We start from the raw sequence: 225,872 nt of genomic DNA, 5'->3' as shown, positions 1-225,872 counted from the left end.
TGCACCTGGCTGTTGCCCACTTCCACGACCAGCGTGCCGCGCTCGCTGAGGTGGTCCGCGGCCTCGGCCAGCATGCGCCGCACCAGGTCCAGCCCATCGTTGCCACAGGCCAGGCCTAGCGCCGGCTCGTGGTGGTACTCGGCGGGCATGTCGGCGAAGTCTTCGGCGTCGACATAGGGCGGGTTCGACACGATCAGGTCGAACCGCTGGCCCGGCAGGCCGGCGAAGCCATCGCCCTGCACGGTGTAGACGCGCTCGCCCAGTTCATGGCGCTCGATATTGATGTTGGCCACTTCCAGCGCATCGAACGACAGGTCGCCCAGCACCACCTCGGCCTCCGGGAAGGCGCTGGCGCAGGCGATGCCGATGCAGCCCGAGCCGGTGCACAGGTCGAGGATGCGTGCCGGGTCCGCCGCGAGCCAGGGCTCGAAGCGGCGTTCGATCAGTTCGGCGATGGGCGAGCGCGGCACCAGTACGCGCTCGTCCACCACGAAGGGCATGCCGCAGAACCAGGCCTCGCCCAGCAGGTAGGCGGTGGGCACGCGCTCCTCGATGCGCCGGCGCAGCAGGTGCATCAGGTACTCGCGCTCCTCGTCCTCGAGGCGGCAGTCCAGGTAGGCATCGGCCATTTCCCAGGGCAGGTGCAGCGCGCCCAGCACCAGTTGGCGGGCTTCGTCCCAGGCGTTGTCGGTACCGTGGCCAAAGAACAGTTCCTCGGCGTGGAAGCGGCTCACGGCCCAGCGGATATGGTCACGCAGGGTCAGCAAACGGGATTCGGTCACGGCAGTGTGTCCTCGCAGCTCGCAAAAAGGGGCGCATTCTAGCTCAGCGGGGAGGCTCTGGGGCGCCTCCAGCCAGTTCCGGGAAAGAATGCCAATACCACTTTGGCGCGAGTTCGCAAAGATTCACAGCAGACGCGTTACGGCCCACAATGAATGAACATGCATTTACAGGAGTCCAGACATGTCCCATCCGCTCAGCATGCTGCAGATCAGTGGGCGCGGATATCCGCCGGCCACCCTGCGCCAGAGCACTCTGTTGATCATCGACGCCCAGGAGGAGTACCGCAGCGGCGTACTCGCGCTGCCTGACCTGGACGCGGCGGTGGCGCAGATTCGCCTGCTGCTGGAGACGGCCCGGGCCATGGGCACTCCCATCGTCCACGTTCACCACCTGGGCGTGGTCGGCGGCCTGCTCGACCCGCAGGGCCCGCGTGGCCGCTTCCTGCCCGAACTGGCCCCGCTGCCGGGCGAGGTGGTGGTGGACAAGCGCCTGCCAAACGCCTTCGCCGGCACCGACCTGCATGATCGCCTGCAGGCCAGCGGCCGCCTGGACCTGATCGTCTGCGGCTTCATGACCCACTCCAGCATCAGCACCACCGTGCGCGCCGCCAAGGACTACGGCTATCGCTGCACCCTGGTGGATGCCGCCTGCGCCACCCGCGACATCCCCACCCCCGAAGGTGGCGTGCTCGCCGCCCGCGACCTGCACCGCGCCGAAATCGCCGCCCTGGGCGACAACTTCGCCGCCGTGGTGGCCCAGGCCCAGGCGCTGGTCTGAGGCCATTCGTCCCGACGGACGGCGGCGACAAGCGCCCGGGGTTAGGCTCAGCTTAGGCGCGAAAGTGTGCGAACCCGCTCACACTGCGGGTTCGCAGTACTTCCCGACCCTGGGGTTGGAACCCCACCCATCCCCACCGGTCATAGCCTCGTTCAATAGATGAGGAAGTCGGGATGAAGATGACGGACAATTTCGATCCACGCAGCCTGCGCCCCAAACGCCCGGGCCGCTGGCGCTGGCGCTTCGCCGCCGCACTCGCCGCGGTGATCGCCACCTTCGGCATCCTCTCCGCCATGGCCGGTGTTGCCGCCCTGCTGCGCCGCCAGCCGGCGGTGGGCGTGATGCACATCGAGCCGGGCGCCGGCGCGGTGCTGCTGGTGATCGGCCTGCTCTGCCTGTGGCTGGGCATCATCTTCTGGCGCGCTGCGCGCCGCCGCGCCCGTGGCCGCGACGGCCTGAGCCTGTCTCCGCGGTTGATGAAGCGCCGCGACTAATCTCCTACAGGCCAGGTGGCGACTTTCCGTAGGACCAGTTCGATCCGTTAAACTGCGCGGCTCTTTCAGGAGGTGCGCATGCAAGACGACGACTTTTCTCAATTCGCCCGCGAGATGCGCGGCGTCAAGCGCATCACCGTGGACCAGGCCGATACCGGCAAGCCCAAGGCCGACCGCAAGCAGCTCAAGGAGCTGCGGCAGAACGCAACCGTGCGCACCGAGAACATTCGCGTCGATGGCCTCTCCGATCAGTTCGTCATCGACGTCGGTCCCGAGGACGAACTCTACTGGGCCCGCGACGGCGTCCAGGAAGGCCAGATGCGCAAGCTCAAGGCTGGCCAGATCGCGTTCGAAGGCAGCCTCGACCTGCACGGCATGAAGATCGAAACCGCCCGTGAAACCCTCTGGGACTTCATCGCCGAGGCCACCCGCTTCGAAATCCGCTGTGTCCGCGTCACGCACGGCAAGGCCGCGCGCATCGACGGCCGCAGCCCCATGGTGAAAAGCCACGTCAACACCTGGCTGCGCCAGCACCCGCAGGTGCTCGGCTTCGCCTCCTGCCTGCCGCGCCACGGCGGCACCGGCGCCATCTACGTGATGCTGCGTCGCACCATGCTCGAAGGCCGCGACGAGTAAATCCGCCGCGGCAGCCCCGGCCCGGCGCCTGGCGCCAGAGCGCCCGGCATAACGCGCCAGCCGGCAGCAGGCGCTTGCCAGAGGGGACCGCGCGCCCTACCCTGCGCCACGGTTCTTATTTTTGTCATTGCCACAGGTAGATCATGTCCCTGGAACAAAACTACTCCGCGATCCTCAGCCAGCTCGGTGAGGACGTCACCCGCGAAGGTCTGCTGGATACGCCCAAGCGTGCCGCCAAAGCCATGCAGTACCTCTGCCGCGGCTACCAGCAGACGCTGGAGGAGATCGTCAACGGCGCCCTGTTCAGCTCCGACAACAGCGAAATGGTGCTGGTCAAGGACATCGAGCTCTACTCGCTGTGCGAACACCACCTGCTGCCCTTCATCGGCAAGGCCCACGTCGCCTACATCCCCAACGGCAAGGTGCTGGGCCTGTCCAAGGTCGCGCGCATCGTCGACATGTACGCCCGCCGCCTGCAAATCCAGGAAAACATGTCGCGGCAGATCGCCGAGGCCGTGCAGCAGGTCACCGGCGCGCTGGGCGTGGCCGTGGTGATCGAGGCCAAGCACATGTGCATGATGATGCGCGGCGTGGAGAAGCAGAACTCCTCCATGGTCACCTCGGTCATGCTCGGCGAGTTCCGCGAGAACGCCGCCACCCGCAGCGAGTTCCTCAGCCTGATCCACTGAAGCGAACCGCCGCCATGAAAAAACCGGCCCCAAGGGCCGGTTTTTTTCTGCCTGCGGCACAGGGCTCAGCGGGTGTAGTAGCCCACCGCGACCAGATAGTGGCCGGCCTTGCGCAGGAAGGCGTGCTTGTTTTCCACCTTGCTGGTCACCGGGTTGCGCCACTGGTAGTCGAACTCGGCCTCCCCCTTGGACTTGGCCAGCTCCAGCATGGCGTGGCCCACCGGGTTGCCACCCGGGTCCTTCAGCGATTCGAAATCGGTGCCGACCATCCGCGTGTTGAAGCCGTGGGCGACGAACCTGGACGTGTCCAGGTCCACCACGAAGACGTAGAGATCGTCCTCGATGAAGGTCTTGTCCAGCGCATTGATCTTCTTGAAGGTGCCTTGCGGATCGGCCTCGACGGCTTTCACCGCCTTGTCCAGCATCGCCGCCGCCTGCTGCGCCGAGGCGCGCGGGATGTAGTAGCCCACCGCGAGGAAGCGCTCGCCAACGCGCTGGTAGTACACGTGCTTGCGCTCGACCTTGCCGTCCGCCCAGTTCTTCCAGCGGTAGTCGGCCTGTTGCACCTTGCCGGTTTCCGGCGACTTCAGCGCCTTGGCGAACTGTTCCTTGAGCGAGGGATCGAGGGTGGACGAGACATCGCGGTCGATCAGCACCACCGACGGCCCACCGCTGGCAAGCATGGTGCCCTTGCTGTCCACCACGAAGACGTACAGGTCGCCATCGACGAACTCGCCCTGCCGGCTGAACGCGGCGAACGCCTTGTCACCGTCCTGCTTGTAGGCGGCCACCGCCTTGGCCAGCAGCGCCTTGGCGCGCTGGTCATCCGTCGGGGCAGTGGTGCTCGACTGGGCGGCGAACAACGGGAAGGACGAAAGGAATGAAAGCAGCAGCAGTGACTTCAACAGCGTCTTCATGCGCGAATACCCCCTGGCATTGCTTGTCGTTGTGCACAGAGCATAGTCAGCCAAGGCGGATTCGCGCCGGCATTCACCGCCGAAGTGGCTGAAGATTCAGCCGAAGAATCGCTTCATCGAGCGCGACAGCCAGCCGCCATGGCTCTGGTCGCGGGTCAGCTCGTGCATGGTCGCCTTCACCGCGTCGACGTAGTTGGCGTCGTCGTTGCGGATATGGTTGAACAGCCAGCGGCCGAGCAGGCCCTTGAGCTCCTCGGCAACGTCCTCGCCAGCGTCGAAGCGCAGGTGGTAGTCGGAAACGCGCTTGATGAAGAGTTCGTGGACCTTCTTGTGCGCACGGGTGAACTGGTAGCCGGAGTCCTCCAGCAGGGTTTCCTCGAAGGCGAAATGGGAGATCGTGTAGTCCACCAGTTCCTCGATCACCCCGCCGAGCATGGCTCGGTCGTGCTGGGCCTGGGCCTCGTGCAGTTGGTTGATCATTTCGACGATGCGCTTGTGCTGTGCGTCGATCACTCCGATCCCGGTATCGAGATCCGCCTGCCAGACCAGATAGGCCATCTTTCCCTCCCCATACCGGACGACGACACTGCCTGCCGCTCGCGTCCGGCCACATCGGTACATCCCGCATGGCAGCGCGATCAAGGGTAGGGAGGGCGGCAAAACGCCGCCATGATGCCGGTCAACCCCATAGAGCCGAAATCCGCAATTTAGAGCGGTTTTTCGGATCTATCTGATGGCAATTTGCCGGTTTTCGCCACTCACCTGGAGAAACCGTGCGTAGGAGCGGACTTCGTCCGCGATCGCTTGCCGACGGCTCCGAGCTGGCCGGCCACACAGCGGACAACGTCCGCTCCTACCGGGATAGCCCTGCGCCGGGCCCGCCCTCTCCCTGAAGAGAGAGGGAGCCGTTCGGCGTGCGCGGTCATCACCGAGCTCATCGGCAGACACGGAAGATCGCTCGGCACGGATATCCCCTCTCCCTTCAGGGAGAGGGTTAGGGAGAGGGGAAGATCGCCAGCACAAGGCTTCAGATAAAGACAGTTGCTCCTACGCCCCCGGCAGCCCAATAAAAAACGCCGCTTCCGGGGAAGCGGCGTTTTCAGGGGCGGGGTTTGAGGATCAGTCCTGCATTCCCACATGCCGCGGGTGGTCCGCCACCCGCGCCAGCCAGTCATTGATCGCCGGGAAGTTCGACAGGTCGAAGCCGCCCTGGTGCGCCACGTGGGTGTAGGCGTACAGGGTGATGTCGGCGATGGAGTAGGTATCCCCCACCAGATAAGGCGTCTGCTCCAGCTGTTTCTCCATCACCTTCAGCGCCTTGTAGCCGCCCTTGTGGCAGCGCGCGTACTCCTCGCGGCGCTCCTCCGGCAGGCCCAGGTAGAACTCGATGAAGCGCGCCACCGCCACGTAGGGCTCATGGCTGTACTGCTCGAAGAACTGCCACTGCAGCACCTGGGTGCGCAGACGCGGCTCGCGGGGCAGCAGCTCGCTGCCATCGGCGAGGAAGTTGAGGATGGCGTTGGACTCCCACAGACAGGTGCCGTCTTCCAGTTGCAGCACCGGCACCTTGCCGTTGGGGTTCATCGCCAGGAACTCGGCGGTCTGCGTCTCGCCCTTGAGGATGTCGACGTCGCGCCACTGGTACGGCAAGCCGAGCAGGTGCAGGGCCAGCTTGACCTTGTAGCAGTTGCCGGACTGCCGATCGCCATAAACGGTGTACATGCTCATCTCCTCATTGAGCCTGGGCGTCGCGGATCACCGCGGCCAGGCGACGCAAGCCTTCGCCGGCGCGCTCGGGCGCCACGTGGCTGAAGTTAAGCCGCAAATAGCCGGGGTTGGCATCCGGCTCGACGAAGAACGGCTCGCCGGGCATGAACGCCACGTTCTGCGCCAGCGCGGCGTCCAGCAGCGTGCGGGTATCCAGCGGCTGCTTGAGCTTGAGCCAGAAGAACAGCCCGCCCTGGGGCACGTTCCACTCCGCCAGGTCGGCGAAATGCTCCTGCAACTGCGCCTGCATGGCGTCACGGCGCAGGCGATAGAAGTCGCGCAGCTCGGCCAGGTGGCCACGGTAGGCTTCGGTGCCGAACCACTGCAGCGCCTGCCACTGGCCGACGCGGTTGGTGTGCAGGTCGGCGGACTGCTTCAGGCGCAGCAGGTGCGGGAACAGGTCCGGCGTGGCGATCAGGAAGCCCACGCGCAGGCCTGGCAACAGCGTCTTGGACACGGTGCCGGTGTAGATCCAGCTGGACTGTTTCAGGCGGCTGACCAGCGGCGTCGCGGCGCCCGCGTCGAACACCAGCTCGCGGTAGGGTTCGTCCTCGATCAGGGTCACGCCGAACTCGTCGAGCACCGCGGCCACTTCATCGCGGCGCTGTTCGCTGTAGCGCACGCCGGACGGGTTCTGGAAAGTCGGGATCAGATAGGCGAAGGCCGGCTTGCTGGTCTCCAGGCGCTGGCGCAACGCGGCAACGTCCGGCCCCTCGGCGCCCAGCGGCACGGTCAGGCAGTTCGCCCCGAACAACTGGAAGGCCTGCAGCGCGGCGAGATAGGTCGGCGCTTCGAGCAGTACCTCGGTGCCCGGGTCGATGAACAGCTTGCTGGCCAGGTCCAGCGTCTGCTGCGAGCCACTGACGATCAGCACCTGGCTCGCCTCGCACGGTACGCCCAACGCGCGTGCCTCGGCGGCGATGGCCTCGCGCAGCGCCGGCTCCCCTTCGCTCATGCCGTACTGGCCCATGCTCGCCGGCATGGCGTCCCAGTTCACCTTCGGCAGCATCGGCTCGGCCGGCAGGCCGCCGGCGAAGGACATCACCTCCGGGCGCTGCGCCGCGGCGAGGATTTCACGAATCAGAGAGCTTTTCAGTCGGGCGATGCGTTCGGAGAAGGCCATGGGGTCACCGGTAGCGGGAGCACGGAAGAATGAGTCAAACTGCTTGACCGAAGCTACGACGCCCGAGACGGATACGTCAATATGCCTGACCTAACAAAAACAACCCTGCAACTCCAGGCCATGGAAGCCTTCTTCTACAGCTACCGGGCCTTTACCGCGAAACCCGACGAAATGCTGGCACGCCGCGGCCTGAGCCGCGTGCACCACCGCATCCTGTTCTTCATCGCGCGCAATCCGGGGCTCTCCGTCAGCCAGCTGCTGGCCGCGCTGGGCGTGACCAAGCAGGCGCTGAACGTGCCGCTGCGCCAGTTGCTCGAGCGCGACCTGATCCGCAGCGAAGCCTGCGACAACGACAAGCGCCGGCGCCTGCTGGAGCTGACTGCCGAAGGCGGCAAGCTGGAAAAGGCCCTGCGCCAGGAGCAGGGCCGCCTGCTGCAACGCGCCTTCGACGAGGCCGGGGAAGACGCGGTGCGCGGCTGGCTGGCCGTCAATCAGGCCATCGCCCGCTCGCAGGACGAGGGCTAGCGGGCGGAGTCGTCCAGCTCGCGCGCCGCGCGCAGGAACATCAACGCCAGCGGCAGCAGGCTGGCCATCGCCAGGGCGGTGCCGGGCAGGAACAGCACGACGCTGATCAGGCACACGCCGGAGGCCACTTCCAGCCAGCCCATGACCTTTACCGACGGGTACGGCAACTCGATCTTCAGCAGACGGATGCCGTACCACAGGGTGACAACGCCAGTGGGCACGAACAGCCCCATGAAGCCCATCAGCGCGCCGTTGAATTCGCCGCTCAGCTGCTCGTCGAAGATCAGGCTGTACACCTGCATCACCAGCGCGACGGCAATCGACAGGCCAACCGGCCAGGCCAGCCCACGGGCATTGAAGCGGTCTTCGAGAAAGCGCCGGGTGCGCCAGAGCAGGAAGCAGCCGAGCACCGTGCTGAGCACCCCGACCCAGAGTTCGTAGCGTTGCCACGTGCCGGACGCCTGCAGGGCGGTCGCGAAGGACAGGGCGAACAGCACCAGGTTGCACAGCAGCAGCGCCAGGCTAAGGCAGGCGAGCAGGCGCAGCTGGCCCGCACGCCAACGCCCGCCGAGGAACGCGCCGGGAACGCTCTGATCCACCAGCTCGACCTTGGGGGCGGCATAGGGGTTCTGGTCCATGGTGGCGATCTTCCATCAGTTGTACGGCTTCCCCGCACCATACCGGCGCACTCCCGCGCATGCCACTGCCGCTCGCACTGTACGGGCCGTTCGGCGACTGGCTGTTATGGGACAGGCCGGAAGCTGGGGGATTAGGCTGGTCCTACTTAAGACTCTGCCTGGGGCGCCCCTCTCCCCCCGCCCTCTCCCTGAAGGGAGAGGGAGTTCCATGCCGACTGACGCTTTGGCTTCAGCCTGCACCGCACGGTCCCCTCTCCCTTCAGGGAGAGGGTTAGGGAGAGGGAAAACCCTGGCACAAGGCTCCAGAAAAAGTAGTCCCCCAAAACAAGACCGGTACCCCGCCATGCCCCTCGAACTCCTCGGCGCCTTCGTGCTGTTCGCCTTCGTCACCTCCATCACCCCCGGCCCCAACAACATGATGTTGCTGGCCTCGGGCGTGAACTTCGGCGTGCGCCGCACCCTCCCGCACATGCTAGGCATCAGCATCGGTTTCCTGCTGCTGGTGGTCGCCGTGGGCCTGGGCCTGCATCAGCTGTTCGAGCGCTTCCCAGCGACCTATACCGCACTGCGCTATGCCGGCGGCGCGTATCTGCTGTACCTGGCCTGGAAGATCGCCCGCTCCGGCGCCCCCGAGGCGAAAGGCGAAAACAGCGCCAGGCCCATGACCTTCCTCCAGGCCGCGGCCTTCCAATGGGTCAACCCCAAGGCCTGGGTGATGGCCGTGGGCGCCATCGCCACCTACCTGCCGGCCAACAGCTGGATCGGCAACGTGGTGTTGATCGCTACCCTGTTCGCCGTGGTCAACCTGCCCAGCGTGGGCGTCTGGACGGTGCTCGGCAGCCTGCTGCGGCGCTGGCTGGAAGACCCGCTGCGGTTGCGCCTGTTCAACGTCGGCATGGCGGCGCTGCTGGTCGCTTCGCTCTACCCTCTGTTCACCCGCACCTGATGGAAATACGTGCATGACTGACACCACTCCCGCCACCGCGCCGCTGCGCCCGCTGGCCGACTCCTCCCCCGCCGCCATCGTCGCCGGGTTCGTCGCCATGCTCACCGGCTACACCAGCTCGCTGGTGCTGATGTTCCAGGCCGGCCAGGCAGCCGGGCTTTCCACCGCGCAGATTTCCTCGTGGATCTGGGCGCTGTCCATCGGCATGGCCCTGACCACCATCGGCCTGACCCTGCGCTACCGCACGCCCATCGTGATCGCCTGGTCCACCCCCGGCGCGGCGCTGCTGATCAGCAGCCTGCCCGGCGTGCCCTACGGCGAAGCCATCGGCGCGTTCATCGTCTGCGCGGGCCTGATCACCCTCTGCGGCCTCACCGGCAGCTTCGACCGCCTGATGCGCCAGGTGCCCGGCGCGCTGGCCTCGGCGCTGCTGGCCGGCGTGCTGTTCCGCATCTGCATCGAGATCTGCAACGCCGCGCAGCAGCAGACGGAGCTGGTGGTGGCCATGTTCGTCAGCTACCTCGTCGCCAAGCGCCTGTCGCCGCGCTACGCGGTATTCGCCGCGCTGCTGGTGGGCGTCGCCCTGGCGGGCGTCCTCGGCCTGCTCAACTTCAGCCACTTCCAGCTGGAAATCGCCCGCCCGGTGTGGACCACGCCGAGCTTCTCCCTGGCCGCCACCATCAGCATCGCCATCCCGCTGTTCATCGTCGCCATGGCTTCGCAGAACATGCCCGGCCTCGCCGTGCTGCGCGCCGACGGCTACCAGGTGCCCGCCTCGCCGCTGATCTCCACCACCGGTATCGCCTCGCTGCTGCTGGCGCCGTTCGGCTCCCACGGCATCAACCTGGCGGCCATCAGCGCGGCCATCTGCACCGGCCCGGAAGCCCACGAAAACCCGCACAAGCGCTACACCGCCGCGCTCTGGTGCGGGCTGTTCTACGGCATCGCCGGCATCTTCGGCGCCACGCTCGCGGCGCTGTTCGCCGCGTTGCCCAAGGCGCTGGTGCTGTCCATCGCCGCGCTGGCGCTGCTCGGCTCGATCACCAACGGCCTCACCAACGCCATGGCCGACGCGCGCCAGCGCGAAGCGGCAATGGTCACCTTCCTCGTCACCGCCTCGGGCTTCACCTTGTTCTCCGTGGGCTCGGCCTTCTGGGGCCTGGTGGCAGGCCTGCTGACCCAGCTGGTGCTCAACTGGCGCCGCGCTGGTTGAGCGTGCCCCGCTGAACGCCGCCCCGGCCGGCGGATCGCGGGCGTGGGCCCGCTCCTACAGGCGGAACACCGCGCGGTGTAGGAGCGGACCTTGTCCGCGAAGTCCCCGCCGGCGAATTCCATGCTCAGCGAAAGCAGCGCCCCTGAGCGCGATCAAGCGCGGTGCCGGTGCCTGCCGGTTGGCCTGAAGGTCAGGCCGTCGCCTGCTCCGGCGCGGTCTTGGCCACGCCGCGGCTGACCCACCAGCCGAAGAGGCCGGCGGTGAAGAACATCAGCACGCCATAGATGGCCGCGGGGATCGCCATGGTCTGGTTGTTCAGCAACATCGGGCTGAGCGCCAGGGCGATGGCGAGGGTGCCGTTGTGGATACCGATCTCCATGCCGATGGCGATCGATTGCGGCTTGGAAAGTCTCAGCAGACGCGGGACCCAGTAGCCCACGGCCAGGCTCAGCAGGTTGAAGCACAGCGCCGCCGCGCCGACGATGGGCGCATAGGTGAGGAAGGTCTGCCAGTCCTTGGTCACGGCCACGCCGATGATCACCGCCAGCAGCAGCGCGGAAAGAATCTTCACCGGCTTCTGCAACACCGCGGCCACGGCGGGCAGCAGGCGCCGCACGAGCATGCCGATGGCCACGGGGCCGAGGACGATGATGAACACCTGCACCACCTTGCCGAACTGCAGCGGGATGGTCTGGCCGTCGTTCATGAAGTACAGCAGCGACAGGTTGACGATCAGCGGCATGGTGAGGATGGCGATCACCGAGTTCACCGCGGTGAGCGTGATGTTCAGCGCCACGTCGCCGTGGGCCAGGTGGCTGTAGAGGTTGGCGGTGGTACCGCCGGGGGATGCGGCCAGCAGCATCATGCCCACCGCCAGCGCCGCTTCCAGGGCAAAGCCCAGGGTGATGAGGAAGCATGCCAGGGGCAGCAGGATGATCTGGCAGACCAGGCCGATCAGCACAGGCTTGGGATAGCGCACCACGCGGGCGAAGTCGGCGAGGGTCAGGGACAGGCCGAGGCCCAGCATGATGATGCCCAGGGCAATGGGCATGAAGAGCGTCAGCAAGGGATCGTTGGTCATTGTCATTATTCTCCAACCGGGGTGGGCCGATTGTTTCGGCCTCTTGGGCGCTTGTAACTGGCCTTGCGGGCCAAAACCACGTCATCCTGTAACAAAATGCGAAAGTCTGTAGCGAACCGGGCGGGATCGTGAGGCGAGCGGGCCACCTTTTGTAGGACCGAGGGGGACGCCTAGTCCTTGCTCGCGAACCGCCCAGCGCGGAAGCAGCCGGAAACTCCGTTCGCGAGCGAGCTCGCTCCTACAGGTTTCCTGAAAAAATGCTGCGGAGGTTACCCTCTCCCCCGCCCTCTCCCTGAAGGGCGAGGGAGCCGTTTGGCATGCCCGGGAACTTCTGAGCTCGCCGGCCAGCCCATCGAATCCTGTAAAGCCGCAGCACTACCCACCGCAGAGCACGGTCCCCTGCTTCCTTCGGAGCGGGGCACAGCCAGGGTTGAGGAGAGGGAACGCCCCAGCACAGTCGGCTGGAGACGATCAGATCGCCGTGGCGCCGCCATCCACCGGCAGGGCGATGCCGGTGGTGAAGCCGGCGTTGTCGCTGCACAGGTAGAGCACGGCGGAGGCGATCTCCTCGACGCGACCGACGCGGCCCACCGGGTGCATGGCGGCGGCGAACTCGGCCTTCTTCGGGTCGGCCTCGTAGGCACGGCGGAACATGTCGGTGTCGATGACCGCCGGGCACACGGCGTTGATGCGGATTTTCTTCTTCGCGTACTCGATGGCGGCGGACTTGGTCAGGCCGATCACCGCGTGCTTGGAGGCGGCGTAGATGCTCATCTTCGGCGCGGCGCCCAGGCCGGCAACCGAGGCGGTGTTGACGATGGCGCCACCGCCTTGCGCCAGCATCACCGGAATCTGGTGCTTCATGCACAGCCAGACGCCCTTCACGTTCACGCCGATGATGGCGTCGAACTCGCTTTCCTCGCCGTCGGCCAGCTTGCCCTTCTCGATCTCGATGCCGGCGTTGTTGAAGGCGTAGTCCAGGCGACCGTAGGCGGCCACGGTGCCCTCCACCAGCGCCTTGACCTCGGCGTCGCGGGTCACGTCGCAGCGGATGAAGGTGGCCTCGCCGCCCGCCGCGCGGATCAGCTCGACGGTGGCTTCGCCGCCCTTGGCATCGACGTCGGAAACCACGACCTTGACGCCCTGCTGGGCGAAGGCCTGGGCGGTGGCGCGGCCGATGCCGTTGGCGGCGCCGGTGACCAGGGCAACCTGGCCGGAAAGCAGCTGACTCATGTGTGTTCCTCGAAGGCGTGGGCAAGGGAAAAGGGATAACCGTGGCAGTCTAGCCAGCGCGCTGCGGGCGCGAAGCACTATCAGGCGGCGCGACGTCGCTGCATCCATCCCAATGATGATTGCCGCGAAGGAGGATCACTGACGCCGATGGGCGGACATTCCTCCGGCAGACGGAGCTTGCCGCGACGCCCGGCGCGGACTATCACCTAGGCTTTCCCACTGACAGAGTTCACTGCCATGTCCGCCCAGATCAACCGCCAGTTCCAGCTCGCCCAGCGCCCGGTCGGCGCCGCCACCCGCGACACCTTCGCCTACGTGGAAACCCCGGTCGGCGAGCCCGGCCCAGGGCAGATCCTGGTGAAGAACCTTTACCTGTCGCTGGACCCGGCCATGCGCGGCTGGATGAACGACGCCAAGTCCTACATCGCCCCAGTGGCCATCGGCGACGTGATGCGCGCGCTGGGCGTCGGCAAGGTGATCGCCTCGCAACACCCGGACTTCAAGGTCGGCGACGAAGTGAACGGCGCCCTGGGCGTGCAGGATTACTTCCTCGGCGAGCCCAAGGGCTTCTACAAGGTCGACAGCCAGCGCGCGCCGCTGCCGCTGTACCTCTCCGCGCTGGGCATGACCGGCATGACCGCCTACTTCGGCTTCCTCGACGTCGGCCTGCCCCAGGCCGGTGACACCGTGGTGGTCTCCGGCGCCGCCGGCGCGGTGGGCAGCGTGGTCGGGCAGATCGCCAAGATCAAGGGCTGCCGCGTGGTCGGCATCGCCGGCGGCGCCGACAAGTGCCGCTACCTGGTGGAGGAGCTGGGCTTCGACGGCGCCATCGACTACAAGGCCGAGGACGTGCCCGCCGGCCTCAAGCGCGAGTGCCCCAAGGGCGTCAATGTGTTCTTCGACAACGTCGGCGGCGACATCCTCGACGCGGTACTGGGCCGCCTGGCGCCCAAGGCGCGGGTGGTGATCTGCGGTGCGATCAGCCAGTACAACAACAAGGAGGCCGTGCGCGGTCCGGCCAACTACCTGTCGCTGCTGGTCAACCGCGCGCGCATGGAAGGCATGGTGGTGATGGATTACGCCCACCGCTTCCAGGAAGGCTTCAAGGACATGGCGACCTGGATCGCCGAAGGCAAGCTGAAGTCGAAGGAAGACATCGTCGAAGGCCTGGAAACCTTCCCCGAAACCCTGGCCAAGCTGTTCAGCGGCGAGAACTTCGGCAAGCTGGTGCTGAAGGTCTGACCGCCGCTGGCGTTGCCGGCATCTTCCGTAGGAGCGGACTCCGTCCGCGATGGATTCCGGCGCGATGCGACGGATCGCGGACGAAGTCCGCTCCTACGCTTGGCCCAGCCTGTAGGAGCGAGCTTGCTCGCGAACCGGCCCAGTTCCCCCCCCCCGCCGGGAAGCACATTCGCGAGCACGCTCGCTCCTACAGGGCACCTTCCCCACTTCCGCGCTCTAACTCGATGATTTCCGACAAGCCCTGTTGAGCCTTTCCGGCTAGGATTTCCCTTGGTCGATTCCAAGGAAGATCACTCGATGTTGCTCGCCCGTTGGCTGCCCGGCCTGGACAGCCTGCTGCATTACCGTTCCGACTGGCTGCCGCGCGATATCCAGGCCGGTCTGTCGGTGGCCGCGGTGCAGATTCCCACTGCCATCGCCTATTCGCAGATCATCGGCTTCCCGCCCCAGGTCGGGCTCTACGCCTGCATCCTGCCGATGCTGATCTACGCCATCGTCGGCAGCTCCCGGCAACTGATGGTCGGCCCGGACGCCGCCACCGCCGCCATGGTCGCGGCGGCCATCACGCCCTTGGCCGCCGGCAACCCGGAGCGCCTGCTGCAATTGTCGATGATCGTCGCGGTGATGGTCGGCGCGTTGTCCATCGCCGCCGGTTTCGCCCGGGCCGGCTTCGTTGCCAGCTTCCTCTCGCGGCCGACGCTGGTGGGGTATCTCAACGGCATCGGCCTGAGCCTGATCGCCGGCCAGCTGGGCAAGATCCTCGGCTACCACAGCGAGACCAGCGGCTTCGTCCGAGGCCTGATCGCCCTGGTGCGCAACCTGGCCGACACGCACCTGCCAACCCTGGCGCTGGGCATCGGCACGCTGGCGCTGATGATCCTGCTGCCGCGGCGCTACCCGAAGATCCCCGGCGCGCTGGTGGGCGTGCTGTTCGCCTCGCTGGTCGCCGCGCTGTTCGGCCTCGACCAGTACGGCATCAAGCTGCTCGGCGAAGTGCCGCAGGGCCTGCCCCACCTGAGCTGGCCGAAGACCAGCGTCGAGGAGCTGGGCAGCCTGTTCCGCGATGCCATGGGCATCACCATCGTCAGCTTCTGCAGTGCCATGCTCACCGCGCGCAGCTTCGCCGCCCGCCATGGCTATAGCGTGGACGCCAACCACGAGTTCATGGCGCTGGGCATGGCCAATATCGGCGCGGGGATTTCCCAGGGCTTCGTCATCAGCGGCGCCGACTCGCGCACGGCGGTGAACGACATGGTCGGCGGCAAGAGCCAGATGGTCGGAGTGGTGGCCGCACTGGTGATCGGCCTGGTCCTGCTGCTGTTCAGCAAGCCGCTGGGCTGGGTGCCGATGCCGGCGCTGGGCGCGGTGCTGCTGATGGCCGGCTGGGGCCTGATCGACTTCCGCGCGCTGCGCGGCTTCTGGGCCCTGAGCCGGTTCGAGTTCGGCCTGTGCGTGCTGACCACGGTCGGCGTGCTCAGCGTCGGCGTGCTGCCAGGCATCTTCGTCGCCATCATGCTCGCCCTGCTGCGCCTGCTCTACCTCACCTATCGCCCGCACGACGCGGTCATGGGCTGGGTGCACGGCATCGACGGCCAGGTGGAAGTCGAGCAATACCCCACCGCACGCACCCTGCCGGGGCTGGTGATCTACCGCTTCGACGCGCCGATCCTGTTCTTCAATGCCGATTACTTCAAGCAGCGTCTGCTCGACGTGGTGGCGCAGGCGCCGAACGCGCGGGCGGTGCTGCTCAATGCCGAGGGCATCCTCAACCTGGACATCAGCGGCCTGACCACGCTGCGCGAAGTGCAGCAGACGCTCGACGCCCAGGGTGTGCACCTGTCCCTGGCGCGGGTCACCGGCGAAACCCTGGCAATGCTCAAGCGCTCCGGCGCGCTGGGCGAGGTGAAACCGCCGCTGGTGTTCAGCTCGGTGCGCGCCGGTGTCAACGCCTACCGGCGCTGGCACAGACAGGGCAAGCGCAAGCTGGCCGTCAACGCTCCGCCATCAGAGGCGGAACTGCCCGACCAGCCCCTGTAGTTCGCGGCTGAGCTGCGCCAGCTCGACGCTGGACGACGCGGTGGACTCCATGGCCTGTGCCGACTCGTCGGCGATGCCACGGATACTGCTGACGCTGCGGCTGATCTCTTCGGCCACGGCGCTCTGCTGCTCGGACGCGGCGGCGATCTGCTGGTTCATCTGATGGATCACCGCCACCGCCGAGGCAATGGTGCCCAGCGCAGCCTCGGTCTGCACCGCATCGCCCACGGTCATCTCCACCAGCGCGTGACTGCGCTGCATGCGCTGCACCGAGGTGCTGGCGCCGTTCTGCAGGGCGGCGATCAGCGTCTCGATCTCGGCGGTGGACTGCTGGGTACGGCGCGCCAGCGCGCGCACCTCGTCCGCCACCACGGCGAAGCCCCTGCCCTGCTCGCCGGCCCGCGCGGCCTCGATGGCGGCGTTGAGCGCCAGCAGGTTGGTCTGCTCGGCGACGTTCTTGATCACGTCCAGCACGCTGCCGATGCTCTGGCTCTCGCGGCCGAGCTGCTCGATGCTGTCGGTGGCCGCGCGCACCGCGTCGGCCAGTTGCTCGATCCGGCCGAGGGTCTGGCGCACCACGTCCTGGCCGCTGGCGACCTTGCCGTCGGCCTGCTCGGCAGAGCTGGCGGCCTCCTCGGCGTTGCGCGCCACGTCGTGGACGGTGGCGGCCATCTGGTTCATCGCCGTGGCGACCTGGTCGGTCTCGGCCTTCTGGCTGTTCACCCCGTGCTGGGTGCGCTCGGTGACGCTGGACAGCGCCTGCGCCGAGGCGGTGATCTGCCCCACCCCGTCGCGCAGGCGGCTGACGATGCCGCGCAGGCTGTCGGCCATGCTGCCCACCGCGCCCATCAACTGGCCCACTTCGTCCTTGCGCTGCACCTCGATGCTCACGCTCAGGTCGCCTTCGGCGATGCGGCTGGCCATGCCGATCACCTGGCGCAGCGGGCGCACGATCATCCAGGTGATCAGCAGCGACGCCAATGCGCCCACCAGCAGCGCCAGCGCGGCCGAACCGATGATCGACAGGGTGTTGGTGCGCAGATGGCCCTGCATCGCCGCACGCTGGGCGGCATAGGCATCGTCGACCTGCTGCATGACCTGGGCGGCGCGCTCGTTCATCTGCGCGTGGACCTGTTTTTCCTGCTGCAGGCTGGCGGTGTATTCGTCGAGTTTCTCGACGAAGGCGTTGATGTTGGTGATGACGTCCTTGAGCACCGAGACGTAGGTCGGGTCGGTGATGGTTTCCTGCAGCTTGGCGGATAGCTCCAGCGCTTCGGCGGCAGACTTGATGCGGCCGCCCTCGGCCTTCTCCTCGCTGCCGGCCTCCAGGCGCGAGCGCGCCTCGTTCAGGCCCTGCAGCACCAGGCGGTAGAGCTGGCTGACCTGGGCGGCCTGCTGCAGCAGTTCCTCACCCTTCTGACCCTGGGAGTCCTTGAGTTCATAGGCGCCGTCATCGGCCAGGCTGGATTGCAGGATGTCCAGGCTGTTCGAGGCGCCGTTCACCGACCAGGTGGCAGCGTCCAGCGACAGGCGACGGCTCTTGCTGGATTGCTCGAAGCGGGCGAAGGCGGCGAGGTAGTCGGCCACGCCCTGCTCCACCCGCGCCATGGCAGCGGCCTGGTCGGGCTCGGCCTTGAGCCGCGTCACGGCGTCGTTGAGCGCGCCGGCGTGCTCGCGCAGGCGCTTGGCGGAAGCGTCGCTGGCGTCGATCACGAAGTCCTTCTCGCTCTGGCGCATCTCCAGCAACTCGCGGTTGATGGTCGACATGTCGCCGAGCAGGTCGAAGCGCTGGGAAATCGCCCTCAGCGAGGTGACACCGATCACCGCCACCAGGGCGGTCAGCAACAGCACCAGGCCGAACCCGATGGCCAGTTTCTTCGCCGTTCCCATATCGGCCAGACGACGCTGCACGAAGGCAACCATGGCATCTCCCCCCATCCGCAATGGCGTTGCAGGAAATCCTCGAAGGTCTCCTGATCGTTATCGCTGCTTTTGCGCGGAACATTAGGAGCGCCGATCGCCGGTTGGATAGAGGGCAAGGCGGTGATGGCACGGTGATGCTGCGCAGAGATACGCCGAGGTCGTATCCAGAACACTGATCAGAAGTTTCCAGCGCAACCAAGGACGCTGCCGACAGAATCATCACGTTCTCAACGGGCAGATTCCTGCACCTCTTCTCTCGCCGGAGGTGCACGGATGGGTGCGCGCTATCGACTGATCCTGCAGCGCCCGCTCAATGGCCTGGCGCCGAGCCTGGCGCTGCCGGAGCTGTACCGCGAGCAGCGGCGCATCGACCCGCTGCTGAGCTGGCGCGAGCTGCCGCCGATCCGCCATTTCGTCTGTGCGCTGGACTGCGACGAGCCCACCGGCGAGCGGCTCGATTGCTGGCACGACGCGGAAACCGGGCGGCGGCTGGTGCATGCCATTCTCGGCCTGATCCACAGCGACGCCCTGGCGTTCGGCAACCGCCAGGCGCTGCTGCTGGAACTCTACGACTTCAGCGAACGCATGGAGCGCGCCCGCTTCGGCGACAACCGCTGGCACCTGGGCCTGGAGCTGGCGTTCGACTGACGGAGTTACTTCGGGCGGATCATGCTGAAGGTGTCGCGGGTGTAGCTGTACTGGGTGCCGCCCAGGCGACCGACCAGGTCCAGCTTTGCCGGGTCGACGTGGCGAGCGTCCTGCATCACCGCGTCGTCGATATGCGCCAGCAGCACGCGGGCGAAGATCAGCATGCTGGCGGGGTTGTCCGCCGGGTACGGCATGATTTCCGCCAACTGGCATTCGAAGGCCACCGGTGCGCCGGCCACGCGCGGCGGCGCCACGCGCTCGCTGGGCAGGGTGGCGATGCCGGCGTGCTCGATCTCGCTGACGCCGCGGGGCAGCCAGGCGGCGGTGGCGTTCATCTGCTCGGCCTGGGCAGCGCTGACCAGCTGGATCACCAGCTCGCCGGTCTCGCGCACGTTGTGCAGGGTGTCCTTGAGGCTGCCGTCCTCGCGCACGCTGGTGTTGACCAGCAGGGTCGGCGGCGAGTCGCTGACGACCTGGAAGAAGCTGAACGGCGCGAGGTTGCTGGTGCCGTCCGCCGACAGCGTGGTGACCCAGGCGATCGGGCGCGGCGTGACGGTGGATGCCAGCCAGCGGTAGGCCTCGGCCTTGGGCAGTTGGGTGAAGTCGAGTTGCATGGGCTGATCCGGACAGAACGGTGGGAAGACCCGGGCCGCCTGCGCGGCCCGGCGATGCGCGGCTCAGCGGCCGGCGCGGGATTCCTTGATGTAGAAGCGCGCGCGGCTGGCCTTGTCGGCGCAGCCATCGTACGCCTCGACCTGCTGTTGGGTCTTGGCCGTGGTGAGCAGGCCGAGGGCCTTGGAATAGCTGACGGTTCCGGCGAAGCCTTCGGCCTTGGCCAGGTCCAGCTCGTGCCAGGCGGCGTTCAGCTCGTTGGCGCAGCTGTCGCGGTTCACGGTCTTGCCCGAGCAACCGGCAACGGCCAGCAGCATGGCGATGATCAGGGGAATACGCGGCATGACGAAACTCCTGCAGGTGATAAGGGCAAATCCAGCTTAGAACGCGGCGCAGAGGCCTGCGCGACGGCGCGGCAGTATGCCACCGGACGAATGGCATTTCAGCGACTACTACACTGTTTGCCCACGGGACACCCCGAGAAGGAGAAGGTCATGGAGCACCAGGGCAGCTGCCATTGCGGGCAGATCGCGTTCGAAGTGGAAGGGGACGTCGGCGACGTCGTGTCATGCAACTGCTCGATCTGCCGGCGCAAGGGCTCGCTGCTGTGGTTCGTGCCGCGCGGCAAGCTGAAGCTGACCACTCCTGAGAGTGCGATGAGCACCTATACGTTCAACACCCACCGCATCGAACACCGCTTCTGCCCCACCTGCGGCTGCGCGCCGCTGGCCTACGCCGACGCACCGGACGGCACGCCGATGGCGGCGATCAACGTGCGCTGCCTGCCGGGAGTGGACCTGGCCGGGCTGACGGTGAAGGAGTACGACGGCAAGAGCGTGTGAGCACCCGCCAGCGCGCTGCCGGCTGGAAGACATCGCGGACGGAGTCCGCTCCTACGTGAATAGAGTGCGGGGCCTGCCCTCTCCCCCGCCCTGGCTACGCGCCCCGCTCCGAAGGGAGAGGGAGTTGTCCGTGCCGGCTGACGCTGTGGATGCCTCCTGCACCGATCAGTCCCCTCTCCCTTCAGGGAGAGGGTTAGGGAGAGGGAAATACACGCACGGATTTTCAGACACGTGCGTAGGAGCGGACTCCGTCCGCGATTGGCCCGCCGCCACGGCGGATTCGATCACCGCTCCGCGCGGAACCGCAGGTACTCCACCACCTCGTCCTGGGTACCGCGGAACTCCACGCGCTCGCCCTTGCTTTCGCGCTGGAAGGCGTACATCGGGTCGTAGTACTCGCCCAGCAGGCCCTCGATCCAGCCGCGGTGCAGATCCACCGCGCCGCTGCGCTTCTGCTCGTCCAGGGCCGCATCCATGATCGCCGCCAGGCGCTGGTAGCGCTCCCCGCCCAGGCGCTTGACGATGCCGGACAGGCTCTTGCGCAGGTACGTGGCAAAGGCGTCGAAGCCGCCCTCTTCGCCCACCACCTGCACGTGGTCGGCGCACAGGTTCACCACGTAGTCCTTGAGGATGCGCTCCACGCGCTGCTCGAAGCTGTCTTCCAGCCACACCAGCGGGTAGTGCTGCATGCCCTGGTACAGCTCCAGCGGCACCGAGCAACTGCCGACGATGCGGCCCTCGTCCTCCAGCACGAACTGCTCCATGCCGGCATGGCGCTTCTTCAGGATGTCGATGGCCAGGCGGTTCTCGAAATCGATCTGCGCCGGCTGCGGCGTGGCGCGACGGCCGAAGGCGGAGCCGCGATGATTGGCGTGGCCTTCCAGGTCCAGGCTGTTGGAAAGCTGGGCGATGACCTCGGTCTTGCCGGTGCCGGTCAGGCCCCCCACCAGCACGAACTGGCACTCCTCGACGGCGGCGCGGGTGGTGTCGAAGAGGAAGCCACGCATCGCCTTGTAACCGCCGACCACGCGAGGGTACTCGATGCCGGCCTCGCTCTTGAGCCACTGCTGGGTGATCTGCGAACGCAGCCCGCCGCGGAAGCAGTACAGGTAGCCCTCCGGATTGGCCCTGGCGAAGTTCGCCCAGGCCTCGATGCGGGCGGCCTTGAGCTTGCCCATGACCAGCTCGTGGCCCAGGGCGATGGCCGCCTGCTGGCCGTTCTGCTTGTAGCAGGTGCCGACCTTCTGCCGCTCGATGTCGTTCATCAGCGGCAGGTTGGTCACATGGGGGAACGCGCCCTTGTGGAATTCGACCGGGGCGCGCACGTCCATCATCTTCACGTCGCCGAGGAACAGCTCGCGGTAGTGGCGGGTGTTGTCGCGCATCACATCACCTCGACCGCGCGACTCTGTCGCTCGACCAGTTCGCCGATGGGCGCCAGGTCCATCCCCAGTTCCTTGGCCGTGGCGAGGAACTGCGCCTCGCCCGCGGGTTCCACCGCCACCAGCAGGCCGCCGCTGGTCTCCGGGTCGCACAGCAGCAGCTTGTGCAATTCGGGCAGCGGCGCGATGCGCTCGCCGTAGCTGTCGAAGTTGCGCAGGGTGCCGCCCGGCACGCAGCCGGCTTCCAGGTAGTACTCGACGCTGCCCAGGCGCGGCACGGCGTCGTAGCGGATGCGCGCGGTCAGCCCGCTGCCATCGGCCATTTCCACCAGGTGGCCGAGCAGGCCGAAGCCGGTGACATCGGTCATCGCCTTCACCGCGTCGAGCTTGCCGAAGCGCGCGCCGGGCTTGTTCAGGGTGCACATCCAGTCGCGGGCGACGCCCACGTCTTCGGCGCGCAGCTTGGCCTTCTTCTCGGCCGTGGTGAGGATGCCGATGCCCAGCGGCTTGGTCAGGTACAGCTTGCAGCCGACGGTGGCGGTGTCGTTGCGCTTCATGAAGCGCTTCTCCACCAACCCGGTGACCGCCAGGCCGAAGATCGGCTCGGGGGCGTCGATGGAGTGCCCGCCGGCAAGCGGAATGCCGGCTTCGTCGCAGACCTTGCGGCCGCCAGCGATCACCTCGCGGGCGATTTCCGGCGCCAGCACGTTCACCGGCCAGCCGAGGATGGCGATGGCCATCAGCGGGTCGCCGCCCATGGCGTAGATATCGCTGATGGCGTTGGTGGCGGCAATACGGCCGAAGTCGAAGGGATCGTCGACGATCGGCATGAAGAAATCGGTGGTGGACACCACGCCACGCTCGGCGTCGATTTCATAGACCGCCGCGTCATCGCGCGAGGCGTTGCCGACCCACAGCCTGGGGTCGAGATTCTGCGCACCGCTGCCGGCGAGGATCACCTCCAGGACCTTGGGGGAAATCTTGCAACCACAGCCGGCACCATGGCTGTACTGGGTCAGGCGGATCGGTTCGCTCATCGGGAGGCTCCGGGCAGGGAAATCAAACGGCGATTCTAGCAAAGCCCGGCTTGGCGCGACCGCTGCCCCCGGCGTATCGTCGCAGGGTTCGTCACGCGGAGTTGCCCCATGTCAAAACAGATCGCGCTGGTACTCGGTTCCGGCGGCGCGCGCGGTTATGCGCATATCGGAGTGATCGAGGAGATCGAACGGCGCGGCTATGAAGTGGTGTGCATCGCCGGCTGCTCCATGGGCGCGGTGATCGGCGGCATCTACGCCGCCGGCAAGCTGGGCGAATACCGCGACTGGGTGGAGAGCCTGGACTACCTCGACGTGCTGCGCCTGCTCGACGTCAGCTTCCGCCTCGGCGCCATCCGTGGTGAGCGGGTATTCGGCAAGATCCACGAAATTCTCGGCGAGATCGACATCGAGCAGCTGCCGATTCCCTACACCGCCGTGGCCACCGACCTGACCAACCAGCAGGAGATCTGGTTCCAGGAAGGCTGCCTGCACCAGGCCATGCGCGCCTCGGCGGCGATCCCCAGCCTGTTCACCCCGGTCATGCAGGGCACCCGCATGCTGGTGGACGGCGGCCTGCTCAACCCGCTGCCGATTGTCCCGGTGGTCTCGACCCACGCCGACCTGATCGTCGCGGTCAACCTCAACGCCACCAACCAGCGCCAGTATTCCCTGCCGGTGATCGAGCGCCCGGCGGCGCTCAAGGGCCGTTTCGATTCGGTGATCTCGGGGTTGTCGAACAAGCTGAGCTTCTTCCGCCGCGGCGAAGTCGAGCCGCCACCCGAGTTGATCGCCGACGCCCTGCTCCACCCGATGCCGGCTGCCTCGGAGGAACCCGCCGAACCGGAAATGCAGCAACCCGCCGCCGCCCCGCTGGCCAAGGGCTCGCCGCGCTCGGCCACCGGCAGCCAGGTGATCGACAGCAGCAGCCCGGCTTCGCTGCTGGAGCTGGTGAACCAGAGCTTCGAGGTGATGCAGACGTCGCTGGCGCAGTACAAGATCGCCGGCTACCCGCCCGACATCCTGATCAACGTGCCCAAGCGGGTGTGTCGCTTCTTCGAGTTCTACAAGGCCCCAGAGCTCATCGCCCTCGGCCGGCAGATCGCCAGCGATACGCTGGATCGGTATGAGGCGGAAAATCCGTACTGAATAAGCTGGCCCCGGGTGCGCGCGGTGCGCGCAATCGCGGGCATGGCCCGCTCCTACAGGGGAACAGCAGTGCCATGCGGTTCGCGAGCAAGCTCGCTCCTACGAAGAGGCTGCAGCGCCCATCTGTAGGAGCGGACCTTGTCCGCGAAATCCATCGCGGCGGACATAGCAGTTGCTGGGATATTCCGTCGAACATCGCCTGCAGGCGATTCGCGGACAAGGTCCGCTCCTACAAAAGCGTGCGCATCGATCTGGCTTGGGCTCTTGAGGATTCCAGAGAAACATCCGCGCACTCCGAACGGCCCCGTTCAGGAGGCCGAGTGGAAGCGGAGTTTCAGGGGTTGAGCGACATGGATGTCGCGAGAGCGCTGTCGGGCCAGGGATGGCCCGTCGAGGGGGACGCCTAGTTCGTGCCCCTGAAACTGCGCTTCAAGGAGGGTATTTTTCGCCCAAGCGAAAAACCGGATGTCCGGGGCAAGACCTTTGCCTACTTTGGGTGGGGCGGCCATCCGTCGTTTGCCAAAGTAGGTCGCCCGAGGGGGCGAAACAGGGAATCCGCGCGCACGCCGGTGTGGCGCAGAAACACCCAAAGCACAAGCAAGGCCATCGCGTAGAAGCTCCGCTCCTACGAGATCAAAAGCCCCTTACCCTAACCCTCTCCCGCAAGCGGGAAAGGGAACCGTCCAGCACAAAGCGGAACCATGCAGCCAACCTGCACGACCATCCCGCTAAACAGGGCCTGTCGCCAGTTTCGTAGGACGCATAACGCGCCAGCGTTATCCGCCACGGCGGCATCGAAGGATAACCCGTTCCGGGTTATGGGCCCTACGCGCGCCGAAGTGGCCCCGTGCGCTCAGCCTTCGCGCAGGCGGTACCCGACGCCAGCCTCGGTGACGATGAACCGCGGCGTCGCCGGATCGTCCGCGAGCTTCTGCCGCAGGTGCCCGACCACCACCCGCAGGTAGTGGGTGTCCTCGGTATGCGTCGGCCCCCAGATGTCCTTGAGCAACTGCTGCTGGGTGACCACCCGGCCGACATGCCGCGCGAGGGTCGAGAGCACCGCGTATTCCTTGCGCGTCAGCGAGACTTCCTCGCCGTCGAGCAGCACGCGGCGGTAGGAGAAATCCACGCTGAGCGGCCCCACCGCGACCACCGCCTCCTGCGTCTCGCCACTGGCGCCCTGGCGCAGCAACACACGGATGCGCGCGAGGAACTCCTGGATGCCGAAAGGCTTGGTCACGTAGTCGTTGGCGCCGCTGTCCAGCGCCAGCACCTTCTCGCTCTCGCTGGCGCGCACCGAGAGCACCAGCACCGGCACCTGCGACCACTCGCGCAGTTCGCGCAGCACGTCCTGGCCGTCCTTGTCCGGCAGGCCGAGGTCGAGCACCACCAGGTCCGGGCGGCCCAGCGCCGCCTGGGCCAGGCCTTCTTCGCCGGTGCCCGCTTCGAGCACCTTGTAGCCGCCGGCGCTGAGGCTGATGCGGAGGAACTTGCGGATCTGCGGTTCGTCGTCGACGACCAGAATGGTGGCGGCGCTGGCGTTCATCGGCAGTACGGGCTGGCTGGGGGCGTCCAGCTTGAGCCTTTCAGACAGCGGCATCAAGCTGCTCCAGGTCCGGCTGCTGCTGGAGCGGCAAGTGCAGCACGAGGGTCGTGCCGCGGCCGTCGATGCCGTCCTCCACGGTGATCCGCCCGCCGTGGGCGCCGACCATGCCCTGGCAGATCGCCAGGCCCAGGCCGGTGCCCTGCCCGCCCCGGTCGCCGCGGGCGGCGGTGTAGAACATGTCGAAGATCTTCTCGCGCTCAGCCGGCGGAATGCCGGGGCCTTCATCGCTGACCGAGAAACGCAGCTCGCCCTCGCCCGACTCCACCGCTACCCGCAGGCGACCTTGCGGCGGAGAGAAGCGCGCGGCGTTTTCCAGCACATTGACCAGCGCCTGTTCGATCAGCGCGGCATGCACGTAGAGCAGCGGCAGATCCGGCAGCACGCGGGTTTCCACGCGATACGGGGCGACCACCGCGCGCAGGCGGTTGAGCGCGCTACCGACGATGTCGCCCGGCGCTACCCAGTCGCGGGACAGCTTCAGGCCGCCGTGGCCGAGGCGGGTCATGTCCAGCAGGTTCTGGATGTAGCGATCCAGGCGCTCGGCTTCGTCGCGGGTGCTTTCCAGCAACTCGCGGCGATCCGGCGGCGGAATCGCGTCGCCCAGGGCCAGCAGGCTGTCGATGGCGCCGCGCATGGAGGTCAGCGGCGTGCGCAGGTCGTGGCTGACCGACGCCAGCAGCGCGCTGCGCAGCTGTTCGGTTTCGCCGTGCAGGCGCGCGGCCTCCAGGTCCTCGGCCAGGCGCGCACGGGCCAGGGCTTGCGCCAGCGGCTGGCCGAGGGCGGCGAGCAGGCGACGCCGCGAACCCGGCAGCGGCTGGCCGTCGCGGGGGCTGACGCCGAGCAAGGCCAGCGGGCCGTCCTCGCCGGACAGCGGCCACCACCACCAGCGGCCGCCGGGCAGGGTACCGGTGCCCAGGCCGGCGGGCTGGTCGTGCTGCCAGGCCCAGTCGGCGGCGGCGCGCTCCTGGTCCTCCAGCGCGCGATCCAGGCCGCCCTCCACCTTCCACTCGCCATGCACGCGGCCGAGCAGGCAGATATCCAGCCCGTCCCAACCGCCCAGTTGCTGCGCCGCGGCGGCCATCACCGCCTGGCGATCGGTGGCGGCGGTGAGCTTGCGCGAGAGGTCGAGCATCTGGCTGGTTTCTTCCTGCGTCTCGCGCAGCGCCTGCAACTGCCGGCGCTGGCGGGCCGCCAGGTTACCGGTGAGGCCGGCCATGAGCAGGAAGAACAGCAGGGTCAGCACGTCCTCTTCGCGCTGGATGGAGAAGGAGAAGTGCGGCGGGATGAACAGGAAGTCGTAGGCCAGGAACGACACCACCGCGCAGGCCAGCGCCGGGCCGAGGCTGCTGCGCACCGCCACCAGCAGCACGGCGGCGAGGAACACCAGGGAGATGTTCGGCAGCTCCAGCACGCTGGCCACGGCCCAGGCCAGGGCACTGGCGCCGGCGGCGGCCAGCACGGCGAGCAGGTAGTTGCCCCAGGGCCAGGGCGTTGGCGGTCGCGAGGTCGGCGGCGCAAGGTCGGCGTCGCTGTCGAGCACGCTGATTTCCAGCCCGTCGCCCAGGCGCAGCAGGCGCGCCGCGAGGCCGCCGCCGAACAGCCGGCGATGCCAGCGTTGCCGCGAGCGGCCCACCAGCAGCAGCGTGGCGCGGCGCTCCTTGGCGTGTTCGACCAGGGTACGCGCGACTTCGCCGCCGCGCAGCTCCACCACGTCGCCGCCCAGGCGCTCGGCCAGTTGCTGGGCGTTCTGCAACTGCATGCGCGACTCCTCGCTGCGCGCATCGCCGGTGTCCACATGCACCAGCGACCAGGGCAGGTGCCGGCGCTCGGCCACACGGCTGGCGTGGCGCACCAGACGCTCGGCGTTGGGTTCGCCGTCCACGCCGACCAGCAGCCGCCCGCGCACGGCGGGGGCCTCGCCGCCCTGCTGGCGGTAGCGGTGGGCAAGGTCGGCGTCCACCCGCGCGGCGGCGGTCTGCATGGCCAGCTCGCGCAGCGCGGTCAGGTTGGTCTGGCTGAAGAAGGCGTCGATGGCGGCGCGGGCCTGCTCGGGCACGTAGACCTTGCCCTCGCGCAGGCGCTCCAGCAGCTCGCGCGGCGGCAGGTCCACCAGCAGCAGCTCGTAGGCCTCCTGCAGCACCCAGTCGGGCACGGTTTCGCGCACCTGCACGCCGGTGATGTCGCGCACCTGGTCGTTGAGGCTTTCCAGATGCTGCACATTGACCGTGGTGTAGACGTCGATGCCGGCCGAGAGCAGTTCCTGGATGTCCTGCCAGCGCTTGGCGTGGCGGCTGCCGGGGGCGTTGCTGTGGGCGAGCTCGTCCACCAGCGCGAGCGTCGGCGGGTCGCCCAGCAGGCCGTCGAGGTCCATTTCCTCCAGGGTGATGCCGCGGTAGACCGAGCGCTTGAGCGCCTGCTGCGGCAGGCCGGCGAGCAGCGCTTCGGTCTCGGCGCGGCCGTGGGTCTCGACGATGCCGACACGCAACTTCACGCCCTGGCGCAGCTGGCTCTGGGCGGCCAGCAGCATGGCGTAGGTCTTGCCGACCCCCGGGGCGGCGCCGAGGAAGACCTTGAGACGGCCACGGCCCATGGGGGGCAGGTCGGCCAGCAGGGCGTCGGCGCGGTTGGGGTCGGTCATGGGGTTATCCTCGGGGCGCGTTGGGCGCTCGTTTCAATGAGGGAGCGAGTTCACGAACCCCCTCTCCCAACCCTCTCCCTGAAGGGAGAGGGAGCCGTCCTCTGCCCCTGGACGGCCCGGCGTTTTTCCTCATACCGCGGCAGCTTCGGTATTGGCGCTGGAGTCTAGCGAGGCAAGCTGGCCAGGGCCATGTTCAGCGCCAGCACGTTGACCACGGCGGGACCGATCAGCGGGCGCTCGGTGTTGGCTTCCACCAGTTTCTCCAGGCTTGCCGCCGGCACGCCGCGTTCCAGGGCGATGCGCGGCACCTGGTACAGCGCGGCAGCGGGCGGCAACTGCGGGTCGAGGCCACTGCCGGAGGTGGTGACCAGCGCCAGCGGCACCGGTTGCCCACCGACCTGTTGTGCGGCGGCGTCCTTGGCGATGCGTTCGGCCAGCGCCGGGTTGCCGGGCGCGAGGTTGCTCGCGCTGCTGGAGACGGTGGCGAAATCGCCGGCCGAGGGGCGCGGATGGAACCACTGGGCGCCGTCGAACTTCTGCGCGATCAATGCCGAGCCACGCACGACACCCTGATCGTCGCGCACCAGGCTGCCGTTGGCCTGGTCATGGAAGGCCACCTGGGCGATACCGGTGACGGCCAGCGGATAGAGCACGCCGGTGATGGCGCTGAGCAGGACCAGCGAGGCGATGGCGGGGCGGAGTTGGTTGAGCATGTTTCGTGTTCCTCTGTTGGGTTCGGAGCGGGGCTGTTTACCCTCTCCCCCGCCCTCTCCCTGAAGGGAGAGGGAGTTGTTCGGAGTGTCCGGCGAGCTCCACATTTCCCGATATCACCGGACGGTCCCCTCTCCCTTCAGGGAGAGGGTTAGGGAGAGGGCGCACGGCACCAACGCCTCCCGTCAGTCGATCAAAGAAGCCCGTCAAGCCAGCCCCACGGCCACCAGGATCATGTCGATCACCTTGATCCCCACGAACGGCGCCAGCAGTCCGCCCACGCCGTAGATCAGCAGGTTGCGCCGCAGCAGCTGCGAGGCGTCGCTGGCCTGCACGCGCACGCCGCGCAGGGCCAGGGGGATCAGCGCGACGATGATCAGCGCGTTGAACACGATGGCCGAGAGGATGGCGCTCTGCGGGCTGGCCAGCTTCATCACGTTGAGCACGCCCAGCTGCGGGTAGATGCCGGCGAACAGCGCGGGGAGGATGGCGAAGTACTTGGCCACGTCGTTGGCCACCGAGAAGGTGGTGAGCGCGCCACGGGTCACCAGCAGTTCCTTGCCCACCTGCACCACGTCCAGCAGCTTGGTCGGGTCGCTGTCCAGGTCCACCAGGTTGGCGGCCTCGCGGGCGGCCTGGGTGCCGTCGTTCATGGCCATGCCGACGTCCGCCTGGGCCAGCGCCGGCGCGTCGTTGGCGCCGTCGCCGCACATGGCGACCATGCGCCCCTCGCCCTGCTCCTGGCGGATGCGCGCCAGCTTCTTCTCCGGCGTGGCTTCGGCGATCACGTCGTCCACCCCCGCTTCGGCGGCGATGGCCGCGGCGGTCAGCGGGTTGTCGCCGGTCACCATCACGGTGCGGATGCCCATGCGGCGCAGCTCGGCGAAGCGCTCGCGGATGCCCGGCTTGACCACGTCCTTCAGGTGAATGGCGCCCAGCAGCTTGCCGTCGGCCACCACCAGCAGCGGCGTACCGCCGCTCTGGGCGATGCGCTCGATCTCCTTGGACAGGCTCTCGGGCATCTGCGCGCGGGGCAGGCCGACGAAGGCCAGCGCGGCGTCCACCGCGCCCTTGCGGTAGACGTGGCCGTCGACGTCGATCCCCGACAGGCGCGTCTCGGCGCTGAAGGCAATCGGTGTCACGCGGCTGCGGTCAGGCTCGGGCAGGATGACCTGCGCGCGGAGGAACTCCACAATGGACTTGCCCTCGGGCGTGTCGTCGGCCAGCGAGGCGAGGAAGGCGCCCTCCGCCAGCTCCAGCGGCTGCACGCCGGGGGCGGTGTGCAGGGCGCTGCAGCGGCGGTTGCCGAAGGTGATGGTGCCGGTCTTGTCGAGCATCAGCACGTGCACGTCCCCTGCCGCTTCCACGGCGCGGCCGGACTTGGCGATGACGTTCAGGCGCACCAGGCGGTCCATGCCGGCGATGCCGATGGCCGAGAGCAGGCCGCCGATGGTGGTGGGAATCAGGGTGACCAGCAGCGCCACCAGGAACACCAGCGGCAGGTTGCCGCCGACGAACAGGGCGAAGGGTTTCAGGGTGACGACCACCAGCAGGAAAATCAGCGTCAGGCCGATCAGCAGGATATCCAGCGCCACTTCGTTGGGGGTCTTCTGGCGCTTGGCGCCTTCCACCAGGGCGATCATGCGGTCGAGGGTGGACTCGCCGGGGTTGGCGGTGATCTTCACCAACAGCCAGTCGGACACCAGCCGGGTGTTGCCGGTCACCGCCGAGCGGTCGCCGCCGGACTCGCGGATCACCGGCGCGGATTCACCGGTGATGGCGGCCTCGTTGACCGCCGCCACGCCTTCGATCACCTCGCCGTCGCCGGGGATCAGCTCGCCGGCTTCGACGCGCACCACATCGCCCTTGCGCAGGCTGCTGGCGGCGACCTTCTCGAAGTTCCCGCCGGCGGTGCGGCGCAGGGCCTGCAGACCCTGGGTGCCAGCCTTGAGACTGTCGGCGCGGGCCTTGCCGCGGCCCTCGGCGAGGGCTTCGGCGAAGTTGGCGAAGAGCACGGTGAACCACAGCCACACGGCGATCTGCACGGCAACGAAGGTGGGCACCGAGTCGCCGCCCACGGCGCAGAGCACGGTGGTCAGCACGGCGGTCAGCGCCACCACCAGCATCACCGGCGAGCGTTGCAGCTGGCGCGGGTCGAGCTTGAGGAAGGCCTGCACCAGCGCCGGCTTCCACAGGGCGGACAGCGCGGTGGTCGGGCGTTTCTCGGCGGCCTTGTTCAGGGCCAGTTCCTGGGTATGTGCGTTCATGTCGTGGTCCTTCAGAAACCGAGCGTCAGGTGATCGGCCACCGGGCCCAGCACCAGCGTCGGCAGGAAGTTCAGGCCGCCCACCAGCAGGATGGTGGCGGTCAGCAGGCTGACGAACAGCAGGCCATGGGTCGGGAAGCTGTTGGGGCCGACCGGCGTGGCCTTCTTCGCCGCCAGGCTGCCGGCGATCGCCAGCACCGGCAGGATGTAGCCGAAGCGGCCGATCAGCATGGCCAGGGCAATCATCAGATTGTGGAACGGGGTGTTGGCGCCGAAGCCGCCGAAGGCCGACCCGTTGTTCGCGGTGCCCGAGGTGTAGGCGTAGAGCAGCTGGCTGAATCCGTGGGCGCCGGGGTTGCTCACCGACGCGGCCGGGCCCGGCAGGCTGGCGGCGATGGCGCCGAGCACCAGCACGCCGACCGGCATTACCAGCAGGGTCGCCACCAGCAGGCGCACTTCGCGGGCTTCGAGCTTCTTGCCGAGGTATTCCGGGGTGCGCCCGACCATCAGCCCGGCGAGGAACACGGCGACCAGCACGAACAGCAGCATGCCGTAGAGGCCCGCGCCGACGCCGCCGAAGATCACCTCGCCGACCATCATGTTGAGCATCGCGACCATCCCCGACAGCGGGTTGAGGCTGTCATGCATGGCGTTCACCGAGCCGTTGGAAGCCGCCGTGGTGGTTACCGCCCAGAGCACGCTGGCGGTGGTGCCGAAGCGGCTCTCCTTGCCTTCCAGCGGGGCAACCTGTTCCACCGGCAGCGCGCCGAGCGCCGGGTTGGGCTGGTACTCGGCCCACAGCGAGGCGCCCAGGCCGAGGGCGAACAGCACCAGCATGCAGCCGAGGATGGCGCGGCTCTGGCGCAGGTCCTTGACGTAGTAGCCGAAGGTGAACACCAGCGCGGCCGGGATCAGGATGATCGACACGACCTCGAACAGGTTGCTCCAGATGGTCGGGTTCTCGAACGGGTGCGCCGAGTTCACGCCGAAGAAGCCGCCGCCGTTGGTGCCCAGTTGCTTGATGGCGATCTGGCTGGCCGCCGGGCCCAGCGGGATGGATTGGTCGGCGCCCTGCACGGTGAGCGCGTGGGCATAGTCGAGGAAGGTCTGCGGCACGCCCTGCCAGACCAGCAGCAGCGCCAGCAGCAGGCACAGCGGGAGCAGCCCGTAGAGGGTGGCGCGGGTCAGGTCGACCCAGAAATTGCCCAGGTTGTTCGTCGACTTGCGCGCGATGCCGCGCGCCAGCGCCACCAGCACGGCCAGGCCGACAGCGGCGCTGACGAAGTTCTGCACGGTCAGGCCGAGCATCTGGCTCAGGTAGCTCAGCGAGGCTTCGCCGCTGTAGGCCTGCCAGTTGGTGTTGGTGACGAAGCTCACGGCGGTATTGAACGCCAGCGTCCACTCCAGGCCCGGCAGCTTCTGCGGGTTGAGCGGCAGCAGCCCCTGCAGCATGAGGATGGCGAACAGCAGCACCAGGCCCGCCAGGTTGAACGCCAGCAGCGCCAGGGTGTAGCGCTTCCAGTCCTGCTCGTCCTCGGCATGGATGCCGCAGGCGCGGTAGATGGCCCGCTCCACCGGCAGGAACAGCGGGCTGAGGAAGGTGCGCTGGCCCTCCATCACCTTGTAGTAGATGCGTCCGAGGAACGGCGCCGGCATCAGCACCAGCGCCAGGAAGGCAACGATCAGCAGTACGTCATGGCTGTTCATGGCCACTCCTAGGAACGGTCGGCGCGCAGCAGCGCCACCAGCAGGTAGATGAACAGCCCCGTGGCCAGGACCAGGGATACACCGTCGAGCACGCTCATGCTTACTTTCTCCTCACGCGGGCGATTCCATCGCTTGATGCGGCGCTTGCCGCCTGATGAAAAGTTTCCGCAAGCACAGCGTAAAGGAGCGATTCCCGACCCCGCCGGCCGGCGTAAAGAAGGCGTAAAGACTGCTCTGCGACGACGATCACGCTTTGTATCGGCTCTGGTACACAACGGACACGCTGGCGACACCCGTCGGCCCCAGCCTCGCCGACCATGGCCCGCGCACGCGGTGACGGGTTAGCATGCGTCCGTCGCATGTTCCTCGCGGCCCTTGGCCACCCTGCCCTACGTTTTCCTGCGACAGGTCCCCTCATGCACCAGACCCCTTCCGACGACACACGCCGCTGGACGACACGCGCCCTGCTGGTGGACGACGACGAGCCGATCCGCGAGCTGCTCTGTGGCTATCTGGCGCGCTTCAATATCGAGGCACGCGGCGTCGCCGACGGCGTCGAGATGCGCCGCGCGCTGGAGAACGAGAGCTTCGACGTGGTGGTGCTGGACCTGATGCTGCCCGGCGAGGACGGCCTCTCGCTGTGCCGCCACCTGCGCGCCGAGTCCGATATCCCCATCCTCATGCTCACCGCGCGCTGCGAGCCGGCGGACCGCATCATCGGCCTGGAGCTGGGCGCCGACGACTACATGGCCAAGCCCTTCGAGCCGCGCGAGCTGGTGGCACGCATCCAGACCATCCTGCGCCGGGTGCGCGGCGCAACGCCGCCCAGCGAGGACGGCGCGCGCGGCGAACCGCGCGCCCAGGTGCGCTTCGACCACTGGCGCCTGGACAGTGTGCTGCGCCAGCTGCATGCCCCGGACGGCCTGGTGGTGCCGCTGTCCAACGCCGAATTCCGCCTGCTCTGGGTGTTCCTCGAACGCCCGCGGCGGGTGCTCAACCGCGAACTGCTGCTGGACGCCGCCCGTGGCCGCGCCATCGAGGCGTTCGACCGCAGCATCGACCTGCTGGTCTCGCGCCTGCGGCAGAAGCTGGGCGACGATCCGCGCTCGCCCCGGCTGATCAAGACCGTGCGTGGCGAGGGGTACCTGTTCGATGTCCGCGATATCGCCTGACGCCGCGCCCGAGCGCGCCCGGGAAAAACCGCTGGAGCGCGCCGACAGCCTGTTCGCCCGGCTGTTCGGCGTGTTCCTGCTGGCCATCGTGGTCGCCCATCTGCTGGCCTTCGCCTGGTTCCACCACTACGGCCCGCACCGGCCCGACATGCCGCCGCCTCCGCCGCCACCGGAGCGAGGTGTCGAGCGCGGCCCGTCGGCGGAAGGTTTCGCGCCCGGCCCCGAGGGCTTTCGTCCCCCGCCGCCGCCACGCCTGCCGTTCTGGAGCGCGCCGTTTGCCTTCCAGCTGCTGGCGCTGATCCTCGCCGCCGGCATCGGCGCCCGCCTGCTGGCCCGCCCGGTGCAGCGCATGGGCGACGCCGCGCTGCGCCTCTCCGAGGACCTGGACAGCCCGCCGCTGCCGGAAACCGGTCCGCGTGAAGCGCGCCAGGCCGCCCACGCCTTCAACCGCATGCGCGAGCGCATCCGCGAGCAGGTGCAACAACGCAGCCGCATGCTGGTGGCGGTCTCCCATGACCTGCGCACCCCGCTGTCACGCCTGCGCCTGCGCGTCGAGGAAATCGACAACCCGCAGCTGCGCACCCGCATCGGCCAGGACATCGCCGAGATGATCGGCATGCTCGACTCCACCCTGCACTACCTCCAGCAGGAGCGCGCCAGCGAGCCGCTGCAATGGTTCGATGTGAAGGCCCTGGCCGACTCGCTGGCCGAGGACGCCTGCGAGCGCGGCGCCGACGTCGGCGTGGAAGGCTACTGCGCGCCCTTGAAAGTCCAGCCCATGGCGCTACGCTCGTGCCTGAACAACCTGCTGGACAACGCCCTGCGCTATGCCGGCGATGTCAGCATCGAGCTGCGCGACGGCAGCCGCGAGGTGGAAATCCGCGTGCGCGACCACGGCCCGGGCATTCCCGCCGAGCTGCGCGAGCAGGTGTTCGAGCCCTTCTTCCGCCTCGAAGGCTCGCGCAACCGCAACTCCGGCGGCGTCGGCCTTGGCCTTGCCATCGCCCGCGATGCCGCGCGGCGCCAGGGCGGCGACCTGCACTTCGAGGAAACCCCGGGCGGCGGCGCCACCGCCGTGCTGCGCCTGCCCAGAAGCGCCGCCACGTAGCGCCGTTGTAGCCACCGGCAAACAAAGCGCACACACCCGTGACACAGGCGAGCCCGAGGCTGTCACTCGCGGAGAACCCTCCGCGATGGCAACCACGGAGACGCTCTATGATCAGCGGCGTGAGCAGCAGCTATGCGAGCTACTACACCAGCTCGCTCCCCCGAACCCAGACCGCCAGCAGCACCACCGCCACGCCAGGCGGCAGCAGCGGTGGCGCCCAGGGTGCGGCGAAATTCCAGGAAGACCTGTTCAAATCCATCGACAGCGATGGCGACGGCAGCATCAGCAAGGATGAGCTGACCAGCGCGCTGTCCTCCACCGATGACGCGGACAGCAGCGATATCGACATCGATGCCCTGCTCAGCGAGCTGGACAGCGACGGCAGCGGCGGCGTTTCCCAGGACGAACTGTCCGCGGCCATGCCGCCTCCCCCGCCCCCCGGCAACCTGGGCGGATCCGCCGACGACCTGATCAGCGCGCTGGACAGCGACGGCGACGGCAGCATCAGCAGCGACGAACTCGCCGCCCTGGGCAGCAGCGACGACGACGGCCAGCGCCTGAGCGACCTGTTCAGCCAGCTCGATGCCGATGGCAGCGGCGCCATCAGCAGCGACGAGCTATCCAGCGCGTTGCAGGCACAGCGTCCCGACGGCCCGCCGCCCCCGCCGCCTTCGGCATCCAGCGGATCGTCCGACGATGCGGCCGGCAGTTCCTCGGTCAGTGCCGCCAGCGCCAGCAGCGTGGCCACCGAGGCCAACACCGGCGCCGCCTACCAGAAGCTGGTGGCCAACCTGCTCAAGCAGTACCAGAGCAGCGACGTCACCGCGCTCCAGGCCACCAGCGGCAGCCTGGTGAACATCGCCGCCTGATTCGCAGGCGTCGACGCCGCCGGAGCGCCCCCCGCTCCGGCGATTTTGTTCCCATTGCCAGCCCCTGGCCGCTACCCTACTCTTGGCTCACCCAAATTCATCCGATGATTGGATGTTTCCATGCCAAGCCCCCTTCAGAAACGCTCGCTGGTGGACATCGCCCTCGAGCAGATCCGCCTGCGCATCGACGACGGCACCTGGCCGCTGGGCCAGCGCCTGCCGCCGGAACCCGAACTGGCCGACATTCTCGGCATCAGCCGCAACACCGTGCGCGAAGCAGTGCGCGTGCTGACTTTCTCCGGCGTGCTGGAAGTGCGCCAGGGCGACGGCACCTACGTGCGCGCCTGTGCCAACCCGCTGGACGCCATGCTGGTGCTCGCCCGCAGTTCGGTGGAACAGGCGCTGGAGGCCCGCGGCATCATCGAGGTGGAAGCCAGCCGGCTCGCCGCCGAGCGCCGCAGCGACGCCGACCTCGCCGCGCTGCGCGAGGCCCTGGAAGCCTCGGCCGCCCACCACGGCGGCGCGCTGGACACCTACATCGCCCATGACCTGGCCTTCCACCAGCGCGTGGTGGACAGCGCCCACAACCCGGTGCTCAGCGAGCTGTACCGCTACTTCTCCCAGGTGATCCGCGCCGGCCTGGAGCGCACCATCGGCGACCCGAGCCGGCCACAACCCAGCTTCGAGCTGCACCGCGAGCTGCTCGACGCCATCGCCCGCGGCGACGCCGAGGCGGCAGCCCGAGCGAACCGCGCGCTGCTGATCTGACTCTGAACGTTCTCTGCCTTGCTGCCCTGGAATGCCCACCATGTCCCTGCCCCATGACCCGAAAGACACCGAGCACAAGGTGTCCTGCCCACCCGCCGAACTGCTGATCGACGCCGAGGACGACAGCTCAGCCGAGGCGGCCCCGCGCCCGCCCCGCACCTGGCTGTTGCTGCTGGGCCTGGTGCTGGTGGCGATGAACCTGCGCCCGGCGCTGTCCAGCCTCGCCCCGCTGCTCAACAGCGTGCGCGAAGGCACGGGCCTGTCCGCGGCGGCCGCGGGCCTGCTCACCACCCTGCCGGTGCTCTGCCTGGGCCTGTTCGCGCCGCTGGCGCCGATGCTCGCGCGGCGCGTCGGCGCCGAGCGTACCGTGCTGCTGATCCTCTTCACCCTGGCCGGCGGGATCGTCCTGCGCAGCCTGTTCCCGGTAGCCGGGCTGTTCATCGGCAGCCTGGTGGCCGGCGCCAGCATCGGCATCATCGGCGTGCTGCTGCCGGGCATCGTCAAGCGCGACTATCCGCACATCGCCGGCACCATGACCGGCGTCTACACCATGGCCCTGTGCCTGGGCGCCGCCCTCGCCGCGGGTGCCACCGTGCCGCTGGCCGGGTTGATGGGCGACAGCTGGCAGCCGGCGCTGGCCTTCTGGGCGATACCGGCAGTGGTCGCCGCGCTGATCTGGCTGCCGCAGACGCGCCAGAACCACCACGCGCACCGCGCGGCGCGCAAGGTCAGCGGTTTGTGGCGCGACCCGCTGGCCTGGCAGGTGACGCTGTACATGGGCCTGCAATCGTCGCTGGCCTACATCGTCTTCGGCTGGGTGCCGTCGATCCTCATCGACCGGGGCCTGAGCGCGGTGGAAGCGGGCCTGGTGCTCTCCGGGTCGGTGATGGTGCAGTTGATCAGCGCCCTGGTCGCGCCCTGGCTGGCGACGCGCGGCAAGGACCAGCGCCTGGCGGTGGTGACCGTCATGGGGCTGACCCTCGCCGGCCTGCTGGGCCTGCTGCTGGCTCCGCTGTCGGGCATCTGGGGCTGGGCGGTGGTGCTCGGCCTGGGCCAGGGCGGCGCCTTCAGCACCGCGCTGGCGCTGATCGTCCTGCGCGCGCCGGACTCCCACGTCGCCTCCAGCCTGTCCGGCATGGCCCAGGGCGTGGGCTACACCCTGGCGGCCTGCGGGCCGTTCCTGGTCGGCGTGGTGCACGACGCCACCGGCGGCTGGGCGGCGACCGGGGTGATCTTCGTGGTGGTGTCGCTGGCGGCCATCGCCTTCGGCCTGGGCGCCGGGCGGGACAAGCTGGTGCAGGTGAGGAGCGAGCACGTCTGAGCTCGCCGGATCGCAGAGCGGACACCCCGTTCCGGGTTACTCGCCCTACGCCGGAGTACTACTGTAGGAGCGAGCTTGCTCGCGAACAGCGCTTGCGATGGACTCCGGAGTGGCCGATTGCACCCTCTCCCCAGCCCTCTCCTTGAAGGGAGAGGGAGCCGTCCTCTGCATTGAAAAATTCGAGAGTCAGCCGGCAAGCGCTGGGCTTTCCTCACACGCCGGACAGTCCCCTCTCCCCCAGGAGAGGGTCAGGGTGAGGGGCAGCCCCCGCTCCCACCCATCAAGCCACCGGCGGCGGCGGAGGCCGGTGCGAGCTGGCGACCCAGGCGCTGACCAGGTTGTACACCACCGCCAGCAGCACCGGCCCGAGGAACAGGCCGATGAAGCCGAAGCTCAACAAGCCGCCGAGCACGCCCAGCAGCACCACCACCAGCGGCAGATTGCCGCCGCGGCTGATCAGGTAGGGCTTGAGGATGTTGTCCACGCCGCTGATCACGAAGAAGCCCCAGATCGCCATGAACACCGCATAGCCGTAGCTCTCCTGGTAGAACAGCCAGATCACTGCCGGCCCCCACACCAGCGGCGGCACCATCAGCAGGCTGCAGACGAAGGTCAGCAGGCCGAGCAGGAAGGCCCCCGGAACCCCCGCAATGAAGAACCCCAGGGTGGCCAGCACGGCCTGGGCGGCGGCGGTGCCGATCACGCCGTTGACCACGCGCTGCACGGTACCGGCGATGATGTCCATGTACTGCTGCGCGGCGGGGCCGATCAGGCGTTCCAGCACGCCATGGGCGAACGCCTGCAGGCGCAGGCCGTCGCGGTAGAAGAAGAAGATCAGCACCAGGCTCAGCACCAGCTCGAAGATGCCCGCGCCCAGCTTGGCGCTGCGCGCCAGGGCCCAGTTGCCCACCTCGCCCATGTACGGCTTGAGCGCGGAGAACATCGCCACGCCCTGCTGGTCGGCCTGGTACCACCAGCCGATCAGCCGGTCGCCGATCAGCGGCACCCGCGCCATCCACGCCGGCGGCGGCGGCAAGCCGGCAACCTGCAGGTTCTTCACCAGTTCGACACCTTCGCGCACCCGGTCCACCAGGCCGAAGCCCAGCCACACCAGCGGCAGCGCCACCAGCACGATCCAGCCGACGGTCAGCACACCCGCCGCCGCAGCCTGGCGACCGCCCAGCAGGTGGGTCAGCAGGCGCATCAGCGGCCAGCTGGCAAAAGCCAGCACGGCGGCCCAGAACAGTGCCGACCAGAACGGCAGCAGCACCCAGATACTCGCGCCCAGCAGGCCGAGCAACAGCAGGCGCAGCAACAGGCGATCGTTGTCGAACATTGGAAACCCCAGTCGGCTCGAAAGCCCCAGTGTAGGGCGTTTCGCCTTCGTGCGTAGGGGAATCAGCGCAGCCAGGTCAGATGAAGCCCTTCGCCATCATCCTTGCCCTGCTCCAGGCGCGCGTCGCGCACGCCCTGGGCGGTGAGCGCGGCACGCCAGTCGCCGGCGTGCTGGCCGGCCAGTTCCACACGCACGCCGGTGTCCAGGCGCAGCGTGCGCACCAGCAGGTCCAGCCAGGCGCCGCCCGGCTCCTGCGGCACGTGGCTCAGGGTCAACTCGCCGTTGGCCTTGAGCAGGCGCATCAGGGTGGCTGGGCTGGGCAGCAGTTCGCCAAGGGCGGCGGCGCTGTCCAGCTGCTCGGCGTGCAGGTAGGCGCGGCGGTTGCCCCGGGTGATGGTGTAGACCGCCAGCAGGCTGTTTTCGTGGGGCGCAGCCAGGCGCACCAGCAGGTAGGCCTGCTGCTCGTCCGGGCCGAACAATTTGGAATTGCCGAACACCGCGTTGGCCAGCAGGTTGCTGGAGCCGCAATCGCGACTCTCGCACCAGAACAGCGGCGTGGCATCGGCGGCGAGGAGGTCCTTGCGCGCGGCGGCGAAGGCGCTCTGGCTGGAGTCCTCGTCGGGCAGGCGGTAGGTCACGGCGGTGAGGTCGCCGAGGGCGCGCACTTCGCCTTCCATGCGCAGGCGCCCGCTGATGCGGCTGATCGAGCCTTGCGGGTAGATGCGTTCCTGGCTGGCGGCCTGGTTGAAGTCGACGATCTCCGAACGCGGGAAGCGCGGGAGGACCTCCAGGTCATGGCTGTCGGGCAGGTCGGCGGCGCCGGCGAGGCTGGCGAAGCCGAGCAGGCCGCCGGCGAGCAGCGTGCGGAGCAGCCGTGACATCCGGTGCGCGTCGGTCCTGACGAGGTGAGGGTGTTCCGGCCCCTGGCGCGCGGCGGTCTGGATGTCGAGCATGCACAATCTCCCTGAAGCGATCCGTGCAGCGTCGCGGCCGGCCCCGCTTTAGTCAAGCCGCAGGGCGCTACGGGGTGTTTCCCTCAGCCCTTGAGGAAGGGCCGGAAGATCGCCGCGACGGCGTCGGCGCCCGCCTCGTCGTCCAGGTGCAGGTGGTGCCGGCCGGGCAGCTCATGGACCTCGAAGGGCCGGTCCTTGAGCAGTTCGCGGGTCGCCGGCTCGACCATCATCAACCCTTGCTGCGCCAGCACCAGACTGGCCGGGCATTGCACGGACTGGACGAATTGTCGCGCATGGGCGCGGGTCAGGCGCAGCGGTGACGGCAGGGTCAGGCGCGCGTCGGTGCGCCAGGTGTAGCCGCCCGGCACCGGCACCAGCCCACGGGAGGCGAGCAGCTCCGCGGCCTCGCGGCTCACGGCGCCCACACCCTTCATGCGCGCTTCCACGGCGCGGTCGATGGCGTCGTACACCGGCTTGCGCTTGTTCGGCAGCGCCAGTTGCGCGCGCAGGGCTTCACCCAATTTCTGCGGCGCGGTATCCGCCTCGCCGGTGTACGGCACCAGGCCGTCGATCAGCGCCAGTCGCTCGATGCGCTCGGGCATCGCGCCGGCCAGCAGCACCGAGACGATGGCGCCCATGGAGTGCCCGAGCAGGGAGAAACGCTCCCAGCCCATCTGGTCGGCCACCATCAGCACGTCCAGCGCGTAGTCCCACAGCAGGTAGCTGGCCCCCGGCGCGCGGTGGCCGGAGTGGCCGTGGCCGGCGAAGTCCAGCGCGAGGATACGCACGCCGTCGAGCCGGGGCGCCAGGCGGGCGAAGCTCATGGCGTTGTCCAGCCAGCCGTGCAGGGCGATCACCGGGCGCCCATCCTCAGGGCCGAACAGGTGCGCGGCCAGCTCGATGTGCGGCAGGTTCAGGCGGATTTCCTGGACGTGGGCGGTCATGGCGATTCCTTAGCGATGGGCACGCTGTTGCCAGCGGGCGAAGACGGTCTTGAGCAGCGCGGCGGTGTCCTGCGGGCGCTCCAGCGGGAACATGTGGCCGCCCGGCAGCGACAGGCTCTCGCCCATGGGGATGCGGCAGATCAGGCGGGCATGGTGCGGCAGCACCACGCGGCTATGGCGGCCGCGCACCATGGTCAGCGGCACGGCCAGTTGCGTTGCGCGGCCCGGCGCGGTGTGCGGCACGTTGCGGTAGATGGAGATTTCGGTGGCCGGGTCGAACTTCAGCCGCAGCCCGCGCGCTGGCGACGGTGCCAGCCCGTGGCGGACATAGGCCTCCAGGCAGTCGCGGTCGAAGCGCTTGAACAGCGGTTTGCCGGCGAAGTAGTCCAGCGCCTCCTCGAAGTCGCCAAAATCCTCGCGGCGGCCAAGGGTGCGGCCGGCGGGCGTCAGCCGGTCGATGAAACCGAAGCGCTTGGCGACGCGGATCACCAGTTGGTCGGCCAGGGTCAGCAGGGGCGAGTCGAGCATCACCACCCCCCGGTACAGCTCCGGTTTGCGCAGCGCCGCGTGGTAATGCAGCACACCACCCAGGGAATGGCCGACGCCCCACACCGGTTCGTCCAGCGCCTGCAGGTGATGCAGCAGCTCTTCCACCAGGTTTTCCCAGTTGTCGTTCACCGGGAAGCGTGGGTCGTGGCCGTGCATGTCCAGCCGATGGACCCGGTAATCCGGCTCCAGGGCATCGAACAACTTGCCGTAGGTCCCCGAGGGGAAGCCATTGGCGTGGGCGAAGAAGACCGCTTGCGACATGCTGCGTGAACTCAGGGAAATGACAGCCTGAATTTTCCGACAGCACCGGGGGCGCGGCAATGACCCGCACTCCCGCGAATGACGGCACTACGGCCAAAGTCCATGGCGCTCCGGCGGGTTTGCCCTGATCGCTCCGTTTTTGCGGCGGATAACGTGGAACAAGTTATCGACGCAAGCCTCACCCCCAATGCGCCGCGTGGTTCACCACGCTGAACAGGATGCCGCCCGCCACCAGCAGGAACACCACGCCGCACGCGCCGTCGATGGCGGGAACGGCACGCAGCAACCGCCGCTGCCACAACGGCCGGGTGAGGAGGATGCTGAGCAGGCTGAACCAGGCGAAGCCGATCACGAAGAGCATCACGGCCACCGAAACCTTGCCCGGCGCGGACATGTCCACCGGGATCAGGCTCGTCAGCAGCGCGAGGAAGAACACCAGCGCCTTGGGGTTGAACAGATTGGTCGCCAGCCCGCGCAGCCAGGGGCCGAGCCGCGACTCGGCCAACTCCCCATCGATGCGCCCTGCCCCGCCCGGCTTGCGCAAGGCGCGCAGCGCGCCGATGCCGAGCCAGCCCAAATAAACCGCCCCCACCAGTTGCAGCGCACTGAACAGCAGCGGCGAACGCGCCAGCAGCAGCGACACGCCGGTCAGCACCAGGGTGCCGTGGACCAGGATGCCGCAGGCGAGGCCCAGGGCGCTGAGCACGCCAGCGCGGCGGCCCTGGTGCAACGAGGTGCGCACCACCAGCGCGACGTCCGGGCCGGGGCTGACCAGGGCGACGGCGAACACGGCGGTGAGCATGAGCAAGACGTGAACCTCCTGCATCGCGGGATTCTCCAGAGGGAAAGGAAACGGGGGGTGGATCAGCGCTGGCGTAGTCGCGCGGGCGGCAATCCGTAGGTACGGCGGAACAGGCGGCTGAAATGCGCCTGGTCATAGAAGCCCAGGCTCAGGGCGATTTCCGACAACGGCTGGCCCTTGATCACCCGCGGCAGCGCGCGCTCCAGACGCAACTGGGTCAGCCACTGGTGTGGCGGCAATCCACACTGGTGACGGAAGCGGCGCAGCACCTGCCAGGGACTGAGGTCGCAGAACTGGGCAATTTCTTCCAGGGTCGGCGGGGTTTCCAGGCGCGACTCCAGCCACTCGCGAATACGCGCCCAGGTCGGTGCGTCGAAGCCCTGCCCCGGTTCGCGAATGCGCAGGCTGGAGGCGCGCTCCAGCAGCGCGGCCAGGGCCTGCCAGAGCTGGCCTTCCTGCGCCAGCCGTTCGCCGCCCAGCATCAGCCCGTGGGCACGCTGCAACTCGGCCTGCAGCAGTGGATCGCGCAACTGCGCAGCGGTCAGCCGCGGCGCACCCTGGCGGCCATCGCTGAAGGCGCGGCAGGCGTCGTCCAGCCACTGCGGGTCGATGGACAGCACGCGGATGCGATAGCCGCCCTCGCCCTCGCTGGCGCCGTCGTGGATGCTCTCGGGGCTCATCAGCAGAATGTCGCCGTTCCCGGCCAGCGAACGCTCACCGCGATGGGTGTAGCGCTGGCAGCCGTCGAGCATCAGCCCGACGTGGTAGTCGAGGTGAAAATGCCGGGGAAAGGCGAAACGGCGGTACTCGGCGTCGATGAAACGGACGCCGGGCAGGCCGCTGCTGTGGTGTTCGATGCGTTCCATGGCCCCACTGTACCGACACGGCAACGGCGGGTCTTGGACAAAATTGCGAGGGTGCCGAGCGGCATGGGACCTGTAGGAGCGAGCACGTTCACGCGCACAGATGAGCAGGAATCGGTTTATCCGCGAAATTCATCGCGGATGAATCCGCTCCTGCAAGGAAATGCGGAACCATGGCGCCTGCGTAGGAGCGGACTCCGTCCGCGATTGGCCCGGCGCCGCTCTGTCGCGGGCATGGCCCGCTCCTGCAGGGAAATACCGCGCAGGGTCAACGCTCCAGCGGCACCACTGCCATGGTCAGCCGCGAGATGCAGCTCGGCTTGCCGTCGTCCCCGTGCAGGCGGATTTCCCAGACGTGGGTCGAGCGGCCAATGTGCACCGCCCTGGCCACCGCCGTCACCCGCCCGCTGCGCAAGCCGCGCAGGTGGTTGGCGTTCACCTCCAGGCCCACGCAGTAGTACTGGCTGGTGTCCAGGCACAGGTAGCTGGCGGTGGAGCCGACGGTTTCCGCCAGCACCACCGAGGCACCGCCGTGCAGCAGGCCGTAGGGCTGGTGGGTGCGCGAATCCACCACCATGCTGGCGGTCAGCGAGTCGTCGTCGAACGCCTCGAAGCGGATGTCGAGCACTTCACCGATGGTGTTCTTCAGGTTCGCGTTGAGCTTTTCCAGGTCGGGCGTGGTGCGCCAGGTCATTCCGCATTCCTTCTGTCATTCATGCCATTGCACCGCCTCGCGGCGCTCCGCCCATTCATTGAAGCGCTTGCCGTAGGTCCCTTCCACCACGTTGCGCTTGATCTTCAGGGTCGGCGTGAGGAAGCCGTTGTCCACCGTCCAGACGTCCTTGACCAGCACCAGCCCGGCCAGGCGTTCGTGCTTGTCCAGCGCATCGTTCACTTCAGTCAGCAGCGCCTGCAGGCTCTGTTCCAGCTGGCTGCGCGAGCCGTTGGCGGCTTCCTGGCGGCCGACTTCGGAGAGCACGCACAGGCCCAGCGGGGCGATCAGGCCGTCGCCGACCACGCAGATCTGCTCGATGCGCGAATGCACGGCCAGGCGGTTCTCGATGGGCGCGGGGGCCACGTACTTGCCCTTGGCGGTCTTGAATATCTCCTTGATGCGGCCGGTCAGGCGCAGGTTGCCGTGCGCATCCTGCTCGCCCTTGTCGCCGGTGCGCAGGAAGCCGTCCTCGGTGAGGGTCTCGGCGGTGCGTTCCGGGTCCTTGAAGTAGCCGACCATGGTCGCGCCACTGCGCACCTGCACCTCACCTTCGTCGCTGATGCGCACTTCCACACCGGGGCTGTTGCGGCCGATCCAGCCGGCCCGCTGTTCGCCGGGGCGGCAGACGTGGGAGTAGCCGCAGTTCTCGGTCATGCCATAGACCTCCAGCACGTTCAGGCCCAGCCGCTGGTACCAGTCCAGCAGCGCCTCAGGCACTGGCGCGGCGCCGCACAGGGCGTAGCGCACGGCGTCCAGGCCGAGGCCGGCGAGCACCTTGCGGCCAACCAGTCGGCCGACGATCGGCAGGCGCAGCAGGCGGTCGACCTTCTGCGCTGGCATCTGCGCGTAGACGCCCATCTGGAACTTGGTCCAGATGCGCGGCACGCCGAAGAACACCGTGGGCCGCGCGCGGCGCATGTCGGCGACGAAGGTGTCCAGGCTCTCGGCGAAGAAGATCGTCTGCCCGGCGTAGATCGACGCCATCTGCACGAACATGCGCTCGGCCACATGGCACAGCGGCAGATAGGACAGCAGCCGGTCCTCCTCGCCGACGCCGAACAGGTCGATGGCATGGCTGGCGGCGAAGGCGAAGTTGCCGAAGGTGTGCATCACGCCCTTGGGCGTGCCGGTGGTGCCGGAGGTGTAGATGAGGGTCGCCAGGGTCGCGGCGTCCGGGCGCGGGTCGTCGGCGATGGGCGCCCATTGCTGCAGGTCGCTCCACTGCTGGTCGAAGCGGCCCTGCGGGTGCAGCGGCAGCGCGACGGTGGGCACGCCGTCGGGAATGCCGCCCTCCATCGCCGGCCAGTCGTCCAGCTTGCCGATGAAGGCCACCCGCGCTTCGGAGTGGGTCATCACCTGGCGCACCGAATCGGCGGTGAGGTTGGGATACAGCGGCACGGAGACGTGGCCGGCCATCCAGATGGCGATATCGGCGACGATCCAGTGCGCGCAGTTCTTCGAAATGATCGCCACCCGGCTGCCGTCGGGCAGGTCCAGGCTGCGCAGCCAGGCGGCGGCGCGGCGGGCCTGCTCGCCCACTTCGCCCCAGCTCAGGGTCTGCACGTCGCCGCCGGTGAGCGGCTGCACCAGGTAGCGTTTGTTCGGATGGCTCTTCTCGCGCTGATAGAACAGGTCGAGTGGTAATCGGACTGCTTTAACCACGTGCCCCTCCTTTGTTCTTGTTGTCAGAGGTGTAGCTCAGGGATATCGCGATGGATCAACCAAGCACTTGCTTGGTCGAATATTCCACGCGATGCCGTGGCAAACAAGGCTGGTCGTGTGAACTTTTGTAGGATTTAACCGAAGGATGGGCGCCAGCCGCTCTGCGACGGGCTTCGTATAGAAACATCCGGGCACGATTTGCCTTGTCGGGTGGAAGAGCCCCCTCTCCCTAACCCTCTCCCTTAAGGGAGAGGGCTGGGGAGAGGGATTGCCCCAGGCACAGAACACCCAGGGGCTTTGCGCGACGTCAGGAATGCCGCGGATGATACAGCGACACCAGCTCCATCAAGCCGGCCAGCGGGACTTCGCCTTCCAGTTCGGCCAGGGTGGCGGTGCCGAACGGCACGGCGTCGCTGCGGCTGCCGTGTACCAGCAGGCCGGCCAGCGCGCCCACCAATGGCTGGTGGGTGACCAGCAGCAGGTTCTTTTCGCCGCGGCCGTCGAGGAAGCGCAACACGTCCTTGGGGTCATCGTCAGGGGTCAGCCAGGGCGCAGTGCCCACCGAACCCTCGAAGCCCAGCGCCTCGCGCACCAGCTCGGCGGTTTCCTGGGCACGCACGTAGGGGCTGGCGAGGATGCCATCCAGCGGCTGGCCGGCGAGCTGGGCGGCGCTTTTCAGTACTTCCTTGGTGCCGTGGGCTGTCAACCGGCGCTCGGCGTCGCGGCGCGCCTGGGGTTCGGCTTCGCCGTGACGGAGCAGCCAGAGCTTCACAGCTTGGGCTCCTCGTCGCGCACCGGGTGCGCTGCCGGCGGCACGTCGTGCGGCGTTTCGCCTTCCGGGGCGCGAGCGCTCGGCCAGTCGGCGAACGGCCAGGGCTTCGCGTCAGTCTGGAAGGCGCCGAAGCGGCCGATCTGCGCGAAATACTGGCTCAGGCTGTCGCCGAAGCCCATCAGGCTGGCGCTGGGCGCACCGTAGATGATGCGGTAGATCAGTTGGATGACGACCACGGCGCCGAGGATCATCTCGGCGACGAACCAGACCAGCGCGAAAACCAGCATCCAGACGACGCGCAGGACCAGGGATTCCTTCTCCTCACGTTCAACAGACATGGCGAAACCTCCTCAGAAACCGGTGGTGGGAATGAAGTCGACGTCGGTCTTCGGCTCGCCGCTCATCAGCGCCTCGATGACCTGTGCCAGGGTGCGGCCGCCGAACAGGATGGCGTTGAGGCCGGCCACCAGCGGCATGTAGACCTGCAGCTCGTCGGCCTTGGCCTTGAGCACCTTGAGGGTGTTCACGCCCTCGGCGGTCTCGCCCATGCGCGCCACGGCGTCTTCCAGGGTCAGGCCTTCGCCCAGGGCGAAACCCACCTGATAATTGCGGCTCTTGGGTGATGAACAGGTGACGATCAGGTCGCCCACGCCGGCCAGGCCGAGGAAGGTCATGGGGTTGGCGCCAAGCTTGACGGCGAAGCGGGTCATCTCCGCCAGGGCGCGGGTGATCAGCATGCCCTTGGTGTTTTCGCCCATGCCCAGCGCGGCGGCCATGCCGGCGATGATGGCGTAGACGTTCTTCAGCGCGCCGCCCAGCTCGACGCCGAAGCGGTCACCACTGGCGTAGACGCGGAAGGTGCGGCCATGCAGGGCCTGCTGCACCTGGGCGCAAAGGTCTTCGTCCTCGCTGGCGACCACGGTAGCGGTCAGCTCGTGCTCGGCGATCTCGCGCGCCAGGTTCGGGCCGGAGATCACCGCAATGCGGGACTTCGGCGCGATCTCTTCGAGCACCTGGCTCATCAGCTTGAAGCTCTGTGCCTCGATGCCCTTGGTCAGGCTGACCAGCATCTTGCCGGCCAGCGCTTCGCTGCGGCCGTCGAGCACCTTGCGCAGCGCGCTGGACGGCACCGCGACGAAAATCATCTCGCATTCGGCCAGGGTCGCCGCCAGGTCCGTGGTCGGCTCCACGCCGGCATGGATGCGCACGCCCTTGAGGTAATTGGGATTCTCGCGGCGGGTGCGGATCGCCTCGGCCTGTTCCTCGTCGCGCATCCACTGGCGAACGCGCTGTCCGTTTTCCGCCAGCAGGTTGGCGAAGGCGGTGCCGAAACTGCCACCACCGAGGACGGCGATCGGTTGCTGCTGTGTCATGTCTGTTCCATTGGTGGCCGCCCGGGAGCGGCGATTGGGGCATTATAAGGCCGCATCGGCGACCGACCAGCCCGGATCGCCGGACTGGTAATCAGCGCAGCCTCGTTTAACATCCCTGTTGTGGAAAACGTCTGGCTGCAGGCGCTGACCGCCCCCAGAAAAAACCGAGAACAAGGCCGTTCCGTGTATCGTCCCGTCCGCGCTCCCCTGCCGCTCTCCCTGCTCGCCGCGCTGCTGGCGGGCAAGGCCGTGGCCGGCGATCTGTTCGTGGACAGCCTCGACGTTCCCGAGGTTCTGACCGCGACGCGGCTGAAACAGTCCCCGGCCGAAGTCCCCGGCAGCATGACGGTGCTCGACCGCGACCTGATCAAGGCCTCCGGCGCCCGCGACATTCCCGAGCTGATGCGCCTGGTGCCGGGCATGATGGTCGGCTACCTGTCGGGCAATCAGGCGACGGTGAACTACCACGGCACCAACGTCACCGAGGCACGGCGCCTGCAGGTGCTGGTGGACGGCCGCTCGGTGTACCGCCCGGGCCTGGCGACGGTGGACTGGAGCGATATCCCGGTGGCCATCGAGGACATCGACCGCATCGAGGTCTTCCGCGGGCCCAACGCCGTGAGCTACGGCGCCAACGCGCTGATGGGCGTGATCAACATCCTCACCCGCCATCCCGCTGATAGCCAGGGCACACGGCTGAAGTACACCGCCGGGCAGAATGGCGTCCGCGACTGGTACGCCAGCCAGGGCCTCCATGACCGCTCCGGCGACTATCGACTGTCGCTCTCCGGCCAGGAAGACGACGGCTTCGACCACGACCAGTTCGACCGCAACTACCGCGACGGCCGCCGCCTGAGCCGCTTCAACCTGGTCGCCAGCCACAGCCTCGACCTGCGCAACAGCCTGGACTGGCAGCTCGCCGCGAAGGAAGGCAGCAACCAGCGGCCCTACGCCTACCAGCCGATCTTCGGCAACATCGCCGCCGGCGACGACAATTCCGACCTGACCGCCCGTGATTACGCCGGCTCCCTGCGCTGGACCCTCGATGTGAACCCCGAGCACAGTCTCTACGTGCAGGGCTACGCCGAGCACTGGGAGCGCCTGCAGGATTTCGGCGCGTGCGAGGCGCAGATCGCCTTCAGCCCGCAGCTTGCGCAGCTGTGGGAGCTGAACCCGAAATACGTACAGAACTTCGCCGACTCGCTACCGCGCATTCCCCGCGGAACGGCACAGGAGCGGGCGCTGGCCCAACAAGTGGTCCGGCAACTGGCGGCCGGCGCCTACCTGCCGGTGTGCGGGCAGGTGAACCAGAACATCCGCGAGACCCGCTACGACCTCGAAGTCCAGGACACCCTCAGCCTCGCCGATGGCGTGCGGCTGGTCAGCGGCATGAGCTACCGCCACGACCAGGCCTCCTCGGAAACCTACTTCGACGGCACGGTGAACAACGATATCTGGCGCCTGTTCAGCCAGCTGGAATGGCACCTGACGCCGCACTGGCTGCTGCAGGGCGGCGCGATGGTGGAGGACGACCAGCTCTCCGGCAGCTCGGTCAGCCCGCGCGTGGCCCTCAACTACCTCATCACCCCGCGCCACAGCCTGCGCGCGGTGTATTCCGAGGCAGTGCGCTCGCCGGACATGTACGAGAACGACGTGAACTGGAGCTACCGGGTGCGCAACCTCTCGACGCCCGTGTACGGCCAGTCCAGCGCCTACTACTTCGCCCGCGCCCACGGGCCGGGCGACCTCGACCAGGAGCGCATGCGCTCGCGGGAAATCGGCTACAACGGCCAGTTCGACGAACTCGGCCTGGCGCTGGACATCAAAGCCTACTACGACGAAATCCACGGGCTGATCAGCGATCCCTTGAAGGTCTCCGATTTCGAACCGACCAACGACAACGACATCCGCTTCAGCGGCGCGGAAACCCAGCTGGACTGGCGCCTGACGCGGCAGGACCGCGTGCGCCTGACCTACGCCTACGTCGACTATGACGCCAGCAGCCGTTACGACCAGCGCCTGACCGCGCGCAACAGCGGCTCGGCCGGCTGGATGCGCGACTGGGGCCGCGGCTGGTCCAGCGCCCTCTTCTACTACGGCGACGATGCGCTGAACGAGCACCGCTTCGAGCGCGTGGACCTGCGCGTAGCCAAGCGCATTCCCCTGGGCCGCGCGGCGCTGGAACTGGCCGGCGTTCTGCAGCAGCGTCTGGACGACGAACCGCTGACCTGGCCGGAAAACCGCTACGACAATCGCCACTTGCTCTATTTCAGCGCCGAGGTGGACTTCTAGCATGTCTGCCCGCCGCTCATGGACGAGCCCCGGCCCCCTTCTCACCGCCCTGCTGTTCTGGCTGGCCTGCCTGTTCGCGTTGCCGGCGCAGGCCCGCGAGCTCCTCCTGGTCAGCACCGAGCAGAGCGCTGCCCTGCAGGACTTCGCCGACGCGTTGGCAAAACGCCGTCCCCACGACCAGGTGCGGCTGGAGTCCCCCGAGAACCTGCCCCCGCCTGACAAGCTGGATGGTGAGACACGTCTGTTGCTGCTGGGCAGCGGCGCACTGAACTGGCGCCTGGCCAGCCACGACGCGCCGCCGGCACTGACGTTACTGGTCAGCCGCGTCGAAGCCCGGCAGGTTCTGGGCGGGCGCGACGTGCCGCACCTCACCCTGCTGTGGAGCGATCCGCCACCGGCACGCCAGTTGGCCCTGGCCCTGCAGATGAGCCCGCGTCCGCAGCGTATCGGCGTGCTGTTGGGGCCCAGCAGCGAATTCCTCCTGGAGGAGCTGCAGCACTCGGCCGAAAAGCTGGGGGTGGAGCTGGTCAGCGAACGGCAGACCCGCGCCGACGACAGCCGGCCGCTGCGCGAATTGCTCGCACGCAGTGACCTGCTGCTCGGGCTGGACGACAAACAGCTTTATAACGCGCAAACCATCAAGGGCATCCTCCTCAGCGCTTACGCTGAGAACCGCGCACTGATCGGCCCCACCGCCGCCTTCGTGAGGGCCGGAAGCCTGGCCAGTACCTACAGCGACCAGAGCGACTGGCTGGAAACCCTCGACAGCCTGCTGGAGCAACCTGCGCAGCAATGGCCCCGCAGCCTCTACCCCAAACGCTTCAAGGTGCAAAGCAACCGCCAGGTGGCGCGTTCGCTCGGCATCGACCTGCCAGTTGACGCGGATCTCGCGCAGCGCCTGGCCGAAGGAGAGAAACCATGAGTTCCCGCAAGAGCTGGAACATCCAGACGCGCATGCTGGCCATCAGCCTCGGCCCGGCGCTGCTGCTGACCGTGCTGCTGACCAGCTACTTCACCTACTCGCGCCTGCAGGACCTGCGCCTGGAGTCCAACCATACCGGCCAACTGATCGCCAACCAGCTCGCCCCCGCCGCGGAGTACGGGGTGATCTCCGGCAACCTGCCGGTGCTGCAGAGCCTGTTGCGGGCGACGCTGAGCACTGCCCACGTGCGCTTCATCGAGGTGCGCGATCGGGGTGACAATATCCTCGTGTACGTCGAGCATGCCGCCGATCCCGCCCAGGCGAGCACCAAGGTGGAAATCTTCCACGCCTCGATCCAGCGCGAGAACATCGCCCTCAACGGCAGCGACCTGGCGGGCTCCAGCGACCTGCTGCCGGCCGCCGCGCCGCCCAGTGGCGACTACCTCGGCCGCGTGGTGGTGGGCATGGCCAGCGACGCCTTCAGCGAGCGGCAGCAGGAAATCCTCCTCAAGGCCAGCCTGCTGGCGTTGTTCGCGCTGATCCTCACCTACCTGCTGGCGCGCCGCCTCGCCCGCCGCCTGGCGGCGCCGATCCGCACCATGGGCCGGGCCGTCCAGGCGATCCAGAGCGGGGACTACCACACCACCCTGCCGGTGCCGGATGACGGAGAGGTCGGCGACCTGGCCCGGCACATCAACAACCTCGCCCGCGGCCTGCAGCAGGCCAGCCTGGAGCAGGAGCGCAGCATCGCCCAACTGGTGGCGGCACGGGAGGAAGCCGAAGAGGCGAACCGCGCCAAGTCCGACTTCCTGGCGATGATGAGCCATGAGCTGCGCACGCCGATGAACGGTGTGCTGGGCATGCTGCAGTTGCTGGAAACCACCGACCTGAACCAGGAACAGGCGGAATACAGCGCGCTGGCCACCGAATCCACCGAGCACCTGCTCAAGGTGATCAACGACATCCTCGACTTCTCCCGCGTCGAGCGCGGCGCGCTGGAACTCGAGCGCATCCCGTTCAACCTGCTGGAACTGATCCAGAGTTCCATCCAGGTCTTCCAGCACAGCGCCCAGCAGCGCGGCCTGGCGCTGGAAATGAACGTGCAGGACGGCCTGGACGACCTTGAGGTACAAGGCGACCCCACACGCATCCGGCAGATCCTGGTCAACCTGCTGGGCAACGCCCTGAAGTTCACCGAAGAGGGCGGCGTGCGCCTGGAAGCGACCTGGCAGGCGCTGGACGACGAAGTGCTGTGGCTCGTCTGCTCGGTGCAGGACAGCGGCATCGGCATCTCCCGCGAGCGCCTGGAGCATATGTTCGAAGCCTTCCAGCAGGCCGACTCGTCCACCTCCAGACGTTACGGCGGCACCGGGCTGGGGTTGTCCATCGCACGCACGTTGGCCGAACGGATGGGCGGCACCCTGAGCGCGGTGAGCGAGGAAGGCTGCGGCTCGACCTTCACCCTGGAAATCCCCCTGCCCTTCCGCGCGCGCCAACGTGCCGCAGAGGATGGGCTGAGCAGCGTCGATGCCCTTGCCACTGGTCAGTCCGTCTTGCTGGTGGAGGACAACCCGGTGAATCAAACGGTCATAGAAGCTATGTTGCGCAGCCTGGGCTATCGCGTCACGCTGGTGGGTGATGGCGCCCAGGCAGTGCGCACCTCCGAGCGTGGCGATTTCGCGGCGATTCTGATGGACTGCCGCCTGCCGGTTCTCAACGGCTATGAAGCCACCCGGCAGATCCGTGCAAAACCCGGTGGTGAAGAGGTGCCGATCATCGCCCTGACCGCCAACGCACTCCAGGGCGACCGCGAGGCGTGCCTGGAGGCGGGAATGAACGACTACCTCGCAAAGCCATTCAAACGTGCGGAGTTGCAGCGGATTCTGCAGCGCTGGGTTGCTCCAGGTCGTTGATCCTACGAGCACTTGCCCGCAAACTGCGGACCGGCCCTAGGCCTGCGTCCCGACAGGGAAACCTGGCGTCGGTGAAAAGTGAACAAGCGTTCGCCGATTGCTGTGACTTTCACTCAAAGGCAATAGTCTATGACTAGGCTGCCGCATGACACCGTGACAAGAACAACGGAAGCGGCGCCGCAGGCAGAAGCCAGACAACGCCTGCTATCCAGGATTTTTGAGGAGCTCGCATGACCAAACAAAACGCCTTCACCCGAGAAGACCTGTTGCGCTGCAGCCGCGGCGAGCTCTTCGGCCCGGGTAATGCGCAACTGCCCGCCCCGAACATGCTGATGATCGACCGCATCACCCACATCAGTGATGTCGGCGGCAAGTACGGCAAGGGCGAACTGGTCGCCGAGCTGGATATCAACCCGGACCTGTGGTTCTTCGCCTGCCACTTCGAAGGCGACCCCGTCATGCCGGGCTGCCTGGGCCTTGACGCCATGTGGCAGCTGGTGGGCTTCTACCTCGGCTGGCAGGGCAACCCCGGCCGCGGCCGCGCCCTGGGTTCGGGCGAAGTGAAGTTCTTCGGCCAGGTCCTGCCGACCGCCAAGAAAGTCACCTACAACATTCACATCAAGCGTACGATCAATCGATCGCTCGTTCTGGCCATCGCCGACGGCAGCGTCAGCGTCGATGGCCGCGAAATCTACAGCGCCGAAGGCCTCCGCGTCGGCCTGTTCACCTCCACTGACAGCTTCTAAGGGTATCCCGCATGCGTCGCGTCGTGATCACCGGTCTGGGCATCGTTTCCTGCCTGGGCAATGACAAAGACACCGTCTCCGCCAACCTGCGTGCAGGCCGTGCTGGCATCCGCCACAACCCCAGCTACGCCGAGATGGGCCTGCGCAGCCACGTTTCCGGTTCGGTCAACCTGAACCTGGAAGAGCTGATCGACCGCAAGGTCTTCCGCTTCATGGGCGACGCCGCCGCTTATGCCTACCTGGCAATGGAACAGGCGATCAAGGACTCCGGCCTCACCCCCGAGCAGATCTCCAACCCGCGCACCGGCCTGATCGCCGGCTCTGGCGGCGCTTCCACCCTGAACCAGATGGAAGCCATCGACACCCTGCGCGAGAAGGGCGTCAAGCGCATCGGCCCATACCGCGTCACGCGCACCATGGGCAGCACCGTTTCCGCGTGCCTGGCCACCCCGTTCCAGATCAAGGGCGTGAACTACTCCATCTCCTCGGCCTGCGCCACCAGCGCGCATTGCATCGGCCAGGCCATGGAGCAGATCCAGCTGGGCAAGCAGGACGTCGTCTTCGCTGGCGGCGGTGAGGAAGAACACTGGAGCCAGAGCTGCCTGTTCGACGCCATGGGCGCCCTCTCCACCCAGTACAACGACACCCCCGAGAAAGCCTCCCGCGCCTACGACGCCAAGCGTGACGGTTTCGTCATCGCCGGCGGCGGCGGCATGGTCGTCGTCGAGGAGCTGGAACACGCCCTCAAGCGTGGCGCCAAGATCTACGCCGAAATCGTCGGCTACGGCGCGACCTCCGATGGCTACGACATGGTTGCCCCGAGCGGCGAAGGCGCCATCCGCTGCATGCAGCAGGCCCTGGCGACCGTCGACACCCCGATCGACTACCTGAACACCCACGGCACCTCCACCCCGGTCGGCGACGTCGCTGAAATTCGTGGCGTGCGCGCCGTGTTCGGCGACAAGGCACCGGCCATCAGCTCCACCAAGAGCCTGTCCGGCCACTCGCTGGGCGCCGCCGGCGTTCACGAAGCGATCTACTGCCTGCTGATGATGGAAGGCAACTTCATTGCCGGTTCCGCGAACATCGACGAGCTAGACCCGGAAGTCGCCGACCTGCCGATCCTGCGCGAGACCCGCGAAAACGCGAAGATCGACACCGTCATGAGCAACAGCTTCGGCTTCGGCGGCACCAACGCCACCCTGGTCCTGAAACGCCACAACGGCTGATCGGTGATCCCAACAAAAAAGGCGCCCCAGGGCGCCTTTTTTGTTGCCTGCGATTCCGCTCTACCTTCCCGCCGCTATTGCCGTCAGGATGGGCAGACGCGATAGCAGGGAGCGTACATCGATGGATTTGCTGATAAGACAGGCCCACAGCGACGACGCCAAGGCCATTAGCCGCATCATCGTAGCGGCCGTGAGGGAGAGTAATGGACAAGACTACCCGCTGAGCGTCATCGAATCGGTGGTGGCGAACTTCACGCCTGAACGGGTGCTCGAACTGCTGAAGCAACGCCTGGTATTCGTCGCACTACTGGGCGAAGAGATCGCGGGCACTGGCGCCCTGGATGGCAATGCCGTGCGCAGTCTCTTCATAGCGCCACAGCAGCAGCGCAAAGGCATCGGCCAGGCGCTGATGGCCAGAATCGAGAAAGCCGCCCTGGAACGCGGCATAGAGGCCCTGCTGGCCCCCTCTTCCCTCACCGCCGAAAGCTTCTACGCCCGCCTGGGCTATCACGTGGTACGAGAGCAACTCCACGGCGAAGAGCGCACCCTCATCATGACCAAGCCCCTCACTCCCCTGTAGGAGCGGGCCATGCCCGCGAACCGCATCTGTCATGGCTCCCCGGCAGGCGCCGGACGCAGGACGCATAACACCTCAAGCGCTATCCGCCATCGCGGCGGATAACCCGTCCCGGATTACTCGCCCTACGTAGGGTGCCCGCATTTCCCTGCCCCGAAAAAACAAAACCCCCGACCAGCTTTCGCTGATCAGGGGCTTTGGAATTAGGAGCTTGACGATGACCTACTCTCACATGGAGAAACTCCACACTACCATCGGCGATGCATCGTTTCACTACTGAGTTCGGGATGGGATCAGGTGGTTCCAATGCTCTATGGTCGTCAAGCAATTCGGTTGGATGCTCGCCGTGGCGCTCATCCAAAATCGGGTTGCTTACACTAATAAGCAAAACCCCCGGCCAGCGATGCTGACCAGGGGTCTTGGGATAGGAGCTTGACGATGACCTACTCTCACATGGAGAAACTCCACACTACCATCGGCGATGCGTCGTTTCACTACTGAGTTCGGGATGGGATCAGGTGGTTCCAACGCTCTATGGTCGTCAAGCAATTCTTTAGGACGCTTGTGGCAATTGCGCACGCTCATCCGAATTCGGGTATGTGACAGGTATTTGCGGTTCACACGAACTTTCGGTTCGTTACGTCTTCACCGTACAACACGCAAATTGTTTGGGTGTTATATGGTCAAGCCTCACGGGCAATTAGTATCGGTTAGCTCAACGCCTCACAGCGCTTACACACCCGACCTATCAACGTCGTAGTCTTCGACGGCCCTTCAGGGGAATCAAGTTCCCAGTGAGATCTCATCTTGAGGCTAGTTTCCCGCTTAGATGCTTTCAGCGGTTATCTATTCCGAACATAGCTACCCGGCAATGCCACTGGCGTGACAACCGGAACACCAGAGGTTCGTCCACTCCGGTCCTCTCGTACTAGGAGCAGCCCCTCTCAAATCTCAAACGTCCACGGCAGATAGGGACCGAACTGTCTCACGACGTTCTAAACCCAGCTCGCGTACCACTTTAAATGGCGAACAGCCATACCCTTGGGACCGGCTTCAGCCCCAGGATGTGATGAGCCGACATCGAGGTGCCAAACACCGCCGTCGATATGAACTCTTGGGCGGTATCAGCCTGTTATCCCCGGAGTACCTTTTATCCGTTGAGCGATGGCCCTTCCATACAGAACCACCGGATCACTAAGACCTACTTTCGTACCTGCTCGACGTGTCTGTCTCGCAGTCAAGCGCGCTTTTGCCTTTATACTCTACGACCGATTTCCGACCGGTCTGAGCGCACCTTCGTACTCCTCCGTTACTCTTTAGGAGGAGACCGCCCCAGTCAAACTGCCCACCATACACTGTCCTCGATCCGGATAACGGACCAGAGTTAGAACCTCAAGCATGCCAGGGTGGTATTTCAAGGATGGCTCCACGCAGACTGGCGTCCACGCTTCAAAGCCTCCCACCTATCCTACACAAGCAGGCTCAAAGTCCAGTGCAAAGCTACAGTAAAGGTTCACGGGGTCTTTCCGTCTAGCCGCGGATACACTGCATCTTCACAGCGATTTCAATTTCACTGAGTCTCGGGTGGAGACAGCGCCGCCATCGTTACGCCATTCGTGCAGGTCGGAACTTACCCGACAAGGAATTTCGCTACCTTAGGACCGTTATAGTTACGGCCGCCGTTTACCGGGGCTTCGATCAAGAGCTTCGCTTTCGCTAACCCCATCAATTAACCTTCCGGCACCGGGCAGGCGTCACACCCTATACGTCCACTTTCGTGTTTGCAGAGTGCTGTGTTTTTAATAAACAGTCGCAGCGGCCTGGTATCTTCGACCGGCATGGGCTTACGTAGTAAATACTTCACCCTCGCCGGCGCACCTTCTCCCGAAGTTACGGTGCCATTTTGCCTAGTTCCTTCACCCGAGTTCTCTCAAGCGCCTTGGTATTCTCTACCCAACCACCTGTGTCGGTTTGGGGTACGGTTCCTAGTTACCTGAAGCTTAGAAGCTTTTCCTGGAAGCATGGCATCAACCACTTCATCATCTAAAAGACGACTCGTCATCAGCTCTCGGCATTAAGACCCCGGATTTACCTAAGATCTCTGCCTACCACCTTAAACTTGGACAACCAACGCCAAGCTGGCCTAGCCTTCTCCGTCCCTCCATCGCAGTAACTAGAAGTACAGGAATATTAACCTGTTTCCCATCGACTACGCTCTTCAGCCTCGCCTTAGGGACCGACTAACCCTGCGTCGATTAACGTTGCGCAGGAACCCTTGGTCTTTCGGCGTGGGAGTTTTTCACTCCCATTGTCGTTACTCATGTCAGCATTCGCACTTCTGATACCTCCAGCAAGCTTCTCAACTCACCTTCACAGGCTTACAGAACGCTCCTCTACCGCGCATCTTGCGATGCACCCGTAGCTTCGGTGTGTGGTTTGAGCCCCGTTACATCTTCCGCGCAGGCCGACTCGACTAGTGAGCTATTACGCTTTCTTTAAAGGGTGGCTGCTTCTAAGCCAACCTCCTAGCTGTCTAAGCCTTCCCACATCGTTTACCACTTAACCACAACTTTGGGACCTTAGCTGACGGTCTGGGTTGTTTCCCTTTTCACGACGGACGTTAGCACCCGCCGTGTGTCTCCCACGCTGACACTTCCAGGTATTCGGAGTTTGCATCGGTTTGGTAAGTCGGGATGACCCCCTAGCCGAAACAGTGCTCTACCCCCTGGAGTGATACGTGAGGCGCTACCTAAATAGCTTTCGAGGAGAACCAGCTATCTCCGAGCTTGATTAGCCTTTCACTCCGATCCACAAGTCATCCCCTACCTTTTCAACGGGAGTGGGTTCGGTCCTCCAGTCAGTGTTACCTAACCTTCAACCTGCTCATGGATAGATCGCCCGGTTTCGGGTCTATACCCAGCGACTAAATCGCCCTATTAAGACTCGCTTTCGCTACGCCTTCCCTATACGGTTAAGCTCGCCACTGAATATAAGTCGCTGACCCATTATACAAAAGGTACGCAGTCACCTAACAAAGTAGGCTCCCACTGCTTGTACGCATACGGTTTCAGGTTCTATTTCACTCCCCTCTCCGGGGTTCTTTTCGCCTTTCCCTCACGGTACTGGTTCACTATCGGTCAGTCAGTAGTATTTAGCCTTGGAGGATGGTCCCCCCATATTCAGACAAAGTTTCTCGTGCTCCGTCCTACTCGATTTCACTTCAAAGAACCTTTCACATACGGGGCTATCACCCACTATGGCCGCACTTTCCAGAGCGTTCTGTTAGATTCAAAGAAGCTTAAGGGCTAGTCCCCGTTCGCTCGCCACTACTAAGGGAATCTCGGTTGATTTCTTTTCCTCAGGGTACTTAGATGTTTCAGTTCCCCTGGTTCGCCTCTTACACCTATGTATTCAGTGCAAGATACCCGAGTTATCTCGGGTGGGTTTCCCCATTCAGAGATCTCCGGATCAAAGTCTGTTTGCCGACTCCCCGAAGCTTATCGCAGGCTACCACGTCTTTCATCGCCTCTGACTGCCAAGGCATCCACCGTATGCGCTTCTTCACTTGACCATATAACCCCAAGCAATCTGGTTATTGTCTCGAACGTGAAGACGACATTCGCCGAAAATTCGCGCTTGAACTCGCAAATTTTACCTTGACTTGAATAATCACCAGTGAAAGAGATTATTCAGTCTACTTCTATCACATACCCAAATTTTTAAAGAACGGTTCTGGCACAAAGACCAGACATCAATGTTCGTTCAACCTGAACATTCATGTCTGAGCTTTCGACGATTAATGGTGGAGCCAAGGAGGATCGAACTCCTGACCTCCTGCGTGCAAAGCAGGCGCTCTCCCAGCTGAGCTATGGCCCCTTATCGGATCAGCAGCACACCACAACAATTGGTGGGTCTGGGCAGATTCGAACTGCCGACCTCACCCTTATCAGGGGTGCGCTCTAACCAACTGAGCTACAGACCCAATCGTCTAACCAGTGAATCAAGCAATTCGTGTGGGAGCTTATGAAGAAGCTGAGATCTTCGATTAAGGAGGTGATCCAGCCGCAGGTTCCCCTACGGCTACCTTGTTACGACTTCACCCCAGTCATGAATCACTCCGTGGTAACCGTCCCCCTTGCGGTTAGACTAGCTACTTCTGGAGCAACCCACTCCCATGGTGTGACGGGCGGTGTGTACAAGGCCCGGGAACGTATTCACCGTGACATTCTGATTCACGATTACTAGCGATTCCGACTTCACGCAGTCGAGTTGCAGACTGCGATCCGGACTACGATCGGTTTTATGGGATTAGCTCCACCTCGCGGCTTGGCAACCCTCTGTACCGACCATTGTAGCACGTGTGTAGCCCTGGCCGTAAGGGCCATGATGACTTGACGTCATCCCCACCTTCCTCCGGTTTGTCACCGGCAGTCTCCTTAGAGTGCCCACCCGAGGTGCTGGTAACTAAGGACAAGGGTTGCGCTCGTTACGGGACTTAACCCAACATCTCACGACACGAGCTGACGACAGCCATGCAGCACCTGTGTTCCGATTCCCGAAGGCACCCTCGCATCTCTGCAAGGTTCCGGACATGTCAAGGCCAGGTAAGGTTCTTCGCGTTGCTTCGAATTAAACCACATGCTCCACCGCTTGTGCGGGCCCCCGTCAATTCATTTGAGTTTTAACCTTGCGGCCGTACTCCCCAGGCGGTCGACTTATCGCGTTAGCTGCGCCACTAAGATCTCAAGGATCCCAACGGCTAGTCGACATCGTTTACGGCGTGGACTACCAGGGTATCTAATCCTGTTTGCTCCCCACGCTTTCGCACCTCAGTGTCAGTATCAGTCCAGGTGGTCGCCTTCGCCACTGGTGTTCCTTCCTATATCTACGCATTTCACCGCTACACAGGAAATTCCACCACCCTCTACCGTACTCTAGTCAGGCAGTTATGGATGCAGTTCCCAGGTTGAGCCCGGGGATTTCACATCCATCTTACCAAACCACCTACGCGCGCTTTACGCCCAGTAATTCCGATTAACGCTTGCACCCTTCGTATTACCGCGGCTGCTGGCACGAAGTTAGCCGGTGCTTATTCTGTTGGTAACGTCAAAACAGCAAGGTATTAACTTACTGCCCTTCCTCCCAACTTAAAGTGCTTTACAATCCGAAGACCTTCTTCACACACGCGGCATGGCTGGATCAGGCTTTCGCCCATTGTCCAATATTCCCCACTGCTGCCTCCCGTAGGAGTCTGGACCGTGTCTCAGTTCCAGTGTGACTGATCATCCTCTCAGACCAGTTACGGATCGTCGCCTTGGTAGGCCTTTACCCCACCAACTAGCTAATCCGACCTAGGCTCATCTGATAGCGCAAGGCCCGAAGGTCCCCTGCTTTCTCCCGTAGGACGTATGCGGTATTAGCGTTCCTTTCGAAACGTTGTCCCCCACTACCAGGCAGATTCCTAGGCATTACTCACCCGTCCGCCGCTGAATCCAGGAGCAAGCTCCCATCATCCGCTCGACTTGCATGTGTTAGGCCTGCCGCCAGCGTTCAATCTGAGCCATGATCAAACTCTTCAGTTCAATACTGCTTGGGTTTTGAGAAAAACCTAAACTTGGCTCAGCAATCGCATGCTCAACTTAATGAGCTAAAACTCTCGAATTCACGAGTGTTACTTGCGTTGCTGATAATCAGTCGATCATCAGTCTTACATCACAAGCACCCACACGAATTGCTTGATTCAACTTGTTAAAGAGCGTTTGGCCGAGGCTTTCGTCTCAACCGAGGCGCGTATTCTACGCTAACCTCATCTTTCGTCAAGCTTTATTTTTCGAAAATTTCTTTTCTACTCAATCGCTTGTGCTTCAGCGAAGGAAACCTTCTCATCAGCGGGAGGCGCATTCTACAGCGATCAATGTCGCTGTCAACCACCTCGGTGACCTTCTTTTCAGCTCGCTGCCGGAGCAGCCAGTGAAGAGCGACAAGTGAATCACCTGCCTGATCACCACTCTCAACTTCTAACCTCTGTAAGTACTTGATTTTCAAGTCCTTTCAGCGCTTCGTCGCTGGGAGTGGTGCGAATTATAGGGAGTTTAAAAGGCCCGTCAACGACTTTTTGCAGAAAGATGACAAAACTCACCGCCCCTCCCCTCCTCTATAGAGAAGCTCGCCCTCCCGGCTCGATAATCTTGCGCCCCCCCCTTCGAATAGCGACCGCACCGCACGAGTGGCAAAGCGAAATCCGGACCGCGCGACGAGAGCTGCCAACATTCCTGACAGCGCAGGGTGATAGGCCACTGAGGGAAGCACCGAGTTGGCGATCGATCTAGGTAATTTGCACAAATGCAAAAAGGCCAGTTCATTGCTGAACCGGCCTTTTCAAATTTGGTCGGGACGGAGTGATTCGAACACTCTACCCCTTGCACCCCATGCAGGGCATGAGATCAATTCAAGCTATTGATACATATGGAAAAACCGAACTTGCAACTCTAGACAATATCGCAAATTCTAGACCACTCGCTAATGTGATACCGGGGCTTGTAGAGCGCGTTTTGCGCGCCCTGGAAACTTGTGAGGCAGCGCTCTCTAGGCTCCCCCCTCCCTTGAGAGGTCGGCCATCATAAGAATTCGCAGGAGATCATCTGCTACATTTCGGTACCAACCACTGGGCATATTCCTCCAGATCTCATGCGCCTTCCTGACCTGACTCATAGATGAGGATTCGGCAAAGGCCTCATATCCCTGCCAGCCATTGAAAAACGCCAGCATTTCGTCACTAATGAAGTAGAACTCATCCTGATCCAGACCGCTTTTATTCGCATCATTGACGAGAAGCCCGTACAGAAATGCAATTTCGTCCTGATCATCCCCCCCTTGAGCATTGAGCGGCTCTCCCTCCGCCGGCTTGCCATTGGATTTTTCATGGAGATACCAGTGGCACTTTCTGCAAAGTGCCACCCCATTTCCGAGCTCAAACCTGCCAGCCGGGTATATAGTTTTGCGAAAAACATGATGCGCCTCGACTTGCTGGTAACTTCCACAATTCAGACAGACTCCGCGGTCCCGCATGCGAATGAACCGACTCCAAAGCGTGAAGCACCAGCGTTCAGAACGCCCCATAGCGATCGCATGAAGCAGCCGCGACTTCGCCCGTCTAAGCGATGCCTCGCATGCAGATGATGAGCTCATCTCCCCTCCCCAATAAGGCATTCACCAAGTCCAACCTTCTTGCATCCATTTCGTACCTCGCCGATCCATATCCGACGAGTGCAAACTGCTACTATCGGAGCAGTCAATCTTCCTGTGTGCAGACCCCATGCCCCAAGATGCTCATAGCGACCAATCTCGCTCAAGCAGCTCTCAAGCCAATCCATCTTGGTCTCGTGATGAGCTCATTCTCGCTTTAGACCTATACCTACGTCATCGCAAATCACTGCCATCCAAGCACCATGCGGAAGTGAAAGATCTGTCGCAGTTCCTCGGCAAGATGGGGTTAGCTTTTGGCGTCGGCTCCTCGGCTAGCTTTCGAAACCCGAATGGTGTCGCCATGAAGCTAGGCAACTTCCGCCGCTGGGATCCAGCCTTTACCAAGGACGGAAAGACTGGGCTTTGGAAAGGAAACCAAGACGAGGGAGTGGTCTGGAACGAATTCGCATCGTCGCCAGAGAAGTTAGCTGCTGTGGTCAGGGGAATTCGCAGCGTGGTCGATATGGACGACCAGCTCGATCATCCTTTACAAGGCGCAGACGAGCCCGAGATTCATGAAGCAGTAGAGGGAAAAGTTCTCACACGCCTGCATCGTGTCCGCGAACGCAGCCGGAAGCTCGTTGAGCGCAAGAAGAAGCAAGCCCTAGCCAAGCACGGGAAGCTTGCCTGCGAAGCCTGTGAGTTCGATTTCCAGAAACAGTACGGAAAAGCGGGCACTGGCATAATTGACGTTCACCATGTCAGACCACTCCACTCCTTGCAGCCAGGTGAGAAGACCCACCTTGACGACCTCGCTCTGCTATGTGCGAACTGCCACCGCATCGTGCACGCCACTAGACATTGGCTAAGCCTTGAGGAGCTCAAGGCCACCCTAGAGGCAGCCAAAAAGCATGTATAAATTTTCAGTACTCGTGCTCGATCTTTTGTCCGGAACCGGATAGAATGGCCTCCGCTAGGAGGCTATACCCATGCATGACATTGACGCCGTTGACCTTTTCTGTGGTGCTGGCGGGCTCACCGCAGGCCTGCTCAAGACCGGTATCAGCGTTCGCGCCGGCTACGACATTGATCTCAACTGTGAGTACGCTTACCGTGAAAACAACGGAGCTAAATTCGTAGCAGAGAGCGTCGCACTAGTTGAATCCCAGAACGTTGCTGCTTGGTACCGCCCCGAGAGAATCAAGCTGCTCGCCGGCTGCGCGCCATGCCAGCCGTTCTCGACATACAATCATGGCCGTGACACCAGCACAGACGTCAAATGGCCACTCTTATACTCGTTTGAAAGACTCATAAAAGACATCAAGCCTGAGCTCGTCACTATGGAGAACGTGCCAGACGTGACCAAGCACAAGGTCTATCTTGATTTCGTGGAAGGCTTGAAGCGCGAGAATTACCACATTTGGGCTGATACCATTCGTTGCATTGATTACGGACTTCCTCAACATCGCCGACGTCACGTACTCCTTGCATCGAAGTTTGGCCCTATTTCGATGATTCCCAAAACTCACGCTGGCAAACCGGTTACTGTCCAAGAAGCAATTGGTCATCTTCCAAAAATTGCAGCGGGCGAGTGCCATCCCCAGGACCCGCTTCATCGCGCAGCGACTCTCAGCTCAACGAATCTGAAACGCATCATGATCTCGAAGCCAGGCGGGACTTGGCATGACTGGCCGGAGTCATTAAGGGCCGCTTGCCATCGCAAAGCCAGTGGGCAAACCTTCTCAAGTGTGTACGGTCGGATGCGTGGCGACGAGCCTAGCCCGACCATGACAACTCTCTGTTTTGGTTTTGGCAATGGTCGTTTTGGACATTACGACAAAACTCAGAACCGAGCCATTTCACTACGCGAAGCCGCTACACTTCAATCCTTCCCAGACAATTATAAGTTTATGCCGCCCGAGCAGATAACGTTTAAAGCTGTCGGTCGCATGATTGGAAACGCTGTTCCTGTTCGCCTTGGTGAAATTATTGGCCTCAGCCTTCAACGCCATCTTGAAGAGATAAAACACTCCAAGAGTGCTAGCTGATCTCCCTCCTCAGCCGCTCCTCCAGAGCGGCTAAATTCCTTGTTTCGCATTCCCACACCACCAGCACCTTCCATCCGAGCTCCTCAAGTTCGACCTTTTTCCTAGCGTCCCTCTCAACGTTCGCAGCAAATTTAGGCAGCCAATATTCTTGCCGCGTCTTAGGTATTGAGGCGTAGCGACATTCTGGGTGTCGATGCCAAAAACATCCGTGAACAAATATGGCTACCCCATGCTTACGGAGCACTATATCTGGGCTTCCTGGCAAGGAACGCTTATGGAGGCGAAACCTCCATCCTGCCGCATGGAGGACTCTCCTCACGACTAACTCAGGTGTCGTATGCTCTCGCCGCACAGCCCGCATCCTGCGGCTAACTCTCAAATCTTCTTGCATGATGGCATTTTGGTGCTGCATTCTTTAAGCGACCATGCAACCATGCAATAGGTTCAAACAGCAACTGAATAGGCGTCAGAGCAATGGATGCTATAGCAAAAAATACTGAGAAAAGTAAATATAAGATCGAAATCGACTTAAACGTTCTTAATCACCTTGGAATCGGGCTTTACAGCAGTACCCCCGCTGTCGTCACAGAAATCGTAGCCAACGCCTGGGATGCTGACGCCACCGAAGTCAGCGTTGAAATCTTGGATGACCGTATCATCGTTCAAGATAATGGCCACGGGATGGGTGATGATGAGTTACAAGCTCGATTTTTACGAGTTGGTTATGCTCGTCGGGACCAGGGAAAAGGCAACCGGAGCGATACCAAGGGCCGTCCGGTAATGGGGCGAAAAGGGATTGGAAAGCTTGCAATGTTCTCCCTAGCCAATCAGATCGACATCTGGTCAAAAAAGGATGGAAATGATCCGGTTTCCGCTCGTATAAATGTCGAGCAACTTAAGGAAGACATCAAGGATGACAAGGAATATCAATTAGAGAAGCTAAGCACAAATTATAACTGGAACACTTCAACTGGCACTCGAATTGTTCTGTCAAAGTTGACAGCGGGGACAGATAAGACTGAAGCTTTTCTCCGCCCTCGGATTGCGAGACGTTTTAGTGTTCTAGGCGGAATCCACGATTTTAAAGTCGTGATTGGCGAAACTGAAATTACCACGCAAGATCGAGGCTATCATTCGGACATTCAGTTCTGGTGGGATCTTGACGACGACACCCGCGAAGCACAGAAACCCTTACTCAAAAATATAGCGACCGACGAAGACGGTCATGAATGCATTAAAAGAGTAAATAACACCGTAATTGTAGGCACTCGTGCCTACACGCTTCGTGGCTTTATCGCAACAGTAGCAAAACCTAAAAGCCTTAAAAAAACCGAAGACAACATTAACCAAATTTCCTTATTTGCTAACGGTCGAGTATTTCAAGAAGACATGCTAAAAGACATTGGCAATGCCAAGGTTTTTAATAGTTATATAGTTGGGGAGGTGCATGCAGACTTTCTTGATGCTGACGGAACTGACCGTGCGACAGCAAACCGTGAGGCAGTAAAAACGGGGGATCCGCTAGTAACAGCTGTTCGTAATTGGCTGAAAAATACTCTTGATGAAATTGCGGACCAGTGGGACGAGTGGCGCCGCCAACAGAATCCAGAAAGTGACGACGAGAGAACCAGATTAGCACTGGAAGCCTGGTATGCTTCTCTTGCGGATTCTCGCGATAAGAAACTAGCGCAGAGGCTCATTGGTCCGATCCTCTCAACAGAGCACTCAAATGACGAAAACAAAAATAAAGAAATTAAGCGTGATCTTGTAAAGAGCGCAATCGTTGGGTTCGAAAAACTACGCATCCGCAAGCAACTAGATAAGCTGGAGCGTGTAACCGATGTGCTTTCTGTTGAATTCCAAAGACTTTTTAATAGCTTGGATGATGTAGAAGCTACTCACTACCATGAAATCACTCGATCCAGGCTACAGGTAATCGAGAAATTTGAGAAAGAGATTGTTGACCCTGGGTCTCTAGAGAAGGTTGCCCAAAAATATCTTTTTGACCATCTATGGCTGCTTGACCCTACCTGGGGCCCCGTTGGTGAGAGCAAGGTCATGGAGCAGACCCTAACGAAGGAACTTCTCGAAGTAGCCCCTGCTGCCGAAACAGGCGCGCGAATTGATATCGCTTACCGGACTTCATCGGGACGACACATTATTGTTGAGCTTAAGCGCCCCGGATTAAAAGCAGTAGATGTTGACGACTTAATCAAGCAAGGTAAGAAATATAAAGCAGCGGTAACTCAATATTTAGAAAAACATCCAGACGTTTGCTCTTTCTATGGCCGCTTACCTCCGATAGATGTTTTCTTTGTTACTGAAGAAATGCCTAAGACAACATATGGTGACCCGCTCCAGGATCTTAGAAACAATGACATGCAGTCATTTACATATCGAGGCATGATTACCAATGCTCGGCGCGCATATCAAGAGTACCTGGATGCGAGCCCCAAAAGATCTGGCATTGAGGATATAATTTCGAACATTACCTAATCTAATGAAATCAGCCTGCCGAGAATCTCTCGGCAGGCCAAAATACACACAGCTATAACCACTCCAACCACTTACAGGATTACTCATACTCAAGTTGTATCAGGGATAGAAAATGGATCATGACTTTGATGTGGTAGAGCAAAAAGTAGCCGAGACTGAATTCTTTCTCGGAAAGATGGCCAGAGCAGGTAGCAATATGTTCGAGTTTCAATGCTATCTAAGCGCATTTTTGGCTTCGTCAAGAACGTCAACGCTTGCTCTACAGCAGTTCAAACATGTCGAAGGATTCGAAGAGTGGTACTCGAAACACCGTGAGTCGCTTAAACAAAGCTCTATGGCCAAGTTCTTCCTGGACCTACGTAACGCACACCTCCATGGAGGTCAATATCCAGTCAAGAGCGGTATATTTTATCGTGACACAGCCAGATATGAATTCCGATCGACTGAGTCACGGCAACCTGTTCCAAGTTCAGACATTCTTGCATCATGCCGCAAATTTTTTATCCTCATACTCGAAATCGTGCATGACTGCTATGTAGAACTTGGTCCAAATCTTGACTCGCAGCAGTACTTTACCAAGGAGCATTTCTCCTTAACTGATAGATCTATTGATGATGCTGAGATCGAAGTTTTTGGCTGGATTTGCGAGCATTTGATTGAAGAGGAATACGATGATGACGCACGATGGAGTGAGCTTCGCGGTAACGTGTACGAATGCTCAATCAATCACCTCTTCTATAGCTATCTGGGGAAGGTTACGCCCCAACCCGTAGAGCCGGATCATTACGTTGACTTTGCTTACACACCCGAAGAGCGCGGATGGATTCATCCACCCGCAGGTTATTCTTCAGTAGAAGAATACTGGGCAGAATCAGGAATACAAAAACCGGATTACCACGAACCATAATTACTCTGTGAGTTACCAGACGCATGATGGAGATAGTACATCTATAAGTATCTTGCACGTTCCAAGCTCTAGCGTAGTCAAGCCGGATTACTGAGATTATTTATAATCATATTGACAACCTTTAAGCCACATGCTTGCGCGCATTTACGCTAGAATTTACGAAAAATGGCCGTAGAAATTTAAACCAAACCTGCAAAACCATGTTCTGACGAGAATTGGCATCTATAAGAAAATACTGAAAATTAGGAATATCGATTTTAATTTTTAGCCAATCCCTACCCTCATCTGCCTCAGAAATGCTATCTCCCTGTGCCTCAGGTCTCCCTGGCGGATTTTTCTCGGGCAAACCAACGCCTAGCAACCGCTTGAGTTATCTCTATCCCGCGTTTTGTCCGACCAAGTTTCGATCTGCCTCATCGTATTCAGGGCTAATTTCCCCATTGGCTGGGTCGACCCTGCCCGTGCGCAACCATAGAGAGTACTGAGGGTAATGCTCTGCAATGAGGTCGAGCTCATTGGTACGGAGGTTTGCCCTCTTGTCGTACCGAATGGTTTTGCACCGTTCCTCCTTTATGCCGGTGGCAAGGCCTACCTCACGGTGGCCTAGCTTAGACATAAAAACACGAACTCTTTCCTGTGTTGATTCCATATTAGTCTAAAAAAGCCATGTTGAATTATTCCACCCTTCGCGGGGAGTGGTAATATTCCACACATCTTGTGGAAATATTCCACCTGCTCGATATGTGCAGGTAGCAGCGATTATAGGGGGTTCACATGGAAGAATCTGGAATAGTGGGGTTCACCGTCATAGGTGCGATGGAAAAGGTCACGGACTTCCGTACCGCTCCGTTCTGCTCCCAGGCGGTATTCGCTCAGATGCTGGGCCTGGAGGACATCACGGAAGACGTGGTGCGTGGCTGGGTCGAGACAAAGACCGTGCCGACCGCGAAGATTGGCCGCCGCCGCGTCATCAACCTCCACAAAATCCGCCGCGATCTCGACCGGGGTAAGTCGATCTTCTGCCAAGGGGATTACGACGATGAGTAACCGGGGAGGACTGCGCCGTGATTCCGCTCAACCGCTATCTGCATCAGCCGCACGCCTCGGACTGCGACTGCTCTGTCTGCTGGTCCCGTCGCGAACTGGCGAAACCCGATCCCTCCCAGTCCACACCCTGCACCGAGTGCCGCCCTACGCGAGTCTTCACGGTCGTTACCACGATGGCGCTGGTCGCGGGAGTGTGGCGCTCGATCCACTCGACGTATCGGGTGGAACCGGGTTTTACCTGCGCGAAACACATGCCCGCGCTCCGTCCGCCGAAGTACTGGCACGTTGTGTACGACAGCGGCAAACCGACTCCCTTCGTGCCGATCCGCGAACCCTTCGAGTTGGAGGCCTGAGCCATGCTCACTGACGCCGCCTTCAGCCTTACCTTGCTGTTCGCTCTCCTCACCTGCGTTGGCTTTCCGCTGATGTGCGTGGCCCACGAAATTTCGAAGTGGGCCGACCGCAACAACCGCACCCACGCCAATCAGGTCCAGGGCCGCCGCACCGGCTTGTCCGAACGCGCTTTCCCGTTCGGACAAACGGAGCGCCGGGCGAAGCGCACCCTTGACCGTCCCCCGCCCTGAATAGCCTTCGCTCGGGAGGGAGGGGCAGCTTCACCGCCCCGCGCTCCTGAGCCCTCGGCGGCGAGAGCGGGATGACAAGGGCAGAGCCCTTTGTGTTGACCCACTCACCGCCAGCACTACCGCAAAACCCAGGCACCACCACACCCGCTGAATTAACGGCAAACAAGCCGAATTGCAGCAGCGGGCCAACTCATGCCCGAAAAAGGCAAAAGGAGCTTCAGATGAACATGTTTGCAACCACTGGCGGCGTAGTCGAACTCTGGGTCACCAAGACCGACACCTACACCTCCACCAAGTCTGGCGAGATCTTCGCCAGTGTTCAGGCCATTTCCCCAATCCCGGAAACCGCTCGCGGCAACGCCAAGGGCTTCGAGATCAGCGAATACAACGTTGAGCCGACTCTGCTGGACTCCATCGTCTTCGAAGGCGCTCCGGTGCTCTGCAAGTTCGCCAGCGTGGTCCGCCCCACCCAGGACCGTTTCGGTCGCACCACGAATACCCAGGTCCTGACCGAACTGTTGGCTGTCGGCAAAGAAGCCAGCGCACCGGCTCCAGCCGCTCGCCCGGCGCAACCCCAGGCACAGGCCCAGCGCCCAACTCAGCCCGCCGCTGAGAAGCCTTCCGACAGCAGCAAGTCCTGACGGGGAGGGTAGGTAGATGAAAGCGCCGCTCCGTTTCGCCTTCGGCTGGGTTCTGTACGTGGCAATCCTCTGCGCCGTATCGCCTGCCGTGCGTGCGGTGCGCGAATTCCTCGAACCCTACCCGCTGGACTCCGTGATCGCTGTGGTCGCGGCTGCGTTCGCCTTCTTCGCCCTGTGGTGGTTCGTCCTGCGCTCGTTCTGGAGCTGGTGCGACCGCCCCCGCAAGGAGGCCCGCTGACATGCCAGGCGTGGTTGCCGTTCAAGTCTGCACCAGCTGGGCGTCCACGGCGGACGGCCTCATGCGCTGCCAGCAGATCGAGTGGCAACAGGCCTATCTGATTCCGCCCGAGGCCGCTGGAGCAATTGAAATCCTGGTCAACGGCGGGTTCTCCCTGGAGGCCTTCAGCATCGGTGCTGCGGGCGTTCTCGGGGCATTCGTGACGGGGCTTTTGACTGGCTGGGTCGCGTCACTTCTTCGTAAAGCCAGATGACAGAGGAAACACCATGAAAGCCATGAAACAACAGATCGCCAAGTTCAACCCGGTCCGCTCGTTCCGCAACCTGTGCATCGCCGGCACTGTTACCGCCGTGACTTCGGTCCCGGCCTTCGCCGCCAGCGTCATCGACACCAGCGCGGTGGAACAGGCCATCACCGACGGCAAGTCCGACATGTCCAACATCGGCGGCTACATCGTCGGTGCCTTGGTCATCCTCGCGGTCGCCGGCCTGATCTACAGCATGTTGCGCAAGGCGTAAGTGCTCTGGTCGGTGTGGTTGGGGGCGTTCTTCGCCGGCGCCTTCATCACTGGGTACCGCTGCGGCGAATTCTTCTAACTCCACTCACGTGGCCGAACCTGGACCCCGCTTCGGCGGGGTTCTTTTTTCCCGGACGAATTCACATGCGAATCCCCGTCTTCCTCGTTTTGCTTTGTGCCTGCTGCTCAGCTGCCGCTCAGGACTATTACTGGATGACTGGTGGACAGGCTTCGACACGGGCTGACTCCCCGGATGCATCTTGCCGACTACTGGTCGCTCAGCAGGGGAGCACCTTGGTCCGTATCTACAAGCTGCAGGACACCTGGTGGCGCTGTAGCCTGAAGTCTGCCGGAAGTTCGCAAGCGAATGATCTGGACATCAGCCGCTATGGCGATAGCTGCCCGGCCAACCATGAGTTCGATCCCACTACCGGCAGTTGCGTCGCGACAAAGCCTACCGACGCTGAGTGCAAAACTCGCGACGCCTACACCCAGATCGTTCAGTTCTCCTTCGTTGATGGCCAGGCCGTTATCTCGGTAGATCCCGAGGTAAAGGACCAGTGCATCTACGAACCCGGCGAGCCGAAAAACTGCACCAGCACTCAGTGTGAATTCGACATGTCGCCGTCCGGCAACGACGACATGAGCGATAACCCGGAGAACCCGGACCAGCAACTGCAGGACTACTTGGACGAGCTCGCCAAGAAGTTCGATTGCGTGAAGACCGTCAACGGCACGGTCGGCTGCACCAACGCTCAGCAGACCCCGCCCGACGTCGACCCCGAAGACAAATGTTTCCCCGGCTATTCATGGTCCGGCACCACGTGCGTCGCCACGCCCGGTGGCCCCGCTGAAAACAACAACAGCGGCAGCGGCTCCGGTGGTGGCAACAACGGCGGTAACACGGGGGGCGGCAGCGAGGGTGGAACCAACCCCGGCACGGGCGGCGGCGACGGCGGCAGCGACGGCGGTGGCAATTCCGGTGGCGGCAGTGATAACGGCACCGATGGCGGCGACGGCCCGAGCGAATCCCTGGAGCAGCCCAAGCAAGGCAGTTGGGATGAAGCGCTCGAAGAGTGGGACGCCAAGGTCGAAGAGGCCAAGGAGCAGTTCCGCGACAAGATCAAAGAGAACGCCGATCAGCTCAAAGGCGTGTTCGATGTGAACCTCGGCGAGGGCGGCGGCAAGCTCCCTTGCGACACTTTCACCGTGTGGAAGAAGCCCGTCAGCCTCTGCTTCACCGCCTATGAAGAAAAACTTTCCTACCTGCGCTACGCGCTGATGTTCATGGCATCGGTGCTGGCTGCGTTCGCCATCTTGAAGGAGTGATCTTATGGAATGGCTCTCCAGCTTCTTTGACCAGATCATCCTGTTCTTCCAGTGGATCTGGGACTTCATGACCCAAGGGATCTACGACTTCATCAAGGATGGCTTCGTCGTGGCCACCAAGTGGGCGATGTACAGCGCGCTCCAGGGATTCCTGTTCCTGCTCGATGTCAGCTACACCGTGGCGCGCGAGCTGATCGACAGCCTGGGCGTCTCCAACATGGTCCGCTCCATGTACGCCACGCTCCCGGGCCCGCTGGCGGCCGCGCTGCAATTCCTCGGCGTACCGCAAGCCCTGAACATTCTGTTCTCCGCCCTGGCCACGCGCTTCTGCATGCGCTTCGTGCCGTTCATAGGGAGGTGAGTGAATTATGTCGATCAAGATTCACCACGGCCCCAACGGCTCGTACAAAACCTCCGGCGCGATTCAGGACGATGCCGTCCCCGCGCTCAAGGAAGGCCGCGTCATTATCACCAACGTCCGGGGCTTCACCTTGGAACGGGCCTACACCGTCTTCCCTGATCTCCCCAACACCGCGCAGATCATCAACCTCGATCTCGAATCGCTGGCCGACCTCGAAAAGATGCGCACGTGGTTTCAGTGGGCGCCGCGGGGCGCGTTCCTGATCTTCGACGAAACCCAGTTGCTGTTCCCCAAGTCCTGGCGCGAACGTGATCTGGAAAAGTTCGACTTCCCTGGCGGTCCCGAGGCGGCGCACGAAGCGGATCGGCCTATGGGCTGGCTGGATGCCTGGACTCGGCACCGGCACTTCAACTGGGACATCGTCCTCACCACCCCGAACATCAGCTACATCCGCGACGACATCCGCATGACCTGCGAGATGGCCTACAAGCATTCCAACCTCGCAGTGATCGGCATCCCCGGCCGGTACAAGGAGGCCCAGCATGACGCCCAGCTCAACCGACCACCCGCTGACGGCACCATCGTCGAATACAAGCGAATCCGAAAGCAGACCTTCCGCCTCTACCAATCCACTGCCACCGGCAAAACCCAGGACACCAAGGCAGGGAAAAGCCTGCTCCGGTCGCCTAAGTTGGTTCTTCTACTGGCACTGCTGGCCGGCACTATTGGCTTTGTTAGCTATATGGGGCCTCTCAAGGTCGTGGGTGGTGGGGCTCAGCAAAGCCCTGATCCTGCCCATCCTCAGCAAAGCGCTCCACCTCATCCTCAAGGGACTGCTGTACCTGCTCCAGCGCCTGCTGCTGCGCGTAGCACTCTTCCTGCTGGTGCTGTTTTTGGCCAACCAAGTGTTTCGACTCTTCCACTAGCTGAGCACCCCTTCGCCGGGCGGCAGATCGTCGTGGCCGGCGTGGTGAAGGGCGACAAACAGGGCGAGCAGTTCGGCAAGAAAGGCGCGCTCTACATGTTCGCCATCACCGACAGCGAAGGGCGCCGGCTGATGCTCAATTCGCAACAGCTGAGCGAGTCCGGCTACCGCGTGCGGCCCCGCTCAGAGTGCGTCGCCGAGCTGTTCTATCAGAGCTACCACGAAACCATCGTGTGTGCGGGAGCCCTCCCCAGGCTGGCGCAAACGCCCCCTACACAGCCCGTCGTAGTCACTGCCGCCCCGGCAGAACCCAGCACACCGAATCTCACCATCGTCCCCGACTCCGAATATCCCGCACGCCCCTGGAGAACCCAATGACCCTGCACGGCCTCATCAACGCCCTTGGGCTGCTCGCATTCGCGTATGCGCTCGGTTTCCTCACCGCCCTGCAGGTGATGCAGCCGGTCGGGGCGTTTCCGTTTTGAGTCGGCGAGCCGCGCCGCCGGCCGGGAGCGCCAGGCACGAGCGGTAGGCCGAAGGCGCGGCCGACGACCCTGTAACACGTCGGATAGCTAACGAGTAAGCACCTCAATAAACCTCATTGAAGGTACGAAAGAATGAAAAAGGCAGTTCACCCCCTCCGCCTGATCCTCAAGGAGACCGGAGATTTTTATGAGTCGTCCGAAGGACGGATTTTCATGGACCCGAGCAACGGCAGATTCGCCGACCTGTCGGGTGTGCGCCTGCTGCGCTGTGGCGTCGATACCGTGCGGCAGCTGTACAACGGGATGATCCGCCCGGAAGTGATGGCGTTGTTCGATGAGCCGGAAGATCTCGTCAATTTCGCCGGCTACAAGTGGGCCAAGGGCCGCATCGGCCGGGATTCGGGCTACCAGTACCGCCTGCAGAACGCCGACATGGGCCTGATCCTGCTGATCAAAAATCACAACGTGAAGCTGGAGAACATCGGCCCGCACCTCAAGATTGAAGTGTCGCCGCACGCCCTGGATGGTGCCGATCCGAAGATCCTGCAGGGCGTAATGGATGACCTGGCCGCTGGCGTTCTCTCGGCCTGCGAGGTGAACCAGTGCGCCGTCCACATCGCCCTCGATGTCCAGGGCTGGACCCCACCAGCAGACTTCGTGGATCGCATGCACTGCCGGTCCCGGCGTGTACGCCAAATCAGCGGCATCGACCGCATCGAGTACGACGGCAACGCCTCGGTCTATGGGCGTGGTGAGACCTTTATGTTCGGCTCGGCCAACGGCCTGCAGATGTGCCTGTACAACAAGACGCTGCAGGCGAGAGCGACAGACAAACTCGACTATTGGGAATCCGTGTGGGCCTCCCTGAACGGCGATCCCTTCGGCGATGGTGAACCTGCCTTCAACCCGCTGGAAACCGTGTGGCGCATCGAATTCCGCTTCCACCATTCCATCGTCCAGCAGTTCTCCGAAGGCTCCACGATGACCTCTGGCGAGGTGATTGGCTGCCGCACCTACGAAGGCCTTTGCCCGCACCTGCAAGGCCTCTGGCAGTACGCCTGTGACAACTACAAGCTGATTTCCCGGGAAGGGATCTTCGACGCCTTCTGGTCGCTGATCAGCCTCGACACGAAGGTCCAGGTGGAAGCCGATCCGCTCATCGAACGCACCGAGTACCGCCGCTACTACAAGACCGCTCAGGGATTCTCCGGTAAGAACTGCGAGATGTTTCTGGGCCAGTTCGCCAGCCTGATCGCACGGGAGCGCATCCCGCCAAAAAAAGCGCTTGAGGTCGGGAGAACGCTCCCCTTCTGGCATGTGATCGAAGACCACTACACCGCCAAGGGCTACAGCACTCGCGACCTCGAAAAACACGTCATCGGATTGATCAACGATCGCTACATCAGGCGGGGCTACGCCATTTGATGACATCAGCGGATCAAGTAGTAGCGATGGAGTAAGAGAAATGGAATCGAAGGCATGCACTCGCAGAATACTGCGCTTACCCGAAGTGATTCATCTTTGCGGAATCAAGCGCTCGACCATCTATCTCTGGATGAGCGCGGGAGCGTTTCCCAAGGCCAAACAGATTGGCCCATCGATAGTGGGGTGGGACTCCCTGGAAATCGATCAGTGGATCTCCGCTCGACTCAATGGAGAGGACTGGAAGCCTGAGGGGGAAGCATGAGCAGAGAACTGATCAAGATTGCCGAATTCCAGCGTCGTTACTGGGGAGCAAACGGCACACCGCTCTGCAGTCAGACAATACGTAACCAGATCCGCAACGGCGATATTCCGGGCGTCAGGATCGGCAAGCTCTGGTATGTGGATTGGCGAGCTTTCAATAAGGGGACAAGCAACGAACTGGTCGCCATGGTGCTCAAGGACCACTGCTGATGTCACCGCGTCCTCGTAACAAAGCAAATAGATCCCTTCCGCAGAATCTCTACTTCGACGGTCGACGCAGGACTTTCAGGTACAGGCGCCCTACTGATGGCGTCTGGTTTCAATTCGGAAAGGATCGGCTCAAGGCAATTGATGCCGCCAAACAACTGAATCTCACCTTCATGGAAGGTGCCGACCTGGTTGCCAAGGTTAGAGGCCTGGCTACAACCTTATTCGTCGACTTCCTGGATTATTACCAGCGCGAAGTATTGCCGCCTCGCGAGTTGGCAAAAGCCACCCTGGAACTCTACGCAGTGAGATTCAGGCAGTTCCGAGCAGCCTGGCCGTCTCAGGCCGTGGATGAAATCACGCTTCGAATGGCCGCAGCACTGCTCGATGGACTGACCCCGAGAGCGTCCAACCAAGCAAGAGCGCTTCTTATCGACATCTTCAACCACGCCGCCGCAAAGGGACTGTGCCCGGATAATCCTGCCGCAGGGACTATCCCCAAGATCGAAAAGAAGCAGCGCAAGCGTCATACCGGGGAAGGACTCAAAGCGATCAGAGAACAATCTCCGACCTGGCTGCAGAATGCGATTGATCTTGCGCTGATCACTGGCCAGAGGCGATCAGACATATTGTCGATGAAATTCGACGATATCCGGGACGGGTTTCTGTACGTCATCCAGCAGAAGACAGCGAAAGTATCGGATACGGCATGGATCCGTTTCCAAGTTACCCCTGAGCTGCAGGATGTATTGGATCGGTGTAACGATGGCATCCCCTCCCCCTTCCTGATCCATCGGCGACCGGACCGGAAGCTGGGGCTTGCTGACCGCAAGGAGCATTGGACGAAGATCGATGAGCGCTATCTGTCCAGGGCATTCAAGGAAGCGCGGGACGCTGCAGCCTGCTATTCAGGATGGAAAGACGAAGAAATGCCGGGCTTCCATGAGATTAGGGCCCTGTCGCTGCATTTGTATAAGAAGGCCGGGAAAGATGGCCAGAAGATCGCTGGGCATGCCAGCGCGGAGATGACGAAGAACTATCAGCGGGACCATGCCGAAGTGATTTGGTCTGATGCAACTCCGGACCTCGACATAAGCCTTATTTTCTCTGGCTCTTAGTCCGGAAGAGTCAGGAAAAATGCTATACCTGCGGAGAAGCCAACGACCGCCGCTCCTGCAGCTGCCCAAATATTGAACTGTAAGGACATTGCCGTGAGCTGGGAAATTGCATTGGCAACATGCTCTGTCTGCGCAGGATCAACACACAGTGGCCTGACGGTCAGGTTGTATGCTGTTTGTTGCTGTTCAGCCGACAGGTACCAGAACCAGCCGGACAGAATGCTCGCCATTGCCGCGACCAGATTGCAGCCCCAGCGAAGGGGTTTTATCAAGAATGCCAACATAGTTTTGCGCGCATTTTGCGCTAGTTTTGCGCAGTCCAGAAATGAAAACGGCCCAAGCACCGTAAGTACTTGAGCCGCTTATCAAATTTGGTCGGGACGGAGTGATTCGAACACTCGACCCCTTGCACCCCATGCAAGTGCGCTACCAGGCTGCGCTACGCCCCGACGTTGCTTCCGAGTTCCCTCAGAAGCGGATCGCACTATACCCCAAGCAATTGCATTGGAGAAGTACTTTTTTCATTTTTTTCAGTTACTTGCGCAGCACGTGCAGCACGTCTTCCAATTCGGCGATCATTTGCCGGATCAGTTGCTTGTACTGGGTGGCGTCTTCGCGGGCTTCGTCTCCGGTGAGGCGCTGACGAGCGCCTCCGATGGTGAAGCCCTGGTCGTAGAGCAGCGCGCGGATCTGGCGAATCATAAGGACATCCTGGCGCTGGTAGTAGCGCCGGTTGCCTCGTCGCTTGACCGGGTTGAGTTGCGGGAACTCCTGTTCCCAGTACCGCAGCACGTGCGGCTTCACCGCGCACAGATCGCTCACTTCACCGATGGTGAAGTAGCGCTTGCCCGGAATGGGGGGCAGCTCGTCGTTATGACTTGGTTCCAGCATAAGCCTCAACCCTGGCCTTCAGTTTCTGCCCTGGACGAAAGGTGACGACGCGCCGGGCGGTGATCGGGATTTCCTCTCCCGTCTTCGGGTTGCGTCCAGGACGCTGGCGCTTGTCGCGCAGATCGAAGTTGCCGAAACCCGACAACTTCACCTGTTCGTTATGCTCCAGCGCCTGGCGGATCTCTTCGAAGAAGAGCTCCACCAGTTCCTTGGCTTCCCGCTTATTCAGGCCCAGCTCTTCGTACAGACGTTCAGCAATTTCAGCTTTCGTCAGAGCCCCCATACGCTACTTCCTTAACGTGGCGTTGAACCTTTGTTCCAGCGAGGCGACGATATTCTGCGTAGTCGCGTTCACCTCGTCATCATTAAGAGTGCGTGATGGATGCTGCCAGGTCAAGCCAACCGCCAAGCTTTTTCTAAGCGGATCAATGCCTTTACCGTGGTAGACGTCAAAGAGCCTGAGGTCTGTCAGCCATTCGCCTGCCGTTTCTCGGATATTTGCCAGGACGAATTCGGCCGGGGTATCCAGATCGACGATCAGCGCGAGGTCACGGCGCACTTCGGGGAAGCGCGACAGTTCGCTGAATTTCGGCAGGCGGCCCTTGGCGACTTCGGCCAGCACCAGCTCGAAGACATAGACCGGGCGATCCAGGTCCAGCGCCTTGGCCAGCTCCGGGTGCAGGGCGCCCAGGTAGCCGACCAGCACGCCGTCGCGCTCGATCTTGGCGGTCTGGCCCGGGTGCAGCGCCGGGTGCTCTGCCGGGGAGAAGGTGAAGGCATCGATGGCGCCGGCATTACCCAGCAGCGCTTCCACGTCGGCTTTCACGTCGAAGAAGTCGACGTTCTCGCGGCCGTTGGCCCAGCCTTCCGGCTGGCGAGCACCGCAGATGACACCCGCCAGCATGTTTTCTTGCACCAGCCCTTCCAGCTGACCGACGAAGCGCAAGCCGCTTTCGAACAGGCGAACGCGGGTCTGCTGGCGGTTGAGGTTGTGCTGCAGAGACCTCACCAGCCCCGGCCAGAGCGAGGCGCGCATGGCGGCCATGTCGGCGGAGATCGGGTTGGCCAGCATCAGCGGCTCGACGCCAGGGTGGAACAGCTGGAACAGCTTGGGATCGATGAAGCTGTAGGTGATGGCTTCCTGGTAGTCACGGGCGACCAGCAGGCGGCGCAGCGCCGGCAGTTCGGCCTGGGACTCGGACTTGGTGTTCGGCGCCAGGCGAGCCTGCGGGTAGCGGACCGGCAGGCGGTTGTAGCCGTACAGGCGGCCCAGCTCTTCGATCAGGTCGACTTCGATGGAGACGTCGAAACGATGGCTCGGCACGCCCACGGTCCAGGTGTCCGCACCCGCTTTCTGAACGTCGAATTCCAGGGCAGTGAGCAGACGCTCGATCTCGGCGTTTTCCAGGGTCATGCCTAGCATCTGGGTGACGCGCTCGGCACGCAGGGTGACCGGCGCGACCTTCGGCAGGTCGGCTTCGCTGACTTGCTCGACGATCGGGCCAGCTTCGCCGCCAACGATCTGCAGCAGCAATTCGGTGGCGCGCTCCATGGCGCGGCGGGCCAGTTGCGAGTCCACGCCACGCTCGAAGCGGTGCGAGGCATCGGTGTGCAGGCCATAGGAACGGGCCTTGCCGGCAACGGCGATATTGTCGAAGAAGGCGCTTTCGAGGAACAGATCGCGGGTCTTGGCGCTGACGCCGCTGTGCTCGCCACCCATCACGCCGGCGATAGCCAGGGCGCGCTCATGGTCGGCGATCACCAGCGTATCGGCACGCAGGGTGACTTCCTGGCCGTCGAGTAGGACGAGCTTCTCACCCTCCTCCGCCATGCGCACGCGCACACCGCCCTTGATCTCGTCGAGGTCGAAGGCGTGCATCGGCTGGCCCAGTTCGATCATCACGTAGTTGGTGATGTCGACGGCGGCGTCGATGCTGCGAATGTCGGAACGGCGCAGGCGCTCGACCATCCACAGGGGGGTCGGCTTGCTGAGGTCGACGTTGCGAATGACGCGCCCCAGGTAACGCGGGCAGGCCTTAGGCGCCAGCAGTTCGATGCTGCGCACTTCGTCGATATGCGGGGCAACGGCGTTGACCACCACCGGCTTGACCTCGGCGCTATAGAGCGCGCCGACTTCGCGAGCGAGGCCGGTCAGGGACAGGCAGTCGCCACGGTTCGGGGTCAGGCCGATCTCGATGGAGGCGTCGTCCAGTTCGAGGTAGTCGCGGATGTTGGCGCCCACCGGCGCATCCGCGGCGAGCTCCATCAGGCCGGCGTTCTCTTCGCTGATTTCCAGTTCTTTGGCCGAGCAAAGCATGCCGTTGGATTCAACGCCGCGCAGCTTGGCCTTCTTGATCTTGAAGTCGCCCGGCAGTTCGGCGCCGATCATGGCGAAGGGAATCTTCAGGCCTGGGCGCACGTTGGGCGCGCCGCAGACGACCTGGAAGGTCTCCGAACCGTTGCTGACCTGGCAGACGCGCAGCTTGTCGGCGTCCGGGTGCTGCTCGGTCGACAGCACTTCGCCCACGACGACGCCGCTGAACTGGCCGGCGACCGGAATCACGGCATCGACCTCGAGGCCCGCCATGGACAGACGAGCCACCAGCTCGTCACGGGATACCTGCGGATTTACCCAGCTCCGCAGCCACTGTTCACTGAATTTCATCCTGCTCTCCTGAATGCGTTGACGGTCGTGCGGGCTAGCGGAACTGGCCGAGGAACCGCAGATCGTTGTCGAAGAACAGGCGCAAGTCGTTCACACCATAGCGCAGCATGGCGAGACGCTCGATACCCATGCCGAAGGCGAAGCCCTGGTACTTCTCCGGGTCGATGCCGGACATGCGCAGCACGTCGGGGTGGACCATGCCGCAACCCATGACTTCCAGCCAGCCGGTTTGCTTGCAGACGCGGCAACCCTTGCCGCTGCAGAGCACGCACTGGATGTCGACTTCCGCCGAAGGCTCGGTGAAGGGGAAGAAGGACGGACGGAAGCGGACGGAGAATTCCTTCTCGAAGAAGGCGCGGAGGAATTCTTCGATGGTGCCTTTGAGGTCGGCGAAGCTGACGTCTTCATCGACCAGCAGACCTTCGACCTGGTGGAACATCGGCGAGTGGGTCAGGTCGGAGTCGCAGCGGTAGACGCGGCCCGGGCAGACAATGCGAATCGGCGGCTTCTGGCTTTCCATGGTGCGGACCTGTACCGGCGAGGTATGGGTGCGCAGCAGCATGTTCGCATTGAAGTAGAAGGTGTCGTGCATGGCACGAGCCGGGTGGTGACCCGGAATGTTGAGAGCTTCGAAGTTGTGGTAGTCGTCTTCGACTTCCGGCCCCTCAGCCACTTCATAGCCGATGCGGGTGAAGCACTGCTCGATGCGTTCCTTGGTGCGGGTGACCGGATGCAGGCCGCCGGAGGACTGGCCACGGCCCGGCAAGGTCACGTCGATACGCTCGGCTGCCAGCTTGGCGGCGAGGGCAGCGCCCTCCAGCTCGGCCTTGCGGGCGTTCAGCACATCCTGAACCTGTTCCTTGGCGACGTTGATCAGCGCGCCGACTTTCGGGCGCTCTTCGGCCGGCAGGTCGCCCAGGGTCTTCATGACCTGGGTCAGCTCGCCTTTCTTGCCGAGGTAGTGAACCCGGATCTGCTCCAGGGCGTTGACGTCTTCGGTGTTTCGCACGGCGTCCAGGGCCTGCGAAACCAGCGCGTCCAGGTTTTCCATGTACCAACTCCAGATACAAAATAGGGGAAGAGCGGTAAGGCTCTTCCCCTATCGGTGACGTTACGTCCGGACCGAGATCCGGTAACTGTCGTGGGGCTTAAGCCAGGCTGGCCTTCGCTTTCTCGACAATCGCGGTAAACGCCGCTTTTTCGTTCACAGCCAGATCGGCCAGGACCTTACGGTCGATCTCGATGGCCGCCTTTTTCAGGCCAGCGATCAGACGGCTATAGGACAGACCGTTCTGACGAGCACCAGCGTTGATACGGGCGATCCACAGGGCGCGGAACTGACGCTTGCGCTGACGACGGTCACGGTAGGCGTATTGGCCAGCCTTGATTACCGCCTGCTTGGCAACGCGGAACACGCGCGAACGCGCGCCGTAGTAGCCTTTTGCGAGCTTCAGAATCTTTTTGTGACGACGACGGGCAATCACGCCACGCTTAACACGAGCCATTTATTTATCCTCTACCAGAAATCAACGCAGACGCAGGGAGCGTGCTACACGGCGAACGTCGGAAGCAGCGAGCATCGAAGTGCCGCGCAGCTGACGCTTACGCTTGGTGGTCATTTTGGTCAGGATGTGGCTCTTGAAAGCGTGCTTGTGCTTGATGCCACCAGCAGTCACTTTGAAGCGCTTTTTGGCGCCACTCTTGGTTTTCATCTTTGGCATGTTTAGTACTCCGCATTCGTTAACAACTGATAACCATCAGGCCTGCCAGTGCCCGGGAGGTTATTTACGCTTCTTGGGAGCGATGACCATCATCAGCTGGCGTCCTTCCAGCTTAGGATGCTGTTCCACGGTGCCGATTTCAGCGAGGTCGTTTTCGACTCGCTTGAGCAGCTCCATGCCCAGCTCCTGGTGGGCCATCTCACGACCACGGAATCGAAGCGATACCTTGGCCTTGTCCCCTTCATTAAGGAAACGTACCAGGTTGCGTAGTTTTACCTGGTAATCCCCTTCTTCCGTCCCTGGACGAAACTTGATTTCTTTGATCTGTTGCTGGTGCTGGTTTTTCTTCGCAGCAGCGGCTTGCTTCTTCTTCTCGAAGAGGTGCTTGCCGTAGTCCATGATGCGGCAGACAGGGGGCACCGCATCAGCAGAAATTTCCACCAGGTCCAGCTTGGCCTCGTCGGCTTGACGGAGGGCCTCGTCGAGGGAGACCACGCCAATCTGCTGACCGTCAGCACCAATCAGACGAACCTCACGGGCGGTGATGTTCTCGTTGATCGGCGGTTTCGGGAGAGCCCGCTTATCCTGTCTCATTTCACGCTTAATAATGATTACTCCGAGTCTTGGCGACCACGCCGGGAAACCGCCTGAGCGAGCAGCTCAGCGAACTGGGCGACCGGCATCGAGCCGAGGTCTGCCCCTTCGCGCGTACGTACGGCGACGGCCTGCGATTCAACTTCCCTATCACCGATAACCAACAGATAGGGAACCTTGAGCAAAGTATGCTCGCGGATTTTAAAGCCAATTTTCTCGTTTCTCAAGTCAGACTTGGCACGGAATCCGCTTTGCTCGAGCTGACGCACCACTTCTTCGGCCCATTCGCCCTGCTTGTCAGTGATATTCATCACCACGGCCTGGGTCGGCGCGAGCCAGGCCGGGAATTGGCCGGCGTAGTGCTCGATCAGCATACCGATGAAGCGCTCGAAGGAGCCGAGGATCGCGCGGTGCAGCATCACCGGACGGGTACGGCTGTTATCTTCGGCGATATAGCTGGCATCCAGACGCTCCGGCAGGTTCGGGTCGTACTGCAGGGTGCCGCACTGCCAATTACGGCCCAGGCAATCCTTCAGGGTGAACTCGATCTTCGGACCGTAGAAGGCGCCCTCGCCCGGCTGGTATTCCCACTCCAGGCCGGATTCGTTCAGCGCGTCGGCCAGCGCACTTTCGGCGCGGTCCCACAGCTCCTCGGAACCGACGCGCTTGGCCGGACGCGTGGACAGCTTCATCGAGACATCGGTGAAGCCGAAGTCCGAATAGACCTGCAGGGTCAGCTTGATGAAGTCCGCCGCTTCCTTCTTCACCTGTTCTTCGGTGCAGAAGATATGGGCGTCATCCTGAGTGAAGCCACGCACGCGCATGATGCCGTGCAGCGCGCCGGACGGCTCGTTGCGGTGGCAGGCGCCGAACTCGGCGAGGCGCAGCGGCAGGTCGCGGTAGGACTTCAGGCCCTGGTTGAAGATTTGCACGTGGCACGGGCAGTTCATCGGCTTGACCGCGAAGTCACGGCTCTCCGACGAGGTGGTGAACATGTTCTCGGCGTAGTTGGTCCAGTGGCCGGAACGCTCCCAGAGGATGCGATCGACAACCTGCGGGGTGCGCACTTCCACGTAGCCGTGCTCGCGCTGCACCTTGCGCATGTACTGCTCGAGCACCTGGTAAACGGTCCAGCCGTTCGGGTGCCAGAAGACCATGCCCGGCGCTTCTTCCTGAAGGTGGAAGAGGTCGAGCTGCTTGCCGATGCGGCGGTGATCGCGCTTCTCGGCCTCCTCGATGCGCTGGATGTACGCGGCCAGCTGCTTCTTGTCCGCCCAGGCGGTGCCGTAGACGCGCTGCAGCTGCTCGTTCTTCGAGTCGCCGCGCCAGTAGGCGCCGGAGATCTTGGTGAGCTTGAAGGCCTTCAGGAAGCGGGTGTTCGGCACGTGCGGGCCGCGGCACATGTCCACGTACTCCTCGTGGAAGTACAGGCCCATGGCCTTCTCGTCCGGCATGTCGTCGATAAGGCGCAGCTTGTACTCCTCACCACGGGCCTTGAAGGTCTCGATGACTTCGGCGCGCGGCGTCATCTTCTTGATGACGTCGTAGTCCTTGTCGATCAGCTCGGCCATGCGTTTTTCGATGGCCGCCATGTCCTCGGGCGTGAAGGGGCGCTCGAAGGCGATGTCGTAATAGAAGCCTTCATCGATCACCGGGCCGATGACCATCTTGGCGGTCGGGTACAACTGCTTGACCGCGTGGCCCACCAGGTGAGCGCAGGAGTGGCGGATGATCTCCAGCCCGTCCTCGTCCTTCGGGGTAATGATCTGCAGGGTCGCGTCGCTGTCGATGATGTCGCAGGCATCGACCAGGCGGCCGTTGACCTTGCCGGCCAGGGTGGCTTTTGCCAGGCCTGCGCCAATGGATTGCGCCACCTCGGTCACGCTGACCGGATGATCGAAGGAACGCTGACTACCGTCGGGAAGAGTAATGATGGGCATGGCGCCTCCTCTCCTAGTGGTGACCCCTACGAAAGGCCACATGGGTTGGGATGTGCCAGTAAGCGTCGTCCGCCGGGCAGGCCTGCCTCACAGTGGCAGGCGCCTTGTCGGCACCCTGCGCAGTCGCGCGCGGACGTAGATCACTGGAAGAAATCGAAACGTGCCCGCAAACGATAGCGGGCAAGGCGCACGATGTTACTGCAAGTTGGGGAAGCTGACGAGCGGCAAGCCTGACTTCACTCAGTACTGCTCGACAAATTCCAGAACCGCACGATTGAAGGACGCGGGACGGATCACATTCATGCCGTGCGACGCACCAGGAATGATGATCGACCGCGCATCGGCGAGCGTCGACTGCAAGGCCTGCAGAATACGCGGAAACGGTTCCGGACTTCTGGCTCCGCCAATCAGCAACACAGGCAATTGCAACTGCGCAATCTGCTGATGGTTGATCGGGACTGGATGATCAACCACCTGCCCGATCAAGGTCATGGCATTGGCGGCCGCCATCTCGCGAAACTGCCGCGAAGAACGCGACCAGACTCCCGCGCCACTGACGGTATCGACAAAGAGTCGCAAGCCCTCCTCCACCGATCCCGCGCGAATCATTTCCAATGCCTGCTGACGAAACTGATTGCGCTCCATCGAAGATGCTGGCTTTTCGATATTTACCGCGGCGAATACATCATCGGCAAAGTCGCCCCCAGGATCCGCCAGTGTCAACGAAAGTAATTTCCGAGGCGCCTCCACCGCCACGCGCAAACAAATATTACCGCCTCGTGAATGCCCCACGAGATGAGCCGGGCCAGGCAACTGATCGAGCAGTGCCAACACATCATTCACATGCTGCTGCGTGGTAAACCCCGCACCGTCTCCATTCCAGACTTCCGGAAAGTAGTGGCGCAAGCTGGGCGCTATTACCCGGTAATGGGCGGATAACGCGTCGAACTGTCCCTGCCAGTAGCGATAGTCGCAGAGCGACCCGTGCACCAGCAGCAACGCCGCGCCTTGGCCGGCGACCTGGCACGTCAGTTCATAATTATTGACCCGGTATTGCACTATTTCGTTATTCATCTACAACCCGCACGCAACGCACCACAATAAAGCACACCGATTGCACAAGGGCGACGAGTCCACGAAAACCCGAACCATGCCCTTTAGCTCGCGCATTATGGTCCACTGTTTTCTTAATCCCCTACCCCTTTGTGCACGACCCACCTCGCAAGTGCGTATTTCCCAATCGCAACAATTCATATATTCAGTTGACGCGAACAATCACAAGCACACAGAATCGCACCGAACTAATCACCCTGTATACGGGAGCACCCAGATGTCCAAACTTGCGGAATTCCGCGAAGCCGAGCGCAAACTCCAGGAACAACTCGCTCTGCTTGAAAAACTCAAGAGCGATGGCGGCCTGAAAAAGGAACTGGAGTTCAAGGATCAACTGCAAGCCTTGATGGACCAGTACGGCATGAACCTGCGCAATGTCGTCGAGATTCTCGACCCGCAGACTTCCGCCGAGCCAGTTGCCGCGCAACAACCGCGTCGCACTCGCCAACTGAAGGTCTATAAGAATCCGCATAATGGCGAAACCATCGAGACCAAAGGCGGCAATCACAAGACCCTGAAAGCCTGGAAACAACAATACGGCGGCGACACCGTAGAATCCTGGCTGCAGTAATATCGAGGTACCGCGGAGCGCTCCCGCTCCGCGGTATACCTGCTCCGCCCGGCAAGATCTGACCGACGGCTGTATAAAAACTAGCCATCGTTAGCATAAATCCTTATAATCCACCCAGCGAACACCAAACCCAAGGTCGCCCCTCCCAGCACTCCCTACCTGATCCAGGGCAGAAGCTGGGCTCTACAGGGCCACGGCCAGCGCATCCTCCGCATCGATTCCAGAGCACGCCAACCGCGCCAGGAACATTTGCCCGAGCGATCACGCCTACGTCAGATCATCTGCCCGACCCAACGCCGCAGCCTGACGCGAACCGAACCTCAAGTTTTCAATCGCTGCCATATTCCGGTCATACGCTTTCTGCATCCTCAGATCGCACCCGGAGCTTTTGACGATTTCGACGGTCATAGGACCGTTACCTATTTGGAAAGACAAGACAATGAAAACCTCCCTGCAAATCCAGGAGGCGATTCGCACCCTCTCGGCGGCCTTCGCCCCTCTGAACTGCGTCATCCAGGCCAAGCGCAAGCATGGTTTCAGCTTCACCCTGGTGAACGAGCATGGCATCGCCAAGCACACCGAGCGCCTCTACCCCCAGCAGTACCAGGGCGAGGCGCCGCTGAACGCGGTGATCCAGCGAGTGCAAGCCACCATCGCTGCATGAGCCTGAAAACGAAAAAGCCCCGCCTGAGCGGGGCTTTTGCTTTTCTGCCTTCTATATAAAGGCAGCGCCTCAGTTGAGGCTGATGCCTGCCTTCACCGACTCGATTTCTGCCATCAGCGCCGCGTAGCGCTGCGCCGGCGCCGCATAGGTCAGCGAATACGCCGCGCCATCACCCAGGGCCACCTGCAGCGTCTGCTTGAGCACCTCGGTGCCGTTCTGGCTGATACCGCAATGCACCTCCAGACCGTCCAGCCCTCCCAGCCGGGTGTTCAGCGGCCTGCTGCATGCCGCTTGAAACCCCTGGCGCATGAAGTCCTTCTGCAATGCCTTGCGCATTTCGACGATGACATTCTCGACACTGACCGCGACGCCGGAAGCCAGTCGACTGCGCGTCACTTCCATCACCAGGTCCTGGGAGCCGTCTTGCGCCATGCGCACACCGCGCTGACGCACTACCGGGGCATCGACTGACGAATCTGCCGGCGACCGCGAGACTTCCCACCCCTGCGGCCAGATCACCTGCATTTCCGCCAACGCCGACAGCGGCGCCAGCAATACGCCAAGGAACAGCCAGGAACGCAGACCACCCATCATCACCTCCGAGCACAGACAACGACCAACATAGCAGGCGCACCCGAATCACCCCACGAGAATCGACAACTCGGCAGCGCATCGCCGCCCCACACGATTTAGCGAGGCGATTTTTCGCTTTCACCACCTGAGCCCCACCGAGAAAACCGGAGCCGGAGAAAACCCTCCCAGCGCCCACACCCGGCAGGCAGAAGACAAGCGCAAGCGCCATACTGAGAAGGACAGAGCACCCGATCGCAGGCTCAGTGAGGTCACATGAAGAAGCTCACAGCGTTGTTCCTGCTCATGACGCTTGCCAGCGGCGCCCAGGCTTCCGACTTCTGCACCGGCATCGGCCTGTTCGCACGCGCCGGCGCCCTGTATCGAAACGAGGGCAAAACCGAACAGCAGGCAATTGCCGCCGTCCACGAAGGAAGCGCCAAGCTCGATGCGGATACCCAGGTCGTCGTCAGGTATTTCGTGCGCTTCGGCTACCACGGCGATCAGACGCCCGATGAGGCGTATGCCAACGCCGAACAGAAATGCCGACAGTACGAAGCCTACAGCGAACGCAGGAATGCGATGAACTAGCAGCGCCCGGACAGCCCACCCGCCCTGCGAGCAACGCAACGACCGAATCGTTACCGGAACGAGGAATAAAGGAACAACGGGGGGAGCAGGAAGAAGGCAACGGCGCGATACGCGAACTACCTACACCGAGGGCGCCCGCAGAAAATACGCCAAAACAAAAAGGGCGATCCTTTCGGATCGCCCTCTAAGTACCGCCAGAAGCGGATTTGTTTGGTAGGCACAATTGGACTCGAACCAACGACCCCCACCATGTCAAGGTGGTGCTCTAACCAACTGAGCTATGTGCCTGTCGTGTGGGGCGCATTCTACGCGATGGTTTTGGAGCGTCAAGCACTTTTTTCGCTAACTTACTGAAAAAGTGAATTTTTTTATGTTCGACCGTCCGTAAATTATTTTGCACGGGCACTAGCCGGCCAGATGCGACTCAGGTAGCATCCGCACATCTCGTAAAAAATAACAAACACAGGTGCATTATGCCGCACACCTCCTACCCCTCTTCCTATTACGCAGCGTCGGCCAACCCGGTTCCGGCCCGTCCTGAACTGCAGGGCGAGGTGGAAACCGATGTCTGCGTGATCGGTGCAGGCTATACCGGCCTGTCGACCGCCCTGTTCCTGCTGGAAAACGGTTTCAAGGTCACCGTGCTGGAAGCCGCCAAGGTCGGTTTCGGCGCGTCGGGCCGTAACGGCGGTCAGATCGTCAACAGCTACAGCCGCGACATCGACGTCATCGAACGCAGCGTCGGCGCCAAGCAGGCGAAGCTGCTGGGCGACATGGCCTTCGAAGGCGGCCGCATCATTCGCGAGCGCATCGCCAAGTACAACATCCAGTGCGACCTGAAGGACGGCGGCGTGTTCGCGGCCCTCAGCGCCAAGCAGATGGGCCACCTGGAATCGCAGAAGAAGCTCTGGGAGCGCTTCGGCCACACCCAGCTGGAACTGATGGACGCCAAGCGCATCCGCGAAGTCGTCGGCACCGACAGCTATGTCGGCGGCATGCTCGACATGAGCGGCGGCCACATCCACCCGCTGAACCTCGCCCTGGGCGAAGCCGCAGCCGTGGAATCCCTGGGCGGCGTGATCCACGAGCAGTCCCCGGCGGTGAAGATCGACCGTGGCGCCAACCCGGTGGTCCATACCCCGAAGGGCCGTGTGAAAGCCAAGTTCATCGTGGTGGCCGGCAACGCCTACCTCGGCGGCCTGGTGCCGGAGCTGGCCTCCAAGTCCATGCCGTGCGGCACCCAGGTGATCACCACCGAGCCGCTGAGCGCCGACCTGGCCAAATCGCTGCTGCCGACCGACTACTGCGTCGAGGATTGCAACTATCTGCTCGACTACTACCGCCTGACCAGCGACAACCGCCTGATCTTCGGTGGTGGCGTGGTCTACGGTGCGCGCGACCCGTCGAACATCGAGGCGATCATTCGTCCGAAGATGCTCAAGGTCTTCCCGCAGCTGAAGAACGTGAAGATCGACTTCGCCTGGACCGGCAACTTCCTGCTGACCCTGTCGCGCCTGCCGCAGGTTGGCCGCATCGGCGACAACATCTATTACTCCCAGGGCTGCTCCGGCCACGGCGTCACCTACACGCACCTGGCGGGCAAGCTGCTGGCCGAAGTGCTGCGCGGCCAGGCCGAGCGTTTCGATGCCTTCGCCACCCTGCCGCACTACCCCTTCCCGGGTGGCCGTATGTTCCAGGTACCGTTCTCCGCGATCGGCGCCTGGTACTACACCATGCGTGACAAGCTGGGCATCTGACGCCTCGCGTCGTACCGCCCGAAAAAACGGCGCCTCAGGGCGCCGTTTTCTTTTCCGGGAGCTTTTCCGGCGGCGACGACGTATCGCTGCGCACCTGGGCATGGCTCATCAACGCGAAGATCAGGCTGCCGCCGACGATATTGCCCGCCAGCGTGGGCAGCGCGAAGTCGATGACGAACGCACCGGGGCCAACCTCGCCGGCGAACATCAGGTAACCCACCTCGCAGGTCCCGACCACGATATGGCTGAAGCTGCCCAGCGCCATGAGGTAGGTGACCAGGAAGATGATCCACACTTTGGCGTGCTCCGCCGCCGGCACCAGCCAGACCATGGTGGCGATCATCCAGCCGGAGACGATGCCCTTGGAAAACATCTGCCAGTGGTCGTTCTCCATCACCTCGCGGCCGATATCGAGAAAGGCCTGGTCCGCCTTGGTGTCGAAGATCGGCAAATGCAGCATGCCGTAGGCGAACAGCAGCGCGCCGACCACGTTGCCCGCCAGCACCACCGACCACAGCCGCAGCAGCTGACCGAACTTCTCCAGTGTCGGCTCGCTCATCACGGGCAGCACCGCCGTCAGGGTGTTTTCGGTGAACAGTTGCTGGCGCGCGAGGATGATCGCCAGAAAGCCCACCGGGTAGCCGAGGCTGGTGGTGATCACCGCCATGTCGTGCTCCGGCAGTCGTGCGCGGAATAGCCCCATGGCCATCAGCGACAGGCCGATGGTCAGCCCGGCGGCCAGTGCCGACCACCAGAGCGCCGCCAGGGTGCGGTCCAGTTCGTGATTGCCCTGCAGGCGAATAACCTCATGCAGAACCAACGGCCGCGGCGGCTGGCTCTTCTCGACCTTGCGCCGCTCCTCGGCGGAGAGGTCGTCCGCGGTGTCGCTCTCCGCCTTCGCGTCCTGCGCCTCACCACGGGGCGCGGGCTCAGGGCGCTCCTTCGCCTCATCGGAACTGGCTCGCGACTGGGCGCCGCCGCGTACCGGTGGATTTTCGCTCGCCATGCAAGACACCTCGCTGAGGGGGTATTGCTGGGTTAGGCTGCGTTCGCCCCGCTTCGGTTCAGGAAACCTGCGCTGCTCAGTTCGCCGGGCATGCCGGCACCGCCTGGCAACGGGCTCCCGCAACCGCCGTGGTACCGACCGACTGCGAGAAGCGCGCATCGTCCGGCGCCAGCTGCCGCGCGCAACTCGCCGCCGCGCCGGCCTGCTGCGGGCAACCGCGCTCACCCAGCACGTTGGCGAGGTTGAACCAGCCCGCTGCAAAGGTCGGCTTGGCATCGACACTGCGGCGCAGCGCGTCCTCGGCGTCGCCCAGCTTGCCGTCCGTGTAGCGCGCATTGGCCAGGGCGAACCAGCCGAGCGACTCCTGTGGCCAGGCGTTCGTGGCCGTACGGTAGGCCTGCTCGGCCAAGGCTGGCTGGCCGGTTTCCTCCAGATCGTGGGCCGCCTTCAGCCAGGTGGTCGGCTCCGCCGTGGCCGGCAGGCGATCGGCGGGCACGGTCAGCACCGCCCAGCGTTGGCTGCGCTTCCAGGTCACGTCGAAGGCGGTGAAGTCGATCACCAGGCGCTCGGTGATGCCCGAACGCAGGATCAGTTCATGGCGGGTGCGGTCAAAGCCGACCACCACCGCGAAGTGCCAGACCGGCAGCCAGTCGAGCCCCTGGTTCTGCAGGATCAGCACCGGATTGCCCGCGGCCACCTCGCTGAGGATGTTCTCCAGGCGCGGCTTGAGCGGATAGACCAGCATGCCCCTCTCCCGCGCCGCCGCCACCAGCTCCACCTGCAGGCTGCCCTCGCGCCCGGGGATGAATACCCGATCCTTCAGCGCCCGCGGGGTCACCCGCACGCCACGCTGGTTGAGCATGGTCGCCAGTGCGGCGGGGCCGCATTGGAACTCCTGCTGGGGGAAGAACTGCACGTCGCGAAGCTCGACCCGCTCCGGCAACGCATCGACACTGGATGGCAACGTCGGCGACTGCGCGCAGCCGCCGAGTGCCACGGCCGCCGCGAACGCGACGGCCATGGCCCAGCGCCTCAACGCTGGCACCGGACGAAGGTGAAGATGTGCGTGATACAGAGCATGTCGGTGATCACGAAGATCAGCAGGAACAACAGGATGATGCCGATGATGCCACCGGCGGGCGCCTCGTCCAGTTGCTGGTTGAACTGCGCCAGCTCTTCATTGGACAGGCTCTTGATGCGCTGCTCGACCTTGCTGCGTTCCACGCCCATGGACTGCAGCTTCTTCTGCACGCCCTGGTCATCGAGCATCTTCAACAGCTGTTCACGGTCGACCTGTTGCTGCCGAGCCTGCAACACTTCGCCTGTGCCCACCATGGCGGCCTGGGCCAACGGGACTTGCGCCACCACACCCAGCTGCGCGAACACCAGGACTGCTGCAAGGCTTTTCACCCGTTTTGTTATGGTCATTCTGGGTCACCTCATCATGGACTGCATGCACTAAGCAGGAGGTGCAGGCCGCTCGCACGCGAGGCAACCAACCGCCACGCTCCCGCCACGTTGGCGGCAACCGCAGGGGCCGCTCTCTAGTGAGATTGCAGTTCAGGAAAAGAGTTCGAAGCGCAGGTGACGCCACTCGGTGTCCAGGTGGCCCAGGTAGATGCAGGCACAGCCGCGGGGAAAGAGCATGTGCTCCGGCCCGATGCCTGGGCCCTCCAGGCGCAGCAGGCGCCCCCAGGGATGGTGGCTGACGCGCCCGCGCACATCCTCGACCGTACCGCCGCGCCACCAGTGGATGGCCGCTTCGGCATCCTCGACGCCGTCGGGCTGTTCGATGCGCACCGGCTCATCGCGCCAGCCAATCACCCGTTGCGGGTCGAACCCGGTCTGCTGCGCCAGCGGCAGCGGCGTAATCCACACCGCGCCGTCACGCTCTTCCAGCGACACCGCCAACGGGCGCCATTGCGCCTGCTCCAGCGCCCAGAGCAGGTCGCCGTCGATGGCCAGCGAAGGTTCGGGCTGAGCCTGGATGCGGAAGCCGGGGCAGACCAGCACACCCTCGCGCAGGGGAATGCGCAGGTCGCTCATGTCGGCTCCGGCAGGTCAGGGCAGTGAAGGAACAACACAGCGCGGCGCACTTCATCCTCCCTACGGCTGGCGCGCGAACGGCAGCGGCGATTCTAGGGAATCGGGCGGCTCAGGGCGACTTCTGTTTCGCTTTCTGGCGCTCGAGGAAGTCCACCTTCCACTGCTCCACGCCCAGGTGCTCGGAGTCCAGGCTCGCCTCGACGCCATACCTGGCCTTGAGTGCCGCCACCGCCTGGGCATGCTCGACCAGGAAGCGGTCGAAACGCTCCACCAGTTCACCCTGCTTCAGGGTGGAGAGGTGAAAGGCACTGCGGGTGTGCGGCAGGGAGGGGTCGAACACCAGCGCACCGGGTTTCGCGCGGATGTTGTCCAGGTAGTAGGTGGCGACCACCACGTTGAAGTAGGCGCCGCCGGCCTGCTTCTTCAGCGCGGTGTGGATCATCTGCCGGAGGTCGGCGCCGGGCGCCACGGCGATCTGCCCCGCCTGCACCTGCAGCTCGTACCCGCGCGGGGTCCAGCCGTCCACCAGCGCCAGCGTCTTCAGCGTGCCGACGCCCTGCCCCAGGCGCTCCGGCGCCACCAGCACGCCATCGACGTACTCGGTCACCGGCTGGCTGTAGCGCAGGGCCTTCCCGGCCTTCTGCTCAGGCGCCCAGTTGGGGTTGTCCGGGTACTTCAGATCGACCTGGCCGGACAGCAATGCCGGCAGCAACGCGTCCACCGGCAGCGGGCGATATTCCAGGGTGATGCCGCTGGTGCTGGCGAACAGGTCCAGCAATTCGCGGGCGAAGCCCTGGTAATGGCCCTGGGCATCAGTGGTGTAGTGCGGGGCGAAGGCGAGATTCTCGACGCCGACCACGTAGGTCTGCGCCATCGCGCTGCTGGAAAGGATGCTGGCGAGCGCGCAGCAGACTGCCTTGAGCTTCAAACGACTCTCCTTGTTACCTGTTGTTTTTGTTTTGTGCGGCGGGCCGGGCGCCCGCCGTGGCGGGCTCAGCCGCCGGTCATGCTCATGAAGCGCAGCACCTGCACCTGCTGGTCGGCTTCGAAATGGTGGCGTTCGGGCTTGAGCTGCAGCGCCTGTATCAGCGCCTGGCGCAGGCGCGCACTGTCGCCGGGGTGTTCGCGCAGCAACTGGCGCAGGTCCAGCGCGCCTTCGTGGCCAAGGCAAAGCACCAGCTTGCCTTCGGCGGTCACCCGCACCCGGTTGCAGTCGCCGCAGAAGTTATGGCTGTGCGGCGAGATGAAGCCAATGCGGCTGGCATGACCGTCGATGCGGTAGTAACGCGACGGCCCGCCACTGCGCTCCGGCGTTGGCAGCAGTTGCCAACGCTCGGCCAGTTGCGCACGGACTTCGTCGCTGCTGCACAGGGTTTCCTTGCGCGCGTGGCTGCTGACGCTGCCCAGCGGCATCTCTTCGATGAAACTGATGTCGATGCCCTTCTCCAGGGCGAAGGCCACCAGGTCGCAGACCTCGTCGTCGTTGCGCCCCTTCTGCACCACGGCGTTGAGCTTGATGCGCTCGAAGCCGGCCTCGCGGGCAGCGTCGATGCCGTCGAGCACCTGCTCCAGCTTGTCGGAGCGGGTGAAGGCGGCGAAGCGTTCGCGGCGCAGCGAATCCAGGCTGATATTCAGGCGGCGCACGCCGGCCGCCCGCAGCTCGACCGCGCGCTCTCGCAACTGCGAGCCGTTGGTGGTGATGGAGAGATCGTCCAGCTCCGCGCGCGACCCCAGCTTCGCCAGCAGCCCGCTCAGGCCCTTGCGCACCAGCGGCTCGCCGCCGGTGATGCGGATGCGCTTCACGCCCAGGCCGATGAAGGCGTCGGCGACGGCTTCGAGCTCTTCCAGGCTCAATACCTGGTCGCGCGGCAGGAACTGCATGTCTTCGCTCATGCAGTAGGTGCAGCGGAAGTCGCAACGGTCGGTGACCGAGAGGCGCAGGTAGGTGATGCGTCGACCGAAAGGATCGACCAACTGGGAATCGGACATGGGCAGTGGGGAGTTCCGGATGGCAGGTGCCGAACGAAAGTGCGCTAGAAATACCCTAGAACGTCGTCGCTGTACACCTAAAACCGACTCGCGAGTCAGGAATTTGCACACCAGTACCGCGACAGGCCCCGAGTTGAGGGGCTCCAGAGCCCGGTGCTACCATGCCCGGCCCTGTTCGGTGACAACAGCAATAAAAGAAAGAAGACCAGCCAATGACCAGCATTCGCGAGCGTAACCGGCGCCTCATCCTGCGCGCAGCCAGCGAGGAATTCGCCGAGAAGGGTTTCGCGGCGACCAAGACCAGCGACATCGCCGCTCGCGCCGGGCTGCCCAAGCCCAACGTCTACTACTACTTCCAGTCCAAGGAAAACCTCTACCGCTGCGTACTGGAAAGCGTGGTGGAGCCGCTGCTGCAGGCCTCCGCGCCGTTCCGTGAGGACGACGAGCCGAGCGAGGCGCTGCGCGCCTACATCCGTTCCAAGGTGAGGATTTCCCAGGAGCTGCCGCACGCCTCGAAGGTGTTCGCCAGCGAGCTGATGCACGGTGCGCCGCACCTGCCCAAGGAATACCTGGACGAGCTGAACGCCCAGGCCCAGCGCAACATCGCCTGCCTGCAGAGCTGGATCGACCGCGGGCTGCTGGCGCCGGTGGACCCGCACCACCTGCTGTTCACCATCTGGGCGGCGACCCAGACCTATGCCGACTTCGACTGGCAGATCTCCATGGTCACCGGCAAGACCAGCCTCAGCGATGCGGATTTCGAAGCGGCCACCGAGACCATCACCCGCCTGGTGCTGCGCGGCACCGCGCCGGACAACGGCGCCGAGCCCAAGCCGCAGGGGCGGTTGCGGCCATTGTCGATCTGATCGCCCATCAATGCCGAGGACACTCGGCGCGAGACTTGCCCTCTCCCCCCGCCCTCTCCCTGAAGGGAGAGGGAGCTTTCCGCGACGGCTGACACCAAGGCCTCATCCTGCTCCGTACGGTCCCCTCTCCCTTCAGGGAGAGGGTTAGGGAGAGGGAAATCGCCGTCACGGGATATCCAGTCCCCGTATTGCGCGCGAACCCGCCGCACACCTGAAGCTTTCGGCGTAAAGGGTGGTTCGCGAGCAAGCTCGCTCCTACAAAAAAGCGCACGCGCGATTAACGCGCGCCCTTCCCTTCTTCGATCAGCCCGCGTCCGCCACCAGGCCCAGCGCCTGCACGCCGCGGATCGCGCATTGCTCGTCGATGTCCGAGGCGTCGCCGCTGATGCCGATGGCGCCGATCACTTCGTTGGCCGAATTGCGGATCAGCACGCCGCCCGGTGCGGGCACCACGTTGCCTTGTGCCAGGGTGTTCACCGCGGCGATGAACGACGGGCGCTGCTGCGCATCCGCCGCCAGCACGCGCGACGATTTGCCCAGCGCCACCGCGCCCCACGCCTTGCCGATGGCGATCTGCGGGCGAAGCATGCTCGCGCCGTCCTCGCGCTGCAGGCTCAGCAGATGACCGCCGGCATCCAGTACGGCGATGGTCAGCGGCGCGGTGGACAGCTCGCGGCTGGCGACCAGGGCATGACGAGTAATGTCCAGTGCGGTTTCCAGACTCAGGGTGCTCATGAGGTTTTCCTCTTCAAGGTGACAAGACAGGTCAAGGTGGATAAGCCGGGGCCACGCCATGGGCAGATGAATGCTGCGCACACGCGTATCAGAAATCTGTACGCAATCTAGTAGCCGAAGGGCTTACCCAAAGCAACAGAAAAGGACAATTACGATCTATTTTTGTATACATTTTTTCAAACAACAGTTTGACCTGGCGTTCATATTTTCAGCGAAACCCTTGTAATAGATAGGCTCCAGCAAAAAATGACCGTCCAGTCCCTCGTATACAACCCATCTTGACCTTCAGCGAATCGCCTGCTTAGAATCGCCTCAACTTTTGTACACAATCAGTATAAGAACCGAGGAACAAAATATGGCCAGAATGAGAGCAATCGAGGCTGCTGTACTCGTCATGCGTCGCGAGGGCGTCGATACCGCCTTCGGCGTACCGGGCGCCGCCATCAACCCCATGTATGCGGCCATGAAGAAACTCGGTGGCATCGATCACGTCCTGGCCCGCCACGTGGAAGGCGCCTCGCACATGGCCGAGGGCTACACCCGTACCACCGCCGGCAACATCGGCGTGTGCATCGGCACCTCCGGCCCTGCCGGCACCGACATGGTCACCGGCCTGTACTCGGCTTCCGCCGACTCCATCCCGATCCTCTGCATCACCGGCCAGGCTCCCCGTGCGCGCATGCACAAGGAAGACTTCCAGGCCGTGGACATCACCAGCATCGTCAAGCCGGTCACCAAGTGGGCGACCACCGTGCTGGAGCCGGGCCAGGTGCCCTATGCCTTCCAGAAAGCCTTCTTCGAAATGCGCAGCGGCCGCCCCGGCCCGGTGCTGATCGACCTGCCGTTCGACGTGCAGATGGCCGAGATCGAGTTCGACATCGACGCCTACGAGCCGCTGCCGGTGAACAAGCCCAAGGCCACCCGCGCCCAGGCCGAAAAGGCCCTGGCCCTGCTCAATGACGCCGAGCGTCCGCTGATCTGCGCCGGCGGCGGCATCATCAACGCCGATGCCTCCGACAAGCTGGTCGAATTCGCCGAGCTGACCGGCGTGCCGGTGGTGCCGACCCTGATGGGCTGGGGCACCATCCCTGACGATCACCCGCTGATGGCCGGCATGTGCGGCCTGCAGACCTCGCACCGCTACGGCAACGCCACCGTGCTGGAATCAGACCTGGTATTGGGCATCGGCAACCGCTGGGCCAACCGTCACACCGGTTCGGTCGACGTCTACACCGCAGGCCGCAAGTTCGTCCACGTGGACATCGAACCGACCCAGATCGGCCGCGTATTCACCCCGGACTTGGGCATCGTCTCCGACGCCGGTTCCGCCCTGGAGGTGTTCCTGGAAGTGGCCCGCGAGTGGAAAGCCGCCGGCAAGCTGAAGGACCGCAGCGCCTGGGTAGAAGCCTGCCGCGAGCGCAAGCGCACCCTGCAGCGCAAGACCCACTTCGACAACGTGCCGGTCAAGCCGCAGCGCGTCTACGAAGAGATGAACGAATTCTTCGGCAAGGACACCTGCTACGTCAGCACCATCGGTCTGTCGCAGATCGCCGGCGCCCAGTTCCTGCACGTGTACAAGCCGCGCCACTGGATCAACTGCGGCCAGGCCGGCCCGCTGGGCTGGACCATTCCGGCAGCCCTGGGCGTGGTCAAGGCCGACCCGAGCCGCCAGGTCGTCGCGCTGTCGGGCGACTATGACTTCCAGTTCATGATCGAAGAGCTGGCCGCCGGTGCGCAGTTCAACCTGCCGTACATCCACGTGCTGGTGAACAACTCCTACCTGGGCCTGATCCGCCAGGCGCAGCGCGGCTTCGAGATCGACTACTGCGTGCAGCTGGCGTTCGACAACGTCAACGCACCGGAGCTCAACGGCTATGGCGTGGACCACGTCGCCGTGGTGGAAGGCCTGGGTTGCAAGGCGATCCGCGTATTCGACCCGAACCAGATCGGCGCCGCCTTCGCCCAGGCTCGCGAACTGATGCAGCAGCACCGGGTACCGGTGGTGGTCGAGGTCATCCTGGAGCGCGTCACCAACATCTCCATGGGTACCGAGATCAACGCGGTCAACGAGTTCGAAGAGCTGGCGCTCAAAGGCGTCGATGCGCCGACCGCCATCTCTCTACTGGACTGATCAGCCGGACCGAACGACTCCTCCCTCCGGGGAGGAGCTGGGGGTGGATATTTCCTGGCGGAGAGTCCCCCACCCCCTGCTCTCTTTCATCAGGAAACCGAGCGCCACGCACCACCCGTTCAACAGGAGTGACCCCATGCCCCGTTTCTGCGCCAACCTGTCCATGCTGTTCACCGAGGTGGACTTCCTCGACCGTTTCGAAGCCGCCGCGCGCGCCGGTTTCAGCGGTGTCGAGTACCTCTTCCCGTATGACGTCGAGGCCGAGGTGATCAAGGCCCGCCTGGACGCCAACCAGCTCGAACAAGTGCTGTTCAACCTGCCTGCCGGCGACTGGGCCAAGGGCGAGCGCGGCATCGCCTGCCACCCGGACCGCGTCGAGGAATTCCGCGCCGGCGTCGACAAGGCCATCGCCTACGCCAAGGTGCTGGGCAACACCCAGGTCAACTGCCTGGCCGGCATCCGTCCTCAGGGCCATGACTGCGCGACTATCGAAAACACCTTCCTGAACAACCTGGAGTACGCGGCGGGCAAGCTCGAAGCCGCGGGCATCAAGCTGGTCATGGAAATGATCAACACGATCGACATTCCCGGCTTCTACCTGCAGACCACCCAGCAGGCGCAGGACATCCGCGAGAAGGTCGGCAGCGCCAACCTGTTCCTGCAGTACGACATCTACCACATGCAGATCATGGAAGGTGACCTGGCGCGGACCCTCGAGAAGAACCTCGCCGCGATCAACCACGTGCAGCTGGCCGACAACCCCGGCCGCCACGAGCCGGGTACCGGCGAGATCAACTACCGTTTCCTCTTCGACCACCTGGACCGCATCGGTTACCGCGGCTGGGTCGGCTGCGAATACAAGCCCAAGACCACCACCGAAGCCGGCCTCGGCTGGCTGAAGAGCCACAACGTCGTGTGATTCGCCGGCCGGCGCGTTGGGTACGCAACGCGCCGGCCAGCCCAACAAGAACAACCAGGAGAACTCCTCATGGCCAAAATCGGATTCATCGGCACCGGCATCATGGGCCTGCCCATGGCGCAGAACCTGCAGAAAGCCGGTCACCACATCTTCGTTTCCACCCACCACGACGCCGCCCCGGCGGCCCTGGTCGAAGGCGGCGCCGTCGCCCTGGCCAACCCCAAGGAAGTCGCCCAGGAAGCCGAGTTCATCATCGTCATGGTGCCCGACACCCCGCAGGTCGAGGACGTGCTGTTCCGCAAGGACGGCATCGCCGAAGGCGTGGGCCCGAACAAGGTGGTGATCGACATGAGCTCGATCTCCCCCACCGCCACCAAGACCTTCGCCGAAAAGATCAAGGCCACCGGCGCCCAGTACCTGGACGCCCCGGTCTCCGGCGGTGAAGTCGGTGCCAAGGCCGCTTCCCTGAGCATCATGGTCGGCGGCTGCCCGAACACCTTCGAACGCGCCCTGCCGCTGTTCCAGGCCATGGGCAAGAACATCACCCGCGTCGGCGGCAATGGCGATGGCCAGACTGCCAAGGTGGCCAACCAGATCATCGTCGCCCTGAACATCCAGGCCGTCGCCGAAGCCCTGCTGTTCGCCGCCAAGAACGGCGCCGACCCGGCCAAGGTGCGTGAAGCGCTGATGGGCGGCTTCGCCTCCTCGCGCATCCTCGAAGTCCACGGCGACCGCATGGTCAAGGGCACCTTCGATCCGGGCTTCCGCATCAGCCTGCACCAGAAGGACCTCAACCTGGCCCTGGCCGGCGCGCGCGAACTGGGCCTGAACCTGCCCAACACCGCCAACGCCCAGCAGGTGTTCAGCACCTGCGCGGCCATCGGCGGCAGCAACTGGGACCACTCCGGCCTGATCAAGGGGCTGGAGCACATGGCCAACTTCTCCATCCGCAAGGACTGAAGAAGCAGCCTCGCAGGATGGCGTTGAGCGCAGCGATACCCGTCAATCCCTGCACCACCGGGTGATGGGTATCGCAAGCTCCACCCATCCTACGAAGAGCAGGACGTAGGGCGCATAACGCCAGCGGCGTTATCCGCCAGAGAGCAAGGTGACGGGCCAGGTTATGGGAGTGGCCTCGCCCGCCACCCTGCAAAGCGCTTCGAACACCCGGCCGTTGGGAATCACGGCCTCGCCGGCTGGGGTGTTCGATTCCATCGCTGAGCCTTCTGCACGCAGAAGCCTGAGCCATGGAACACCACAACAAGAATCATCGGAGCCTGTCATGAGCCTCGACCCACGCGCCTTCCTGCGCGAGCTGTTCGACACCGCCATCGCCGCCGCGCACCCGGCCCAGGTACTGGCGCAGCACCTGCCCAGCGACACGGGCGGCCGCACCATCGTCATCGGCGCCGGCAAGGCCGCCGGCGCCATGGCCGAAGTCGCCGAGAAGCACTGGCAGGGTGACGTCCAGGGCCTGGTGGTCGCGCCCTACGGCTACGGCGCGCAGTGCCGCAGCATCGAAGTGGTGGAAGCCTCGCACCCGGTGCCGGACGACGCCGGGGAACGCGTCGCCCGTCGCGTGCTGGAGCTGATCAGCGGGCTGACCGAGAACGACCGGGTGATCTTCCTGCTCTCCGGCGGCGGCTCCGCCCTGCTCGCCCTGCCGGCCGAAGGCATCAGCCTCGACGACAAGCGCAGCGTGAACAAGGCCCTGCTCAAGTCCGGCGCCGCCATCAGCGAAATGAACTGCGTGCGCAAGCACCTCTCGGCCATCAAGGGCGGCCGCCTGGCCCGCGCCTGCTGGCCGGCCAGCGTGTATACCTACGCCATTTCCGATGTGCCCGGCGACGAGGCCACGGTGATCGCCTCCGGCCCCACGGTGGGCGACCCGACCACGTCGGCCGATGCGCTGGCGATCCTCAAGCGCTATGCCATCGACGTGCCGGCCAACGTGCGCGCCTGGCTGGAAGACCCGCGCTCGGAGACGGTCAAGCCCGGCGACGAATGCCTCTCGCGCAGCCACTTCACGCTGATCGCCACGCCCCAGCATGCCCTCGACGCCGTGGCGGCCAAGGCCGAAGCCGCGGGCATCCCGACACTGATCCTGGGTGACCTGGAAGGCGAATCCCGCGAGGTGGCCAAGGTCCACGCCGGTATCGCCCGGCAGATTCGCAAGCACGGCCAGCCGCTGAAGGCGCCGTGCCTGATCCTCTCCGGTGGCGAGACCACCGTGACCGTGCGCGGCAACGGCCGTGGCGGACGCAACGCCGAGTTTCTCCTCAGCCTCACCGCCGACCTCAAGGGTGAACCGAACATCTGGGCCCTGGCGGGGGACACCGACGGCATCGACGGCATGGAAAGCAACGCCGGTGCCCTGATGAGCCCATGCAGCTACAGCCGCGCCCTCAAGGCCGGCCTGAACCCGCTGCACGAGCTCGACAACAACAACGGCTACGGCTTCTTCGCCGAACTGGGCGACCTGGTGATCACCAAACCGACCCGCACCAACGTCAACGACTTCCGCGCCATCCTGGTCCTCGAGAATGCAGGCTCGAGAAGGGAACGCCATTAGCTGCATTCCGCGCCTAGCCTGGCGACCGCGGACCCAGCAACGCTGGCCACGAAATCACCTGACTCGAGCCTGATCATGACTCCTGATAAGAAAGTAAAAATTCTCGCCACCCTGGGCCCGGCGATCAAAAGCCGCGAGGACATCCGCGCCCTGGTGGAAGCCGGCGCCAACCTGTTCCGCCTGAACTTCAGCCACGGCGAATACAGCGACCACGCCCAGCGTTTCGCCTGGGTGCGCGAAGTGGAAGCCGAGCTGAACTACCCCATCGGCATCCTCATGGACCTGCAGGGGCCGAAGCTGCGCGTCGGTCGTTTCGCCGAGGGCGCGGTGCAGCTGCAGAAGGGCCAGACCTTCACCCTCGACCTGAACGATGCACCGGGCGACGACAAGCGCGTCACCCTGCCCCACCCGGAAATCATCCAGGCGCTGGAGCCGGGCATGAGCCTGCTGCTGGACGACGGCAAGATCCGCCTGCAGGTACTCAACGCCCACAGCGATGCCATCGAGACCCGCGTGATGAACAGCGGCGAGCTGTCCGACCGCAAGGGCGTCAACGTCCCCGAGGCCGTGCTCAAGCTCAGCCCGTTGACCGCCAAGGACCGCCGCGACCTGGCCTTCGGCCTGGAGCTGGGCGTGGACTGGGTGGCCCTGTCCTTCGTGCAGCGCCCCGAAGACATCGAGGAAGCCCGCGGGCTGATCGGCGACAAGGCCTTCCTCATGGCCAAGATCGAGAAGCCCTCGGCGGTGCAGTCCATCGAAGCCATCGCCAGGCTGTCCGACGCGATCATGGTGGCCCGTGGCGACTTGGGCGTGGAGATGCCCGCCGAGAGCGTGCCGGGCATCCAGAAGCGCATCATCCAGGTCTGCCGCCAGCTCGGCCGCCCGGTGGTGGTGGCGACCCAGATGCTCGAATCCATGCGTTTCTCCCCGGCGCCGACCCGCGCCGAGGTGACCGACGTCGCCAACGCCGTCAGCGAAGGCGCCGACTGCGTGATGCTCAGCGCCGAGAGCGCCTCGGGCCAGTACCCGCGCGAAGCGGTGGAGATGATGGCGAAGATCATCCGCCAGGTCGAAGCCGAGCCGGACTACCAGGCCACGCTGGAAATCAACCGCCCGGAACCGGACGCCACCGTCTCCGACGCCATCAGCTGCGCGATCCGCCGGATCAGCCGCATCCTGCCGGTGGCGGTGCTGGTGAACTACACCGAGTCCGGCGCCTCGACCCTGCGCGCTTCCCGCGAACGGCCCAAGGCCCCGATCCTCAGCCTGACGCCGCAACTGAAATCCGCCCGCCGCCTGACCGTGGCCTGGGGCGTCCATTCGGTGGTCAACGCACAGCTCGCCCACGTCGACGAGATCTGCTCCACCGCCCTGGACATCGCCCTGGCCCAGCGCATGGCGCGCCGTGGCGACACCGTGGTGATCACCGCCGGCGTGCCGTTCGGCCAGCCGGGCAGCACCAACATGCTGCGCATCGAGACGGTGGCGCCGGCGTTGGAGGTTTGAGAAAAGCCAGAGCCCCTCACCCCAACCCTGGCTACGCGCCCCGCTCCTCAAGCGGGAGAGGGAGCTGATCGGAGTCGCCAGCAAGTGTGGCGCTCATTGAAGCAAGGGTGCAGCGAGGAGTCAGCCGTATAGCGCGGGACTGATGGCCACGCCGACCTGCCCCCTCTCCCTCTGAGCGGGGCGCGCAGCCAGGGCTGGGGTGAGGGAAGGCAGGGCAAACAGGAGAAACACCGAGTTCAGGAGCCACGCCCAAGCGCGTGCCTCCGCACCGAGTCACTCCCGGACGGACGGGGCCGGGAATACGGGGCCGCGTCCCCGTCCGTCCGGGTTTGACCTTGTTGATGAATGCATGAGCACCGAATGCTTGTCGGTCCATGGCCCCCACGCAGCAACTCCCAATGCTGGCCATGGATTTTCGGGGCTGCTCGCGGTGATCCCGCAGGCAGCCTCTTTTCTTTTTCCCAACCCGTGGCGCGGCCCCGTATGGCGGCGTCACACGGTTCTCACGCAGCGCCCGCCGATGGGGCCTCGATGCCCCACACCCAACGAGGCGCTGCGGAGTCACTTTCAACTGCCCAGACCCCAAATGCCCCTGACCCTCTTCTCGCAGAAACGGCTCCTCCCCAACCGCCTGATCGGCTTCGGCCAGATCTACCTGCAAGCCGACGCCCGCTTCGGCCTGATCCTGCTGCTGACCATCGCCTGGTCCGCGCCGCAGCTGCTCCCCGGCGCGCTGCTGGGTGCGCTGCTCGGCCCGCTCACCGCCCGCTTCGTGCGCGAGCCACAGGCAGACATCGACGCCGGCCTGCACGACTACAACCCGATCCTCATCGGCCTGCTGCTGCCCTTCCAGTTCCAGTGGTCGCTGGGGCTGGTGATGCTCACCGTTGCCGCCATCCTCACCGGCGTCGCCGTGCAGGCCGTGCTGCTGCGCCAGTCGCGGCGACGCTTCGGCCTGCCGGCCTATACCTCGGCCTTCGTGCTGCTGGGCTGGGTGTCGGTGGCGCTGGGCAAGGCGCTGGGCTTCGCGCCGGCGGGCGGCGTCGCCTGCCTCTCCTGCGGTGCGGTCAGTCCGCTGCTGGATGCCACGGCGCGGGGCTTCGGCGAAGTGATCTTCCTCGGCGAACCGCTCGCCGGCCTGACCATCGCCCTTGGCCTGCTGCTGGTGGAGCGCCGCGCCGCCTTCTGGGCCCTGGTCGGCGCCGCGGGTGCGCTGGCCCTCGCCCCGCTGTTCGACCTGCCGGCCGCCTCGGCCCAGGCCGGCCTGCTCGGGCTCAACGGCGCGCTGGCCGGTATCGCCCTGTCGCTGCGTTACCGCCACCCGCTGGCACCGCTGTGCGGCATCGCCCTGGCGGTGCTGCTGCAACCCTGCTTCGCCCTCCTCGGCCTGCCCGCGTTCACCGCCCCCTTCATCCTCGCCTGCTGGCTGGTGATCCTCGGCCAGCGCGCGCTGCAAGCGCTGCTGCTCGATCCGCGAAGGGAAAGCAGCGGCCCCCGTGTATAGTCGAGGGCCCTTTTGCGGCGACGGATCGCATCCATGAACTTCGTGAAATACCAGGCCCTGGGCAACGACTATCTGGTGTACGCCGGCGACGCGCCGTTCGCCCTTACGGCCGCGCAGATCGGCCGGGTCTGCGACCGCCACCACGGCATCGGCTCCGATGGCATCCTTCTCGCCCATCACACCGACGCCGCCTTCGGCCTGCGCATCCTCAACCCCGACGGCTCGGAAGCGGAAAAGAGCGGCAACGGCCTGCGCATCTTCTCCCGCTACCTGTGGGACTGCGGACTGGTCGCCGGGCAGCCGTTCGACATCGTCACCGCCGGCGGCACCGTCACCAGCCAGGTGTCCGACGAGGGCCGCACCGTGGAGGTGTCCATGGGCCGCGCCGAGTTCGCCTGCGCGAAGATCCCGGTGCTGATCGACGCCCCCGAGGCGCTGGACTATCCCCTGGAAATCGACGGCGTGGCGCTGAAGATCAACGCCGTGTCCATGGGCAACCCGCACTGCGTGGTGTTCGTCGAGCAGACCAGCCGTGAGCTGGCCTGCCGCCTCGGACCGCTGCTGGAACGCCACCCGCTGTTCCCCCGGCGCACCAACGTGCAGTTCGTCCAGTGGCTGTCGCGCAGCGCCTTGCGCGTGGAAATCTGGGAGCGCGGCGCCGGCTATACGCTCTCCTCGGGCACCAGCAGCTGCGCCGCGGCGTCGGTGGCGCGCAAGCTCGGCCTGTGCGATGAACGCATCGACCTGCAACTGGCCGGCGGCCGCCTGGCGATCCGCGTCGAGGACGACTTCCAGGTGACCATGCGCGGCGCCGTGCAGCGGGTCGCCGGCATCGACCTGGACCCGGAAGCCTTCGCCGACCTCGGCTGATTTTCGCCTGATGCCCAGGGCGACCGGCATGGATCAATGCCGGTTCGCCTGCACGCGGCCAGACTGCAATCCGACACCTGCCGAAGCACAACCTGACGGATCAATCGACGGGTAACCGCGCATTTCCCGGTCTCAGACGGCATAATCCGCGCCCTTTCGCACCCGGCTCGCCGGGGCGATCCCACTTCCAGCAGCGAAAGACGTCATGACGCTACCCACTCCCACTCTTGTGCAGCGACTCAAGGGCACCAGCCTGGTCCTGCGAATCTTCATCGGCATGCTCTGCGGCATCGCCCTCGCCCTGCTCTGGCCGCAAGGCGCAGCAGCGGTCGGCCTGCTCGGCAAGCTGTTCATTTCCGCCCTGAAAGCCGTGGCGCCGGTGCTCGTGCTGGTGCTGGTGATGGCCTCCATCGCCAACCACAAGCAGGGCCAGCGCACGCACATCCGGCCGATCCTCGTGCTCTACCTGATCGGCACCTTCTCGGCGGCGGTGATCGCGGTGATGGCCAGCTTCGCCTTCCCCTCGACCCTGGTGCTGAGCGCGCCGACCAGCGAACTGGCGCCGCCCGGCGGCATCGGCGAAGTGCTGCGCTCGCTGCTGTTCAGCGTCACCACCAACCCGGTGAAGGCGCTGCTGGAGGCCGATTTCATCGCCATCCTGGCCTGGGCCATCGGCTTGGGCGTCGCCCTGCGCCACGCGCGCCAGAGCACCCGCGACCTGCTCGACGACCTGGCCGGTGGCGTCACCCTGATCGTCCGCGTGGTAATCGCCTTCGCCCCGCTGGGCATCTTCGGCCTGGTGGCCGGCACCATCGCCGAATCCGGCTTCGATGCGCTGATCGGCTACCTGCACCTGCTGGCCGTGCTGCTGGGCTGCATGCTCTTCGTGGCGCTGGTGGTCAACCCGTTGATCGTCTTCGCCAAGATTCGCCGCAACCCGTACCCGCTGGTGCTGATGTGCCTGCGCGAAAGCGGCATCACCGCCTTCTTCACCCGCAGCTCGGCGGCCAACATCCCGGTCAACCTGCAGCTGTGCGAACGCCTGGGCCTGCACGAGGACACCTACTCGGTGTCGATCCCGCTGGGCGCCACCATCAACATGGCCGGCGCCGCGATCACCATCAGCGTGCTGACCCTGGCGGCGGTGCACACCCTCGGCATCGCCGTGGACCTGCCCACCGCCATCCTGCTCAGCGTGGTGGCCTCGATCTGCGCCTGCGGCGCCTCCGGCTTGGCCGGCGGCTCGCTGCTGCTGATCCCGCTGGCCTGCGGCCTGTTCGGTATCTCCAGCGAAGTGGCGATGCAGGTGGTAGCGGTCGGCTTCATCATCGGCATCCTCCAGGACTCCGCCGAGACCGCGCTGAACTCCTCCACCGACGTGCTCTTCACCGCCGCGGCATGCCTCGCCGAAGGCGACGTGGACGCCCCGCCGGCAGGCGAACGCGCCTGATGCTCCTGCCGGGGCGAATGACGCCCCGGCATCCCTCCCTCGGCCCGCCGCTCGTCGGCCGCCGCCGATCCGCGCCTCCCCCGCTCAACCCGTTTCGCCCACCGCCTTCGTCACACGCAGCATGGACGGACGCCATGGTGGCGTTCCGCAGTGCCGGCCGCCTTCCAGGGAACGGCCTTGCCGAGGTGAGCACATGCCCTTTCGATTCCACCCTCTGATCCTGGCCATGGCCGCTGCATCGTTCAGTACGGCGCTGCTGGCCGCTCCGCAGGTAGCCGACAGCCGCATCAGCGCCGTCACCGTCTATACCGACCGCGCCATCGTCACCCGCACCGCCACCCTGCAATTGCCCGCTGGCCAGCACGAAATTGCCCTCGAGCAGTTGCCCCAGCGCATCGATGACAACAGCCTGCAGGCCTCGCTCGCCGCCAGCGCCGCCGCCACCCTGCTCGACGTCAGCAGCGCGCCCCAGGTGTCGCCACCGTCGGAGGACAACCGCCTGCAACAGCTCGACGCGCAGTTGCGGGAGATCGAGCGGCAGGAACGCGAGATCAGCGACCGCGGCAGCGTGCTGGCGAACCAGAAGCAGTTCCTCGCCGACATCCAGGCCAGCAGCACCAAGCCAGGGAAGAACCAGGCGCTGCCGAGCATCGAGGAGCTGAAGAACCTGCTGCAGATGAGCGAAAGCAACCTGGGCCGCCTCCTCGACGAACAGCGCCAGCTCGACCAGCAAAGCGAAGCACTGCAGCAACGCAGGCAGGAGCTGGAAAACCAGCGCAGCCACCTCGCCGGCGACGGCACCCACTACAAGCGCGCGATCCTTCGCGTGGCGCTGGAGAAGCCCGCGCAAGTGCGCGTGCAACTGAGCTACACGCTCTACGACGCCTCCTGGCGGCCGGCCTACGATGCGCGCCTGCGCGATGGCGAAGAGCAGATCGAGATGACCTATCAGGGCATCGTCCGGCAGAGCAGCGGCGAGGACTGGACCGACGTCGACCTCACCCTGTCCACCGCCCGCCCGAACCTGGGCAGCAGCGTGCCGGCGCTCTCGCCATGGTTCGTCGACACCTTCGACCCGCGCACGGTCATGGTCCCGCGCCCCGCGCCGGCCCCCGCCGCGCCGATGATGGCGCTGGAGGCGAAGAAGGCGCAGCGCTTCGCCGCCGACGAACAGGCCGCCGCCGGCGCCCTGGCGGAAATGTCGGACATGCCCGTCGCCGTGGCTGACGTCAGCGGCGCCACCACCAGCGCTTCCTTCCACATCCCGACCCGCGCCACGCTCAACAGCGACGGCAGCTCGCAGAAGGTCGCCATTGCCCAGTTCAAGCTGCCGGCGACCTTCCGCTACCTGGCCACGCCATCGCTGCGCGAAGCCGCCTACCTGCAGGCCGACACCCGCAACGCCAGCGACTATCCGCTGCTGCCCGGCACCCTCAACACCTACCTGGGCAACACCTTCGTCGCCAGCGGCCAGCTGCGCGCGGTGATGCCGGGCGAGACCTTCGAGCTGGCCCTGGGCGGCGACGAAGCCATGGCCATCAAGCGCAAGCTGGTCAACCGCTACACCGACTACACCGGCCTCACCGGCGGGCGCAAGCGCATCACCTACGAGTTCCGCATCGAGGCGCAGAACAACCACAAGACCGAGCAGCGCCTGCAGTTCAAGGACCAGTTGCCGGTGTCGCGCAACGAACAGATCAAGGTCGCCCTGCTGGAGCCCGAAGACCAGGCAGCCACCCGCGAGGACGACGGCAAGCTGCGGTGGGACTGGCAGCTGAAACCGGGCGAGAAACGCAGCACCACCTTCAAGTTCAGCGTCGAGTATCCCAAGGAACTGGACGTCACCGGGCTGGACTGACGGCCAGGGCAGTCAACGCCCGGCAGGCCTGCTAGGCTGCCGGGCAACCCTTTCCCCTGTTGGAGCACCGATGAGCGCACTTGACCCGTTGCGCTGGGCATCGCTCTGGCGCCAGCTCGGCGGCACGGCGCCTCCGGGCAGCTTTGCCGAGCTGGAGCGTCACTACGGCGGCAGCGACCGGCATTACCACGGCGCGCCGCACATCCTCGCCTGCCTGGCGCACTTCGACCGCCTGCGCGAGCTGGCCGACCAGCCGGCACAGGTGGAACTGGCGTTGTGGCTGCACGACGTGATCTACGACACCCGGCGCCACGACAACGAGGCCGCCAGTGCGGCGCTGGCCTGTGGCTGGCTCGCCGAGCGGGGTCTGGCCCGGCATGGCGAGGTGCTGCACGCGCTGATCATGGCGACCTGTCACCAGGCCGGCGACCTTGCCGGCGATGCCGCGCTGGTGGCGGATATCGACCTGTCGATCCTGGCCAGCGCCCCACCGGTGTATGCGCAGTACCAGGCCGCCGTGCGCCGCGAATATGCCTGGGTTCCGGACGCGTTGTTCAACGCGGGACGGGCGAAGGTGCTGCGCCAGCTGCTCGACCAGGCGCCGCTCTACCAGACGCCAACGCTGCGGCGCGACTGGGAGGCCCCTGCGCGGGCCAACCTCGAAGGGGAACTGCAGACCCTGGCCCCCGCATAAGCAAATAGCCTTTAAGTATTTAAGTGCTATATAACCTGTCGGCATAATCGACACCCAACAACACTGCCAAAAGGAACTGCTCGTGAAACGTCTGTTCAGCGCCTCGCTGCTGGCCGCCGGCCTTGCCCTGGCCTCCGCCGCCCAGGCCGCCCAGCCCCTGCTCAACGTCTCCTACGACGTGATGCGCGACTTCTACAAGGACTACAACGCCGCCTTCCAGAAGCACTGGGAGGCCGAGAAAGGCGAGAAGATCACCATCCAGATGTCCCACGGCGGTTCCAGCAAACAGGCTCGCGCGGTCATCGACGGCCTGCCGGCCGACGTCATCACCATGAACCAGGCCACCGACATCGACGCCCTAGCCGACAACGGCGCCCTGGTGCCCAAGGACTGGGCGACCCGTCTGCCGAACAACAGCGCGCCCTTCACCTCGGCCACCGTATTCATCGTGCGCAAGGGCAACCCCAAGGGCCTGAAGGACTGGGACGACCTGGTGAAACCGGGCGTGCAGGTGGTGGTGCCGAACCCGAAGACCTCGGGCAACGGCCGCTACACCTACCTCTCCGCCTGGGGCTACGCGCAGAAGCATGGCGCGGATGAAGCCAAGGCCAAGACCTTCGTCGGCCAGCTGTTCAAGAACGTCCCGGTGCTGGATACCGGCGGCCGCGCGGCGACCACCACCTTCATGCAGAACCAGATCGGCGACGTGCTGGTGACCTTCGAGAACGAAGCCGAGATGATCGCCCGCGAGTTCGGCCGTGGCGGTTTCGAGGTGGTCTACCCGAGCGTTTCCGCCGAAGCCGAGCCGCCAGTGGCGGTGGTCGACAAGGTGGTCGACAAGAAAGGCACCCGCGCCGAAGCCGAGGCCTACCTGAAGTACCTGTGGTCCGACGAAGGCCAGACCATCGCCGCCAACAACTACCTGCGCCCGCGCAACCCGGAGGTGCTGGCCAAGTTCTCCGACCGTTTCCCGAAGGTGGACTTCTTCTCCGTGGTGAAGACCTTCGGTGACTGGCGCACCGTGCAGAAGACCCACTTCGCCGACGGCGGCGTGTTCGACCAGATCTACACGCCGAACTGACTCCAGGTTGGGCGTAGGAGCGGACTCCGTCCGCGATGGTTTCCGGCGCGATGCAGACCAATCGCGGACGAAGTCCGCTCCTACACCAACGATGAAGCCGGAGCTGCCCAGCAGCTCCGGCTTTTTTCATGGCACAGAGTCAACTTGTAGGAGCGAGCTTGCTCGCGAACCCGCCCAGCTCCTGAGCCGCCGGAAAAGCCGTTCGCGAGCAAGCTCGCTCCTACAACCCGCCCAAGCCCCGCGTCATCCCCTCCAGCCGGCTTCACGCAATGCCGCCAGCAGGCGCTCTTCGGTCAACGCCGGCACCAGCACGCCGTCGTCGGTGCGCATGTCCTTGCCGGCCAGCAGCACGTTGACGATGGCCTCCTCCACCGCCTCGGCGGCGGCGGCGAACAGCGGCGAGATGTGGTCGTTGTTGACCATCTGCAGCGCCGTGGCGAGCGGCAGATCCTTGCGCCCGTAGTCCGCCGGCGGCAGGTCGTGGTTGCCGGTGGCGAAGGCGAGGAAGATGTCGCCGCTGGAATCGTCGGTCCCGCCGCCTGTGCGAGCGATCCCCAGCGACGCACGCTGGGCCAGGCGCTGGCACTGGTGCGGCAACAGCGGCGCGTCGGTGGCGAGGATCACCACGATGGAGCCCATGCCCGGCGTGCCCTGCTCGGCAAAAGGTGACGGCAGATCACCGAGGTGACGGCCGACCGGATAACCGTCCACCCGCAGCTCGCGACGCTGGCCGTGGTTGGCCTGCACCAGCGCCCCCACGGTCCAGCCGCCCTGCTGCGCCGGCAGCTTGCGCGACGCGGTGCCGATGCCGCCCTTGAACTCGTGGCAGATCATCCCCGTGCCGCCGCCCACCGGGCCTTCGCGCACCGGGCCGGACTCGACCTGCGCCAGCGCCTCGCGCACCTGCTCGGCGCCGACGTGCTGGCCCCAGATGTCGTTGAGCAGGCCGTCATAGGTTTCCATCACCACCGGCATGCACCAGTAGATGGACGGGTCCGCCAGCTCGGCATGCTCGGCTGCGATCAGCGCATCGCGCACCGTGCCCACGCTGTGGGTGTTGGTGATGGCGATGGGCGTGGTCAGCAACCCCGCCTCGCGTATCCATTCCAGCCCGGTGGCGTCGCCGTTGCCGTTGAGCACGTGGCAGCCGGCGAAGCAGGGTTGCCGCCGCGCCGCGCCAGCCCGAGGCTGGACTACCGTGACCCCGGTGCGCACGGCGCGGCCGTCGCGCTCGCCGATCAGCGTGCTGTGGCCGACGCGGACGCCGGGAACGTCGGTAATGGCGTTGAACTCGCCGGGAGTACCCAGGCCGAGGGTGATGCCGAGTTGACGAGCGCGCATGCTGTCTCCTTCTTACAATTTCTGGAAGGCCGGGCTGAGCTTGCCGTAGGTGCTGTAGAGAATCACCGACACGGCCAGTATCCCGACAATGATCATGACGTCCCGCGAGGAGGCGTCCAGTAGCAGGTTGAGCAACAGGTAGCCGGCGCCGAGCACCGCCAGCATCGCCGGCAGCGGCCACAGCGGCATGCGGTACGGGTGCTCGCGGTCGCGGCGCAGCACGCGGCTGAACAGCGCGCAGAGCGCCACCACCAGGTAGACCATCACCAGCAGCAGCACGGTGAAGGAGGTCAGCTCCGCCAGGTTCGAACTGAAGCTCAGCGCCGCCGAGGGCACGCCGAGGAACAGCGTGGCAATCCACGGCGACTCCCAACGCGGATGGATGCGGGTGAAGGCACGGTTCATCAGCGGCGTCCACAGCTCGTCGCGGCCGCTGCTGAAGATCACCCGGCCGACCTGGATGACGATGGCGACGATGGCGTTGAACACCGAGAGGAAGATGCCCGCGCTGACCAGCCGCGACAGCGTTTCGTTGCCATGGGCGGTGAGCAGGTAGCCGACCGGGTCGGGGCTGGCGATCATGTCCTTGAGCGACGGCGCGCCCAGCAGCAACGCCGTCAGCGGAACGATCTCGATGGCCACCACCAGCAGCAGCGACCAGATCACCGCGCGGTGCACGTTGCGCCCGCCGCACTTCATGTCCTCGGCCAGCAGCACCGCGCCGCCGAAGCCGTTGTAGGAGAACAGCGCAGTGCCCACGGCGCCGATCACCAGCGCCCAGGGCGCAGCGGCCAGTATCCCGCCGTCGATGTGCTGCGGCTGCAGCAGGACGTTCAGCGGCTGGCTGACGTGGCCGAAGCCGAGCACCACGATGACCAGCAGCGCGGCTACTTCGCAGAGCAGGAACACCCCGGTGATCCAGGCGTTCACCCGGATGTTGAGGATGCCCAGCACGTAGCTGGCGGCGACGATCACCAGGGCGACGGTCTGGGTATCGAAGCGGGTGCCCAGGGCGTTGTTCAGGTAGGTCGCCGCGCCGGTCGCCAGCACCGGCGGGATGAACAGCAGCGAAACCAGCACGGTGAGGAAGGTGGCGTAGCCGGCGAGGCCGCCGAACACGCGCTTGGCGTAGACGTACTCGCCGCCGGCGGAGCTGTGGGCGCGGCCCAGTTCGGCGTAGCACCAGGCGAACATCAGGGCCAGGAAGCCGGCGAAGACGAAGGCCAGGAAAGCGCCGCTGCCGGCCTGCTGGACGGCGAAGGGTGCGATGACGAAAACGGAGCTGGCGGGGGTGACCGCCGAGACGGTGATGGCGACTACATCGAGCACGCCCAGGCTGGGCTTGAGCGCGCTCGCTGGCGCAGGGGAAGCGCTCATATCGTTGTTTCCTCGTGTTGTTATTGGGGGCTGAGGCAGGAACGAAGACCTTGGCGCGCCCTCTGCTCGGAGCGCTCTGTGGAGGCAGTCTGGGCACGGCGCCGGCGGCGGCCAATCACCATTTGGGGTTACGCCCCCTTGACGGCGAAACGGTAAAAGGAGGAAACCGTACGCCGAACCCACGGGAGCCAACGGATGCACAACCTGTTCCGCGAGGTCGGCATGCACGCCAACCTCGGCCGCGCCATCGAGCAGATCGGCCAGCCACGTTTCTGGAAGCAACTGGTCCTGCTGCTGCATCAATGGCTGCCGTTCGATAACGCCCTGGCGATGTTCTACCCGGCCAGCGGCACGCCGGTGGCGCTGGAGGAATACGACGCCGAACCCACCGCCGGCCCGGCAGCCATGGCGATCTACCTCGACGGCCTGTACCAGCTCGACCCGTTCTACCAGGCCTGCCGCGAGGGCGTGCCCAGCGGGCTGTACCGGCTGGAGGAGATCTCCCCGGACCAGTTCCGCCAGAGCGAATACTTCCTCAGCTACTTCCACGACAACGTGCTGGAGGACGAGGTGCAGTTCATCCTGCAACTGCCCGGCCAGGGCGCGCTGTCGCTGTCACTGGGCATGCGCCGGCCGTTCGATGGCGAGCAGACGGGCCTGCTGGCGATGCTCTGCCCCTGGGTGCTGGCGCTGATGCGGCAGCACTGGCAGCAGCACAGCCAGCGCCTGCTGCCGGGTGTGAGCGATGGCGTGGCGGTGCAGGTGCGCGATGCCTTGAGCCACTTCGGCGCCGGCGTGCTCTCCGAACGCGAACTGGAGATCGCCCGGCTGATCCTGCGGGGTTACTCCTCCAAGGCCATGGCCGAGCGCCTGGCGATTTCGCCGGAAACCATCAAGGTCCACCGCCGCCACCTGTACAACAAGCTCGACATTTCCTCGCAGCCGGAGCTGTTCTCGCTGTTCCTGCAGTCGCTGGGGCACGATCCGGAGAACCCCTGAGCGGCCATCTGCGCGGCTGATGCCACGCCATTCGCGCCCGCCGGGACAGCCCGCTGGCGCTGCACGGACACTACCGCCGGCGCCGTGCGCTTCTAGACTGGAGCCGTCCCCCTCCAACAATCACAAGAGGACAGCCCGATGAACGCACGCGCCCACTTCACCCACATGGAAGACGGCACCGCCGAGGACTGGGCGATCATCGCCAAGGACTTCGGCCAGTACGCCGCGCTGCTGCCCGACCGCATCATGACCCACCTGCGCCTGCTCGACGGCGACTTCGGCGGCTTCCCGGTGGACCGCCTGACCCACTCCCTGCAGACCGCCACCCTGGCCCACCGCGACGGTCGCGACGAGGAGTACGTGGTCTGCGCGCTGCTCCACGACATCGGCGACACCCTGGGCTCGTTCAACCACGCCGACATCGCGGCGGCCATCCTCAAGCCCTTCGTCAGCGAAGCGAACCTGTGGATGATCGAGAAGCACGCGATCTTCCAGGGGTACTACTTCTTCCACCACCTGGGCCTGGACCGGCACCTGCGCGAGCAGTTCAAGGACCATCCGCAGTTCGAACAGACCATCGAATTCTGCGCGCGCTACGACGCCGCAGCCTTCGATCCGGACGGCGAAGTGCTGCCCCTGGAGTTCTTCGAACCCATGCTGCGCCGGGTCTTCGCCCAGCCCCGCCGTTCGATCTACCAGAGGCCCGACGGCACGATGGCCTGAGGGTTCCGAGGCGACCGGCGGTTCGCGACGAAGAGTGGCGAACCGCCGCTGGCCCGGGGGCTGCGCATGGAATAAGATTCCCCACAAAATCAGACGCGCAATTGGCCACGAGCCTACGCGCACCAGGGAAGTTTCTTGCGCATGAAGCCTAACGTTCTCGAGCGATCCAGCAGCCCGCTCACCCCCGCCCCCCTGCGCGAGTACCATTCCCGCGTGCTGGCGTATATCGCCGTCGCCGCGACCATCACTGCCGGCATCTTCGCCAAGTACTTCGGCTACGAGATCCTCTGGATGATCCCGTACGCCCTGCTCTACCCGCACCTGGCCCAGCAGGTCAGCCGCCGCTTCAAGCGCGACAACCCGCAGCGCACCCGCCTGGTGCTGCTGTTCATCGACGCCCTGCATGCCGGCATCGCCATTACCCTGCTGGGCTTCTCGGAAGTGCCGAGCCTGATGCTGGTGCTGATCCTCGCCTTTTCCGCGCTGATCATCGGCGGCCTGCGCTCCCTGGGCCTGGCGCTGCTGGTGGCGCTGAGCGCCGCGGTGCTCAGCGCCGCACTGATCGCCCCGGCCTACAAGGGCCAGACGCCGAGCATCGTCGCCCTGGTCAGCGTGCTGTTCTCCACCCTGTACATCTGCATCACCGCCTTCTTCGTGCACCAGCAGGGCCTGCGCCTGGCCCAGGCCCGCGCGGACATCACCCTGGAGCAGGAAAAGGCCGCACGGCTGGCCAGCAACCTGGCCAAGTACCTGTCGCCGCAGGTGTGGGAATCGATCTTCAGCGGCAAGCGCACGGTGCGCCTGGAAACCCAGCGCAAGAAGCTCACGGTGTTCTTCTCCGACATCAAGGGCTTCACCGAGCTGTCCGAGGAGCTGGAAGCCGAAGCGCTCACCGACATGCTCAACAATTACCTCAACGAGATGTCGAAGATCGCCCTGAAGTACGGCGGCACCATCGACAAGTTCGTCGGCGACTGCGTGATGGTGTTCTTCGGCGACCCATCCACCCAGGGCGCGAAGAAGGATGCCGTGGCCGCCGTGTCCATGGCCGTGGCCATGCGCAAGCACATGAAGGTGATGCGCCAGCAATGGCGCGCCCAGGGCATCACCAAGCCACTGGAAGTGCGCATGGGCCTGAACACCGGCTACTGCACCGTGGGCAACTTCGGCGCCGACACGCGCATGGACTACACCATCATCGGCCGTGAAGTGAACCTCGCCAGCCGCCTGGAAAGTGCCGCCGAAGCCGGCGAGATCCTCATCAGCCACGAGACCTATTCGCTGGTGAAGGACGTGCTGATGTGCCGCGACAAGGGCCAGATCGCCGTGAAGGGCTTCAGCAAGCCGGTGCAGATCTACCAGGTGGTCGACTTCCGCCGCGACCTAGGCTCCAACCCCAGCTTCGTCGAGCACGAGGTGCCGGGCTTCTCCATGTACCTGGACACCAACAACGTGCAGAACTACGACAAGGAGCGGGTCATCCAGGCGCTGCAGCAGGCGGCGGAAAAGCTCAAGGACAAGATCATCCTCTGATCGGCTCCCTCCCGCGCGCTCGCCCTGCCCGCGCCTGACCGGCTGACGCCTCTCCTCTTCTTTAACGCCCGCCCGATCGCGGATGCACGCACGCCGGGAGCCCAGCAAGGCTGACGCCTTGCGTCGCGGGCATGGCCCGCTCCTACAACGCGGCGCCGCAACCTTGCCCTCCCCTGTAGGAGCGGGCCACGCCCGCGACAGCTCGCCCCCTCCCTGTAGGAGCGAGCTTGCTCGCGAACCCGCCCCACTGCGGAGCCGCCGGGAAGCTGTTCGCGAGCAAGCTCGCTCCTACCAAAAGCCTTCGCCCTTTACACCCGCCCATAAAAAAGCCCGCTCAATCGAGCGGGCTGGAAAGGCTCCGGCGCTTCACGTTCACCGGGCCGAATTGCTCAGGGGAACCCCGTCAGGACGGCTGCAGCTCGGTGGAGCTGCCCGGGCCGGCGGCCAGTTCGGCGGACAGGGTCTTCTCGTCCAGCTGCTTGCACCACTTGGCGACCACGATGGTGGCCACGCCGTTGCCGACCAGGTTGGTCAGCGCGCGGGCTTCGGACATGAAGCGGTCGATACCCAGGATCAGCGCCAGGCCCGCCACCGGCAGGTGGCCCACGGCGGACAGGGTGGCAGCCAGCACGATGAAGCCCGAACCGGTGACGCCGGCGGCGCCCTTGGAGGCGATCAGCAGCACGACCAGCAGGGTCAGCTGGTGGGTGATGTCCATCGGGGTGTCGGTGGCCTGGGCGATGAACACCGCGGCCATGGTCAGGTAGATCGAGGTGCCGTCCAGGTTGAACGAGTAGCCGGTCGGGATCACCAGGCCGACGACGCTCTTGTCGGCGCCCAGCTTCTCCATCTTGGCGATCATGCGCGGCAGGGCCGACTCGGAGGACGAGGTGCCCAGCACGATCAGCAGTTCTTCGCGGATGTAGGAGATGAAGCGCAGGATGCTGAAGCCGTGGGCACGGGCGATGCCGCCCAGGATGATCAGCACGAACAACAGGCAGGTGATGTAGAAGCACAGCATCAGCTGACCCAGCTGCACCAGCGAGCCGAGGCCGTAGGCGCCGATGGTGAAGGCCATGGCACCGAAGGCACCGATGGGCGCGACCTTCATGATCACGTTGATGATGTTGAACATCACGTGGGTGATGCGATCGATGAATTCGAATACCGGCTTGCCGTAGTCACCCATGCGGTGCAGCGCGTAGCCGAACAGCACGGAGAAGAACAGCACCTGCAGGATGTCACCGTTGGCGAAGGCGCCGACCACGGTGCTCGGGATGACGTTCATGAAGAAGTCGATGGTGCTCTGCTTCTCGCCCGATGCGATGAAGCCGGTGAGCGCCGCGTTCTTGTTCATTTCAGCGGTCAGCGTGGCGACGTCGGCGTGCATGCCGGCGCCCGGCTGGACGACGTTGACCACGACCAGGCCGATGATCAGCGCCACGGTGGAGACGATTTCGAAGTACAGCAGCGCCGTGCCGCCCGTCTTGCCCACGGCCTTCATGCTCTGCATGCCGGCGATACCGGTGACCACGGTGCAGAAGATGATCGGCGCGATGGCCATCTTGATCAGTTTGACGAAGCCATCGCCCAGCGGCTTCATCAGTTTGGCGGTGTCGGGGTAGAAGTGGCCGAGTGCGATACCGATGGCGATGGCGATCAGTACCTGCACATACAGGCTTTTGTAGAAGGGTTGCTTGGTCATGGCAGCTCTGTCCTCACGGGCATGCGCTCCCCGGGGAGCACAAGACCGAACGCGTTATCTCCCTGCAATGGGAGAATTTGTTTTCAGGGCATGCCAAACGGCACGCCTTGATCGCATATGGCAAGTGCTGTGCCAGACCTTTAAAAAATGTGTAAACCCTTTATTTTCAAGGGCCTGCGTAAAAAGTCGCGGCACGGAAGGCTGCGAATCTGGCGGAAAACCGCCTTCTCGCTGGCGGCTTTCCCGCCCTCTGGCGGGTATCCGCCACGGCCTTCGTACCGTAGATTGTAGAACCCCGGTCAGGTTCGACCGGGTTTCCCGCGCGGCTCCTGGACGTGCGGCCATAACAACAAGGACCGCCCATGCGAGAACGCACCATCGCCAGCCACTTCGTCCGCGCCGCCGTCCACGGCGCACGGCGCCAGGGCCTGGACATCCAGTCGCTGCTGCGCAACGCCGGCATCGCCCCGGCCATTCTCGACGAGCCACGCGCGCGCATCGATCCCGAGCAGTTCAGCCGGCTGATGCAGATTCTCTGGGAAGCACTGGACGACGAGTACATGGGCTTCGGCATCCTGCCGAGCAAGCGCGGCACCTTCGCCATGATGTGCAATGCGATCATCCACTGCCGCACACTGGAAAAGGCCCTGGGGCGTGGCTCGCTGTTCTACGGTCTGTTTCCCGAGGCGCCGCGGATCGAACTGGTGCGCGATGGCGAGCAGGCGCGCCTGACCCTGGACGAAACCCACCTGCGCGACCCGGACCACTTCCTCGCCGAGAGCCTGCTGCTGATCTGGCACCGCCTGGCCAGTTGGCTGATCGGCCAGCGCATCCGCCTGGAGGAAGCCACCTTCAGCTACCCGGCACCCGAGCACCAGGCCGAGTACGACCTGCTGTTCCCCTGCCCTCGCCGCTTCGCTGCCGGCAGCACCAGCCTGCTGCTGCAGGCGCGCTACCTGGACATGCCGCTGCTGCAGGACGAGCGCACGCTCAAGCACTTCCTCAAGGACTCCCCCGCCGACCTTCTCGCCCGCCCCGATGGCGGCGACAGCCTGACCAGCCAGATCCGCCGCCTACTGGGGCGCGACTGCCGCAGCTGGCCGGACCTGGAGCAGGTCGCCGCGCAGCTGCACATGAGCCCGCAAACCCTGCGCCGCCACCTGCGCGAAGAGGGGCCGAACTTCCAGGAGCTCAAGGACCAGCTGCGCCGAGACCTGGCGATCTACTACCTGGGCCGCGACGAGCTGTCGATCCAGGACATTGCCGACCAGCTCGGCTTCTCCGAGCCTTCTGCCTTCCACCGGGCATTCAAGAAATGGACGGGGCTGACGCCGGGGGCGTATCGGGCGCAGCAGGGGGAGTGAGGTGCTTCCGGCGCGCGTTGGCAGAAATATCGAGGCAGCGCATCGTCGGCCCTGCCGACGGGTCGCGGGCATGGCCCGCTCCTACAATGAGCGCCGGTGCTGGCCAGGAACGTAGGGCGGATAACGCAACAAGGCTCCGGCGCGACGGCGTTCGCGAGCAAGCTCGCTCCTACCGATGAACGCCACCGGCAACCTGTGCGTAGGAGCGGACTTCGTCCGCGATAGGTCCGATGCGCGCCGGAAGCCATCGCGGACAGAGTCCGCTCCTACGCCGCAATCCTGCCCTGGCGTGCGCTCAGCCCGGCAACCGAATCCGGAAGCACGCCCCGCCGAGCTCGGAATCCTCCAGCGCCAGCTCGCCGTCGTAGCTGTCGATGATGTCCTTCACCACCGCCGTGCCGATGCCCTGGCCGGGGTGCTGGGTGTCCAGGCGCTCGCCGCGCTTGAGGATGCGTTCGCGCTGGCTGGCCGGCACGCCGGGGCCGTCGTCCTCAATGATCAGTTCGTATACCCGGCCATGCTTGTGCGCGCTGACCTTCACCGTGGTCAGGCACAGGCGGTAGGCGTTTTCCAGCAGGTTGCCGAGCATCTCCAGCAGCGCGCCCTTCTCCAGGGGCAGGGCCAGGCCCGGTGGGATGTCGCGTGCCAGCGTCACGCGCTTGTCGTGGTAGACCTTGTCCAGCGCGCCGGCGATGGTATCGAGCAACGGGTCCAGGGCCGCGCGGTGGCGGATCAGCCCGCTCTTGCGCATCGACGCCCGTTGCAGCTGGTAGCCGATCTGCTGGCTCATGCGCTCGATCTGGGTCTGCAGCACCTGCACCTGCTCTCGGTTCTTCGGCTCGTCGGCCAGGGTTTCGCTGACGCCCTGCAACACCGCCAGCGGGGTCTTCAGGCTGTGGGCGAGGTCGCCCAGGGAATTGCGGTAGCGCTCGCGCTGGGCGCGCTCGCTGTCCAGCAGGCGGTTCACCGAGTCGGTCAGGCGCAGCATCTCGTCGGGGTGGTTGTCGCTCAGGCGTTCGCGGTCGCCGGCCTCGATCTGGTCCAGCTCCGAGCGCAGGCCGCGCATGGAGCGGAAGCCCCAGCCCAGGCCGAGCCAGAGCAGCCCCAGCAACAGCAGCAACGCGCCACCCAGCCACAGGTAGAGCTGGTCGCGGAAGCCACTGACCAGTTCGCGGAACTCGCTTTCGGGCTGCATGGTGACGATGCTATAGGCCGCCCGCTTGCCACCGAGCAGGTCGATCTCCACGTCATAGACGAAGAACTCCTGGCCGGAGGCGTCGCGGATGCGGGTGAATTCATCGATCAGGCCGTCGTACTTGGGCGTGTAGTTGACGCTCTCGTCCATGGCCGAGGTGGAGCGCCACACCAGTTGGCCGGACTGGTCGTAGATGAAGCCCAGCAGCTTGGATTCGGGGAGGTTGAAGTCCTCCACCGGCAGGTGCTCGGGCATGCTCAGGGTGTTGCCCTCGATGCGCGCCGAGGACACCAGGGTCGCCACGTCCGCCGCCAGGCGCTGCTGGATGGCGTTCTCCAGGGCGATGCTGAAGGCACGCTGGAGCGCCGGCAGCAGCGCCGCCATGAACAGGACGGCGAGAATCGCCGCGCCGATCATCAGCCGCAGCCGCAGCGAGCGGATCATTTACACAGCTCGTTGAAGATGTAGCCCTGGCCGCGCACGGTATCGATCGGCTTGAAGCCGCAGGCCCCCTCCAGCTTGCGGCGCAGGCGGCCGACCAGCACCTCGATGACGTTCGGGTCGCGCTCGTCGTCGTCCGGGTAGAGCTGCTCGATCAGGCGCTCCTTGGGCACCACCTGCTGGTGATGGCGCATGAGGTATTCGAGGATGCGGTATTCGAAGGCGGTCAGTTGCAGCGACTCGCCGTTGACCAGCGCCTGCTTGCGATTGATGTCCAGCACCAGCGGGCCGGCCTCGATACTCGACTGGGCGAAGCCGCTGGAACGGCGCAGCAGCGCGTTCAGGCGAGCCTCCAGTTCTTCGAACTGGAAGGGTTTGACCACATAGTCGTCGGCACCGGCGGCCAGGCCTTCGACCTTGTCCTGCCAGTTGCCGCGTGCGGTGAGGATGAGGATGGGAAAGGTCTTGCCCTGGCTGCGGAATTCGCGGATCAGGTCCAGGCCGCTCATGCCGGGCAGGCCCAGGTCGATCATCGCCAGGTCGTGATGGTATTCGCTGGCGCGGTAGAGCGCCTCTTCGGCATTGGCCACGGCGTCGACCACATGGCCTTGCTCGCCGAGCCGGGTATACAGGTGATGGCGCAGCAGCGCCTCGTCTTCCACCACCAGCAGTTTCATGCGCGTGCTCCCTGAGTCAGGCAACCGGGCCGCGCGGGCCCGGTTGCGTTACCGGTCAGAACTTGTAGTTGGCGCCCAGGTAGAACTGGGAGCTGCTGTGCAGATCAAGGGATCCCACCTTGCTGCCGCCGTGCGGGCTCATCTCGGTACTCGCGTTGGTACGCAGGTAACGGTAGCCGCCTTCTACGGATGCGTTCTTGCCGAGTTCCTGGAGGATACCGGCTTGCGCACCGATGGCGTAACCCACATCGCTGTCGCGGCTGTAGCCCTTGGAGTCCTGCTCCAGCTTGACCAGGCCGGCGGTGCCGCCGCCGAACAGCTTGGTGCCCTGGTCGCCCAGCGGCAGGAAGGCGTCGTAGCTGCCGAGCAGGTTCTGCTGGCGCAGCTTCAGGCCGCGCTCGGTGTCGGAGACGTTTTCGTAGGTGACGTAGTAGCGACCCTGTTCCATCTGCTGGCCGGCGCGCACGCCCCAGGTGCCGCTGTTGTTGATCACGCTGTCGAATTTCGGGTTGCCCAGGTTGCGGTTCAGCGCGTCGGATTTCTGGATGTTGTTGCTGGTTTCGCCCCAGGTCATACCGACGAAGGTGTCGGCGGCGCTCGCGGCGGTAGCGGCAAGGCTGGCACCGAGGATGGCGCTGGCGAGGGCGATTTTCTTCATGGCGTTCATGGGATTCTCCCGTCAGAGGTCAGTAATGTGTTGACGGGGAGCAGGTTACGAGGGGGGCACTGAACCGAACCTGTCGGACTGCTGAACCAATACTGAACGACTTAGCTGTAGGAAATTTCACGCACCCTGGGAATTGCGGGGCCCTGCTACGTGCATTGGGTTCGCGAGCAAGCTCGCTCCTACGAAGAGCGTCCCAGGCACCTGTAGGAGCGAGCTTGCTCGTGAACCCCGATTTCCCCGCACCAACGAAAAACCCCGGCAGGCGCCGGGGCTTCGATTGATCCGGGCGTAACGCTCAGCCGCCCTGCAATGCCTTGAGGATTTTCTGCCCCGCGCGCCCATCCGCCGGGGTCAGGCCGCGCTTGTTCTGCTCCTGCTGGATCGCCTTGCGCGTCACGTCGCCGATCATGCCGTCGGGTTGGCCGATGTCGTAGCCACGCTGGATCAGCAGCTCCTGCAACTCCTTGCGCTGCGCCCGGCTCAGGCCCGGGTCGTCGGTCGGCCAGGGGGTGCGCAGGCCCGGCTCGCCGCGCAGGCGGTCGGACAGCAGGGCGATGGCCAGTGCGTAGCTTTCCGCCGCGTTGTAGGAGTAGATCGCGTCGTAGTTGCGCAGCACCAGGAAGGCCGGGCCGTTGGCGCCGGCCGGCAGCAGGATGGCTGCCTTGGAATCGAGGCTGGGGATCGGCTTGCCATCGACGCGCGTCACGCCGCGGCTGGTCCACTCCGACAATGCGCGGCGTTTGGTCCGCCCGGCCTGCGCGGCATCGAAGCCTGCCGGCAACTTCACCTCGTAGCCCCACGGCTGCCCTTCGCGCCAGCCCGCCTTGCGCAGGTAGTTGGCGGTGGACGCCAGGGCATCGGCGGTGCTGCCCACCAGGTCGCGATGGCCATCGCCGTCGAAGTCCTCGGCGATACGGGCGTAGGTCGAGGGCATGAACTGCGTCTGGCCGAACGCGCCGGCCCAGGAGCCGGTGATGCCGCTGTCGCGGATATCGCCCTGCTGCAGCAGCTTGAGGGTGGCGAAGAACTCGCCCTGGAAGAACGACTGGCGACGCCCGTAGCAGGACAGCGTCGATAGCGACACCAGCAGCGGCCGCTTGCCGGTGATGCGCCCGTAGTCGCTCTCCACGCCCCACACCGCGACCACCGTGGCCGGGTCGACCTGATAGCGCGCGGCGACCTTGCGCAGCAGCTCGGCATGCTCGGCCATGCGCGCCTTGCCATCGGCGACGCGCTGATCGTCCACCAGCCCGGCCAGGTAGTCCCAGATCGGCGTGGTGAATTCGGGCTGGGCGTCGAGCAGCGGCAGCACGCTCATGTCCGGCTGCAGGCCGCGGGTGAACTGCGCGAAGCTGGCGGCGCTGACGCCCTTGGCCTGGGCGGCGCCCTGCAGGCGGTTCAGACAGGCGCCGAAATCGTCGCCGGCGGCGGCCTGCGCCAGTGCCGCCGGCAGCAGCAAGGACAAGGCCAGGGAGGCGCGACGCGCGATGGTGGAAGTCTTCATTGGTGTCGAATGCTCAGATCGGTGAAGGTGGCGCGCCCGCCCTCGCTGGCAGGCCCGCGATTGTCCTGCAGGTACAGGCCTGCCTTGAAGTACAGGCCCTTGTAGGCCCATTGGGTGTCCAGTTGCTGGCTGACGTGGCCGTTCTCCACCTGCACGCTCAGCACCCCGCTGCTGGACACACCCAGCCGGTAGGTAAAGGTATCGCCCAGGGGGATGCCGTCATAGACGGTGTAGGTGCGCGTGGTGATGTCGTCCGGCCGATCGCGAACCAGCGCCTGAACCCGCGCCTTGTCCAGGCGCTGCTGGTAGACCAGCTTGACCAGCGGCAAGGCCTCGGCGCTGCCACTGCCGTTGCTGTGGATCTGCCCGATCACCATGCGCCGGCTGGAGGGCACGGATTCCACGCGCAGCGTGGCGACCATCAGGTTGTCTGCCAGCGGGTAGCGCCAGGTCACCAGGCGGCCGTCCGGCCGGGTCTCGCGCAATTCGGTGCGGGGATATTCGCTGCCGCTGGTATGCGCGCCGTTCACCGGCACCCAGAACTCCACGCCCTCGGCGCTGCGGCGAAAATACGGGCTCTGGTAGTCACGGCCGAGTTTCGCCGTGGAAATGGTCGCGGCCGGGCCGCGTTGGGGAATGGTCAGATTCCAGGTGCTCAGGTCCAACATCGGCCTATCGCTTCGCGGGTCAGGACATGGGCGCAAGGGTAGACGAGGCTGGCGGACTTTTCACCCGCCGGCTATGCCGAGTGCATCGCGGACAACCGCGCCCTTGAGCGGCTGCGCGGCCTCTGCGTGGGCGTTTTGCCCATCAGCGGCTATCTTCTTTGATTCCGCGCCCATCCCCTTGTCACCCGGCCATCGCCACGGAGAGTCACCATGCGCCTGCTCACCGCCCTCTTGCTGTTCGCCCTCGCGGCCAACGCTTCAGCAGCCATCAAGACCCAGGAAATTCCCTACGAATCCGCTGACGGCACGAAACTGATCGGCTACTTCGCCTACGACGACGCCAAGTCCGGCATCCGCCCCGGCGTGCTGGTGGTCCACGAATGGTGGGGCCTGAACGACTACGCCAAGGGCCGCGCCCGGCAACTCGCCGAACTGGGCTATAGCGCCCTAGCAATCGACATGTACGGTGACGGCAAGCACACCGACCACCCCAACGACGCCAAGGCCTTCATGGCCGAGGCGCTGAAGAATGCCGACGCCGCCAAGGCGCGCTTCCAGGCCGGCCTCGACCTGTTGAAGAAACAACCGCAGACCGACCCGAGCAAGATCGCCGCCATCGGCTACTGCTTCGGCGGCAAGGTAGTGCTGGACATGGCCCGCGCCGGCCTGCCGCTGGCCGGCGTGGCGAGCTTCCACGGCGTGCTGGCGACCCAGACACCGGCGCAACCGGGGCAGATCAAGACCAGGATCCTCGTCGAGCACGGCGGCGCCGACACCCTGGTGCCGCCCGACAGCGTGGCCGCCTTCAAGGCGGAAATGGACAACGCCAAGGCCGACTACAAGCTGGTGATCCAGCCCGGCGCCAAGCACAGCTTCACCAGCCCCGACGCCGACAAGCACAAGGGCCACGGCCTGGACGTGGGCTACGACAAGACCGCCGACCAGAAGTCCTGGGCGGACCTGCAGGCGTTCTTCAAGGAAATCTTCGACGTCAAACCGGACGCGTCATAAAAACGCAGGCAATAAAAAACGGGAGCCCATCCGGGCTCCCGCACTCAATCAAGTGTCTAAGGTCAGAGCCCGCCTTGGCGGCACTCCGACAACAACCTCACCTGCGTCCCCGTGGGAACGCGTCGCGCAGTGTGACAAAGCTTGTCAGACGAATCCGTACGCCTTTGGTGAAGGTTTGCAAACGAATGTAAGCGCCGCGTGACTGGCGAGCCACATTCTGGCGCGGCAGAATGCTCCCATGACCGCTCTCCCCGACTTCTGTACTCCGCTCGACGCCGACTGGCCCCTGCCCACTCCCCTGTCCGGCGTGCAGTTGCGCAGCACCCGTTTCGACCGCCAACGCCTGCAGCCCGGAGACTTTGCCCTGAGCCGCATCGAGGCGCCGGCGAACATCCAGCGCGCCGTCGCCAAGCGCCAGGCCGAGTACCTGGCCGGGCGCCTGTGCGCCCGCGCGGCGCTGCTGGCGGCCGGCTCGGCGGCCTGGGTGCCGGGCACCGACGAGGAGCGCGCGCCAGTCTGGCCGGCGGGCTTCTGCGGTTCGATCACCCATGGCGACGGCTGGGCGGCCGCCATCGTCGGCCGTGACGACCAATGGCGCGGCCTCGGGCTGGACGTGGAGAACCGCCTGGACATCGCGCGCGCACAGCGGCTGGCGGCGGAGATTCTCACCCCGGGCGAACTGACCCGCCTCGACTCACGGCTGGCGGCGTTGCAGGTCACCCTGACCTTCTCCCTCAAGGAAAGCCTGTTCAAGGCGCTCTTCCCGCTGGTGCGCAAACGCTTCTACTTCGAGCACGCCGAGCTGCTGAGCTGGTCCGCCGGAGGGCACGCGCGGCTGCGCCTGCTCACCGACCTGTCGGCGGAATGGCACCACGGCAAGGAGATCGCCGGGCAGTTCAGCCTGTTCGATGAGCGCTTGCTGAGCCTGGTGGCCATTCCGGCGATCGACGCCCGCTGAGTCGGCTGACAGCCGTAGAACGCGCCGCCCTGTGCTCTCGTGGGGCACATGACGCGCCGGCGTTATCCGCCGCTAAGCGACGGCGGATAAACCTGTTCCAGGGCATGCGCGCTACGGACTAACTGCTGCGCTGGGGCCCCCTCTCCCCTGCCCTCTCCCTGAAGGGAGAGGGAGCCATCCGAGCCAGCTGACGCCATGGATTCCTCCTGCACCGATCAGTCCCCTCTCCCTTCAGGGAGAGGAGCCGGAGCCATCCGAGCCGGCTGACACCATGGATTCCTCCTGCGCCGATCAGTCCCCTCTCCCTTCAGGGAGAGGGCGCTGCTGACCGACAGATTGGCTTCTTTCTGCACCCAAAGCGCCAACCTGTAGGAGCGCGCCATGCGCGCGATCGCGGGCATGGCCCGCTCCTACACGGTGCTCCGCATCAGCTCGTAGGGCGCATAACGCGCCAGCGTTATCCGCCGCCACCCGATCCATCGACACCGGCGGTGTATTCATTCGCGAGCATGGACCGGGCGTCCCCTCGGTCCGACCCAGCGCCAATTAGGCCAGCAGCGCCACCGACTTGATCTGTGCCCACACCGCCTGGCCGGTGTGCAGGCCAAGCTGGTCGTGGGAGTAGCGGGTGATCCGCGCCAGCAGCGGCGTGCCGGTTACGTCGAGCTTCACCAGCAGGTGCGCGGGGTTCTCCGTCGGCACCATCTCGACGACGCGGGCCGGCAGGACGTTGAGGATGCTGCTGTGCGCCGCCGGCTCCAGGCTCAGGCTGACGTCCCGCGCCTGCACCTGGATGCGCAGCGCCCTGCCCTTGTCCATCGGCGCGTGGGCCACGCGGATGCGCTGCTCGCTGTGCGGCAGCGCCAGGGTCAGCAGGCCATAGTCGGCGTTGTGCCCCAGCACCTGGCCGTCGATGACCACGCCGGCATCCTCCAGGTGGGAGATCGGCAGGTCGGTGCGCGCCAGGGTTTCCACCACCGGGCCGCTGGCAATCGCGCGGCCCTGGTCGAGCAGCACCAGGTGATCGGCCAGCCGCGCGACCTCATCGGGCGAGTGGCTGACGTAGAGCATCGGGATATCCAGCTCGTCGTGCAGGCGTTCCAGGTACGGCAGGATTTCCGCCTTGCGCTTGAGGTCCAGCGCCGCCAGGGGCTCGTCCATCAGCAGCAGGCGCGGGCTGGTCAGCAGCGCGCGGGCCATGCCGACGCGCTGGCGTTCGCCGCCGGACAGGTGCGCCGGCATGCGCTCCAGCAGATGGCCGATGCCCAGTAGCTCAGTGGCGTGTTCGAGCGCCACACGGTGCTGGGAGCGCGGCACGCGCTGCATGCCGTAGGTGAGGTTGCGCTTCACCGACAGGTGCTCGAACAGGTTGGCATCCTGGAACACATAGCCCAGGGCTCGCTGGTGCGGTGGCAGGAACACCCCGGCGGCGCTGTCCTGCCAGACCTCGCCGTTCACCACCAGCCGGCCGAGCGGTGCGCGCTCCAGCCCCGCCACGCAGCGCAGGCAGGTGGTCTTGCCGGAGCCGGAGTGGCCGAACAGTGCGGTCACGCCCTTGCCCGGCAACTGCAGGTCGACATCCAGGCTGAAGCCCGAATAGGCGATGTTGAAGCGGGCCTCGATCGTGCGCGGGGTAAGCTCTGGCGACATACCCACCTCAGGTCCAGGCCGATCGGCTGCGACGGCTCGCGTAGAGCGCCAGCAGCACGATGAAGGAGAAGATCACCATGCCGCCGGCCAGCCAGTGCGCCTGGGCGTACTCCATGGACTCGACGTGGTCGAAGATCTGCACCGACACCACGCGGGTCTTGCCCGGAATGTTGCCGCCGATCATCAGCACCACGCCGAACTCCCCCACGGTATGGGCAAAGCCGAGGATGCTGGCGGTGATGAAGCCAGGGCGCGCCAGCGGCAGGACCACGGTGAAGAAGCTCTCCAGGGGGCTCGCACGCAGCGTGGCGGCGGCCTCCAGCGGCTTGTTGCCGATGGCCTCGAAGGCGTTCTGCAGCGGCTGCACCACGAAGGGCAGCGAATAGAACACCGAGCCCACCACCAGCCCGGCAAAGGTGAACGGCAAACGCCCGAGCCCCAGGCTCTCGGTGGCCTGCCCGATGAATCCGTTGGGCCCCAGGGTAATGAGCAGGTAGAAGCCGATCACCGTGGGCGGGAGCACCAGCGGCAGCGCCACCACCGCCCCCAGCGGGCCCTTCAGCCAGGAGCGGGTGCGCGCCAGCCACCAGGCGATGGGCGTGCCGATCAGCAGGAGAATCGCCGTACTCAGGGCAGCCAGCTCGAGAGTGAGCCGGATGGCCAGGAAATCCTCCTGCGTGAGGGGCATCGCTGTTCCTGTCTGTCAGTTGAGCGTCAGAGTTCGTAACCGTAGGACTTGATCACCGCGGCGGCCTTCGGCCCTTTCAGGTATTCGACCAGCGCCTTGGCGGCCGCGCTGTCCTTGCCCTTGTTGAGGATCACCGCGTCCTGGCGGATCGGGTCATGCAGCTCGGCCGGGACGATCCAGGCGGAACCGCTGGTCACCTTGCCATCCTTGTAGATCTGCGACAACGCCACGAAGCCCAGTTCCGCATTGCCGGTGGAGACGAACTGGAAGGCCTGGGTGATGTTCTGGCCTTCGACGATCTTGCCAGCGACCTTGTCCTGGAGGCCGAGCTTGGCCAGCACCTGGGTGGCGGCCAGGCCGTAGGGCGCGGCTTTCGGGTTGGCGATGGCCAGGTGCTGGAACGCGTTCTTCTTCAGCACCTCGCCCTTGGCATCGACATAGCCGTCCTTCGCCGACCACAGCGCCAGGGTGCCCACGGCATAGGTGAAGCGCGAGCCGGGGACAATTTCCTTTTCCTCTTCCAGCTTCTTCGGCGTGCTGTCGTCGGCGGCGAGGAAGACCTCGAACGGCGCACCGTTCTTGATCTGGGTATAGAACTGGCCGGTGGCGCCGTAGGCGGCGACCAGCGTGTGACCGGTGTCCTGCTCGAAGTCCTTGGCAATGGCCTTGATCGGCGCGGTGAAGTTGGCGGCAACGGCGACCTGGACTTCGTCGGCCCAGGCCGCGTGCAGCGGGAGGCAGGAGGCGACCAGCAGGGACAGACTGGCGAAGCGGTGTTTCATCGTGAGGCTCCAGTGGGTTGTTGTTCTCAAGCGTCGGTCCGGCCGATGGAAACAGCGCCTGCAGGCGATCGCTATAACAAAAATTACATAACGATAGCGGCCATTACGCAATACCGCCACGGGATACCGGTTCAGTCAGGGCAACAGGTGGAACGGAAAGTGGCGCAGCGCAGCAGTGAAAGCCGTCGGCCGGCGATGGCACCGAGACATTCTGCACTTTTTGACCCAGCGGTCAAATATCGTCGTTTACCGTCGGTGCCTGGCGGCGCGGCCACATCAGGGTGAAGCAGGCGCCCCCCAGCACTTCGCTCTTGGCGATCTGCGCGCGGCCGCCGTGCCAGTGGATGATCCGCCGCACGATGGACAGCCCCAGCCCGTGCCCGCCGGTGACCCGCGCACGGCTGTCGTCGGCGCGGAAGAACGGTTGGAACAGCCGGTGCCACTGCGCTTGCGGCACGCCGGGGCCGTCGTCCTCCACGTCCACCTGGCAGCGGTCCACGCTCACCCGGTAGCTGATCCGCACCCGCCCTTCGGCGTAGCGCAGCGCGTTGGTCATGAGGTTCTGCAGGGCGCGGTGCAGGTAACGCGGCTCGGCCTCGATCCAGCTGCCCTGGTCGAACGGCACCAGCGAACCGGCCTCGCAGGTGACGGTGATTTCCCGTCGCAGCGGGGCGATTTCCGCCACCACCTGCTCCACCAGCGCGCCGAGCTCGATGCGCTGGTAGCTCAGCGCCGGCGAGCCCTGCTCCAGCCGCGCGTAGGTGAGCATCTCATCCACCAGTTGGTCGAGGTCCTGGATATCGCCGTCCATGCCCTCCATGTACTTGCGCCGCGCCGTGTCGGTCTCGGCGGACTCGATCATCTCCAGCCCGAAGCGCAGCCGCGCCACCGGCGTGCGCAGCTCGTGGGACACCGCGCGGACCAGCTCGCGCTGCACCGTCAGCAGTAGGTGCAATTGCTCGGCCATGTGGTTGAAGGCGCCGGCGAGACGCCCCACCGAGTCGGCGCCGCGCACTTCCACGCGGGTGTCCAGGCTGCCGCGGGCGATGCGCGTGGCGGCGGATTCGAGGCCGCGCAGGCGCTGCTCCAGGCCGCTGATGAGCAGGTACAGGGTCAGGCCGATCAGCGTCAGCGCCACCACCACGATGATGGTCAGCAACTGCGGCGGGTACGGATTCATCTGGTAGATCGGCCCCAGCTCCAGCACCCAGGGGGTGTCGAGGATGCCCGAGAGCACGCGGATCGAGTCGCCGCCCTTGCCCAGCGCCATTACCGTGTCGCCCTCTTCCACCCGACGGCTCTGGTCGTCGTCCAGGTCGACTTCCTTCAGACGCGCCAGGTGCACCTCGTAGCCGAAGCGCTTGTCGCGGACGATGCGCGCCAGGTGGTAGGGCTGCTCGCTGGCCGGGTAGCGCTTGAGCTCGTCCATCAGCAGGTAGATGGTGGCGCGCGCCAGTTGCTCGCTGACCTGCTCCACCTCGCCGGTGAGGATCAGCCCTTCCGCCGCGCTCACCTGGGTCATCACCTTCACTTCATGGGGCGCGCCGGCCTGCACCAGTACCTGGTCGTTCATCAGCCGCGCCCGGCTGCGCCCTTCCATGCCCAGCGCATCCAGGCTGGTGAGCTTCAGCGGGATGCCCAGCAGGCGGCTCCACTGGCTCAGCGCGCGCTTGCGGTCCACCTCGCTCATGGGCAACAGCTCGTCCGCCATCAGGCGGAAGGTGCCGCGCGCCAGGTCCTCGCGGTAGCGCTCGCCGCGCACCTCGTTGACCAGGTGCAGGGTGAGCACCGCCAGCGCGGCGACCGCCACCAGCGTCAGCAGCATGCCGCCGTAGATGCGCAGGAAGATGGATTTCATGGGTGGTTGATCCGGGCGGGCATGGTGCAGGTGAAGAGCACCCTCACCCTAGCCCTCTCCCAGAGGGAGAGGGGACTGTGGGGAGTACGCGTGAAGCTTGCTGCTTCAGCCGGACAACTCAGTTGGCACCGATCACGACAGGACAACACCGAATCGGCAGCTCGCACGGACGGCCCCCTCTCCCTCTGGGAGAGGGCTGGGGTGAGGGCAAGCCCGAGCACCCGCCTCACCTGGCCGCCGCCGAGTTGAGCAACCCGTAGTTATCCAGGCTAACGAATGCGCCATCCTTCACCTCGCACTCGCGGCGCCGACCTTCCAGAGTGAACCCCTGGCGCAGCAGCAAGCGGCCGCTGGCGAGGTTCTCCGGTTCCACCTCGGCCTCGATGCGGTGCACGTTCATCTCGTGGAAGGCGTGACGGAAGATCAGCGGCAGGCATTCGCTCATCACACCCTGCCGCCAGTGCTCGGGCAGCAGCCAGTAGCCCAGTTCCAGGCGGCGATGTTCGTGTTGCCAGTTGTTGAAGCCGCAGCCGCCGATGACGTCCTCGGGGGCTTCCGGCCGGCAGATCGCCCACCAGATGCCGCTGCGCTCCTGATGGATGCGCTCGAACCATTCCATCTGCTCGCGAGTGGCTTCCAGGGTCGCATAGGAGACGCCGTAGTGGCGGATCACCTCGGGATGCGAGAGCGCGCGAAACACCGTCGGCTGGTCGGCATCGGTGAAGGCGCGCAGGCGGAATCGCTCGCCGTGCAGCTCGGGAAAGGGTGGCACGGCGCTCACGGCCTACAGTTCCCCGACGAACAGGTAGCCCTTGCTACGCACCGTCTTGATCAGGCGCGGGTGCATCGGGTCGTCGCCGATCTTCGGGCGGATGCGCGAGATGCGCACGTCGATGGAGCGGTCCTGGCCGTCGTACTCGATGCCGCGCAGGGAGTTGAAGATCTCCTCGCGGGAGAGGATGCGCCCGGCGTTGGCCGCCAGCAGCCAGAGCAGGTCGAACTCGGCGCTGGTCAGCTCGATGGTCTGCTCGTCCAGCCAGGCTTCGCGCATGGCGTTGTCGATCACCAGCTTGCCGAAGGTCAGGCGCTTGCCGCCCGCCGCCGGTGCGGCCTCGGCCGGCTCGCTGCGGCGCAGCAGGGCGCGGATGCGCGCCAGCAGCACACGCGGGCGCACCGGCTTGCACACATAGTCGTCGGCGCCCATCTCCAGGCCCTGCACCTGGTCCATGTCGTCGGTGCGCGCGGTGAGCATCAGGATCGGCCCGTCGTAGTCCGGGCGCAGGCGCTTGCAGATGGACAGCCCATCCTCTCCCGGCAGCATCAGGTCGAGCACCACCAGGTCCGGCCGCTCGGCCAGTACCCGCTCCACCGCCTTGCCGCCATGGGACTCGATGGACACCGCCAGGCCGTTGCTCTCCAGGTAGTCCTGGGTCAGCTCGGCCAGTCGCTGGTCGTCCTCGACGATGAGAATGCGCGCTTCTTGTTCCACCTTGCCTCCTGATGCGCCATGAGCGTGCGCGGGCACACCTCACTATAGAGCGCCCGCAAAAGCGGCCGGCATTGTAGCCAGATTGCCAGCACCGCCGCACGCCACTGGCGTAAGCAGGCGTTGCACGAAAAGGTCAAGGGCTGCTCGGTGAGAAACACTACATATTGTGGTAGTGTTCTCCCCCGCGCAGTGCCTCCCTGGCGTGTGAAAAATCTGTCACCAACCACGACGAACGGTGAAAGGCAGACAGCATCAGGGATAGCGCGAGTTACCCCGCTTCACCCACATTCCATGCACATTTTATCCACAGCTTTTCCCCCATCGCCCGCCTTGCAAACACCCCCTTAGCGCATTATCTTGTATCCCCGTTGCGGCATACCCCTACATCTTGGGGTTGCCACCACGAACCGGACACAAGAAGAAAGTCGAAATTCCGAGCCTGTTCCACGGCTCCTCCGGTTCCACCACAGCGTATTCCAGACGGTCTGATGTGCCAGGCGGCCCCGCCCGCAAGGAGCGATTCATGTCGATGGAAATGCGGTACGGGTGTTGCAACGTAACGTTCAACACCACTAGGTATTGTGGTCCCGGCCCGTAAAGCCGGCACCCGAGTTGGGCCAGGGAGGCGCTTCGGGTCACTCCCCCTGTTCCAGACGAATTCCAGCCCGCGGCTGCACCCGCGGGCGACTGCTCTTTTTGCTCTTTATTCGCTCCTTGCTTTTGAGATGGCGCCCCTGGCGTCGGCAACAAACCCATTACGAGAACGTGGAGACAACCACCCATGCAAATCGACACCACTCGCGAGAACCCGCAGGCCGCAGCGCCGCAGGCCGCCGAATCCGCCCAGGATCTGGCCGCCACCGCGCCCGGCCAGCTGCGCGTGATCAAGCGCAACGGCACCGTAGTTCCCTACACCGATGACAAGATCACCGTAGCCATCACCAAGGCGTTTCTCGCCGTGGAAGGCGGCACCGCCGCCGCCTCGTCGCGCATCCATGAGACCGTGCGCCGCCTGACCGAACAGGTCACCGCGACCTTCAAGCGCCGCATGCCCTCCGGTGGCACCATCCACATCGAAGAGATCCAGGACCAGGTCGAACTGTCCCTGATGCGCGCCGGCGAGCAGAAAGTCGCCCGCGACTACGTGATCTACCGCGAAGCCCGTGCCAACGAGCGCAAGAACGCCGGCACCGCCAGCGACATCGCCCAGCCGCACCCGAGCATCCGCATCACCAAGGCCGACGGCAGCACCCAGCCGCTGGACATGGGCCGCCTGCAGACCATTATCCGCGAAGCCTGCGAAGGCCTGGCCGAAGTCGATGGCGAGCTGATCGAACGCGAGACCCTGAAGAACCTGTACGACGGCGTCGCTGAGAAGGACGTCAACACCGCCCTGGTGATGACCGCCCGTACCCTGGTCGAGCGCGAGCCGAACTACTCCTACGTCACCGCCCGCCTGCTGATGGACACCCTGCGCGCCGAAGCCCTGGGCTTCCTGGGCGTCGCCGAAAGCGCCACTCACCACGAGATGGCCGACCTGTACGCCAAGGCCCTGGCCGCCTACGTCGAGAAAGGCTCCGAGTTCGAGCTGATCGACAGCAAGCTCAAGGAATTCGACCTGGCCAAGCTGGGCGCCGCGATCAACCACGAGCGCGACCAGCAGTTCACCTACCTCGGCCTGCAGACCCTGTACGACCGCTACTTCATCCACAAGGACGGCATCCGTTTCGAACTGCCGCAGGTCTTCTTCATGCGCGTGGCCATGGGCCTGGCCATCGAAGAGAAGGACCGTGAAGCTCGCGCCATCGAGTTCTACAACCTGCTCTCCTCGTTCGACTACATGTCGTCGACCCCCACCCTGTTCAACGCCGGCACCCTGCGTCCGCAGCTCTCCAGCTGCTACCTGACCACCGTGCCGGACGACCTGTCGGGCATCTACAACGCCATCCACGACAACGCCATGCTGTCCAAATTCGCAGGCGGCCTGGGCAACGACTGGACTCCGGTGCGTGCGCTGGGCTCCTACATCAAGGGCACCAACGGCAAATCCCAGGGCGTGGTTCCGTTCCTCAAAGTGGTGAACGACACCGCGGTGGCCGTGAACCAGGGCGGCAAGCGCAAGGGCGCCGTCTGCGCCTACCTGGAAACCTGGCACCTGGACATCGAGGAATTCCTCGAGCTGCGCAAGAACACCGGTGACGACCGTCGCCGTACCCACGACATGAACACCGCGAACTGGATTCCGGACCTGTTCATGAAGCGCGTCTTCGACGATGGCAAGTGGACCCTGTTCTCCCCGTCCGAAGTACCGGACCTGCACGATCTGACCGGCAAGGCCTTCGAAGAGCGCTACGAGTATTACGAAGCCCTGACCGAGTACAACAAGATCAAGGTGTTCAAGGTCGTCCAGGCCAAAGACCTGTGGCGCAAGATGCTCTCCATGCTCTTCGAGACCGGCCACCCGTGGCTGACCTTCAAGGACCCGTGCAACCTGCGCAGCCCGCAGCAGCACGTGGGCGTGGTCCACAGCTCGAACCTGTGCACCGAGATCACCCTGAACACCAACAAGGACGAGATCGCGGTCTGCAACCTGGGCTCGATCAACCTGGTCAACCACATCGTCGACGGCAAGCTGGACACCGCCAAGCTCGAGAAGACCGTGAAGACCGCCGTACGCATGCTCGATAACGTTATCGACATCAACTACTACTCGGTCCCGCAGGCGCGCAACTCGAACCTCAAGCACCGCCCGGTGGGCCTGGGCATCATGGGCTTCCAGGACGCGCTGTACCTGCAGCACATCCCGTACGGCTCCGACGCTGCCATCGAGTTCGCCGACAAGTCCATGGAAGCGGTGAGCTACTTCGCCATCCAGGCCTCCTGTGACCTGGCCGACGAGCGTGGCGCCTACGAGACCTTCGACGGCTCCCTGTGGTCCAAGGGCATCCTGCCGCTGGACTCCCAGCAGATCCTCATCGAAGCCCGTGGCCAGAAGTACATCGACGTCGACCTGACCGAATCCCTCGACTGGGCTCCGGTACGTGCTCGCGTACAGAAAGGCATCCGCAACTCGAACATCATGGCCATCGCGCCGACCGCGACCATCGCCAACATCACCGGCGTATCGCAGTCCATCGAGCCGACCTACCAGAACCTGTACGTGAAATCGAACCTCTCCGGCGAGTTCACCGTGATCAACCCCTACCTGGTTCGCGACCTCAAGGTGCGCGGCCTGTGGGACCCGGTCATGGTCAACGACCTGAAGTACTACGACGGCTCCGTGCAGCAGATCGAGCGCATCCCGCAAGACCTGAAGGACCTGTACGCCACCGCCTTCGAAGTCGAGACCAAGTGGATCGTCGACGCCGCCAGCCGCCGCCAGAAGTGGATCGATCAGGCCCAGTCCCTGAACCTCTACATCGCCGGCGCCTCGGGCAAGAAGCTGGACGTGACCTACCGCATGGCCTGGTACCGTGGCCTGAAGACCACCTACTACCTCCGTGCCCTGGCCGCCACCAGCACCGAGAAGTCCACCATCAACACCGGCAAGCTCAACGCCGTGTCGGCCGGTGGCAACGAAGGCCTGCAAGCCGCCCCGGCCGCAGAGCCGAAGCCGGCTCCGGTTCCTCAGGCTTGCTCCATCGACAATCCTGATTGCGAAGCTTGCCAATAAGGTGAGCGCGCCGCGAAAGCGGCGCTGACACCGAAACGGCAGACCGCACGTCCCCTCTCCCTCTGGGAGAGGGCTAGGGTGAGGGGCTCTATCGGGCCCCTTTTCCCCACCGAACAACAGCCTCCTCCGCCGCGCACGCGCAGGACGGAAGAAGCACAAGCTCTTAGCGTGCACCCCACGCCACCAGACATCAGGCCGCCCTAGAACGGCCATCCAGAACAGGAGAGGACCCATGCTGAGCTGGGACGAATTCGACAAAGAAGACGCCACCGAAGCCAAGGCCGCCCCGGCAGTCGCCCAGGCCGCCGCGCAGAACGCTGACAAACTCGACGCCGACGCCGCCGGCTCCGTCGAAGAAGCGCGCGCCGTTTCCGCCAACGACTCCGACGCCGTCGCCCGCGCCAAGCAGGCCCTCGACGCCCTGGACATCCAGGAAGGCCTGGACGATCTCGAAGGCTCCGCCGCCCGCGTACAAGTCGGCGACAAGCAGATGATCAACGCCCGCGCCGACCTCAACCAGCTCGTACCCTTCAAGTACGACTGGGCCTGGCAGAAGTATCTGGATGGTTGCGCCAACCACTGGATGCCCCAGGAAGTGAACATGAACGCCGACATTGCCCTGTGGAAGAGCAAGGACGGCCTCTCCGAAGACGAGCGCCGCATCGTCATGCGCAACCTCGGCTTCTTCTCCACCGCCGACTCCCTGGTCGCCAACAACCTGGTGCTGGCCGTCTACCGCCTGATCACCAACCCCGAGTGCCGCCAGTACATCCTGCGCCAGGCCTTCGAGGAAGCGATCCACACCCACGCCTACCAGTACTGCATCGAATCGCTGGGCATGGACGAGGGTGAAATCTTCAACATGTACCACGAGATCCCGAGCGTCGCGAAGAAAGCGTCCTGGGGCCTGAAGTACACCCGCTCGATCTCCGACCCGCAGTTCCAGACCGGCACCCCGGAGACCGACCGCCAGTTCCTGCGCAACCTGATCGCCTACTACTGCGTCCTGGAAGGCATCTTCTTCTACTGCGGCTTCACCCAGATCCTCTCCATGGGCCGCCGCAACAAGATGACCGGCACCGCCGAGCAGTTCCAGTACATCCTGCGCGACGAATCCATGCACCTGAACTTCGGCATCGACGTGATCAACCAGATCAAGATCGAAAACCCGCACCTGTGGGATGCCCAGATGAAGGACGAGGCCACCCAGATGATCCTCCAGGGCACCCAGCTGGAGATCGAATACGCTCGCGACACCATGCCGCGTGGCGTACTGGGCATGAACGCCGCGATGATGGAGGACTACCTCAAGTTCATCGCCAACCGCCGCCTGACCCAGATCGGCCTCAAAGAGGAATACCCGGGCACCAGCAACCCGTTCCCGTGGATGAGCGAAATCATGGACCTCAAGAAGGAAAAGAACTTCTTCGAGACCCGCGTAATCGAGTACCAGACCGGCGGCGCGCTGAGCTGGGACTGACGGAAGTAGTAGCAAGACCGCAAGTCAAGACCATTAGATGCGCTGTAACCCGAAATGGATTTTTGGGGCAGTGATTAGAAAAGCGAAGAGCCCCGCCTAGTGCGGGGCTTTTTGTTTTCTAACGTCGAGGAGTGAACCAGATCGAGAGCCGCCTGCCGGTTAGACAATGCGCCAAGCTTGATAGATAATCCAGCTTGCTTTCAGAAATTACCTAATAAGGTAAGGGCTGCGAGCACAACCAACCTCAAGTCAATGAGGAGATGCACCAGCGAGTCAGCCAGACTCATGTTTGCCTCCGATATGTTCTGTCCTCTGCCGAGAACGTGGTTGGTACTAGGCCCTGCTCTGCAAAGCAGGGCCTTCTTATTTCTGAGTTGCTTTAGCTAGCTTAAAACGGTGAGGAACGCTTCCCCTCGCTCTAAACGTGCGAACTACAATGCCTTCGCCCTCTAAATCAGCTAGAGCCATTGCTATTCTGGCTCTCGGGCTCTTGCCGTTTACCGCTTTGGATGAGCGCAGGAAGGCCTCCTCCACCATCGCAACGGTAAACTCCCGGTCATCGCTAAACTCTTGAGCGATGACCTGTCGTGTTTCTTCGACGAAGGTGAGCGCTTGGATAGCTGGAGCTGGAGCTGGAGCTGGAGCTGGAGCTGGAGCTGGAGCTGGAGACTCTAACTTAGTACCTACAGAAAGCTCAGCGTATGGAAGGCTTGATCCTATCTCTTCACGCATACGCTTCCCCAATACTTCCAGCACAGCGAGAGCCTTCTCTAGCTCTTCAAGCCTCTTCTGAGACTCCTCAATCCCTTTCTTTTCCTTGTCAATGGTTATCCGGAGATACTCCAGAAGGGTCCTAGAGTCAGTCATCAAAACCCCCCGCATCAGTGACATTGAATGACGCGATCTTAGCAATCACTGACATAACTTACAAGAGCATACTTGGAAAAACAGAGGAAAGACAAGAACTGATAAGCTGGCGTAACGTACCTGGCTGAAGCCCTTATTGCACCGGGGATGTACAACGTTTTTTCAAATGCCAAACTACCGACGCGCCTGGGTGCAGAGTGGCACCTACTTCTTCGCGGTCACGCTACGTGACCGCCGCTCCAGCCTCCTCACCCAGGAAGGCTAATCGCTCCCCTCCTCCCCCGGCAGCCCAGGCCTGGCGCGTAGGAACGGACCTTGTCCGCGAATCCCCTGCGGATGGCTGCGGGCTATTAGCGGCACTGCCGCGGTTGGCGCCTGCGCAGGAGCACCTGTCTTTCCCCAGATAGCTCTGTGTTTGCGCTTTCCCCTCACCCCAGCCCTCTCCCCCAGGGAGAGGGAGCAGATCGTGCCGGCTGACGCTGTGGGTTCATGCTGCACCTACAGTCCCCTCTCCCTCTGGGAGAGGGTTAGGGTGAGGGCCACCCAAGCGCAGGCGTGCAGGGTAGGAGCGGACTTCGTCCGCTATGGACCGGGCGCTGCACCGACGGGTTCGCGAGCAAGCGCGCTCCTACAGATGGCGGATGAGCGGGGGCCTGGGAGATTTGCTTCCGCCGCGGGGGATTTCGCGGACAAGGTCCGCTCCTACGGAGGCGTAGCGCTCGGAGTCTGCAGGACTGGGCCTTTACGATTTTTAGAGAACGCTCGGGCATGCCGAAGCGGCGCTCAAATCCCCAAACCAAGGCAGTAGACCTGCGATGCCGGAGCAAAGGAAGCGTCGGCCTTGCCGACGGGTCGCGGGCGTGGCCCGCTCCTACAGGTGGGCGATGCACACGTGCGACGCAAAAAACCGGAGCCTCTTTCGAGGCTCCGGTCTTCAGTTCGGCGGAGGCTTACTTGCCAGCGGTCAGCGCGTTGTAGCTGGTGATCAGGTTGCGGTAGTCCGGGATGTGGTTGGAGCACAGCGCGGCCAGGCCTTCGATGTCGTTGCGCCAGTCGCGGTGCAGCTCACAGGCCACGCCGAACCAGGTCATCAGCTGCGCGCCGGCCGCTTCCATCCGGCGCCACGCGGCGTCGCGGGTCATCTCGTTGAAGGTGCCGGAGGCATCCGCCACCACGAACACATCGAACCCTTCGGCCAGGGCCGCCAGCGCCGGGAAGGCCACGCACACCTCGGTTACCACGCCGGCGATGATCAGTTGCTTCTTGCCGGTGGCCTTCACCGCCTTGACGAAGTCTTCGTTGTCCCAGGCGTTGATCTGGCCGGGGCGGGCAATGTACGGGGCGTCCGGGAACTGCGCTTTCAGCTCGGGCACCAGCGGACCGTTGGGGCCGGTTTCGAAGCTGGTGGTGAGGATGGTCGGCAGGTTGAAGAACTTGGCCAGGTCGCCCAGGGCCAGCACGTTATTCTTGAACTTGTCCGGATCGATGTCACGCACCAGCGAGAGCAGGCCAGCCTGGTGGTCGACCAGCAGTACGGCGGCGTTGTCTTTGTCCAGGCGGTTGTAGGTGGCGTTGGTCATGGTGAAATCCTCGATTTGCTTTCAGTGGGTGCCGGCCGGGCCGGAAGGTTTGGACTCGTCGTGCAGTGCGTCACTGCATGGAGCAAAGGTTAATTTCGACACCCTTGCTCCACCAGACGGCAAAAATTGCCTCTAGCGTTCCATTTTCAGAACGATAAAAACGGAGCAGCGCTCAATCCCGTGATTCCCGAGGCTTGCGCGCTTGAGCGAGCGCCGAGCACCGGGCGAGACACTGCCCGAGAGCGCCGGATTCCACCTTCACCAGAAACCAGCCAACCGATGATCACTCAGGCCTTTACAAGAAATACTGTATTTACATACAGTACTTTCCATCCACCCCGAACCGGAGGCCTCCCATGCACGCCGCACCTTACGAACAGCTGTCCGCCCGCGTGAACGCCCTGCTGGCAGACCCGACCACCCTGAAGAACCTCGGCATCACCCTGCGCCGCGAGCCCAGCGACGATTCCGCCGCCTGGAGCCAATTGGTCACCGACCTGCGCCAGACCCCGAACCTGACGCTGCTGCCCTTGCAGGACGGCGCGATTCGCCTGGCGTGGCATAGCTGGCTGGATTGAGGCATTGGGTTTACACCGAAATGGCATGCCTGCACATTGTGGTGGCATCAGCAGGATTGCCTTGGAAAATCGAATTGCAGGACGAAGCGGCGCGGCGCTCCATCCTGCAAGGAGCAGGGAAATATTCTTACCAGCGCTTGCCGTCGTGGCTGAAGTAAGTCGTGTCCTGACCATCGGAGCTGTTGGGTCTGCTTCTGGAGTAGCCACCGTTGCTGTATGAGGTATCCGAGCCACCGTTCACGTTCGCGCTGCTGGACGAGTAGGTGCCGTCGCTATAGCGGGTATCCACACCACCGTTAACGTTTGACTGACTGGTTGAGTACGTTCCATCGCTGTAATTGGTATCCAGCCCACCGTTAACGTTTGCGCGACTGGTCGAGTGGCGCCCGTCGCTGAATCGGGTGTCATATCCCCCGTAGTAGTTCTTGCGGCTACTCGACCAGGTGCCATCGTCGTAGTTGCAGTCATTTCCGCCGTACGCATTCGGCCGACAACTATCCGCCACAGCCTGATAAATCGGCGACGACAACAGAACCGCACCCAGCAGAACTAGCTTGAGCTTCATGGACATTCCTTACGAGATCGTCTCGTGATCCAGGGAAACTGATGGCGCGCGCCACACCCTTGTGGCGCTGGCGCCTGGCACCTCGAAAGCGTGTTGGGTATTGCGACAAAGGCGGGGGTGGAGCGAACTCCTCGATCAGGCCAGAGGAAAGAGCCGCCTTCCGGGCCGGATGCTGAAGTGCGGAGATGGCGGCTTGCCATTACAGACCGGAGCGCTGGAGCGGAGTTTCCAGAGCGAAATAATTGCTTACACAGGCTAGGCTCAGACCAGCTGGAGGGAACTCGGGATGGGCTGCGCACGCGCCATCCCGAGCTTGCTCATGGAGTCCCCATCCGCGCCGTATCGGCGATGGCGTTACAGGTTTCCGGGTTGAGGCAGTAGGTGATGTAGGTCGCCTGCTTGTTACAGCCGCGCACGCCGATGGTGTACTCGGTGCGCTCCATGGCGCGGCGCACGTTGGTGACCTTGCTCGACAGCACGCTGCTGGTCACCGCCTCACAGTTCATCTAGAACTTCGCCCGCGATTCGGTGGCCTTGATCGCGCCCTGCTGGTTGGGGCGAGGAACTCTTCATTACTCATGCAACCGGACAACGCGGCAACTGCGGCCAGCTCCGGCAGGGACTGCGGTAGACGTTTCATGAAGACCCTCTACGTGTGATTCCCCCGGTAGAGCCAGCTTTTGGAATCTTGATCGACTGAGAGGAACACCTGACGTGCAGTCCGTCGGCTGAAACGGCACAGCGCCACTACGCTTCTACGCTCACCTCTGAGGGTATTGCAGTGGAGCGACGCGTGATGAATCTCGACGACGATTTCGACCTCAGCGATTTCAACTTCGATGACTTGAACAGTGATGAACTGAGCCTGGTCCCCATGGAACCCGCCGCCGCGCCCGTGGCGGCGATGCCAGCCAAGCCCAAGGCCAGGTTCCAGATCGACACCCGCCACGGCGAGCGCCGGTGCAGCGCCGATCGACGACAAACCATTCGCTTCGAAGATGACCGCCGCAAGGGCGACCGCCGCGGCAGCAGCGTCTTCGATCCGTGGGCAAAGACCGTCGACTTCTGAGCGCAGCTGGCGCCAGGTGATTTGCCGGGCTCGGGGTGAGCTGTTAGAAAGCGGTATCGCATTCAGATTTCCGATACCGCCATGAGCGACAGTGACAAACCAAATACCCGCCTCTTCGATCTCGATCTGCTCCGCGCCATCGTCACGGTGGCCGACTGCGGCAGTTTCACCACGGCCGCCGCTCGCCTGCACTCGACCCAGTCCACCGTCAGCCAGAAGATCCGTCGGCTGGAGGAGATGGCCGGGCACCGCCTGCTGGAGCGCGGCAATCGCGACGTGCTGCCCACCGACGCGGGCGACACGCTGCTGGGTTATGCCCGACGCCTGTTGGCATTGAATGACGAGATGGTCGAGGCGCTGTCCGGCGCCACCGTGGCGCTGACGGTGCGCATCGGCGTGCCGGACGATTTCGCCACCGGGCGCACCACCGAACAACTGGCAGCCTTCAACCGCCGCTACCCGCAGGTGAAGCTGGAGGTCACCAGCGGCCTGAGCCGCGACCTGTCCGCCAGCTATGACCGGGGCGAGCTGGACCTGGTGCTGCTCAAGCAACGGCAGAACGCCCGCGAAGCAGTGGCCTGCTGGCCGGAGAAAACGCGCTGGGTGGACAGCGCGAAGAACGCCTGCATCGAACTGGACCCGCTGCCCATCGTGACCTTCCCGCCGCGCGGGGTGTACCGCGACGAGATGATCGCCGCGCTGGAATCCATCGGCCGGCGCTGGCACATCAGCTTCACCAGTTCGAGCCTGTCCGGCATCCAGTCGGCCATCGCCGACGGCATGGGCATCGGCCTGCTGCCGCAGCGCGCGGTAACGGCCGGCCACGCCGTGCTGCCGAAGAATATCGGGCTACCCTCGGTGGACGTGTTCGAGGTGGCGATGCTGCACCGGCCAGCGGTGGACCCGATGGTGAAGGAGCTGGCGCGGGTACTGTCGCGCGTGCTGGCGCAGGATACACAGGGCTGACAGGCATTCAGAAACCAAATACAGCGGATTCCAACATTTAATTTGTGCATGAACACGGCGCTGGATATCGTGGCTGCCAGCGACGGCCCGCGCACCGACAGCGCGCCGCTCTGCACGCATTGCCCGCCACGGCGCCGCACGCGCCGGGGCAGCAAGACAACAATGAGGAAGTACCCATGGCCAAATCCACCTATTACGCGCCGCACGGAGGGCACCCGGCACAGACCGAGCTGCTCACCGACCGCGCCATGTTCACCGAAGCCTATGCCGTTATCCCCAAGGGCGTGATGCGTGACATCGTCACCAGCCACCTGCCCTTCTGGGACAACATGCGCATGTGGGTCATCGCCCGCCCGCTGTCGGGCTTCGCCGAGACCTTCTCGCAGTACATCGTCGAACTGGCGCCCCAGGGCGGCAGCGACAAGCCCGAGCAGGACGTCAACGCCGAGGCGGTGCTGTTCATCGTCGAAGGCGAGCTGACCCTGACCCTGCAGGGCGAAGTGCACACGATGCAGCCGGGCGGCTATGCGTTCATTCCGCCGGGCGCCGACTACAAGGTACGCAACACCAGCGGCCAGCACACCCGCTTCCACTGGATTCGCAAGCACTACCAGAAAGTCGATGGCGTACCGCTGCCCGAAGCCTTCGTCACCAACGAGCAGGACATCGAGCCGAAGGTCATGCCCGATACCGAAGGCCGCTGGAGCACCACCCGCTTCGTCGACATGGCCGACATGCGCCACGACATGCACGTGAACATCGTGAACTTCGAGCCGGGCGGCGTGATTCCGTTCGCCGAGACCCACGTGATGGAACACGGCCTGTACGTGCTCGAAGGCAAGGCGGTGTACCGCCTGAACCAGGACTGGGTCGAAGTGGAAGCCGGCGACTTCATGTGGCTGCGCGCCTTCTGCCCGCAGGCCTGCTACTCCGGCGGCCCCGGTCGCTTCCGCTACCTGCTGTACAAGGATGTGAACCGCCACATGCGCCTGACCCTGAACCAGCCGCACTAAAGTGGCAGGTTGAGGCGGGAACCACCCCGGTTCCCGCGGAGCACATGAAAACCGGCGCCCTGGCGCCGGTTTTTCTTTGTGCATTGCCCCACGCCGTGATCCGCCTCACAGGGCGAGCGGCGAGCACTCTGCTAAAAAGTCTGGCTGAAGGACGTTTCGTACTCGCCGAGGAAACACACACATGGATGTCCGGTTCCTGCCGCAGACCGAGTTCGACAACGTCCACTTCTACCGCGCCGTCACCCTGCTGATCCTGCTGGCAATGGCCGCGTTCACGCTGATCAAGCTGTTCAGCGGCGTGGTTGCCCTGTTCTCCGCCCTGCCCCTTTGCCTGCTGCTGCTCGGCGCACGCTTCGCCGTGGAATGGCGGCGGGTATCGAAGGCCGAACCGGCGTTCATCGACAAGGGCGAACTGGTGCTGTGCGGCAAGGACAGCCACCGGCAGGTCGCCCTGGAGAAGATCAGCTCGGTGCGCAGCCGCCACAGCCTGTTCATGGTGCGGCGCTATCGTTCCTGGTCGGAGCACCTGGCCTTCGTCGAATTCACCCTGGACAACGGCGAGCAGGTGTCCACCCTGGCCGAGAGCCGCGTGCTGGAGCTACCGGCAGCCTCGGGCACGCTGGCAGCGGTCGAGGCCGCCGTCCTCGCGGCAAAGGTCAAGCGCCAGGCCAGCGAGCCGGGCGCCACCCGCGGCGATCGATGACGGCTCAGGGCGAGCCGAACAGCGCCGTCCAGTAGATACCCGCGTCACTCTTCGGGTCAGCCGCGTAGGCGGCGCCCAGCTCGCTGTACTGCGGGTTCATCAGGTTGGCGCAGTGGCCGGGGCTGGTCAGCCAGCTGTCCACCACCTTCTGCGCGTTGCCCTGCCCGGCGGCGATGTTCTCGCCGATGCGCTGGCCGGCGTAGCCGTTGAGCTCCGCGCGGTCGCCCGGCGTGCTGCCGTCGCGGCCCTTGTGGTCGAAGTAGTTGTTGTTGGCCATGTCGCGGCTATGGGCTTCGGCGGTGCCGCCCAGGGTCGCGTTCCAGCTCAGCGCCGGGGCCGGCGTGAACGCTTGCCCACCGCACTGACGCGCATGGCTGCGCGCGGCGTTGATCGCCTGCAGCAACTGCTGGCCTTCAGCTTCCCAGGTGCCCAGCTTGCCCTGCAGCAGCGGGCGGCCGAGCAGCACGCGCCAGTCATCGCCCTCGCGGACGATGCCGACGTCGACGAATTGCGGGTCCAGCAGTACCTGGCAGAAGCTCTCCTGCAGCGCCTTCATCGCGGCCGTCACATCACGCGGGCCGGTGAGGCTGAGCATGCGCACGCTGCTCATCGGGTAGCCGGCGCGGTTCAGCGCCGCCTTCCACTCGCCCGCCGACGCCGGCAGCGCCAGGCGCGGGTCCGGCGATAGCGGCGGCAACACCTGGGAAGCCTGCCCCGCGCAGGACTGCACGTCGCCGCGGTAGGCGTTGATGGCTTCGAGCAGTTGGTCCTGGTCGGCCGCGCTGGCGCCGGCGGCGGCCAGCAGGCCGAACGACAACAGCAGGCTACGCAAAAGGAACGACTGGCTGGGCATGGACGGCTCCGATGGTCGAAAAGGGCTCAATGATGCGTGATTTCTCCGCATTTGGCTGCGCCCGCGAGACACAGGTTCCGCGACGGCTGAAGGTTCTTGCCCGCGGTCGCTCAGCGCGGCTGCATCACCTCGACTTCCTGGATGGCGAAATCGCGGCGCAGGTAGTCCATGCGCCGCTCGTGGAACTCGCGCATGTGCGGCAGCGCAGTGTGGATGGCCAGGTGTTCGCGGCTCTGCCAGACCTCGAAGAAGGTGAACAGGGTCGGGTCGCTGGCATCGCGCAGCATGTGGTACTGAAGGCAGCCCTCTTCGGCGCGGCTCGGGGCGAGGTAGGTGCGGAAGAGGTCTTCGAAGGCCTGGGATTTTTCCGGGAGGGTGTGGGCCTGGAGGATGAAGGCATACATCGGGGCGGTACCTGTGGCAGGAAAGATTGCCCTATGCTGACGCAAATCAATCTTCTGCATTCTTGATTCTCACGCACGGATCATTTGTCCGAAAACGGGTGTTTCCGCCCTGCCCCGGTCGATATTCTGCCGCCATCGAATTTCTGACTTGCGGAGCCCACTCCATGAAAAAGATCCTGCTGATCAATGGCGGCAAACAGTTCGCTCACTCCGACGGCCGCTACAACGCCACCCTGCATGAAGCCGCCATCGCCCACCTGGACCGCGCCGGTTTCGACGTGAAGCAAACCTTCGTCGACGGCGGCTACGACATCCAGGAAGAAGTGCAGAAGATGCTATGGGCCGACGTGATCGTGTACCAGATGCCCGGCTGGTGGATGGGCGCGCCCTGGACGGTCAAGCAGTACCTCGACGAGGTATTCACCGCCGGCCACGGCAGCCTCTACGCCAACGACGGTCGCACCCGCTCCGACGCCTCGCAGAAGTACGGCAGCGGCGGCCTGCTGCAGGGCAAGCAGTACATGATCTCGGCGACCTGGAACGCACCGCAGCAGGCCTTCGACGACCCTACCGACTTCTTCGAGGGCAAGGGCGTGGACGCGGTGTATTTCCCCTTCCACAAGGCCAACCAGTTCCTGGGCATGAGCCCGCTGCCCACCTTCCTGTGCGTGGACGTGATGAAGCGCCCGAACATCGAGAACGATGTGCAGCGCTACCTGCAGCACCTCAGCGCCGTGCTGGGTACTGCGCAGGCCTGAGGGGCCGGGCGTAGGAGTGAACTTCGTCCGCGGTGATTGCCCGGGCGGTACCGGTGCCGGGCGGTTCGCGAGCAAGCTCGCTCCTACAAAAGGCGGCAGCCCGGGATGGCCGCGCGTGATCGCGCGGTCGCGGGCATGGCCCGCTCCTACAGCCGTGATCGTTTTCCGCAGGCACGTTCTCCATCCGGGCGATGCCTATCGCGGATGAATCCGCTCCTACGCATGCCCCGCAAACACCAGCGCGGGTAGCGACCTGTAGGAGCGTGCCATGCACGCGATCCGTCGGCAGGGCCGACGCCGATCCACTTGCCCACCCGTTCCGGGAGACTGTGCAACGCCATCGGCGTTGGCCGCGCGTGATCGCGCGGTCGCGGGCGTGGCCCGCACCTACAGTGGCGATCATATTCCGCCGGCACGTTCTCCATCGGGGCGATGCCCATCGCGGATGAATCCGCTCCTACGCATGCCCCGCAAACACCAGCGCGGGTAGCGACCTGTAGGAGCGTGCCATGCACGCGATCCGTCGGCAGGGCCGACGGCAGGTCCATTCCCCTACCCGCGCAGGGAGAACAGGCAACGCCATCAGCATTGGCCGCGCGTGTCGCGCAGTCGCGGGCGTGGCCCGCTCCTACAGCCGTGATCGTTTTTTGCCGGCACGTTCTTCATCTGGGCGATGCCTATCGCGGATGAATCCGCTCCTACGGCAATGCCCCTGCTGCAACAGCCGGGGGAGAACCTGTAGGAGCGAGCTTGCTCGCGAACGGATTTACCGGCGGGCTCGAAGCTGGGCGGTTCGCGAGCAAGCTCGCTCCTACAATGAAGAGCCGCTCACGGGCATCGCAACACCGAACCACTGGGCAACCCGCATTGGGTTCGGGCCCGGAATCAGCTAGGCTTCGCCCTTTCCTACTGCCTGTTCAGGAGTTATCCCATGGCCCGTGCATCCGCCCGTCACATCCTGGTTTCCAGCGAAGCCAAGTGCAATGAACTCAAAGCTGCCATCGAAGGCGGCGCCGATTTCGCCCAGGTGGCGCGTGACAACTCCACCTGCCCGTCCGGCCGCAGCGGCGGCGACCTGGGCACCTTCCGCCCGGGCCAGATGGTTCGCGAGTTCGACCAGGTCGTGTTCAGCGCGCCGTTGAACGTCGTCCAGGGTCCGGTGAAGACCCAGTTCGGCTACCACCTGGTGGAAGTGACCAGCCGCGAAGACTGATCCGCTTCGCCCGCGCCGCGCCCGCCTGGGTGCGGCGCTACCGCGCTACACCACCCCGCCCCGCGCCACCAGCATCACCCCCAGCCCCACCAGCACCGAGCCGCACACCCGCGGCATCAGTTGCTGCCCGCGCCCCTGCCCGAGCGCGCCGAGCAGCAGCGATGCGAACAGCACGGCGAGTACGTCGGCGGTGGAGAACACCAGGTTGACGATCATCCCGAGGATGAAGAACTGCAGCCCCACCGGCAGGCTCGCGGCCGGGTCGACGAATTGCGGCAGGAAGGTCAGGAAGAACAGCGCCGTCTTGGGGTTGAGCACCTCGACGATGATGCTGTCGCGCAGCACCTTGGGCCGCGCCTCGCGCTCCTCTTCGCCGCTCCCGCCCAGGCGGCGCCGGCCGAAGATCATCGAGCCGCCCAGCCAGATCAGGTAGGCCGCACCCGCCAGCTTCAGGGCCAGGTAGAGCGTCGGCGCGTGATGCAGCAAGGCGGCGAGGCCAGCGCTGGCGGCGAGGATATGCGCGTAGCAACCCAGGTGGATGCCCAGCGCGGCGTGGAGGCCGGCGCGGCGGCCGTGGGCGAGGGTCTGCGAGGTCATGTAGAGAATGGCCGGGCCGGGCATGCAGGCGAAGGCCAGCGTCGCCACGGCGAACGAGGCCCAATAGGCAGGCAAAGTCATGGTGTGATCCTTCCCTTGATCGGGTATCGGCCGGCGTGCATCCGGGCAGCGCCTGGTCCGTGAAGGGAAGGTTAGGGAGCGCCCCGGTCCGGGCACATACGGCAGTTGCCGTATTTTTTCCGCCGGTGCGCGGCGCTAGCCTCTGTTCCCAGCTTTCCGGGAACAGGACGTTCAGCATGGCCACGCAGGCGCACCACCGAGTCGACTCAGGCGCTGGGCACGCCCAGGCGCACGGCGTAGGCCGCCAGCTCCGCAGTGCTGTGCAGATCGAGCTTGCGCATCAGGTTCTCGCGGTGCTTGCGCACCGTCAGCGGGCTGATGCTGAAGTGCTCGGCGATCTCCCTTGCGCTGCGGCCCTGGGCGGCCAGGGTGAGGATCTGCCGCTCACGCTTGGTCAGTTCCACCGCCGAGAGCAGGTCGGCATCGCCCGAGGGGTGCGTGCCCGGGCTGTCCAGCTGGAAGCGCAGGCTGCGCGCCAGGTAGTGCTGGCCGCCGCGCAGGGCGGCGATGGCTTCGAGCAACTCGCCGGTGTCCTCGCCCTTGCTCAGGTAGCCGTGCACCCCGGCGTCGAGCACCGAGCGCACGGTGGCCAGTTCGGTGTTGGCGGTGAGCACCAGGATTCTCAGCCGGGGATGACGCTGGCGCAGTTCATGGATGAACTGCAGCCGGTTGAGGCCGGGCATGTTCAGGTCGAGCAGCAGCAGGTCTGCGCGCTGCTCCTCCAGCAGGGCCTGCAGGCGCAGGCCGTCCGCCGCCTCGCCCACCACCTCGATGCCGTCGAGGGTGGACAGCAACAGGCGCAGGCCATCGCGGACGATGCCGTGGTCATCGGCGATCAGCACTCGCCACTCGCGCTTCCCTTCCATCATTCGTCTCCCTGAGGCCTTCCGGACATGGACAACAATCCGCTGCAGCGCGACCTGGCCGATCTGTTGTTTCGCCAGTCGTACGCCGTGCTCTTCGCCAACCTGGTGATTCCCGTGCCGGTGCTGTTCATCTTCCGCAGCGCCCTGACGCCGACCGCGATGGTGTGCTGGTTGGCCGCGCTGTACGCGCTCACGCTGGGGCGGATTGTCCTGGCACGCACGTACTTCCGGCAAGCCCCGGCGCGCACGCGGGAAGCAAAATGGCTATGGACCAACACGCTGCTGTCCTGGGCCAGCAGCCTGCTCTGGGGTTGGCTGGGCTGGGTCGGCTTCGTCCATGGCGACCCGCAACTGTTCGCCTTCACCTGCATCGTCCTCACCGGCCTTGTGTGCGGCGCGGTGCCGTCGCTGTCGGCCTTCCCGCCCGCCTACATCGGCTCGCTCGCGGCGATGCTGCTGCCTATGCTGCTGCGCTGCCTGAGCGTGTCCGACGAGCAGCACACCACCTACAGCTTCTTCATCCTCTGCCTGGCCGGGGTCAACCTGTACTACAGCCGGGTGACCTACCGCAGCCTGTGCGAGACCATCCGCCTGCGCCAGGAGAACTCCGAGCTGGTGCACGACCTGCGCGAACAGCGCGATCGCGCCCGCGCCGCCGACCAGGCCAAGTCGCGCTTCCTCGCCGCCGCCAGCCACGACCTGCGCCAGCCGATCCACGCCCTGGGTCTGTTCGTTGGCGCCCTCGCCGCCCTCGCCGAACGCGGCCCCGTGGAGCCCCGCCAGGCGCGCGACATCGCCACGCGCCTGCGCGGCATGCTCGGCAACCTGGGCGACCTGCTCAATGGCCTGCTGGATATCTCGCGCCTGGACGCCGGCGTGGTGCCCGTGGAGCGCGAGCCGGTCAGCCTCGCCAAGCTGTTCGCCGACCTGCGCGCCGAATTCGCCGGCACCGCCGCCGAGCGCTGCCTGGACTGGCGCGTGCACAGCAAGCCCGTGTGGATCGACAGCGACCCGCTGTTGCTGCGGCGCATCCTCGACAACTTGCTGACCAACGCCTTCCGCTACACCCTGCGCGGCGGCGTGCTGCTGGGCTGCCGGCGGCGTGGCGAGGAACTGGAAATCCAGGTGTGGGACACCGGCAGCGGCATCGATGCGGGCCTGCAGGACGTGGTCTTCGAGGAATTCGTCCAGCTGCATAACGCCGAACGCGACCGCAAGCAGGGCCTCGGCCTGGGCCTGGCCATCGTCCGCCATGCGGCGCGCCTGCTCGACCATCGCCTGCTGCTGAAGTCTCAGCCGGGTTGCGGCTCGGTGTTCTGCCTGCGCGTCCCCCTCGCCCATGCGCCGCTCCAGGCGGTGGCGCCGGTACAACGCAGCGACCACGACCACCCGGGCCTGGGGATCATGGTGGTGGAAGACGAGCCCGACGTGCTGCATGCACTGAGCAACCTGCTGGAGGTCTGGGGGCATCGCGTGTATGCCGGCACCAGCGCCCTCCTCGCCTGCCAGCGGCATATCGAAGCCAGCCATGTCGGCCGCGCGCCGGTGGACCTGATCCTCAGCGACTACCGCCTGGGCGACGGGCAGACCGGTGCCGACGCCATCCGCCGTATCCGCAGCTATCTCGCGCGCCAGGTGCCGGCGCTGATCATCACCGGCGACACCTCGTCCGAGCGCCTGCGCGAGGCCGCCGCCAGCGGCAGCCAACTGCTGCACAAACCGCTGGATACCGAGCAGCTGCGCCACGCCATCGCTGCCAGTCAGGAAATGACCAGCGCCGCCTGAAAACGGCGTCAGGCCTTCAAACACGGGGGCTACGTCGATTCATTCGAGGCTAAAGTCGTGGCCGGATCGGCCGATGCACTGGGTGACGCCATCCGGCACCAGCCTACGCGCCCACCACTTGAGAATGCCCACGAATGTTCAACTCGCGTTTGAAGCAGGAGCTGGCCGCCCTGCGTGAAGAGCTCGCCTCGGTCAACGAGGTCCGCGCCAGCCTCGACCAGGAAATGCTCGTCCTCTTCCTCGACCCCCGTGGGCGCATCGAATCGGTGAACGCCAATTTCGAGAAGGAAATGCTCCATCGCGGCGACCAGCTCATCGGCCGACCGCTGCTGGACCTGATCCCCGACCATGTACGCGGGCTGGACTTCCACCTGCGCGTCAAGCACGCCATCGAGCGCGGCGAACACCTGGCCGGAGTGATCCGCCTGCTGCGCGGCGATGGCGAGGAAGCCTGGCTGCGTTCGATCCTTCAGCCGATGCACGACAGCAGCGGCGTGGTCCGGCATTTCTCGATCCACGCCAGCGACCTGACCCGCACAATCGAGAATTCCCGCGAGCACGAGAACCTGATCGAGGCGCTGCAGCGCTCCACCGCGGTGATCGAATTCAACCTGCAGGGTGAAGTGATCACCGCCAATGACCGCTTCCTCAACGCCATGGGCTACAGCCTGGCGCAGATCCAGGGCAAGCATCACCGGATGTTCTGCGAGCCGTCGGAATACAACTCGTCGCAGTACGAGGCGTTCTGGAACAAGTTGCGCCGCGGCGAGTTCGTCACCGGGCGCTTCAAGCGCATCGACAACCGCGGCCACGAAGTCTGGCTGGAGGCCTCCTACAACCCGATCATCGACGCCCACGACCGCCTCTACAAAGTGGTCAAGTTCGCCACCGTGATCACCGAGCAGGTGCACCGCGAGAACGCCGTCGCGCAGGCCGCGACCATCGCCTTCGACACCTCGCAGAGCACTGACGACAGCGCCACCAAGGGCGCCGCGGTGGTCCAGCAGACGGTGGAGGTGATGCGCGAGCTGGCCGACCGCATGCAGGAGGCCGCCCAGGGCATCGAGGCACTGGACCGCCAGTCCCAGGCCATCGGCGCGCTGGTGCAGAGCATCCGCAGCATCGCCGACCAGACCAACCTGCTGGCGCTCAACGCCGCCATCGAAGCGGCCCGCGCCGGCGACCAGGGCCGCGGCTTCGCGGTGGTGGCCGACGAGGTGCGCCAGCTCGCCTCGCGCACCAGCGCCGCCACCGAGGAAATCACCCGCGTGGTGGAACAGAACCAGCACCTGGCCGGCCAGGCCGTGGCGATGATCGACCGCGGCAAGCAGCAGGCCGAGCTGGGCCTGGAGCTGTCCGGCCAGGCCGGCACGGTGATCATCGAGATCCAGGACAGCGCCCAGCGCGTGGTCAACGCCGTCGGCCAGTTCGCCAACCAGCTGTCGACCTGAGGAAGCGGGGCCGCTTGCCATCGAAAGGGCGCCAACCCAGCAGTGCCATCATCGTGCTATCTTCGCGCCCTTTTTTACATTGATGGAAAGGAAATCCCATGTCTGCCCGAATCACCTGCGCCGCACTCGCCGTCCTCCTGCTGCAAGGTTGCGGCATCACCATGCCGCGCTACGAACCCAGCTACGACAACGTCCAGGCGCTCAAGGCCAGGGAGCCGCTGGCCAAACTGGACGCTCCCAGCGTCACTGCGGCGCCCGGGCAGGACTCACTGATGGTGCGCGCCAACCCGGTGCGCAGCCCTGAAGGCAACCTGAGCAACCACGTGCAGAAGGCGCTGGAAAACGAGCTGCGCCTGGCTGGCCTGCTGCAGCCGGGGGCTGCCCGCCACCTGGCGGTCACCCTGCGCCAGACCGAGCTGGACGCCGCCGCCTTCGGCGATGGCAAGGGCACCCTGAGCGCAGAGTTCGACCTGCGCGAGCAGGACCGCTCGCTCTACAGCAGCACCAAGACCGTCAGCAGCAACTGGGACAGCAGCTTCATGGGCGCCGTGGCTATCCCGCGCGCGGCCAATGCCTTCAATCCGCTGGTGACCCGCCTGCTCGCGGAGCTGTATCAGGACCCGGCGTTCATCCGCGCCCTGCAGCAATAAGGGGAAAAACGGCGCGCCCGTGGCGCGCCGTCAGACTCAGGCGCGCAGCGGCGACGGACGCTGGGCGTACTTGAGGACCTGCTGGTCGGCCAGTTGCTTGAGCAACGCGTTGAACTGGCGGCCGAAGGCATCGGCGGCAGCGTCCTTGGGGGTGTTACCGGCCATGGGCAGGAACCAGATGCCGAACCAGGTACGGATCGACTCGTCGTTCTGCCGCGCCAGCAGCGGCTGGCCTTTCTCGTCCAGCACTTCCAGGGTCATGGTGTACTCATCCTTGGCCGTGCTCGGGATGATGAACAGCGTGAACCCGGTGATGAACCCGCCGACCATCGCAGCACCGCTGGAGCCGTGGTTGTACACCTTCAGCTTCAAGGTGTAGTCGCCCGGCTGCTTCTGGAACTCGTCCAGGGTGTAGCGGCTGAACATCCCCGAATCGCGCAGCAGATTTTCCAGCTGCGGCTTGAGTTGCTCCTTGGCCTGGGGGATCTCCACGGCGTTGGTGGCGCCCGGCTGCCCCTGGTAGAAATCGAAATCGACGAACACGCTCGGGCGTTGCTGGTAGGCCGCCATCGACGGCAGCTTGGTCTCGGCGACCTGATCCCCCGGGAAGCTGGCGCAGCCGGCCAGCGAAAGCGCCAGTGCGGCGCCCAACATCTTCAGTTTCATGACCCATCCTTGTTTGGCAGTGTGTCGCCGGGCGCCCTTGGCCGCGCGGCGGCGCTACTCTACTGATGGAGATGATCCATGGCAATTTGCCTTCACACATTGCACGGCACAGTTCACCCCACGACACGCCGAAAGCGGAGGCCCCATGAACGACGCCACACCGGACACCCTGCCGGATGTCTTCCACTACCTGGCCCTGCTGCCCGAGCGCGGCGGTTCCGACATGTTCTTCAGCGTCGGCGCGCCGCCGCACCTGAAGGCCGAGGGCCACAGCCAGCCGGCGGACGATCGCGTGCTGCAACCGGGCGAGGTGAAGACCCTGGCCTGGCAGCTGATGTCGCCGGCCCAGGCGCAGGACTTCGAGCGCGACCTGGAGATGAACCTGGCCCTGAGCGTGCCGGATATCGGGCGCTTTCGCGCCAATATCTACTTCCAGCGCGGCGAAGTGGCGATGGTGGTGCGGCTGATCAAGCAGGTGATCCCCGACGTCGCGTCCCTGGGCCTGCCGCCGATCCTCGACAAGCTGGCGATGCAGGATCGCGGGCTGATCCTGGTGATCGGCGCGGCCGGCGCCGGCAAGTCGACCACCCTGGCGAGCATGCTGGACTTCCGCAACCGCCACCGCTCCGGGCACATCGTGTGCATCGAGGACCCCATCGAGTTCCTCCACATGCACAAGAAATCCATCATCGACCAGCGCGAGGTCGGCCTGGACACCCACAGCTACGCGGACGCCCTGCGCAACGTGCTGCGCGAAGCGCCGGACGTGATCATGCTCGGCGAGATCCGCGACGCCGCCACCATGCAGCACGCGCTGCACTACGCCGAGACCGGGCACCTGTGCGTCGCCACGCTGCACGGCACCAGTTGCCGCCACGCCATCGAGCGCATCACCCGCTTCTTCCCCGACGAGGCGCGCCCGCAGGTGCTGGCGGACCTGTCGCAGAACATCCTCGCCCTGGTCGGCCAGCGCCTGGTGCCCGGCACCCACCAGCGCCGCGCCGTGGCGGTGGAGCTGGTGCTGGGCACGCCGCACATCCGCGGCATCATCCAGCGCGACGAACTGCCCGAGCTCAAGGGCGCGGTGGAACGCGCGCTGGAGAGCGGCATGCAGAGCTTCGACCAGAGCCTGTACAAGCTGCTGGAGGAAGGCCGGGTGAGCGCGGCCGACGCCCTCAAGTTCGCCGATTCGCGCACCGACCTCGCGCTGAAGATCAAGCTCGAACGCGGCGTGGACGACGACAGCATCGGGCCGGCATTCGGTAGCTGAGTTGCCCAGGCTGCCCTTCGTAGGAGCGAGGGGGACGCCCAGTTCTTGCTCGCGAACCGCGTTACTCCGCGCGCGTCTGTGAGCGGTGTTCGCGAGCATGGCTCGCTCCTACAGGTAAGACCGTCCGGCTCTTGTAGGAGCGGGCCATGCCCGCGATTAGCGCCCGCCGGGCGCTCCTACAGAATGCCCTTGAGCATCGCATCGATATCCACGCTTTCGGCCATCGCCCGGTTCCCCGCATCGCCGGGGTGCAGGTGGTCGCCGCTGTCGTAGGCCGGCAGCAGGCGCAGCGGGTGGGTCGGGTCGCGCAGGCGGGCGTCCAGGTCCAGCACCGCGTCGAACTCGCCGCTGTCGCGAATCCACTGGTTCAGCCGCTGGCGCAGCGCCTCCTTGTTGGCGGCATGGTAGTGCTCCACCGGCGAACCGCTCAGCGCCCGCTCGAATGGCAGGAGGGTCGCGCCGACGATGCGCACGCCGCGCACGTGGGCCTGGGCGATCAGTTGCCGGTAGCCGGCCACCAGGTCCTCGTACTGCACCAGCGGGTTGTTCGGCGCAAAAGTGCTGCCGGGCCAGGAGATGTCGTTGATGCCCAGCAGGACGATGGCCGCCGTCACGCCCGGCTTGGCCAACACGTCACGCTGGAAACGCACCAGCGCGCTCTGCCCCATGCCGTCGGAAAGCAGCCGCGCGCCGGAAATGCCCGCGTTGATCACGCCGACGTTGCGCGCCGCCAGCCGCTGCGCCAGCAGGTCCGGCCAGCGCTGGTTGCCGTCGAGGCTGGCGCCACGGCCATCGGTGATGGAGTCGCCCAGCACCGCCACGACGGGGCGCGGCGCGGGGTTCTCCACCAGCACGTCGGCGAGGAACAGCCGCGCCTGCATTGTGCCGTCCGCCGGCAGCCGCGCGGCGTCGAGCTGTTCGCCCGGCCCGCCATGGACGCGCTGCTTGCCGTCCCAGTGGAAGGTCTCGATGGCGGTGGGCTGCGGCAGGTAGATCGATACGGCCAGCTCGGCGAGCGCCGGCACCGCGAGGTCGAGCGGGTCGCTGAGCAGTTCGGCGCCCGGTGCGATGTACGCGGTGGGCTGGCCGGCGAAGGTCAGGCGACGGCTCGGGCCGCCCAGGCGCCCGGCCGGCGCGGCGAGCGCCACGGCGGCGCCGCCGATGGCCACCGGCTGGCTGCCGTAGGCGTTGGACAGCACGATGCGCACGCGCTGCCCACCGAGGCTGAGCTTCACGCTCTGGCGCAGCGTGTGGTTGCCGATCACCGGCGGCACGCCCAGGGCCAGCGGCACCTCCTTGCCCCAGGTGCGCTGCGGGCTGGCGCTCCAGGTGGCTTGCCAGTGTCCGTCCGCGGCCTGCGCCAGTGGCAGGGCAAGGGCGATCAGGGCGGCGAGCAGCAATCGTTTCATGGCGGTCCTCGGCATCAGTGATGGAATGGGCCACAGGCTGGGCCATTCCCAATCACGGTGGTAGACGGCATATTTGCAGACCCGTCATTCGATAAACGAATAGGACATGGATACCCTCAAGGCGTTGCACTGTTTCGTCCGCGCGGTGGAGCTGGGCAGCCTGTCCGCGGTGGCCCGCGAGTCCGGCAGCAGCCAGCCGACCGTAAGCAAGACCATGGCGGCGCTGGAGCGCCAAGTCGGCGCGCAGCTGCTGATCCGCAGCACCACCCGCGTGCAGCCCACCGAACAGGGCCGGCGCTTCTACGAGCATGCCCGGCGCATGCTGGAGAGTTACGCCGAAGGCGTCAGCGAGGCGCGCGGCGAGACCGAACAGGTGCGCGGGCGCCTTCGCGTCAGTGCCCCGGTGAGCCTGGGCGTACTGCGGCTGAACGCCCTGCTGCTGGAGTTCATGCAGCAGCACCCGGACGTCGAGGTGGAGTTGCTGCTCAACGACCGCTTCGTCGACCTCGCCGACGAGGGCATCGACCTCGCCCTGCGCCTGGGCGGCGAGCGGCCGGAACAGCTGATCGCGCGCCTGCTGGCGCGCTCGCCGCGCTACCTGGTCGCATCCCCGGCCTGGCTCGCGCGCCAGCCCGCACTGAGCCGCCCCGACGACCTGCCGCTGGCCGACTACCTGCGCTTCGCCTGGCTCGATGCCGGGCAGAACCTGTTGCTGCGCCACGGCGACGGCCGCGAGCTGAACCTCGCGACCCGCAGCCGCTACACGGTGAACAGCTCCCTGGCGATCCGCGAAAGCTATTGCCTGGGCGCCGGCTTCGGCCTGACCCCGGCCTGGCTGGTGGCCGACCTGCTGGCCGACGGCCGCCTGCAACGTCTGCTCCCGGACTGGCAGGGGCCTACCCAGGAGGCCAGTCTGCTGTATCCTTCGCGGCTTTTCCTGCCGGCCCGGACCCGCGCGCTGATCGATTTCCTCATCGAGCGCGTGCCGCGGCTGCCCGGTTTCGACGCTCTCTGAGCGGCAACGGCTATGCTTCTGGCCAATAAGCAGAACCGGCGCGCCCACCGACCGGTCGAACCCTGACATTCGCCCCCGAGGGACTTGCATGGGCAAGCAACACATTCCGTACCTGCTGGCGGCCCTGGCGTTGCCGGTGCTGCTGGCCGGCTGCTCGACCAGCGCCAGCAATCCCTGCGACGAACCCCTGAGCGGCGAGACCTGCCGCCAGGAACGCCTGCTCTACCAGAACGACATGCTGCAGGCGAAGCTGCTGATCGCCAGCGGTGACCTGGCCAACTACGAGCTGGCCGAAGCCCTGCTGGCCCGCGCCCTGGAGAAGGACGAGCGAGGCGAAGCGAGCTTCTACATGGCGCTGCTGAAGATCAAGGAAGGCCCGCAGGTGGACGAAGTGCTGCCGCTGCTGGAAAAAGCCGCCGATGCCGGGCAGCCCTACGCGGTGGCGCTGCTGTACAAGATCTGGTCCGAGCCCTTCTTGGTGGAACAGGCCGACCCGCAGAAGGCCGAGCGCTACCAGAAGGCCTATGGCAGCCTGGACGTCGCCAGGAGCGGCTACCCGTCCTTCGACAAGGCCACCGCGCTGGTCAACGCGCTGCTCAGCGAACCGCCCGCGGTCGCCGGCCAACCGCCCCAGCCCTAGCCCTCGTCAGGCGCCGGTGCGGCCTGGTCGAAGGTCTTCTCGCCGGCGTCCTTGCCGTGGGGCAGATGGTGCTCGATCACCGCGTTCAGCTCAGCGCCCAGCAGCAGTACCGCCGAGGAGATGTAGAAGTACAGCAGCAGCACGATGATCGCGCCGACGCTGCCGTACATGGCGTTGTAATCGGCGAAGTTCTTCACGTAGTAGCCAAAGCCCAGCGACGCGGCGATCCACAACACCACCGCCAGCACCGAGCCGGGCGTGATGAAGCGGAAGCGCTGCTGCACGTTGGGCGTGACGTAGTAGATGATCGCCACCGCCATCATCATCAGCATCACGATCACCGGCCAGCGCAGGATGCTCCAGAGGATCACCACGAAATCCTCCAGCCCTACCTTGCCGGCGATCCAGCCCATGACCTGCGGGCCGAGGATCATCAGCGCGGCGATCATCATCAGCATCGCCACCAGGCCGAAGGTGTAGAACAGCGACAGCGGGATGCGCTTCCACGCCGGGCGGCCTTCGCGCACGTCATAGGCGGCGTTGAGCGCGATCATCAGCGAGCGCACCGCCGCCGACGACGACCACAGCGCCACCACGATACCGATGGACAGCAGCCCGCCCTGGCGTTGCTGCAACTGGTCGATCACCGGGTTGACCTGCTCCAGCGCCTGCGCCGGCAACACGTAGTCGGCCTGCTGGCGGAGGAAGTCGAAGAACTCCGGCAGGTGCAGGAAGCCCAGCAGCGCGATGAGGAACAACAGGAAGGGAAACAGCGAGAACAGCCCCTGGTAGGCCAGGGCCGCGGCGTAGGTGGGCATCTCGTCGTCGAGAAATTCCTTCACCGTCAGGCTGATCAGTTTCCAGGGCCCCAGACTGAGCCCGCGCATGTCCATGAATCGCATCCCGCACCGTCCTCCCGTTGCGCATCCCGCTCGCCGGCGGCTGCAGGGTGGACCTGCGCAACGCCGGCAAAGTTGCATCAAATGCACGGCGCAGAGCGCCCGCCAGCACAGACCTTAGCCGCTGGCGGGGCGTGGAGGCCAGCGCGGGGACGCTTTCAGTCAGCCCGGCGATAGACCTTGGCGAAGCGTTCCGCCTTCACCACGCCGTAGTCGCCCGGAGCGTACTGCATGACCCAGTCGCCGGCCGCGCCGGTGAGACGGTCGCCACCGGCGGAGCGCAGCAGGGTGAAGGCGTCGTCCATGCGCCTGGCCAGCACAGGGCTGGGGATATTGCGGTAGGCGCCCGGCTCGCCGTGGGCCAGCGTGGCGTCGGCCGGCCGGTACTTCGGATCGAAGCGCTCGCGGGAAACCACCCAGCGCTCGCCCGTCGCACCGCGGATGATCGCGTCGCCAATGGCATAGCGGTTGGGGCCTTCCAGGCTCATCAGTTCGCCCGGTGCTGCAGCGAATTCGACGGTGACGGTTTCATCCTTCACCACGCGTTGCGCGGCGGGGTCGGTGCGAAGGTCCAGATGGGTCAGTTCGATCATGGCGTGCAGCGGGCCTGCGGAAAAGGTGGGGAAATGGCACCGCGCAAGCCTACGCGCAAAACAAACGCCCCGCGAGCGGCCAGCGGCTGGCGGTGCTCTACACTCACAGGCCATGAGCGCGTCGCCATGCCGGCAGAACCCGGCCCGGACCTGGCTGTCGCAGCCAATGACGCCGCGCCGTTGCACACCCCCATCAGCCGTACAGGAATACCCCATGCCGTTCGCTCGCCTCACCCTGCCCTTGCTGTTGCTCGCCAGCTTTGTCGTGCACGCCGAAGACTCCCCCGACGAGGCGAAATTCCTCAAGGAATCGGCGGACTATTTCGACCAGGTGACCAAGTCGAACCTGCCACGCCAGGTGGACAAGGTGACCACCCTCAACAGCGTGCAGCTCGACCCGGCGAAGAAGATGCTGTATTACCGCTACGCCATCTCCAACCTGCGCCTGGACGCCATGGACCTGGGTGCCCGCGCCAAGTTCGAGAACGGCCTGAAGAAGCAGCTCGAAGACACCACCTGCCAGCAGCCCGACCTGCTGCAGCGCTTTCGCGAGCACCACCTGAGCGTGACCCACGAATACGCCGGCAGCGACGCCAAGCCGCTGGCCAGCATCACCATCGACCCGCAGAACCTGAGCTGCGCCAAGACCTGACACTGCACCGAAGAACCACGATGAGCCGTGCCGATTACCACCAGCAACATGCCCAGCGCGCCGAGGCCGAAGCCCGGCGCCTGCTGGCCGAGCGCGAGCACCTGGGCGGCCGCTGGCTGCCCTGGGTGGCCGGCGAGCTGTACCGGCTGAGCCCACCCCAGTACGCCAGCATGGTGCGCCGCGAGCTGGAACGCCTGTCCGCCGGCTGAGCGCCGGAGCCTGGCGGGGCTATGCTGAAGCAGTGGGCTCTCGACCCGAGAGCGTCCCGGTGGAGGACAGGCGCATGAAAGGTCTCGACGCGAAGAAGCAAGCGAAGAAGAAGCCGCTGAAAACCGCGCATGAAAAACGCATGGCCAAGCGGCAGAAGAAAACCGGCAAGTCGCTGCTGGGCACGCCCCAGCAACCGTCCTGAGGGCACGTCCCTCGTCCTGCGGATGGCCTCGGTGAGGCTGTCCGCTCACCTCTCTTCCCCCGAGCGACACAGCGAACCTGCAGGAGCGCGCCATGCGCGCGATCGCGGGCATGGCCCGCTCCTACCAGTGTGCTCCGATACATTGCCCAGGTAAGAATGCGCGAACCAATCCTGGTCAGACCAACCCGGCGCGCAGGTTCAGCAGCATCCGTTCGCCCTGGGCGAGGATCAGCCCGCCCGCGCGGTAGCCAGCGGCGCCGATGCACAGGAAGCGCTCCGCCTCGCCCGGCTCCACCTGCTCCACCGCGCGGCTGCCCGGGTGCCAGATGACGCTGCCGGCGCTGGTGTTCTTGTCGATGCGCAGGCGGCGTTGCCAGCCGGCATCCTCCAGCACCAGCGAGCCGGTGTTGTAGAGCACCTGCTTGACCGCACCCCGCGGTGCCCAGGTGTTGGGCAGCCCGCTGGCCTTGCCGTCCAGTTCCATCCCGTGAACCACCGAACGGCGCAGCGAGCCCACGCGCCAATAGGGCTGCAGGGCGAAGCTGAACAGGCAGTCGCTGTCATCCTCGTGGTAGCTGGAGAGTTCGATGTCCAGGTCCTGGCCCAGGCGCGCTTCCAGGCGCACGTGCCAGTCCTCGATATCCAGCTGCCAGCTGATCACCGCCTTCTGGTCGTCGGCCCAGGCATCGAGCATGCGCCACTCGCGCTGGCGCGCCCAGCCGTGTTGCGGCCAGTCGGTTTCCACCGGGTGGCTGCCGAACCAGGGCCAGCAGACCGGGATGCCGCCACGGATCGGCGCCGTGCTCAGGCTCGGCCACTGGCTGGAGCACCACAGCAGCGGGCGCGCGCCGCGCGGCTGGAAGTGCAGCAGTTGCGCGCCCTGGCGGCTGAATACCGCCTGGCACTGCGGGTGATCGATGAGCAGCAGGTCGCGACGCTGGAAGCGCACCCAGTCGAAGGGGCGCTTGGCCCGCATGGAATGAAAAAAGCGCTGCAGCGGATGCTCGAGCATTGTCCGGATGTCCTGATCCAATCCCTGCCCGGACATTCCGGGGCGTGAAGATCTCTGTAGTTTCACTACATAGTATAGAAAAGGCCGCGATTCTAACCGCAAAGCCTAGTCACGCGCAGCGCCTGCGCCACTGAAAATGGGTTCTCACCCCCATGGGGTTCCTATTTTTGCAGGAGCAACTGCCTTCCCCGGACAGGTCTGTGTTTGCGCGCTCCCCTCACCCCAGCCCTCTCCCTTGGGGAGAGGCTGTAGGAGCGAGCTTGCTCGCGAACCGCCTGGGCACCGGAGGCCGGGATGTTCGCGAGCAAGCTCGCTCCTACGAAAAGCCCCGTCGCGGATCTGCAGAACTGGCAGCGGGCAGACAAAAAAGGCCCGTCGCAAGGACGGGCCAGGTTCGCACCGGGAGCAATCAGAAGCTGGACTGGATCTTCAGGCCTGCCACCACGGCGTTGTTGACCTCGTCCACCCCGCCCGGATGGCGGATGTATTGCAGGTTCGGGCGCACGGTGAGCCAATTGGTCACGTGCACGCCGTAGTACAGCTCGGCGTTGTACTCGGTGTCCTGGATGGGCTGGTACAGCGGGTTGTCGTAGTCGTCGATGCCGTTGACCTGGTTGGCCAGGCGCTGGCGATCCTGGACGTCGTCGTTGACGTGGATGCGCGCCACGCCGAAGCCGATGTCATCCTTGGGCCGCGCGTCGAACGGGCCTTTGTAGACCACGCCCAGCTGCTGGTAGTTGTCGACGGTGTTGGTGGCCTTGTCGTGCACCGTGAAGTTGGCGAACAGGCTTAGGCCGCGCGAGGCATCACCGTTGTGCGCGGTGACCTGCTGCTGCGCCACCACCCACCAGCCGTGCTTGCCGCTGTGGGTCTTGGGCGCTTCGCCGGTGAGCGCCTGCGGGTTGCCGTTGACGTCGTCGTACACGTCGTCGGCCTCGGCGGTGCTGTAGTAGTAGCCCAGGCGGTATTCGCCGGGCAGTTGCGCCGCGCCGACCTTGGGCATCCACACCAGCTCCACCGGCAGGATGGTGCCCTTGGTGCCGCTGCCGTTGAGCTTGAAGCCGTTGCCGGTCTCCAGGTTCGACGGGTTCTGGTTGTACGCGCCGATCTGGGCGTACCACTGGTCGTTGAAGTTCCACTTCACGCGGGCGGCCCACTGGCTGACCGGCCAGTTGTACCAGATGCCGCCGACCCAGTTGCCCACTTGCGAGCCGCAGAAGGCCAGGTTCTGGAAGTCGCAGGGGAAGCTGTTGAAGTCCTCGCCCTCGCCGAAGCGGCCGACCTTCACGTCCAGCGCGCCGTCGAAGTACTGCTGCTTGATCCACATCTGCGTCAGGCGCCAGGTCTGGCCGCGGCCCCAGACTTCCTGCACGGAGCTGAACTGCCCGGCGCGCGGGTCGCTGATGCGGTCGTTGGAGAGGTTGCGGCCGCTACGCTCGGTGACGGTGAACTGGAATTCGGTGGCATCCCAGCCAAGGATCTTCTGCAGGTCCAGGTGGGTGCCGAGGGCGAACTGGTCGGAGTAGCGCGCGGTGGTGTGCTGGTCGTAGCCGCCGCCCAGGTTGCTCGCGGCTTCGCCGACGTAGTCGAGCTTGAAGTCGTAGCCCTTCTCCAGCAGTTCGGTGCGCTTGCCGCCCCAGTCGCCCAGGCCCCACTTGGACTCGGATGAGAAGGCGTCGGCGGCATGGGCGACGTTGCCCACGCAGCCCAGTGCGAGCAGGCAGCCCAGGGTTCGTGCTGCAGGCCGGTTCTTGTTGTTCTTGTGCATCTCCAGCGTCCTCGTTGACATGGTTTTTCAGGCAGGAAGTTGATGGCTTGGTTCAGGAATGTTTCTGCCGCGCCAGCGGCGTCACTTTGTTCGCGCCGTCGCCACGCGGGTCGGCGCGCAGGCGCTCGCCGCTCTGCGCGTCGAACAGCAGCGCGCGGGACGGGTCGAAACGCAGCTGCAGGGACGCTCCCGGCAGCGGCGACTGGTCCGGCGCGAGGCGACAGCAGACCTTGGCGCCATTGAGCGTGACGAAGACCAGGGTGTCCGGGCCGGTGGGTTCGACCACCTCGACTTCTGCGCGCAGGTCGTTCGGGCCGTTGGCGCCATCGGTGGCCAGCTGCACCTGTTCCGGACGCACGCCGAGGATCAGCTCGCGGCCCTCGACCAGCCCGGCGTCCAGTTGCAGCGGCAGCTCGCAGCGGTCCTGGCCGCTGTCCAGCAGGCCGACCAGCCGGCCGCCCTGCTGCTGCACCTTGAGCGGGATGAAGTTCATCGGCGGCGAGCCGATGAAGCTGGCGACGAACAGGTTCGCCGGGTCGTTGTAGATCTGCTGCGGCGTGCCGAACTGCTGGACGATGCCGTCCTTCATCACCGCCACCTTGTCGCCCAGGGTCATGGCCTCGATCTGGTCGTGGGTCACGTACACCGTGGTGGTCTTCAGGCGCTGGTGCATCAGCTTGATCTCGGTGCGCATCTCCACGCGCAGCTTGGCGTCGAGGTTCGACAATGGCTCGTCGAACAGGTAGATCTTCGGCCGCCGCGCCAGCGCCCGGCCCATGGCCACGCGCTGCTGCTGGCCGCCGGAGAGCTGCGAGGGCTTGCGCTCGAGCAGGTGTTCGATCTGCAGCAGCTTGGAGACACGCGCCACCTCGGCGTCGATCTCGGCCTTGGGCAGCTTGCGGATCTTCAGGCCGAAGGCGATGTTCTCGCGCACGCTCATGGTCGGGTACAGCGCGTAGGACTGGAACACCATGGCGATGTCGCGATCCTTCGGGCTCATGCCGCTGATGTCCTGGCCGTCCACCAGGATCGCGCCGCCGGTGACGTTTTCCAGCCCGGCGATGCAGTTCATCAGGGTGGATTTGCCGCAGCCGGAGGGGCCGACCAGGATCAGGAACTCGCCCGAATCGATCGACAGGTTGATCGACTTCAGGGTGTCCGCCAGGCCCGCGCCGTAGGACTTGTGCAGATTGTGCAGTTCAAGGGTGGACATCGGTGCTTACCTCAACCTTTGACGGCGCCGGCAGTGAGCCCGCGCACGAAGTACTTGCCGGCCAGTACGTAGACCACCAGCGTGGGCAGCGCCGCGATCATCGCGGCCGCCATGTCGACGTTGTATTCCTTCACCCCGGTGCTGATGTTCACCAGGTTGTTCAGCGCCACGGTGATGGGCTGGGCGTCGCCGCTGGCGAACACCACGCCGAACAGGAAGTCGTTCCAGATCTGGGTGAACTGCCAGATCAGGCAGACCATCACGATGGGCGTGGACATCGGCATCAGGATGCGCAGGAAGATGGTGAAGAACCCCGCGCCGTCCAGCCGCGCGGCCTTCACCAGCGCATCCGGGATCGCCACGAAGTAGTTGCGGAAGAACAGCGTGGTGAAGGCCAGGCCATAGATGCAGTGCACCATCACCAGGCCCGTGGTGGTGTTGGCCAGGCCCAGCTTGCCCAGGGTGAAGGACATCGGCAGGAGGATCACCTGGAAGGGCAGGAAGCAGCCGAACAGCAACGCGCCGAAGAACAGCTGCGAGCCGCGGAAGCGCCACATCGACAGCACGTAGCCGTTCATGGCGCCGATGAAGGTGGAGATCAGCACGCCGGGCACGGTGATCTTCACCGAGTTCCAGAAGTAGTCCCCCACCGCGCCCCAGGCCTTCACCCAGCCAATCAGGGTGAACACATCCGGCAGTGCCAGCAGGTTGCTGTTGCGGATGTCCTCCGGGGTCTTGAAGCTGGTCAGCAGCATCACCAGCAGCGGGATCACGTACAGCGCCACGGCGCCCCAGAGGGTCGCGTGCACCGCCAGGCGGCTCAGGCTGAACGACGGTTTCAGGGTCGAGTCATGCATGGCGCTTGCCCCGCAGTTCGGAGTACAGGTACGGCACGACGATGGCCAGCACGGCGCCGAGCATCAGCATCGCGCTGGCGGCGCCCAGGCCCATCTGGCCGCGGGTGAAGGTGTGGGCGTACATGAACATCGCCGGCAGGTCCGAGGAGTAGCCGGGGCCGCCGGCGGTCATCGCGGCGACCAGGTCGAAGCTCTTGATGGCGATGTGCGCGAGGATCATCAGCGCGCTGAAGAACACCGGGCGCAGGCTCGGCAGGACGATGCGCAGGTAGATGGTCGGCAGGCTCGCGCCGTCCACCTGGGCGGCGCGCACGATGGCCGGGTCGACCCCGCGCAGGCCGGCGAGGAACAGCGCCATGACGAAGCCCGAGGCCTGCCACACGGCAGCGATCACCAGGCAGTAGACGACGCGGTCCGGGTCCACCAGCCAGTCGAAGCGAAAGCCGCTCCAGCCCCAGTCGCGCAGCAGCTTGTCCAGGCCAAGGCCGGGGTTGAGCAACCACTTCCAGGCGGTGCCGGTCACGATCATGGACAGCGCCATGGGGTACAGGTACACCGTGCGGATGAAGCCCTCGCGGCGGATGCGCTGGTCCAGCAGCACGGCGAGGAACACCCCGAGGGCGAGGCAGATGCCGATGAACAGGCCGCCGAACAGCAGCAGGTTCTTGCTCGCCACCCACCAGCGGTCGTTGTCCCACAGGCGCAGGTACTGGGTCAGCCCGGCCCAGCTGTAGGCCGGCATGAAGCGCGAGTTGGTGAAGGACAGCAGCAGCGTCCAACCGATGTAGCCGTACACGCAGACCAGCACCACGAGCATGCTCGGGGCCAGCACCAGCTTGGGCAGCCAGGCCTGCAGGCCGTCGAGCAGCGAAGCACGCGGGCTGGCGGCGGGAGTGAAAGTCGGAGATTGGGTCGCCATCTGCCTTCTCGAGGATGAGTGAACCCACCCGGGCTGCCGCGGCGGCCCGGAGTCGTTCGGTTGGAAGAGAGGCCGGCCCGCCAGGGGGCCGGCTTGCGCCTTACTGCGCGGCGGCCTGGATGGCGGCGCCCAGTTGCTGCGCGGCCTTCTGCGGATCGGCGGCGGGGTCGTTGAAGAAGTTGGTGACCACGTCGAAGATCGCGCCCTGCACGTAGCTGGAGGCGGCCATGCTGTGGGCCATGCTCGGCACCAGGTTGTTGCTGGCGGAGGCGGCCTTGAAGTCCTTCATCGACTGCTGGGCGCAGCTGTCGAAGGGCGTCATGTCGACGTCCAGGCGCACCGGGATCGAGCCCTTGTTCAGGCTGAAGTCCTTCTGGAAGGACGGGTCGAGCACCGCGCGGGCCAGGTCTTCCTGGGCCTTGCGGTTTTCCTCGTTGCTCAGCTTGAACATCACCAGGGAGTCGATGTTGTAGTCGAAGGCCTTCTGCGTACCGGGGAACGGCAGGCACTGGTAGTCCTTGCCCGCCACCTTGCCGGCGGCGGTGAACTCGCTCTTGGCCCAGTCGCCCATGATCTGCATGCCGGCCTTGCCGTTGATGACCATGCCGGTGGCGACGTTCCACTCGCGCCCAGCGGCGTCGGCATCGACATAGCTGTGCAGCTTCTTCAGCGCGGCGAAGACATCCGCCATCTGCGCGCCGGTGAGGGTGCCCTTGTCCAGCTCGACGAAGGCCTTGCGGTAGCCTTCCGGGCCCATCTTGCTCAGCACCAGGTTCTCGAACAGCGTGCCGTCCTGCCACGGCTGGCTGCCGTGGGCCAGCGGCGTGAAGCCGGCGGCCTTGAGCTTGTCGGCGGCGGCGAAGAGCTCGTCCAGGGTGGTCGGCGGCGTGGCGCCGGCCTTCTTGAAGACTTCCGGGTTGATGTACAGCCAGTTCACCCGGTGCACGTTGACCGGCACGGCCACGTAGTCGCCCTTGTACTTCATGATCTGCGCCACCTGCGGCGGCAGCAGTTGATCCCACTTGCCCTGCGCGGCGACGTCGTTGAGGTCGGCGAGCAGGCCCAGTTCGCCCCACTCCTGGATATCCGGGCCCTTGATCTGCGCGGCGGCCGGCGGGTTGCCGGAAACGGCGCGGGTCTTCAGCACGGTCATGGCCGCCTCGCCACCGCCACCGGCGACGGCGAAGTCCTTCCAGGTGTGGCCCTTGGCTTCGACGAGTTTCTTCAGGGTTTCGGCGGCGCGCTTTTCACCGGGGGAGGTCCACCAGTGCAGCACTTCGACTTCGCCGGCGTGGGCCAGCAGGGGGGAAAGACAGAGGGAAGAAAGACAGATGGCGGCCGACAGGCGACGGATCGCATTCATGGGGAGCACCTTGTTCTTGTTATTGGAGGCAAGTCTTCGCTTGCGATGTTCCGAGTCTATCCAAGGCATTCTGGTCTCCGGGTAACGAAGCGATCTTTGATTGTCACGAGGTGGTGACATTGGCGGTCCTTTGGTGGATTTGGCATCGGGGCATATTGGGGCGGCATTGGAAGGCTCCTGAAGTACCGAGTCTTGGCCCACCACCCTCTCCCCGGCCCTGGCTGCGCGCCCCGCTCCGAAGGGAGAGGGAGTCGTTCGGCGTGAAGCGAAACTCCAGTTTCAGCCTGTCTCCTCCTCACTGTCTGAAAGCTGCGGCAGTATCAGGAGCACAGCGCTCCCGGCACGGCAGAGGACAGCCCCCTCTCCCTTCAGGGAGAGGGTTGGGGAGAGGGCGCGGAGCCAGCCTCCAGCGCCAGGCGTATCGCCTCCAGCACCGAATCCATCCTCACCAACACATCATGATTCCAGAAGCGCAGCACTGTGAAACCCCTGTGCTTGAGCCATCCGTCACGCTCCAGGTCCGCATTGGAACCCAGATGCTGCCCGCCATCCAGCTCGATGATCAACATCCGTTCGTGACAGATGAAATCGATGATGTAGGGGCCGATGATCTTTTGCCGGCGGAACTTGAGGCCGAGGAAGCGGTGAGCGCGCAGGCGGTGCCAGAGGGCGCGTTCGGCTTCGGTCTGGTCAGTGCGGAGTTGTTTTGAATATTGGGAGAGATGGGATGACATCCGTGGAGCTCCAGCGGCAGTACTGCTGGAGGCTAGTGCCTCGGCCCACCACCCTCTCCCCAGCCCTGGCTGCGCGCCCCGCTCCGAAGGGAGAGGGAGCCTTCCGAGTTGCCTGTGGGTTTCTGCGTCTACCCACACTAGGACATCAAGCGAACTCTGCGATTGCCACGCGCGCCGGACAGTCCCCTCTCCCTTCAGGGAGAGGGTTAGGGAGAGGGCCGCGACATCCAAGCACTCCCAAACGGCCGGCAGGAGTAATCCGCCCTACTCCACCTCCAACCGCGGCAACCTCAACGTCACCCGCAACCCGCCCTCACGGCGGTTCTGCAGGGTGACTTCGCCGCCGTGGGTATGCGCGATGTTGCGCGCAATGCCCAACCCCAGGCCGTAGCCCTGGCCCCGCTCGGACAACCGGAAGCGCGGCTCGAAGACTTTCTCCAGGCGCTGCTCCGGCACCCCCGGCCCCTGGTCATCGACGTGCAGGACCACCGCGTCCGGCTCATCCTCGATGCTCAGTTGGGCACGGCCGCCGTATTTCAGGGCGTTGTCCAGCAGGTTGCCGATGCAGCGCTTGAGCGCCAGCGGCTTTCCCGGATAGGGCTCCCGGGCGGCGCCCAGCACCTCGACGCGGCCGTCGGCGATGTAGGGCCCGGCGACGTACTGCAGCAACTGGTTGAGGTCCACCGCCTCGACGTTCTCGTGGATATCGGTGTCCTTCACGCATTGCAGCGCGCCCTTGACCAGCAGCTCCAGCTCGTCGAGGTCGTGGCTGAACTTGTCCCGCGCCTGTTCGTCCTCCAGCAGCTCCACGCGCAGGCGCAGGCGGGTGATGGGCGTGCGCAGGTCGTGGGAGATGCCGCTGAACAACTGCGCGCGTTCGTTGACGTAGCGGTCGATGCGCTCGCGCATGGTGTTGAAGGCGCGGGATACCTCCACCAGCTCGCTCGCCCCGCTCTCTTCCAGCGGCTGGTCCTGGCCACCCAGGGCGATGTCGCGGGCGGCGCGGGCCAGGCGCTTGAGCGGGCGGCTCTGCCAGTGCACCAGCAGGCCGGTGAACAGCAAGAGCAGCAGGCTGGTGAAGACGATGGACAGGATCTGCTGCGGCGGCAGGCCCTCGGGCTCCAGGGTGACGTAGGGCGCCGGCATCAGGCTGGCGATGTACAGCCACTCGCTGACGCCGATGCGGATCTGCGTGACCAGCACCGGCGGGTTCACCGGCTCCAGCGTCAGCGCGTAGTGCGCCCAGGAGCGCGGCAGCTCCTCCAGCTTCAGCTCGCCGTTGAACAGCCGCAGGTCGTCGGGGCTGACGAACTCCACCTGCAGCTCGACGTCCTTGCCCAGCTTCTGCCGCAGCACATCCTGCACGATGTCGATCACCGCCTGCTTGTTGGTGGTGTCCGGCAGCGCGCGCATGTCCAGCGGGCGCTCGTTGAGCGAGACGAAGAAGCGCGTGCCGCCCATGCTGCGCAACTGGTCGAGCACCAGCGGGCGGTAGCCGATGGGCAGCGAGCGGAAGTAGCTGACGCTGGCGGCCATGGAGTAGGCCAGGCTGCGCGAGCTGGTGAGCAGGCCGTCGCGCTGGCTGCTGCGCAGGTGGGAAATCCAGAACAGGCTCGACAGGCCCTGGGCGATCAGCACCGCCAGCAGGGTGAGCAGCAGCATCCGGCCGAGCAGTGAGCGCGGCACCAGGGTCCAGCGGCGGCGCTCACTCATGGCCGGCGAGGTGCGGGCGAACCTGGGCGGCCAGCAGGTAGCCGCTGCCGCGTACGGTCTGGATCAGCCGCGCTGGTTTTTCCGTATCCCGCAGGCGTTGGCGCAGGCGCGACACGGCCATGTCGACGATGCGCTCCAGCGGCATCACCTCGCGGCCGCGGGTGGCACTGGCGATGGTGTCGCGGTCGAGGATCTGCCGGGGGTTGTCGAGGAACAGCTTGAGCAGGGCGAAGTCGGCGCCGCTGAGGAAGTGCTCCTCGCCGTCCTCGTGGAACAGCCGGTGGCTGATGGTATCCAGCCGCCAGTCGTCGAAGGCGATGACCTCACCGCCGCGCACCTGGGTGAACTGCGCGCGGCGCAGCAGCGCCTTGATCCGCGCCAGCAGCTCGCGGGGGCTGAAGGGCTTGCCGAGGTAGTCGTCGGCGCCCAGCTCCAGGCCCACCACGCGGTCGGCCTCGTCGGAGCTGGCGGTGAGCATGATCACCGGCATGCAGGCGTGGCGCTGGTGCGAGCGAATCCAGCGACACAGGCTGAAGCCGTCCTCGTCGGGCAGCATCACGTCGAGGATCGCCAGTGCGGCATCCTCCTCGCACAGCGCGCGGCGGAAGCTCTCGCCGTCGGGCACGCTGCGCACCTGGAAGCCGGCGCGGCTGAGGTAGGTTTCCAGCAGCTCGCGGATTTCCTGGTCGTCGTCCACCAGCAGGATGGATTTGGCAGGCTGGTTCACGTCGGGCGTCCTTTCTTGTTGTTATCGGGAGTGAGCGATCGGTCAGCCTTCGTTGCGCAGCGCCTGCTCCAGCGCCACGCCGGCGCCGAACAGGCCCGGGTGCTCCGCCGTCATGACCCACACCGGCACGGGGTCGAGGTACGGCCCGCTGGTCTTGCCACGGGTGCGGAACGCCTCGGCGAAGCCGCTGCGCAGGAAGCGGTCAAGGAAGCGCGGGACGATGCCGCCAGTGATGTACACCCCGCCCAGCGCACCGACCGTCAGCACGGCGTTGCCGGCAACCCGCGCCAGCCAGAGGAAGAAGTGTTCCAGCACCGCGTCGGCGTAGGCATCGCCGGCCATGGCGCGCTCGCCGATCTCGGCGGCGGTGGCGCACTTGGGCTCCACGCCATCGAGTTGGCAGCTCATGCGGTAGAGGTTTTCCAGGCCGCTGCCGGAGAGCACGCGCTCGGCCGAGACGTGGCCGTATTTCTCGCGCAGCAGTTGCCAGAGGGCGAAGTCACGTTCGGACGTCACCGGCAGGTCGACATGGCCGCCTTCGCAGGGCAGCACTTCCCAGCCGCCACCGGGCAGCGGCATCAGGCTGCCGACGCCCAGGCCGGTGCCGGGGCCGATGATCAGCTTGGCGCGGCCTTCCAGCGCCTTGCCGGGGCGCACCTGCACCAGGTGGTCTTGCGACAGCCGCGACGCCGCCCAGGCCATGGTGCTGAAGTCGTTCACCAGCAACAGGTGGCTCAGGCCGAGTTCGGCGCGGAAGGCGTCGCGCTGGATCACCCAGTGATTGTTGGTGAACTTGAAGTCGCCGGCGCCCACCGGGCCTGCGCAGGCCAGGCAGACGTTGTCGATGGCCGACAGCGGCTGGCCGACGCGCTGCAGGTAGTCGCGCACGGCGTCTTCGGGCCGCGGGTAGTCGGCGCAGGCCAGGACCTGGACCGATTCGAGGACTTCACCGCGCCACAGGGCGAAGCGGGCGTTGGTGCCGCCGATGTCGCCGACCAGGGCGAAACCGTTCGAGGCGGGCTGAGCGTTATTGGAATTCATGGCGGGCTCTGGCCTGGAAATGGGTTGGAAGGTTGCGGCGCGGGATGATGCCAGCATAGGTCAGCGCCGGAAACGCCCCATGCGACGGACAGGCAGCCACGTCGCACGGGAGGCATGCGGTCAGCTTGGGCCGTTCAGCTCCGCCGTGAAGCTGCAGGCACCCTGCTCCGCCGGGCTGAAGGCATTGCGCATGAAGGCGAACAGCTCGCGGCCCATGCCCAGGTTATCGATGACCGGGGTTTCCACCAGGGGACGGGCATCCCATTGCGCCGCATCCACCAGCACGCGCAGCTCGCCGGTGGTGCCATCGACGCGCACGATGTCGCCGTCGCGCAGCTTGGCCAGCGGGCCGCCGTTGAGCGCTTCCGGGGACACGTGGATTGCCGCCGGCACCTTGCCGGACGCGCCGGACATGCGCCCGTCGGTGACCAGCGCGACCTTGAAGCCACGGTCCTGCAGCACACCGAGGAACGGCGTGAGCTTGTGCAGCTCCGGCATGCCGTTGGCGCGCGGGCCCTGGAAGCGCACCACGGCCACCAGGTCGCGCTCCAGTTCGCCGGCCTTGAAGGCCGCGGCCAGGCTGGCCTGGTCATGGAAGATGCGCACCGGGGCTTCGACGATCTGGTGCTCCAGCGCCACGGCGGACACCTTCATCACGCCGCGACCGAGGTTGCCTTCCATCAGGCGCAGGCCGCCTTCGGGGGAGAACGGCTTGTCGATGGGGCGCAGGATGTTCTCGTCCAGGCTCGCCGCCGGGCCTTCGCGCCAGACCAGCCTGTCGCCATCGAGGAAAGGTTCCTGGAGGTAGCGGCGCAGCCCCTTGCCGACCACGGTCTGCACGTCTTCATGCAGCAGCCCGCCGTCGAGCAGCTGGCGGATCAGGAAGGACATGCCGCCCGCCGCCTGGAAGTGGTTGATGTCGGCCTGGCCGTTGGGATAGATGCGCGCCAGGGTCGGCACCACCTCGGAGAGGTCGGCCATGTCCTGCCAGGTCAGCTGGATGCCGGCGGCCTGGGCAATGGCCAGCAGGTGCAGGGTGTGGTTGGTCGAGCCGCCGGTAGCCAGCAGCGCCACCACCGAGTTGACCATGGCCTTCTCGTCGACGATTTCCGCCATGGGCACGAACTGGCCGTTCTCCGGCGTCAGGCGCGCGGCCTGGCGGGCGGCTTCGCGGGTCAGCTCGTCGCGCAGCGGGGTGTTCGGGTTGACGAAGGACGCGCCCGGCAGGTGCAGGCCCATCACCTCCACCAGCAGCTGGTTGGTATTGGCGGTGCCATAGAAGGTGCAGGTGCCCGGCGCGTGGTAGGAGGCCATCTCCGAGGCCAGCAGCTCCTCGCGGGTGGCCTTGCCTTCGGCGAACAGCTGGCGCACCGCGGCCTTCTCCTTGTTGGAGATGCCGGTGGGCATGGGGCCGGCGGGCACGAACACCACCGGCAGATGGCCGAAGCGCAGCGCGCCGATCAGCAGGCCGGGGACGATCTTGTCGCACACGCCCAGGCACAGCGCGGCGTCGAACATGTTGTGCGACAGGGCGATGGCGGTGCCCATGGCGATCACGTCGCGGCTGGCCAGGGACAGCTCCATCCCCGGTTCGCCCTGGGTCACGCCGTCGCACATAGCCGGCACGCCGCCGGCGAACTGGCCGACCGAGCCGATCTGCCGCAGGGCGTCCTTGATCAGCTCCGGGAAGCGCTCCAGCGGCTGGTGCGCGGAGAGCATGTCGTTGTAGGCGGAGACGATGGCGACGTTGGCCTGGTTCATCAGCCGCAGGGCCTGTTTGTCGGATTCACCACACGCCGCGACACCGTGGGCGAGGTTGCCGCAAGGCAGCGTGCCGCGGTGCGGGCCCTTGGTGGCGGCTGCCTTGACCAGGTCGAGGTAGCGCTGGCGCGTGGCCGCGCTGCGGGCCTGGACGCGCTGGGTGACTTCAAGCACACGAGGGTGCATGGCAGCATTCTCCTACAGACTATCGGTTGTTGTTTTTACAACATAATCATCGATTACTGGGCGTTTACTTTTCGTCGACGGCGAAATTTAATGGTTTTTACCACAACAAAAGAAAAGAGACGACCTCCATGACTATACGCCTGGCAATCAACGGATTTGGCCGCATCGGTCGGAACGTACTGCGCGCGCTCTACTCGGGACCCTACCGCCAGCACCTGCAAGTGGTGGCGATCAACGACCTGGGCGACGCGGCGATCAACGCCCACCTGTTCCAGTACGACAGCGTGCATGGGCGCTTCACCGGCCGTGTCGAGCACGACGCCGAAAGCCTCAGGGTAGAGGGCGACCGCATCGCCGTCACGGCCATCCGCAACCCGGCGGAGCTGCCTTGGCAGGCGCTGGGAGTGGATATCGTGCTGGAATGCACCGGCCTCTTCACCTCCCGCGACAAGGCCGCCGCGCACCTGCAGGCCGGCGCGCGCCAGGTGCTGATCTCCGCGCCCGGCCAGGGCGTGGACGCCACGGTGGTGTTCGGCGTCAACGACGGCAGCCTGCGCGCCGAGCACCGCATCGTCTCCAACGCCTCCTGCACCACCAACTGCCTGGCGCCGGTCGCCCAGGTGCTGCACCGCGAGCTGGGCATCGAACACGGGCTGATGACCACCATCCACGCCTACACCAACGACCAGAATCTTTCGGACGTCTACCACAGCGACCCGTACCGCGCCCGCTCGGCCACCCAGTCGATGATCCCAACCAAAACCGGCGCGGCCGAGGCCGTGGGCCTGGTGCTGCCGGAGCTGGCGGGCAAGCTGACCGGCCTGGCGGTGCGGGTGCCGGTGATCAACGTCTCCCTGGTGGACCTGACGCTGCAGGTCGCCCGCGACACCAGCGTGCAGGAGGTCAACGCGCTGCTGGAGCGCGCCAGCGAGGGCTCGGCGATCCTGGGCTTCAACCGCCAGCCGCTGGTTTCGGTGGACTTCAACCACGACCCGCGCTCGGCCATCTTCGACGCCAGTCATACGCGGGTGAACGGCAGGCTGGTGAAGGTGATGGCCTGGTACGACAACGAGTGGGGGTTCTCCAACCGCATGCTGGATACGGCGCGGGCGATGGTCTTGGCGCGGGGGTGAAAAGGGTTCGCGAGCAAGCTCGCTCCTACGAAGAGCGCGTACGCTGCACCTGTAGGAGCGAGCTTGCTCGCGAACGGCCACCATGCCGACAGGTCACTCAGCTCCCTAGGGCGCATAACGCGACAGCGTTATCCGCCGTGACGGGTGCGGCGGATAACCCGTTCCGGGTTATTCGCCCAACGTCTAGAGCCCTCGCTGAACCATCGCATTCACCTTCGACCGCCCTCTCCCTAACCCTCTCCCTGAAGGGAGAGGGGACTGGTTCGGTGCAGGAGGACACAACGCTTTCACCCGGCACGATCTGCCCCCTCTCCCTCCGGGAGAGGGCTGGGGTGAGGGCAACCCTGGGCACGAATACCCAGTTCTATAGGGCGCATAACGCGACAGCGTTATCCGTCGCGCAAGGTGCGGCGGATAACCCGTTCCGGGTTATTCGCCCTACGTCTACTCCGAGCGAACCTCGATGCGCTGAACCGTAGGAGCGGATCTTATCCGCGAAGCTCTTCCGGACCCATTCGCGGACAAGGTCCGCTCCTACGAAGAGCATGCCGGGCGCGGCTACCGATACCGCCTTCTCCCCTGCGCCTCCAGCACCAGCAAACGCATGTCCGCCTCCGCCCGGATCGCCTCCTGGCCCAGGGGGTCGGCGCGTTTCCACGCCTTGATTTCCTCGCGGCTGCGGCCGCAGCCCAGGCAGATGCCTTCCTCGAATTCGCAGATCTTGATGCACGGACTCTTCACGGACTTCCTCTCGATGCAGGGATGACTGTCAGTGGGCCTGCACAATGGACACCCACGCGGCGCCGAGGTCCAACTCGATTTGCCCATCGGCGCCATCGACGCGGCCAATCGACGCGCTAGAATCCGCCCTCCACGCCTGCCGGCCTCGCCCATGCTCGCCCTCAAGCTCACCCTGGTTCCGCTGTTCCTGCTGCTGGTGTCCCTCGCCGGGCGCTGGTGGGGGCCGACCGTTGCCGGTTGCCTGGCCGCCCTGCCCGCCATTGCCGGGCCGATTCTCTACCTGATCACCCTGGAGCACGGCCGCGACTTCGGCGCCCGGGCCGCCCTGCTGGCGCTGGCGGCGATCTTCGCGGCGGAAGCCTTCAACTTCGCCTACGCCTGGCTGTGCCGGAAGCACCGCTGGCCACTGGCGCTGACCGGCGCGATGCTCGCCTGGCTGGTGGCCGCCTGGGGACTGACGCAGTTGCCTGCGCAACCTGTCTGGGCACTGCTGGCGGCGGCAGTGGGCGCACTGACCAGCCAGCGGTTCATGCCCCGCGCCGAGCTGCCCGCCAGCATCGCCGCGCTCGGCCGCTTCGAGCTGGGCCTGCGCATGCTCGCCGGCGCGTTGCTCACCCTGGCCGTCACTGCCCTCGCCGGCTGGGCCGGGCCGAGCTGGAGCGGCCTGCTGGCGGTGTTCCCGCTGCTTTCCATCGTGCTCTGCGTGTCGTCGCAGCGGCTGCATGGCGCCGGCTTCGTCGTCGCCCTGCTGCGCGGCATGGTCACCGGGCGCCCGGCCTTCGCGGCGTTCTGCCTGTGGCTGGCGCTGCGCCTGCCTGGCCACGACGCGCTGCCCAGCTTCGCCGAGGCGGCGCTGCTCGCGGTGCTGGTGCAAGGCGGGGTGCGCGGGCTGATCGGCCTGCGCTCGCGCAACACGACCAAGGCCGCCTGAAAGCAAAACGCCACGGCTGATCCAGCCGTGGCGTTTGGTTGGCAGCAGCGCGTGGCGCTTAGAGCAGCGTGAAGCTCTGCTCCTTCACGTTGTCCGAATCCAGGCCGACGTAGACCTTGAATTCGCCCGGCTCGGAAGCGTAGCGCAGCTGGCTGTCGTAGAAGCGCAGGTCTTCCTCGCGGATCGGGAACTGCACGACCTTCGACTCGCCCGGCTGCAGCAGGATCTTGCTGAAGCCCTTGAGCTCCTTGACCGGGCGGCTGATGGACGCGGCGACGTCGCGCAGGTAGAGCTGCACGGTGGTCTCGCCGGCGCGCTTGCCGGTGTTCTTCACGGTCACGCTGGCGGTGAGCTGGTCGCCCTTCTTCAGCTTGCTGCCCGACATCGTCACGTCCGAGACGCTGAACTCGGTGTAGCTCAGGCCGTAGCCGAACGGGTACAGCGGGCCGTTCTGCGAGTCGAAGTAGCGCGAGGTGTACTTGTTCGGGTGCTCGTGGTCGAACGGGCGGCCGGTGTTCAGGTGGTTGTAGTAGATCGGCACCTGGCCCACCGAGCGCGGGAAGGTCATGGTCAGCTTGCCCGACGGGTTGTAGTCGCCGAACAGCACGTCGGCGATGGCGTTGCCGCCCTCGGTGCCGCTGAACCAGGTTTCCAGCACCGCATCGGCGTTGGCGCTTTCCCAGCGCAGGTCCATCGGCCGGCCGTTCATCAGCACCAGCACCAGCGGTTTGCCGGTGGCCTTGAGGGCCTTGAGCAGCTCGACCTGGCTCTGCGCGATGTGCAGGTTGGTCTTGCTCGACGCCTCGTGGGCCATGCCCTGGGATTCGCCGACCACGGCCACCACCACGTCGGCCTGCTTCGCCTTCTCGACGGCTTCGTCGATCATCGCCTGCGGGCTGCGCGAGTCGACCTTGACGTCTTCGCTGTACTCGTTGAGGTATTTGACGATCTCCGGATCGTCGGTGACGTTGGCACCCTTGGCGTAGAGCAGCGCGGCGTGGCCACGGGTGGCGGCGCCCATGCCCTCGAGCACGGTCACGGCCTGGAAGGCCTTGCCGGCGGCGGACCAGCTGCCCATCACGTCGCGCTTGCTGTCGGCCAGCGGGCCGATCAGGGCGATCACGCCGTCACGCTTGAGCGGCAGCACGCCGCCTTCGTTCTTCAGCAGGACCATGCCCTTGCGCGCGATCTCGCGGGCATCGGCGCGGTGCAGGCGCTCCTCGGCGTCGGTGTCGACCGGGTCCTTGCCCTGCAGGTAGCGGTACGGGTCCTGGAACAGGCCCATGTCCCACTTGGCGGCGAGCACGTCGCGGCAGGCGCGGTCGATCTCGGCCTGGCTGATCAGCCCGGCCTTGAGCAGTTCGGGCATGTGCTTGCCGTAGAGGTCGTCGTTCATGTTCATTTCGACGCCGGCATTGATCGCCGCCTGGGTGGCGTCGCGCTCGGTGGCGGCCACGCCGTGCTTGATCAGCTCCAGCACCGCGCCGTGGTCGCTCAGGGTCAGGCCCTTGTAGCCCCACTGGCCGCGCAGCAGGTCCTGCAGCAGCCACTTGTTGGCAGTGGCCGGCACGCCGTTGATGCTGTTGAGCGAGACCATCACCGCGCCGGCGCCGGCGTCGATGGCTGCGCGGTACGGCGGCAGGTAGTCCTGGAACATGCGCTGCGGGCTCATGTCCACGGTGTTGTAGTCGCGGCCGCCTTCGCCGGCGCCATACAGGGCGAAGTGCTTGACCCCGGCCATGATGGTGTCCGGCTGGTTCAGGCCCTTGCCCTGGTAACCCTTGACCACCGCGGCGGCGACCTTGCTGGTCAGCCAGGCGTCTTCGCCGAAGCCTTCGGACACCCGGCCCCAGCGCGGGTCGCGGGCGATGTCGACGGTGGGGGAATAGGTCAGGTTGAGGCCGTCGGCGCTGGCCTCGATGGCCGAGACACGGGCGCTGCGCTCGATGGCGGCCAGGTCCCAGCTCGCCGCCAGGCCCAGGCCGATGGGGAACACGGTGCGGTGGCCGTGGACCACGTCATAGGCGAAGAACAGCGGGATCTTCAGGCGGCTCTTCATGGCCGCGTCCTGCAAATCGCGGATACCGGGGCGGACGACGGTGTTGAACACCGCGCCGGTGGTGCCCGCGGCGATTTCCTTCAGCAGTACCGGCTTGGGATGGTCCGGCCCGACGCTGACCAGGCGCAGCTGGCCGATCTTCTCTTCCAGCGTCATGCGTTGCATCAGGCTGTCGAGGAAGGCGTCCTTGGATTGGCCGGGCAGCGGCACGGCGGGTGCGGCGGCAGGCGCCTGGGCGGCGGATAGCGAAGCGCTGCCAAGGCCCAGCAGGAGGCCGAGCCAGCAGATACGGCTGATTGGAGTTCTTTTCATATGGGTACTCAGCAGCCGGCGCGAGGCGCCAGGTCACTGTGGAATGTGGTTAAGAGACGTCGTCAGGGCGGTCGTTCGGGCGGCATCCCCGGGTGTTGCCGCCAGCGCCTTGCGAACGCGGCACATAAGGTCGTCGCGCTGGCGGCGGAAGTCAATCACCGAACGGCTGGAAAGCCTCGGCCAAATGCGCCAAAGGCTGGGTTCAATGGTCGCGATTGCGCGCGTTGAACTCCATTTCCTCGAGCATGGCCTCGCGCAGCGCGCGCTCCTCGTCCCACTCCTCCTCCACTGGCGTGGCTGCCGGCGGCTGCGGTGCGGGGGCCGGGGTGTCGTCCCCGGCGGCCGATTCGGCCTCGCCCTGCGGCTCGACCTCCGGCAGCGCGTGCACGCCGCTGAAGTCGGCGTCCACGCCGGTGTCTTCGTCGTCGCTCGGCGGGCGATCGATCAGGTCGTCGAAGTCGGTCTTCAGGCCCTGCTCCATCTCGTCCAACTCGGCGAGCAGGCTGCGGAAGCTGGTTTCCTCCTTCGGCTCTTCCGGTGGCGCGGGCTCGGGCTCCTCGCCGGCATCGCGCAGCGCCTGGTCGGCCAGGGCCTGCAACGAGGGCGGGACGTAGTCCTCGTCGTATTCCTCGGGGCCCGGCAGGCTGACGCTGGGCGCCATGTCCTCGAGGATCGGCTGCGGCTCGGGCTCCATCAGCTTCAGCTCGGCCAGCGGCGGCAGCTCTTCCAGGCTCTTGAGGTTGAAGTAGTCGAGGAAGGTGCGGGTGGTGGCGAGCATCGCCGGGCGGCCGGGCACCTCGCGGTAGCCGACGATGCGGATCCACTCGCGCTCCATCAGCGTCTTGACGATCTGGGTGTTCACCGCGACGCCGCGGATTTCCTCGATCTCGCCGCGGGTGATGGGCTGGCGGTAAGCGATCAGCGCCAGGGTTTCCAGCAGTGCACGGGAATAGCGCTGCGGGCGTTCTTCCCAGAGCCGGCCGACCCACGGGGCGAACTTTTCGCGCACCTGCAGGCGGTAGCCGGTGGCGACCTCCTTCAGCTCGAAGGCCCGCCCGGAACAGGACAGGCTCAGCACCGCCAGCGCATCGCGGAACTGCTGCGGTTCGGGGCGCTCGGCCTCTTCGAACAGCTCGCCGAGGCGTTCCAGCGACATGGGCTTGCCGGCAGCCAGGAGGATGCCTTCGAGCAGGGTCGCCAGTTCTTGCGGGTCGGAGAGATTCATCGAGGGCTCGGTTCAGGTGGTAAGAAGGCCGTTCAGGCGGGAAAGCTACTCAAAGCGCGGCGCCAGGGCAACGCCGGACGATCAGAGCGGCTCTTCGTCCGGCTCGCCGTGCGCATCGGCGCCCTCGTCGAAATGGCCGTCCTCGAAGGTCAGCTCGGCCGGCGGCGCCTCGCGGGGCTCGAAGACGTCCTCGTCGCCCTCCTCCACGTCGTCCCCGGCCGGCGCGGCGCCTTCCTGCACCTCCGTGCGGGCGCGGACGTGGATGGGCGCAAAGGCTTCGTTCTGCACCAGCTCCACCAGTTGCTCCTTGACCAGCTCCAGCACCGCCATGAAGGTCACCACCACGCCGAGCTTGCCTTCCTCGACGCGGAACAGCGTGATGAACGGCACGAAGCCCTCGCCTTTGAGGCGTTCCAGAATCTCGGTCATGCGCTCGCGGGTGGAGAGCATCTCGCGGGTGACCTGGTGGCTTTCGAACAGGTCGGCGCGACGCAGCACCTCGGCCATGCACAGCATCAGCTCCTGCATGTCCACTTCCGGCAGCAGCCGGCGCGCCCGCGCATCCGGCGCGGCAACGGTGGGCACCACGTAGTCGCGGCCCAGGCGCGGCAGCTCGTCGAGGTCCTCGGCGGCCTTCTTGAAGCGCTCGTATTCCTGCAGGCGGCGGATCAGCTCGGCGCGCGGGTCCTCCTCTTCTTCCTCGGCCTCGGCCGAGCGCGGCAGGAGCATGCGTGACTTGATCTCGGCGAGCATGGCGGCCATCACCAGGTACTCGGCGGCCAGCTCCAGGCGCACCGACTTCATCAGCTCGACATAGCCCATGTACTGGCGGGTAATCTCCGCCACGGGGATGTCGAGGATGTTGATGTTCTGCTTGCGGATCAGGTAAAGCAGCAGGTCGAGCGGGCCCTCGAAGGCTTCGAGGAAGACCTCCAGGGCGTCCGGCGGGATGTACAGGTCCTGCGGCAGCTCCGTCAGGGCCTCGCCGTAGACGAGCGCCAGCTGCACCGGCACCTGGTATTCGGGGGCGGCGGCGGGGGCTTCCGGCTCGGTCAGGTCACTCATCGGCCACTCGTCAGGCGCTGGGGTTCGAAGGCGGCATTATCCCTGCTTTTGCGGGCGGCGCGAGGGGCTTTTGGCGGATTTGCGCGCGCCGCGGCCTGCCTGTGCGTAGGAGCGGACGCTGTCCGCTCCTACGAAGAGCAAAGGCCCCTCACCCTAACCCTCTCCCGCAAGCGGGAGAGGGAATAGATTGCAGCAGGTGGAAACCATGGCATCAACCGGCACGGACGGCCCCCTCTCCTCTGGGAGAGGGCTGGGGTGAGGGGATAGCAGGCACCGATTGCCGAGAGAGCTACGACTCGTCAGCGGTACGACAACCCCATCGCATGCCGCACCTCCACCAGCGTCTCCCGCGCGGCCTCGCGGGCGCGTTCGGCGCCCTCGGCGAGGATGCTGCGCACCAGTTCGGGGTTGTCCTCGTAGTCCAGCGCGCGCTCCTGGATCGGTTCCAGCTCGTGGAGGATCGCCTCGATCACCGGCCGCTTGCAGTCCAGGCAGCCGATGCCGGCGCTGCGGCAGCCCTCCTGCACCCACTGGCGGCAACCGTCGTCGGAGTAGATCAGGTGCCACTGCCACACCGGGCAGCGCTCCGGCTCGCCCGGGTCGCGGCGGTGCACGCGCGCAGGGTCGGTGGGCATGCGGGCGATCTTCTCCTCGATCACCGCCGGGCTGTCGCGCAGGGCGATGGTGTTGTGGTGCGACTTGGACATCTTCTGCCCGTCCAGCCCCGGCATCTTTGGCGCGTGGCTGGTGAGCGTCTGCGGCTCGGGCAGCAGCATGCGGCTGCTGCCTTCGAGATAGCCGAACAGCCGGTCGCGGTCGCCCAGGGTCAGGCTCTGCTGCTCCATGAGCAGCGCGCGGGCGGTTTCCAGCGCCTGCGCGTCGCCCTGCTCCTGCCAGGCGCGGCGCAGGCTGCTGTAGAGCTTGCCGGTCTTCTTGCCCAGTCGCGCGATGGCGGTCTGGGCACGGTCCTCGAAGTCCACCTCGCCGCCGTAGAGGTGGTTGAAGCGGCGGGCGATCTCGCGGGTGAATTCGACATGGGCGAACTGGTCCGAGCCCACCGGCACCAGGCCCGCGCGGTAGATCAGGATGTCCGCGGCCTGCAGCAGCGGATAGCCGAGGAAACCGAAGGTGGAGAGGTCCTTGTGGACCAGCTTCTCCTGCAGCTCCTTGTAGGTCGGCACGCGCTCCAGCCAGGACAGCGGGCAGATCATCGACAGCAGCAGGTTCAGCTCGGCGTGCTCGGGCACCTGGGACTGGATGAACATCGTCGCGGCGCTGGGGCTCACGCCCACCGCCAGCCAGTCGATGGCCATGTCGCGCACGTGCTGGCGGATGCTGGCGGTCTCGTCGTACTCGGTGGTCAGGGCGTGCCAGTCGACGATGGAGAAATAGCATTCGTACTCGTGCTGCAGTTTCACCCAGTTCTGCAGCACACCGTGGTAATGGCCCAGGTGCAGGCGCCCGGTGGGGCGCATGCCGGACAGCACACGGCGCAGGGATTCGACGCTGGTCAAGCGGTCAACCTCGCGGGTTCGGCGATCAGACGAGGGAGTATAGCCAGCACGCCGGGGCTGTTCAGGCGTTGACCATGAAGGGTTCCGGGTCGCCGCAGCCGACGCGCACCACCACCGGGTCCTCGTCGGTCAGGGCGATCACCGTGGAGGCCTCGCCGCCGCCGAAACCGCCATCGATGATCAGGTCCACCGAGTGTTCCAGCAGGTCGCGCATCTCGTAGGGGTCGTTCAGCGGCTCGCTCTGGCCGGGCAGGATCAGGCTGACGCTCATCAGCGGCTCGCCCAGTTCCTCCAGCAGCGCCAGGGCGATCGGGCACGCCGGCACGCGCAGGCCGATGGTGCGGCGCTTGGGGTGCAGCAACATGCGCGGCACTTCGCGGGTGGCGTTGAGGATGAAGGTGTAGGGGCCGGGGGTGTGCGCCTTGAGCAGGCGGAACAGGCCGGTGTCGACCTTGGCGTACAGGCCCAGCTCGGAGAGGTCGCGGCAGACCAGGGTGAAGTTGTGCTTGTCGTCCAGCCGGCGGATGTGGCGGATGCGCTCCACGGCCGACTTCTCGCCGATGCGGCAGCCCAGCGCGTAGGACGAGTCGGTGGGATAGGCGATCACGCCACCCTGGCGGACGATCTCCACCGCCTGCTTGATCAGGCGCGCCTGGGGATTCTCCGGGTGGATCTGAAAGAACTGGCTCATGGCGTCTCCTTGGTCCCGATGGCGTTCTCGGCGCTGGCGAAGCGCGGCCAGAGCGGCGGCAGGTCGTCCGGCACGCTCCGGTAGAGGCCCAGCTCCGACCAGTCGCTGGGGCCGTGGAAGTCGCTGCCGGCGGTGACCATCAGGCCGAACTCGCGGGCGAGGATGCTCAGCACGCCCACCTGCTCGGCCGGCTGCGGGCCGTTCACCACCTCGATGGCATGGCCGCCGGCGGCGATGAAGTCGGCCACCAGCTTGCGCCGTTTGGTGCGGGTGAAATCGTAGTGGTACGGGTGCGCCAGGCTGACCCAGGCACCCGCCGCGCGCAGCGTGCCCACGGCATCGGCAAGGCTGGGCCAGTGCTGCTTGACGTCGCCCAGCTTGCCGGCGCCCAGCCATTTGCGGAAGGCTTCGGCGCGGTCCTTGACGTAACCCTGGCGCAGCAGGAACTCGGCAAAATGCGGGCGCGCCGGGGCGTTCTCGCTGTCGCCCAGCTCGGCCTGCACCGCCCGTGCGCCCTCGAAGGCGCCGGGCATGCCCTTGGCCTCCAGGCGCCGGCCGATCTCCTCGGCGCGGGTCCAGCGGGCGCGATGCAGATCCGCCAGCGCCTTCACCAGCGGCTCGGCCTGGCCGTCGAAGCCATAGCCCAGCACATGAATGGTCGCCCCGCCCCAGGTGCAGGACAGCTCGACGCCGTCCACCAGTTCCACACCCAACGCCTGGGCGGCGCGGCGCGCCTCGGGCAGGCCGTCGAGGGTGTCGTGGTCGGTCAGAGCGAGTACGCGCACGCCGCGCCCGTGGGCGCGCTCGACCAGGGCCGTCGGGCTGAGCTGTCCGTCGGACGCGGTGCTGTGGCAGTGCAGGTCGACTCGCATGGGGCTTCCAGGGAATGCAGGGTGAGGTTGTGTCGCGATAGCTTTCTGTATAGACGTTTCTGAGTCACCGCTCCCGCGGCAATGCGTTGAAACCATGATCTGACGCAGCGTTGGGCGGATGGCCCTTTCAGTTCATCCGCAGGTTGGTATTATGCCGGCTCTACTGGGCTCTGGCTGCCGTAATGAAGCAATTCATCGATTTCATTCCCCTCATCCTCTTCTTCATCGTCTACAAGCTCGACCCGCGCAACGTCGAACTCGCCGGCCAGAGCTTCTCGGTCGGGGGGATCTACAGCGCCACGGCCGTGCTGATCGCCGCCTCCGTGGTGGTCTACGGCGCCCTGCTGATCAAGCAGCGCAAGCTCGACAAGGGCCAGTGGGTGACCCTGGCCGCCTGCCTGGTGTTCGGCGGCATGACCCTGGCCTTCCACAGCGAGACCTTCCTCAAATGGAAGGCGCCGGTGGTGAACTGGCTGTTCGCCCTCGCCTTCGCCGGCAGCCACTTCGTCGGCGACCGCCCGCTGATCCAGCGCATCATGGGCCATGCCGTGCACCTGACCGATTCCCTCTGGGCGAAGCTGAACATCGCCTGGGTGCTGTTCTTCCTGATCTGCGGCTGTGTCCAGTTGTTCGTCGCCTTCACCTTCCAGAGCATCTGGGTGGACTTCAAGGTGTTCGGCAGCCTGGGCATGACCCTGCTGTTCCTGATCGGCCAGGGCGTGTTCCTGGCCCGCCACATGCACGATGAACCCACCGGCGAAAAACCCAAGGACTGACATGCTCTACGCGATCATTGCCCGTGATATCACCGCTTCCCAAGAACGCCGTCTGGCTGCCCGTCCCGCGCACATCGCACGCCTGGAGCAGTTGAAGGAAGAAGGCCGCCTGGTGTTGGCCGGCCCGCACCCGGCCATCGACAGCAACGACCCGGGCGCCGCCGGCTTCACCGGCAGCCTGATCGTCGCCGAATTCGACTCCCTGGCCGCCGCCCAGGCCTGGGCCGACGCCGACCCGTACCGCGCCGCCGGCGTCTACGCCGAGGTCGTGGTCAAGCCGTTCAAGAAAGTATTGCCGTAACGATCCACCATCGTTGCAACCCCAGGGCAGGGACGCCGGGGATGCGCAGCCGAATCCACCGCCTCGTCGAGGTCGGTACTGCCATCGAACAAGGAGTCGCGATGCATCGACTGCCCCTGCTGTTCAGTCTCGCCCTGCCCCTGCTCGCCCACGCGGAGGACCCCGTTGTGCCCTCCAGCGAGGCCGCGCTGTCCACTCCACAGCCTGACGCCGCCAGCACCGACGAGCGCATCAGGGCCCTGGAGAGCCGCCTGGCGCAGAGCGAGCAACAACGCCAAGCGCTGGCGGCGCAACAGGCCACGCCGGCGGACAACAGCCAGGACGAAGCCCGTATCGCCCGCCTGAGCCAGGAAAACCAGCGGCTGAAACTGCAACTGCGCGAGGCCCAGGCCAACCAGCCGCCGCGCCTGCTCAGCGAGCAGCAGACCTGGTACGTGGCCGGTGCCGGCACCGCCGTGCTGGCGTTCATCCTGGGCATGCTCAGCCGTGGCCGACGCCGCTCGCGCCGCGAATGGATCAACTGAAAGAAGCGTCTTCATGAGTGAACTGCTGCTGATCGACGATGACATCGAACTCTGCGAACTGCTGAGCACCTGGCTGACCCAGGAAGGCTTCAGCATCCGCGCCGCCCACGACGGCGCCCAGGCCCGCGCCGCCCTGGGCAGCCGCGCGCCGGACGCGGTGGTGCTCGACGTCATGCTGCCCGACGGCAGCGGCCTGGAACTGCTCAAGTCGCTGCGCAGCGACCACCCGGACCTGCCGGTGCTGATGCTCTCTGCCCGCGGCGAGCCGCTGGACCGCATCCTCGGCCTGGAACTGGGCGCCGACGACTACCTGGCCAAGCCCTGCGACCCGCGCGAGCTGACCGCCCGCCTGCGCGCCGTGCTGCGCCGCAGCCACCCGGCGCAACCCACCGCGCAGCTGGAGCTGGGCGACCTGGCGCTGAACCTGTCGCGCGGCGTCGCCACCGTCGGCGGCGAAGAGATCAGCCTGACCCTCTCCGAGAGCCGCATCCTCGAAGCGCTGCTGCGCCAGCCGGGCGAACCGCTGGACAAGCAGGCCCTGGCGCAGCTCGCCCTGGGCCGCAAGCTGACCCTCTACGACCGCAGCCTGGACATGCACGTGAGCAACCTGCGCAAGAAGCTCGGCAGCCACCCCGACGGCCGCCCACGCATCCTCGCCCTGCGCGGGCGCGGCTACTTCTACGCCGCCTGAGCGCCGCCGCGCCGGGCGCGCGGGCCGCTCTGGCATGCGCGTCGCAAGGTTTCCAGCCGGGCTTCACCGAATCTTTACCGAAGCTTTACCTGTGGCTGACCGCCCTTGACCTTGCCAACCCTAGACTGGGCTCATCCGGTAACGACCGGTCCCTGAAAGGAGAAACACCATGCGCAAGACCCTGACCGCCCTGCTGATCGCTGCCGCCCTGCCGACCGTCGCGCTGGCGGCCACTCCGGCGCCGACCGACGCTCCGCCGCCCGCCCCGTTCATGAAGGAACAAGGCCCGGGCATGCACGGCCCGCGTGGCGAACACGGCGGCGCGTTCCGCGAACTGAACCTGACCCAGGACCAGCGCCAGCAAGTCGGCAAGGTGATGGGCGACTCGATGAAGGATCGCCGCGCGATCACCGAGAAGTACTGGAACAAGCTGCCCGAAGGCGACCGCAAAGCCATGCAGGACGAGCTCAAGGCCAACCACGACAAGACCGACGCCAGCATTCGCGGCATCCTCACCCCCGAACAGCAGAAGAAGTTCGACGAGCTGAAGAAGCAGCGCGAACAGCGCAAGGCCGAATGGGCTGAATTCCAGAGCTGGAAGGCCCAGAAGGACGGCGCGAAGAGCAACTGATTCGCTCCAGCCACCGCAGGCGCCGGGTTTCAACCCGGCGCCCTGCCATGAAGCCCCGACACTGGATACACCATGCGGCTGAACAGGAAGACCATGCGTTCACTCTTCTGGCGGATCCTCGCCGCCTTCTGGCTCGCCCTGCTGCTGGTGGCCGGATTGTCGATCCTGCTGGGCCGCGCGCTGAACCAGGACACCTGGGTCATCGCCCGCTATCCCGGGCTGCACGACATCGCCAAGCAATGGACTTTGCTCTACGAGACGCAAGGCCCGGATGCCGCCCAGCAATTGCTGGAGAGCCGCCGGCAGCAATACGAACTCTCGGTGCAGGTGCTCGACGAGACCGGCCAGCGCCTGGTGAACGGCACCTACCTGCCGCGCCCGCCACGCCCGCGCGGCAACTTCGACCGCAACGAGCTGCCGCGCTTCCCCTGGCGCCAGCTGAGCCAGGAATACACCAGCAGCCGCACCGACCAGACCTACCTGTTCATCTACCGAATTCCGCACCCGACGCTGCAGGCCTGGCACCGCAGCAGCCTGCTCTGGCCGCTGAGCGCCCTGGGCATCGCCCTGGTGGTGCTGACCGTGTTCAGCCTGCTGCTGACGCTGTCCATCACCCGCCCGCTGAACCGCCTGCGCCGCGCCGTGCATGACCTCGGCCAGACCAGTTATCAACAGGACAGCCTCGCCCGCCTGTCCCGCCGCGGCGACGAACTGGGCGTGCTGGCCCGCGACTTCAACCGCATGGGTGCCCGCCTGCAAGGGTTGATCGGCAGCCAGCGCCAGCTCCTGCGCGATGTCTCCCACGAACTGCGCTCGCCACTGGCGCGCCTGCGCATCGCCCTGGCCCTGGCCGAACGCGCCGACCCCGAGCAGCGTGCCGCCATGTGGCCGCGCCTGGAGCAGGAATGCGACCGCCTGGAAGCGCTGATCGGCGAAATCCTCGCCCTCGCCCGCCTCGACGCCGAGCCCGGCCCGACCAGCCGCATCGAACTGCTGCCGCTGTTCCAGCGCCTGCGCGATGACGCGCAACTGCTCTACCCGGAGCAGAACATCCAGCTCGACATCGCCCCGCACCTGGCCGTCGACGGCTGGCCGGACATGCTCGAACGCGCCCTCGACAACCTGCTGCGCAATGCCCTGCGCTTCAACCCGGCGGAGCAGCCGCTGCAGGTGCAGGCGCAGATCGAAGGCGAGCGTCTGCACCTGAGCGTGCGCGACCACGGCCCTGGCGCCGGCGAAGACCACCTGGCGCAACTGGGCGAGCCGTTCTTCCGCGCGCCCAACCAGAGCAGCCCCGGCCACGGCCTGGGCCTGGCCATCGCCCGGCGCGCCATCGAGCGGCACCACGGACGGCTGCGCCTGAGCAACCACCCCGACGGCGGTTTCCTGGCCAGCATCGATTTGCCGCTGCGCCGCCAGACCGCCTGAACCGAGCGTATTCACGGAGAGCCAGCATGAGCCTTCCCGCCTTCGCTACCCCGATCCCCGCCGCGCAACCACCGCTGCCGCCGGCCGCCCTGCTGCGCAGCGAGCCCTATGACGACCCGCAGTACCTGGTGCTGGCGGTGGAGCTGGCGCGCCTGGCCGCCCAATGGCGGGCACGCTGGCCGGGCTTGCGCCTGAGCCTGCCGCAGAGCGGCACCTGGCCGCTGGAAAGCTGGCCCGACGCGCTGGGCGAAGCCCTGGATTCGCTACTGGAAGGAGCGCTGGCGCACCATCCGCACGCGGCGCTGGAACTGTCGCTCAGCTCCGCACACGGCGAATTGCGCCTGGACCTGCAGGGCTACGACCCGCACGCCCTGGGCTGGCTGCCGGAGGCGCTGCCGCCGGCGCGGCGCCTGGCCGCGTGGCAGGGCGGGCACCTGCTCTGGCGCGCACCCCGCTCTGCCAATCAGGCCGGGAGCTGGACCGTTCGCCTGGAGCTGCCGCTCAGCCCTGCCAGGCGCTGACGAACTCGGCCGGGACCAGCGGCGCCGGGCGGCGCAATTCGCCGACCGGCGTGCCGAGGTAGATGAAACCGACGATGCGTTCGTTCTCCGCCAGGCCGAGCCCTTCGCGCACCAGCGGATCGAACGCCAGCGGGCCGGTGCGCCACATCGCGCCCAACCCTTCCACATAGGCCGCCTGGATGATGCCGTGGGCGGCACACCCCGCCGCCAGCCACTGCTCGATCTCCGGCACCTTGGGGTGATCCTGCAGGCGCGCCACGGCCACCACCAGCAATGGTGCGCGCAGCGGCATGGCGCGCGCCTTGTCCAGCGCCTCGGGCTTACCGTCCGGCTCCTTCGCGGCGATGGCGCGGGCGAACAATTCCCCCAGCGCCGTGCGCGCCTCGCCCGCCACGGTAAGGAAGCGCCACGGGCGCAGCTGCCCGTGGTCCGGGGCGCGCAGCGCGCTGCGGAACAGGCGATCCAGTTGCTCGGCGGTGGGTGCCGGCTCGCTCAGGCGGGCGTGGGACACACGGTTGAGCAACGCGTCGAGAGCCTCCATGGGCTGCCTCCAGTCAATCTCGAAAGCCGCCATTGTAGACGCAAAGGGTTCGCATTTGCCCAGCGCGTGAACGCGCCTCACGCCACCCGGTCGGGCGACAGGGTCGGCAACACCGGCGGCGTCAGCGGCGGCAGGCCATAGGCGGCGCGGGCCGTGTCGCAGTTGGGGTTGTGCACGCCATCGGTCCAGGAAGCCTCGAACTCCCGGCAGGTCGAGGAGCGCTGCTCGTACAGGGTGCAGCGCACCCCGCAGCCGACATCACCCAGCAGCGCGGTACAGCGCGACGGGCGCACGTCGGTACCGCGCATGGCCACCAGGTGCGGGCTGACCTGGACCACCTGTTCATCGGGGACGACACCGCCGGCGGAGCGGCACTCGCCGAAATAGAAGGACACACGAAAATGCGCACAGCAGGCGCCGCAATTCAAACACGGATTGTGAGTGGACATGGATGCGAAAGCACCAGAGAAACCGGCGAGCGCCGGCGGGCGAAGGCAGATTCTATCCATCCCGTTGCGCTTGTGAAGAGGGAGATTTCACTCGGTTTACAGGCGGCGGACGACAGGTAAAATGGCCGATTCCCACTTGTTTCAGACCTCAGCGCATGGCCCTGCCGACACTACGCACCCTCGGATTCATCATCGGCATCTTCGTGATCACGCTGGCGGTCGCCATGCTGGTCCCCATGGCCACGCTGCTCTACTACGGCCGCGCCAACGAACTGCACCCCTTCATCTGGTCGGCCATCATCACCTTCACCTGCGGGCTGGGCATGGTCATCCCCGGCCGCCCCGAGCAGGTGCACCTGCGCCCGCGGGACATGTACATGCTCACCGTGTCGAGCTGGGTGATCGTCTGCTTCTTCTCCGCCCTGCCCTTCATGTTCGCCCGGCACATCAGCTTCACCGACGCGATCTTCGAGAGCATGTCGGGGATAACCGCCACCGGCTCGACCATCCTCTCCGGGCTGGACAAGATGTCCCCGGGCATCCTCATCTGGCGCTCGCTGCTGCACTGGCTGGGCGGCATCGGCTTCATCGCCATGGCGGTGGCGATCCTGCCGATGCTGCGCATCGGCGGCATGCGCCTGTTCCAGACCGAATCCTCGGACCGCTCCGACAAGGTCATGCCGCGCTCGCACATGGTGGCCAAGTACATCGTCGGGGTGTACGTCGCCATCACCATCGCCGGCACCCTGGCCTTCTGGTGGGCCGGCATGGGCCTGTTCGACTCGCTCAACCACGCCATGTCGGCGATCTCCACCGGCGGCTTCTCCACCTCCGACCAGTCCCTGGCCAAATGGCACCAGCCGGCGGTGCACTGGGTCGCGGTGATGGTGATGATCCTGGGCAGCATTCCCTTCGTGCTCTACGTCGCCACCCTGCGCGGCAACCGCAAGGCGCTGATCCGCGATCACCAGGTGCATGGTTTTCTCGGCCTGCTGGTGTTCACCTGGCTGGTGATGGGCACCTGGTACTCGGTGAACTCCGGCCTGCCGTGGCTGGACGCCTTCCGCATCGTCGCGGTGAACGTCACCTCGGTGGTCACCACCACCGGCTTCGCGCTGGGCGACTACAGCCTGTGGGGCCACTTCTCGATCATGCTGTTCTTCTACCTGGGCTTCATCGGTGGCTGCTCCGGCTCCACCGCCGGCGGCATCAAGATCTTCCGCTTCCAGGTGGCCTACACCCTGCTGCGCGCCAGCCTGTACCAGCTGATCCACCCGCGCGCGGTGATCCGCCAGAGCTACAACGGCCACCGCTTGGACGAAGAGATCGTGCGCTCGATCCTGACCTTCTCGTTCTTCTTCGGCGCCACTGTCGGCGGCCTGGCGCTGGGCCTGTCGTTCCTCGGCCTGGACTGGATGACCTCGCTCACCGGCGCGGCCAGCACCGTGGCCGGCGTCGGGCCGGGCATGGGGCCGATCATCGGCCCGTCGGGCAACTTCGCCTCGCTGCCGGACGCGGCCAAATGGCTGCTGTGCGGCGGCATGCTGCTGGGGCGGCTGGAGATCATCACCGTGCTGGTGCTGTTCACCCCGGCGTTCTGGCGGCATTGATCGCCCTGACAGCCCCATTGGCCGGATGAACACGCCGCAGGATGGCGTGGAGCGAAGCGATACCCGTCAATCCCGGCACCGGCAGCATGGGTGTCGCTGCGCTCCATCCATCCTACAAACGCGCATACCGGGAGCGCCGGCACGTGGCGCAGCCTTTGTAGGAGCGAGCTTGCTCGCGAACCGCTTGACGCCGCAGCCGCCGGGAATCCCTTCGCGAGCAAGCTCGCTCCTACAACAGCTCACAGTTCTTCGCGGTACTCCCCCGGCGTCTTGCCGAACCAGCGGCGGAAGGCGCGGAAGAAGTTGCTCGGCTCGGAGAAGCCCAGCAGGTAGGCGACCTCCAGTAGCGTCATGCGCGGCGTGGCGAGGTACTGCTGGGCCAGCTCGCGGCGGGTGTCGTCGAGCAACTGCTGGTAGCTGGTGCCCTCTTCCTGCAACCGACGCTGCAGGGTGCGCTCGGACAGGTGCAGCGCCTGCGCCACGCTCTCGCGCTTGGGCTCGCCCTGGGGCAGCAGGCGGCACAGCACCTGGCGCGTCTGGTGGCTGAAGCGGCTGCTGACGAAGCGCGCCAGGTACTCACCGGCGAAGCGGTCGTGCAGGCGCGCCAGTTCTTCGTTGGCGGTGGGCAGCGGCGCGTTCATGTCCTCGTGGGAGAACAGCATCGCGCAGTCCGCGTGGCCAAAACTCAGTGGCGCCTGGAACAGCGCGCGGTAGGGTTCGACATCCGGCGGCGCCTCGCCGGCCAGGCGCACTTCCAGCGGCCTTATCGCCCGCCCGGTGATCCAGCGCAGCATGGCGATCAGGCTGGCCAGCGAGCACTCCGCGCTCTGCCGCGGCACCGGCAGGCGATCGCCATGCACGACGATGCGGTACAGGCAGCCCTCGGGCAGGCGGCGGAAGGTCAGGTCGGCGCCCTCGGCGATGATCCGCTGGTAGCGCTCCAGGCGCTCGAAGCCCTCGGCCAGGTTGCGGCTGGACATCAGCGCATAGCCCACCACGGGGAACGCCGGGGTGTGCACGCGGGCAATGTTCAGGCCGATGGCCGGGTTGCCGGACAGCTCCACGGCGCGGTTCCACAGACGGCTCATGGCGTCCTGCGGGAAGCGTGCGTCGGGGTCGTCGAGAGCGGCGAAGTCCAGCTCCAGTTCGGTGAACAGCGCGCGGCAGTCGAGGCCTTCCAGCTCCAGCGACTGGACGATCCCCCGCACCCAGCTCGACAGGGTCGTACGCTCAGGCATGCAGTTTCTTCTGGTTATGGTGGTGATCCGCGCCGAACGGTCGGATAGGCCGGCGGCACAGGGGGATACTAAACTGGCCCCCTATGTCATCCGCAAGTCTGAAGACGGCGGCCTACACTGGCGCCACCACAACAACAGGAGGTGCGCCATGAGCACCCAGACCGCCGATCGATTCCAGAGCTTCGCCGAGTTCTACCCGTATTACCTGCAGGAGCACAGCAACCCCGTGTGCCGCCGCCTGCACTACGTGGGCAGCCTGCTGGTGCTGTCGATCCTCGCCTACGCCCTCCTCAGCGGGCAGTGGCTGTGGCTGCTGGCCATGCCGCTGGCCGGTTATGGCTTCGCCTGGGTGGGCCACTTCGTGTTCGAGAAGAACCGCCCGGCCACCTTCAAGTACCCGCTGTGGTCGCTGATGGGCGACTGGGTGATGCTCAAGGACGCCTTCACCGGCCGCATCCGCTTCTGAGCCCTCAGCGCGCGGCGTTGCGCAGCGACGCGCGCTCGAACAGGAGCGCCTGCACTTCCCCGCCGGCATGCTGGGCGATGCGCCGCCAGTGGGCCGGCACGTCCGGGATCTCCTGGTCGTTGTAGCGGCTCATCACCAGCCAGACACGGCCGTCATCGCGCGGCAGGTCGGCCAGGCGGTCGACGAAGCTGTGCTGGCGATCATCGATGAGCGAGCCGAATCCGTACTCACCCGGTCGCCCGGAGGAACCGTCATCCGCCGGCGCGGTGTAGAGCAGCGGTTCGCTGCCGGTGCGGTTGTAGTAACGGAACGCCAGGTACCAGAGGATATCGTCCACCACCACCCGGTCGCCGGCGCGGTAGTGGGCATTGACGTAGGCGACCATGCCGTCGAACTGCTCGTCCGGATCGGTTTCCAGGGCCCGCTGCAGCCCCATGCCCTGCAAGCCGAGCAGCGTCGCCAGGGTCGCCACGCCCAGCACCCGCCGCGCCGCCAGCAGGTGGTCTAGCGCCAGCGCGAACAGCAGCGGCAAGCCCAGGGCGAACGCCGTCAGGTAGCGCTCGACGAACACCGGCGAGACGAACGACACGCCATACAGCGCCAGCAGCGGCAGACCGACATACAGGGCCAGCAACACGCCGGCGCGCTGGCGGCTGCGATCCAGGCGCAGCACCAGCAGGATCGCCGCCACCACCAGCAGCGGCACGCCCACCAGCAACGGCCAGGCCAGTTCGTTACCGTCCGACTGCGCCAGCCATTGCCAGAGCATCGACGGCACGGAGCGCGCATCCACCGGCGGCTCCCAGCCCACGTCGCCGCCGGCCACCAGCACCGCCATGTGGCGAATCAGGTCCAGCAGCCCCGGCAGCCAGGGCAGGAACAGCACGGCGATGGCCAGGTTGGCCAGCCACCAGTCGCGCCGGCGCAGCGGGCTGCCCGGCAGCGATGCCAGCCAGGCCCAGTGCACCAGCAGGCCGAACAGGCTGAAATAATGGGTGTAGAACGCCGCGCTCATCAGCAGCACGTAGGCCAGCAGGTAACGTCGCCGCCCGTCGTCCAGCCAGTAGAGCAAGGCCAGGGTCGCCGCCAGCAACCAGCAGCCGAGCAGCGCATACATGCGCACTTCCTGGCTGTAGCGCACCGCCGTGGGCAACAGCGCCAGCAGCAGGACGGCGAGCCAGGCCGTGCGGCGACCGGCGAGGCGCCAGGCCAGCCAGCCGCCGAGGAACACCGCCAGCGTGCCGCACAGCGCGCTGAGCAGGCGCAGCGACAGCACGCTCTCGCCGAACACGCCGATCCACAGGTGCAGCAGGTAGAAGTACAGCGGCGGGTGCACGTCGTGGGCGGCGTGCTGCCAGAGCGGCAGCGGCGCATAGCGGGCGAGGAACAGGCTGGAGCTTTCGTCCCCCCAGATGGCCGCACCGGTCAGTTCATACAGGCGCAGGCACAGCGCCAGCGCCAGCAGCGGCAGGAACCACCACTGGCGCAACAGCTCGGGCAGGCTCGGGGACTCGCGGGAAGACATCACAGCCTCACTGGGAGAAACGTCCGTGCCGCTGAGTGTATGCCAGGCGCGCCCGGCTTATCGACGGATCAGCAGTTCCCGCGCGCGGGCCTGGTCGTCCGGCGCCAGCTCGGCGAGCAGTTCCACCGCGCCGGCGATCAACGCGCCCACCGGCACGCCGTCGCGGTAGAGCACGCGGTTGCCGCTGACGGCCGGCACCTTGCGCCCCGGCAGCAGCGTGCCGGCGAGGTTCAGCGGATCGACCGCCGAGACCACCAGCCACTCGCCGCTGGCCCCGCGGCGGCGCACCTCGCGCAGCAGGCCGACGGCTTCGGGCAGGGCGAACTGTTCGCCGGTCAGCCCAGCGACGAAGCGCCCGCCGCGGATCTCCCCGCGCGCTTCCAGGCGATGGTAGACCCGCAGCAGGTCGCGCCAGGGCGGCAGCCAGTCGGCCTCACGGTCCAGCAGGCGCCAGCAGACCACGCCATAACGACGCAGCAGCGTCATGGCGACGTGTTCGAGTATCTCCGCCGGCAGCCGCGCCCCCGGCTCCAGCGTGGCGCGGCGCAGCAGCGCCCAGCGGCCGGCATCGGCCATGCCGAACAGCGGCGTGCGCGAGCGGCGTTGCGGGTGCCGCCTGGCCGCCGGCATCAGCAGCGCGCGCAGGCCGGCGAAGCTGTCGGCGTTCACCCGCCCCGCCGCCACCAGCTCGCCCAGCACGCTTTCCAGTTCGGTGCGCAGCAGGTGGCTGTCGCTGGTCAGTTCCTCAAAGAACGACGCGCCGTGCTCCTTGAGCACTTCCAGCACCTTGTTGGCCTTCGCCGACAGCTCGGCCTCCGCCTGCCCCGCGCTCAGCGCGCTCCACAGCGCCATCTGCGCCCGGGGCAGCAACACGACGGGGGTGCTTTTCAGCGGCCCGCCGCGGCCCTTGGCGGTCACTCGGCCCGGCAGGCGCGCCCAGACGATGCGGCCGGCGCGACATAGGTCGTCCAGCCAGTTGATGCCGTAGTCGGCCACGCGGCTGGGCAGGATGTCGCTCTCCCAGGCACTGGCCGCCGCCTGGAAACCTTCCAACTGGCTGAGCACGCCGGCCAGGGATTCCGCCCCGCGCACCCGCGTCCCCGCGGAGACGCGCTGCCAGTCGAAGAGAAAACGCATGAAGTCCGCCCGCGCCACCGGCTCGATTTCCCGGCGCAGGCGCTTGACCGTGTAACGGTGGATGCGCGCCAGCAGGTGCCGCTCGCACCACTGCTCCTCGCTCGCGCCGGGTGTGAAGTGGCCCCGCAGCACGTAGCCTTCGCGCTCCAGGCCGGCCAGGGCGACGCCGGTATCGCCCGGGGAAATACCCAGGTCGTCCGCCAGCTCGCGCAGCAGCCGCGGGCCGAACCCGGTCAGGCGCGCGCGCACCAGTTCGACCTGCGCCTCGTCCGCCGCGCAGGGTTCACGCAGCGCCGGCGGCAGGTCGAGCCGCGGGGTCATCGCCGCCTGCGGATGCAGCGCCAGCCATTGGCTGAGCCGCTCCGCCGCGACCCACACGGCACCTGTGGATAACCTCAGGCGCGTGGCGCGGCCGGCCTTGGCCAGGGATTTGAGCAGGAACGGCCAGCCATCGTTGGCCCGCGCCTCGCTGTCCCGCAGGCCGCCCAGGGCGGTCAGCGCCTCGTGCATCTCGTCGGTGTCGCGGGCTTCCGGCCAGGCCTCGGCGCGCACCGCCTCGATGGCTTCGGCATCCAGCGCGCCGAGATCGTCGGCGCTTTCGGGGTCGGTCCAGCGGCGGCTCTGCACGGCCTGGGTACGGCGCTCCTCCAGCGGTGCATCGTCGAGGAAGGCGTACGGGCTGGCGGACAGCACCTCTGCCGCCAGCGGCGAGGGCGCCGGCAGGTCGCGCGCCAGCAGGCTGACCTCGCCGCGCTCCATGCGCCGCAGCAGGTCGAGCCAGCCTTCGCTGTCCATGGCTTCGTGCAGGCAATCGTCGAGGGTCTGCGCCACCAGCGGGTGATCGGGAATCTCGCGTTCGCCGGCGATGTTCTCCAGGCAGGCCACCTGGTCGGGGAATACCGAGGCCAGCAGGTCTTCGCTGCGCATGCGTTGCAACGGCGGCGCCACCTTGCGCCCGCCGGCGAAGCGCGGCAGGGCCAGCGCGGTGGTGGCGTTCCAGCGCCAGCGCACGCCGAACAGCGGCGCGTCGAGCAGCGCCTGCACCAGCACCTGCTCGGCCGTGCTGGAATGCAGGTAGCGCCACACCTCGTCCAGGGGGAAGCTGTGGCTGGTGGCCAGCGAGAGAATGATCGCGTCCTCGGTGGCGGCGGCCTGCAGCTCGAAATTGAAGGTGCGGCAGAAGCGCTTGCGCAGCGCCAGGCCCCAGGCCCGGTTGAGGCGGCTGCCATGGGGCGAGTGGATGACCAGCTGCATGCCGCCGGACTCATCGAAGAAGCGTTCGAGGATCAGCGTCTTCTGCGTCGGCAGGGTGCCGAGCGCATGCCGCGCGCGGGCGAGATACTCCACCAGTTGCCGCGCCGCCGCATCGTCCAGGCCGAGCTGGCCGCGCAACCAGTCGATGGCGCGGGCCAGCGGCTCGGGTTCGTGCTCGCCCTGGGCGAGCAGCTCGTCCAGCTGGCCACGCAGGCGCGCCACGCTGGCGGACAGCTCGTCGCTGCGCCCCGGTGCCTCGCCGAGCCAGAAGGGAATGTTCGGCGGCTGGCCCTGGGCGTCCTCGACCCGCACCCGGCCAGCCTCCACGCGCAGGATGCGGTAGGAGGTGTTGCCGAGCTGGAAGATGTCGCCGGCCAGGCTTTCCACGGCGAAGTCCTCGTTCACCGTGCCGACAGCGAGACCCTGCGGCTCCAGCAGCACGGCATAGTCGCCGGTGTCGGGGATGGTGCCGCCGGAGGTCACCGCCGCCAGCTTCGCACCGCGCCGGCCGCGCAGGCGCTGGTGCACGGCGTCGCGGTGCAGGTAGGCGCCGCGCTGTCCGTTGCGGCTGGCATAGCCTTCGGCGAGGGTGCGCAACAGTGCGTCGAACTGGTCGCGGCGCAGCTCCGCGTAGGGCTGCGCCGCGGTAAACAACGCGAACAGCACGTCCTCCTGCCATTCCTGGCAGGCCACCTCGGCGACGATCTGCTGGGCCAGCACATCCAGCGGCGCGCGCGGAATGCTCAGCGCATCCAGCTCGTGGCGGCGCACGCTGTCGAGCAGCGCCACGCATTCGATCAGGTCGTCCCGCGAGGTCGGGAACAGCCGGCCCTTGGGCGTGCCGCCGACGCTGTGGCCGGAGCGCCCGACGCGCTGCAGGAAGGCGGCGATGGAGCGCGGCGAGCCGATCTGGCAGACCAGTTCGACGTCGCCGATATCGATGCCCAGCTCCAGCGACGCGGTGGCCACCAGCACCTTCAACTGCCCCGCCTTGAGCCGCCGCTCGGCGCCCAGGCGCTGCTCCTTGGACAGGCTGCCGTGGTGCGCCGCCACCCAGCCGGCGCCGAGGCGCTCGGCCAGGTGCCGGGTGATGCGCTCGGACAGCCGCCGGGTGTTGACGAACACCAGGGTGGTGCGGTGGGCGCTGGCCAGCTCGGCCAGGCGGTCGTAGACCTTGTCCCAGACGTCGTGGGACATCACCGCCTCCAGCGGCGCCGCCGGCACCTCCAGGTTCAGGTCGCGCTGGCGGCTGTAGCCGATGTCGACGATGCGACAGGCCTGGTGGCGACCGACGAGGAAGCCCGCCACCGCCTCGATGGGCTTCTGCGTGGCGGACAGGCCGATGCGCGCCAGCGGCGCCTCGCACAGGGCCTGCAGGCGTTCCAGCGACAGCGCCAGGTGGCTGCCGCGCTTGCTCGCGGCGATGGCGTGGATTTCGTCGACGATCACGCTGCGCGCGCCGGCCAGCATGGCGCGGCCGGATGCCGAGCCGAGCAGCACGTAGAGCGACTCCGGCGTGGTGACCAGGATGTGCGGCACGCGCCGGCGCATGGCCTCGCGCTCGCTGGAGGTGGTATCGCCGGTGCGCACCGCGGTGCGGATATCCACCGGCGGCAGGCCCCTTTCCACCAGCGCGGCACGGATGCCGGCCAAGGGCTCCTCGAGGTTGATGCGGATATCGTTGGACAGCGCCTTGAGCGGCGAGACGTAGACCACGCTGGTGCGCTCGGGCAGTTCGCCGCCGTTGGCCAGCCCCTCGCGAACCAGAGCGTCGATGGCCGCCAGGAACGCCGTGAGGGTCTTGCCCGAGCCGGTGGGCGCGGCGACCAGGGTCGATTCGCCGGCCTGGATCGCCGGCCAGGCCTGCACCTGTGCCGGCGTCGGCGCGGGAAAATGCGCGCGGAACCAGCCGGCCACCGCCGGGTGGAACGCGGACAGCACATCGGCGCGCCGGGCGCGGGGGGAGGTTCGGGGAGCAGTCATGCCGATCAATATGGTGGCGCGCGAAGACCGTCACAAGGACCGCTGATCGCGCCTCGCCGCAGGCCGCGCCAGCCGTTACTCTTGCACGCATCACCCCGTGGCGGACGAACACCGATGAGCGACAGCGATCGCGACTATTACTGGGAGCAGGTCAGGCAGCAGCACCGGCAGAAGCCGCCCGAGGAGCCGAAGCGCTCCTGGCGGATGCTGGTCAAGCCCTTGTTGTGGTTGCTCATACCGCTGCTGCTGCTCGCCGCCGGCACCGGGTTATGGCGCAACCCGGCCAGCCATGCCTGGCTGCAGGAGCGCTGGGTGCTGCTGCAGGCGCGCCTGGGCATGGCCCCGGGCGGTACACCGTCGGCGCCGGTGGCCTCGCCCTACAGCGACAGCCCGCGCACGCTGGCCGAGTGCATCAAGCCGGGCAACGTAATCGATGACGAGGTGCGCGCCTGCGTGAAGGGCTATCGGCCGAAGACCTGGTGACAGGGCATCGTCGGCCCTGCCGACGGATCGCGGGCATGGCCCGCTCCTACAGGGTTCGCGCAGGATTACGGCCGAGTAACCGAAGAAGACAGTGGCTCCCACCTGGATAGTCCTATGCAAGGCTTGCCCTCTCCCCCCGCCCTCTCCCTAAAGGGAGAGGGAGCTATCCGTGGCCGCTGAAAGGCTCGGATTCAGCCGGTACCGAACCAGTCTCCTCTCCCTTCGGAGCGAGGCGCGCAGCCAGGGTTAGGGAGAGGGACTATCCGTGCCAGTTGATGCCTCGGGTTCAGTTGGCACCGAGCCAGTCCCCTCTCCCTTCAGGGAGAGGGTTAGGGAGAGGGAGCGGGGCACGCGGATGTTCAGAAGGAGACGGGGGCATCTACCAGCGCCAAGCTGGGCGTAGGAGCGGACGTCGTCTGCGATCGGATCGGACACCTCTGCGAACTCCGCCCGATCCGCCACGGCCTCATCACTTGGCCTTGTAAATGATCCCCGGGCTGCACTGGACCATCTGGTAATGGTCGGGCAGCGCGTTGAGCGCTTCGGAAGCGCCCAGGAACAGGTAGCCGCCCGGCTTGAGGGTGGCATGGATGCGCAGGAGGATGTCGCGCTTCACCTCGGCCGAGAAGTAGATCAGCACGTTGCGGCAGAACACCATGTCGAACTTGCCCAGCGTGGCGTAGCTGTCCAGCAGGTTCAGCGCGCGGAACTCCACACGGCTCTTGATCGCCGGCTTCACCGTCCAGCGTCCCGGCGTCTTCTGGTCGAAGTAGCGCGCCAGGCGCTCCTGCGACAGGCCGCGGCCGATCGCCAGGCTGTCGTATTCGCCGGCCTTGCAGGCGGTAAGCATGGAGCCGGAGAGGTCGGTGGCGACGATCTGCACGCCGGCCTTCAGCTGGCCGAGGTTGGTGCGTTCGAATTCATCGATGGCCATCGACAGCGAATACGGCTCCTGACCCGAGGAACAGGCCGCGGACCAGATGCGCAGGCGTTGCCCCGGCGAGGCCTTGATCATCTCCGGCAGCACGCGGTTCTTCAGCACCTCGAAGGGATAGGTATCCCGAAACCACAGGGTCTCGTTGGTGGTCATCGCATCGACCACCTGTTCGCGCAGCTGGCTGCGCATCTGGATCTTCTGCACCAGCTCGCCCAGGGACTTGATGCCCTGCTGCTCCATCAACTTGTTCAAGCGGCTGGAGACCAGGTACTGCTTGTTGGCGCCCAGGAGGATGCCGCAGGTCTTCTCCAGGAAATCCCGGAACAGCTCGAATTCAGAATTGGTGGATGTCACAGATAAGCCTCTTTGCTCGTGACAGCTGTCAGTGCTACGACGACAGCGGTCTGACCGGTGTTCAAAAAAACCTTAGACGATGCGGGCGACACCGGCGCCGCCCGCACCTCATCACAACGGCTCAGGCCGTCGCGCCATCCACTGCCTTGATGCGGTCCGACACACGGGCCGCCAGGTCATCAGGGCGGAACTTGGCGAGGAAGTCGTCAGCGCCGACCTTCTTCACCATGGCCTGGTTGAACACCCCGGACAGCGAAGTATGCAGGAGAATGTGCAGATCCTGCATGCGCGGGTCGTGACGGATTTCCGCCGTGAGGGTGTAGCCATCCATCTCCGGCATCTCGATATCCGAGATGACCATCAGCAGATCGCTGCCCGGGTGCCCGCCGGCTTCGACCATCTGGTGCAGGTAATCCAGCGCCTGGCGGCCGTCGTTGAGCGCCAGCACTTCCACGCCGACGGTCTCCAGGCAACGCACCAGCTGCTTGCGCGCCACCGAGGAGTCGTCCACCACCAGCACGCGCTTGCTCACCGCGCGGGCCTGGGTCTCGGCATCCAGCACGCCATCGGAGATGTCCTCCGAGGTCGGCGCCACTTCGGCGAGGATCTTCTCCACGTCGATGATTTCCACCAGCTGGTTGTCCACCCGCGTCACCGCCGTCAGGTAGTGATCGCGGCCGGTGCCCTTGGGTGGCGGATGGATCGACTCCCAGTTCATGTTGACGATGCGCTCCACCGAGTGCACCAGGAAGCCCTGCACCTTGGTGTTGTACTCGGTGATGATCACGAAGCTGTTGGCGATGTCCCGCAGGGCGTGCCGCCCCGTGGCCAGCGCCAGATCGAGGATCGGAATGGTGCCGCCGCGGATGTTCGCCACCCCGCGCACCACCTGGCTGGACTTGGGCATCACGGTCAGGCGGGGGCACTGCAGCACCTCCTTCACCTTGAACACGTTGATCCCGTACAGCTGGCTGCCGTTCAAGCGAAACAGCAGCAGTTCGAGACGATTCTGGCCAACCAGCTGCGTACGCTGGTTGACCGAATCCATGACTCCGGCCATTGAGCCTCCTGTGCACGCAACGCCGCCCCGACTCACGAAGACGGCATGACCATTGCTAGGATCGTTGCATGAAACAGGCAACGACATTTTTCCGACAGCCCAGACTCGCGCGCACCCTGGTGGCGGCGCTGCTCGGCATGACGGGTGCGCTGACCCTCTCCCCGGCTGGGGCGGAAGGCTTCACCGCGCCTGAGATCCTTATCGGCTCCACCCAGGGCTTTCTTGAGTTCAAGGTGGAAGATTATCTGCAGACCTCGGGCATAGACGCACGCTACGAGATCGAAGTCGCACGCATCGACCCCAGGCTGCGCCTGGCGGAGTGCGACAAGGACCTGACACAGAAGCTGGAAAGCCCGGCGCAGCCCGTTGGTCGGGTCACCGTGCGGGTGCTCTGCGAGGGCAGCTCGCCGTGGACGGTGTTCGTGCCGGCGACGGTCAGGCTGTTCCGTCAAGTTGTCGTCACCACCCTGCCGCTGCAACGCAACCACGTCATCGAGCCGGGCGACATCAGCGTGGTCGAGCGCGACGTCGGCCAGCTCAGCCAGGGCTTTCTGACCGACCCCAACCAGGTGGTCGGGATGAAACTCAAGCGCCCGACCGTCAACGACCAGGTGCTGGCGCCGGTGTTCCTCGAACAGGCGGCGGCGGTGCGCAAGGGCGACCAGGTGGTGATCCGCGCCAAGACCAGTGCGATCAACGTGTTCATGCCCGGCGAGGCGCTTTCCGACGGGGTGCCCGGCGAGCAGATCCGCGTGCGCAACCTGCGCTCGCAGCGTATCGTGAGGGCTCGTGTGGTCGAGCCGGGGACGGTGGAAGTCAGCCTGTAGCTCTCCGACTCCGGCCTTTTCTGGCATGATGGACGCAGCCCTCTGCAAAATGTGCGCGGGTGCACGAAAATTCGGCCTAAAGTTTCTCTCAAGGCGGCCGAAAAGCTTGGCAAGCGTCCAATACCTCCAGAGGTTTCCCACCATGGTCATCGACTTCAACCGGCTGAACCCGGCCTCTACGACAGCCAGCACTGGCCGTAGCAGTGCTGCCCAGAGCGGTCGCAGCGAAGCCGCCGCCGAGAATGCCTCCGTCAACGCCCCGGCCAAGAGCGGCGAACCGGTACAGCTCAGCGATACGGCACAGCAGCTGCAGAAAGTAAGCGATCAACTGAAGGACCAGCCCGTGGTCGACAACGAGAAAGTGGCTCGCCTCAAGGCGGCCATCGCTGACGGCAGCTACCAGGTCGACAGCCAGAAAGTCGCCAGCAAGCTGCTCGATTTCGAATCCCAGCGCTGAGTCCAGTCAGCGCCGGGTCAACCGCTAGAACGCCGAGCCGAAGATGTCCGATGCCCTGCTTTCCCTGATCACCGGCGACATCGAAGCAGCCAGCCAGCTGCTGCAGCTGATCGACGACGAGTACCAGGCGCTGCAAGCGCGTGATCTGGACCAGTTGCAGAAGCTGCTCGACAGCAAGCTGCCGCTGCTGCAACAGCTCGAGCAGAACGGCCGCATCCGCACCCAGGCACTGCAGCAGGCCGGGGTCAGCGCCGACAGCGAGGGCCTCGCGCAGATCGCCCAGGCCACCGGCAATGCCGCGCTGACCGAGCGCGCGCAGGAACTTGGCGCGCTGCTCGAGCGCTGCCAGGAAGCCAACCAGCGCAACGGCCGCATCATCCGCTCCGGCCAGGCCAGCACCGAGCGCACGCTCGACATCCTGCGCGGCCAGGACACCCCGCGCCTGTATGACCGCTACGGCGGCTCGACCCAGGGCAACCGCCAGCGTCCGCTCAGCCAGGCCTGACCTCCTCTGGCCTGAAGGCCCGCCCTAGGGCAGAATGCCACTATCGGCCCTGCCCGTGCACGACACATAACAAACACAATGGAGACCTGCGGACCGTGTCCAATCTGTTCGCCGAGGAAAATGGCCCTCAACCACCGAAGGTGTTGAAAGCTCCGGTGGAGATCCACGCCAGCCTGAAAATGCTGATGGACAGTCACGATCCCCTGGTGATCACCTTCGAAGGCCGAGGCCAGCGCTTCCAGAGCTTCGTCGTCGAGATCAACCGCGAGCGCAACATCGTCGCCCTCGACGAGCTCATCCCCAACGATGGCGAACGCTTCCTGCAGAACGGCGAGCAATTTCGCATCGAGGCCTTCCATGAAGGCGTGCGCATCGCCTGGGAAAGCACCCAGAACGCCTTCTTCTCCGAGATCGACGGCGCCCGCTGCTACTGGCTGCCGGTGCCCGCCGAGATGCTCTACCACCAGCGCCGCAACGCCTTCCGCGCCCCCGTGGGCCAGGGCCAGCCGGTGGCGGTGGAAATCGGCGGGAGCAAGCTGAAGTCGCCACTCAAGGGCAGCCTGATCGACATCTCCGCCACCGGCTGCAAGATCCGCCTGGAAGGCAATGCCGCCGAGCGCCTGCAACCCGGCCAGGTCTATGAGGAATTCACCGCGCGCCTGCCCTTCGGCGCCCTGACCATGGCCGTCGAACTGCGCCACGTGCATTTCGAGGAGAAGGTCGGCTACAGCTTCGCCGGCATGCGTTTTCACCAGATGAGCGGCCTGGCCCAGCGCAACATCGAGCGCTTCGTCTACCAGTTGCAGCGCGAAGCCCGGCGCTTCGAGAAGGACGAGCTGTTCTAGCCCGTCCCGGGCGGCACGCGCTTGCCGCCCTTCCCTTGCCGCCTCACGCGGGCCGGCTTTCTTCCTCTGCTTCCGCTTCCGACTCGGTCACCGGCGCGCTGGTGTCGTTGCGGGTCATCTGCTCCTTCACCGCCGCTTCGTCGACGCGCGGGTCGAGGGCGGCAGACAGCGGCGAGGATGCCAGGCTGTCCGGCGTGGCGACATGCTTGACCGGCGCCTCGTCGACCCGGTGCACGCCGCTGACCTTCTCCGGCTGCACGCGCCAGATGAGAATCAAGGAGCAGGCGCAGACGAAGGCATAGAGCATGTTGCTGCCGAACACCTTCATCAGCGCGCCGGCCGCCAGCGGGCCGACGCAGGCGCCGACGCCGAAGGTCACCAGCAGCATGGCGGTCAGGGACACACGGCGCTCGCCCTCGACGTGGTCGTTGGAGAACGCCACCGCCAACGGGTAGAGGGTGAACTGCACGAGGCAGACCAGGAAGCCCATCGGCAACAGCAGCGCCAGGCTCAGCGGCGGCACCGGCAGCAACGGCAGCGCGGCCAGCGGCAGGGCCACCAGCAACAGCAGGATGGCTGCATTGCGGATCAGCACGGCACGGTCGATGCGGTCCGACAGCCAACCCAGCGGCCACTGCACCAGCAGGCCGGCGAAGATGCAGCCGCCCATGAACAGGCCGATCTCCTCGGTGCTCAGGCCCTGGTCCACCGCGTAGAGCGGCGCCAGGCCGTAGAACGAGCCGACCACCAGCCCGGACACCAGCACCGTGGTCAGCGACTGCGGCACCCGCTTGATGAAGAAGCGGGGCTCCAGCGGCGCCGGACGCAGCGGCGCAGGGTGGACCTTGTGGGTGATCGCCACCGGGATCAGCGACAGGGCGAAGCACAGCGCAATCAGCATCGGCAGCTCCGGCCCCAGCCCCGGATGCACCACCAGCACCAACTGGCCGAGCACCAGCCCCAGGTACGACGCGACCATGTAGCCGGCGAACACCAGGCCGCGCTGGCGCGCCTCGGCCTGCTCGTTGAGCCAGCTTTCGATGACCATGTACTGGCACATCATCCCCAGGCCGATGGCGGTCCGCAGCACCAGCCAGAAGCCCAGCCAGGGCAACAGGCCGATGCCCAGCACGGCGGCGGTCACCAACCCGCCACAGGCAACATAGGCACGGATATGGCCGACGCGGGCGATCAGCCGGTGGCCGATCTTGCCGCCCAGCACCAGGCCCAGGTAGTAGGCGGCCATCATGGCGCCGATCCACAGCCCGTCGACCTTCTCCGCGCCCAGGCGCAACGCGAGGTAGGTACTGAGCAGACCGGAACCGGTCAGGAGCATGACGGCGGCGAAGTACAGAGCGCGGAAGGCAGTGACGATCCGAAGCATTGGACCTCCTGGTCCAGGACAACCCCGGTACGTGGCCGGGCAGCGGAAAGCGGGACTTGCGCTCACACCTTAGAGGCTGCCACTCGGCGCGTCGAGAGGCCTGCCGGGCCTGGAACGGCGGGCGTCGCGCGCGCTGGCGGAGGGCGTTTGCTCCGATGCCTGCCCGATGAACGAGGATGGCCTGAAGATCGCCAGAAGATGGCTGCCGATCACAGCGGCGGCGAATTCTCCGCCACTGTGTCAGCGCGCCCGCGCATCAGGCCTGTGCAGCCAGGACGCGGCGTTCCCACGGGGTGATCTCGTCGAAGAAGCTGGTCAGCTCCAGGGACTTGGTGGCGCTGTAGCCGTCGATGAACTCGTTGCCGAACACCTCGCGGGCCAGCTCGCTGCGCTGCAGCCGCTGCAACGCATCGTACATCGTGCAGGGCAGCAGCAGCTCCGGCGGCACCTCGAATTCGCCCTGGATCGGCGCGGTGGGTTCCAGCGCGCGCTCGATGCCATGCAGGCCGGCCGCAAGACTCGCGGCAATCGCCAGGTAGGGGTTGGCGTCGGCGCCCGGCAGGCGGTTCTCCACCCGGCGAGCCACCGGCGCGCTGGCCGGAATGCGCAGGCCGGCGGCGCGGTTGTCGTGGGACCAGCAGGCGTTGTTCGGCGAGGCGTAGGGGTGGCACAAACGCTGGAAGGAGTTCACGTTCGGCGCGAACAGCAGGGTGAAGTCCGCCAGGCACGCCTGCAGGCCGCCGATGAAGTGGCGGAAGGCCGGCGTGGCCTCGCCCTGGGCGTCGCTGAAGATATTCCGCCCTTCGCCATCGACGATGCTCTGGTGGATGTGCATCGAACTGCCCGGCGTGTGCGCCAGCGGCTTGGCCATGCACACCACGATCAGCCCGTGCTTGAGCGCGACTTCCTTGAGCAAATGCTTGAAGAGGAAGGTCTGGTCCGCCAGCAGCACCGGATCGCCGTGCAGGAAGTTGATCTCGAACTGGGTGGTGCCCATCTCGTGCATGAAGGTGTCGCGCTCCAGCCCCACCGCCTCCATGCAGCGGTAGACATCCTGGAAGAACGGGCGCAGGCCGTTGTTGGACGACACGCTGAACGCGCAATGGCCGATCTCGCGGCGGCCATCGAGGCCGACCGGCGCCTGGAAGGCCTCCAGCGGATCGGGGTTGGGCGCGAACACGAAGAACTCCAGCTCGGTCGCCACCACCGGGCTCCAGCCGCGTTCGGCGTAGCGCGCGACCACCTGCTTGAGCAGGCCGCGGGTAGACAGCCCGGAGGGTTTGCCGTCGAGCTCCAGCGCGTCGCAGATGGCGAAGGCGCGGGGTTCGTCGCTCCACGGCAAGCGATGGATCTGGGTCGGCTCGGCGACCAGCGCGAGATCGCCGTCGTCGCTGCCGTAATACTTCGCCGGCGGGTAGCCGCCCATGATGCACTGCAGCAGCACGCCGCGCGCCAGTTGCAGCCGGCGCCCGGTGAGGAAGCCCTCGCCGGTCATCACCTTGCCACGCGGCACCCCGTTGAGGTCGGGGGTGACGCACTCGATCTCTTCCACTCCAGCCAGGCGTTCGGCGAGTGGGGTTCCAGGATCGTTACTCATGACGTCTTATCCTTGTTTTCGTGTCCCTGTCACAGGACGCCGCGCGAGGCGCGCGAGCCCGTACAAAATACGCACCACGCGTTCGATATTTCAAGCGGGGTGGTAGGAAACGAGGAGCCTGCGGGTAGGAACGCGCGACGTGCGGGAATCGCGGGCAGGGGCCGCTGCCGCCGATGGCGTCATGCCTCCGGGGTTCCGGCCAGCGTGTCCCGCCGGGGGGATTTCGCGGACAAGGTCCGCTCCTACGTGGAAACTACTGCGCAGAAGCTCCCTCTCCCTTCGGAGCGGGGCGCGTAGCCAGGGCTAGGGAGAGGGAACATCGCCGGCACGGGGGGCAGATAAAGACAGATGCTCCTACGGAGAGCATTCCTACCCACTTTAGCTCTCAACGGATTTCCAGAAAAGTCTCCGCGCACTCCGAAACGCCCCATTCAGGAGGCCGAGTGGAGTCGGAGTTTCAGGGGTTGAGCGGCATGGATGCCGCGAGAGCTGCGATGGGCCAGGGATGGCCCGTCGTGGCGTGCCCCTGAAACTTCGATGAAGCGAGGGAACCCCGGCGAAGCCGGGGCCGGATGCTGGGGCAAGACCTTTGCCTTCTTTGGGTCGTTTGCCAAAGAAGGTCGCCCGAGGGGGCGAAACACAGAATTCGCGGGCACGCCGAAGCGGCGCAGAATCACTCAAGGCAACGCATCAGACCTGCAATACCGGAGCGACAGAAAGCGCCGGCCCTGCCGGCGGATCGCGGGCATGGCCCGCTCCTACAGGGGCATGGAAAACGCCACTCGGGGAGCGGCGTTTTCAGTGCATCACCCGCGTTCAGAACAGGTGGGTGAACAGCCAGTACAACGACGCGGAGAGCACGATGGCCGCCGGCAGGGTCAGCACCCAGGCCATCAGCAGGTTGCGGATGGTGCGCATCTGCAGCCCCGAGCCGTTGGCCGCCATGGTGCCGGCCACGCCGGAGGACAGCACGTGGGTCGTCGACACCGGCAGGCCATACAGGTCCGCCGCGCCGATGGTCATCATCGCCACCAGTTCCGCCGAGGCGCCCTGCGCGTAGGTCAGGTGGGTCTTGCCGATCTTCTCGCCAACGGTCACCACGATGCGCTTCCAGCCAACCATGGTGCCAAGGCCCAGGGCGATGGCCACGGCGACCTTCACCCACAGCGGGATGAAGCGGGTCGATTCGTCGATCCTGCCCTTGAACGCGGCCAGTTTGCCGCTGGTATCGGCGTCGAAATTGCCAACCTTGTCCTTGTCCATCAGGCGGATCGCCTCGCTGGTCAGGTACATGTCGTTGCGCACGTTGCCCATGGCCTCGGCCGGCACGCGGGCGAGGCTGCCGTAACCCTTCACCTCCGCGCCGATGGCACCGGTCAGCGCCGCCAGCGACGGGATCAGCTCCGGCGTGGCCACCTTGGTGCGCACGTATTCTGACAGCACCGCGCGCGGGTCGGCCGGGGCCGGCTGCGGTGCGGCGCGCACCAGCGCCTGCTGGGTGACCTCGGCGATGGCGACGAACTGCACGGTCTGGTCCGCCGGCATGGTGCGGTTCAGCGCATAGGCCATCGGCAGGGTCCCGACCAGGATCAGCATGATCAGGCCCATGCCCTTCTGCCCGTCGTTGGAGCCATGGGCGAAGGACACGCCGGTGCAGGTCAGGATCAGCAGGCCGCGGATCCACCAGGGCGGCGGCGTCTTGCCCTTGGGCGCCTTGTACAGCGCGCGGTTCCTCACCAGCAGGCGCAGCGCCAGCAGCAGGAGCGCGGCGCAGACGAAGCCGATCAACGGCGAGAGCAGCAGCGAGTAGCCGACCTTGGTCGCCTGCGCCCAGTCCACGCCGCTGGTGCCGTCGCGGCCGTGCATCAGCGCGTTGGCCACGCCCACGCCGATGATCGAGCCGATCAGGGTGTGCGAGGACGACGCCGGCAGGCCCAGCCACCAGGTGCCGAGGTTCCACAGGATGGCGGCGATCAGCAGGGCGAAGACCATGGCGAAGCCGGCGGACGAGCCGACCTGCAGGATCAGCTCCACCGGCAGCAGCGCGATGATGCCGAAGGCCACCGCGCCGCTGGACAGCAGCACGCCGAGGAAGTTGAAGCAGCCCGACCAGACGACCGCGAAGTGCGGCGGCAGCGAGTGGGTATAGATGACGGTGGCCACGGCGTTGGCGGTGTCGTGGAAGCCGTTGACGAACTCGAAGCCCAGGGCGATGAACAGGGCGACCCCCAGCAGCAGGAACGGCGTCCAGGTGGTCACCACGGTGGTGACGTCATCGACGTCGCGCACCAGGCTCCAGGCCGAGAACAGCAGGCCGACGGCGAGCACGGCGAAGAACAGGAAGGCGGTGATGCGGCCGGGCTTGTGTTCCAGATGGGGCCGCTCGTCGACGACGGGAAGGTCGCCGGCGGCCAGGGTATCGGTGGTCATGCTGGGAGTCCGCTGAGTGGATGTCCCGGTCATGATCGGCGGGGAATGTTACAAGTTATGTCTCTGCGAAATGACAGCCCGCACGAAGGCAAACTGGGCGTAGGAGCGGACTCCGTCCGCGATCGGGTCCGCTTCGCGCCGATGCCATCGCGGACGGAGTCCGCTCCTACGCGGTGTGCAAGCCCTCAGTAGATTTCCGGCACCACGATCTCCCGCGGCGTCGGCGTGCGTGTGTAGTCCTCGTGCCGCTGGCGCTGGGGCAGGACCACCACCGGGTGCTCGACGTCCTCGTAGGGGATCAGCCCCAGCAGGTGGCTGATGCAGTTGAGCCGCGCGCGCTTCTTGTCGTCGGCCTGCACTACCCACCAGGGCGCCTCGGGGATGTGGGTGCGTTCGAGCATGATTTCCTTGGCCTTGGTGTAGGCCTCCCAGCGCCGCCGCGATTCCAGGTCCATGGGGCTGAGTTTCCACTGCTTGAGCGGGTCGTGGATGCGGCTGAGGAAGCGCAGGTGCTGCTCGTCGTCGGAGATGGAGAACCAGTACTTGATCAACTGAATGCCCGAGCGCGCCAGCATGCGCTCGAACTCCGGCACGCTGCGGAAGAACTCCTCGTACTGGTCGTCCGAGCAGAAGCCCATCACCCGCTCGACGCCGGCGCGGTTGTACCAGCTGCGGTCGAACAGGACGATCTCCCCCGCCGCCGGCAGGTGCGAGACGTAACGCTGGAAGTACCACTGGGTCTGCTCGCGGTCGTTCGGCGCGGGCAGCGCGGCGACCCGGCAGACGCGCGGATTGAGGCGCTGGGTGATGCGCTTGATCACCCCGCCCTTGCCCGCCGCGTCGCGGCCTTCGAAGAGGATCACCACCTTGTGGCCGGTCTTCACCACCCAGCTCTGCAGCTTCACCAGCTCGCCCTGCAGGCGGAACAGTTCGCTGAAGTAGCGACGGCGGGCGAGCTTCTCCTCGTCGACGTCGGCGTGCTCGTCGAACAGCTCGTCCAGGTTGCGCACGTCTTCCAGCAGTTCCAGCTCCAGCTCTTCGTCGCTGTGGTCGAGCAGTTCGCGGTGGATGCGGCGGATCACGGATTCTTGGGTGAGGGGCATGGCGGCGGCCTTCGCGCAGGGGGCTTGGCCGCCAGACTAGGGGCGCTGGGTGTCAGGCTGGTGACAGCGGCCGGCTGACCTGTAGGAGCGAGCTTGCTCGCGAACGGTGCTCCCCGGTGACTCGGAGTTGAGCGGTTCGCGAGCAAGGACTAGGCGTCCCCCTCGGTCCTACGAAAAGCATGCCCGCCGTAAATGCACGCGTTACTGCTCGCGCAACTCCATCACCTTCAGCTGCGGATCGGCCTTGATCTCTTCCTCGGTGAACTGCAACTCCGGCCATTGCTGTTTGGCGAACAGCTCGGTCTGGTCTCGATGGTGCGGCGAGCCCGGATCGCTGGATTGCGAAAACGCCAGCAGCCCGCGCGCCTTGGGCCCCTCGGCGGTGAAGTCCACCAGCTGGATGTAGCTGCTGCCGCTGAGCACGCGGTAGTGATCGCCCTGCCACTCCGAGGTGATGGCGTTGTACACGCCCTCGTTGCCGGTGCCGCCGGGGATACCCAGGGGGTTGGCCGCGTCGCCGGTCAGTTGCAGCTCGCCCCACGTCTCGTCCGCGCGGATACGGCGCCCGTCGATCTCCTGCGCGGCTGCCAGCAACGCGTGTTGCGCCTGCTGGCGAACCGCCGGGTTGTCCAGGGCGATGCCCGAGGGCGTGGCCAGCGGCAGCTTGGGATCGAAGGGCAGGCGCCAGCCGCCATCGATCGTCAGGAAGCGCGTGACGAAGGCCTGGAAGTAGGCGAAGCCGGGATTGCTGTCGAGGTTGACGTGGCGGTCCCATGCCCCCAGCGCGGCGCAGGCCGTCTCGGCGCCCGCCGGGGCCGGCTTGCACAACTGCAGCAGGTCGTCGAGCAGCAGGTCGGCCACATAGACGCGGTTGTCGGTGACCATCTTCTGCAGGTCGTCCGGCCCGATCTTGTCGTCGCCCTTCAGGCGCTCCAGGGCGAAGCGAGCACGCGCACCGACCGGTACCGAATCACGGCTCACCAGCGGCGAGAAGCCGGTCAGCGGCTGCGCCGGGTTGCTCAGCCAGGCGCTGTCGTTGGAGTTCTGCACGAAGTCCTCGCGAACCAGCGCCGGCATCTGTTCCGGCGGCATCAGCCCGGCATGCCGGGCCCCCGGCGCGCTCGACCAGTTGCAGGCGCGGCGTCCGCCCTCCAGCACCGGCAGGCCCTGCTGCTGGTACTCGGCGATGGCGCAGTCGGCCAACTGCTGCGGGCTCAGGTGCGGCACCACGGACTGGTTGAGGTAGAGCACCTTGCCCTCGGCGCTGGTGGCCAGGGTGTTGACCCAGGGAATGCCCTGCACGCGCTCGATGCTGCCGCGCAGTTCATCCAGGCTGCGCGCGTGATCGATGGCGTACCACTGCTGCAGCACGCGGTCGTTGCCCAGGTTGGCGTCGCGCACGGCGAAGGCCTGGCTGGCGCTCCAGGGGAACTTGCCCGGCACGCTCAGCAGCGGGCCGTATTCGGACTCGTACAGCGTATGGCTGCGCGTGCCGACGCGACCATTGGGCTCGAGCACGCGAACGCGCAGGGTGACTTCCTTCAGCGGCCGCGACTGGCCATCGACACGGTAGCGGCGCGGGTCCTGCGGGTCGAGGTCTAGGCGGTACAGGGTGAAGTGGCTGGAGGTATCCACCGTGTGGCTCCAGGCCAAGTCCTTGCTGAAACCGATGTTCACCAGCGGCATGCCCGGCAGGGAGGCGCCCATCACGTCGAGCTGGCCGGGGATGGTCAGGTGCATCTGGTAGAAGCGCAGCGCGCCGGACCAGGGAAAGTGCGGGTTGGCCAGCAGCAGGCCGTTACCGTCGGCCGAACGCTCGCTGCCCACGGCGACGGCGTTGCTGCCGTGGGCCTGGTGGAAGTTCTCGCGGCGCGCCATCGCTGCCAGCACCTCGCCGTCGCTGACCACCGAGGACGTCGCCTGCCCGGGCGGCGTAGCGGCGATCATCGCCTCGGCGAACTGCCCGGCGCCGGCCTGCACCAGCAGGCGGCGGGTCAGGCGCAGCAGGTCGTCGGCCTCCAGCGGGCGCAGCCAGGCCTTGCCCGCGCACTGCGTGCCGGCGGCCTGGGTATCCCACAGCCAGCGGTTGAAACCGGCCGCGTAGCCGTCGAGCAGGTCGCGGATCGGCTGCGGCTGGGCGCTGCGCAGTCGGCGCAGGGATTCGTTGTCGTTGAGCCAGGTGTAGAAGAAGTCCGACGGCAGGTTGCCGATACCGGCGGAGGACGTGCCGTCCACGCCGAAATAGCGCGAGCGCTCGCCCCGTGCCGTGAGGACTTCCTCGGCCAGCAGGCAGGCGTTGTCGCGGGCGTAGGCGTAGCCGATACCGTAGCCCAGGCCCAATTCGTCGCGGGCCTGGATGTGCGGGATGCCATAGCGGGTCCAGCGGATCTGCGCTTCAAGCGCGGCGCCATGGGCCAGCGCGGGCAGTCCGGCAGCCAGCAGGCTGCCGGCCACGGTGGCCAGTCGGAAGGTCTTGCTCATCGATTCCCTCAATGCTCGGATGACGGCCGGATGCCCGGCCAGGGGCACGCGGCCGCGCCGCTCGCGCGGTGCCGGTGCACGGGGTGGATGGCGGCTCACGCCAGCCAATGCAGTGCGCTGGAACTCATCGCGCCGCGCCTTCCGAGGCACGCGCGCAGGCAGGTTGGGCAGGACATTGGGTTCTCCTTTTCTTGTTGGGCGCCTCACGAAAATGGCGATGCGCCTCTTGAGGGGAACGGATGGGGAGCGCGCGAAATTAACCCGTACGCGATGGCAATCAGCCACATCGCAAGGCTCTATCTCGCGGCTTTCAACCGCTCCAGAGGCGCCGCGGGCGGTTCGACTTCATCACACCGGGAGGGTTCCGGAGCGCTGCCCGGCCGTGCCTGCCCACGCGCGAAAAAATGGAAGAACGCGCCAGCGCTGCCATGCTTGGGGAGCCCACAAAAAATCCAAGAGGCTTGCCCATGTTCGAGTTCTTCTACGCGCTGCCGAGCCAGAACCGCGCGGCCGACTACCGCCACTTCCGCGTTGTCCCCGCCACCGGCGCGATCGGCGCGGACGTCAGCGATCTCGACCTCACCACCCTGGGTGCCGAGGGCTACACCGAGCTGCGCCAGGCACTGCTGGCGCACAAGGTGCTGTTCATCCGCGGACAGAACCTGAGCGTGGCGGACCTCGAAGCCGTGACCCTGCGCTTCGGCGAATTCGGCCGCGAACCCTATGTGGTCGGCATGGACGATCACCCGCACGTGGTGCGGGTGCTGAAGGAAGCCAACGAGAAGACGCCGGTGGTGTTCGGCGGTGCCTGGCACAGCGACTGGTCCTTCCAGGAGCGGCCGCCGGCCTTCACCCTGCTCTACGGCCACGACATCCCGCCGTTCGGCGGCGACACCCTCTACGCCAACCTCGCGCTGGCCTACGAATGGCTGTCGCCGAAACTGCGCGCGCAACTGGAAACCCTCGACGCCATCCACAGCCCCGAGCGCGCCTACGGCGCCGAGGCCAAGCACAACGACCTGATGGAGAACATGGCGGTGCGCTACGGCAGCCACGAGGGCGAAGTGCGCTCGCATCCGCTGGTGACCCGGCACCCGGAGACCGGCAAGAAGATCCTTTACATCAACCCGGCCTACACCAGCGGCATCAAGGGCATGCGCCCGGCGGAAGCGCAGCCGCTGCTGGACTACCTGTTCAGCATCGCCACCCAGCCGGCCTTCACCTGCCGCATGCGCTGGAGCCCCGGCACCCTGGCGATCTGGGACAACCGCAGCACCTGGCATTACCCGGTGTCGGACTACCACGGCATGCGCCGGGAGATGTACCGCACCACGGTGGTGGGCGACGTGCCGAGTCGCTGAACACCCCGCCCTACGCCACTGTAGGAGCGAGCTTGCTCGCGAACGGTGTTTTCCGGCAGCTCCGACGCCAGGCGGTTCGCGAGCAAGCTCGCTCCTACAAACGCCTACAATTCCGTGCCAAACCACGGCGCAACATGTAGGGCGCATAACCTGGAACAGGCTATCCGCCGGATGCATTGCGGCGGATAACGCTGGCGCGTTATTCGCCCTACGAAAGTCTCCCCACTGTAGGAGCGGGCCATGCCCGCGATCCGCCGGCAGGGCCGGCGTAGGCTTGGGTATTTTCCAACCCCGCCTCGACGCGCGGGGACTCTGCGGTTTCGTCCCTTCGGCGACTTTTGCCAACGACACAACGCGAACCGCCCGCATCGCTACGTTCCGGTGAACGCGGACGTTGTCCGCGATCGCGGGCATGGCCCGCTCCTACAGGTCGTGTCGACGCGGCTTACCACTCCGCTCCAAACCGCTGCGCATGCTCGCGCAACATCCCGCGCAGCAGTTGGGCCGCCGGCGGCAGGTAGGCGCCCTCCCGCACCGCCAGGCCGATGGTCCGTGTCAGCGTCGTCTCGGCCAACGCCACCTCGCGCAACTGGTCCATGCCGTGCCCGCCGGCCAGCGCTTCGCGGGCGAGGAAGCTGAGCAGGCGGGTGCGGGCGATCAGGTTGGGCAGCATGGTGATCGCGTTGGTCTCGATCTGCACCTGCGGCAGCGGCAGCTGGTGGGCCTGGAAGGTGCTGTCCATCCAGCGCCGCGACGACACCCCGGTAGCGGGCAGCACCCAGCGGTAGCGGCACAGGTCGGCCATGACCACCGGTGCGTCGAAGATCGGGTGGTCGCGGCTGGCGACCACCACCACCTGGTCCTGCAACAGCGGCTCGCTGCTCAATTGCGGGTCGTCGACGATCCGCGAGCAGATCGCCATGTCCAGCCGCCCGCTGCGCAGCGCCTCGCGCAATACGTCGTCCTGGCCCAGCACCAGGCTCATGGTGATGTCCGGCGCGCGCGCCAGAAGGTCCTCGGCCAGGCGCGGCAACAGGTATTCGGCCATGGTCGCCGCGCAGCCGAGGCGGATATTGCCCACCACACCGCTGGCGAAATCGCGCACTTCGCGACGGGTTTCCTCCACGTCCTGACGCAGTTGTCGCGCGCGCTGCAGCATCAATTCGCCAGCGGGCGTCAGACGGATGCGTCGTCCATCGCGCTGGAACAGGCGCGCGCCCAGTGACTCCTCCAGGCGCTGGATGCTCTTGGTCAACGCCGGCTGGCTGCGCCCCAGGCGCTCGGCGGCGCGTCCCAGGTGGCCGAGTTCGGCGATGGTTTCGAAGTAGGCGAGATCACGCAGGTCCATGGCGGCCAACTGATAAATTTCAGGAATGGATTCATGACTATTAGAAAATAGACTTGATGGATTCGGCTATCGATAATTCCTCCGTATTCCCCGCCCGGAGCCGTCCGTGTCCAGCCGCCCTGCCCTGTCCGTCGCCCGCATCCCCGCCAGCCTGCAATGGCTGGCCCTGGCACTGGGGGCCGGAGGCGCCGGGCAGTTGCTGACCTGGCTGGGCATCCCCGCCGCGCTGTTCCTGGGCCCCATGCTGGTGGCCATCGCCTTCGGTGTCAGTGGCGCGCAGATCCGCCTGCCGCGCCAGGCCTTTCGCCTCAGCCAGGGCTGCATCGGCCTGCTGGTCGCCCACGCCATGAGCTGGTCGGTGCTGCAGGCGATGGTCGCCTCCTGGCCGCTGATGCTCAGCGCCACCCTGCTCACCCTGCTGCTCTCGGCGGTGGTCAGCTACGCCATGGTGCGCTTCGGCGGCATCCCCGGCAGCACCGCCGCCTGGGGCACCGCGCCCGGCGGTGCGGCGGCCATGGTGTCGATGGCCGAGGCCAACGGTGCCGATCCGCGCGTGGTCGCCACCATGCAGTACGTGCGGGTGGTCTGCGTGGTCATGGCCGGCGCCCTGGTCGGCCGCCTGCTGGGGATCGAAGGCGGCGGCTCGGTGGCGCACAGCGCGCCGATCATCGACACCGACACCCTGCCGGACCTGATCAACTGCCTGTTGCTGATCTTCGTCTGCACCACCGCCGGCGCCAAACTGCCAGCCGGCCCGCTGCTGGTGCCGCTGGTGGCCGGCGCCGTGCTGCAGCTCTCCGGCGTGCTGCACATCACCCTGCCGCACTGGTTGCTGGCCAGCGCCTACGGCGTGATCGGCTGCTACATCGGCCTGCGCTTCGACCGCGAAAGCCTCGCCTACGTCGGCCGCCACCTGCCGGCCATGCTGGTCAGCGCACTGGCGCTGATCGCCAGCTGCGCCCTGTTCGCCTGGGCGCTGGCGGCCCTCACCGGGATGGACTTCCTCTCCCTCTACCTCGCCACCAGCCCCGGCGGCCTGGACGCCATGGCGATCATCGCGGTGGACACCCACTCCGACGTCGGCCTGGTGCTGGCCATGCAGACCCTGCGCCTGTTCGTGGTGCTGTTCACCGGCGTCTCCGTCGCCCGCACGGTGATCCGCCTGAGCCGCGCCTGATGCGGAACGGGAACCTGTAGGAGCGAGCTTGCTCGCGAACGGTTTCCCCAGCGCCGGAGCGACGCTGATTCGCGAGCAAGCTCGCTCCTACAGAGGATCCAACCGGGCATTGCAGAAACGTCGGATGCGGCACAGAGCCTTTCGGCGAATCTGCTACAAACCTTCGAGCGTCAGGTCGACCAGGCGCTCGACATACGCCACGTCCAGCTCCTCGGCGGAAAACAGGATGCGGTACACCAGCGGCGCCATCAGCCGGTCGACGATGCGGTCGACCTCGGGCACGTTCTCGCCGCGTTCCCGGGCGCGCAGCAGGATGATGTCGAACTGGCCGCAGGCAATGGCCATGCAGCGTCCCGAGCAGCCGCCGCCAGCCGCGAGCAGGTCAAGCACCACCGCGCGGCCGGGCACCGAGGCGGTTTCCTCCATGTACTGCTCGCCCCAGGCCAGCAGGTCGCCGCGCAGGCTGCCGGTATCCGCCGGTTCGGCGTCGGGGCGGATGCGCTGCAGGGCGACGTCGCCCAGCAACTCGTTGAGGTCGCCCCAGCGCCGGTAGATGGTCGAGGGCGTGACGCCGGCGCGGGCGGCGATCATCGGCACGGTCAGTTCCGCGCGCTCGCGCTCCTCCAGCAACTCCGCCACGGCCTTGTGCACCGAGGCCTGCACCCGCGCGCTCCGGCCCCCCGGCCGAACACCCTGATTGATTGCCATAAGCACCTTAACGCAAAGAATTTGCTTTTATCCCGAAAGGGGTCCAGCATCTCGCAAAAGCAAAATCTTAGCCTTTGCGAGCAGAATCATGACATACCCACCCTCGAAAAGCGCGGCCGGCTTCTCACCCCGGGCCTCGGCGTGGCTGCTGACGGCCATCCTCATGGCCTTCCTCGCCGCCGCGGCCGCGCCCACGCCGCTGTACGCGCTGTACCGCGAATCCTGGCACTTCTCGCCGGCCCTGTTGACCCTGGTGTTCAGCATCTACGCCGGCGGGCTGATGCTGGCGCTACTGGTGTTCGGCTCGCTGTCGGACCACCTGGGCCGGCGCCCGGTGATCCGCGCCGCGCTGATGCTCGAACTGTTGGCCATGGCGGTGTTTCTCTACGCCAACGCCGTGGAGCTGCTGATCCTCGCGCGCCTGCTGCAGGGCTTCGCCACGGGCATCGCCACCAGCGTGCTGGGCGCGGCCATGCTGGATATCGACCGCGAGCGCGGCCCGCTGATCAACAGCGTGGCGCCCATGCTCGGCATGGCCATGGGCGCACTGGGCAGCAGTGCACTGGTGCAGTTCGGCGGCGATCCGCTGCACGCGGTCTATGTGTGGCTGCTGGTGGTGTTCGCCGTGGGCATCGTGCTGCTGCGCTGGCTGCCGGAAAGCATCAGCCGGCAACCGGGGGCGCTGGCCTCGCTGAAGCCGCGCATCCGCATTCCTGTGCAGGCGCGCCGCGCGTTCTGGAGCGTGGCGCCGTTGAACGCCAGTCTCTGGGCGCTGGGCGGCTTCTACCTGTCGCTGGGGCCGACGCTGGCGCGCCAGGTCACGGGCCTGCAGGTGCCGATGATCGGCGGCGGACTGGTGTCGCTGCTGTGCCTGTGCGGCGCGCTGGCGATCTTCGCCCTGCGCCACCAGCCAGCGGCGGTGATCCTGCGCCGTGGCGGCCTGGCGCTCGTCGGCGGGCTGCTGATCACCCTGTTCGGCGTGGACAGCGCCAACCTCTGGCTGTTCTTCCTCGGCACCGCGGTGGCCGGGCTGGGCTTCGGCGGCGGCTTCCTCGGCGCGCTGCGCTCGGTGGTGCCGCTGGCCCACGCCCACGAGCGTGGGGCGCTGATGGCGAGTTTCTACGTGCTCAGCTACCTGGCCTTCAGCGTGCCGGCGATCCTCGCCGGGCTGGCGATCCAGCGCTACGGCCTGGTCGCCACCACCAATGGCTATGCCAGCCTGCAGATCCTCGCGGCCTCGCTGGTCCTGCTGTTGTCCTTGCGGGCGACGGGCGCGCGCAAGGCACAGGCCTGACTCAGGCCGTTCGCAAGAAGTCGTAGAGCCCGCGCACCGCAGGTGATTTAGCTCCGGGGCGAACGCGGCAGCGGGCGTGATCGACGCGGACTTTGTCCGCGGTCGCGGGCATGGCCCGCTCCTACACCTGCGAGCGCTCGCCCCTGCAGGAGAGGTATCCGCCATCCTACGAAGACGCGCCCTGCCGCGCCGCCCAGCGGCGGTACTGCCTGGCGCGGCGCAGCGTGTGCCATTGCTCCATCACCAGGGTGCGCAGCGGCGACGCCTGCGGGTTGGGCGCACGGCGGGCGCCGATGCGCTTGAGCTGCAGCTTGACCAGCGCCATGTAGGCCAGCGCCGCCAGCGGCTTGGAGCGCCAGCGGATCGGCGGCAGCTCCGGCTGGGTCTGGCTGCCGCGCTGCCAGTGCAGCACCAGCTGCGGCTCCAGCGCCAGGGCGGTGCCGATGCCGACCATCGCCAGGCCGCTCTCCAGCACCTGCTCCGCCACCGGCAGGCGACGGATGCCGCCGGTGACCATCAGCGGCATGCGCGCCGCCTCGCGCATCTCTCGGGCGAATTCGAGGAAGTAGGCTTCCCGCGCCAGGGTGCGGCCGTCGCGGGCGTCGCCCTGCATGGCCGGTGCCTCGTAGCTGCCGCCGGAGAGCTCGACCAGGTCGACCTTTTCGTCGTTCAGCCACTCGATCACCTGGCGCGCGTCGCTGGCGTCGAAGCCGCCGCGCTGGAAGTCGGCGGAGTTGATCTTCACGCCCACGCAAAACTGCGGGGAAACCTCGGCACGCACCGCGCGGACGACGTCCAGCAGCAGCCGCGCGCGATTCTCCAGCGAACCGCCCCAGCGGTCCTGGCGCTTGTTGGCCAGCGGCGAGAGGAACTGGCTGAGCAGGTAGCCATGCGCAGCGTGGATCTGCACGCCGGTGAAGCCGGCCTGTTCGGCAAGCCGGGCGGCGCGGACGAAGCGCTCGACCACCTCGGCGATATCGTCTTCGGTCATCTCGCGGGCAACGGCGAACAGCTTGGAGAACCTGCCCATCTCCAGCGGCACCGCCGACGGTGCGATGGCACCCTGGCCGAGGTTGGTCTGCACCTGCCGGCCGGGGTGGTTGAGCTGCAGCCAGAACTGCGCCCCGCGGGAGCGGCCCACGCGCGCCCACTCGCGGAAGCGCTGCAGGTGCCGGTCATTCTCCAGCACCACACCGCCGGGGCCGGTCATGGCGCGGCCGTCGATCATCACGTTGCCGCTCAAGATCAGGCCGACGCCGCCCTCCGCCCAGGCCTGGTAGAGGCGCAGCAGTGCGGCCGAGGGCGCCTGGTCGGCGTCGGCCAGGTTCTCTTCCATGGCGGCCTTGGCGATGCGGTTGGGGACTTCGCCGCCGTTGGGCAGGCGCAGGGGCTGGAAGGGCGACATGGCGAGGCTCCTGGGTTGTGATGCCGGCGAGGTTAAGTTTAAAGTTCACTTCAAGGTCAAGCCCCTTCCGGAGCCCAGCATGAAAATCGGTGAACTGGCCAGCCTCAGCGGCCTCGCCCCCTCGCGCATCCGCTTCTACGAAGCCAGCGGGCTGATCGCCCCGGCGCGCCGCCTGGCCAACGGCTACCGCGCGTACCCGCCGGAAACCCTCGACCTGCTGGAGATCATCCGCAGCGCCCAGCAGACCGGCTTCAGCCTGGAGGAAATCCGCAACCTGCTGCCGCATTCCACCCCGCTTGAGAACAGCCACGGCGAACTGGTCGCCGGCCTGCGCCGCAAGGTGGCGGAGATCGAGGCGATGGAGCAGCAGTTGCGGGAGAACCGCCTGCGCCTGCTGGCGGTGATTGACGGGATCGAGAACAAGCCCGAAGGCATGGGCTGCCAGGCGAACGCGGAGCGCATGCTGGCGCAGATGCGCGAGCGGAAAACCAGAAGCCAACCCGCCAAACCTGAAGGAGCGGGCCATGCCCGCGATGAGCGGACAACGTCCGCCGCTTCAGCGAAGCGCCCTGCCCCCACTGAGTCCTGAATCCGCACTCCGGCCGCTGGACGGTCCGTGATGCGGTCGCGGGCATGGCCCGCTCCTACACCACTACTCCCAGCCTGCGTAGGAGCGGACGCCGTCCGCGATTGGCCTCGCCCGAGCCCGGAGCCGCCGGCAAGCGATTGCGGACGAAGTCCGCTCCTACGTTATGTCCACCCCTCCAGCCGCAGCGTCGCCCGCACCAGCCGCTGTTCCTCCTGCTCGATCTCGCGCAGGTTGTCCCGCACGCTGTGGATATGTTCGCGCGCCGCGCGCTGGGCCTGTTCCGGCTGGCGTTCGCTGATGGTGCGGTACAGCCGCGCGTGCTGGCGGTCGATCTGGCGCTTCTGCGGCGGGCGGTTGTAGAGGTTGTTCACCGAAGCGAACACGGTGCTGAGCATCAATTCGTTGAGCGACTGCAGCGTGTGCACCAGCACCGGGTTGTGCGACGCCTCGCTGATCGCCTGGTGGAAGGCGTGATCGCGCCGCGCATGCTCGCGCGGGTCCAGCGGCTGGGGTTGTTCGAAGGCGGCGTGCATCTCCTCGAAGCGCCGGCCGATCAGCACCAGGTCGGCCTCGGTGGCGCGCAGCGCGGCCAGGCGCGCGGATTCGCCTTCCAGCAAGGCGCGCACTTCCAGCAGGTCGTAGAGCGTGCGCGGCTGCGAGCGGAACAGGTGCATCAGCGGCGATACGTCGTCGGCCCCGGTCAGATCGGCGACGAACGAGCCGCGGCCCTGCTCGGTATCGACGATGCCGCGCCCGCGCAGGGCCCGCAGCCCTTCGCGCAGCGCCGACCGCGAGCAGCCGAGCTTCTCCACCAGGCGTCGCTCCGAAGGCAGCGCCTGGCCGACCTTGAGCACGCCATCGACGATCAGCCGCTCGATCTTCTGCGCCACCTGGTCGGCAACGCGCAGCTTGGCCTGGGTCATCACGGTTCTCCACAACGGCGTTGAACAACTGGTAGGACCAGTAGGCGAAGCCCTGCCTACCCACAGGAACCCTAGCCCTCAGGACAGGACCTTTCCACTGCACGGCCGTGCAAGAACTGGTAGGACCAGTGTCGATGACGATGGACGTGGCCCGCGCAGCGGCCGCATGTTCAGGGTGCCGTGGCTCCACGCGACCGCATGGCGGGCGCGAACAAGAACAACACCAGAGCACCGTCAGCCCATGAACATCCTCTACGACGAACGCGTCGATGGCGCGTTGCCCGCGGTCGACAAGGCCGCCCTGCTGGCCGAGCTGCGCGCCGCCGTGCCGGACCTCGACCTGCTGCACCGCGCCGAAGACCTCACCCCCTACGAATGCGACGGGCTTTCCGCCTACCGCACCGTCCCCCTGCTCGTGGCGCTGCCCGAGCGCATCGAGCAGGTACAGGCGCTGCTCAAACTCTGCCATGCGCGAAAGGTGCCGGTAGTGGCACGCGGCGCGGGCACCGG

At 65.5% G+C, this 225,872-nt stretch carries 212 protein-coding genes, 4 tRNA genes, 4 rRNA genes and 2 pseudogenes (2 of these 222 only partly in view); 103 read left to right on the top strand and 119 right to left on the bottom strand.

Annotation, left to right across the window (positions count from 1 at the left end):
• On the bottom strand, positions 1-782 hold the 5' portion of the coding sequence (gene prmB, locus N0B71_RS18220) for a 50S ribosomal protein L3 N(5)-glutamine methyltransferase (protein WP_259754086.1). 133 nt of this gene lie to the left of the window's left edge; 782 of the gene's 915 nt are visible here — the first part of the coding sequence; it begins with the start codon at positions 780-782; its stop codon lies off the left edge, out of view.
• Between the two features lie 181 nt (positions 783-963).
• Here prmB and N0B71_RS18215 point away from each other — a divergent pair, with 181 nt between their 5' ends.
• The 4 genes from N0B71_RS18215 to folE all read left to right on the top strand — a co-directional run bounded on the left by N0B71_RS18215 (position 964) and on the right by folE (position 3,379).
• Complete coding sequence (locus N0B71_RS18215) at positions 964-1,560, top strand: cysteine hydrolase family protein (protein ID WP_259754085.1); 597 nt, start codon at positions 964-966, stop codon at positions 1,558-1,560.
• Positions 1,561-1,733: 173 nt separating this feature from the next.
• Entirely contained in the window at positions 1,734-2,054 is a 321-nt protein-coding gene (locus N0B71_RS18210; RefSeq protein WP_259754084.1) for a hypothetical protein, read from the top strand.
• 78 nt (positions 2,055-2,132) lie between these two features.
• Entirely contained in the window at positions 2,133-2,690 is a 558-nt protein-coding gene (locus tag N0B71_RS18205) for a Smr/MutS family protein (RefSeq protein WP_259754083.1), read from the top strand.
• Positions 2,691-2,833: 143 nt separating this feature from the next.
• Complete coding sequence (gene folE / locus N0B71_RS18200) at positions 2,834-3,379, top strand: GTP cyclohydrolase I FolE (protein WP_259754081.1); 546 nt, start codon at positions 2,834-2,836, stop codon at positions 3,377-3,379.
• Between the two features lie 65 nt (positions 3,380-3,444).
• On the opposite strand, the gene N0B71_RS18195 is transcribed toward folE, so the two are convergent.
• From N0B71_RS18195 to N0B71_RS18180, 4 genes are all read right to left on the bottom strand, one after another.
• Positions 3,445-4,296, bottom strand: coding sequence for a cache domain-containing protein (locus N0B71_RS18195; RefSeq protein ID WP_259754079.1), 852 nt, complete (start codon positions 4,294-4,296; stop codon positions 3,445-3,447).
• Positions 4,297-4,392: 96 nt separating this feature from the next.
• Positions 4,393-4,854 (bottom strand): bacteriohemerythrin, encoded by a 462-nt coding sequence (locus N0B71_RS18190; protein WP_259754077.1) that lies wholly within the window; start codon positions 4,852-4,854, stop codon positions 4,393-4,395.
• Between the two features lie 561 nt (positions 4,855-5,415).
• The gene (locus tag N0B71_RS18185; protein ID WP_259754075.1) at positions 5,416-6,018 is read right to left on the bottom strand and encodes a glutathione S-transferase family protein; all 603 of its coding nucleotides are present in this window, start codon (positions 6,016-6,018) and stop codon (positions 5,416-5,418) included.
• Positions 6,019-6,028: 10 nt separating this feature from the next.
• Complete coding sequence (locus N0B71_RS18180) at positions 6,029-7,186, bottom strand: aminotransferase-like domain-containing protein (RefSeq protein ID WP_259754074.1); 1,158 nt, start codon at positions 7,184-7,186, stop codon at positions 6,029-6,031.
• Positions 7,187-7,267: 81 nt separating this feature from the next.
• Between N0B71_RS18180 and N0B71_RS18175 the strand changes: the two genes are divergently transcribed.
• Positions 7,268-7,711, top strand: coding sequence for a MarR family winged helix-turn-helix transcriptional regulator (locus N0B71_RS18175; protein WP_259754073.1), 444 nt, complete (start codon positions 7,268-7,270; stop codon positions 7,709-7,711).
• On the opposite strand, the gene N0B71_RS18170 is transcribed toward N0B71_RS18175, so the two are convergent.
• A complete protein-coding gene (locus tag N0B71_RS18170) occupies positions 7,708-8,349 on the bottom strand; it encodes a hypothetical protein (protein WP_259754071.1) in 642 nt (213 codons plus the stop codon). The genes N0B71_RS18175 and N0B71_RS18170 overlap by 4 nt on opposite strands.
• 343 nt (positions 8,350-8,692) lie before the next feature.
• Between N0B71_RS18170 and N0B71_RS18165 the strand changes: the two genes are divergently transcribed.
• Both N0B71_RS18165 and N0B71_RS18160 read left to right on the top strand, forming a co-directional pair.
• Complete coding sequence (locus tag N0B71_RS18165; RefSeq protein ID WP_259754070.1) at positions 8,693-9,295, top strand: LysE family translocator; 603 nt, start codon at positions 8,693-8,695, stop codon at positions 9,293-9,295.
• A gap of 13 nt (positions 9,296-9,308) precedes the next feature.
• Positions 9,309-10,508: a benzoate/H(+) symporter BenE family transporter gene (locus N0B71_RS18160; protein WP_259754069.1), complete on the top strand. Its 1,200-nt coding sequence runs from the start codon at positions 9,309-9,311 to the stop codon at positions 10,506-10,508.
• A 190-nt stretch (positions 10,509-10,698) separates the two neighbouring features.
• Here N0B71_RS18160 and N0B71_RS18155 read toward each other — a convergent pair whose 3' ends face one another.
• Both N0B71_RS18155 and N0B71_RS18150 read right to left on the bottom strand, forming a co-directional pair.
• Positions 10,699-11,589: a bile acid:sodium symporter family protein gene (locus N0B71_RS18155; RefSeq protein WP_259754067.1), complete on the bottom strand. Its 891-nt coding sequence runs from the start codon at positions 11,587-11,589 to the stop codon at positions 10,699-10,701.
• Between the two features lie 471 nt (positions 11,590-12,060).
• Positions 12,061-12,822, bottom strand: a complete 762-nt coding sequence (locus N0B71_RS18150) for an SDR family oxidoreductase (protein WP_259754066.1) — start codon at positions 12,820-12,822, stop codon at positions 12,061-12,063.
• Positions 12,823-13,059: 237 nt separating this feature from the next.
• Here N0B71_RS18150 and N0B71_RS18145 point away from each other — a divergent pair, with 237 nt between their 5' ends.
• On the top strand, positions 13,060-14,064 hold the full coding sequence (locus N0B71_RS18145) for an NADP-dependent oxidoreductase (RefSeq protein WP_259754065.1): 1,005 nt from the start codon (positions 13,060-13,062) through the stop codon (positions 14,062-14,064).
• 297 nt (positions 14,065-14,361) lie between these two features.
• Complete coding sequence (locus N0B71_RS18140) at positions 14,362-16,101, top strand: SulP family inorganic anion transporter (protein ID WP_259754063.1); 1,740 nt, start codon at positions 14,362-14,364, stop codon at positions 16,099-16,101.
• Here the strand turns inward: N0B71_RS18140 and N0B71_RS28300 are convergent.
• On the bottom strand, positions 16,069-16,773 hold the full coding sequence (locus N0B71_RS28300; RefSeq protein ID WP_442964684.1) for a methyl-accepting chemotaxis protein: 705 nt from the start codon (positions 16,771-16,773) through the stop codon (positions 16,069-16,071). The two genes, N0B71_RS18140 and N0B71_RS28300, sit on opposite strands and share 33 nt — an antisense overlap.
• A gap of 201 nt (positions 16,774-16,974) precedes the next feature.
• Positions 16,975-17,025, bottom strand: a pseudogene (locus N0B71_RS28295) (hypothetical protein); the annotation flags it as partial.
• 1,272 nt (positions 17,026-18,297) lie between these two features.
• Here N0B71_RS28295 and N0B71_RS18130 point away from each other — a divergent pair.
• Complete coding sequence (locus N0B71_RS18130; protein ID WP_259754060.1) at positions 18,298-18,672, top strand: hypothetical protein; 375 nt, start codon at positions 18,298-18,300, stop codon at positions 18,670-18,672.
• A 5-nt stretch (positions 18,673-18,677) separates the two neighbouring features.
• On the opposite strand, the gene N0B71_RS18125 is transcribed toward N0B71_RS18130, so the two are convergent.
• Entirely contained in the window at positions 18,678-19,286 is a 609-nt protein-coding gene (locus N0B71_RS18125; RefSeq protein ID WP_259754059.1) for a flavin reductase family protein, read from the bottom strand.
• 63 nt (positions 19,287-19,349) lie between these two features.
• Complete coding sequence (locus N0B71_RS18120; RefSeq protein ID WP_259754058.1) at positions 19,350-19,628, bottom strand: hypothetical protein; 279 nt, start codon at positions 19,626-19,628, stop codon at positions 19,350-19,352.
• A 150-nt stretch (positions 19,629-19,778) separates the two neighbouring features.
• On the opposite strand from N0B71_RS18120, the gene N0B71_RS18115 reads away from it, so the two are divergent.
• Entirely contained in the window at positions 19,779-20,126 is a 348-nt protein-coding gene (locus N0B71_RS18115; RefSeq protein WP_259754056.1) for a GFA family protein, read from the top strand.
• Positions 20,127-20,410: 284 nt separating this feature from the next.
• On the opposite strand, the gene mnmH is transcribed toward N0B71_RS18115, so the two are convergent.
• Both mnmH and selD read right to left on the bottom strand, forming a co-directional pair.
• A complete protein-coding gene (gene mnmH / locus N0B71_RS18110) occupies positions 20,411-21,511 on the bottom strand; it encodes a tRNA 2-selenouridine(34) synthase MnmH (RefSeq protein ID WP_259754054.1) in 1,101 nt (366 codons plus the stop codon).
• A complete protein-coding gene (gene selD / locus N0B71_RS18105) occupies positions 21,511-22,545 on the bottom strand; it encodes a selenide, water dikinase SelD (RefSeq protein ID WP_259754052.1) in 1,035 nt (344 codons plus the stop codon). Before selD ends, mnmH begins: the two co-directional genes overlap by 1 nt.
• Positions 22,546-22,653: 108 nt before the next feature.
• Between selD and N0B71_RS18100 the strand changes: the two genes are divergently transcribed.
• On the top strand, positions 22,654-23,691 hold the full coding sequence (locus N0B71_RS18100) for a patatin-like phospholipase family protein (RefSeq protein WP_259754051.1): 1,038 nt from the start codon (positions 22,654-22,656) through the stop codon (positions 23,689-23,691).
• An 853-nt stretch (positions 23,692-24,544) separates the two neighbouring features.
• Here N0B71_RS18100 and N0B71_RS18095 read toward each other — a convergent pair.
• From N0B71_RS18095 to kdpF, 6 genes are all read right to left on the bottom strand, one after another.
• On the bottom strand, positions 24,545-25,237 hold the full coding sequence (locus N0B71_RS18095; protein WP_138216460.1) for a response regulator: 693 nt from the start codon (positions 25,235-25,237) through the stop codon (positions 24,545-24,547).
• Positions 25,238-25,277: 40 nt separating this feature from the next.
• Positions 25,278-27,935, bottom strand: a complete 2,658-nt coding sequence (locus N0B71_RS18090; RefSeq protein ID WP_259754050.1) for a sensor histidine kinase — start codon at positions 27,933-27,935, stop codon at positions 25,278-25,280.
• Between the two features lie 164 nt (positions 27,936-28,099).
• A complete protein-coding gene (kdpC, locus tag N0B71_RS18085) occupies positions 28,100-28,648 on the bottom strand; it encodes a potassium-transporting ATPase subunit KdpC (protein ID WP_259754049.1) in 549 nt (182 codons plus the stop codon).
• A 204-nt stretch (positions 28,649-28,852) separates the two neighbouring features.
• Positions 28,853-30,913 (bottom strand): potassium-transporting ATPase subunit KdpB, encoded by a 2,061-nt coding sequence (gene kdpB, locus N0B71_RS18080; protein WP_259754048.1) that lies wholly within the window; start codon positions 30,911-30,913, stop codon positions 28,853-28,855.
• 11 nt (positions 30,914-30,924) lie between these two features.
• Entirely contained in the window at positions 30,925-32,619 is a 1,695-nt protein-coding gene (gene kdpA / locus N0B71_RS18075) for a potassium-transporting ATPase subunit KdpA (protein ID WP_259754047.1), read from the bottom strand.
• Between the two features lie 8 nt (positions 32,620-32,627).
• Complete coding sequence (gene kdpF / locus N0B71_RS18070; protein WP_009618573.1) at positions 32,628-32,717, bottom strand: K(+)-transporting ATPase subunit F; 90 nt, start codon at positions 32,715-32,717, stop codon at positions 32,628-32,630.
• 318 nt (positions 32,718-33,035) lie between these two features.
• Between kdpF and N0B71_RS18065 the strand changes: the two genes are divergently transcribed.
• From N0B71_RS18065 to N0B71_RS18045, 5 genes are all read left to right on the top strand, one after another.
• Positions 33,036-33,791, top strand: coding sequence for a response regulator (locus N0B71_RS18065; protein WP_259754046.1), 756 nt, complete (start codon positions 33,036-33,038; stop codon positions 33,789-33,791).
• Positions 33,772-34,899 carry a sensor histidine kinase gene (locus tag N0B71_RS18060; RefSeq protein ID WP_259754045.1) on the top strand — a complete coding sequence of 376 codons (1,128 nt, stop codon included), beginning with the start codon at positions 33,772-33,774 and terminating at the stop codon, positions 34,897-34,899. Before N0B71_RS18065 ends, N0B71_RS18060 begins: the two co-directional genes overlap by 20 nt.
• Before the next feature lie 107 nt (positions 34,900-35,006).
• The gene (gene xopAW / locus N0B71_RS18055; RefSeq protein ID WP_259754043.1) at positions 35,007-35,768 is read left to right on the top strand and encodes a XopAW family type III secretion system calcium-binding effector; all 762 of its coding nucleotides are present in this window, start codon (positions 35,007-35,009) and stop codon (positions 35,766-35,768) included.
• Positions 35,769-35,888: 120 nt separating this feature from the next.
• On the top strand, positions 35,889-36,536 hold the full coding sequence (locus tag N0B71_RS18050; RefSeq protein ID WP_259754041.1) for a FadR/GntR family transcriptional regulator: 648 nt from the start codon (positions 35,889-35,891) through the stop codon (positions 36,534-36,536).
• A gap of 40 nt (positions 36,537-36,576) precedes the next feature.
• On the top strand, positions 36,577-37,857 hold the full coding sequence (locus N0B71_RS18045) for a CynX/NimT family MFS transporter (RefSeq protein WP_259754040.1): 1,281 nt from the start codon (positions 36,577-36,579) through the stop codon (positions 37,855-37,857).
• Positions 37,858-38,137: 280 nt separating this feature from the next.
• Here the strand turns inward: N0B71_RS18045 and N0B71_RS18040 are convergent, their stop codons facing one another.
• The 11 genes from N0B71_RS18040 to N0B71_RS17990 all read right to left on the bottom strand — a co-directional run bounded on the left by N0B71_RS18040 (position 38,138) and on the right by N0B71_RS17990 (position 48,087).
• The gene (locus N0B71_RS18040; protein WP_259754039.1) at positions 38,138-39,193 is read right to left on the bottom strand and encodes an AI-2E family transporter; all 1,056 of its coding nucleotides are present in this window, start codon (positions 39,191-39,193) and stop codon (positions 38,138-38,140) included.
• Positions 39,194-39,255: 62 nt separating this feature from the next.
• Positions 39,256-40,146, bottom strand: a complete 891-nt coding sequence (locus N0B71_RS18035; protein ID WP_416788044.1) for a DUF4892 domain-containing protein — start codon at positions 40,144-40,146, stop codon at positions 39,256-39,258.
• Between the two features lie 83 nt (positions 40,147-40,229).
• Entirely contained in the window at positions 40,230-41,090 is an 861-nt protein-coding gene (locus N0B71_RS18030; RefSeq protein WP_259754038.1) for an alpha/beta fold hydrolase, read from the bottom strand.
• A gap of 9 nt (positions 41,091-41,099) precedes the next feature.
• Entirely contained in the window at positions 41,100-41,900 is an 801-nt protein-coding gene (locus N0B71_RS18025; RefSeq protein ID WP_259754037.1) for an alpha/beta fold hydrolase, read from the bottom strand.
• A gap of 178 nt (positions 41,901-42,078) precedes the next feature.
• Positions 42,079-42,726, bottom strand: coding sequence for a LysE family translocator (locus tag N0B71_RS18020; RefSeq protein ID WP_259754036.1), 648 nt, complete (start codon positions 42,724-42,726; stop codon positions 42,079-42,081).
• Between the two features lie 38 nt (positions 42,727-42,764).
• Entirely contained in the window at positions 42,765-43,568 is an 804-nt protein-coding gene (locus N0B71_RS18015) for an AraC family transcriptional regulator (protein ID WP_259754035.1), read from the bottom strand.
• Between the two features lie 265 nt (positions 43,569-43,833).
• Complete coding sequence (locus N0B71_RS18010; RefSeq protein WP_259754034.1) at positions 43,834-44,259, bottom strand: hotdog fold thioesterase; 426 nt, start codon at positions 44,257-44,259, stop codon at positions 43,834-43,836.
• A 15-nt stretch (positions 44,260-44,274) separates the two neighbouring features.
• Entirely contained in the window at positions 44,275-45,942 is a 1,668-nt protein-coding gene (locus N0B71_RS18005) for an AMP-binding protein (RefSeq protein ID WP_259754032.1), read from the bottom strand.
• Between the two features lie 307 nt (positions 45,943-46,249).
• Positions 46,250-46,714: a phosphohistidine phosphatase SixA gene (sixA, locus tag N0B71_RS18000; RefSeq protein WP_259754031.1), complete on the bottom strand. Its 465-nt coding sequence runs from the start codon at positions 46,712-46,714 to the stop codon at positions 46,250-46,252.
• Positions 46,711-47,052 carry a DUF4389 domain-containing protein gene (locus N0B71_RS17995; RefSeq protein ID WP_259754029.1) on the bottom strand — a complete coding sequence of 114 codons (342 nt, stop codon included), beginning with the start codon at positions 47,050-47,052 and terminating at the stop codon, positions 46,711-46,713. The genes sixA and N0B71_RS17995 overlap by 4 nt, the downstream gene beginning before the upstream one ends.
• Before the next feature lie 12 nt (positions 47,053-47,064).
• Complete coding sequence (locus N0B71_RS17990; RefSeq protein ID WP_259754027.1) at positions 47,065-48,087, bottom strand: NAD(P)H-dependent glycerol-3-phosphate dehydrogenase; 1,023 nt, start codon at positions 48,085-48,087, stop codon at positions 47,065-47,067.
• Positions 48,088-48,270: 183 nt separating this feature from the next.
• On the opposite strand from N0B71_RS17990, the gene N0B71_RS17985 reads away from it, so the two are divergent.
• The 6 genes from N0B71_RS17985 (at position 48,271) to N0B71_RS17960 (ending at position 55,769) form a co-directional block, all read left to right on the top strand.
• On the top strand, positions 48,271-50,379 hold the full coding sequence (locus N0B71_RS17985; RefSeq protein WP_259754026.1) for a TonB-dependent receptor plug domain-containing protein: 2,109 nt from the start codon (positions 48,271-48,273) through the stop codon (positions 50,377-50,379).
• 1 nt (position 50,380) lies between these two features.
• Positions 50,381-51,301 (top strand): ABC transporter substrate-binding protein, encoded by a 921-nt coding sequence (locus N0B71_RS17980; RefSeq protein WP_259754025.1) that lies wholly within the window; start codon positions 50,381-50,383, stop codon positions 51,299-51,301.
• Positions 51,298-53,214, top strand: coding sequence for an ATP-binding protein (locus N0B71_RS17975; protein ID WP_259754023.1), 1,917 nt, complete (start codon positions 51,298-51,300; stop codon positions 53,212-53,214). The genes N0B71_RS17980 and N0B71_RS17975 overlap by 4 nt, the downstream gene beginning before the upstream one ends.
• Before the next feature lie 230 nt (positions 53,215-53,444).
• Positions 53,445-53,960: a 3-hydroxyacyl-[acyl-carrier-protein] dehydratase FabA gene (gene fabA / locus N0B71_RS17970; RefSeq protein ID WP_043250924.1), complete on the top strand. Its 516-nt coding sequence runs from the start codon at positions 53,445-53,447 to the stop codon at positions 53,958-53,960.
• An 11-nt stretch (positions 53,961-53,971) separates the two neighbouring features.
• Complete coding sequence (gene fabB, locus N0B71_RS17965; protein ID WP_138525223.1) at positions 53,972-55,189, top strand: beta-ketoacyl-ACP synthase I; 1,218 nt, start codon at positions 53,972-53,974, stop codon at positions 55,187-55,189.
• Positions 55,190-55,310: 121 nt separating this feature from the next.
• Entirely contained in the window at positions 55,311-55,769 is a 459-nt protein-coding gene (locus N0B71_RS17960) for a GNAT family N-acetyltransferase (protein WP_259754021.1), read from the top strand.
• A 206-nt stretch (positions 55,770-55,975) separates the two neighbouring features.
• Here N0B71_RS17960 and rrf (N0B71_RS17955) read toward each other — a convergent pair.
• From rrf (N0B71_RS17955) to N0B71_RS17925, 7 genes are all read right to left on the bottom strand, one after another.
• Positions 55,976-56,091 (bottom strand): 5S ribosomal RNA (gene rrf, locus N0B71_RS17955).
• A gap of 105 nt (positions 56,092-56,196) precedes the next feature.
• Positions 56,197-56,312, bottom strand: a 5S ribosomal RNA gene (gene rrf / locus N0B71_RS17950).
• 133 nt (positions 56,313-56,445) lie between these two features.
• A 23S ribosomal RNA gene (locus N0B71_RS17945) occupies positions 56,446-59,337 on the bottom strand.
• Positions 59,338-59,566: 229 nt separating this feature from the next.
• Positions 59,567-59,642: transfer RNA gene (locus N0B71_RS17940), tRNA-Ala, on the bottom strand.
• Between the two features lie 29 nt (positions 59,643-59,671).
• Positions 59,672-59,748, bottom strand: a tRNA-Ile gene (locus N0B71_RS17935).
• A 64-nt stretch (positions 59,749-59,812) separates the two neighbouring features.
• A 16S ribosomal RNA gene (locus N0B71_RS17930) occupies positions 59,813-61,348 on the bottom strand.
• The 16S, 23S and 5S rRNA genes sit together here with 2 tRNA genes alongside, the layout of an rRNA operon.
• Positions 61,349-62,351: 1,003 nt before the next feature.
• Entirely contained in the window at positions 62,352-62,723 is a 372-nt protein-coding gene (locus N0B71_RS17925) for a hypothetical protein (RefSeq protein ID WP_259754020.1), read from the bottom strand.
• Between the two features lie 358 nt (positions 62,724-63,081).
• Here N0B71_RS17925 and N0B71_RS17920 point away from each other — a divergent pair, with 358 nt between their 5' ends.
• Together N0B71_RS17920 and N0B71_RS17915 are read left to right on the top strand one after the other, a co-directional pair.
• On the top strand, positions 63,082-63,870 hold the full coding sequence (locus tag N0B71_RS17920; RefSeq protein ID WP_259754019.1) for an HNH endonuclease: 789 nt from the start codon (positions 63,082-63,084) through the stop codon (positions 63,868-63,870).
• 70 nt (positions 63,871-63,940) lie between these two features.
• Positions 63,941-64,999: a DNA cytosine methyltransferase gene (locus N0B71_RS17915; protein WP_259754018.1), complete on the top strand. Its 1,059-nt coding sequence runs from the start codon at positions 63,941-63,943 to the stop codon at positions 64,997-64,999.
• On the opposite strand, the gene N0B71_RS17910 is transcribed toward N0B71_RS17915, so the two are convergent.
• Positions 64,992-65,360: a very short patch repair endonuclease gene (locus tag N0B71_RS17910; RefSeq protein WP_442964683.1), complete on the bottom strand. Its 369-nt coding sequence runs from the start codon at positions 65,358-65,360 to the stop codon at positions 64,992-64,994. The genes N0B71_RS17915 and N0B71_RS17910 overlap by 8 nt on opposite strands.
• A 113-nt stretch (positions 65,361-65,473) precedes the next feature.
• On the opposite strand from N0B71_RS17910, the gene N0B71_RS17905 reads away from it, so the two are divergent.
• The 16 genes from N0B71_RS17905 to N0B71_RS17830 all read left to right on the top strand — a co-directional run bounded on the left by N0B71_RS17905 (position 65,474) and on the right by N0B71_RS17830 (position 77,540).
• Positions 65,474-67,495, top strand: a complete 2,022-nt coding sequence (locus tag N0B71_RS17905; protein WP_259754015.1) for a BbrUII/HgiDII family restriction enzyme — start codon at positions 65,474-65,476, stop codon at positions 67,493-67,495.
• Positions 67,496-67,607: 112 nt separating this feature from the next.
• Positions 67,608-68,402 carry a hypothetical protein gene (locus N0B71_RS17900; protein ID WP_259754014.1) on the top strand — a complete coding sequence of 265 codons (795 nt, stop codon included), beginning with the start codon at positions 67,608-67,610 and terminating at the stop codon, positions 68,400-68,402.
• 774 nt (positions 68,403-69,176) lie between these two features.
• Complete coding sequence (locus N0B71_RS17895) at positions 69,177-69,449, top strand: DNA-binding protein (protein ID WP_259754013.1); 273 nt, start codon at positions 69,177-69,179, stop codon at positions 69,447-69,449.
• A gap of 17 nt (positions 69,450-69,466) precedes the next feature.
• Complete coding sequence (gene pflM / locus N0B71_RS17890) at positions 69,467-69,802, top strand: lysogeny maintenance protein PflM (protein ID WP_442964616.1); 336 nt, start codon at positions 69,467-69,469, stop codon at positions 69,800-69,802.
• A gap of 3 nt (positions 69,803-69,805) precedes the next feature.
• On the top strand, positions 69,806-70,033 hold the full coding sequence (locus N0B71_RS17885) for a hypothetical protein (RefSeq protein ID WP_259754012.1): 228 nt from the start codon (positions 69,806-69,808) through the stop codon (positions 70,031-70,033).
• Between the two features lie 221 nt (positions 70,034-70,254).
• The gene (locus N0B71_RS17880) at positions 70,255-70,674 is read left to right on the top strand and encodes a DNA-binding protein (protein ID WP_259754011.1); all 420 of its coding nucleotides are present in this window, start codon (positions 70,255-70,257) and stop codon (positions 70,672-70,674) included.
• A gap of 16 nt (positions 70,675-70,690) precedes the next feature.
• A complete protein-coding gene (locus N0B71_RS17875; protein ID WP_151188330.1) occupies positions 70,691-70,912 on the top strand; it encodes a hypothetical protein in 222 nt (73 codons plus the stop codon).
• A 1-nt stretch (position 70,913) separates the two neighbouring features.
• Positions 70,914-71,165 (top strand): hypothetical protein, encoded by a 252-nt coding sequence (locus tag N0B71_RS17870; protein WP_259754010.1) that lies wholly within the window; start codon positions 70,914-70,916, stop codon positions 71,163-71,165.
• 13 nt (positions 71,166-71,178) lie between these two features.
• A complete protein-coding gene (locus N0B71_RS17865) occupies positions 71,179-71,430 on the top strand; it encodes a major capsid protein (RefSeq protein ID WP_259754009.1) in 252 nt (83 codons plus the stop codon).
• 293 nt (positions 71,431-71,723) lie between these two features.
• Positions 71,724-72,758: a hypothetical protein gene (locus tag N0B71_RS17860; protein ID WP_259753447.1), complete on the top strand. Its 1,035-nt coding sequence runs from the start codon at positions 71,724-71,726 to the stop codon at positions 72,756-72,758.
• Between the two features lie 4 nt (positions 72,759-72,762).
• The gene (locus N0B71_RS17855) at positions 72,763-73,119 is read left to right on the top strand and encodes a DUF2523 family protein (protein WP_259753448.1); all 357 of its coding nucleotides are present in this window, start codon (positions 72,763-72,765) and stop codon (positions 73,117-73,119) included.
• Positions 73,120-73,126: 7 nt separating this feature from the next.
• A complete protein-coding gene (locus N0B71_RS17850) occupies positions 73,127-74,422 on the top strand; it encodes a zonular occludens toxin domain-containing protein (RefSeq protein WP_259753449.1) in 1,296 nt (431 codons plus the stop codon).
• A gap of 239 nt (positions 74,423-74,661) precedes the next feature.
• Complete coding sequence (locus N0B71_RS17845) at positions 74,662-75,954, top strand: hypothetical protein (RefSeq protein WP_259754007.1); 1,293 nt, start codon at positions 74,662-74,664, stop codon at positions 75,952-75,954.
• Between the two features lie 40 nt (positions 75,955-75,994).
• Complete coding sequence (locus tag N0B71_RS17840; RefSeq protein ID WP_259754006.1) at positions 75,995-76,216, top strand: AlpA family transcriptional regulator; 222 nt, start codon at positions 75,995-75,997, stop codon at positions 76,214-76,216.
• Positions 76,213-76,425, top strand: coding sequence for a hypothetical protein (locus N0B71_RS17835; protein WP_088418198.1), 213 nt, complete (start codon positions 76,213-76,215; stop codon positions 76,423-76,425). The genes N0B71_RS17840 and N0B71_RS17835 overlap by 4 nt, the downstream gene beginning before the upstream one ends.
• On the top strand, positions 76,425-77,540 hold the full coding sequence (locus N0B71_RS17830; protein WP_259754005.1) for a tyrosine-type recombinase/integrase: 1,116 nt from the start codon (positions 76,425-76,427) through the stop codon (positions 77,538-77,540). Before N0B71_RS17835 ends, N0B71_RS17830 begins: the two co-directional genes overlap by 1 nt.
• Here the strand turns inward: N0B71_RS17830 and N0B71_RS17825 are convergent.
• The 11 genes from N0B71_RS17825 to N0B71_RS17775 form a co-directional block, all read right to left on the bottom strand.
• On the bottom strand, positions 77,537-77,824 hold the full coding sequence (locus N0B71_RS17825) for a hypothetical protein (protein ID WP_259754003.1): 288 nt from the start codon (positions 77,822-77,824) through the stop codon (positions 77,537-77,539). The genes N0B71_RS17830 and N0B71_RS17825 overlap by 4 nt on opposite strands.
• An 88-nt stretch (positions 77,825-77,912) precedes the next feature.
• Positions 77,913-77,989: transfer RNA gene (locus N0B71_RS17820), tRNA-Pro, on the bottom strand.
• An 85-nt stretch (positions 77,990-78,074) separates the two neighbouring features.
• Positions 78,075-78,431 carry a MerR family transcriptional regulator gene (locus N0B71_RS17815; RefSeq protein WP_015476661.1) on the bottom strand — a complete coding sequence of 119 codons (357 nt, stop codon included), beginning with the start codon at positions 78,429-78,431 and terminating at the stop codon, positions 78,075-78,077.
• Positions 78,412-78,714 (bottom strand): integration host factor subunit alpha, encoded by a 303-nt coding sequence (gene ihfA / locus N0B71_RS17810; protein WP_003090661.1) that lies wholly within the window; start codon positions 78,712-78,714, stop codon positions 78,412-78,414. The genes N0B71_RS17815 and ihfA overlap by 20 nt, the downstream gene beginning before the upstream one ends.
• Positions 78,715-78,717: 3 nt before the next feature.
• Positions 78,718-81,096: a phenylalanine--tRNA ligase subunit beta gene (gene pheT / locus N0B71_RS17805; RefSeq protein WP_259754002.1), complete on the bottom strand. Its 2,379-nt coding sequence runs from the start codon at positions 81,094-81,096 to the stop codon at positions 78,718-78,720.
• A gap of 34 nt (positions 81,097-81,130) precedes the next feature.
• Complete coding sequence (gene pheS / locus N0B71_RS17800) at positions 81,131-82,147, bottom strand: phenylalanine--tRNA ligase subunit alpha (RefSeq protein ID WP_259754001.1); 1,017 nt, start codon at positions 82,145-82,147, stop codon at positions 81,131-81,133.
• 97 nt (positions 82,148-82,244) lie between these two features.
• Positions 82,245-82,601, bottom strand: a complete 357-nt coding sequence (gene rplT / locus N0B71_RS17795) for a 50S ribosomal protein L20 (protein WP_003099086.1) — start codon at positions 82,599-82,601, stop codon at positions 82,245-82,247.
• Positions 82,602-82,622: 21 nt separating this feature from the next.
• The gene (rpmI, locus tag N0B71_RS17790) at positions 82,623-82,817 is read right to left on the bottom strand and encodes a 50S ribosomal protein L35 (RefSeq protein WP_017516491.1); all 195 of its coding nucleotides are present in this window, start codon (positions 82,815-82,817) and stop codon (positions 82,623-82,625) included.
• 60 nt (positions 82,818-82,877) lie between these two features.
• Positions 82,878-83,429, bottom strand: coding sequence for a translation initiation factor IF-3 (infC, locus tag N0B71_RS17785; protein ID WP_178119621.1), 552 nt, complete (start codon positions 83,427-83,429; stop codon positions 82,878-82,880).
• Positions 83,429-85,351: a threonine--tRNA ligase gene (thrS, locus tag N0B71_RS17780; RefSeq protein ID WP_259754000.1), complete on the bottom strand. Its 1,923-nt coding sequence runs from the start codon at positions 85,349-85,351 to the stop codon at positions 83,429-83,431. Before thrS ends, infC begins: the two co-directional genes overlap by 1 nt.
• 240 nt (positions 85,352-85,591) lie before the next feature.
• Positions 85,592-86,425 (bottom strand): alpha/beta fold hydrolase, encoded by an 834-nt coding sequence (locus N0B71_RS17775; RefSeq protein ID WP_259753999.1) that lies wholly within the window; start codon positions 86,423-86,425, stop codon positions 85,592-85,594.
• Positions 86,426-86,681: 256 nt separating this feature from the next.
• On the opposite strand from N0B71_RS17775, the gene N0B71_RS17770 reads away from it, so the two are divergent.
• A complete protein-coding gene (locus N0B71_RS17770) occupies positions 86,682-87,035 on the top strand; it encodes a histone-like nucleoid-structuring protein, MvaT/MvaU family (RefSeq protein ID WP_259753997.1) in 354 nt (117 codons plus the stop codon).
• Positions 87,036-87,474: 439 nt separating this feature from the next.
• Positions 87,475-87,699 carry a hypothetical protein gene (locus N0B71_RS17765; RefSeq protein WP_259753995.1) on the top strand — a complete coding sequence of 75 codons (225 nt, stop codon included), beginning with the start codon at positions 87,475-87,477 and terminating at the stop codon, positions 87,697-87,699.
• Positions 87,700-87,768: 69 nt separating this feature from the next.
• On the opposite strand, the gene N0B71_RS17760 is transcribed toward N0B71_RS17765, so the two are convergent.
• Complete coding sequence (locus tag N0B71_RS17760) at positions 87,769-88,290, bottom strand: DUF4946 domain-containing protein (RefSeq protein WP_259753994.1); 522 nt, start codon at positions 88,288-88,290, stop codon at positions 87,769-87,771.
• Positions 88,291-88,545: 255 nt separating this feature from the next.
• Between N0B71_RS17760 and N0B71_RS17755 the strand changes: the two genes are divergently transcribed.
• Positions 88,546-88,860 (top strand): hypothetical protein, encoded by a 315-nt coding sequence (locus tag N0B71_RS17755; protein ID WP_259753993.1) that lies wholly within the window; start codon positions 88,546-88,548, stop codon positions 88,858-88,860.
• Positions 88,861-89,071: 211 nt separating this feature from the next.
• Here N0B71_RS17755 and N0B71_RS17750 read toward each other — a convergent pair.
• A tRNA-Val gene (locus tag N0B71_RS17750) sits at positions 89,072-89,148 on the bottom strand.
• Between the two features lie 185 nt (positions 89,149-89,333).
• Between N0B71_RS17750 and N0B71_RS17745 the strand changes: the two genes are divergently transcribed.
• Complete coding sequence (locus N0B71_RS17745; protein ID WP_259753991.1) at positions 89,334-90,617, top strand: NAD(P)/FAD-dependent oxidoreductase; 1,284 nt, start codon at positions 89,334-89,336, stop codon at positions 90,615-90,617.
• A gap of 34 nt (positions 90,618-90,651) precedes the next feature.
• Here the strand turns inward: N0B71_RS17745 and N0B71_RS17740 are convergent, their stop codons facing one another.
• The 6 genes from N0B71_RS17740 to moaA all read right to left on the bottom strand — a co-directional run bounded on the left by N0B71_RS17740 (position 90,652) and on the right by moaA (position 95,658).
• Positions 90,652-91,623: a formate/nitrite transporter family protein gene (locus N0B71_RS17740; RefSeq protein ID WP_259753990.1), complete on the bottom strand. Its 972-nt coding sequence runs from the start codon at positions 91,621-91,623 to the stop codon at positions 90,652-90,654.
• A 76-nt stretch (positions 91,624-91,699) separates the two neighbouring features.
• Positions 91,700-92,644, bottom strand: a complete 945-nt coding sequence (locus tag N0B71_RS17735; protein WP_259753988.1) for a PA2778 family cysteine peptidase — start codon at positions 92,642-92,644, stop codon at positions 91,700-91,702.
• A gap of 11 nt (positions 92,645-92,655) precedes the next feature.
• Entirely contained in the window at positions 92,656-93,051 is a 396-nt protein-coding gene (locus tag N0B71_RS17730; RefSeq protein ID WP_259753987.1) for a PA2779 family protein, read from the bottom strand.
• A 132-nt stretch (positions 93,052-93,183) separates the two neighbouring features.
• Positions 93,184-93,669 (bottom strand): hypothetical protein, encoded by a 486-nt coding sequence (locus N0B71_RS17725; protein WP_259753985.1) that lies wholly within the window; start codon positions 93,667-93,669, stop codon positions 93,184-93,186.
• A gap of 109 nt (positions 93,670-93,778) precedes the next feature.
• Entirely contained in the window at positions 93,779-94,597 is an 819-nt protein-coding gene (locus N0B71_RS17720; RefSeq protein WP_259753984.1) for a substrate-binding periplasmic protein, read from the bottom strand.
• Positions 94,598-94,662: 65 nt separating this feature from the next.
• The gene (gene moaA / locus N0B71_RS17715; protein WP_259753983.1) at positions 94,663-95,658 is read right to left on the bottom strand and encodes a GTP 3',8-cyclase MoaA; all 996 of its coding nucleotides are present in this window, start codon (positions 95,656-95,658) and stop codon (positions 94,663-94,665) included.
• 212 nt (positions 95,659-95,870) lie between these two features.
• Here moaA and N0B71_RS17710 point away from each other — a divergent pair, with 212 nt between their 5' ends.
• Positions 95,871-96,524, top strand: coding sequence for a TetR/AcrR family transcriptional regulator (locus N0B71_RS17710; RefSeq protein WP_259753982.1), 654 nt, complete (start codon positions 95,871-95,873; stop codon positions 96,522-96,524).
• Positions 96,525-96,827: 303 nt separating this feature from the next.
• Here the strand turns inward: N0B71_RS17710 and N0B71_RS17705 are convergent, their stop codons facing one another.
• Complete coding sequence (locus N0B71_RS17705) at positions 96,828-97,259, bottom strand: GlcG/HbpS family heme-binding protein (protein ID WP_138526052.1); 432 nt, start codon at positions 97,257-97,259, stop codon at positions 96,828-96,830.
• Positions 97,260-97,614: 355 nt separating this feature from the next.
• Here N0B71_RS17705 and gcl point away from each other — a divergent pair, with 355 nt between their 5' ends.
• From gcl to N0B71_RS17650, 11 genes are all read left to right on the top strand, one after another.
• On the top strand, positions 97,615-99,390 hold the full coding sequence (gcl, locus tag N0B71_RS17700) for a glyoxylate carboligase (RefSeq protein WP_259753979.1): 1,776 nt from the start codon (positions 97,615-97,617) through the stop codon (positions 99,388-99,390).
• A 136-nt stretch (positions 99,391-99,526) separates the two neighbouring features.
• Positions 99,527-100,309 carry a hydroxypyruvate isomerase gene (gene hyi, locus N0B71_RS17695; protein ID WP_259753977.1) on the top strand — a complete coding sequence of 261 codons (783 nt, stop codon included), beginning with the start codon at positions 99,527-99,529 and terminating at the stop codon, positions 100,307-100,309.
• A gap of 69 nt (positions 100,310-100,378) precedes the next feature.
• On the top strand, positions 100,379-101,269 hold the full coding sequence (locus N0B71_RS17690; RefSeq protein ID WP_259753975.1) for a 2-hydroxy-3-oxopropionate reductase: 891 nt from the start codon (positions 100,379-100,381) through the stop codon (positions 101,267-101,269).
• A 322-nt stretch (positions 101,270-101,591) separates the two neighbouring features.
• Positions 101,592-102,881: a glycerate kinase type-2 family protein gene (locus tag N0B71_RS17685; protein ID WP_259753973.1), complete on the top strand. Its 1,290-nt coding sequence runs from the start codon at positions 101,592-101,594 to the stop codon at positions 102,879-102,881.
• A gap of 75 nt (positions 102,882-102,956) precedes the next feature.
• Positions 102,957-104,387, top strand: a complete 1,431-nt coding sequence (pyk, locus tag N0B71_RS17680; protein ID WP_259753971.1) for a pyruvate kinase — start codon at positions 102,957-102,959, stop codon at positions 104,385-104,387.
• A gap of 586 nt (positions 104,388-104,973) precedes the next feature.
• On the top strand, positions 104,974-105,891 hold the full coding sequence (locus N0B71_RS17675) for an urea transporter (RefSeq protein ID WP_259753970.1): 918 nt from the start codon (positions 104,974-104,976) through the stop codon (positions 105,889-105,891).
• 33 nt (positions 105,892-105,924) lie between these two features.
• Positions 105,925-106,761: a diaminopimelate epimerase gene (dapF, locus tag N0B71_RS17670; RefSeq protein WP_259753969.1), complete on the top strand. Its 837-nt coding sequence runs from the start codon at positions 105,925-105,927 to the stop codon at positions 106,759-106,761.
• Positions 106,762-106,966: 205 nt separating this feature from the next.
• Positions 106,967-108,211, top strand: a complete 1,245-nt coding sequence (gene sstT / locus N0B71_RS17665) for a serine/threonine transporter SstT (RefSeq protein WP_259753968.1) — start codon at positions 106,967-106,969, stop codon at positions 108,209-108,211.
• A 193-nt stretch (positions 108,212-108,404) separates the two neighbouring features.
• On the top strand, positions 108,405-110,069 hold the full coding sequence (locus N0B71_RS17660) for a mucoidy inhibitor MuiA family protein (RefSeq protein WP_311197155.1): 1,665 nt from the start codon (positions 108,405-108,407) through the stop codon (positions 110,067-110,069).
• 70 nt (positions 110,070-110,139) lie between these two features.
• Entirely contained in the window at positions 110,140-110,763 is a 624-nt protein-coding gene (locus tag N0B71_RS17655; RefSeq protein WP_259753966.1) for an HD domain-containing protein, read from the top strand.
• 82 nt (positions 110,764-110,845) lie between these two features.
• Positions 110,846-111,844, top strand: coding sequence for a sulfate ABC transporter substrate-binding protein (locus N0B71_RS17650; RefSeq protein WP_259753964.1), 999 nt, complete (start codon positions 110,846-110,848; stop codon positions 111,842-111,844).
• Between the two features lie 243 nt (positions 111,845-112,087).
• Here the strand turns inward: N0B71_RS17650 and N0B71_RS17645 are convergent, their stop codons facing one another.
• Positions 112,088-113,185: a DmpA family aminopeptidase gene (locus N0B71_RS17645; protein WP_259753963.1), complete on the bottom strand. Its 1,098-nt coding sequence runs from the start codon at positions 113,183-113,185 to the stop codon at positions 112,088-112,090.
• A gap of 12 nt (positions 113,186-113,197) precedes the next feature.
• Positions 113,198-114,562: an APC family permease gene (locus N0B71_RS17640; protein WP_259753962.1), complete on the bottom strand. Its 1,365-nt coding sequence runs from the start codon at positions 114,560-114,562 to the stop codon at positions 113,198-113,200.
• A 195-nt stretch (positions 114,563-114,757) separates the two neighbouring features.
• Here N0B71_RS17640 and N0B71_RS17635 point away from each other — a divergent pair, with 195 nt between their 5' ends.
• From N0B71_RS17635 to N0B71_RS17625, 3 genes are all read left to right on the top strand, one after another.
• Positions 114,758-115,561 (top strand): helix-turn-helix transcriptional regulator, encoded by an 804-nt coding sequence (locus tag N0B71_RS17635; RefSeq protein WP_259753961.1) that lies wholly within the window; start codon positions 114,758-114,760, stop codon positions 115,559-115,561.
• A gap of 138 nt (positions 115,562-115,699) precedes the next feature.
• Positions 115,700-116,284, top strand: a complete 585-nt coding sequence (locus N0B71_RS17630) for an HD domain-containing protein (RefSeq protein ID WP_259753960.1) — start codon at positions 115,700-115,702, stop codon at positions 116,282-116,284.
• Between the two features lie 141 nt (positions 116,285-116,425).
• Positions 116,426-117,817, top strand: coding sequence for an adenylate/guanylate cyclase domain-containing protein (locus N0B71_RS17625; RefSeq protein WP_259753959.1), 1,392 nt, complete (start codon positions 116,426-116,428; stop codon positions 117,815-117,817).
• A 403-nt stretch (positions 117,818-118,220) separates the two neighbouring features.
• On the opposite strand, the gene N0B71_RS17620 is transcribed toward N0B71_RS17625, so the two are convergent.
• A complete protein-coding gene (locus N0B71_RS17620) occupies positions 118,221-119,522 on the bottom strand; it encodes a dicarboxylate/amino acid:cation symporter (protein ID WP_259753958.1) in 1,302 nt (433 codons plus the stop codon).
• Positions 119,523-119,884: 362 nt separating this feature from the next.
• Between N0B71_RS17620 and N0B71_RS17615 the strand changes: the two genes are divergently transcribed.
• The gene (locus N0B71_RS17615; RefSeq protein WP_259753957.1) at positions 119,885-120,886 is read left to right on the top strand and encodes an AraC family transcriptional regulator; all 1,002 of its coding nucleotides are present in this window, start codon (positions 119,885-119,887) and stop codon (positions 120,884-120,886) included.
• Between the two features lie 295 nt (positions 120,887-121,181).
• Here N0B71_RS17615 and N0B71_RS17610 read toward each other — a convergent pair whose 3' ends face one another.
• From N0B71_RS17610 to N0B71_RS17590, 5 genes are all read right to left on the bottom strand, one after another.
• Positions 121,182-122,525 carry an ATP-binding protein gene (locus tag N0B71_RS17610; protein WP_259753956.1) on the bottom strand — a complete coding sequence of 448 codons (1,344 nt, stop codon included), beginning with the start codon at positions 122,523-122,525 and terminating at the stop codon, positions 121,182-121,184.
• Entirely contained in the window at positions 122,522-123,199 is a 678-nt protein-coding gene (locus tag N0B71_RS17605; protein WP_259753954.1) for a response regulator, read from the bottom strand. Before N0B71_RS17605 ends, N0B71_RS17610 begins: the two co-directional genes overlap by 4 nt.
• A gap of 55 nt (positions 123,200-123,254) precedes the next feature.
• Entirely contained in the window at positions 123,255-123,866 is a 612-nt protein-coding gene (locus tag N0B71_RS17600; protein ID WP_259753953.1) for a hypothetical protein, read from the bottom strand.
• 295 nt (positions 123,867-124,161) lie between these two features.
• Complete coding sequence (locus tag N0B71_RS17595) at positions 124,162-125,370, bottom strand: lytic murein transglycosylase (RefSeq protein WP_259753952.1); 1,209 nt, start codon at positions 125,368-125,370, stop codon at positions 124,162-124,164.
• Positions 125,367-126,038, bottom strand: coding sequence for a polysaccharide lyase family 7 protein (locus N0B71_RS17590; protein WP_259753951.1), 672 nt, complete (start codon positions 126,036-126,038; stop codon positions 125,367-125,369). The genes N0B71_RS17595 and N0B71_RS17590 overlap by 4 nt, the downstream gene beginning before the upstream one ends.
• 210 nt (positions 126,039-126,248) lie before the next feature.
• On the opposite strand from N0B71_RS17590, the gene N0B71_RS17585 reads away from it, so the two are divergent.
• Together N0B71_RS17585 and N0B71_RS17580 are read left to right on the top strand one after the other, a co-directional pair.
• Positions 126,249-127,049, top strand: a complete 801-nt coding sequence (locus N0B71_RS17585) for a dienelactone hydrolase family protein (RefSeq protein WP_259753950.1) — start codon at positions 126,249-126,251, stop codon at positions 127,047-127,049.
• Between the two features lie 238 nt (positions 127,050-127,287).
• A complete protein-coding gene (locus tag N0B71_RS17580) occupies positions 127,288-128,007 on the top strand; it encodes a 4'-phosphopantetheinyl transferase family protein (protein WP_259753949.1) in 720 nt (239 codons plus the stop codon).
• Positions 128,008-128,553: 546 nt separating this feature from the next.
• Here N0B71_RS17580 and modC read toward each other — a convergent pair.
• From modC to N0B71_RS17550, 6 genes are all read right to left on the bottom strand, one after another.
• Entirely contained in the window at positions 128,554-129,657 is a 1,104-nt protein-coding gene (gene modC, locus N0B71_RS17575; RefSeq protein ID WP_259753948.1) for a molybdenum ABC transporter ATP-binding protein, read from the bottom strand.
• 7 nt (positions 129,658-129,664) lie between these two features.
• Positions 129,665-130,345 carry a molybdate ABC transporter permease subunit gene (modB, locus tag N0B71_RS17570; protein ID WP_259753947.1) on the bottom strand — a complete coding sequence of 227 codons (681 nt, stop codon included), beginning with the start codon at positions 130,343-130,345 and terminating at the stop codon, positions 129,665-129,667.
• Positions 130,346-130,371: 26 nt separating this feature from the next.
• Positions 130,372-131,127, bottom strand: coding sequence for a molybdate ABC transporter substrate-binding protein (gene modA / locus N0B71_RS17565; RefSeq protein WP_259753945.1), 756 nt, complete (start codon positions 131,125-131,127; stop codon positions 130,372-130,374).
• Between the two features lie 232 nt (positions 131,128-131,359).
• Positions 131,360-132,985 carry an ATP-binding protein gene (locus tag N0B71_RS17560; RefSeq protein WP_259753944.1) on the bottom strand — a complete coding sequence of 542 codons (1,626 nt, stop codon included), beginning with the start codon at positions 132,983-132,985 and terminating at the stop codon, positions 131,360-131,362.
• 226 nt (positions 132,986-133,211) lie between these two features.
• The gene (locus N0B71_RS17555; RefSeq protein WP_259753943.1) at positions 133,212-133,766 is read right to left on the bottom strand and encodes a GNAT family N-acetyltransferase; all 555 of its coding nucleotides are present in this window, start codon (positions 133,764-133,766) and stop codon (positions 133,212-133,214) included.
• Between the two features lie 3 nt (positions 133,767-133,769).
• Positions 133,770-134,474, bottom strand: coding sequence for a response regulator (locus N0B71_RS17550; protein ID WP_259753942.1), 705 nt, complete (start codon positions 134,472-134,474; stop codon positions 133,770-133,772).
• A 781-nt stretch (positions 134,475-135,255) separates the two neighbouring features.
• Here N0B71_RS17550 and N0B71_RS17545 point away from each other — a divergent pair.
• Both N0B71_RS17545 and N0B71_RS17540 read left to right on the top strand, forming a co-directional pair.
• A complete protein-coding gene (locus N0B71_RS17545) occupies positions 135,256-138,147 on the top strand; it encodes a ribonucleoside-diphosphate reductase subunit alpha (protein WP_259753941.1) in 2,892 nt (963 codons plus the stop codon).
• A 232-nt stretch (positions 138,148-138,379) separates the two neighbouring features.
• The gene (locus tag N0B71_RS17540; RefSeq protein WP_024763120.1) at positions 138,380-139,627 is read left to right on the top strand and encodes a ribonucleotide-diphosphate reductase subunit beta; all 1,248 of its coding nucleotides are present in this window, start codon (positions 138,380-138,382) and stop codon (positions 139,625-139,627) included.
• Between the two features lie 363 nt (positions 139,628-139,990).
• On the opposite strand, the gene N0B71_RS17535 is transcribed toward N0B71_RS17540, so the two are convergent.
• Both N0B71_RS17535 and ycaC read right to left on the bottom strand, forming a co-directional pair.
• A complete protein-coding gene (locus N0B71_RS17535; RefSeq protein ID WP_259753940.1) occupies positions 139,991-140,494 on the bottom strand; it encodes a hypothetical protein in 504 nt (167 codons plus the stop codon).
• 950 nt (positions 140,495-141,444) lie between these two features.
• Positions 141,445-142,074, bottom strand: a complete 630-nt coding sequence (gene ycaC, locus N0B71_RS17525; RefSeq protein ID WP_024767455.1) for an isochorismate family cysteine hydrolase YcaC — start codon at positions 142,072-142,074, stop codon at positions 141,445-141,447.
• A 356-nt stretch (positions 142,075-142,430) separates the two neighbouring features.
• Between ycaC and N0B71_RS17520 the strand changes: the two genes are divergently transcribed.
• The gene (locus N0B71_RS17520; RefSeq protein ID WP_259753938.1) at positions 142,431-142,652 is read left to right on the top strand and encodes a DUF1654 domain-containing protein; all 222 of its coding nucleotides are present in this window, start codon (positions 142,431-142,433) and stop codon (positions 142,650-142,652) included.
• A 127-nt stretch (positions 142,653-142,779) separates the two neighbouring features.
• Here N0B71_RS17520 and N0B71_RS17515 read toward each other — a convergent pair whose 3' ends face one another.
• Both N0B71_RS17515 and N0B71_RS17510 read right to left on the bottom strand, forming a co-directional pair.
• Positions 142,780-143,217: a hypothetical protein gene (locus N0B71_RS17515; protein ID WP_259753937.1), complete on the bottom strand. Its 438-nt coding sequence runs from the start codon at positions 143,215-143,217 to the stop codon at positions 142,780-142,782.
• 317 nt (positions 143,218-143,534) lie between these two features.
• Positions 143,535-143,723, bottom strand: a complete 189-nt coding sequence (locus tag N0B71_RS17510; protein ID WP_259753935.1) for a hypothetical protein — start codon at positions 143,721-143,723, stop codon at positions 143,535-143,537.
• Positions 143,724-144,013: 290 nt separating this feature from the next.
• Between N0B71_RS17510 and N0B71_RS17505 the strand changes: the two genes are divergently transcribed.
• From N0B71_RS17505 to N0B71_RS17490, 4 genes are all read left to right on the top strand, one after another.
• Positions 144,014-144,286: a hypothetical protein gene (locus N0B71_RS17505; RefSeq protein ID WP_259753934.1), complete on the top strand. Its 273-nt coding sequence runs from the start codon at positions 144,014-144,016 to the stop codon at positions 144,284-144,286.
• An 81-nt stretch (positions 144,287-144,367) separates the two neighbouring features.
• Complete coding sequence (locus N0B71_RS17500; RefSeq protein ID WP_259753932.1) at positions 144,368-145,252, top strand: LysR family transcriptional regulator; 885 nt, start codon at positions 144,368-144,370, stop codon at positions 145,250-145,252.
• A 176-nt stretch (positions 145,253-145,428) separates the two neighbouring features.
• Entirely contained in the window at positions 145,429-146,265 is an 837-nt protein-coding gene (locus N0B71_RS17495) for a bifunctional allantoicase/(S)-ureidoglycine aminohydrolase (RefSeq protein WP_259753931.1), read from the top strand.
• A 181-nt stretch (positions 146,266-146,446) separates the two neighbouring features.
• Entirely contained in the window at positions 146,447-146,968 is a 522-nt protein-coding gene (locus N0B71_RS17490; protein ID WP_259753930.1) for a hypothetical protein, read from the top strand.
• Positions 146,969-146,972: 4 nt separating this feature from the next.
• Here N0B71_RS17490 and N0B71_RS17485 read toward each other — a convergent pair whose 3' ends face one another.
• On the bottom strand, positions 146,973-147,821 hold the full coding sequence (locus N0B71_RS17485; protein WP_259753929.1) for a CAP domain-containing protein: 849 nt from the start codon (positions 147,819-147,821) through the stop codon (positions 146,973-146,975).
• A gap of 110 nt (positions 147,822-147,931) precedes the next feature.
• Complete coding sequence (locus N0B71_RS17480) at positions 147,932-148,225, bottom strand: putative quinol monooxygenase (RefSeq protein ID WP_259753928.1); 294 nt, start codon at positions 148,223-148,225, stop codon at positions 147,932-147,934.
• A gap of 164 nt (positions 148,226-148,389) precedes the next feature.
• Between N0B71_RS17480 and N0B71_RS17475 the strand changes: the two genes are divergently transcribed.
• Both N0B71_RS17475 and N0B71_RS17470 read left to right on the top strand, forming a co-directional pair.
• Positions 148,390-148,983 (top strand): NAD(P)H-dependent oxidoreductase, encoded by a 594-nt coding sequence (locus tag N0B71_RS17475; protein WP_259753927.1) that lies wholly within the window; start codon positions 148,390-148,392, stop codon positions 148,981-148,983.
• Between the two features lie 931 nt (positions 148,984-149,914).
• On the top strand, positions 149,915-150,196 hold the full coding sequence (locus N0B71_RS17470; protein ID WP_015476599.1) for a peptidylprolyl isomerase: 282 nt from the start codon (positions 149,915-149,917) through the stop codon (positions 150,194-150,196).
• Positions 150,197-150,241: 45 nt separating this feature from the next.
• On the opposite strand, the gene N0B71_RS17465 is transcribed toward N0B71_RS17470, so the two are convergent.
• Both N0B71_RS17465 and N0B71_RS17460 read right to left on the bottom strand, forming a co-directional pair.
• Complete coding sequence (locus N0B71_RS17465; RefSeq protein WP_259753924.1) at positions 150,242-150,874, bottom strand: LysE family translocator; 633 nt, start codon at positions 150,872-150,874, stop codon at positions 150,242-150,244.
• 206 nt (positions 150,875-151,080) lie between these two features.
• Positions 151,081-151,740 carry a response regulator gene (locus tag N0B71_RS17460; RefSeq protein ID WP_259753922.1) on the bottom strand — a complete coding sequence of 220 codons (660 nt, stop codon included), beginning with the start codon at positions 151,738-151,740 and terminating at the stop codon, positions 151,081-151,083.
• A 27-nt stretch (positions 151,741-151,767) separates the two neighbouring features.
• Here N0B71_RS17460 and N0B71_RS17455 point away from each other — a divergent pair, with 27 nt between their 5' ends.
• The 4 genes and pseudogenes from N0B71_RS17455 (at position 151,768) to N0B71_RS17445 (ending at position 155,626) form a co-directional block, all read left to right on the top strand.
• The gene (locus tag N0B71_RS17455) at positions 151,768-153,525 is read left to right on the top strand and encodes a hybrid sensor histidine kinase/response regulator (protein ID WP_259753920.1); all 1,758 of its coding nucleotides are present in this window, start codon (positions 151,768-151,770) and stop codon (positions 153,523-153,525) included.
• A 134-nt stretch (positions 153,526-153,659) separates the two neighbouring features.
• A pseudogene (locus N0B71_RS28290) lies at positions 153,660-154,388 on the top strand (PAS domain-containing protein); the annotation flags it as partial.
• 9 nt (positions 154,389-154,397) lie between these two features.
• Positions 154,398-154,976: a methyl-accepting chemotaxis protein gene (locus tag N0B71_RS28285; protein ID WP_442964682.1), complete on the top strand. Its 579-nt coding sequence runs from the start codon at positions 154,398-154,400 to the stop codon at positions 154,974-154,976.
• A 98-nt stretch (positions 154,977-155,074) separates the two neighbouring features.
• Positions 155,075-155,626: a hypothetical protein gene (locus N0B71_RS17445; protein WP_259753918.1), complete on the top strand. Its 552-nt coding sequence runs from the start codon at positions 155,075-155,077 to the stop codon at positions 155,624-155,626.
• 36 nt (positions 155,627-155,662) lie between these two features.
• On the opposite strand, the gene N0B71_RS17440 is transcribed toward N0B71_RS17445, so the two are convergent.
• Positions 155,663-156,292, bottom strand: coding sequence for a hypothetical protein (locus N0B71_RS17440; RefSeq protein ID WP_259753917.1), 630 nt, complete (start codon positions 156,290-156,292; stop codon positions 155,663-155,665).
• A 145-nt stretch (positions 156,293-156,437) separates the two neighbouring features.
• Here N0B71_RS17440 and N0B71_RS17435 point away from each other — a divergent pair, with 145 nt between their 5' ends.
• Positions 156,438-157,562, top strand: coding sequence for a PilT/PilU family type 4a pilus ATPase (locus tag N0B71_RS17435; protein ID WP_259753916.1), 1,125 nt, complete (start codon positions 156,438-156,440; stop codon positions 157,560-157,562).
• A gap of 176 nt (positions 157,563-157,738) precedes the next feature.
• Here the strand turns inward: N0B71_RS17435 and N0B71_RS17430 are convergent, their stop codons facing one another.
• Entirely contained in the window at positions 157,739-158,971 is a 1,233-nt protein-coding gene (locus N0B71_RS17430; RefSeq protein ID WP_259753915.1) for an SGNH/GDSL hydrolase family protein, read from the bottom strand.
• Between the two features lie 106 nt (positions 158,972-159,077).
• On the opposite strand from N0B71_RS17430, the gene N0B71_RS17425 reads away from it, so the two are divergent.
• Together N0B71_RS17425 and N0B71_RS17420 are read left to right on the top strand one after the other, a co-directional pair.
• Positions 159,078-159,986: a LysR family transcriptional regulator gene (locus tag N0B71_RS17425; protein ID WP_259753914.1), complete on the top strand. Its 909-nt coding sequence runs from the start codon at positions 159,078-159,080 to the stop codon at positions 159,984-159,986.
• An 88-nt stretch (positions 159,987-160,074) separates the two neighbouring features.
• Positions 160,075-160,626: a hypothetical protein gene (locus N0B71_RS17420; protein WP_259753912.1), complete on the top strand. Its 552-nt coding sequence runs from the start codon at positions 160,075-160,077 to the stop codon at positions 160,624-160,626.
• Here the strand turns inward: N0B71_RS17420 and N0B71_RS17415 are convergent.
• Both N0B71_RS17415 and N0B71_RS17410 read right to left on the bottom strand, forming a co-directional pair.
• On the bottom strand, positions 160,623-161,528 hold the full coding sequence (locus tag N0B71_RS17415) for a YihY/virulence factor BrkB family protein (protein ID WP_259753911.1): 906 nt from the start codon (positions 161,526-161,528) through the stop codon (positions 160,623-160,625). The genes N0B71_RS17420 and N0B71_RS17415 overlap by 4 nt on opposite strands.
• A gap of 155 nt (positions 161,529-161,683) precedes the next feature.
• Positions 161,684-162,118: a PGDYG domain-containing protein gene (locus tag N0B71_RS17410; RefSeq protein ID WP_259753910.1), complete on the bottom strand. Its 435-nt coding sequence runs from the start codon at positions 162,116-162,118 to the stop codon at positions 161,684-161,686.
• 214 nt (positions 162,119-162,332) lie between these two features.
• On the opposite strand from N0B71_RS17410, the gene N0B71_RS17405 reads away from it, so the two are divergent.
• From N0B71_RS17405 to N0B71_RS17395, 3 genes are all read left to right on the top strand, one after another.
• Positions 162,333-162,770, top strand: coding sequence for a hypothetical protein (locus tag N0B71_RS17405; RefSeq protein WP_259753909.1), 438 nt, complete (start codon positions 162,333-162,335; stop codon positions 162,768-162,770).
• Positions 162,771-162,790: 20 nt separating this feature from the next.
• Positions 162,791-162,979 carry a hypothetical protein gene (locus N0B71_RS17400; RefSeq protein ID WP_259753908.1) on the top strand — a complete coding sequence of 63 codons (189 nt, stop codon included), beginning with the start codon at positions 162,791-162,793 and terminating at the stop codon, positions 162,977-162,979.
• Positions 162,980-163,053: 74 nt separating this feature from the next.
• Complete coding sequence (locus N0B71_RS17395) at positions 163,054-163,182, top strand: hypothetical protein (RefSeq protein ID WP_017516671.1); 129 nt, start codon at positions 163,054-163,056, stop codon at positions 163,180-163,182.
• A gap of 175 nt (positions 163,183-163,357) precedes the next feature.
• Here N0B71_RS17395 and N0B71_RS17390 read toward each other — a convergent pair whose 3' ends face one another.
• The 11 genes from N0B71_RS17390 to edd form a co-directional block, all read right to left on the bottom strand.
• Complete coding sequence (locus N0B71_RS17390; RefSeq protein WP_259753907.1) at positions 163,358-164,194, bottom strand: aldose epimerase family protein; 837 nt, start codon at positions 164,192-164,194, stop codon at positions 163,358-163,360.
• Between the two features lie 409 nt (positions 164,195-164,603).
• The gene (locus tag N0B71_RS17385; protein ID WP_259753906.1) at positions 164,604-165,962 is read right to left on the bottom strand and encodes a carbohydrate porin; all 1,359 of its coding nucleotides are present in this window, start codon (positions 165,960-165,962) and stop codon (positions 164,604-164,606) included.
• 52 nt (positions 165,963-166,014) lie between these two features.
• Positions 166,015-167,175 (bottom strand): ABC transporter ATP-binding protein, encoded by a 1,161-nt coding sequence (locus tag N0B71_RS17380; protein WP_259753905.1) that lies wholly within the window; start codon positions 167,173-167,175, stop codon positions 166,015-166,017.
• Between the two features lie 11 nt (positions 167,176-167,186).
• The gene (locus N0B71_RS17375; protein WP_088418070.1) at positions 167,187-168,032 is read right to left on the bottom strand and encodes a carbohydrate ABC transporter permease; all 846 of its coding nucleotides are present in this window, start codon (positions 168,030-168,032) and stop codon (positions 167,187-167,189) included.
• Positions 168,025-168,951 carry a carbohydrate ABC transporter permease gene (locus tag N0B71_RS17370; RefSeq protein ID WP_259753904.1) on the bottom strand — a complete coding sequence of 309 codons (927 nt, stop codon included), beginning with the start codon at positions 168,949-168,951 and terminating at the stop codon, positions 168,025-168,027. The genes N0B71_RS17375 and N0B71_RS17370 overlap by 8 nt, the downstream gene beginning before the upstream one ends.
• A gap of 100 nt (positions 168,952-169,051) precedes the next feature.
• Positions 169,052-170,314 (bottom strand): ABC transporter substrate-binding protein, encoded by a 1,263-nt coding sequence (locus tag N0B71_RS17365; protein WP_259753903.1) that lies wholly within the window; start codon positions 170,312-170,314, stop codon positions 169,052-169,054.
• Positions 170,315-170,682: 368 nt separating this feature from the next.
• Positions 170,683-171,048 (bottom strand): endonuclease domain-containing protein, encoded by a 366-nt coding sequence (locus N0B71_RS17360; protein WP_259753902.1) that lies wholly within the window; start codon positions 171,046-171,048, stop codon positions 170,683-170,685.
• A 264-nt stretch (positions 171,049-171,312) separates the two neighbouring features.
• Entirely contained in the window at positions 171,313-172,734 is a 1,422-nt protein-coding gene (locus N0B71_RS17355) for an ATP-binding protein (RefSeq protein WP_259759608.1), read from the bottom strand.
• 19 nt (positions 172,735-172,753) lie between these two features.
• Positions 172,754-173,488 (bottom strand): response regulator, encoded by a 735-nt coding sequence (locus N0B71_RS17350; protein WP_259753901.1) that lies wholly within the window; start codon positions 173,486-173,488, stop codon positions 172,754-172,756.
• Between the two features lie 42 nt (positions 173,489-173,530).
• On the bottom strand, positions 173,531-174,529 hold the full coding sequence (locus N0B71_RS17345; protein ID WP_259753899.1) for a glucokinase: 999 nt from the start codon (positions 174,527-174,529) through the stop codon (positions 173,531-173,533).
• A gap of 120 nt (positions 174,530-174,649) precedes the next feature.
• On the bottom strand, positions 174,650-176,476 hold the full coding sequence (gene edd, locus N0B71_RS17340) for a phosphogluconate dehydratase (RefSeq protein ID WP_259753897.1): 1,827 nt from the start codon (positions 176,474-176,476) through the stop codon (positions 174,650-174,652).
• Between the two features lie 128 nt (positions 176,477-176,604).
• Between edd and gap the strand changes: the two genes are divergently transcribed.
• Positions 176,605-177,609, top strand: a complete 1,005-nt coding sequence (gene gap, locus N0B71_RS17335; protein ID WP_259753896.1) for a type I glyceraldehyde-3-phosphate dehydrogenase — start codon at positions 176,605-176,607, stop codon at positions 177,607-177,609.
• Positions 177,610-178,167: 558 nt separating this feature from the next.
• Here gap and N0B71_RS17330 read toward each other — a convergent pair.
• Positions 178,168-178,350 carry a DUF1289 domain-containing protein gene (locus N0B71_RS17330; RefSeq protein WP_259753894.1) on the bottom strand — a complete coding sequence of 61 codons (183 nt, stop codon included), beginning with the start codon at positions 178,348-178,350 and terminating at the stop codon, positions 178,168-178,170.
• Positions 178,351-178,501: 151 nt separating this feature from the next.
• Between N0B71_RS17330 and N0B71_RS17325 the strand changes: the two genes are divergently transcribed.
• On the top strand, positions 178,502-179,281 hold the full coding sequence (locus N0B71_RS17325) for a hypothetical protein (RefSeq protein ID WP_259753893.1): 780 nt from the start codon (positions 178,502-178,504) through the stop codon (positions 179,279-179,281).
• 58 nt (positions 179,282-179,339) lie between these two features.
• Here the strand turns inward: N0B71_RS17325 and bglX are convergent, their stop codons facing one another.
• The 6 genes from bglX to N0B71_RS17295 form a co-directional block, all read right to left on the bottom strand.
• The gene (bglX, locus tag N0B71_RS17320) at positions 179,340-181,637 is read right to left on the bottom strand and encodes a beta-glucosidase BglX (protein WP_259759606.1); all 2,298 of its coding nucleotides are present in this window, start codon (positions 181,635-181,637) and stop codon (positions 179,340-179,342) included.
• A gap of 217 nt (positions 181,638-181,854) precedes the next feature.
• Positions 181,855-182,877, bottom strand: coding sequence for an SMC-Scp complex subunit ScpB (gene scpB / locus N0B71_RS17315; protein ID WP_259753892.1), 1,023 nt, complete (start codon positions 182,875-182,877; stop codon positions 181,855-181,857).
• A gap of 81 nt (positions 182,878-182,958) precedes the next feature.
• Positions 182,959-183,813, bottom strand: a complete 855-nt coding sequence (locus tag N0B71_RS17310; protein WP_259759604.1) for a segregation and condensation protein A — start codon at positions 183,811-183,813, stop codon at positions 182,959-182,961.
• A gap of 428 nt (positions 183,814-184,241) precedes the next feature.
• Complete coding sequence (locus tag N0B71_RS17305; protein WP_259759603.1) at positions 184,242-185,417, bottom strand: tryptophan--tRNA ligase; 1,176 nt, start codon at positions 185,415-185,417, stop codon at positions 184,242-184,244.
• Positions 185,418-185,517: 100 nt separating this feature from the next.
• A complete protein-coding gene (locus N0B71_RS17300; RefSeq protein ID WP_259753891.1) occupies positions 185,518-186,147 on the bottom strand; it encodes an L-threonylcarbamoyladenylate synthase in 630 nt (209 codons plus the stop codon).
• The gene (locus N0B71_RS17295) at positions 186,144-187,019 is read right to left on the bottom strand and encodes a PHP domain-containing protein (RefSeq protein ID WP_259753890.1); all 876 of its coding nucleotides are present in this window, start codon (positions 187,017-187,019) and stop codon (positions 186,144-186,146) included. The genes N0B71_RS17300 and N0B71_RS17295 overlap by 4 nt, the downstream gene beginning before the upstream one ends.
• Positions 187,020-187,201: 182 nt before the next feature.
• Between N0B71_RS17295 and N0B71_RS17290 the strand changes: the two genes are divergently transcribed.
• The 7 genes from N0B71_RS17290 (at position 187,202) to N0B71_RS17260 (ending at position 191,891) form a co-directional block, all read left to right on the top strand.
• Positions 187,202-187,795 (top strand): septation protein A, encoded by a 594-nt coding sequence (locus N0B71_RS17290; RefSeq protein ID WP_259753889.1) that lies wholly within the window; start codon positions 187,202-187,204, stop codon positions 187,793-187,795.
• A 1-nt stretch (position 187,796) separates the two neighbouring features.
• A complete protein-coding gene (locus N0B71_RS17285; RefSeq protein ID WP_037011035.1) occupies positions 187,797-188,096 on the top strand; it encodes a YciI family protein in 300 nt (99 codons plus the stop codon).
• A gap of 101 nt (positions 188,097-188,197) precedes the next feature.
• Entirely contained in the window at positions 188,198-188,620 is a 423-nt protein-coding gene (locus tag N0B71_RS17280; protein ID WP_259753887.1) for a translation initiation factor 2 (IF-2, GTPase), read from the top strand.
• Positions 188,621-188,633: 13 nt separating this feature from the next.
• Entirely contained in the window at positions 188,634-189,311 is a 678-nt protein-coding gene (locus tag N0B71_RS17275; protein ID WP_259753885.1) for a response regulator transcription factor, read from the top strand.
• A gap of 169 nt (positions 189,312-189,480) precedes the next feature.
• Positions 189,481-189,942: a Spy/CpxP family protein refolding chaperone gene (locus tag N0B71_RS17270; RefSeq protein WP_259753884.1), complete on the top strand. Its 462-nt coding sequence runs from the start codon at positions 189,481-189,483 to the stop codon at positions 189,940-189,942.
• A gap of 93 nt (positions 189,943-190,035) precedes the next feature.
• Entirely contained in the window at positions 190,036-191,370 is a 1,335-nt protein-coding gene (locus N0B71_RS17265) for a sensor histidine kinase (protein WP_259753882.1), read from the top strand.
• Positions 191,371-191,396: 26 nt separating this feature from the next.
• Positions 191,397-191,891: a hypothetical protein gene (locus tag N0B71_RS17260; RefSeq protein WP_259753880.1), complete on the top strand. Its 495-nt coding sequence runs from the start codon at positions 191,397-191,399 to the stop codon at positions 191,889-191,891.
• On the opposite strand, the gene N0B71_RS17255 is transcribed toward N0B71_RS17260, so the two are convergent.
• A complete protein-coding gene (locus tag N0B71_RS17255) occupies positions 191,872-192,432 on the bottom strand; it encodes a nitroreductase family protein (RefSeq protein ID WP_259753878.1) in 561 nt (186 codons plus the stop codon). The genes N0B71_RS17260 and N0B71_RS17255 overlap by 20 nt on opposite strands.
• A 77-nt stretch (positions 192,433-192,509) precedes the next feature.
• Positions 192,510-192,881, bottom strand: coding sequence for a YkgJ family cysteine cluster protein (locus N0B71_RS17250; protein WP_259753876.1), 372 nt, complete (start codon positions 192,879-192,881; stop codon positions 192,510-192,512).
• A 155-nt stretch (positions 192,882-193,036) separates the two neighbouring features.
• On the opposite strand from N0B71_RS17250, the gene N0B71_RS17245 reads away from it, so the two are divergent.
• Positions 193,037-194,491 carry a TrkH family potassium uptake protein gene (locus N0B71_RS17245; RefSeq protein WP_259753874.1) on the top strand — a complete coding sequence of 485 codons (1,455 nt, stop codon included), beginning with the start codon at positions 193,037-193,039 and terminating at the stop codon, positions 194,489-194,491.
• A 239-nt stretch (positions 194,492-194,730) separates the two neighbouring features.
• Here N0B71_RS17245 and N0B71_RS17240 read toward each other — a convergent pair whose 3' ends face one another.
• Positions 194,731-195,729, bottom strand: coding sequence for an AraC family transcriptional regulator (locus N0B71_RS17240; protein ID WP_259753872.1), 999 nt, complete (start codon positions 195,727-195,729; stop codon positions 194,731-194,733).
• A 148-nt stretch (positions 195,730-195,877) separates the two neighbouring features.
• Here N0B71_RS17240 and N0B71_RS17235 point away from each other — a divergent pair, with 148 nt between their 5' ends.
• Positions 195,878-196,195 (top strand): Mpo1-like protein, encoded by a 318-nt coding sequence (locus N0B71_RS17235; RefSeq protein WP_259753870.1) that lies wholly within the window; start codon positions 195,878-195,880, stop codon positions 196,193-196,195.
• 4 nt (positions 196,196-196,199) lie between these two features.
• Here the strand turns inward: N0B71_RS17235 and N0B71_RS17230 are convergent, their stop codons facing one another.
• Complete coding sequence (locus tag N0B71_RS17230; protein ID WP_259753868.1) at positions 196,200-197,720, bottom strand: glycosyltransferase family 39 protein; 1,521 nt, start codon at positions 197,718-197,720, stop codon at positions 196,200-196,202.
• Positions 197,721-197,777: 57 nt separating this feature from the next.
• Positions 197,778-202,094: a DEAD/DEAH box helicase gene (locus N0B71_RS17225; protein ID WP_259753866.1), complete on the bottom strand. Its 4,317-nt coding sequence runs from the start codon at positions 202,092-202,094 to the stop codon at positions 197,778-197,780.
• A gap of 114 nt (positions 202,095-202,208) precedes the next feature.
• Here N0B71_RS17225 and N0B71_RS17220 point away from each other — a divergent pair, with 114 nt between their 5' ends.
• The gene (locus N0B71_RS17220; RefSeq protein ID WP_259753864.1) at positions 202,209-202,577 is read left to right on the top strand and encodes a hypothetical protein; all 369 of its coding nucleotides are present in this window, start codon (positions 202,209-202,211) and stop codon (positions 202,575-202,577) included.
• A 469-nt stretch (positions 202,578-203,046) separates the two neighbouring features.
• Here the strand turns inward: N0B71_RS17220 and cheR are convergent, their stop codons facing one another.
• Both cheR and N0B71_RS17210 read right to left on the bottom strand, forming a co-directional pair.
• Entirely contained in the window at positions 203,047-203,868 is an 822-nt protein-coding gene (cheR, locus tag N0B71_RS17215; protein WP_259753863.1) for a protein-glutamate O-methyltransferase CheR, read from the bottom strand.
• Between the two features lie 121 nt (positions 203,869-203,989).
• Positions 203,990-204,928 carry a chemotaxis protein CheV gene (locus N0B71_RS17210; RefSeq protein WP_259753861.1) on the bottom strand — a complete coding sequence of 313 codons (939 nt, stop codon included), beginning with the start codon at positions 204,926-204,928 and terminating at the stop codon, positions 203,990-203,992.
• 137 nt (positions 204,929-205,065) lie between these two features.
• On the opposite strand from N0B71_RS17210, the gene flgA reads away from it, so the two are divergent.
• From flgA to N0B71_RS17190, 4 genes are all read left to right on the top strand, one after another.
• Positions 205,066-205,755: a flagellar basal body P-ring formation chaperone FlgA gene (flgA, locus tag N0B71_RS17205; RefSeq protein ID WP_259759601.1), complete on the top strand. Its 690-nt coding sequence runs from the start codon at positions 205,066-205,068 to the stop codon at positions 205,753-205,755.
• A gap of 142 nt (positions 205,756-205,897) precedes the next feature.
• Positions 205,898-206,212 carry a flagellar biosynthesis anti-sigma factor FlgM gene (flgM, locus tag N0B71_RS17200; protein WP_259753860.1) on the top strand — a complete coding sequence of 105 codons (315 nt, stop codon included), beginning with the start codon at positions 205,898-205,900 and terminating at the stop codon, positions 206,210-206,212.
• Between the two features lie 43 nt (positions 206,213-206,255).
• Entirely contained in the window at positions 206,256-206,717 is a 462-nt protein-coding gene (locus tag N0B71_RS17195; RefSeq protein WP_259753859.1) for a flagella synthesis protein FlgN, read from the top strand.
• A gap of 95 nt (positions 206,718-206,812) precedes the next feature.
• Positions 206,813-207,562 carry a flagellar brake protein gene (locus tag N0B71_RS17190; RefSeq protein ID WP_259753858.1) on the top strand — a complete coding sequence of 250 codons (750 nt, stop codon included), beginning with the start codon at positions 206,813-206,815 and terminating at the stop codon, positions 207,560-207,562.
• Between the two features lie 43 nt (positions 207,563-207,605).
• Here the strand turns inward: N0B71_RS17190 and N0B71_RS17185 are convergent, their stop codons facing one another.
• The 5 genes from N0B71_RS17185 to pvdQ all read right to left on the bottom strand — a co-directional run bounded on the left by N0B71_RS17185 (position 207,606) and on the right by pvdQ (position 216,557).
• Positions 207,606-208,946, bottom strand: coding sequence for an MFS transporter (locus N0B71_RS17185; RefSeq protein ID WP_259753857.1), 1,341 nt, complete (start codon positions 208,944-208,946; stop codon positions 207,606-207,608).
• A 256-nt stretch (positions 208,947-209,202) separates the two neighbouring features.
• Positions 209,203-210,441 (bottom strand): glutamine synthetase family protein, encoded by a 1,239-nt coding sequence (locus tag N0B71_RS17180; protein WP_259759599.1) that lies wholly within the window; start codon positions 210,439-210,441, stop codon positions 209,203-209,205.
• Positions 210,442-211,359: 918 nt separating this feature from the next.
• Positions 211,360-212,973, bottom strand: coding sequence for an inorganic phosphate transporter (locus N0B71_RS17175; RefSeq protein ID WP_259753856.1), 1,614 nt, complete (start codon positions 212,971-212,973; stop codon positions 211,360-211,362).
• Positions 212,974-213,158: 185 nt separating this feature from the next.
• Positions 213,159-214,076, bottom strand: coding sequence for a polyphosphate kinase 2 (ppk2, locus tag N0B71_RS17170; protein WP_259753855.1), 918 nt, complete (start codon positions 214,074-214,076; stop codon positions 213,159-213,161).
• A 201-nt stretch (positions 214,077-214,277) separates the two neighbouring features.
• Entirely contained in the window at positions 214,278-216,557 is a 2,280-nt protein-coding gene (gene pvdQ / locus N0B71_RS17165; RefSeq protein WP_259753853.1) for a bifunctional acylase PvdQ, read from the bottom strand.
• 467 nt (positions 216,558-217,024) lie between these two features.
• Here pvdQ and N0B71_RS17160 point away from each other — a divergent pair, with 467 nt between their 5' ends.
• Complete coding sequence (locus tag N0B71_RS17160) at positions 217,025-217,918, top strand: TauD/TfdA dioxygenase family protein (RefSeq protein WP_259753852.1); 894 nt, start codon at positions 217,025-217,027, stop codon at positions 217,916-217,918.
• 445 nt (positions 217,919-218,363) lie between these two features.
• Here N0B71_RS17160 and N0B71_RS17155 read toward each other — a convergent pair whose 3' ends face one another.
• The gene (locus tag N0B71_RS17155; RefSeq protein WP_259753851.1) at positions 218,364-219,266 is read right to left on the bottom strand and encodes a LysR family transcriptional regulator; all 903 of its coding nucleotides are present in this window, start codon (positions 219,264-219,266) and stop codon (positions 218,364-218,366) included.
• A 106-nt stretch (positions 219,267-219,372) separates the two neighbouring features.
• On the opposite strand from N0B71_RS17155, the gene N0B71_RS17150 reads away from it, so the two are divergent.
• Positions 219,373-220,443: an AbrB family transcriptional regulator gene (locus tag N0B71_RS17150; RefSeq protein ID WP_259753850.1), complete on the top strand. Its 1,071-nt coding sequence runs from the start codon at positions 219,373-219,375 to the stop codon at positions 220,441-220,443.
• 153 nt (positions 220,444-220,596) lie between these two features.
• On the opposite strand, the gene N0B71_RS17145 is transcribed toward N0B71_RS17150, so the two are convergent.
• Positions 220,597-221,151, bottom strand: a complete 555-nt coding sequence (locus N0B71_RS17145; RefSeq protein ID WP_259753849.1) for a TetR/AcrR family transcriptional regulator — start codon at positions 221,149-221,151, stop codon at positions 220,597-220,599.
• Positions 221,152-221,239: 88 nt separating this feature from the next.
• Here N0B71_RS17145 and N0B71_RS17140 point away from each other — a divergent pair, with 88 nt between their 5' ends.
• Positions 221,240-222,445 carry an MFS transporter gene (locus N0B71_RS17140; RefSeq protein ID WP_259753848.1) on the top strand — a complete coding sequence of 402 codons (1,206 nt, stop codon included), beginning with the start codon at positions 221,240-221,242 and terminating at the stop codon, positions 222,443-222,445.
• Positions 222,446-222,611: 166 nt separating this feature from the next.
• Here the strand turns inward: N0B71_RS17140 and N0B71_RS17135 are convergent, their stop codons facing one another.
• Positions 222,612-223,850: an NADH:flavin oxidoreductase/NADH oxidase family protein gene (locus N0B71_RS17135; protein ID WP_259753846.1), complete on the bottom strand. Its 1,239-nt coding sequence runs from the start codon at positions 223,848-223,850 to the stop codon at positions 222,612-222,614.
• Positions 223,851-223,929: 79 nt separating this feature from the next.
• Between N0B71_RS17135 and N0B71_RS17130 the strand changes: the two genes are divergently transcribed.
• On the top strand, positions 223,930-224,439 hold the full coding sequence (locus N0B71_RS17130) for a MerR family transcriptional regulator (RefSeq protein ID WP_259753845.1): 510 nt from the start codon (positions 223,930-223,932) through the stop codon (positions 224,437-224,439).
• 161 nt (positions 224,440-224,600) lie between these two features.
• On the opposite strand, the gene glcC is transcribed toward N0B71_RS17130, so the two are convergent.
• The gene (glcC, locus tag N0B71_RS17125) at positions 224,601-225,362 is read right to left on the bottom strand and encodes a transcriptional regulator GlcC (RefSeq protein ID WP_259753844.1); all 762 of its coding nucleotides are present in this window, start codon (positions 225,360-225,362) and stop codon (positions 224,601-224,603) included.
• Positions 225,363-225,603: 241 nt separating this feature from the next.
• Here glcC and glcD point away from each other — a divergent pair, with 241 nt between their 5' ends.
• Positions 225,604-225,872 carry the 5' end (the start) of a glycolate oxidase subunit GlcD gene (gene glcD / locus N0B71_RS17120; RefSeq protein ID WP_259753843.1) on the top strand. The gene runs 1,231 nt beyond the window's last position, so only the first 269 of its 1,500 coding nucleotides appear in the window; its start codon is at positions 225,604-225,606; the stop codon falls past the right edge of the window.

Source organism: Pseudomonas sp. GCEP-101, from assembly GCF_025133575.1.
In the GTDB taxonomy this organism is placed as follows: Bacteria; Pseudomonadota; Gammaproteobacteria; order Pseudomonadales; family Pseudomonadaceae; genus Pseudomonas; species Pseudomonas nitroreducens_B.
This window is presented reverse-complemented; position numbering and strand designations above follow the sequence as displayed.

Bases quoted from the DNA above. Each gene is read 5' to 3' on its own strand.
- N0B71_RS18215 (WP_259754085.1), top strand. From the start codon at position 964: ATGTCCCATCCGCTCAGCATGCTGCAGATCAGTGGGCGCGGATATCCG.
- N0B71_RS18210 (WP_259754084.1), top strand. From the start codon at position 1,734: ATGAAGATGACGGACAATTTCGATCCACGCAGCCTGCGCCCCAAACGC.
- N0B71_RS18205 (WP_259754083.1), top strand. From the start codon at position 2,133: ATGCAAGACGACGACTTTTCTCAATTCGCCCGCGAGATGCGCGGCGTC.
- folE (WP_259754081.1), top strand. From the start codon at position 2,834: ATGTCCCTGGAACAAAACTACTCCGCGATCCTCAGCCAGCTCGGTGAG.
- N0B71_RS18195 (WP_259754079.1), bottom strand. From the start codon at position 4,296: ATGAAGACGCTGTTGAAGTCACTGCTGCTGCTTTCATTCCTTTCGTCC.
- N0B71_RS18190 (WP_259754077.1), bottom strand. From the start codon at position 4,854: ATGGCCTATCTGGTCTGGCAGGCGGATCTCGATACCGGGATCGGAGTG.
- N0B71_RS18185 (WP_259754075.1), bottom strand. From the start codon at position 6,018: ATGTACACCGTTTATGGCGATCGGCAGTCCGGCAACTGCTACAAGGTC.
- N0B71_RS18180 (WP_259754074.1), bottom strand. From the start codon at position 7,186: ATGGCCTTCTCCGAACGCATCGCCCGACTGAAAAGCTCTCTGATTCGT.
- N0B71_RS18175 (WP_259754073.1), top strand. From the start codon at position 7,268: ATGCCTGACCTAACAAAAACAACCCTGCAACTCCAGGCCATGGAAGCC.
- N0B71_RS18170 (WP_259754071.1), bottom strand. From the start codon at position 8,349: ATGGACCAGAACCCCTATGCCGCCCCCAAGGTCGAGCTGGTGGATCAG.
- N0B71_RS18165 (WP_259754070.1), top strand. From the start codon at position 8,693: ATGCCCCTCGAACTCCTCGGCGCCTTCGTGCTGTTCGCCTTCGTCACC.
- N0B71_RS18160 (WP_259754069.1), top strand. From the start codon at position 9,309: ATGACTGACACCACTCCCGCCACCGCGCCGCTGCGCCCGCTGGCCGAC.
- N0B71_RS18155 (WP_259754067.1), bottom strand. From the start codon at position 11,589: ATGACCAACGATCCCTTGCTGACGCTCTTCATGCCCATTGCCCTGGGC.
- N0B71_RS18150 (WP_259754066.1), bottom strand. From the start codon at position 12,822: ATGAGTCAGCTGCTTTCCGGCCAGGTTGCCCTGGTCACCGGCGCCGCC.
- N0B71_RS18145 (WP_259754065.1), top strand. From the start codon at position 13,060: ATGTCCGCCCAGATCAACCGCCAGTTCCAGCTCGCCCAGCGCCCGGTC.
- N0B71_RS18140 (WP_259754063.1), top strand. From the start codon at position 14,362: ATGTTGCTCGCCCGTTGGCTGCCCGGCCTGGACAGCCTGCTGCATTAC.
- N0B71_RS28300 (WP_442964684.1), bottom strand. From the start codon at position 16,773: ATGGCCGCCACCGTCCACGACGTGGCGCGCAACGCCGAGGAGGCCGCC.
- N0B71_RS18130 (WP_259754060.1), top strand. From the start codon at position 18,298: ATGGGTGCGCGCTATCGACTGATCCTGCAGCGCCCGCTCAATGGCCTG.
- N0B71_RS18125 (WP_259754059.1), bottom strand. From the start codon at position 19,286: ATGCAACTCGACTTCACCCAACTGCCCAAGGCCGAGGCCTACCGCTGG.
- N0B71_RS18120 (WP_259754058.1), bottom strand. From the start codon at position 19,628: ATGCCGCGTATTCCCCTGATCATCGCCATGCTGCTGGCCGTTGCCGGT.
- N0B71_RS18115 (WP_259754056.1), top strand. From the start codon at position 19,779: ATGGAGCACCAGGGCAGCTGCCATTGCGGGCAGATCGCGTTCGAAGTG.
- mnmH (WP_259754054.1), bottom strand. From the start codon at position 21,511: ATGCGCGACAACACCCGCCACTACCGCGAGCTGTTCCTCGGCGACGTG.
- selD (WP_259754052.1), bottom strand. From the start codon at position 22,545: ATGAGCGAACCGATCCGCCTGACCCAGTACAGCCATGGTGCCGGCTGT.
- N0B71_RS18100 (WP_259754051.1), top strand. From the start codon at position 22,654: ATGTCAAAACAGATCGCGCTGGTACTCGGTTCCGGCGGCGCGCGCGGT.
- N0B71_RS18095 (WP_138216460.1), bottom strand. From the start codon at position 25,237: ATGAACGCCAGCGCCGCCACCATTCTGGTCGTCGACGACGAACCGCAG.
- N0B71_RS18090 (WP_259754050.1), bottom strand. From the start codon at position 27,935: ATGACCGACCCCAACCGCGCCGACGCCCTGCTGGCCGACCTGCCCCCC.
- kdpC (WP_259754049.1), bottom strand. From the start codon at position 28,648: ATGCTCAACCAACTCCGCCCCGCCATCGCCTCGCTGGTCCTGCTCAGC.
- kdpB (WP_259754048.1), bottom strand. From the start codon at position 30,913: ATGAACGCACATACCCAGGAACTGGCCCTGAACAAGGCCGCCGAGAAA.
- kdpA (WP_259754047.1), bottom strand. From the start codon at position 32,619: ATGAACAGCCATGACGTACTGCTGATCGTTGCCTTCCTGGCGCTGGTG.
- kdpF (WP_009618573.1), bottom strand. From the start codon at position 32,717: ATGAGCGTGCTCGACGGTGTATCCCTGGTCCTGGCCACGGGGCTGTTC.
- N0B71_RS18065 (WP_259754046.1), top strand. From the start codon at position 33,036: ATGCACCAGACCCCTTCCGACGACACACGCCGCTGGACGACACGCGCC.
- N0B71_RS18060 (WP_259754045.1), top strand. From the start codon at position 33,772: ATGTCCGCGATATCGCCTGACGCCGCGCCCGAGCGCGCCCGGGAAAAA.
- xopAW (WP_259754043.1), top strand. From the start codon at position 35,007: ATGATCAGCGGCGTGAGCAGCAGCTATGCGAGCTACTACACCAGCTCG.
- N0B71_RS18050 (WP_259754041.1), top strand. From the start codon at position 35,889: ATGCCAAGCCCCCTTCAGAAACGCTCGCTGGTGGACATCGCCCTCGAG.
- N0B71_RS18045 (WP_259754040.1), top strand. From the start codon at position 36,577: ATGTCCCTGCCCCATGACCCGAAAGACACCGAGCACAAGGTGTCCTGC.
- N0B71_RS18040 (WP_259754039.1), bottom strand. From the start codon at position 39,193: ATGTTCGACAACGATCGCCTGTTGCTGCGCCTGCTGTTGCTCGGCCTG.
- N0B71_RS18035 (WP_416788044.1), bottom strand. From the start codon at position 40,146: ATGCTCGACATCCAGACCGCCGCGCGCCAGGGGCCGGAACACCCTCAC.
- N0B71_RS18030 (WP_259754038.1), bottom strand. From the start codon at position 41,090: ATGACCGCCCACGTCCAGGAAATCCGCCTGAACCTGCCGCACATCGAG.
- N0B71_RS18025 (WP_259754037.1), bottom strand. From the start codon at position 41,900: ATGTCGCAAGCGGTCTTCTTCGCCCACGCCAATGGCTTCCCCTCGGGG.
- N0B71_RS18020 (WP_259754036.1), bottom strand. From the start codon at position 42,726: ATGCAGGAGGTTCACGTCTTGCTCATGCTCACCGCCGTGTTCGCCGTC.
- N0B71_RS18015 (WP_259754035.1), bottom strand. From the start codon at position 43,568: ATGGAACGCATCGAACACCACAGCAGCGGCCTGCCCGGCGTCCGTTTC.
- N0B71_RS18010 (WP_259754034.1), bottom strand. From the start codon at position 44,259: ATGACCTGGCGCACCACGCCCGACCTGGAAAAGCTCAACGCGAACCTG.
- N0B71_RS17995 (WP_259754029.1), bottom strand. From the start codon at position 47,052: ATGTCTGTTGAACGTGAGGAGAAGGAATCCCTGGTCCTGCGCGTCGTC.
- N0B71_RS17990 (WP_259754027.1), bottom strand. From the start codon at position 48,087: ATGACACAGCAGCAACCGATCGCCGTCCTCGGTGGTGGCAGTTTCGGC.
- N0B71_RS17980 (WP_259754025.1), top strand. From the start codon at position 50,381: ATGTCTGCCCGCCGCTCATGGACGAGCCCCGGCCCCCTTCTCACCGCC.
- N0B71_RS17975 (WP_259754023.1), top strand. From the start codon at position 51,298: ATGAGTTCCCGCAAGAGCTGGAACATCCAGACGCGCATGCTGGCCATC.
- fabA (WP_043250924.1), top strand. From the start codon at position 53,445: ATGACCAAACAAAACGCCTTCACCCGAGAAGACCTGTTGCGCTGCAGC.
- fabB (WP_138525223.1), top strand. From the start codon at position 53,972: ATGCGTCGCGTCGTGATCACCGGTCTGGGCATCGTTTCCTGCCTGGGC.
- N0B71_RS17960 (WP_259754021.1), top strand. From the start codon at position 55,311: ATGGATTTGCTGATAAGACAGGCCCACAGCGACGACGCCAAGGCCATT.
- N0B71_RS17920 (WP_259754019.1), top strand. From the start codon at position 63,082: ATGCCCCAAGATGCTCATAGCGACCAATCTCGCTCAAGCAGCTCTCAA.
- N0B71_RS17915 (WP_259754018.1), top strand. From the start codon at position 63,941: ATGCATGACATTGACGCCGTTGACCTTTTCTGTGGTGCTGGCGGGCTC.
- N0B71_RS17910 (WP_442964683.1), bottom strand. From the start codon at position 65,360: ATGCGGGCTGTGCGGCGAGAGCATACGACACCTGAGTTAGTCGTGAGG.
- N0B71_RS17905 (WP_259754015.1), top strand. From the start codon at position 65,474: ATGGATGCTATAGCAAAAAATACTGAGAAAAGTAAATATAAGATCGAA.
- N0B71_RS17900 (WP_259754014.1), top strand. From the start codon at position 67,608: ATGGATCATGACTTTGATGTGGTAGAGCAAAAAGTAGCCGAGACTGAA.
- N0B71_RS17895 (WP_259754013.1), top strand. From the start codon at position 69,177: ATGGAAGAATCTGGAATAGTGGGGTTCACCGTCATAGGTGCGATGGAA.
- N0B71_RS17885 (WP_259754012.1), top strand. From the start codon at position 69,806: ATGCTCACTGACGCCGCCTTCAGCCTTACCTTGCTGTTCGCTCTCCTC.
- N0B71_RS17880 (WP_259754011.1), top strand. From the start codon at position 70,255: ATGAACATGTTTGCAACCACTGGCGGCGTAGTCGAACTCTGGGTCACC.
- N0B71_RS17875 (WP_151188330.1), top strand. From the start codon at position 70,691: ATGAAAGCGCCGCTCCGTTTCGCCTTCGGCTGGGTTCTGTACGTGGCA.
- N0B71_RS17870 (WP_259754010.1), top strand. From the start codon at position 70,914: ATGCCAGGCGTGGTTGCCGTTCAAGTCTGCACCAGCTGGGCGTCCACG.
- N0B71_RS17865 (WP_259754009.1), top strand. From the start codon at position 71,179: ATGAAAGCCATGAAACAACAGATCGCCAAGTTCAACCCGGTCCGCTCG.
- N0B71_RS17855 (WP_259753448.1), top strand. From the start codon at position 72,763: ATGGAATGGCTCTCCAGCTTCTTTGACCAGATCATCCTGTTCTTCCAG.
- N0B71_RS17850 (WP_259753449.1), top strand. From the start codon at position 73,127: ATGTCGATCAAGATTCACCACGGCCCCAACGGCTCGTACAAAACCTCC.
- N0B71_RS17845 (WP_259754007.1), top strand. From the start codon at position 74,662: ATGAAAAAGGCAGTTCACCCCCTCCGCCTGATCCTCAAGGAGACCGGA.
- N0B71_RS17840 (WP_259754006.1), top strand. From the start codon at position 75,995: ATGGAATCGAAGGCATGCACTCGCAGAATACTGCGCTTACCCGAAGTG.
- N0B71_RS17835 (WP_088418198.1), top strand. From the start codon at position 76,213: ATGAGCAGAGAACTGATCAAGATTGCCGAATTCCAGCGTCGTTACTGG.
- N0B71_RS17830 (WP_259754005.1), top strand. From the start codon at position 76,425: ATGTCACCGCGTCCTCGTAACAAAGCAAATAGATCCCTTCCGCAGAAT.
- N0B71_RS17825 (WP_259754003.1), bottom strand. From the start codon at position 77,824: ATGTTGGCATTCTTGATAAAACCCCTTCGCTGGGGCTGCAATCTGGTC.
- N0B71_RS17815 (WP_015476661.1), bottom strand. From the start codon at position 78,431: ATGCTGGAACCAAGTCATAACGACGAGCTGCCCCCCATTCCGGGCAAG.
- ihfA (WP_003090661.1), bottom strand. From the start codon at position 78,714: ATGGGGGCTCTGACGAAAGCTGAAATTGCTGAACGTCTGTACGAAGAG.
- pheT (WP_259754002.1), bottom strand. From the start codon at position 81,096: ATGAAATTCAGTGAACAGTGGCTGCGGAGCTGGGTAAATCCGCAGGTA.
- pheS (WP_259754001.1), bottom strand. From the start codon at position 82,147: ATGGAAAACCTGGACGCGCTGGTTTCGCAGGCCCTGGACGCCGTGCGA.
- rplT (WP_003099086.1), bottom strand. From the start codon at position 82,601: ATGGCTCGTGTTAAGCGTGGCGTGATTGCCCGTCGTCGTCACAAAAAG.
- rpmI (WP_017516491.1), bottom strand. From the start codon at position 82,817: ATGCCAAAGATGAAAACCAAGAGTGGCGCCAAAAAGCGCTTCAAAGTG.
- thrS (WP_259754000.1), bottom strand. From the start codon at position 85,351: ATGCCCATCATTACTCTTCCCGACGGTAGTCAGCGTTCCTTCGATCAT.
- N0B71_RS17775 (WP_259753999.1), bottom strand. From the start codon at position 86,425: ATGAATAACGAAATAGTGCAATACCGGGTCAATAATTATGAACTGACG.
- N0B71_RS17770 (WP_259753997.1), top strand. From the start codon at position 86,682: ATGTCCAAACTTGCGGAATTCCGCGAAGCCGAGCGCAAACTCCAGGAA.
- N0B71_RS17765 (WP_259753995.1), top strand. From the start codon at position 87,475: ATGAAAACCTCCCTGCAAATCCAGGAGGCGATTCGCACCCTCTCGGCG.
- N0B71_RS17760 (WP_259753994.1), bottom strand. From the start codon at position 88,290: ATGGGTGGTCTGCGTTCCTGGCTGTTCCTTGGCGTATTGCTGGCGCCG.
- N0B71_RS17755 (WP_259753993.1), top strand. From the start codon at position 88,546: ATGAAGAAGCTCACAGCGTTGTTCCTGCTCATGACGCTTGCCAGCGGC.
- N0B71_RS17745 (WP_259753991.1), top strand. From the start codon at position 89,334: ATGCCGCACACCTCCTACCCCTCTTCCTATTACGCAGCGTCGGCCAAC.
- N0B71_RS17740 (WP_259753990.1), bottom strand. From the start codon at position 91,623: ATGGCGAGCGAAAATCCACCGGTACGCGGCGGCGCCCAGTCGCGAGCC.
- N0B71_RS17735 (WP_259753988.1), bottom strand. From the start codon at position 92,644: ATGGCCGTCGCGTTCGCGGCGGCCGTGGCACTCGGCGGCTGCGCGCAG.
- N0B71_RS17730 (WP_259753987.1), bottom strand. From the start codon at position 93,051: ATGACCATAACAAAACGGGTGAAAAGCCTTGCAGCAGTCCTGGTGTTC.
- N0B71_RS17725 (WP_259753985.1), bottom strand. From the start codon at position 93,669: ATGAGCGACCTGCGCATTCCCCTGCGCGAGGGTGTGCTGGTCTGCCCC.
- moaA (WP_259753983.1), bottom strand. From the start codon at position 95,658: ATGTCCGATTCCCAGTTGGTCGATCCTTTCGGTCGACGCATCACCTAC.
- N0B71_RS17710 (WP_259753982.1), top strand. From the start codon at position 95,871: ATGACCAGCATTCGCGAGCGTAACCGGCGCCTCATCCTGCGCGCAGCC.
- N0B71_RS17705 (WP_138526052.1), bottom strand. From the start codon at position 97,259: ATGAGCACCCTGAGTCTGGAAACCGCACTGGACATTACTCGTCATGCC.
- gcl (WP_259753979.1), top strand. From the start codon at position 97,615: ATGGCCAGAATGAGAGCAATCGAGGCTGCTGTACTCGTCATGCGTCGC.
- hyi (WP_259753977.1), top strand. From the start codon at position 99,527: ATGCCCCGTTTCTGCGCCAACCTGTCCATGCTGTTCACCGAGGTGGAC.
- N0B71_RS17690 (WP_259753975.1), top strand. From the start codon at position 100,379: ATGGCCAAAATCGGATTCATCGGCACCGGCATCATGGGCCTGCCCATG.
- N0B71_RS17685 (WP_259753973.1), top strand. From the start codon at position 101,592: ATGAGCCTCGACCCACGCGCCTTCCTGCGCGAGCTGTTCGACACCGCC.
- pyk (WP_259753971.1), top strand. From the start codon at position 102,957: ATGACTCCTGATAAGAAAGTAAAAATTCTCGCCACCCTGGGCCCGGCG.
- N0B71_RS17675 (WP_259753970.1), top strand. From the start codon at position 104,974: ATGCCCCTGACCCTCTTCTCGCAGAAACGGCTCCTCCCCAACCGCCTG.
- dapF (WP_259753969.1), top strand. From the start codon at position 105,925: ATGAACTTCGTGAAATACCAGGCCCTGGGCAACGACTATCTGGTGTAC.
- sstT (WP_259753968.1), top strand. From the start codon at position 106,967: ATGACGCTACCCACTCCCACTCTTGTGCAGCGACTCAAGGGCACCAGC.
- N0B71_RS17660 (WP_311197155.1), top strand. From the start codon at position 108,405: ATGCCCTTTCGATTCCACCCTCTGATCCTGGCCATGGCCGCTGCATCG.
- N0B71_RS17655 (WP_259753966.1), top strand. From the start codon at position 110,140: ATGAGCGCACTTGACCCGTTGCGCTGGGCATCGCTCTGGCGCCAGCTC.
- N0B71_RS17645 (WP_259753963.1), bottom strand. From the start codon at position 113,185: ATGCGCGCTCGTCAACTCGGCATCACCCTCGGCCTGGGTACTCCCGGC.
- N0B71_RS17640 (WP_259753962.1), bottom strand. From the start codon at position 114,562: ATGAGCGCTTCCCCTGCGCCAGCGAGCGCGCTCAAGCCCAGCCTGGGC.
- N0B71_RS17635 (WP_259753961.1), top strand. From the start codon at position 114,758: ATGCACAACCTGTTCCGCGAGGTCGGCATGCACGCCAACCTCGGCCGC.
- N0B71_RS17630 (WP_259753960.1), top strand. From the start codon at position 115,700: ATGAACGCACGCGCCCACTTCACCCACATGGAAGACGGCACCGCCGAG.
- N0B71_RS17625 (WP_259753959.1), top strand. From the start codon at position 116,426: ATGAAGCCTAACGTTCTCGAGCGATCCAGCAGCCCGCTCACCCCCGCC.
- N0B71_RS17620 (WP_259753958.1), bottom strand. From the start codon at position 119,522: ATGACCAAGCAACCCTTCTACAAAAGCCTGTATGTGCAGGTACTGATC.
- N0B71_RS17615 (WP_259753957.1), top strand. From the start codon at position 119,885: ATGCGAGAACGCACCATCGCCAGCCACTTCGTCCGCGCCGCCGTCCAC.
- N0B71_RS17610 (WP_259753956.1), bottom strand. From the start codon at position 122,525: ATGATCCGCTCGCTGCGGCTGCGGCTGATGATCGGCGCGGCGATTCTC.
- N0B71_RS17605 (WP_259753954.1), bottom strand. From the start codon at position 123,199: ATGAAACTGCTGGTGGTGGAAGACGAGGCGCTGCTGCGCCATCACCTG.
- N0B71_RS17600 (WP_259753953.1), bottom strand. From the start codon at position 123,866: ATGAACGCCATGAAGAAAATCGCCCTCGCCAGCGCCATCCTCGGTGCC.
- N0B71_RS17595 (WP_259753952.1), bottom strand. From the start codon at position 125,370: ATGAAGACTTCCACCATCGCGCGTCGCGCCTCCCTGGCCTTGTCCTTG.
- N0B71_RS17590 (WP_259753951.1), bottom strand. From the start codon at position 126,038: ATGTTGGACCTGAGCACCTGGAATCTGACCATTCCCCAACGCGGCCCG.
- N0B71_RS17585 (WP_259753950.1), top strand. From the start codon at position 126,249: ATGCGCCTGCTCACCGCCCTCTTGCTGTTCGCCCTCGCGGCCAACGCT.
- N0B71_RS17580 (WP_259753949.1), top strand. From the start codon at position 127,288: ATGACCGCTCTCCCCGACTTCTGTACTCCGCTCGACGCCGACTGGCCC.
- modC (WP_259753948.1), bottom strand. From the start codon at position 129,657: ATGTCGCCAGAGCTTACCCCGCGCACGATCGAGGCCCGCTTCAACATC.
- modB (WP_259753947.1), bottom strand. From the start codon at position 130,345: ATGCCCCTCACGCAGGAGGATTTCCTGGCCATCCGGCTCACTCTCGAG.
- modA (WP_259753945.1), bottom strand. From the start codon at position 131,127: ATGAAACACCGCTTCGCCAGTCTGTCCCTGCTGGTCGCCTCCTGCCTC.
- N0B71_RS17560 (WP_259753944.1), bottom strand. From the start codon at position 132,985: ATGAAATCCATCTTCCTGCGCATCTACGGCGGCATGCTGCTGACGCTG.
- N0B71_RS17545 (WP_259753941.1), top strand. From the start codon at position 135,256: ATGCAAATCGACACCACTCGCGAGAACCCGCAGGCCGCAGCGCCGCAG.
- N0B71_RS17540 (WP_024763120.1), top strand. From the start codon at position 138,380: ATGCTGAGCTGGGACGAATTCGACAAAGAAGACGCCACCGAAGCCAAG.
- N0B71_RS17535 (WP_259753940.1), bottom strand. From the start codon at position 140,494: ATGACTGACTCTAGGACCCTTCTGGAGTATCTCCGGATAACCATTGAC.
- ycaC (WP_024767455.1), bottom strand. From the start codon at position 142,074: ATGACCAACGCCACCTACAACCGCCTGGACAAAGACAACGCCGCCGTA.
- N0B71_RS17520 (WP_259753938.1), top strand. From the start codon at position 142,431: ATGCACGCCGCACCTTACGAACAGCTGTCCGCCCGCGTGAACGCCCTG.
- N0B71_RS17515 (WP_259753937.1), bottom strand. From the start codon at position 143,217: ATGAAGCTCAAGCTAGTTCTGCTGGGTGCGGTTCTGTTGTCGTCGCCG.
- N0B71_RS17510 (WP_259753935.1), bottom strand. From the start codon at position 143,723: ATGAACTGTGAGGCGGTGACCAGCAGCGTGCTGTCGAGCAAGGTCACC.
- N0B71_RS17505 (WP_259753934.1), top strand. From the start codon at position 144,014: ATGAATCTCGACGACGATTTCGACCTCAGCGATTTCAACTTCGATGAC.
- N0B71_RS17500 (WP_259753932.1), top strand. From the start codon at position 144,368: ATGAGCGACAGTGACAAACCAAATACCCGCCTCTTCGATCTCGATCTG.
- N0B71_RS17495 (WP_259753931.1), top strand. From the start codon at position 145,429: ATGGCCAAATCCACCTATTACGCGCCGCACGGAGGGCACCCGGCACAG.
- N0B71_RS17490 (WP_259753930.1), top strand. From the start codon at position 146,447: ATGGATGTCCGGTTCCTGCCGCAGACCGAGTTCGACAACGTCCACTTC.
- N0B71_RS17485 (WP_259753929.1), bottom strand. From the start codon at position 147,821: ATGCCCAGCCAGTCGTTCCTTTTGCGTAGCCTGCTGTTGTCGTTCGGC.
- N0B71_RS17480 (WP_259753928.1), bottom strand. From the start codon at position 148,225: ATGTATGCCTTCATCCTCCAGGCCCACACCCTCCCGGAAAAATCCCAG.
- N0B71_RS17475 (WP_259753927.1), top strand. From the start codon at position 148,390: ATGAAAAAGATCCTGCTGATCAATGGCGGCAAACAGTTCGCTCACTCC.
- N0B71_RS17470 (WP_015476599.1), top strand. From the start codon at position 149,915: ATGGCCCGTGCATCCGCCCGTCACATCCTGGTTTCCAGCGAAGCCAAG.
- N0B71_RS17465 (WP_259753924.1), bottom strand. From the start codon at position 150,874: ATGACTTTGCCTGCCTATTGGGCCTCGTTCGCCGTGGCGACGCTGGCC.
- N0B71_RS17460 (WP_259753922.1), bottom strand. From the start codon at position 151,740: ATGGAAGGGAAGCGCGAGTGGCGAGTGCTGATCGCCGATGACCACGGC.
- N0B71_RS17455 (WP_259753920.1), top strand. From the start codon at position 151,768: ATGGACAACAATCCGCTGCAGCGCGACCTGGCCGATCTGTTGTTTCGC.
- N0B71_RS17445 (WP_259753918.1), top strand. From the start codon at position 155,075: ATGTCTGCCCGAATCACCTGCGCCGCACTCGCCGTCCTCCTGCTGCAA.
- N0B71_RS17440 (WP_259753917.1), bottom strand. From the start codon at position 156,292: ATGAAACTGAAGATGTTGGGCGCCGCACTGGCGCTTTCGCTGGCCGGC.
- N0B71_RS17435 (WP_259753916.1), top strand. From the start codon at position 156,438: ATGAACGACGCCACACCGGACACCCTGCCGGATGTCTTCCACTACCTG.
- N0B71_RS17430 (WP_259753915.1), bottom strand. From the start codon at position 158,971: ATGAAACGATTGCTGCTCGCCGCCCTGATCGCCCTTGCCCTGCCACTG.
- N0B71_RS17425 (WP_259753914.1), top strand. From the start codon at position 159,078: ATGGATACCCTCAAGGCGTTGCACTGTTTCGTCCGCGCGGTGGAGCTG.
- N0B71_RS17420 (WP_259753912.1), top strand. From the start codon at position 160,075: ATGGGCAAGCAACACATTCCGTACCTGCTGGCGGCCCTGGCGTTGCCG.
- N0B71_RS17415 (WP_259753911.1), bottom strand. From the start codon at position 161,528: ATGCGATTCATGGACATGCGCGGGCTCAGTCTGGGGCCCTGGAAACTG.
- N0B71_RS17410 (WP_259753910.1), bottom strand. From the start codon at position 162,118: ATGATCGAACTGACCCATCTGGACCTTCGCACCGACCCCGCCGCGCAA.
- N0B71_RS17405 (WP_259753909.1), top strand. From the start codon at position 162,333: ATGCCGTTCGCTCGCCTCACCCTGCCCTTGCTGTTGCTCGCCAGCTTT.
- N0B71_RS17400 (WP_259753908.1), top strand. From the start codon at position 162,791: ATGAGCCGTGCCGATTACCACCAGCAACATGCCCAGCGCGCCGAGGCC.
- N0B71_RS17395 (WP_017516671.1), top strand. From the start codon at position 163,054: ATGAAAGGTCTCGACGCGAAGAAGCAAGCGAAGAAGAAGCCGCTGAAA.
- N0B71_RS17390 (WP_259753907.1), bottom strand. From the start codon at position 164,194: ATGCTCGAGCATCCGCTGCAGCGCTTTTTTCATTCCATGCGGGCCAAG.
- N0B71_RS17385 (WP_259753906.1), bottom strand. From the start codon at position 165,962: ATGCACAAGAACAACAAGAACCGGCCTGCAGCACGAACCCTGGGCTGC.
- N0B71_RS17380 (WP_259753905.1), bottom strand. From the start codon at position 167,175: ATGTCCACCCTTGAACTGCACAATCTGCACAAGTCCTACGGCGCGGGC.
- N0B71_RS17375 (WP_088418070.1), bottom strand. From the start codon at position 168,032: ATGCATGACTCGACCCTGAAACCGTCGTTCAGCCTGAGCCGCCTGGCG.
- N0B71_RS17370 (WP_259753904.1), bottom strand. From the start codon at position 168,951: ATGGCGACCCAATCTCCGACTTTCACTCCCGCCGCCAGCCCGCGTGCT.
- N0B71_RS17365 (WP_259753903.1), bottom strand. From the start codon at position 170,314: ATGAATGCGATCCGTCGCCTGTCGGCCGCCATCTGTCTTTCTTCCCTC.
- N0B71_RS17360 (WP_259753902.1), bottom strand. From the start codon at position 171,048: ATGTCATCCCATCTCTCCCAATATTCAAAACAACTCCGCACTGACCAG.
- N0B71_RS17345 (WP_259753899.1), bottom strand. From the start codon at position 174,529: ATGAATTCCAATAACGCTCAGCCCGCCTCGAACGGTTTCGCCCTGGTC.
- edd (WP_259753897.1), bottom strand. From the start codon at position 176,476: ATGCACCCTCGTGTGCTTGAAGTCACCCAGCGCGTCCAGGCCCGCAGC.
- gap (WP_259753896.1), top strand. From the start codon at position 176,605: ATGACTATACGCCTGGCAATCAACGGATTTGGCCGCATCGGTCGGAAC.
- N0B71_RS17325 (WP_259753893.1), top strand. From the start codon at position 178,502: ATGCTCGCCCTCAAGCTCACCCTGGTTCCGCTGTTCCTGCTGCTGGTG.
- scpB (WP_259753892.1), bottom strand. From the start codon at position 182,877: ATGAATCTCTCCGACCCGCAAGAACTGGCGACCCTGCTCGAAGGCATC.
- N0B71_RS17305 (WP_259759603.1), bottom strand. From the start codon at position 185,417: ATGCGCCCCACCGGGCGCCTGCACCTGGGCCATTACCACGGTGTGCTG.
- N0B71_RS17300 (WP_259753891.1), bottom strand. From the start codon at position 186,147: ATGAGCCAGTTCTTTCAGATCCACCCGGAGAATCCCCAGGCGCGCCTG.
- N0B71_RS17295 (WP_259753890.1), bottom strand. From the start codon at position 187,019: ATGCGAGTCGACCTGCACTGCCACAGCACCGCGTCCGACGGACAGCTC.
- N0B71_RS17290 (WP_259753889.1), top strand. From the start codon at position 187,202: ATGAAGCAATTCATCGATTTCATTCCCCTCATCCTCTTCTTCATCGTC.
- N0B71_RS17285 (WP_037011035.1), top strand. From the start codon at position 187,797: ATGCTCTACGCGATCATTGCCCGTGATATCACCGCTTCCCAAGAACGC.
- N0B71_RS17280 (WP_259753887.1), top strand. From the start codon at position 188,198: ATGCATCGACTGCCCCTGCTGTTCAGTCTCGCCCTGCCCCTGCTCGCC.
- N0B71_RS17275 (WP_259753885.1), top strand. From the start codon at position 188,634: ATGAGTGAACTGCTGCTGATCGACGATGACATCGAACTCTGCGAACTG.
- N0B71_RS17270 (WP_259753884.1), top strand. From the start codon at position 189,481: ATGCGCAAGACCCTGACCGCCCTGCTGATCGCTGCCGCCCTGCCGACC.
- N0B71_RS17265 (WP_259753882.1), top strand. From the start codon at position 190,036: ATGCGTTCACTCTTCTGGCGGATCCTCGCCGCCTTCTGGCTCGCCCTG.
- N0B71_RS17260 (WP_259753880.1), top strand. From the start codon at position 191,397: ATGAGCCTTCCCGCCTTCGCTACCCCGATCCCCGCCGCGCAACCACCG.
- N0B71_RS17255 (WP_259753878.1), bottom strand. From the start codon at position 192,432: ATGGAGGCTCTCGACGCGTTGCTCAACCGTGTGTCCCACGCCCGCCTG.
- N0B71_RS17250 (WP_259753876.1), bottom strand. From the start codon at position 192,881: ATGTCCACTCACAATCCGTGTTTGAATTGCGGCGCCTGCTGTGCGCAT.
- N0B71_RS17245 (WP_259753874.1), top strand. From the start codon at position 193,037: ATGGCCCTGCCGACACTACGCACCCTCGGATTCATCATCGGCATCTTC.
- N0B71_RS17240 (WP_259753872.1), bottom strand. From the start codon at position 195,729: ATGCCTGAGCGTACGACCCTGTCGAGCTGGGTGCGGGGGATCGTCCAG.
- N0B71_RS17235 (WP_259753870.1), top strand. From the start codon at position 195,878: ATGAGCACCCAGACCGCCGATCGATTCCAGAGCTTCGCCGAGTTCTAC.
- N0B71_RS17230 (WP_259753868.1), bottom strand. From the start codon at position 197,720: ATGTCTTCCCGCGAGTCCCCGAGCCTGCCCGAGCTGTTGCGCCAGTGG.
- N0B71_RS17225 (WP_259753866.1), bottom strand. From the start codon at position 202,094: ATGACTGCTCCCCGAACCTCCCCCCGCGCCCGGCGCGCCGATGTGCTG.
- N0B71_RS17220 (WP_259753864.1), top strand. From the start codon at position 202,209: ATGAGCGACAGCGATCGCGACTATTACTGGGAGCAGGTCAGGCAGCAG.
- N0B71_RS17210 (WP_259753861.1), bottom strand. From the start codon at position 204,928: ATGGCCGGAGTCATGGATTCGGTCAACCAGCGTACGCAGCTGGTTGGC.
- flgA (WP_259759601.1), top strand. From the start codon at position 205,066: ATGACGGGTGCGCTGACCCTCTCCCCGGCTGGGGCGGAAGGCTTCACC.
- flgM (WP_259753860.1), top strand. From the start codon at position 205,898: ATGGTCATCGACTTCAACCGGCTGAACCCGGCCTCTACGACAGCCAGC.
- N0B71_RS17195 (WP_259753859.1), top strand. From the start codon at position 206,256: ATGTCCGATGCCCTGCTTTCCCTGATCACCGGCGACATCGAAGCAGCC.
- N0B71_RS17185 (WP_259753857.1), bottom strand. From the start codon at position 208,946: ATGCTTCGGATCGTCACTGCCTTCCGCGCTCTGTACTTCGCCGCCGTC.
- N0B71_RS17180 (WP_259759599.1), bottom strand. From the start codon at position 210,441: ATGACCGGCGAGGGCTTCCTCACCGGGCGCCGGCTGCAACTGGCGCGC.
- N0B71_RS17175 (WP_259753856.1), bottom strand. From the start codon at position 212,973: ATGACCACCGATACCCTGGCCGCCGGCGACCTTCCCGTCGTCGACGAG.
- ppk2 (WP_259753855.1), bottom strand. From the start codon at position 214,076: ATGCCCCTCACCCAAGAATCCGTGATCCGCCGCATCCACCGCGAACTG.
- pvdQ (WP_259753853.1), bottom strand. From the start codon at position 216,557: ATGAGCAAGACCTTCCGACTGGCCACCGTGGCCGGCAGCCTGCTGGCT.
- N0B71_RS17160 (WP_259753852.1), top strand. From the start codon at position 217,025: ATGTTCGAGTTCTTCTACGCGCTGCCGAGCCAGAACCGCGCGGCCGAC.
- N0B71_RS17155 (WP_259753851.1), bottom strand. From the start codon at position 219,266: ATGGACCTGCGTGATCTCGCCTACTTCGAAACCATCGCCGAACTCGGC.
- N0B71_RS17145 (WP_259753849.1), bottom strand. From the start codon at position 221,151: ATGGCAATCAATCAGGGTGTTCGGCCGGGGGGCCGGAGCGCGCGGGTG.
- N0B71_RS17140 (WP_259753848.1), top strand. From the start codon at position 221,240: ATGACATACCCACCCTCGAAAAGCGCGGCCGGCTTCTCACCCCGGGCC.
- N0B71_RS17135 (WP_259753846.1), bottom strand. From the start codon at position 223,850: ATGTCGCCCTTCCAGCCCCTGCGCCTGCCCAACGGCGGCGAAGTCCCC.
- N0B71_RS17130 (WP_259753845.1), top strand. From the start codon at position 223,930: ATGAAAATCGGTGAACTGGCCAGCCTCAGCGGCCTCGCCCCCTCGCGC.
- glcC (WP_259753844.1), bottom strand. From the start codon at position 225,362: ATGACCCAGGCCAAGCTGCGCGTTGCCGACCAGGTGGCGCAGAAGATC.